Genomic DNA, 180,064 nt, shown 5'->3' with positions numbered 1-180,064 from the left:
CCGTGTAGGGGCCTGAGGCGTCGTAGACCCTTACCGGGGCTTCGCCGCTCTCCGGTGTCAGCGTGATCTCGCGAAGCGGTACGGCGAGGTCGGGTGCGGCTTCCGGTGCGACGTAAAGCTTGCGCGAACTCGGGAGCGCGCCCGTGGTGACCTTAACGGGCGTCATGTCGGCCGTGCGTGTCGGCTTGTTCATCGAACGTGCGCTCCTATATGTTCCGCCGACTATCGCGTCGACAAGCGTGTTAGTCGGAGCGCAAAGCGCGTGCCAAGGACAACCGGCCTTTTTTGCAGGAATTTCCTGCGCAGCTCACCCGCTTGCGTCACGTGTTGCAGCGGACTGTCGCATTCGCGTTTCATAAGGACCGCGCGCTGGACGTTTGATTTCGTCCGTCGTTCCTCCACCGGGGCGCCCAGAGGAAGCAATGAAGGCAGGGGCAGCACGTTATTTCCGTCGAATGCACAGGGCTCGCACTCGGGTTCAATGAGCGGCGTTCGCTTGGCACGCCACTTGCTGGCGAAGAGCGCTGGGGCGTTTGCTGTCTCGCCTCATATTGTCGTTGTTGGGAGCCTGAAATACTTCAATATACTGAAGATGCAACGTTCTTCGAGACGAGCACGGCACGGTCAGGGTTCACGCAGCTGATTGCGAATTCGATGCTCGTTTCGTGGCCCTTGGGAAGGCTGCGAGGTTTTCCAGGGGGGAGGCGGCTCGCCTTACACCCTTCTCCCAATCGACGAGGCGAGCCGCCTCACGTTTTTTCCGTTTCCGATTGCTGTCAGCCCGCGCTGCCAGCGCGTTGACAGGATGACCCGATGCACTTGGTCGTGAACGGCTCCGATCTGATGGCCGACGTTTCCACGTTGTCTGAGCTTGTCGCAGCTCTCGGCTATGCGGGCACTGCCGTGGCGACGGCGGTCAATGGCGAATTCGTGGCAGCGGCGCGGCGTGATGTGGTTGGCCTCGCGGATGACGACCTTGTCGAGATCGTCGCAGCCCGGCCAGGAGGGTAGACTGGTGATTGTTTACGGACAAGAACTCGCGTCCCGCCTGTTGCTCGGTACTGCTCTCTATCCGTCTCCCTCGGTCATGGCTCAGTCGATCCGAGTCGGGAAGGCGGGCGCCGTGACAGCGTCGATCCGGCGCGAGTCCGTTGGTAAGGCTCAGACGTCGCGCCGCTTCTGGGACCAATTGCTGGAGCTGCGGCTGCCTATTTTGCCGAACACGGCCGGCTGCCAGACGGTGAAGGAAGCTGTCACGACCGCCCACATGGCGCGCGAGATCTTCAACACCATCTGGATCAAGCTCGAGGTCATCGGCGAGCAGGACACGCTGCAGCCAGATGTCTTCGGCCTCGTAGAAGCCGCGCGCATCCTCAACGAGGAAGGGTTTCAGGTCTTTCCCTACACGACCGAAGATCTGGTGGTTGCGGAGAGGTTGCTCAGCGCGGGCTGCCGGGTTCTCATGCCCTGGGGTGCGCCGATCGGCTCCGCGCGGGGCCTCAACAACGCCTACGGATTGCGGACCCTTCGCGCGCACTTTCCGGACATCCCGATCATCGTGGACGCCGGGCTCGGTGTTCCCAGCCATGCCTCGCAGGCCATGGAACTCGGATGCGATGGCATTCTGCTGAATACCGCCGTGGCCAAAGCGGTCGATCCACCGCAGATGGCGCTGGCCTTCTCGAAGGCAGTCGAGGCAGGGCGACTTGCCTTTCTCTCCGGCGCGCTCGAGCCACGTGACATGGCCCACCCATCGAGCCCGATCGTGGGTAGGCCGCTTCTGGCAGGTCAATGATGGGAGTTCGGGCGTCGATCATCGCAGCCAATTCAACTTAGACCCTTCCAGGTTCCTATGGTCACCCTCATAGATACGCTCAAGAATCGGCCTCGACATCCCGAGAAAGTGAAGCGGCCGGATTCGCCCCCTCCGCCGCGTCCGGACTGGATTCGCGTCACGCTCTCATCCGTCCTTGAGCTGAACCAGACGCTCTCCATCGTGCGCGAACACAGGCTCAAGACGGTCTGTGAGGAAGCCGCATGTCCCAATCTCGGCGAGTGCTGGTCGAAGCGGCACGCTACGCTGATGATCATGGGCGATACGTGCACGCGCGCGTGCGCCTTCTGCAACGTCAGGACGGGAATTCCGCGGCCATTGAACGATCATGAGCCGGAGGAGGTCGCGTCGGCTGTCGCCAAGCTGGGTCTCAGGCACGTCGTCATCACATCCGTGGATCGCGACGATCTCGCGGATGGAGGCGCGGAACATTTTGCAAAAACGATCGAGGCTGTACGCGCTCGCGCACCGGGCGCTACGATCGAGGTGCTGACGCCGGATTTTCTGCGCAAGAGTGGTGCGATCGAGGCGGTGATGTCTGCCCAGCCCGACGTATTCAATCACAACCTTGAGACTGTTCCATCGCTCTACCTCAAGATCCGTCCAGGCGCACGCTACTTCCATTCCCTTAGATTGCTGCAAATCGCAAAGGAATTAAACCCCGACGTTTTCACGAAATCGGGCATCATGGTGGGGCTCGGCGAAGAGCGAGACGAGGTTCATCAGGTCATGGATGACCTGAGGTCCACCGGCGTCGATTTCCTGACGATCGGCCAATACCTCCAGCCGACGCTCAAGCACGCGCCGCTCGTCCGCTATGTGACTCCCGAGGAGTTCGACGCCTACCGCCGGGTCGGACTGGCGAAAGGGTTCCTTCTAGTCTCGTCGTCACCGCTGACCCGCTCGTCGCATCATGCCGATGAAGATTTCGATCGCCTTCGCGCTGCGCGCAAGTGACAATGTCGCGCTGCCCCGTGTATAGGGCAAGCCGCGAGCTTCTTGAATAAGGCGTCCTAGGAGCGCCCCTCAGCGGCATAGGCAAGCCTTAGGCCGCCCCAATGACGGCCAGCGACGAGCACGGGGGACGACACGTCCATCATCGGGACTTTGCGACCTTGCCCCATGTCGCGCTGATAAGTCTGAACCAGGAACGGATCGCGATTGCTTCCGGCCGCCTTGCCGACTCGGTCATTGAAGATCCGCCGATTGCGGCAGTTGGCTGCGTTCCAGACCGGGTCCGAGCCTTGGGGTTGAGAGAACTTGCTGTTGTGCGTCGGGATGTACCCGTTCCTGTCTATGGGGACGCAGAAGACGACTCGATCGCTGAAGGACTGGGCATCCTCAAGCAGGTCGCGGAGGATGCGATCGAAGGCATCGACGTAGCGGGTATTGAATTGCTCCGGGTTGGTGCCGGGCACACGCACGTAGTCCGTATCGAAGACATCGTCCAAGGTCAGTGCGCCGTTAGCGACGGCCTCGTCGAGCTTTTTGGATACGAGGGCTGCGCGCCGCATCACCTCCTGAACAAAGGGTGTATCGGTGGACTGCATGCCGGAGTCGACGGTAATCGCTAGAAGCTTCTCGCCCGAACGCTCCAGCACCGTGAGGCGCTTGTCGATATGGGCGATGTTGAGCGCCGACTCTCCGAACCCGTTCGCGAGACGGTCGATCCCGTCCACGAGCATTCGCCCGCGCTCTTCGATGGCAGCGACGCGCGTCGTGATGCCCGAGGTTTCCTCCGCAATGCCAACGACAGTTGCTTCTATACCGTCGAACGTAGCGGCAAGGTGGGCGTTGCTGGTGCTCACGGCAGCGGCGATCTCGGCGCTGCACTGGCTTTGTTCGATCAGTTGTTGCACCTCGAGGGCCAGATCGTTCATCGTCAGCGCGATTTCGCGCGTAGCCGCTGCGGTTTGTCCGGCGAGCGCCTTGACCTCCGATGCAACGACCGCAAAACCCTTTCCCGCTGTTCCGGCGCGCGCGGCCTCAATAGTGGCATTCAGCGCCAGCAGGTTCGTCTGACTCGCGATTGCATTGATCCCGTTCGCGACCTTGCCCACCTTGCCCAGGGCCTCCTGCACGCCGCTGAGAAGGTTGCGTTGCTGCGAGACGGTACCGACGAGCGCGTCCACTCCGTCGATGGAGTCCCGGAGCTTTGCAAGAGACTGCGCAACCTCTGTCCGCGCGTCCTCGACGATCCTGAGACTGGAGGCGGCACCGTCGGCGATCCGCGCGTTGTCGGCGCCAAGCTCGTGCATCTCGGTTCGGATCTCCGAGAGCTGCCCGGCCTGCCTCTGCATCCGGTCAGCAAGCTCGCCCACGCTGCAGGCGACGTCCACGATGCCGTGACCCACTCCACTCGCTTCCGAGGCGAAGCGCCGGATGATTCCGCCTGTCGAAATCGAGCTTTCCGGCGCCGTGCCTTTGGAGCTATCGATGACCGGCTTTTCGATCGTGAGGTTGCAGGGCTTGTTCACTGTTCACCCGTCGAAAGACGCGCACCGACTCAGCCATCACACGGGAGCAATTCTCACCGTGGTCGGTCAATTCCTCCAAAGTCGAGTCTGTGTCGAATTTCACAGCAGCTGCGACTTTTACTCCGCACACAGCTTGAGCGCGTACAGCAGGAAGCTATTTCGATTTCGGCTTGGCGCGCGCGATCCCCTCCTGTCGAAGATAGGAGATGACCTGCCAGATTTCCGTTTCCGAATAGGTCCCCTCGAACCCGCCCATGAGGGTGCCAGGCCGCCCGTTGAGGATGATGTCGAACACGATTGTGTCGTCGGCTCCACCGTTGGGGCGGAACAGGCCCTCGATGAGGTTGGGTGCGCGGGCGCCGAGGCCGTTGGGGCCATGGCAGAAGAGACAGGTGTTACTATAGAGAGTCTTGCCGGCCTCGATCGCCGCGGCTTGACCTTCGAGCGGGTTCTTCTTCTCCGCAGCGTCGTCAGCAAATGTGTGCGCTGCGCCTGCAGCAAGTAGCAGTGCCGTCGTCATCGACAGCACAGCCGTCCATTGTTTCATCTTCCGGCGGCTCCTGGATCTGAGAGAAGTGGCACGTCGGCATAGGCCAACGTGCCGCTTGAGGCTATTTGCCCTTGTGGATTGCAAATACGAACAGGCTGCCGCCGAGCTGGCGTGTCTTGAGCCATTCGCCATAGACTAGCGGCCAGATGCTGCCGCCGCCCGGTCCCGCCAGGATGGCGACGTACTGGGTGTCACCCACCATGAAGGTCGTGGGGTTGGAGTGGATGCCCGTTCCCACATTGAACTCCCACAGCGTCTCACCCGTATCGTCCTTGATGGCGCGGAAGACACCTTCGGCATCGCCGTTGAAGACGAGGCCGCCGGCAGTCGCCAGCATTCCGCCCGTTGCGGGTGTATTCTGACGGCGGGACCACACCAGCTCACCCGTCGTGCCGTCGAATGCCTTCACATATCCGCCGCCAGGATTGAGGCGCAAAACGTCCGTTCCCAAGAACCACTGACCTGGTTTGAACTCCTGCTTCTTCGCGGCGAGGTCCATGGACATGTCGCGACCGGGAACATAGATGTACCCGGTTCTCTTGCTGTAGGCGGCAGGCACCCATTCCTTGCCACCGTCGAGAACGGGCGCGATGTCTTTGGTCTCCTTGCCGTAGGTCGGGATCTTGTTGGGATCGGCCTCCGGCCGGCAGTTATCACCCCAGCTCTTCACCCAATTGACCCGCTGCATTGCCGCGACCCAGTTGCAATTGTAGGTCTCCCGATCGATCGAGTAGAGATGCCCGTTCCGATCGGCGTGGAGCCACACCTTGCGGTTCTGCTTGTCGGTGATGAGGATGACCTCGTTGGTTCCGTCATAGTCCCACACATCGTGAGGGGTGTATTGGAAGTGGCCTTTGATCGCACCGGACTTCACATCGACTGCGATTGTCGATCCCGTATACAGGTTGTCGCCGGGGCGAACGCTGCCGTCGAAGTCCGGGACCGGATTGCCCACGCCCCAAAGCAAGAGACCCGTTTCTTTGTCATAGGACCCCGGGAGCCACGGCGTTCCACCCGCCGTCTTCCAGGAGTCGCCGCCCCACGTATTTGCAATCTCCTCCTTTCCCGTCACGGGAACGGTGTGTGTCTTCCAGGCTTCCTCTCCGTCGTCGCCATTTAGAGCGTAAATCGTGCCCGGGTTGGCGCCGACATCGCCACCCGAGTTTCCAATCAGGATCTTGTTGTCGACGACGACCGGCATGGAGGTGAAGATCTCGCCGGTCCTGTAATCGCCGAGCTTCGTTTCCCAAACGACCTCACCGGTGTGGTTGTCGAGCGCAACGACGTGTGTGTCGAGCGTCGCGAGAATTACTTTATCCTCATAGGCGATCACGCCGCGGTTTACGTCGCCGCAGCAGAGCTTCGGACCAAGATCGGGAGGGAGCTTGCGATCATAGCGCCAGAGAACCTTGCCGGAGACGCCGTCGATGGCGAAGACGCGGTTCTGGCTCGATGATACGTAAAGGCGGCCGTTCACAGCTGTAATCTGGGAATCTTGCGCGCCGAGAACGCCGAACGAAAGGTTCCATTTGGCGACGAGATCGCCGACATTCTCCGCGTTGATCTGCGAGAGAGGCGAATAGCGCGTGCTCTCGTAGTCGCGGCCATACATAAGCCAGTTGTTCGGATCCTTGTCCGCATTCAACAGCATGTCCTCGGTGACGTAGTACTCGACGTGTTTGCCATCGAGCGTCGAGACGCCGAGTGAAACCGCAGGTGACGTGCAAATGCTTATTGCTGCGTTTGCCAGCAATGCGCCCTTGAGGCTATTTCTCCAGCCCTTCATTTAAGTGTCGCTCCCTAACTGCTATGCTATTTTTGGGCGATCCGAGCGGATCGCCGTGAGGTCGGCAGCAGCTTGGGTGCAGCCACCATGCCAGAGATGGGAAGAATGTCCGGGCTGGGGATATCAATGACTTAGGCGCCGCCCTGCGGACTTAGCATGGGGAGGTGGCTGCCACACGTGTCGCGGCGGCAATACGCTCAGGTCGCGTAAGCACCTTTCAAAGCATGGTTTGCTTCGCGCGAAGAGCAAAGAGCAGGCAACATTTCATTGTTGCCACGCCTCCGCGCTTCGGCAGGGAGGCGCGACTGGCCCGGTTTGCAAACGCACGCGCGGTAAGGGTGCGAGCCAAACATCTAACGCGTTACAGCGGCGAAACTTTCCCGGGGGGACTGGGGGACGGAGGTTCAAATCCTCCCGCTCCGACCATTTATCTCAGAGACTTACACATCCCGTGTCTCAGGCACCCCAGACCGGTTCCCGAACGCGGCTATTGGGCAAAGCAACAGGCTGGCAGGATGTGTCCAAGAAGCCCCTGCCACCATTGAAGGCGGGTACGCCAGCGCGCGTCATCATACATCCCCCGAGCAAGCGGCCTCCGTCACCGGAGCCGCCACCTGTCCCAACCAGTGTGCGCGAAGCGATCGAAAACGAGCTGACGACAGGCAAGCCCATCATCGTTCCGGCAACGCTATCAAGTCCGCACCGGATTGTCGCGACCTGGCTGCAGGACGACCGGGAGAAGCGACGAGAGAGTCGCTACGATCCCTGGCGCCGCAATCTGTACAAGGCGATTGATGCAACCGATCTCGACAAACGCCGGATACGCATTCTGACTGGAGGTGCGCGGATACAAGCTCGTCGTTGACCAATACAATCGCCGTGGTGTGCAGATCGTGCTTGGCGATGAGAAGGTCGACCTGCAGCTGACCGAGCGCATTCAACAGGTTCGACGCAAACTTACCGAGAAAGAGAAAACGGACCGGGTCCATCTCTCCACGAGTGAGAGATGGACCCAGGAAAAAGTACCGACCGGCGAATTGGTCCTGACGTTCAAGAACCCTGACAGATACCACATGATGAAGGAGTGGCGGGAGACGCTGGATTCGCCGCTTGAGAAGAGGCTTGATGAAGCGGTCGCGGGACTCGCCGGAATATTCGAGGAACTTCGCCTTATCTGTGTTCACGAAGCCGAGGCACGAGCTAGGCAAGAAGAGCGTTGTCGCGCTGAAATGGACCGGAAGCGCGAAGCGATCCGATCCCGCCGACTGCTGAACCAATCCCAGAACTGGCAGACGGCTGCGGATCTTAATGAACAATCAGCTAAAGGAATGTCTCGGAACACGACCGCAAGTCCTCTAGCTTCGGACATGTGTCCTGGAGCCGGTTCAGGTCAACCGTACAGAGCTGCAGCGAATGCCTCGTGCCGCATGGCTCATTCGGCCGGAACGGCCTAGGACTAACGCTTGGGTTTGCGCACAGCTCTCACCATTCCGCCGGTGCCACCGCCGCAGAAGAAGAGATCGCCGCCATTGGATTCAAGGCCCGATACGCCAACACCTTGCGGCATCTCGATCAGCTCCAGCACTTCGCCCGATTGCGGATCGACCCGGCGAAGATCGCTTTTCTCTTCTTCCCAGGTGCCGTGCCAAAGCTCCTTGTCAATCCAGGTAACGCCGGTCACGAAGCGGTTCGAATCGATGGTGCGGAGGATCTTCCCGCTCTCCGGATCGACCTGATGGATCTTGCGGTTGCGATGCTGCCCGACCCAGAGCGAACCCTCGGCCCAGGCCATGCCCGAGGCGCCGCCGTCGGGCGTCGGGATGCATGACACGACGCGGCCGCTCTCCGGATCGACCTTCTGGATACGGTTGCCCGAAATCTGGAACAGGTATTTGCCATCAAATGCGGTTCCGGCATGCGCCGGGACATTGAGCGACCTCACTGTCGTGCCGCGCTCCGGATCGACTGCCTTCAACGTGTCTCCGGCTGCGATCCAGATATTGGTGCCGTCATAGCTCACTCCACCCACCTGATCGACATCGGGAAACGGGCCGTATTCGCGCACGATTTCCGCTGTTGAGCGCTTCATGGTTCACCTGCCTTCGCAAGATCCATCGTGCTCACAACCTAGCTGCTGGGCATCGCGGTCGGGAGTAACAAGCTTGTCGGGAATCCGGGCACGGGCGGCGCCATCCAGCGCCTCGCCCGCGCCTTGCCGACCGCCTGCACCTTTCCCGCTGCAAGAAGCTCATCCAGCGCGCGCTGCACGGTCCGCTGGCTTGCTCCGAGCGCCAATGCAAGCGCCGAGCTCGACCAGCTCTCGCCATCTCCGAGAAGTGCGAGTACATGTGCGTTGGCTTCGCCCGTCAGAGGGGCTAGCACCACGGGATCACGCGCACCACGCGGGCATAGCGAAAAGCCGTCGCTAGTCGCTTCAATGCTGGCGATAGTGCTGAGCAATTTCCGGAGCCTGCCGATCTCGACGCGCAGCCGCACGCGGTGCGATTCATCCACGTGCTTCGCGCCGAATGCGCGGGAGAGAAGCGTTGCCCGTGATGCGCCGCCGGGGGAAGCCTCGGCAAGGCTGCGCGCCAGAGCAAAGAGCACAGGCCGGGTCTCGAGTGGGATCACTTGTCCAGCTTGAGCAATGACATGGCGGCAAGCATCGATGACGAGCGCCTTTGATGCCAGCAGCGTTTCGACATCTTCGAGCCGGACCGTGTTCTGCTTGCCGCGGGCGATCATCCGCGCAGCAGGAATTTCGAGACTCTCGGCTGCGCTTTTGACCTCGGCAGCGAGCGATGCGATGCCGGTTTGACGCGCAATCGCGCTCGCCCGCTCCAGGGCGGCACGGGCCGCCTTGATGCGCAGCCGCCGCATGGCGATGCCGGCATTGACGAGTTCGAAAGACGCTCGTGATGCAGGTGACAGCGGCGCAGGATTAAATGCTGCGAGCAGGCGCTCAGCCTCATCCAGTCGTCCGACTAGAAGCAGATAGCGGGCTTTCAAATAACGTGCATGCGCGGCGTTGGCGTGATCTTCATGGCGACGAAGTACCTGAAAGGCATTGTCGAGCGGTTTCAGGGGTGAGCCGAGATCGCGGCAGACGAGGGCAATCTCGGCTTCGGCAGTGACGCACCGTGCGCGGGCGAGGGCTTCTCTCGGGCCGAAGGCACGGGCAGCCTGCCGCAGGAGCATCCTTGCTCTGGCAAGATCGCCAAGCTGGGCCATGGCAATGCCGCGCAGTGCGAGCGCCGGCGGATCATCGCGCAGGGCGATGTAGTTCAGGGCGCCAAGCGCATCACCCGATGCGAGCGCGCGGGCGCCTGCTGTGATCAGCGAGTCCATTCAAATCCCGACACACTTGTCACTCCCAGTGGGTCCGTGATGGCCAATATATCTACCTCACGATCAACGCCAGGGACATCACGGCCAATGCGGCAGTGAATCCCGGTCAACAAACGGAGACCCATCATGACGACGCATGCGATCGTATCACGGGACAAGTGGTTGGAAGCGCGGCGTGACCTGCTTGCCGTGGAAAAGGACCTGACGCACCGTAGCGACCAAGTGGCTGATCTGCGGAGAAAGCTGCCCTGGGTGCGTGTCGAGAAATCCTACGTATTCGACGGGCCAGATGGAAAAATATCGCTGGCCGATCTGTTCGCCGGCCGCAGCCAGCTTCTGGTGCAGCATTTCATGCTGGCACCGGGCTGGAACGAGGGCTGCAAGAGCTGCTCCTACATGGCCGACCATACGGACGGCATGACCGCAAACCATGCTGGCAGCAGAAAAAACGTTAGGTGGATCCGCACTTCTGTTCCGAAAAGGCGGACCAACGTGACCGACCAACCCATCATGGTGTTCCCTTCTCCTAGGTTCCGCCTTCAGCCGCGCCAAGCGCGACGTGCACTGATTGGACCGCCGGGACGAAACTAAAAATTCCCTTCAACCTTTTATGAAGTCCCCCAATTGGGGGATTTGGCCGTGGAGCCGACTTGGCGGACGTGAGCCGTACGGGAATTTTGACCCAAATGTATGGACCGGGTGCTCTCAATGATCAGTGGTTCTATCTATAACCCCCCGGGACCAGGCTGCGGGGTCCCTTTTGACTGCAATGTAGAAGTGTGCTGTTAGCCAATTATCCGACTAAAGACCACAGAGGGTTTTTATTTTGTGACGGTCTGGTATGGTGCCGGCCCATGGGGAGTTGCCGCACCTGGCTGGAGGCTAGGATGCGATTTTTAAGCGTTCAAACTCAGTGCGCCCCGCGGCAACCGCAAGCATCCCTCCAGCTTAGTCTCCGAACTTTCCATTCCAGGTTCCTGCGCGTCACTGCGAGACCCTCGTGGCGGCCGGATCATGTGGCACGCGCACGACCTGAAGCGTCGTCGCGAGCGGGAGGGCACTTGGCCCCAATACCATCCTACGCTGCACGTGACTGCCACTGATCACGCTGAGGTGGGAGCGCCGTGTTCCCTCCTTAAAACCCAAGGGAGGACGTTATGTCCGATATGTCCGTTCTCAAAGCCGGGATGCTGCGCGGCAGTGTTCTACTGGTCACTTTAAGTCTCGCGCCGTTCATGAACACGGCACCGCGCGCCGATACCGTCACTCCCGAGGATGCGCAGAGCATCGCACGCGACGCGTACATCTATTTTTATCCGCTGATCACAATGGATGTCACGCGGAAGCAACTTACGAACATCGAAGCCGGAAAATCGGAAATCGGCGGACCGATGAACTTGTTCAACAACGTCCCGGCGTTTCCGACCGCCGATATGAGGGCCGTCGTACGGCCCAACTTCGATACGCTCTATTCAAGCGCATGGCTCGATCTCACCAATGAGCCGGTCGTCGTGTCCGCGCCCGATACGAACGGTCGCTACTATCTGCTCCCCATGCTCGACATGTGGACCAACGTGTTTGCTTCGCCCGGGTCACGAACCACCGGAACGCAGGCGGGTGACTTCATCGTGACACCACCCGGCTGGACCGGAGCGGTTCCGGCGGGCATCACTCGGATCGACGCACCCACTCCTTACGTCTGGATCATCGGCCGTACCAAGACGGACGGGCTGCCTGATTATGACGCCGTCCACAAAATCCAGGCGGGCTACAAGATCACGCCGCTTTCGCAGTGGGGCAAAAAGCCAAAGCCGATCGAAGCCAAGATCGATCCCAGCATCGACATGAAGACGCCGCCGAAGCGTCAGGTCGATACGATGGCGGCTAACACCTACTTCAAGTACGCCGCCGAGCTACTCAAGATGCATCCGCCGCAGATCACCGATCAACCGATCATAGCTCAGATGAAGCGGATAGGAATCGAGCCCGGAAAGAGCCTTGATATCGCCAGCCTCGACCCCGCCGTTCAGCAAGCGTTAGAAGATGCGCCGGCCGAAGCGCAGAAACTCATGGCGCGGAAGGTTCCGACCCTGGCCCGCGTCGCGAATGGCTGGTCGATGAACACTGACACGATGGGTGTTTACGGCAACTACTATCTGAAGCGCGCGCTCGTTGCGCAAATTGGTCTCGGCGCCAACCTTCCCGAAGATGCGATCTACCCGCTGAACCTCGGTGACTCGACCGGCAAGCCACTCGACGGCACCAACAACTATGTCCTTCATTTCGCCAAGGGAGACATGCCTCCCGTATCAGCCTTCTGGTCGGTAACGCTCTACGACACAGAGGGCTTCCAGGTCGCGAACCCGCTCAACCGCTTCGCGGTCTCGAGCTGGATGCCGTTTAAGTTGAACGCTGACGGCTCTCTCGATCTCTACTTCCAGAACCAGAGCCCGGGCGCCGACAAGGAAGCCAACTGGCTGCCGGCGCCGACTGGACTATTCAATCTCACCATGCGTCTTTATGGACCCAAGTCCGACGCGCTCACCGGAAAATGGTCTCCGCCGGCCGTGACGCGGAGCGGAAGCGCTGCGGTTGGAACGAGCGCAGGAGTGGAAGGGAAGGAGTGAGCTTGCGGCGCGATGGATGCTGCTTCGCGGACGCGGAAGGCCGACTGATGTAGGCTTTTGGCCCTGCGAGCCAACAGCCAAGTGGCGGGTTTTGGGGCATCGCGGCAGTGCAGGATCGGCAGAAGCCGGTTGGCGGTCTGTCCCAGAGCGTACCGGCACATCTTCTGGTCGCCGTTGCCGCAGGGTTGGGATATGGGAGCCGCTCTGCCGGAGGCCAGCTCGGGCACGCTCGACATCCCTCGCTTCCTCCTGGAGCAACGGGACGCTGAAGGATGGGACGTCCTTCAGCCAAGCAGTCGAGAGCTTACGAGTGAGGTGCTTGACTTTCCACAGCCGGGGGCGACCAGCAGTGCGGCGCGAGAGTGACGCTTGGCTGCAAAATCGTGTAAGCTTGCTCGATGGTCGAAGAGTTCTTCCGCACAGCCGTCTGACCGTTCGTCCCTTTGCAACGGACGATCTCGATGATCTCGCGCGCATTTCATCCGACCCGACGTCGTACGATTTACCGACGATGGAAAGCCTCTAGGTCGAGACCTCACAGAGCTCTGGATTGTGCGCTCCCGCCAAAACGTGGAAAAGTTCGGATACGGAACCGGCGCCTTGATCGAGAGATCGAGCGGCCGCTTTATTGGCTGGGCGGGCTTTGCGCGTCCGGAAGACGCGCCCGAGGAGATCATCTACGGTTTCGAGAAGTGCGCATGGGGAAATGGCTACGGTACCGAGATTGTCGCAGGCCTCGTCCGCTTCGCTTTCGAGAAACTGAACTGTTCGGAGCTTAGGGCGACCGCATATCCAGAAAATGTGGTCTCGCATCATGTCCTGCGGAAGCTCGGCTTCGAAAGTGTGCCTTGGGACAACAAGGACGCCCTTTTTTTATGCTGACGAAGCCAACCTCGCAGGCTTCGCGAGATGCCTGACGCCTCAATCGGGCCGGCGAGCGGTAGAATTGCACTCGGCGCTAATCCATACCCGTCAACTGCCGCTCCGAAATCGGCAGAATGAACATGCGAGGCGACGCCTCCCATGCGAACCGTGGCAGTGCAGTGCACTTCGCAGAGTTGCGGCGATGCGGTCTTTGACGCCAACCTGTGGGCGCTGGACCGACTTCCGGGTGTAAACAGGATCGGGTACAGTCCCGTTTGCCAATCTTCTCCCGACACGGGGATAGCGAGACATGACGAGCTACGTCCTCGCCATCGATCAGGGCACTACGTCCTCGCGAGCCATCGTATTTTGCGCCAACATGACGATCGTGGCCATCGCTCAGGAGGAGTTGCCACAGCATTATCCGGCACCAGGCTGGGTCGAGCACGATGCGGAGGACATCTGGCGCACCGTACTCTCAACAGCTCGATCCGCGCTCGCTGGGGCAGGGCTCACTGCGCGCGAGATTGCCGGCATAGGCATCACCAACCAGCGCGAGACAATCTTGATATGGGAGCGTGCGACTGGCCAGCCAATTCACCGCGCCATCGTTTGGCAGGATCGACGTACGGCCGACGTTTGCCAGCAATTGAAAGACGACGGCCACGAACCGCGCATCTCCGCCGCTACCGGGCTACTGGTCGACCCCTATTTCTCGGGCACCAAGATCGGTTGGCTCCTAGACCGCGTGCCCGGCGCGCGCGAGCAGGCCGATCGGGGAGAACTGGCCTTTGGCACGATCGATAGCTTCCTACTTTGGCGGCTTACCGGCGGTCGAGTGCATGCGAGCGACGTCACCAACGCCGCCCGCACGCTGTTGTTCAACATTCACCGCAACGAATGGGATGCGGGGCTTTGTGAGCTTCTGAATGTGCCCATGAGCCTCCTTCCTGAAGTACGCGACTGCGCCGCCTCCTTCGGACACACGGCGCCGGAGCACCTCGGTGGCGACATCCCGATTCTTGGCATGGCGGGTGATCAGCAGGCCGCGCTGATTGGCCAGGGCTGTTTCCAACCCGGTATGATGAAATCGACCTACGGCACGGGATGCTTCGCCGTCCTCAACACCGGACACAAGGCTATTGCCTCAAAGAACCGGCTCCTGACCACCATCGGCTACCGGCTCGACGGTGTAACGACGTACGCGCTTGAGGGTTCGATCTTCATAGCTGGCGCCGCCGTTCAGTGGCTACGCGATGAGTTGCACCTTTTGCAATCGGCGGCCGAGGCCGGGTCGATGGCCGCGCAGGCCGATCCCGAGCAGGACGTGATCCTCGTGCCAGCGTTCGTCGGGTTGGGTGCTCCGTATTGGGACGCGGAAGCACGTGGCGCCATATTCGGGCTGACTCGCGGAGCAGGGCCTAACGAGCTGGCGCGGGCCGCGCTCGAGGCCGTTTGCTTTCAGACTGCCGACCTTGTCGACGCCATGCACCGCGATTGGGGAACCGTCGGCGAAACGGTGATGCGTGTCGATGGCGGTATGGTCGCTTCAGATTGGACAATGCAGCGGCTGGCCGATTTGCTCGGTGCAGCAGTGGACCGGCCGACTGTGCTCGAGACAACAGCACTCGGCGCGGCCTATCTGGCGGGACTGCAGGCAGGCCTCTATGCCGAGCCCGATCGGGTTGCAGAAACCTGGGCGCTGGACCGCCCCTTCGCGCCAAGCATGGCGGTAGAAGAGCGACGGAGCCGGATCGCGAGGTGGCGAGACGCGGTTTCCCGCACGCTGAGCCGTGAACCTGCTTTGTAGCCTTACCCCTACTAGGAATGTCAGTAAGTCAGGACCACCGGCGAGACCTGGATCGCGCTGACGATGACAGCCTCGTCTGCGCTCAAGTCAAGACGTTCATATACCGGTTCTCCAGTGCGCTTCGCATTGGTTGAAAGCTCGATCGTCCCATGAAGGCAAGGTTCAAACCGGATGGCTTTGGGTATCGAGTCCAAATTGAGCGCAATTACGAATAGTCGATCGGCGCATGCGCGGGTGTAGCTAAGAACACCGTTTGTTGTTTGCAGCGGTGCCCAGTCGCCCAGCGACAATGTCGGTTCCCGTCTGCGTAACGCAAGCAGCGCGCGGGTCAGAGAAAGCATCGACCCAGGCTCCCGCTTTTGTACCTCCACGCTTATCCCCGGATGTTCGTTGCCAAGAGGCAGCCACGGATGGCCGATCGTGAAGCCAGCATTAGGGGATTGGTCCCATGGCATGGGCGTGCGCTCGGGATCTCTTCCCAGTTCGCTGCCGCGACTGATCACGCCAAACGGATCTTGCAGCTCTTCTGCCTGGATCGCGACGTCTTCGAGACCGAGCTCATCACCGTAGTAGAGCGTGGGCGAACTCTACGCCGATCCCACTCGACGCTCCAGTGATCAGCGCCCGTTTTCCAGTGAAGCTGCTCCGTGACATGTTTTCTCCATCGGTTCTGCGCATTGCCGGCGCAGGGCATAGCTTCACCGTTTGCAAGCCCTCGCTCGCAGCAGGCGGACCCTCGGGTCAGCCGTAACGGCGCTCTTAAGCGCCTGTACACCTACGAAGAGGCGGCTTCGCGAACGCTTTCGGCTGCCGCATCCAGGAACGATTGCGCGAGGCGAGGATCGTTGACGACCCGCGACAACGTGACGGCCCCAACCATCGTCGAGAGGATGGCCATGGCCTTGTCGTGCTTCTCATCGTTGTCGGCTTCCGACAACAGGCGGGTGAGGACGCGAAGATGCTCTCTGATCCCGGCTTCGAACGAAGCTTTGACTTCAGCGCTTTGCCTTGCGGCATCCGCGCCGAGGGCCACGAGCGGGCAGCCCTCCATTTTTTCCTTGCGGTGTCCGTTGGACAGGTAGAACGCGATCACCGCGCCGAGCGGGTCATTGGAATTTGCGACAACTGCGTTCGACCATCGGTTTGTGGCACTCTCCAAGGCCCGCGCCGAGGCCTCGGCAATCAGGTCACCTTTGGACGCGAACTGTTTGTAGAAGGCGCCCTGGGTCATCCCGGCGGCTTCCATCAGGTCCTTCAGTCCGATGCCGTCAAAGCCGTGCTGCCTGAACAGGCGGCTTGCGACATCGATCACGTTTTGACGGTTTTCCTCAGCCTGAGCGCGGCTTACACGCATCTTGGGCCATCCTATTCTTAGATTGTGCCTGACTTCTTTATCCTAAATAGCGGTCGTTTGCAAGCTATAGAAGGGCGCGACAAACGAATCGTGCGGCCATTTGATCTAATTTTTAGATTGCGAACGACATCTAAGTGAGATATAGAATGCGAACGACAACCAATTTTGGAGGTTCGCGGTATGTGGCGCAGATTGTTTTTTTTCCTCGGCGCGCTCGCGCTGACGGCCGCCGGCATCGCGGCCGCCGCGTTCTTTTTGAATGCACCGGAACCGACGACATCAGCTGGCGCCGATCCCCGCACCAACCCGCTTCTGGTGAAGGTCATCAACGCCACCAACGTTGCCGGCGTTGAGCGTTCCTTCACCGGAACGATCGCAGCACGGGTGCAGAGCAATCTGGGGTTTCGCGTCCCCGGCAAGATCGTGGAACGGCTCGTGGATGACGGCCAGGAGGTCAAGGCCGGTCAGCCTCTCATGCGCATCGACGACACCGATTTGCGCCTTGCCTTGACCGCCAAGCGTAACGCGGTCATCGCGGCACGCGCGGTCTTCGTTCAGGCGCGCGCGGACGAGAAGCGCTATGCCACGCTCGTTAAGGGCGGGCTTGCCGCGAGCGAGCAGCGCTATGAGCAAACTAAGGCCGCGCTGGACACGGCTGAGGCGCAACTCGCGGCGGCAGAAGCGGAAGCGAAAGTCGCTGAGAACCAAGCGACCTACTCCACTCTCGTGGCCGATGCCGACGGAACCGTTGTCGCGACGCTCGGGGAACCAGGACAGGTCGTCGCGGCGGGGCAAACCGTGGTTCAGTTGGCGCACGCCGGACCGCGCGAGGCGCTCGTTGCGCTTCCTGAAACCATCCGGCCAGCGATCGGCTCGGAGGCAGAAGCCAGCGTCTATGGCAGCAACGGGCAGCGTGGGACAGCGCGCCTTCGCCAGATGGCGAATTCCGCAGATCCCCAGACCCGTACGTATGAAGCGCGTTACGTGCTTGACGGCGAAGCCGCCTCCTCACCCCTCGGGGCCACGGTAACGATCAGACTTAGGGTCAACGGACAACATTCCGATGTGGAAGTGCCGATCGGCGCGGTGCTCGATGACGGCAATCGCACAGGTGTTTGGATCCTGAATCAGGACGCCACAACTGTGCGCTTCGCTCCCGTCAAGATTAAACGGCTCGGCGACGAAACCGCGGTGGTCTCCGGCATCGAGGTCGGGCAACCGATCGTCGCGCTCGGTGCGCATCTCCTGACGGAGGGAGCGACCGTCAGGACCAGCTCCAAGGCAGAGGGGTCGAACTGATGAGCCTCAACCTTTCCGCACTCGCGGTCCGCGAGCGAGCCGTCACCCTGTTCTTCATCATGCTGTTGGCGGCCGCAGGCGTCTACGCTTTCGTCAAGCTCGGGCGGGCGGAAGATCCCTCCTTCACCATCAAGACCCTGACTGTCACGGCCGTATGGCCCGGCGCAACCGCGCGCGAAATGCAGGATCTGGTCGCCGAACCGCTTGAAAAAAGAACCCAGGAGCTGACCTGGTACGACCGCGTGGAGACGATAACGCGCCCAGGGTATGCCTTCCTCACGGTCACGCTCAAAGACAGCACGCCGCCATCCCAGGTGGAGGAGGAGTTTTACCAGGCCCGCAAAAAGCTCGGCGATGAGGCTCGGATTTTACCCCCTGGCGTCTTGGGGCCTTTCGTCAACGACGAATACTCCGATGTGAGCTTTGCCCTTTACGCGCTGAAGGCAAAGGGCATGCCGATGCGCGAACTGGTCCGGCAGGCCGAAGTCATCCGCCAGGATCTTCTGCACGTGCCCGGCGTCAAGAAGATCAACATCCTTGGCGAGCGTCCCGAACGGATCTACGTCGAGTTTTCCCATGCCAAACTGGCAACCCTCGGGCTGTCGCCGCAGGACATTGCTGCTGCCGCGCAACGGCAAAACACCCTCACGCCCGCAGGCTCGATTGATACGCGGGGCCCCCAGGTCTTCATCCGGCTCGATGGCGCCTATGACAGCGTCGAGGCCATCGCCGACACTCCAATTGTGGCCGCCGGACGCACACTGAAGGTCTCTGACGTTGCCGATGTCCGTCGCGGTTACGAGGACCCCGCAACATACATTATCCGCCATGAGGGTGAGCCAGCCATCATGCTCGCTGTGGTGATGCAGAAAGGCTGGAACGGGCTGGAACTCGGCAAGGCTCTGGAAGAGAGATCCGCGGCGATCGCCGAGACCCTGCCGCTCGGGATGACGCTCGCCAAGGTGACCGATCAGGCCGTCAACATCACGCATGCCGTCGACGAATTCATGATGAAGTTCGCGATGGCGCTCGGCGTGGTGCTGTTGGTGAGCCTGCTCAGCCTCGGCTGGCGCGTTGGTATCGTCGTGGCGGCTGCCGTCCCTCTGACGCTTGCCGTCGTGTTCCTCATCATGCTGGAAACCGACCGGTTCTTCGACCGCATCACGCTCGGCGCTCTCATCCTCGCGCTTGGCCTTCTCGTCGACGACGCCATCATCGCCATCGAGGTGATGGTCGTGAAGATGGAAGAGGGCATGGACCGCATCAAGGCGGCAGCCTATGCGTGGAGTCACACTGCGGCGCCGATGCTGTCCGGAACCATCGTGACGATTGTCGGGTTTTTGCCCGTCGGTTTCGCGAGTTCGTCGGCCGGAGAATACGCCGGCAACATCTTCTGGATCGTGGGCTTTGCCCTCACCGTCTCCTGGGTCGTCGCGGTGATCTTCACACCCTACCTTGGCGTTAAGATGCTGCCGGCGATCAAACCGGTCGAGGGCGGCCATCATGCGATTTACGATACGCCGAACTACCGGCGCCTGCGCGGCATCATCAGTTTCGCCGTGCGCCACAAGTTCCTGACATGCTCAGTTGTCGGCATTGCCTTCGCGCTCTCCGTCGTCGGCATGGGCACGGTGAAGCAGCAATTCTTCCCCACCTCCGACCGTCCCGAAGTTCTGGTCGAGGTCCGCCTGCCGGAAGGGACCAGCATCGAGACGACGACGGCCACGGTCGGGAAGCTCGAACGCTGGCTCAAGGACCAGCCGGATGCAAAGATCGTCACCAGCTACATCGGACAGGGCGCTCCGCGATTTTTCTTCGCCATGGCGCCGGAGCTGCCCGATCCGGCCTTCGCCAAGATCGTGGTGCTGACACCCGATGCGGAGGCTCGCGAGAGCTTGAAGAACCGGCTCCGGAATGCGTTATCCGAAGGGCTCACACCCGAAGCCTATGTGCGCGTCACGCAGCTGGTTTTTGGCCCTTACACGCCGTTCCCGGTCGAGTTCCGGGTCATGGGACCCGATCCCGCAAAATTGTACGAGATCTCGGAGAAAGCTCTCGAGATCATGCGGAACGTCCCGGACGTCAGGCAGGCGAACCGCGACTGGGGCAATAGAACGCCCGTGTTGCGCTTCGTTCCGGATCAGGATCGGCTGAGCCTCATTGGCCTTTCCACGACGGAGGCGGCCCAGCAGCTGCAGTTCTTGCTCACTGGCATTTCGGTCACGCAGGTTCGCGAGAATATCCGCAACGTGCCCGTCGTGGCGCGCAGCGCCGGCGACAACCGCCTGGATCCGGCCAGATTGGCGGATTTTTCGCTCTTCAGCCGCGACGGCGGTCGTATTCCGCTCGACCAGATCGGGCATTCGGAAGTTCGTCTGGAAGAGTCGATCCTGAAGCGGCGCGATCGCACACCCGTCATCACGATCCGTTCGGACATCAACGAGGCGACCCAGCCTCCGGAGGTCTCCAAGGAGATCATGACGGCCCTTCAGCCGCTGATCGCATCGCTGCCGGCCGGTTACCGTATCGAGACGGGTGGATCGATCGAGGAAGCGACAAAGGCCAATGACGCGTTGGCGACGGTCTTTCCCGCTATGATCGCCGCCATGCTGATCGTCATCATGCTACAGGTGCGATCCTTCTCCACAATGAGCATGGTCATGCTGACGGCGCCGCTAGGTCTCGTCGGTGCCGTTCCAGCGCTGGTCCTCTTCAACCAGCCCTTCGGCTTCAACGCCATTCTGGGACTGATCGGGCTTGCCGGCATCCTCATGCGCAATACCTTGATCCTGACCGAGCAGATCAAGGAGAACCAGGCCGCAGGCCTTGATGACTATCACGCCGTCATCGAGGCGACGGTTCAACGGACGCGGCCTGTGATCCTGACCGCGATCGCCGCCGTGCTGGCCTTCATCCCTCTCACGACCTCTGTCTTTTGGGGATCGATGGCCTACACGCTGATCGGCGGCACGGCTGTCGGCACCGTACTGATCCTACTGTTCTTGCCGGCGCTCTACGCCGCTTGGTTCCGCATAAAGCCCACGGCAAATGAAGTTCAGACAACGATGGGGACCGCCGCCGGACCGGAACTCGGAAAGGCAGAGGCGGCAGCATGAGGGAGGATGAGCAACAAGGAACCAAGAGGTCACAGATGTTGGAACGGCTATTTGGAAAAGTGCGCCCGTGGGTCGAAGCCATGGATGGAGCGGACGACCCGCGAGGAGAGTTTCTTCTGATGCTGGAGACTCGAGTCAGCCGATTGGAAGACGAAGTCGCGCGCCTCCGCGGATCAGACGCGAGCGGCGCGTCGACTCCGCCGCGCAGTGCGGAGGCCGAATGACCGGGGGCAGCAGTGCTTCATCACAACGGTATGCGCGTTGGGAGGATTTAGTGATGCCGCGTGCAAAAAAGGCCCTGCATACCAAGCAGCGGTTCCACCACGGTGATCTGCGCGAGGCGCTTGTCGCTGCCACGAGAGAGCTGCTCCAAGAGCACGGGCCGGATGGTTTCACGCTCGCTGATGCGTGCCGCCGCGCCGGCGTCACGACGGCCGCACCCTACAAGCATTTCCGTGGCAAGCAAGAGGTTCTCCAGGAGATTATCTCACGCGGCTTCGATGAGCTGACGGCCGCCAATGCAAAGGCCGTGGCTGAGGGCGGGCCAGGCACGCTCGCAGGCATAACCGCGATGGTGATTTCCTATCTCGATTTTGCCGTCGCGCAGCCGGCGGTCTTCCGCCTCATGTTCGGTCACAAGTCCGATCTCAGGAAGGCCCAACACGTTGACGAGAGCGGCAACCAGTGCCTGAAAAATGTCATCAACGAGGTGGCGGCCTGCAGTCGCAAGCACAGCCAGAAGGTCGACGCGGAGCGGGTCGCCATCCGGCTTTGGACATTCGTGCATGGGGCGTCGTGCCTCGAAATCGACAGCGACTACGAGCGCGTGGCGCCCGGCCTCGATGTTCGCGAGCTAATCGCGGACGTCGCGCCGAGACTGCTTAGCGTAACTCCAAGTTAGGTGACCGGTATGCGGCGTGTGGTGGTGACTGGTTTAGGAGTGGTATCGCCGTTGGGGTCCGGTGCAGAGATCGCCTGGGCACGATTGCTCGCGGGCCAATCCGGGTTGCGGCCTCTGCCGGACTGGGCGGCTCCCCTTCCCGCCAAGATCGCGGGCATCGTGTTGAACAAGGATGAGGATCCGGAAGGCGGTTTCGATCCCGACTTGGCCGTTCCCGTCAAAGACCAGCGCAAGATGGATCGCTTCATTCTGTTCGCGCTTGTCGCGGCAGCAGAGGCCATCGCTCAGGCCGGATGGGCGCCGGCCGATGCCCGGGCGCTCGAACGCACCGCAACCGTCATCGCATCGGGCATCGGGGGCTTTCCTGCCATCGTGGACTCGGTCCGTACGACCGATCAGCGCGGCGTGCGCCGCTTGTCGCCGTTCACAATCCCGTCCTTCCTTGCCAACCTTGCGGCCGGTCATGTCTCCATCCGTCATGGCTACAAGGGGCCGATCGGCACGCCTGTCACGGCCTGTGCCGCAGGCGTGCAGGCTATCGGCGATGCTGCGCGTCTGATCCGGGGAGGTGAAGCGGATGTCGCGGTGTGCGGCGGAAGTGAAGCTTGCATCGATCTCGTCAGCCTTGGGGGCTTCGCGGCTGCGCGTGCGCTTTCAACCGGCTTTAACGAGACACCGCATCGCGCCTCGCGTCCTTACGACCGCGACAGGGACGGATTCGTCATGGGCGAAGGCGCCGGAATCCTGGTGATCGAGGAACGCGAGCACGCTCTGGCGCGTGGCGCCACCCCAATCGCGGAGATCGTCGGTTACGGCACGACAGCCGACGCCCATCACATGACCGCGGGCCCGGAGGATGGCGACGGCGCACGCCGTGCCATGCAGGTCGCTTTGCGCCAGGCCCAACTCGCCCCGTCCGATATTCAGCATCTGAATGCTCACGCCACATCGACCCCGCTCGGAGATGTCGGCGAGCTCGCAGCGATCAAGGCCGTGTTCGGCCGAGACGCAAAGATTGCAGTCAGCGCGACCAAATCGGCGACCGGACACCTGCTCGGCGCGGCGGGCGGTCTCGAGGCGATCTTCACCGTGCTTGCACTGCGCGACCAGATTGCCCCGCCGACCCTCAATCTGGACAACCCGGACGCGGCTGCCGGCGGGCTCGACCTCATCGGCGGACAAGCCCGAGCTATGACGATGGAGCATGCCATATCGAATGGCTTCGGCTTTGGCGGCGTCAACGCGAGCATCATCTTTCGCCGTCCCAATTAAACGCGCGGCAAGATCAATCCAGCAGCATCGCCTGACTATCGTTTGCGCCCCGCCGAGGCGCCGAGTGCTTCGCGGCTGGCAACGAGCACCTCCTCGCTCAAGGCGCCATCACCGACGGCACGCGCAATGACGACCGCGCCCACCAATGACGCGAACATCCGGATAGCTTTGGTCCGTCGCTCGGCCGGCGTCCCTGAAAGTCCGGCCGAGAGCTTGTCGATCGTTCTCTGGGTCCCATTGGCAAACGCCCTTCGCACCTCTGCGGTCTCACGGGCGGCTTCGACGCCGAACGCTGCCATTGGACAGCCAACGCCCGGATTGGCGACGTGGCCCTGCGAAAGGTACTTCGCCACATAGTCCTCGACGGCGCCTGCCTCGCTCGCCCTGTCCGCCTTGGTCTCAAGACGCTTCACAAGCGTATCGTGGATGGATTGCACCGCCTCCGCCACCAGCGCGTCCTTCGACTCGAAATGCCGGTAGAAGCCGCCGTGCGTCAACCCGGCCGCCTGCATGAGGTCGGCGACGCTTGTACCCTTGATGCCCCGCTCTCTCAACATGCGGGCGGCAACCTCCACGATCTCTTGATGGTGTTCCGCCATCGCTTCACGTGACATGCGCATGAATGTGCCTTTCCGGATGTCCAACTGATTTAGTTGGATTATAATAATAATCTTATTATGGGGCAACAGATCCCTATCCGTTCCCCCGCCAGTGAGTGCGAAACAAGGCACTTTATGGCCCTGAATCACGTCGTCGTGAAAAAAATACTCTCTGGGGTGTTGACTATTTAGCGTACGTATGACATCTATCAGTGCAGATGATATATGTCATCTAAATCCAGGAACGGCGGTCATCCCGCCTCCTAGGTCGCTGGTTCTTAAATCTTACGAGCAAAGGAGAAATACGATGCGCACTCTTATGATCGCCGCCACCCTCGCCCTCGCCCTATCCACCGGCGCCCACACGGCATCGGCTGGAAACGAAACCGACAAGGCGGTAGGCGCAGGCTCCTACATCCACCCGACTGGTCCCGCAAACGGTGTCTGGCACCAGGACCGGCAGTAATGCGGACCGCCGTCATGAGTATCCTGGCCCTGTTGGTTCTTGCCGGCGTGGCCCAGGCTTACTCCGACTTTGCTGATGTGAAGTTCAGCCAACGCAGCCAGTTCGCTCCGCGCACCTTTGATCAGCACATCCAAGACGAGATTACGGGTGACGAATTCAAACGTCGGCTCGACATCTAGACGGCCGGGCACGGCAGTGCCGTGCCCGGCCAATCTCGCGCTGCAAGCGCAGCGATATTTTCCTCGGCGATAGGGACTTAGAATGTCGAACAAAGAAATCATTATTGCCGAGGCTGTGCGAACACCAATCGGCGCCTTTAACGGCAGCCTGAAGAGTAGGGCTGCAACCGAACTCGGCAGCGTCGTCATCGCCGAGGTGTTGCGCCGCGCCAAGATCGCTCCTGACGACGTCCAGTCGGCGACGATGGGGAATGTCGTACAAGCCGGCAACCGCATGAACCCCGCAAGACAGGCGGCCGTTGGTGGTGGTGTCCCCGTCTCGACACCGGCCCTTACCGTCAACCGCGTTTGCGGGTCTGGCGCACAGGCCATCGTGTCGGCGGCTCAAGAAATCCTATCGGGGAACGTAGAGCTCGCAATCGCCGGCGGCATGGAGAACATGGACCGCGCTCCATATCTGCTTGATGGCGGCCGGTGGGGCTATCGGATGGGGCCCGCCGAGATCCATGACAGCATGCTGCACGACGGCCTCGTCGATGCGTTCTCAGGCCAGCACTCCGGCTGGCACACTGAGGACCTCGTGAGCAGGGCGCAACTGACGCGGGAGCGTCAGGATCGCTGGGCCGAGCGGTCTCAAATGCGGTTCGCTGCTTCGCAAGCTGAAGGGACATTCGACGCTGAAATCGTGCCGGTGAAAATCAAAGGCAAGAAGGGCGAGGAGCTTTTCGCGAAGGACGAGGCTAATCGGCCCGATACCACATACGAGGCACTGGCGAGGCTTCGTCCGGCGTTTCGCGAAGACGGCACAATCACCGCTGGGAATGCACCGGGACTGAATAGCGGAGCGGCCGCCATGATCGTCTCGGATCGCTCACACGCCGAGACACTCGGGATATCGCCGTGGGCGAGACTTGTCTCCTACGGCATCGCGGCGGTTGAGCCGGGACTGTTCGGCCTCGGCCCCGTCCCGGCGGTCAGAATCGCTCTCGAACGAGCGGGCTGGAAGATCAGCGACGTCGATCGCATCGAGATCAACGAGGCTTTCGCCGCAGTGCCGCTGGCCGTCGCCCAGGAGCTTCACCTTCCCGAAGAGATCATCAATGTCGAGGGCGGCGCCATTGCCCATGGCCACCCGATTGGCGCCACCGGTGCGGTGCTGACGACCCGTCTCGTGCACGCGATGCGGCGCAATAGGCTGAAAAAAGGCGTCGTGACCCTTTGCATAGGCGGCGGCCAGGGTATCGCGTTGGCGTTGGAGGCTCTCTAAAGCATCCCCGCACATTCCTAAGTCAACACAGAGCCCACGATAAAGCCGAGCTGCATTCAATAACTAGAACCAAAAGGAAAAGAACAATGCTCACGATCTCTGGCCGCGAACCCACGCTATTGAGAATTTCCGACAAGTTGAGCCTTCGCTATGTGAAGCTCGGCGAAGGCCCGGCTCTGGTGCTTCTGCACACCATCCGCACCCAGCTTGAGTATTTTCGCGACCTGGCGCCGCTTCTGGCCGAGAAGTATACTGTTTACGCGGTCGACTTGCCCGGACACGGTCATTCTCCAATCAATCCTACGGCGCCGTTCGACGAGCCTTATATGCGAAGCGGCATCGTGGGCTTTCTCGAAACGCTCGATCTGCGTGACGTGACGTTGGTAGGTGAATCCATCGGCGCTGTGCTGGCGCTGACGGCTGCGTCCGAGGTTCCCGATCGCATTCGTGCGGTCTACGCTCTCAATACCTACGACTACGAGACCCGGTTTGGAGATGGTATCCGCCGGGGCAACTGGTTTGCGAACGTCATCATTGGCGGCCTGCAGGTTCCTGTCTTCGGCCCGATTGGAGGAGCTCTCGAAAACCGCTTCGTCCTGGGCACGATCATGGGGGGCGGCTTCGTGGACCCGCGAAAGCTCCCGGCGGACCTTCTCACCGAGTTCGATACCGTCGCACGCCGGCGGCACTACAAGCGCGTCGCTCGCAAAGTCCTTCAGCAGTGGCGGTCCTGGCCCAAATCCCGCGAGCGCTATTCCACCATCAAAGCCCCTGTAACGCTGATCTATGGTGACAAGGACTGGTCACGCGTCCCCGAGCGGGAGCGCACCAAGGCCGCGCTGAAAGGCGCTCGCTTGTTCACGCTTCCCAGTACGGGACATTTCTCGTCAGTCGAAAACCCCCGCGGCGTAGCAGACGTTATTCTCGCTGGCAGTCCTCACTGAACGGGTGGCGCACACGCGGGCCAACCTCACACAGCGAAGCAAGAGAATGTCACTGACAAACGTCGAAGCTGATCCGGAACGCATCCGATTGCATTTTTCCCCCGGGACACGTGCCGTCAGGGTGCGATGGCTTCTGGAGGAAATCGGCGTTCCTTACCACCTGCACGTAGTCAGCCTCTGGCGGGGCGCACACAAGAGCAAAGACTATCTAAAGATCCATCCATTGGGAAAGGTCCCGGCGCTTGAGATCGACAACACGATCGTCTTCGAATCTCTCGGGATCTGTCTGTATCTTGCTGATCGGTTTGCAGACGCTGGGCTCGCGCCGCTTGTGACCGACAGGGCGCGCCGAGCGAGCTACAGCACTTGGATGGCATTTTCCGCCGGGACGCTGGAGCCGGCCATCTTCGAGCAGGTGCGCGCAAAAAAGGCCGAGGAGCGGGGTATTGCCTCCGTCGGTCTGGGGCCAGCCCTGACACCATTCAACAACGTGGCTTCCTACATGGAGCTCCATCTCGCGGAGCAGCCCTCCCTGCTTGGTGATCGCATGACGGCGGCTGACATCATGAACGGCTCGCTGATGGCGTGGGCTCAGGACATCGGTTTGCTCGAGGCGCGTCCATCGATCCAGGCGTGGGTCGCCAACCTGAAGTCTCGATCAGCCTATGCCCGCGCGATGCAGAGCACGGGCTGGGGATGGAAGAGCTGAGCCGCCTCGGAGATCCCTGCGGTTTGGCAATGGCTAATCAGCCATTCGAGTGCCGGATAGTTCTTGGCGATGAGCGGCACCTCAAGAAAGAGAGCAGCGATCGGCATGTGAGACTCGAACGAGAGTCCTACGGGCGACCACGGTATGGCTTCTGAAATTGGAGAAGAGATATGATCTACGGTTCCATCGTTCGGATGAAAATACGGCAGACCTTCGACCACGTGAACAATCATCGCTGGGATAAGGCGTTGGAAGCTGTCACGCCGAATGTCCATCACCGTGTTTCCGGCGCCCACGCGCTCGGTGGTGAGCGTCACGACAAAGACTCGGTCCGCCTCTGGTTCGAGCGCCTCGGCCGCGTCCTTCCAAATCTGCAAATTACTCTCACCGAAATCACGGTTAAGGGCTCGCCATGGAACACCAAAGTGTTCGCGCAGTGGGACGGCAAAGCAACGCTGCTCAACAGCGAGGCCTACATCAACCGCGGACTTCATGTGTTCACCCTGCGGTGGGGCAAAGTGCATGCCCTGGAAGAATTCCAAGATTCACAAGCAGCAGCCAAAGGTCTTGATGCGCAAAGTGCGGCCGGTATCGAGGAAGCGGGTGCAAGACCAATTGTGAGTTAGTTCGTCATACCTAGCCATCGACTGACCGAAATCGCCGTAGTCGGTGACCGGCTCTGCCTCGCCACACGTTGTGATGTGAGACAGGATTGAACAAATAACCTAGCGCAAAGCGGCGCGCGACCGCTTATGGCCCCAAGTCGTCGGCCGCTCAACGGTCGTCTCAGACCATTGGCGAGCATCGCGGAGGGGCGCTCTATCAGCGAGACCCACTGCTCGCTCCGGATGGTGTCCACTGACCGAGGTGCTGCGGCCATGGGTTGACGCCAATCCCATCACTGCATACCGCGATCGACAGATGACGGCTTTCTCGGCTTCGCGTTCGTTCGTAGTCAAGCCATCCCATAGCTGGAGCGCAATTGCTCGGCGAAGAGTGAGCGTGTTGCGAGCACGTGTTGAAAATGACGCGGAGGCGACTGGATAGGTGCGCGCTTGCGACGAGGCAGGGGCCAAATTGCTGTATTGAAGGCGAGCCAACCTGATCCTGAGGTGCGGAAAGCACGCAGCTGGATCCGGAAAGTGAGAGTGGGGCTCGGTGTCCGCTGGCCCTCGAGCGGCGTCGCATAGAGCTTGGCAGGGATGAAAGGATAAAGTTAAGCTACGAACTCAGCGATGTGGAAGAAAATATCTAACATTATGCTGATGATCTTGCGGCGGATTATCCGGTAAAAGACCGGGTAACGCCGAAGATCGAACCGAGAAGATAGTGCGAATCAGAAGCTTACGCCAGCAAAGGGGAGCCGCCCCCCTCCACCAGCTCTCTGTCGGTCGACGTCTGCCCACGTCGGCCATTGCCTAAGAAGTCTGATTTCATTGATGTTTGCCTCTGCTAGATGAAAGCGCAGGGCATCCACACGGGCGAGGCGGTGGCTGCCCACTGGTCGGAAAGACCGTTCAGCCGAGGAAGCGGCCTTCCGGGCCCGCTGGCTGCGTCGTCGCATTCTACGTCTGCTTCGCCCTCAGAAACCGCCGAGAAAGTGTTCCAGTAGTGGAGACCAAAGGTCAGCCGCGCAATCGGCCCGATCGGCTAGGGCGCAGCCCTTGCCGGTGAACGTCCGTCATCGCGCAGCACGATGTAGATTGCCGGAATGACGAGCACCGTCAGCAGCGTTGATGAGGCAAGACCGAACAATAGAGAGATGGCGAGACCCTGGAAGATGGGGTCGGTCAGTATCACCGCTGCTCCAATCATGGCGGCGAGCGCTGTGAGCAGTATCGGCTTGAAGCGGATGGCACCCGCCTCCAGCAGGACATCTCTCAATGGCGCACCGCCCGTGCGGCGCTCACGGATAAAATCGACAAGCAATATGGAATTGCGCACGATGATGCCCGCCAGCGCAATGAAGCCGATCATCGACGTCGCCGAGAACGGCGCTTCGAATAGCCAATGCCCGATCATGATGCCAATGAGCGTGAGCGGTACGGGCGTTAGGATGACGAGGGGCAGCGTGAAGGAACGGAACTGCGCGACGACCAGCACATAGATACCGAGCAACGCCAACGCGAATGCCGCGCCCATATCGCGGAAGGTCACGTATGTCACCTCCCACTCTCCGTCCCAGAGAAGCACAGGCCTTCGCTCGCTGAGCGGCTGTCCGTGAAGGCGCACCTCGGGCTTGGGAAGCGCTCCCCAATCGGTCTTGTCGATGAGATCGCCAACGGCCAGCATTCCGTAGATCGGCGCCTCATATTCACCCGCGAGCTCTGCTGTCACCATCTCTGCCGCACGTCCATTGTGGCGGAAGATCGGGTAGGAGGCCTCCTCGTGCTCGAGCCTCACCACATCTCCGAGTTCGACCACGCCACGCTCACCAGGGAGAGCATTGGCGGGAACCGGCGTCGACAGCGTCGACTCGGTAAGCGCGAGGTCCTTCTTGGGCAGTTCGACTGCTATCTCCACCGGATGGCGGCCAGCACCCTTATGCGAGTACCCCACCGGGGTGCGGCCGAGATAGGCTGCGATGGTGTCGTAGACGTCACTCTCCTCGACCTTATGGAATTCGAGCTTGTCCTGGTCGATGACAAACCGCTGCCGAGGCCCGCGCTGCCGGAAGCTTACGTCGTCGTCGACGATATAGGGCACGGAGCGGAATATTTCGCGGACCCTGCGCGCCACTTCGCGCCGCTGCTCGGCATCCGCGCCATAGATCTCCGCCAGCAGCGTGGCGATCACCGGTGGTCCAGGAGGAACCTCAACGACAGCAACAGAGGTTCCTTCTGGAGCCGGAAGCCCCTTTAGGCGCTGGCGCACGTCGAGCCCAATCTCGTGGCTCGTCCTGTGGCGCTCGCCTTTCGGCGCCAAGTTGACCTGTAAGTCGCCATGTTGCGGCTCGCTGCGTAGGTAGTAGTGGCGAACGAGACCGTTGAAGTTGAACGGTGCCGCAGTTCCTGCGTAGGCCTGGATCGACGCCAGCTCCTCAAGGTCGGTTAGCCTTCGTGCAGCGGCGTCGAGCACGCGATCGGTCTCTTCGAGGCTGGACCCGCGCGGCAGATCAATGACCACCTGCAGCTCCGACTTGTCGTCGAAGGGAAGAAGCTTCACGGTGACGGCCTTGGTGGCGAACAGACTAAGAGAAAGCAGCGTCGCCACACCCACAAGAAGGAGGAACACGAACGCGGTACGGCGTTGCGCGATGATGGGGCTCGCGGTCGCGATGTAGGTCCGCGCTAGCCGTCCTTCCCGCCGCGACGCGACGTGAGTTGCGCCAGCGCCCCCGATGCGAAGCATCAGCCACGGCGTAATGATCACGGCCACGAAGAACGACAGCACCATCGCTGCCGAGGCGTTGGCGGGGATGGGGCTCATGTAAGGCCCCATCAGCCCGGAAACGAACAGCATAGGAAGCAGTGCCGCAACCACCGTCAGCGTGGCGAAGATGGTGGGGTTGCCGACCTCGGCGACAGCATCGATGGCAGCGGCGACGCGACTGCGTCCATCGTCCATGGCCCAGTGGCGTGCGATATTCTCGATGACGACGATAGCGTCGTCCACCAGGATACCGATCGAGAATATCAACGCAAAGAGACTGACACGATTGATCGTGTAGCCGAACAGCCACGACGCGAAGAGCGTGAGCAGGATCGTCACCGGGATGACCACGAGCACAACCACGCCCTCGCGCCAGCCGATTGCGAGCCCGACAAGCAGCACAATCGAGAGCGTTGCCAGGCCGAGATGGAACAGCAGCTCGTTCGCCTTCTCGTTTGCTGTCTCGCCGTAGTTGCGAGTCATTGTGACGGAAACGTCCTCCGGCACCAGATCGCCCTGTAGCGCATGCAGTCGCTCCACGATCTCGTCCGCGACGACGACAGCGTTGGCGCCCGCCCGCTTGGCCAGCGCAACCGTTACTGCGGGGCTACGCTGGAACCGGCCGTCCGCGTCCTTGGCGTAATGCCAAGCTAGCCGGTCAAGGGGCTTGGCGCCCACAACGACATTGGCCACGTCGCGCACATATACCGGCCGCTCGTCGCGGGTGGTGAGAAGCAAAAGGCCGATGTCGGGAATCCCCTGTAGTGTTTGTCCAGCGGCGACGGCGACGCTCTCGTTGCGCCCGCGCACGCGTCCGGCCATGAACGACCGATTGGCCTCCTTCACCTTGCCGACCAACTGCTTCAGCGTGATACCGTAGAGTGCGAGACTCTCTGGAATAGGCTCGACCCGGATCTGGTCGGGACGCCCGCCCACGATGTAGCTGAGCCCGATGTTGTCCAGCTTCGCGAGCTCGACCTGCAAGTTCTCGGCAATGTGGTAAAGCGCATTGTCCTGAAAGCGCGCGATGCCGGGCTTGGGTGCGAGCGTCAGGGTCACGATGGCGACATCGTCGATGCCTCGGCCGACGATCAAAGGATCGGGAATGCCGAGTGGGATTCTATCGTAGTTGGCGCGAACCTTTTCGTGCACGCGCAGAATCGCGTCGTCGGCCGACGTTCCGACGAAGAACCGGGCGGTAACCACGACGCGGTCGTCTTCCGTATTGGAGTAGACGTGCTCCACGCCGTTGATAGCCTTGACGATCGTCTCCAGTGGCTCAGTCACGAGCTTGACAGCATCCTCCGCCTTCAAGCCGTTGGCCGTGATGAAAATATCGACCATCGGCACGGAGATTTGCGGCTCCTCTTCTCGTGGCAGAGACAAGAGCGCGACCAATCCCAGAGCAAGTCCCGTCAGCAAGATCAACGGTGTGAGGGGCGACTGGATGAAGTAGCGCGTCAATTGGCCCGAGATGCCGAGTCTGTGGCCTTCGTTCATGGGTTCACCAGCCTGTCACCAGCCTCGACACCGGCGAGCAGTTCGATCAACTCGACGCCATCTGCATCTCTCATCGTGCGCCCCGTCTGCACGACCACATCGGCAACCTTTCCGCTGCCTTCATCGAGCCGCACATAGTCGAGGCCATAGCGCTTGAAGACGTAGGCGCGGGGTGCAGCGAAGCTTTGCCTCTTGCCCGCGGAAATCCACGTAAGGAGACGCTCGCCGACGAAATAGCCGCCAAGGTCTGGCACCTCCGCATCCGCGATGACGCGACCACCCTTGAGTTCAGGATAGACTTGTGTGATCCGGCCGGCTGCCAACGGAGCGTCCTGCGGCCCGAGACCGCGTGCGCCGACGCGGATCGGATCGCCAACCTTGATGAACCGGGCGTGCCGCTCGGGAAGCTCCAAACGCAGAAGGTAACCTTTGGCGGCAATGGTGGCGATACTTTCGCCCACGAGCACCACACTTCCCTCGGTGACGGGAACCTTGAGCACCCGCCCAGACGCCGGCGCCAGCACCTGCCCTTCCTCGCTCTCGGTCTCGATGACGGACCGCTCAGCACGCGCCGACTTGAGTTCATTCAGAGCTACGTCGTAAGTGGTCTGCGCCTGCTCGACGCGCGCTTGCGAGGCCACGCCTCTTTCTTTCAGCGTCAAGGAACGCTTCAGCTCTGCATCACTCGTCTCAACACGCGACTCGAGTGCCACGATACGCGCATCGAGCGCCTTGATTCGCAGTGCGATCTTCGTGTCGCCTACGAGGGCCAGCACCTCGCCTTGTGTGACGGAATCGCCCTCATCGACCTTGAGCGTGGCAATTGTGCCCGGGGTACGAACGCGAGCATCGATCAGGTCGCGGCTCCGTACGGTCGCATAGACCGACTTGAGATCATCGATCTCCTCGATCTTCACCTCGATGCTTTGGGGAGCAGATAGCACTTCGGCCCTGAGTACGTTTCCGCTCAACCCAATCATTTGGCTCGCCAGAACCAGCGCGGCGAGGTGAGCACCCCTCATATGCGACTCCCGTTTCTGTGCTGCGGCACGCGAAGGCAGCTTGACTATGTATTAGAATAATCTAAATTAGATAACATGAATATTCAAGAGCTCGAAGCGAACTGTGAGGACGCGGCGGAGCTGCTGCGCGCGCTGGCCAATCCGTACCGGCTTCTTATCCTGTGCGAGCTGATGAAGGGCGAGCGCTCGGTGTCAGAACTCGAGGCTGTTGTTCCCCTGAGCCAATCTGCGCTCTCGCAGCATCTGGCCAAGCTGCGGGAGGGCAGCTTCGTAGCGACGCGGCGAGATGCGCAAACCATCTATTACTCCCTTGTCGATGTACGCGTCGGGCGGCTCATCTCTGTGCTGCATGATCTTTTCTGCAGCTCGCCCCAATCGCGCCCCTCCAGGAGGTCAAAATGAGCCCCGCAGTCATTGCTGTTTGCTTAGCAGCAACATCTGTCCTCCTAGCCGCTGGAACCTTGCGCCAGATCATGCGCCACAAGAAAAGGTGTGCCATGATCCCGCGGCCCAGGCGTTATGCGAATGTTCGGCTTTCGCCACTTCTTATGCTGCCTCTGATGGCAAACGATGCAGCGCTTGCGAAAGATCCTGCTGCCGCCGACGCAGCCTCTCTCGCAAGCGCGCGTGCTGCCATCAAAGGATTGGGCGAGACGCTGAAGACGCAGCTTGTTGCAGCGATAGAGGCCGGGGGGCCCGTCGCGGCAGTAGACGTCTGCCACACCATCGCTCCGCAGATCGCCAAGGATCAATCCCGGGCGCATGGCGTCAGCATCGCACGTACGGCCTTGAGGGTACGCAATACGGCCAATGCCCCAGACGCATTCGAGCGGAGGGTCTTGGAGGATTTCGTGCGCCAAATCGAGGCTGGTGCTGACCCGACCAAGCTAGAGTACGCAGAAACGGTCAGGGACAACGGCGAGAACGTGTTCCGATACATGAAGGCCATTCCAACCGCAGCAGAACCGTGCCTGACCTGCCACGGATCAAATCTGGAACCTGTGCTCAAGGCCGAGATACTCCGCCTCTATCCCAACGATCAGGCAACTGGATTTGCGCCTGGGAGCCTGCGTGGCGCCTTCACAGTCAAACAGAAGCTCGAGTGAGGTCGCCACAGTCCGCAACGAGTTGTGCGAGGAGACAGTCATGCGAAATCACCGTTCCAACCTATGGCTGGCGGCCGGACTTGCCGTCTTTGCCTCCGCCGCCCATGCCGAACCCACAGACATCATCGTCCGCGTGCTCAGCAAGGATGCGAAATTCATCGGCACGAGCATGGGCGGCATGCGTGTGACGCTGCGCGATGCCCATACCGACGAAGTTCTTGCCAGCGGCACAACGCAGGGCGGCACCGGTGATACCAAGCGCCTCATGCATCAGAACGGAGGGCGCCGCGCAAGCCTGTCTGATGCGTCATCCGCAAAGTTCGCAGTGACCCTAGACCTGGCCGAGCCGCGCCTTATCGAGGTAGAGGCGTACGGTCCGTTGGCACAGCTCCAGGCTGCACACCGCATCGTTTCGAGTCAGTGGGTCATCCCTGGTCGCGGACACGCGGACGGCGACGGATGGGTGCTCGAGCTGCCGGGCTTTGCCGTCGACGTTCTGTCACCTCCAGCCCACATCAAGCTGAAAGGCGTGACCACCGTCGACGTTCGCGTCAATGTGGTGATGATGTGCGGCTGCCCTATCGAGCCCGCCGGTCTCTGGAATGCCGACAAATATGAGGTGCAAGCTATCGTGCGGCGTGACGGTAGTCCCGTGGCCCGCATCCCCTTGCACTTCACCGGCGAGATCAGTCAGTTCGCAGCGAGCTTGCCTGTCGAGGTGCCGGGAACCTATGACGTTCTCGTCTACGCCCATGACCCCGCGAACGGCAACACCGGCCTGGACCGCACGACGTTCATTGCGGAGTAGCGGCCGCCTATGAAGGTTTTAGAATGCTCAGATCGTTCCCCGGGCTCTCAGCCAGGCGATCGCCATTCAATTCGGTGGGTCCGACGGCCAGGTGCCCAACTGCCTGCCGATCGTGAAAGGCTGGAATTACACCGTGCGGCTCTACCGGCCTCGCGCCGAGAGTCTGAACGGCGCCTCGACATTCCTGGACGCGCAGGCGGTGAGCTGACAGTAAAGTCCTTCACGGCGATAGCCTCGGCCATTGTCGGCCTGGGCAGTCAGTAGCGATCGTAAGGCAGCGAGGGGTCACGGAGAGACGTTAGTCGTCGCCAATGACTGCAAGTCATCATCGGGTTGAGGCTGCCGGCTATTGCGGGCCCTCTTTCTTCCCTGCGACCTTCATGAAGAGCACCCGCAGTTGCTCAGAGGTGAGATCACCGGTCACCGGAACCCCGATCGAATCCTGGAACTGCATCACGGCGGATTTTGTCTTGACGTCCACCGTGCCGCTTTCGTTCGGAACGTCGTAGCCCATGAATCTGAGATGTTGTTGGGCGGCCTTTATTTCATCGGGCCGTGAGATGATACTTGCCCCGCCAACCGCGGCGGCGGGCTTTGCCGTTGCGCCGGTGGTCAATGCATTCTTGGGGGGAGAGCTATTCGCAGGAGCCTTTTTGACGGCGGCAACATCGTCTGTGACCTCTGGCGTCGTTTCCTTCGGGCGTTGGCGTTGCTTCTTTGGCTTGGTCGCAATGCCTTTCTTCGATCGTTGAGGCTTGGCCGCTTTCCGCTTGCCGGTGCCTTTCGCAAGCTCGTTGAGGAGAACGGCACCCGCCACTCCTGCACCGACGCTGACACCTCTCTTGCCCGCGGCTGCAGGAGGAATAACGAGCGCGAGACAAACGAGAGCAGCGGCCCCGGGGGTAAGCGCACGACGCGCGATGTCGAATTTACTCATATGTGATGTCCTGCAATTCTGACTGAACACCCTGCCCACCGATTGCAGTCGTTTACGCAATGCGAAAGCATACGTGAACGATCGACGTCAGTACTTACACTTCTTCCAAATCGGAATCGGCTTGCCGTAGCAATCCTTGTAGGGATTGAGCATGATGGTCGGCCCCTGATTGGTGGTGGTTGTTTCGCGACGCTTCGTCGGCTTTGGCTTGCTTTCGGTAGTCTTGCGGTATCTGCACGATCCGTTGCTGTAGTAGGTGCGCGCCGGACAGCAATTCGGATAGTCGCCGTTGGGCCTATCAGGCGGACAAACGTCCGGCATTGCCACCGCCTCCTTGCAAGCGCCGTCGCGGTACTCCTGCCCCGCTTGGCAGCAATATGGATACGTTCCGGTCCATCCATCGGGACAGTGGGCCGTTGGTGCAGCCGCGCAGGTGCGCCCGTTCCACGCCGTTCCCTCTGGGCATTGGCAAAGGTCGCCTGCCGTCAACACCATGCCACCGAAACACGACAGTGCTTCCGGACCGACTGCAACCTCGTGGCATTCGTAGCTCCCGGACTCCGCGTCCACAGGCGGTTTGGATAACGACGCGAACTCCGGCGCGGCATTCCAAGGCTTCGTGATCGCCATGCAGTTCTTGAGGGTGTCGGGCAAACCCGCGGTGGGCAAACGCGTGACAATGGTGAAATTCTCGTGCCGGCCGGTCGCGAGGGGATAGCGCCCAGGAGTCGTGCAGGTGAAAGGAATGCTTTGAGGCTGCTCCGCGCACGGCAGGGGTGGATTGATGGAGACAATGGCCATGCTCGGCACCTCGTCACTCATCGCGTCGGTGAACGTCACCGGCGCGTTATGATCGACGGTTCCATCGTTAAGCAGGGTCAGCCTGAACTCGCACGTGCCCCCGCGCGCGCACGTGCCAACGCCCGACTTGATGACACGCAGACTGAAAGGGTCGCGCGGCGCGTCCGGTAGGCGCGATACCTGTGGTCCAAGCATAATCGTTCCGCACGCCTGTCCGTTCTTGCTGCCGACGGACCGGCTCCGCTGTATCTCGAAGGCCCTTGCATCGGACCGCTGCAGCAGAAAGCTCGCCGGCACGAAGTCCGAAGTCGCGGAGACGTTGCCGTTGGGCAATTCGAGCGCCGTGCTCGTGCCAAGGAAGCGATCCTCAGGTCCAAGCGTGCCGGGCTTGAACATAAGCTTGAGCTCTGTCGAGGTTCCGGGAGCAAGCGCCAGGGTGTTGTTCACGCAGCGCCAAGGCAACCCGACGCGGGTGCAGGTCCAGGGCGCCGTGGGAAGTTGCTCGAGCGTGGCGTTGTTGTCGAGCCCGGCTGCGATCTTGCCGCGATGGCCGGAAATCAGTGCGATCACCGTCGCCGGACCACGGAATGGCTTACCCGTCGTATTGGTCAGCGCCACATTGAGCGCACATCCGCCCGATTCCGAGCAGACGGCTTGCTGCATGGTCGGCTTCAACGACAGGCCACCGATGGTCGCCGTCGTCGGTGGCTGCCTGTTGTCGGGCGGCGTATGGAGGGAGGCACAGTTCGTAAGCTCGCGTGCCTCTCCAGCGGCGGGCAGTTTGACGTGGACCGTAAGGGACACGCGAACGCCCGGCAAGATGGGTTCCGGATGCGTGCAGAAGAACGGCGGCGCGCGAGTGCAGATCCACGTCGGCTCGTTGTCGCTGGTCATCACGGCGTGGGAAAGATCCGCGTTCCCGACCGTAACGATTTCATCGATGACGATCGGTCCGTTGATGGGAGTGGAGAGGGTGTTGGTGACGGCAATCTCGAACGTGCAGCCGCGTTCGTCCGTGCAATCGGCTCCTGCCGGCTTTTTATCAATTCTGATGCCGGAAGGGGAAACGACGGTCGCGGGGCTCAGCGCACCACCCGTGCCCTCGAGGCTCTCGCTCGGCGGCGCCAGATCCGCTAGCGCCCCGGGAGGCTTGTCGGTCTGGTCTGGCGACATTCCCGCGACGATAGGCGGAAAATACGTGCCTGTGCAATCGCGGAAAACTTCGACGTCACCAACCTGCCCTCGCAGGCTAGCGTCTTCGTAAACTCCATCGAAGTCAACAAAGAGACTTTCGAGAGGCGGGGCGTTGGCGGGGCGCAAGCGACCAGCCGGAACGATCTGTAGGCCGTGCACGATGGACGGACCGCCGGCTCTTAGCCGCGGTGCAAAGCTCGGATTGTCGCGCAGCGCATCGCCGGTGGCGACGAGGTTAACCTCGCATTTCGACAGATCGATCGATCCATCCTCCTTGCGCCCGAACGCCAGGCTGATGCCGCCCGTGGCCTGCCGATAATCGCCGCCGAAGCCGACCGCATACTCTTCCGGCTCGGGCGCCCAACCGTCCGTTCCTGATTTCGCCGGTAGGTAACGAAGCACGCGCGCGCGATCGGGTTCGGCGAACTGCGCATAGTCGAACGGATTGCGGAGACGGCCGCGTTGCGCGACCGTCATGCGCCCCCCGGAATCGAAGAGAATATCGGTTACAGGCAGGGCGGTGGCCGCTTCCGCGCTCTTGACGTCGGCAAGGCGGATCTCCCGGCGCGCACCGGAGGCGAAGCCCCCCGTCGTATCGAGGCCAACGGACCAGATTTCGGCCCCTTCGCCGACCGCGTAGTAGAGGCGCCTACCGAATATCGCTAGTCCGTGGACCTGACGTGCGAGGGGCGTAAGGCCCCAAGTGGCAGGTTCCTCGGGCTTGAATCGCGGCATCGAAATGTCGAGGCGCTGCCCGTCGTCCGGTATCGGCGGAAGTTGCAAGGCCTTGCGGCCGTCGACCCCGTGATCGAAACGGCCAAGCTCCGTGCCGGCCGGATCGAATCTATGGATCATACCGGTGTCGAGATCGGAAACATAAAGATTGCGGCTCTGCGGATCGAAGGCAAGGCCGCCAAGCCCAGCACCGCTGTTTTGCACGTCATCGAGCATGACATTGGCAAAGAGCGAAGGAACCCCGCTCGCACCATCGATCTTCCAGATTGCGCCGGGACCGCCGCCGAGCTTCGTGCCGAACTGTCCCTCCATGAAGACAGCGCCCGGCGCGCCCTGCTTAAGCCGATCCGGCATACCATCGGCGTCCGCATCGGGGCCCACGATCTGCAATCCGAAGCGAGACGTCGCTGCTGCAAACAGGTTCGGCCTGTCCCCCGCCGTTTCCGGCGTGCCGTATGCGAGACTAAAGACCTGACCGATGTCCCCCGCCTTGACCTCGAGTTTGATCGCGGGTTTCAAGACCGCGGCATCCTTCGGCTGCAGCATCGCTGTGTTGAACACACGTACTGAGGCGCCATCGGGGTCGATTACCGTCGTGTCGATCGGATAAACGCCGGGCTTCAAGCGATCCATGGCGAGCTTTGTGCCCGAAAACCCGGAAACCGCCATGTCACCGTTATCGATGATCCCTGGCGCCAGCGGAACGAGGGGTTCAAGCGGAGGAAAGTCCGGATCGGTCGACTTTCTCGGCAGCGCAGCATCCGTTGCCGCCGGTGCACTGGGGAGCGCCGGCATACCGACATCCGGAGGCAATGCCGCGACCATCGGCGGCTGCGCCGGCTCTTTGAAATAGAAGCGTCGAGTGAGAGCGGACACGTCCCAAGGCACCTGGCTGCCGTTGGTCGACTTCATCACCGAGTTGCGAACCTCGTAGAGCATCTCGGCGAGATGGTCCTTGCTGCTCAGCATCTGCTTGACGAGTGCTCCGGTGAAGGGCGAATTTCGCCCGGAACCATCGAGCGCAGTCCGACCGGGTGCCGTCGAGTAGCTGATCAGAGTGCCCGCGCCCGCCTCCTGTTGAGCAAGGCCCGCTCCTTCTCTCACGGATCGCGTCCCCATGCTCGAGGCGAGGTTCCGCGCCAGCGGGTTGTCGCGGCAGGCGTCGAAAAAGAGGATGCTCGTGCGTTCCTCGGATTCCATGTGCCGCTGGATACTGTCCAAACGAACCATCTCGAACTCGAGAGCCGCCTTCTTGGAAAGCATTGCGTCGACAGGCACAAGATAGTTGATGCCGTCCACCTGCAATCCATGCCCCGCATAGAACAGGACGGCGACGGAAGCGTCTTCGAGCGCGTCCGCAAATTCGCGCAGTTTGCGGTCCATGCCGGCTTTGTCGAGATCGAGACCTTCGATCACCTCAAAGCCGAAAGATTTTATGGCAGCCCCGAAATCGGTTGCGTCGTTCTTCGGGTTGGCGAGCGCGGCCGTGTTGGTATAGCTGGCATTACCGATGACGAGCGCCACCCGCTTCGCCGCCTCTGCGGGCGGCGCCAATGCAAATACCCCGAACGCAAGTGCCAATAAGCAAGAGACACGGCACATACAGCGACCGCCTCTTATTCGAAAAGCATAAATTCCAAGCTCAAATGAACAGCGGGCGGATTATAGCATCGTCGCCGCGCCTCGTCCTTAACTATAGTTGTCTACGTCTACGCCTTCCTGACGATGAAGTCGAAACGCTGGTGCTGCTCTCCAAGGAAGCAAATTTTTTGGGACCTGGACCACCGGCGCCCTGGAGGCCGCGTTCAGCCTGGTGCGCACCTGCGACGCCGGGCGCATGCGCGTTGTGCAGAGCGGCGTAGAGAAAGAGGATTTTCTGGGTGCTGCAACCGAAGTGTCAGATATTCGCCCAAGGAGTGAAAGCGTTGCGAGCGGGGACTACCAGCTCGCTCGCAAACCTAATTGGCCTTCTTCCACTTGGCCTGCCCAAAGCGAAAACAAGTGTGGGCAAAAATGTGGGGCAGACAAAAAATACAGAATAAAATCAATTGTCCTGGGCGGAAGCCCCCTCCACCAGTCCTCTGTCGGCCGACGTCTGCCCACGTAGAGCGAACCTAGTGTTCGACAGCAATTCTGACCGTCGGCCGCACCGCCGGAATGTCGGCATAACTCGGCACTGTTGAAGTCGTCCGCTACATGGCTACCCGGAACGTCTGTTCCAATGGGGTAGTGAGAGACGTAGTTCGCCTCTCCGACCCGTCCGGTCTCCAGTCGATGGCAGTCGTATTCGTAGACGGTGTCATCTAGAGCGCTCCCGCAGAACCCCATCACGCCGACGCTGCATGCTGACGATCATCGATGATCGTCTGGCCGGCCATTCCCGCTTCTGTCCCACGTTTGAGCCCCGTAAGCATGTCTTGCGGCGTGATCAGTCATGGCAAGCGCGAGTGCATCTCAAGCTCGTGATCTTCGGAGCGATTGTGATGTTCTCTACTCCCCGGCATTCGAGATCAGCCTCTCGATACTCTGGTCGTGACCAATGACGTCGCTTTCTCCGAGGCGCCCGAATTCTCTAACGCAGGAAGCGCCTGAACTGCCGCAGCGAGAAGAGAAATAACGCGGCGCCGATCACGAACAGCGCCAGGAACTGCGGCCAGACCACGCTAAGGCCGGCGCCACGGAAAAGGACCGACTGAGCGAGAATAACGAAGTGCGTATTGGGTGCGGCCAGCATCAGATACTGGATGACCTCCGGCATGCTCTCGCGTGGTGTGACGGCACCGGAAAGGATCTGTAGCGGCAGCAGCACGAGCATCAGGAGAAGGCCGAACTGCGGCATGGACCCCGCGACCGTCGCCAGGAAGATGCCCATGCACGTGGTTGCAAAGATGTGCAGGACCGCCCCGGTGAGGAACAACGAGACCGAACCCTCGATCGGCACGGCGAGCAGACCCTGAACGATGAAGATGAGGGAGAACGAGCCGGCGGCCAGCACGACGATGCCCATCGACCAGATCTTGCTCAGCATGATCTCGACGGGGGTCACCGGCATCACGAGGAGATGCTCGATGGTGCCGTGCTCGCGCTCTCGGATGAGTGCGGCGCCCGTCAGCACGATCGAGAGCATGGTAATGGACTGGATGACGTTGGTGATGGCGCCGAACCAACTCTTGTTGAGCTCCTGGTTGAAGCGTGCGCGCAGCGTGAGATCGACGGGGGCGATGGTCTCCGCCCGATAGCGGTTTAAAAATTCGCTGACTTCGCTCGAGACAATTGTCTGTACATAGCCGCCGCCGGTGAAGGCCTGTGTCATGCGGGTGGCGTCGATGTTGAGCTGGATCGTCGGCGAGCGACCGGCCAGCAGGTCGCGCTGAAAATTCGGCGGGATGTCGAGCGCGAACGTGTCGAGGCCAGCATCCATGCGCGTGTCCATCTCGTGCTGCGAGATGAGCTCGGGCTGAAGGAAGTAGGGCGGGTAGAACGCCGAGACGATGCGCAGAGAAGCCGGCGAGCGATCCTCATCGACAATGGCGATGGCGGCCCGGTTCAATGTCTCCGGCATGGCCCGCGAGGCGGTGTAGATCGAGAGTGTGAAGGCGTAGATGATCAGGATCAACAGCATGGGGTCGCGGGACAGGCCGCGCAGCTCCTTGATGCCGAGCTCCAGGACGTTGGATTTCCGCATGGTCAGGCTGCCTGTTTCTTGAGGAACGCCGCACTGAGGCCGAGCAGAACCGGAATGGCGAGCAGCATGGGCACGAAGCTGGCGGCAAGATCGCCGAACTCGAGCGCTTTCGAGAACGTGCCGCGCGAGATGGTCACGAAATACGTCGTGGGATAGATCTGGCCGATCAGGTAGCCCGCGCCTTGGAGCGAGGAGACGGGGTCCGTAATACCGGAATACTGCACGGCGGGTATCAGCGTTAGCAGCGTCGTGCCGAAGATGGCTGCAATCTGGCTCTTCATGAACGTCGACATCAGAAGGCCGAAGCCCGTCGTCACGATCACGTAGACGAAGGCGGCAGCGGTCAGCGTCAGGAAACTGCCAGTGAGCGGCACGCGAAAGATGAACACGGCAAACGCCGCGAGCAGGAAGAAGTTCAAGAGACCAAGCCCGATGTAGGGGATCTGCTTGCCGAGAAGGAACTCGAGCCGCGTGACCGGCGTCACGTAAAAGTTGATGATGGAGCCGAGTTCCTTCTCACGCACCACGCTCAGCACGGTCAGCATGGCCGGGATCATGATCAAGAGCATCGGGATCACCGCCGGGACCATGGCAACGAGGCTCTGCACGTCCGGATTGTAGCGATAGCGCAGCGCGAGTTGGAATTCGCCCACGGTTGCCCGATCTCCGTAGAGTTCGCGCGACTTCTGCGTCAGCCAGGTAGCGTGCATACCCTGCACGTAGCCGCGTACTGTCTCGGCGCGCGTCGGCATGGCGCCATCGATCCAAGCGCCAATCTCGACCGTGCGGCCACGCGCGACGTCGCGGGCGAATCCCGGCGGGATCTCGATGGCAAGGCTTAGCTCGCCGTTGCGCATGCGTCGGTCGAGATCGGCGTAGTCGGTGATCGGCGGCTTCTCGGTGAAATAGCGCGAGCCCGAGAGCTGCAGCGCGTAGTCGCGTGAGAGCGTCGTGTCGTCACGGTCGAGTACGGCGAAGGACAAGTTCTCGACGTCCATGTTGACGCCGTAGCCGATGACGAACATCAGGATGACGGTGCCGAGCGTCGCTAGCGTGCCGCGGATGGGATCGCGCCTGAGCTCCAGCGCTTCGCGCTGCGTATAGGCGAACATGCGGCGGCGGTCGAAAAAGGCCCGGCTCTTGCGGGCGTCCAAGGGAGGCTGGGCGGAGGAGAGGGGAGGTGCTCCGGCAGGCTCAACGATGGCGGCGGGCACAGCCAGCTTCTTCTGACCACCGTCCTGCGCTTCGCCGATGGCATCCTCAAGATAGGCGATGAAGGCCTCCTCGAGCGTCGCCGCGCCGCGCGTCTTCTTGATCGCGTCCGGCGTGTCGCTGATCAGCACCTTGCCTGCATGCATCAGCGAGATGCGATCGCAGAGTTCGGCCTCGTTCATGAAGTGCGTGGAGACGAAAATCGTCACGCCGTCCTTGCGCGAGAGATCGGATAGGATCTGCCAAAAGCCGTCGCGCGCAACAGGATCGACACCGGAGGTCGGCTCGTCGAGGATCAGGATGTCGGGGGCATGGATCATGGCCACGGCCAGCGACAGGCGCTGGCGGATGCCGAGCGGCAGGGCGTCGGGCAGTGCGTCCATGACGTCCTGGAGGCTGAAACGCTCAGACATCTCGGCGATCCGACCTGGGATGACGTCTGGGTCCATGCCGAACAGGCGCGCGTGCAAGTCCAGGTTCTGGCGCACGGTCAGCTCCGTGTAGAGCGAGAACGCCTGGGACATGTAGCCGACGCGGCGGCGGATCTCGATGTCGCGAGGATCGACTTCGCGGCCAAACAGGCGGGCGATGCCGGCGCTGGCGGGCAAGAGCCCGGTCAGCATCTTCATGGTCGTGGTCTTGCCGCAGCCGTTGGAGCCGAGGAAACCGAAGATCTCGCCTTTTGGGATGCGGAAGCTCACGTTGTCAACGGCAGTGAAGCTCCCGAAGCGCATGGTGAGCCCCTCGGCCTCTATGGCAATGTCGGTCTCGCCGTCCGGTGGGCGTGGCGGAATCACCACCTCGCGATGTCCGCGGCGGCGCTCCTCGGGCAAGAGGGCGATGAATGCGGCGTCGAGGTTGTCGGCGCCGGTCCGCGCCAACAGGTCGTCGGGCGTGCCGGTGGCGAGAATGCGGCCCGCGTCCATGGCCACCAGCCAGTCGAAGCGGGCGGCCTCCTCCATATAGGCCGTGGCGACGACGACGCTCATGCCGTCGCGGGCGTGGCGGATATCGTCGATCAGCTCCCAGAACTGCCGCCGCGACAGCGGGTCGACGCCCGTTGTCGGCTCGTCGAGGATCAAAAGATCCGGATCGTGGATCAGCGCGCAGCAGAGGCCGAGCTTTTGCTTCATGCCGCCCGAGAGCTTGTTAGCCGGCCGGTCTGAAAACGCGGCCAGGCCGGTGCTTTCCAGAAGCTCGCCGATGCGCCGGTGGCGCTCCTCACGGTCATGCCCGAACAGCCGGCCGAAGAAGTCGACATTCTCGAACACGGAGAGCGTCGGATAGAGATTCTTGCCGAGCCCCTGCGGCATGTAGGCGATGCGGGGGCAGGCGGTATCGCGATGGCGGGCGTCGGCCATGTCGCCGCCGAGCACGTGCACGCGCCCGTCCTGGATCTCGCGTGCGCCGGCAACAAGCGCGAGCAGGCTCGATTTGCCGACGCCATCGGGGCCGATCAGGCCGACCATGCAGCCTGCCGGCAGATCAAGCGTGATGTCCTCGAGGGCACGGACCTTGCCATAGGACAGGCTCACCGACTCGAGACGCGCCACGGGGGAAGTGGAGTATGGCGTGGCGTGAGCCGGGTGCGCGCTCATTGGACCAGGTTATCCGAAAGGCTCTTCGGCCAATCCACGTTCGGATCAAGGCGGAGGTAGGCCATGCCGGGGAGGCCGGTCTTCACATGCTCGATGTGCTTCTTGAGCAGCTCCTTCGGGATGTGCGCCTTGATGCGGAACATCAGCTTCTGACGCTCCTCCTCGGTCTCCACCGTCTTGGGCGTGAACTGCGCCACGTCGGCGACAAACGTCGCCTTGGCCGGAATCACGTACTGGGGCGCAGCGTCGAGCACGAGGCGTACGTCGGCGCCGATGGCGACACGCCCCGCCTCGGCGGTCGGCAGGAAGAACGTCATGTAGACGTCACCGAGATCCACGAGGTTCAGGACGCGTCCGCCTGCCGAGAGCACCTCGCCGGGCTGGGCAACGCGGTACTGCACGCGTCCGTCGCGCGGAGCCTTGAGCGTGCTGTCCTCGATTTCGACCGTGAGATTGTCGATGGCAGCGCGTGCAGCCTCGACCGCGGCCTCGGCATCGACAACCGACGCTTTAGCAGCACCAATGCCGGCTTCCGCAGCAGCCCGCTGCGCTTCGGCGGCAGCGACGGCGGCCTTGGCGCTTTGGGCGCTGGCGCGGTCGTTGTCGAGCACCTGTTGCGAGACGTTGTCCTGCTTGGCCAGCACCTCGCTGCGGGCCAGCTTGCGCTCGGCGGCATCGAGCTCGGCTTCGCGTTGTGCGACGACGGCGACGGCAGCGCGCTGCTCTGCATCGCGCTGCGCCACGAGGCTGTTTGCGGTGTCGACCCCGATCAGCGCCCGCCTGAGCTGAGCCTCGGCCTGGCGCCGCTGGGCCTGGAGGGCATCGGTGTCCATGCGCGCCAGCACCTGTCCCGCAGTCACAAAGTCACCCTCGTCGACGAGGATCTCACGGATGCGCCCGGCGATCTTGGTGGCGATGTCGATCTCGACGGCCTCGATGCGCCCGTTCCCGCTCACGATGCCGGCCGGTAATCCCGTGTTCGAATAGGCGCTCCAGCCGATGTAGATCGCGACGAGCAGCGCGAGCGCCGCCGCCGCCGCTAGCCGATAGGACGCAAAGTCGAATTGCATGCAGATCTCTCCGGCTGGGTGTCAGAGCGCCGCGCATATCGGGCAACGGGATCGGCCTTGAATGTTAAAGCAGGCCAGCCCTACCGTCGTCACTGCGAACTTCTTTGATTAAGGTCAACGTTAGTTGACTGATCATCGTGGAGACCCACCCGGCTGGAAAATTTAACCTGGGAGGGGAAAACGCGAGCTAGGTTGCCCACCTGGGCTCAGGCCCACACAATTCAAGACCATCCGGTTCGTAGATGATCGTGAAACTGCCGTCGATGCTCTCTTCGTGAGCGTACTTTGATCGCAGCGTGTCGGGTGCGAAACACTCCCGAGGCCACCGGAATTGATATCTCGAACGGCCAGCTCGTCATTGCTCGCGATCAGGCAGCGAAACTCCGCGCGTCCCTGCCGGCAGAGCAGAGGCCCGCGCCTCGAGTTCATCGAGCATGACCTCGCCAAGCCTCTTCCCTGGGACGACCGCGCGTTCCACATCGTGCTCTGCAATTTCGTCGTGCTCAACCATCTGCCCCGCGCGGCGCTTAAGCGCGCTGTGGCGGAGCTCCAGGTGCAAGGCGAGCGGCCGTCGACGGCGAGCCCGCGTTCTACAAGGCAATAGCCGGGTGACGCCGCTAACACGCGACCACTATAAGCTTGCACCACATTCCACCTCGAATCTTTATGGCGAGCCTCCTATTTTGTTGGCGAGGAGAGTCTGCATGGCATGAGCGGATCGATGCACAACGCCGATACGGAGAACATCTCGACCATCGACGGAGACGACGATTCGAGCTGGTTGCCGCCAGCCGCATCATGCTGACAGCGGGGCTTGCGCTGTTGCTGCTCGGCGGCGCGGCCGCTCTGCTTATGGAGAGCTTGTCTCCGGTCACCGCGCCGGACTGTGCTGCGATTGACAACGCCGATCTTCGGCTAAAGTGCTACGATCGCGTGGCGCACCGCCCGGCTTCTCCGCCTGCGCGCGGAGCCCTGGCGCCGAAAGCGGACTGACACCCAGCACGAGGGCTCAGAATCTCTCTGATCGCGTAGGGTTACGCCAGTTTTATCCCGCGACGATCGAAATCTGTCGGGGCCACGCGCGCGCTGTTTCACGGGAATCTGCGCGCTATGTACGAGACCTTCTATCGCTTGTTAAGCAGTCCGGTGTTTAATCCATGAGGGATGTCGAATCGTCCCACTGGTCGCGAAAATCGAGGTTGAGGTTGTCGGACGCTCCTGTCACCGTAGCCCACTACCTTATCGAGCGCCTGAAGCAGGCCGGCCTTAGGCATGCGTTTGGCGTCCCCGGCGACTATGTGTTGACGTTCATGGATCGCCTGATCGCGCAGGGCATCGATCTCGTCGGCACCTGCAACGAGCTCAACGCTGGCTACGCCGCCGACGCCTATGCCAGGATCAACGGCATTGGATGCGTCTGCGTCACCTGGGGCGTCGGAGGCTTCAGCGCCATGAACGCTGTTGCCGGCGCCTATGCCGAGCAAGTCCCGCTTGTGCTTCTCGTGGGTGGTCCGAGGACCACGCAGAGACGCTCCTCGATGCTGCTGCACCACGCCGTCGGCGACTCAGGGACGATGCAGCAAGCCTTCAGCCACATCACGGCGGCGTCCGTGCTCCTCGATGACCCTGCGGAGGCGCCGCAGCGGATCGATCGCGCGCTTGCTCGTTGCCTCATCGAGAAGCGGCCAATCATGATCGAGATCCCGGCCGACATGGTGGATCAGCCGTGCCAGGCGCTGAAGCCATTCTCCGTCCCCGCGCGTCCGCCCTCCGATCCGGATGCGCTCGCGGAAGCACTCGATGAGGCCACGGCTCTGCTTTCGAACGCCAGCCGCGCTGTGATCCTCGGCGGAGTCGAGCTGCATCGCTACGGCCTCATGAGCGAGTTTCTGCGGCTCGTCGAGGCAAGCGGTCTCCCGGTTGCCACAACGCTGCTCGGCAAGGCCGTCATATCTGAGCACCATCCACAGGCCATCGGTGTCTACGAGGGTGGGATGTCGCGCCGGGAAATCCGCGACATCGTTGAGAACGCGGACGTGTTGCTCTGCCTCGGTGCGTGGATCAGCGACATGAACTTCGGCATCTACACGGCCCGGCTGGCGGACCGCCATATGGTGCTCGCCAACTCGGGGCGCCTGAAAATCCAGTATCATGTTTACGAGCAGGTCTGGATCGGTGACGTCCTGACTGGCCTGGCCGACCGCATGCCGAAGGGCGGACTCGCGCACCCGCCATTCAAAAGCGTCTCACAGGTCCTCGACACCGGCTTCATATCCGAGCCTGGCCGCAAGCTTACCCTCAGCCGCGTCATGAAGCGGATCAATGCCTTTCTCGAGCAGGACACGACCGTCATTGCCGAGACGGGGGATTCGATCTTTGCGGCTGCCGACCTCGTCATGCACCATGACGTCGCCTTCATCGGGCAGGCCTTCTATCTGTCGATCGGATATGCCTTGCCGGCAACGCTCGGTGCCGCACTGGCCGCGCCGTCGCGCCGCACGCTCGCGCTCATCGGAGACGGTGCTTTTCAAATGACGGTTCAGGAACTGTCGTCGCTCTGTCGTCGCAAGGCCAACGCCATTATTGTTCTCATGAACAACGACGGCTATACGACCGAGCGCATCATCCATGAAGGCCCCTACAACGATATCCAGCCTTGGGCTTATCACCAGCTCCCGGAGGTTTTTGGTGGAGGATGGGGCCGGCGCGTGATGACCGAGGAGGAACTCGACCATGCCCTTGCCGAAGCGCGCGCCAGCAACCAGGGGCCGGCGTTGATCGAGATCATCCTTGATCGCTTCGATACGTCCGAGGCGCTGAAGCGGCTTGGTGCGGAGTTGTCACCCGACAGAAAGCGAGCCTCCTAGGCGCGCGAGAGTAACATTTACTGCGTCGGTCCGTCGCGGCTCTCTGAGAGAGTTCCGCCGTGCGTTTGGTCAATCATGGGGCGAATTGCTCGTCTGATCGGCAATGTGCGTCGCCGATGCCACACTGGGGTTTGGCGGCTCGTTAGATGTGCCGAACTTTTTTGGGATTGAGGGTAAAGCTTTCTACGCTGACTACATCGGAAATCGATCAGCGGATGAGGGGAATGAATAAGAAAAGTTGTTACGCCTTCGGATGGCTTGCAGCTTCGGTCGTTTCGACGCTCGCGGCCGCGCCCGCGGTTCGGGCCGCCGACTTGAGCGGAGATTGCTGCGCTGATCTCGAGGAGCGGATAGCCGAGCTCGAAGCCACGACAGCTCGCAAAGGAAACCGTAAGGTCTCGCTCACCATCTCGGGATACATCGCCCAGGAGATCACGGTCTGGGACGACGGCGACGAGCGAAACGCCTATGTGCATGGGCTCGGTCCCACGCAAACGTCGCACGTGAAGTTCAATGGCAAAGCTACGATCAGCCCTGGTTGGACGGCGGGTTACATGCTGCGCATCCAGGATCTCACCGGCAATGCGTTCGGTGGCGGCGCCGACGCCATCAACCAGAACAACGCCACGAAGAACGACAATCTGAACACGCAGATGTCCTTCTGGTATTTGGAAAGCGAGAATTACGGCAAGGTCAGCGTCGGACGCCTGGCCCATGCCGCCAAGAGCGCGGCGATGTTCACTGATCTCTCCGGCACGCAGATCATCGACAATTACACGTTCCTGGCCGGCTTCCCGCAGTTCCGCCTGCGCGAGGCTTCCGGCGCACTCTCGCCATTGACTTGGGGGCAGCTTGGCTTCTGCTACACCCAGGGCGTGCCGCTCGGCGGCGACTGCAATGGTATCGTTATGAACGGTGTGCGCTACGATACACCTGTGTTTGCCGGATTCTCGGCCTCCGCGAGCTGGGGTGAGGACGACTTCTGGGAGGTTGGTCTGCGCTATGCGGGCACGCTTGCTGGCTTCAAACTCGCATTCGGCGCGGGATATACGGAGATGAGCAGCGAGGCGACGTCCGCTTTCGTGCCGACGCTGACGCCAAAGGACTCGCATTTCTTCCAGGTCGGCGGTTATGCGGAGCACCTCGCGACCGGTCTTTTCATCCATGGCGCCTACGGCAACGAGGACAACAACGACACGTTGCTTGCCAATGGCTTCACCGAGCCCGACAGCGAGCACTACTACGTCAAGGCCGGCATCCGGCGAAAGTGGCTGCCGCTTGGTGCGACGGTCGTCTACGGCGATTACGCTGCCTATCTGGATCAGCTCGGACCGGCCGCATTGGCTGCTGGCGCCACATCGAGCACGCTCGAGCGCTTCGGCGGCGGCGTCGCGCAGGAGATCGACGCCGCGGCCATGACGCTCTACTTGAAGTACCAGCACTACCAGGCCGACGTGGACGGCCTCACGGAATTCGAGGACGCGGATTTCGTGAGCTTCGGCGGGTTGATCGCCTTCTGATCTATTCCGACGGAAAAAGACGCCATCCCTCCCACCGCTGGTGGGAGGGATGGCGATTTCTTGTTCTGTTTGTCTGGTGGGGGTCGGAAGATTGGGCCGGGAGGACCTGATCAGACGGCTTGTTCCGCCTGCGGCTGTGTCTCGGCGATGATCCGGCGAAGCTCCGGAATGCAGGAGCCGCAGTTGGTGCCGGCTTTGAGTGCGCGGCCGATGGCTTCGAGCGACGTCGCGTGTTGGTCTGAGATGGCGCGGCAGATTGCATTACGGCCAACGCCGAAGCAGGCACATACGATCGGGCCGTTGTCACTGCCGGCTTCGGGGGCACGGCCGGCGAGGAGGGCACGGCGCGCAGCATCGGTCAACGTCGGAGACGCGAGCTGCTGCTTCAGCCATTCCCAGCCTGGCAGGGCGTGAGGCGACTTGGCGAGAAACACGCAGGATTCGAGGCCATCACCGCGAATAATCGCTGCGCGGTAGCGGCCCTGGCCTTCGTCGAGTAGCTCGGCGTAGCTCTCGTCGGCGCCGAGAAGCTCGCGCGCGAGGTTAGCCCAATGCATCGTTCCGGCCGGAGCCGCGATGCGGTAGCCGAAGCCGCCCTCGACCGCCGAACGCGCCCACCAGATGTGATCGGGCATCGTGACCCGATTGCGGGAGAGGAAGAAGCCGTGCACGGCGAACTCGACGGGAGCGAGCGTGGCCTCTGTTGCCTTGAGCTCCGGCTGGCCTGAGATGGGATCGCAGGCTGCTTGCACGAGGGCGCCGATGCGGGCGTCGGACGCGGTCTCGCCGTTCCAGTGAATGGGGGCGAAGATCTCGCCGCGCCGTTGTGCGGCCGTAATGGTGACGCGCAGAATGGCGCTTCCGTGCAAGGTCGATACGCGCGCGAACACACCGTCCGCGACGCCAGCGGTGCGCGCATCGTCAGGGTGCACTGAAATACGCGGCTCATCGATATGAGCGCCCAGCCGGGGAGATTTTCCGGTCCGGGTCATCGTGTGCCACTGGTCGCGGATCCGCCCCGTGTTGAGGAGTAGTGGAAGATAGCGAGCAGACGCGTTGGCAAGTTTCGGCTTGGCAACGGCGATGAAGCGCGCGCGTCCGTCGGGCGTATAGAAGCCGCCGTGCGAAAAGAGGCGCTTGCGGCCCGGCTTCTCTATCGTGGCGACGGGCCATTGAACAGGTTCGAGCGTATCGTAGCCATCGGGCGAAAGCCGGCTAAGACCCGTGAGGTCGAAGTCGCGTGCGCCGTCGTTCTCGAATGCCGAGAGCGCGCAATGCTCGGCAAATATGTCTGCCGCCGAGGTGTAGGCAAACGCATCGGCGAAGCCCATGCGCTTTGCGACCTCCGACACAATCCACCAATCCGGCTGCGCCTCGCCGGGCGTCACAAGAAAAGCGCGCTGGCGCGAGATGCGCCGCTCGGAGTTGGTGACCGTGCCCTCTTTTTCCCCCCAGCCAGCAGCCGGCAACAGGATATGAGCGCCCGACCTGATGGTGTCGGTCGCCTCCACGACATCGGACACGACCAAGAGTTCGAGGTTGCCGAGGGCGGAGCGAACCGCATCGGCGCGCGGAAGGCTCACGACCGGATTGGTAGCCATGACCCATAGCGCCTTGATACGCCCCTGGGCCACTGCCTCGAACATTTCGACGGCCTTTAGGCCGGGTTGCGCGGCAACGGTCTCTGCGTTCCAGAACCGGCGGACGCGCTCCACGTTGCTCGGTTCGAAGTCCATGTGCGCGGCGAGCTGATTGGCGAGACCGCCGACCTCGCGCCCGCCCATCGCGTTTGGCTGTCCGGTCAGCGAGAACGGCCCCATGCCGGGCTTTCCGATGCGCCCTGTTGCCAGATGACAGTTGATGATCGCGTTGACCTTATCGGTTCCCTGCGCCGATTGATTGACGCCCTGCGAATAGAGCGTGACCGTCTTTGGCGTAGCGGCAATCCAGGAATAGAGCGTCCCGACATCTACCCGGGATACCTGGCACTGCTCGGCGACCGCTTCGATCTCGGGGGCGATGTGGCGGGCACGCGCGAGCGCTTCCGAGAATCCGTCGGTGTGGTCGCGGATATAATCGCGGTCGAGGACAGCTTGGTCCGCGAGGTAGGCGAGGAGACCCGAAAATAGTACCGAGTCCGTGCCCGGCGCGATCTGGATCAGCAGATCGGCTTCGTCGGAGGTTGGCGTGGCGCGTGGATCGATGACGACGATGCGTGCGCCGCGCTCGCGCTTATTCCTGAGCATGCGCTGGAACAGGATCGGATGGCACCAGGCTGCGTTCGATCCGGTCAGGATCAGGAGGTCGGCTTGGTCCAGGTCCTCGTAGCAGCCGGGCACGGTGTCAGCACCAAACGCACGGCGGTGACCGGCGACGGACGAGGCCATGCAGAGACGCGAGTTGGTGTCGATGTTGCCGGAGCCGATGAAGCCCTTCATCAGCTTGTTGGCGACGTAGTAGTCCTCGGTCAGAAGCTGGCCGGAAACGTAGAAGGCGACCGCATCAGGGCCATGTTGCGTGATGACGTCGCGGAAACCCTTGGCGACGGCGTCGAGCGTGTCGTCCCATGAGGCGCGAGCCATCGTTCCCTCGGCGTCGCGCACCATCGGATGCAACAGGCGCCCGTCGAGAGACAGCGTCTCGCCAAGGGCCGAGCCCTTCGAGCACAGGCGCCCGAAGTTTGCCGGATGCTCGGGATCGCCCTGCACCTGCGCGCCGCCGAAGCCGTCGGGCCGCGCGATCACGCCGCATCCGACCCCGCAATAAGGGCACGTCGTCTTGACGGGCTTGGCCTGCAACGGGGCATTCATTGGGCCGCGCTCCCTAGTAGACGTCGGCTTGATAGCGGCCGACCTTCTTGAGCGCTGCGATATAGGCCTTGGCGTCGTCGGGCGAGACTTTGCCGTGCTGTGCGACCGCATCGGTCAGCGCCGCCTCGACATCCTTGGCCATGCGCTTGGCGTCGCCGCAGATGTAAAAATGTGCGCCATTTTCGAGCCATGCGAACAGCTCGGCACTTTCTTCCCGCATGCGATCCTGTACGTAGACCTTCTGCCCATCCCGCGACCAGGCGAGAGAGAGCTTGGTGAGCGTGCCGGCATTCATGAACAGGCCGAGCTCGGCCTCATAGAAGAAGTCGCTCGCGCGGCGCTGATGACCGAAGAACAGCCACGCCGGGCCCGTTGCGTCGGTTGCGTGGCGCTCCTGCAGAAATGAGCGGAATGGCGCGATGCCGGTTCCGGGGCCGACCATGATGATCGGCGCCGCGCCGTCTTTGGGCAGGGCGAAGTTGTGTGCCTTCTGCACGTAGGCTTTTACATGCGCGCCGGGCTCGATGCGATCGGCGAGATAGGTCGAAGCAATACCGTGCCGCTCGCGCTCTCCGATTTTGTAGCGGACGGCATCGACGGTCAGCGAGACACGTCCCGGATTGGCCCTGAGTGACGATGAGATCGAATAGAGCCTTGGCTGCAGCGGCTCCAGCACCTCGTAGAAGGCCTCGGGATCGGGGTGCAGGCCCGGAAACTTCTCGAGCGCGGCGAGTACGTCGAGCGTCGCGGCGTCGCCGTCCGGATCCTGGCCCTTGGCGAGTGCCTGAGCCTTGCGTTTGCGCTCGCCGCCGGTCAGGTACGAGATGAGCAGGAACAGTGCGTCGGGCGCAGGCGCGAGCGACGTGTCCTCGATCAGGGCGTCGCGCAGCGTCTTGTCGCCGATCGGAAAGTCCGCCGGTGCGCCGATGGCAGCGAGGATCTGGTCGACGAGCGTTGGATCATTGCGCGGCAGGATGCCGAAGCTGTCGCCCGGCTCGTAGTCGAGGCCGCACTCAGTGAGATCGATCTCGATATGGTTGGTGCTCTTCTCGGATCCGGCTCCATTGAGACGCTGACGGGAGACGAAGCGCGCCAGCACCGGCGCCTCGCGCGAACGTCCGGGTTGGACATCTGTGGCTTTCTCCGGCTTTGCGCCCTCCTTGGCGGCCTTCTCGTCGGGATCGAGCACGCCGCCGCCCATCTCCTCTACGAGCTGCTTCAGCATGCGCGCCGTCGCTTTGCCCCCGGGAACGCACAGATTGAGGCGCGGCTCCGCCTGCTCATTGATGGCGTTGGCGTAGTCCTCGCAATTGTAGCCGCACTGGCCGCAATCCTGCTGCGCCATGGCCGCCATCATGCGGCGGCGCAACGGGCGACCTTCAGCGAGTGTCATGCGCTCGTCGATTTCGAGCGTCGGATCGTGCCAGGGGGCCGCACCGTCATCGCCGTCTCCGGCCACTGGCGTGGCGCCGGTCATGGCGTCTGATGGTGCCGGGCCACTGCCGTCTAGCGAGAGCATGCCGGCGAAGAAGCCGTTGAGCCAGGCTCTCTGGTCCGGCGTGAATGGTGCACTCTCCGGGATCAGAGCGACGCCCGGCGGCGGCGACTGGATGGTCATGCGGCGTGCTCCTCGGCGAGGCGCTTCAGCGTTTCGGTATCGGTGCGATTGGCGAATGCGAAGAAGGTTTCGCTCGCATCCTGGCGGTGTGCCAAGTAGGCGGCGAGCAGACGCTCGACCGCGGCCGGGCAGTCCTCACTCTTGATGTCGCGCCAGAGTTCGCGTGCGATCGTTGCGTCAGCCCCGGATCCGCCGCCGACCAGAATGTGAAAGCCCTCGGCAGTATCGCCGTCGTCGTTAAGCGGGACCTTTGCGCCGATCAGGCCAATATCGCCGATGTAATGCTGGGCGCAGGAATGATGGCAGCCGGTCAAGTGGATGTTGACAGGCGTGTCGAGCGTGAGCTTGCCCTCGACGTGCGCGGCAATTTTCTCCGCCGTGCCTTTGGTGTTGGCAGCAGCAAACTTGCAGCCGGTATTGCCGGTGCAGGCGACGAGGCCGGCGCGGATCGCGGTTGCCTCGGCAGATAGGCCCATGGCCTCGATGCGGGATAGCGCCTCCGACACCTTTGAGTCCGGGACGCCGGAGACGAGCAGATTTTGCCAAACCGTGAGACGGATATCGCCGTCTCCCAGATCACGGGCGAGCGATGCAATTGCGTGCATCTGCTCCACCGTCAATTTTCCGACTGGCAACACGAGACCGATCCAATTGAGCCCCTGCTGGCGCTGGGCATGTACGCCGATGTGGGCCGTTCGGTTCGGTGATTTGCGCGGCTTTACGTGCTCCGTCGAAATCCGCGTCATCTTGAAGCCGAGCTTTTCCTCGACGGCAGCCAGGAACTTCTCGAAGCCCCAGGTATCGAGTACGTACTTGAGGCGAGCCTTGTTGCGGTTGGTGCGGTCGCCGTGCTCGATGAAGACGCGAACAATGGCGTCGGCGACGCGAGTGGCATCGTGCGGCGGCAGGATAACTCCGGTGTCGCGCGCGAAGTCCTTGTGGCCGGTGATGCCGCCGAGCACGAGGCGAAAATAAATGCCGGCGGGAACGGGTGCACCCTCCGCCACCTCGACCGCCTGGAACCCGATGTCGTTGGTTTCCTCGAGTGCCGCGATGGTTCCAGCGCCGTCATAGGCCACGTTGAACTTGCGTGGCAGTCCCGTGAGCGAGCGGTCGTTCAGCACATGAAAGTGCCATTCGCGTGCATAAGGACGCGTGTCGAGCAACTCGTCGGGATCGATGCCTGCGGTGGGCGTGCCGGTGACGTTGCGGATATTGTCCGCACCCGAGCCGCGCGAGCAAAGCCCGAGGTCCTGGATGGCTTCGACAACTTTAACGGCGTTGGACGCCTCGATCTCGCGGATCTGGAAGTTGGCACGTGTGGTGACGTGTGCGTATCCGCCGCCGAACGACTGGGCGACGTCGGCGAGCCCAGCGAGTTGCCAGTGGGTCAGGACGCCGTTCGGGATTCTGAGCCGGCACATGTAGCTGTTCTGCGCCGGTGCCACATAGAAGAGGCCGTAGTAACGCCAGCGGAAATTGTCCGGCGGCTTCGGATACTCGCCCTTGTCGGCCTGTGCCTTGAGACGGGCATAGGCGTCGAACGGATGCTCCTCGCGTTTCCAGATCTCTTGATCGACAAGTTTCTTTCCGGCGGCCTTGGTGGCGTCCTGAGCCTTGAAATGGTCGGCATCGGGCCCCGTCGGCACGCTAGCCGGCGCGGCAGCAGGCTTCAGGCCCTGAGACAATTGTCCCGCCTGAACGCCCGACATGAAGCCTTCGAGGTAGCGTTTCTGCTCGGCGGAGAATTCTGCGCTCATCGTTCTCCTCTCCCTAAGCTGCGCGCGCCGGCGGCTCGGCGAAGGCGCGTCCGAAAACGAGGCCATCGCGCAACTGCTCGATCGGTGCGCCTGAACGGATCAGATCGAGGTACCAGAGTGCGTCCGTGGTATCGCCGACCAACACGGCGCCGGTCAGCCGATCCTGGTTGATCACCAGCTTGCGGTAGCTCTTGCGTCCTGGGTCTCGCAGCACGATCGGCTCCGATCCTGGGGTGCCGAGGAAATCACCGGCCGAGAAGACGTTGACGCCGGACACCTTGAGATTTGTCGCGAGCAGTGATCCTTGATAGCGGGCGTCGTGTCCCGCGAGTGCGCGGGCGAGAGTACGCGCCTGCTCGTAAGCCGGTTCCACGAGGCCATAGCAGGTGCCGCGATGCTCGGCACATTCGCCGAGCGCATAAACGTCGGGGTCATCGGTTGCGAGATCGTCGCCGACCACGATGCCGCGGTTGACCGTAAGATCGGCTCCACGTGCGAGCCGCACGTTGGGGCGAATACCCACTGCCATCACGATCAGATCGGCCGGAATGTTGCGCCCGTCCTTGAGGCGCAGACCCGCAACCTTGCGGCGGCCCTGCACGGCCTCGCTCTCGGCATTCAGAAATACGTGGATGCCGCGGTCCTCGAGAGCAGCCTCGAGCAAGCCGGCAGCCTCGGCATCGAGCTGGCGCTCCATCAAGCGATCCATGAGATGGACCACCGAAACATCGGCGCCTGCTTTCGTGAGACCATAAGCCGCTTCGAGGCCGAGCAACCCACCGCCGATAACGACGGCCCGAGTTCCAGGGCGGGCGCGCGACAGTATCGCGTCCACGTCGGACTTTTCGCGGAAGGTCACGACGCCCGGCAAGTCGGCACCGGGCAGCGGCAGCCGCACCGCTTCCGAGCCCAGTGCCAGCACCAGCTTGGAATAGTCGAGCTTTGCGCCGCCCCGCAGGCGCACGAACTTGCCGCGGGTGTCGATCTCGACAGCGCGTCGCCCGTAAACGAGCGTCACGCCGCGATCACGCCACCACGCGGCGTCCTTCAGGATGACCGCCTCCTCGTCGATCTCACGCGCGAGCAGCGACGACAGCAGCACGCGGTTGTAGGCCAGCGACGGCTCCTCGCCGATGACGGCGATCGCGTAGCGGCCGGGCACCAGCGTCGTCAGCTCGTCGACGAGGCGTGTCGCGGCCATGCCATTGCCGATTATGACGAGGGGTTCGCTCATCGTGTCTCGCTTCGTTGCGGTAGATCGTGAAGACGTGAGACCTATGCGGCCTCGATATAGCGGTGGCGCTCATAGAGGAATTTGAGCACCGCCTCGCGGGCGTGGATGTAGCGTGCGTCCGACACCAGCTCGAGCCGGTTGCGCGGACGTGGAAGGTCCACGTCCAGGATCTCGCCCACGCGCGCCGACGGCCCGTTCGTCATCATGACGATGCGATCCGAGAGCAGCACCGCCTCGTCCACATCGTGCGTGATCATGATGGCCGTGTTGCCGAGCCGGGCGTGGATTTGCATGACCGATTCTTGCAAATGCGCGCGCGTCAGCGCGTCGAGCGCACCGAACGGCTCGTCCATCAACAGTACCTTCGGCTCCATGGCGAGCGCACGGGCGATGCCGACGCGCTGCTTCATGCCGCCCGAGATCTCCGCCGGACGTTTGTCCTTCGCATGCACCATCTGCACGAGGTCGAGGTTGTGGAGCGTCCAGGCATGGCGTTCTGCGCGGCTCTTCGCCCTGCCGAACACCTTGTCGACGGCGATACGTACGTTCTCGTAGACCGTGAGCCACGGCAGCAGAGAATGGTTTTGGAACACGACCGCCCGCTCGGGTCCCGGTTCGTTGACCTCTCGGTTATCGAGAAGAACGGCGCCAGTCGTGACCCTGGTTAGGCCCGCGATCAGGTTCAGCAACGTCGACTTTCCGCAGCCCGAATGACCGATGATCGAGATGAATTCGCCTTCGGCGATGTCGAGGCTGATGTCGTGCAGAACCTCCGTCTCCGTTCCGCCACGGCTGAAGATTTTGCGGACGTCCTGCAACTGCAGGAACGGCTTTTGCGATGTCTCAGTCATGATGATCTCCTCAGGCGCTGGCGGTGCCGCGGGTGGCGATGCGTCCTACAAGCGCGACCAACCGGTCGAGCACGAAGCCGACGACGCCGATGTAGATGAGGGCGACGACGATGTCGGAGAGGCGCGATGAGTTCCAGGCGTCCCAGATGAAGAAGCCGATGCCGACGCCGCCGGTCAGCATCTCGGCCGCGACGATGGCCAGCCACGACAGTCCGATGCCGATGCGAAGACCCGTGAAGATGTAGGGCGCCGCCGATGGGATCATGATGCGCCAGAAGTACTCGAGTGGATTGAGGCGCAGCACCTCGGCCACGTTGCGATAGTCCTGCGGGATGTTGCGAATGCCGACGGCGGTGTTGATGATCACCGGCCACACGGCGGTGATGAAGATCACGAACACAGCAGACGGGCCGCTGTCTTGGAAGGCGGCAAGAGAAATCGGCAGCCAGGCCAGCGGCGGCACGGTGCGCAGCACTTGGAAGATTGGATCGAGGCCGCGCATCGCCCACACGCTCTGGCCGACGATCGCACCCATTACCACGCCGACGATCGCCGAGAGGCCGAAACCATAGAACACGCGCTCGAGGCTGGTCAGCACACGCCATCCGAGCCCGAGATCCTGCGGCCCGTAATTAAAGAACGGCGACACGATGAGATCGTTGGCGTCGGTCCAGATCTTGAGCGGCGACGGCAGGGATGAGTCGGGTTTGTCGGTAGCGAGCTGCCAGGCGAGCAGCAACATGGCCAGCACGATGAGCGGCGGGACGACGGTTGCCGTCGTCTCGCGGAGCGCGGAGACAACGCGCGAGGCGCTGCGGGCGCGGGGTGTCTCGAGCGGCACGACTTTGCTTTCGTCAGCTTTCGGCTGTGCCGCCTTGGCCTCCGCCGGTCCGGTGCCCGCGGCGTCGACCAACATGGGCCGGGTGGATATCGCGTTCATCAGAATGAGAGCTCCTGTTCGAGGGGCATGGGGGTCAGGCCGCGACGCGCGTGATCGCGAGCGATGCCAGGTAGGCCTGCGGGTTGTCAGGGTCGAAGACCTTGCCGTCGAAGAAAGTCTCCTTGCCGCGCGAGGTGCTCTCCGGGGGGGTGATGCCGAGGGCGCCGGCAGCCTCCCGCCAGATATCTTCGCGGTTCACCTTGTCGACCAACGCCTTGACGTCGGTATCGGGAGCGAACTTTCCCCAGCGGATGTCCTCGGTCACGAACCACGCATCGTGGCTCTTGAACGGATAGGAGACGACGCCATCCTCCCAGAACTTCATCAGCAGCTTGGTGCCGATTTCCTTGCGGCCGCGGCCGTAGTTGATGTCGCCTTTGATGCGGCCGATGATGTCGGCCGGCGGCACGTTGAACCATTGGCGCTTGCCGAGGATGGTGGCCAGCTCCTCTTTGTTGTCCATTGCCTCGCACCACTGCTGGGCTTCCATCACGGCCATCAGCAATGCGCGCGCGGCGGTCGGGTTCTTGTCGATCCACGCTGAGCGCATGCCGAGCGCCTTCTCGGGATGGCGGAACCAGATCTCGCCCGTCGTGCAAGCCGTGAAACCAATGCCCTGATTGACGAGCTGCTCATTCCACGGCTCGCCGACACAGAAGGCATCCATGTTGCCGACCTTCATGTTCGCGACCATCTGCGGCGGGGGAACAACGATGGTCGAGACATCCTTGTCGGGATCGATGCCGCCGGCGGCCAGCCAGTAGCGAAGCCACAGATCGTGGGTGCCGCCGGGGAAGGTCATGGCGACCTTCACCTCCTTGCCTTCGGCCTTCTTCTTGGCGAACGCCTCTTTCAGGGCCGAGGCGTCGGCCCCGACGGTGAGCGCTTCGTATTCTTTCGAGACGGAAATGCCCTGACAGTCGTAGTTGAGGCGCGCGAGAATGCTCATCGGCACAGGCACGTTGTTCTGGGTGACCTTGCCGGTCGAGATCAGGTAGGGCATCGGGGTCAGGATGTGGGCGCCGTCGATGCCGTTCGAGTCCGAGCCGAGCACGAGGTTGTCGCGCGTAGCTCCCCATGAGGCCTGCTTCAGAACCTCGACATCCGGGAGCCCGTACTTGGCAAAGAGGCCTTTTTCCTTGGCGATGATCAGCGGGGCGGCATCAGTCAGCGCGATGTAACCCAGCACGGCCTTTGTCGTCTCCGGTCCGGCCGCCCACGCCACATTGGCACCTCCCGGCACCAACGTTTTTGCAGCCGCGATCAACGCCGCTGTGCCCGTCCCCTTGAGCATCGCGCGCCGCGAGAGGCCCGCGCCGTTTCCGAAGAGGCCTGCTCCACGTTTCGAACCCGTCATTCCGATTCTCCCGTCCCGTGCGCGGGCCTCATGGCCGCGCCAAAAACAAAAAACGCCGCATCGAAGAGCCGTGACCGAACATCGGTCCCGTTTCGTCGAGGCAGCGTTGCCATGTGGAGCGGCCCGCCGTTGAGCCGCTATGTCGAATGCCGGGCAGCCCGCACTGCCCGTCTCGGGATGTTTAAGATCAAGGATCGTGCCAAATCGGAATGATTGAATTTTGTATGCGTTTTCAGTATGTTAAATAAAAAAGCGTCGACCTGCCACAGGCAGGCGGCTGCGCGCCGTTTGTGCAATGCGAAGAAAAAATGCCGAGTCGTTTGGCAGTGGGAGGTCCGGCCCGGCTCAGCGATTGAGCGCCGCGAATGCCTCGAGCTCAGCTCCTGCGTGCCGGATCGGAAGCCGATCCAGATAGGCGAGCGCCGCGGCGGGATCGAAGCTCTCGCCTCCAAAAAAGTGCGGAGGAGATTTTTCCGCCGCCTCACCCTCCGCCTTGTAGTCGGACGGAGGAACGGCACCGCCGTCGGCCGCTACGGCCTCACGGTAAAGGTCTGTTCTGAAAACACGCTCGGCGACGGCCTCGAGATTGAACGGCTCGCGCACCTGGCCCCAGCGGATCATCTGCGTCATCAGCCACACGGCGTGCGAGCGCCACGGGAAGTTTGCGAAGCCGCGATGAAACACGACGAGATCAGGGTCGATGACGTCTGGTTGCTGGCCGCCGCACTTCATGATGCCCGTCAAAGGTGGCGCAATGATCTCTTCCTTGAGTCCGATGAATTCGGGACGCGCGAGGATACGGGCTGCGTCCGGCCGGTTCTCGGGTTGGTCGAGCCATTGACCAGCGGCGACGAGGGCGCGGACCAGATCGCGAACGAGATCGGGCTCACGTTCGGCAAACACCTCGCGAACGCCAAGCACTTTTTCCGGGCTCATCGACCAGAGCTGGCTCTTCGTCGCGACAATCACGCCATCGGCCTCGGCAACAGCCAGGCTGTTCCACGGCTGCCCGACGCAAAAACCGTCGACGCGGCCCGCCTTGAGGTTCTCGGCAATCAGCGGCGGCGGCACCACTACGAGATTGACGTCGTTGTCGGGATCGATGCCGGCGGCGGCAAGCCAGTAGCGCAGGTCGTAGTTGTGGCACGAGAACGGATAGACCATGCCGAGCGTCAGCGGCTCGCGACCGGCCTGCTGGCGAGCGCGCACCACGGCGGCCAGCGCGTTTGCTGCCATCATGCCGCCGGCCAGGGCCGCCGGCCCATCGGCCGCGCGCATGTCCTCATAGAGCTTGGTCGAGACCGTGATCGCGTTGCCGTTGAGGCTCAGCGCCATGGGCGCGATGATCGGCTCGGTCGCCCGGCCAAGCCCAAGATGCGCAGCGATCGGCATCGGCGCCAGCATATGCGCGCAGTCGAGTGCGCCGACGTCGACCTTGTCGCGAATATTTGCCCACGACGCCTCGCGATGCAGCACGAGCGAGAACCCATAGCGGCGGTCAAACCCGAGCTCCGAGGCGATGACGAGCGGTGCACAGTCGGAGAGCGGGATGAAGCCCGCGTGAATTTCGCGCTTCCGGCCCGATCCGGCGATGGTGGCTCTTTCGGTCATGGGCTAGCCCTCGCCATTCAGGAGATCAGCGGCGCTAACAAGGGCCTTTGCAACGTCCGCGATGCGCTTGCCTTGCGACATTGCGGTCTTGCGCAAGAGGTCATAGGCGTGCTCCTCGTCTATGCCGCGGCTTTTCATAAGGATGCCCTTGGCTTTTTCGATGATTTTGCGGTCCTTGAGGGCGCCCTTGACCTCGTCGAGCTCGGCGCGCAGCCGGTTGAACGCGTGGAAGCGCGAGACCGTCATGTCGAGGATCGGCTTGACGCGCTCTTTCTTGAGGCCATCGACGATGTAGGCGGAAACGCCGGCCTCGATGGCGGCCTCGATCTCACTTTTCTCGCTGCGATCGACGAACATGGCGATCGGGCGGCGCACGGTGCGCGAGACTTGAAACATCTGCTCGAGCACGTCGCGGCTCGGATTTTCGAGATCGATCAGCACAACATCCGGGTCGAGATTGTAAATATGATCCACGAGGCGGGTGGTGTTGACAAGCATGGTCACCGCCGTAAAGCCCGCCTCCTTGAGCCCCGCCTCGATGATGGCGCGCCGGATCGGGTTTTCGTCGATGACGAGGATCTTAAGGGTCGAGTCAGGGTTGGACGGTGCCACCAGGGGCTCTATCGGAACAGCGATGTTCAAGTCATGAACTCAGATCTGTCATAGGGCAAACCAAATCTGCCACAGCGTCAAGTGTCTAGGAATCGGCGCCGCTTATAGCGGCCATTTTAGCAGCCGTGACATGATGTTGTTTTTGGGAGAGACCATCATCTGGCATCCGTCCCGATGGTTCTGCCACTCGTCGGCACGCTATCCGTGCCTCCGGTCGATCGAGATCCGACCTAGATCCAGACGTGGTGAAGCCCGGCGCGGTTCAGCCAAGGCTGCACGGCGATCACGTCTTTCGCCTTGAGCGGGTTGAGCCCGATGAAGAGCACCTCGATGTCATCTGGGATGCGCTCGGGGGGCAAGACCGGCACACCGAAATGGCTCCCGCCCTGCAGATGAGGGTTCCGGTCCAGGAAGGCCGCGGGAGCAACCCGCGTGCTGACGCGACTATAGATCCAGCTCCCATAGAACCCAGCCCCGTAAATGGCTGCCTTGCGACCCGCGAAGCGCGCGCCCTGCTCGTCGAGGTTCGCCGCGGCCTGCCTCCAGAAGGCGCAAATCTGGTGCGCACGCTCGACAGCCTCGTGCGCATGCGCTCCGCCCGCCGGAGGCTCATCCGTACGGATCGCGACGGCAAAGAACGCTCCCGGAAATGACGCGCTATCGATCGTCGTCGGCAGGAAACCCCCGGCAACCAGGGCGCGTCGCAGCGAAGCTTCGCTGAAATGATTGAGGTGATCGGCCACCGTCATGTCCCCGGGATTGGCGGAAACATCGGGTAGCGAAAGAAGCAGCGTGCCGCCCAGGCGCAAGAGCTCTGAAATCGAACGGATGAACCCCACGGGATCCGGAACGTGCTCGATGACGAAGTGGCTCATCACCGCGTCGAAACGACCGTGCCACGATGCTGGCACGGAATAGACCGCCTGCGCGGCATCAGGAATCCAGCCTTGCCACGCCGCGACGTAGTCGCTGCTGACTTCGAAGACATGAGGCTGGATGTCCGGGCGCGCAGCGTGGACCTTGCGCAAGGTGTCAGATTTGGCAGCGCCGTAGTCCAGCACACGCGCACCTTCCGGGAGATCGAGCAGCCCGAGCGCGATCTCCGCCTGATGATCCGTGCGATAGATGATGGTTCCGTCTGCGTGTACCGCAAAGACTTGATCGTGATCGTCGCTGGCGAGCGAGATGCGGTAGTCGCGATCGTAGAAGGCATGGATATCGGGAAGGTCGTGGCATTGCGCATGCCCGCAGCAATCGCAAACGAACACGCGGGTTGGCACGTCGATAAGGGTCGAGATCGAAGTGAGCGCCGGAGCCGGCCTCTCGTAGGCGGGCGCACTGATCGCCTCGCGGCAGACGCGGCAGACTTTCATGCGGCCGTCTCGCGCCGCACTAGAAGCTCGGGCAGCACGTCCTCGAACCTCGCGCCCGCCGCGAACGATCCCTTCCAGCCGATGCGAACGCCGATTGGCTCGGCAAAATTGAAATAGCGGAACTGGATGCTCCATCGCGGCATGTTCGAGACGTTGTGGCCGGACTGGTGCAAGGTGAGGAAGTCCATCAGCACGAGATCGCCGGGCTCGGTCAGCGGCGCGACCTGCCGGTAACGTGCCAAACGCTCCTCGGCCCGATCCAGATACAATGCATAAGCTCCGGTCTTGGATACGCCGCCATCGTCGACATACACGGGAACGATGCCCTCGGCATGCGAGCCTTCCGCGATCTGAACCGGCCCCATCTCGGGCGTAACCGGGAGCAGCGGCGTCCAGAACACGATGCCGTCGACACTGCGGAGCTGACTGGGAAACTCCTGGTGCCACTGCGCGCGGAACTTCTCCTCGCCGGGGTTATCGATCCGCATTCCGAAGCCGTTGGCGGCAATGCCGGGATGGGAACCCGGCCGCAGCGTATCGAACAGGGCAGGATTCCTGGCGTTCGACACGAGCTGCAGGAATGCGGGGATCTGCTTGATCGCGTCGTAAACCTCGCCACCCCAGGCGCGATTCTTGGCGATCAGAGCCGGATAGCCCTTTGTCATCGCGTCCAAGGCTGTCGCGGTTGGCGCATCGACGCCGTACTTGTCGCAAAGCAACGCGATGACGACGCGAATGCCTTCCTGGATCGGCGCGATATCGCGCGCGACGTCGTAGAACTGCCGGAGCACGGCATACCCTTTGGTCGCGAAGTCATCCTTTGCCGAAGTTGCGATCGGTTTGTGCTCGGTCATACCGGCATCCTTTCCCTCTGAAGAAAGGCCCGCCACTCCACCGTCGACGGATGGAGATAGGCCGCCGCTTGCGGGCCCGCGTAAGCGATGAGATCGAGTATGCTGACAAAGGGAGTGAAGGCGTCTCCGGCCCGCGGCCACGGCGTGAGGCTGTAGCGCATGTAGGCAACGGAAATGCCGCTCGCCTCGAAGGCTGCGTGGTCGAGATAGTCGGCGGCGCCGTGCCCCGTCACATAGAGAGTGCCATCGAAATAGCGCACGATGTCGAGGACGCGCCGCCACGATGTGCCTGTAACGCCTGTCTCGCTCGACCGCGCAATCTCGCGCGCAGCGCCTATGCCCATATAGCGCGCGGGCTCCTCGATGCTTGAGATCAGGAGATCAAGAAGCGTGTCATGAGCGTAGACACGGTCGAGGATGTCCAGCGCGTCGTCGACAAAGGGGGCGCCGAGCAGTGACTGGCGCAAGAGCATACGATGGCCAGCCTTCCAATCGCTGCCGGCGGCAGCAAGCTCGGAGATCTTCTGGAAGCTGCCTTTCCCGGCGAGCGGAATGGTCATCCAGCTGCGCTCGCCGCCACGCAGAAGTTGGATACGGTTCGTAAAGCTTCCCTTCGAGAATTGCGCGTCGTCGAGGTAGATGTAGGTGTCGGCCAGCATGAGCTGCTCGAAGAAGCCCGGCCAGGGAAACAGCATCGGTTGCGTGATGACGGCCGTGCTCACGTCACGCCTCGTCCAGCGCTCGCTCGAGAAGCAGCACGTCGTGACACGCGCCCTCGTAATCTCGGAAGTGGCTTTCGAGGATGCCGACAACACGATATCCGGCATCGAGATACATCTTGATCGCGAGCACGTTGTCTGCGCGCACGGTAAGCAGCAGCTTTTCGAGATCAACCTCCGTCCTGGCAAGCTCGTGTAGCAGTCTAAGAGCCGCTTTGCCGACGCCCTGACGCTGGGCGCCACGCCTTATGGCGATGCCGAGATAGCCATAGCGGTTATGACGGTGGATATCGGCGATCTGCACGTAACCCAGCACCGCACCGGAGGCTCCATCCGCCACGACGCGAAACACGCCACTCGCATTGTTGGTACGCCGCGCGATCCATTCTCTTACGGCGGCGTCATCCGTCGCCTCGATGACGGCGAGCAATAGCGTCTGCATGTCACGGTCACGGCGTATTTCCGCGAGCGCGTCAAAATCATCAGGCGCAGGCGGGCGTAGGATGATCTGCTCGACCGCTCTCGGCGCAATGGCGGCTTCGCTCAGGGCCGCAAGCATTTGAGATACCCTCCGGGCGAGCTCGAAAGCACGAGCTTGCCGTTGAGCGCGGCGTCGATTTCGAAACGGTCAGTCTCTTCGAGGTAGGCGTTCAATGCAGCGTAAGGTTCGTCACCCGGATAAAGCACCCTCGAGCGTTTGGTCGGCGCCTGTGAAGCGTCGCCGCGCCCGAGCAGCGTATCGGCGACAACGAGATACTGGCCTTCGGTGACGAGCGGCGCATACGCGCGAAGCTCCGCCAGGACGTGATCGCGGCTGTGATCGCTATCGAGCACGACCATGACCGAAGCCCCATCGGGGATCTGGGCCGTCACCTTAGCCAGCATCTCAGGCGCTGTCGAAGGCCCCTCGATCAGCGTGATACGGGAGGCGAGGGGATGCGCCTCGATGGAGTCCCGATTATGAGCCCGGATGTCGATGTCGACGCCGATCACGCGGCCCTTTCCGATCACCTGCAGCAGCGAAGCCATGAAGATCATCGAGCCGCCGCGCGCAACGCCCGTTTCGATGATGATGTCCGGCTTGGTGTTCCAGATGACCTCCTGCGTCGCCATGATGTCGGCCGGCATCTGGATGATCGGAACGCCCATCCACGACCAGAGATAGCTGTAGTCGTACTTGTCGAGGCGGACGAGAGTCGTCAGGGCATGTTTAAACGCGTCGTCGTCCTTGCCGAGCGCAAGCGACATGTCCCGTTTGTGGGCTTCGAACGCGAGGCGGTCGTCGTGCATCACGGCGTTCCTGCATGGAGAAAGCTGGGCTCATAATCGGATACGGCAGCAGCGCGGCGGGGTTGACCGGATCGCGCCGTCGCGATGAGCGCCGACGCGACCCGCCCGATCTGGGCGTCCGTCATATCGTGATAGCTGGGGAGATTGATCGCCCGGCCTGGAATGCTCCAGGCCCGGGTGTTCTGCGGCCGGCTCTCGAACATCGGCAGGCTGGACAGCGGATGGAAGAAGACCCGGGCATCGATATTGGCAGCTTCAAAAGTCTGCTCGAGCGCCGCACGCGTGACGCCGCTCGCGCCATTGAAAACCACGGTGGGCATCCACGCGCCGTTGGTCGTCCCCTCATGTTCGGGGTTCATCGCGATGCCAGGCAGTCCCGCGAGATGGCCCTTGTAGGACGCCAGGATCTCCCGCTTTCGGCCGACGAGCTCATCGATGCGCTCGAGCTGCGCGCAGCCGATCGCCGCCTGGATGTTCGACATCTTGTACTTGAAGCCCACGGCCTCCGGCCAAAACGCCCTCGCATTCCCAGGCCGCCGCCCGTGATTGGAGAGCGTCAGAACGCGCTCATAGAGGGCGCGGTCGTTGGTGACGAGCATGCCGCCCTCGCCCGTAGTGAGGGTTTTGGTGCCATGAAAGGAGAACGTTCCGAACAGGCCCATGCAGCCCGCGCGCCGGCCATGCCAAACGGAGCCGATCGCTTCTGCGGCGTCTTCAACGACGGGAACGCCGGTGCGCCGCCCGATGTCGAGCAGCGCGTCCATGTCGCAGAGGTTGCCGTAGAGATGCGTGGCGATGATCGCCCTCGTGCGCGGCGTGATGTGGCGCTCGACCTCTCCCGGATCGACGCACCAGGTATCGGGCAGAATGTCCACGAGCACCGGCGTCGCCCCAAGCTGCACAACCGGCGCGACCGTCGCGATCCAGTTCGTGTCAGCAAGGACCACCTCGTCGCCATGGCCAACACCGAGCGCGGCGAGGCCCATGTGCATCGCGCCTGTGCAACTCGACGTGGCAATAGCGAACTCGCTTCCGAGATGCGCTTTGAAACCGCGCTCGAAGCGGTCGATGTAATCGTAACAGCGGGCGCCCCAGCCGTTTGCAGCCGCATCCGCGGCGTAGCTCGCCTCGAGTTCCGTGATCGACGGCTTTGTGTAGAGGATCCTCTCACTCATGCCTCAGCCTTCTGGAAACTATGTCTCGCCCGAAATACCGGAGCGCCGGATCGGTCGTGACATTAGTCCCTGAAGCTGGCGTGAGACCGGAGCGGTTAGCCCGCTGTCAGACGACCACATGTTGAACCAGGTCGCGGTCGGTGAAGATCAGGTTGGGCTTGTAACCGAGGGAGACGAACCGGTCGTAACCTCGGCCGTCCGGCACGAAAACAACGGTGCTTTCGGCGCGCTCGCGGTCGTGAGCTCGCGGTTCGTCAATGATTTCAATATCCGGCGGCAGTCCGAACTGGCGGAGCATGTCTTCCAGCGCGGACCGGTCTGAAACGCCGGCAAGGATTAGCCGCTTGATTCCCGCAGGCGACGCCGCGTGCCAGGCCAGCGTCTGGATCCCGGCCATCAGGGGGAGCGTGTCGCGCAATTTGGTGAGCTCAGGGTGGTCCACCATCCCGCCGATCGCCATCCGCGTATAGAGCTCGTAGGCCTTGATGTAGTCCTTGCGGGCCGCCCAGAAGCGCACCGCCACTGCCATGCGGTTGAGCGTGAAGATCTTGCATTTTTGCTCGAAGGCGGCCCGAGCGTCCCGGGAGTTCGCGATGGCGCCCCGTTTGATGCCCAAATAGAGAAAATACTCGAGCCCGCCCCGGTACTTGTCCCAATCGGTCATGACCTGCTCGTTGCCCGCCTGCTGGCGATTCGGATCGATGCTGGAAACGGTGACCGAGCGATAGAGCGGCCGCCTGAGGAAGGCGACCGCCCCCTCATCGAGGAAATGCGCAAGGTAGGAAAAGGCCCAGAAGCAGAAGTCGCGCGGCACCCAGGCCGAGCGGAGCACCGATGTGCGGTAGAGGCCGACTTCCGGAAAGATATGCCGCTCGAAGATGAACTGGAAAACCTCTGCGAAGTTGCGCCGGGCGAATTTCCTGTCGAAGTCGACCGTGTAGAACTGAGCCACGTCCTTGTCAGCCACCTCGTCGTAGAGGTGCCACGGGGCATGGCAGACCGTAACGTCCGGATTGGCATCGAGATATTGGACGGCTTCTACGATGCCGTCCGGCACCAGGAAGTCGTCGTCGGCATGGTAGAAGGCATATCTGCCGACGGCGTGGTGAAAGGCGCTGACCGTGTTGGCAAGCGAGCCCCCGTTCGTCGCGCGCCGATGGTAGCGGACAGGTAAGCCCTTGCGGGCAAACGCCTCGGCCACGTCTTGTGTGTTGTCGGTCGACGCATTGTCCGAGATCACGATCTCGTAGGGAAAATCGAATCGGTAATGCGTCTCAAAACGGCTGAGGGCGTTTTGCAGATAGGCCGCGCGGTTGAATGTCGGGATGCAGATGCTGAGCTTGATGTCGCTCATGCGCAGGCCTCGAGTCCGGAGCTTTGCGAGACTTAAGAATCACAGAGTGGAAGCTACGAGCCGAAGCTGTTCCGGAACGTGCGGCCTGCCACGCAACGCCGTCGGCGATCGGGTCGTCATTCCGCCGCAGCGTCCGCGCCGTCGCCGAAGTGAAATGTGATCGTCATATAAAGATGATGAAGTGAGAAGACGTGCTGGGCGAAAGCGTGCTCGCAAGAGCGAGATAACGATGGAAAAACAAATAAATAGTGCGGCGCGCTTCGGATTGGCCATCTATGGGTTTTGAGCTGCAGCTCGTTTTTCTGATTGGCCTAGTCGCCGCGTCAGCGCTCATCGCGTTGCTCGCGATGTCGAGCCACTCGTCGGCCGTCAGCATCTGGCCTTGCCCCGACCACCGGTCGTGGCAAGCGTTGACCTTCTGGGCGTTGTTCCGGATCGCCAACGTCGCAACGTTGATTGTCATCGCCGGAACCTGGACGCCGGGCGTGACCGAGTCTGTGCCGAGGCTCATAGCCACCGGCGTAGGTGCGATTTGCTTCATCTTTTACGCGATGGGGTGCGTGCAGCTGGGGCGCCGGAATCTCTACGGCGCTACGGAAGGCCTCAACACCGATGGCATCTACAGGTGGAGCCGCAACCCGCAGTACGCCACCGCCATGCCGGGCTACGTAGCGCTTGCGGTCGGCGCCGCGTCCGCGCCGGCGCTCTGCCTTGCCGCTCTCGTCGGCGTCATATTCTGGCAGATGGCAACGTTGGAAGAGCGCTGGCTTCTTGCAGCCTATGGAGACGCCTACGATCATTATCGCAGCCGCGTCCCACGCTTCTACAATGTAGAGCGGGCACGCGTCGCACTAAGGCGTATGGCCAACACTGCACGCTCCAAGGCCGAAGCGGTGATACGCCAGCGCTGAGGTGGGTCTATCGCTCGGCGAACTGCTCCGTGCGTTTGCCACGCGTTCGGTCGCGGACCGTCCAGTAAATCAGCATCATCAGCATGGCGAGGCTGGCTGCGTTGGCCAGGATGATCACGGCGTCGCCTCTTGCGAGACCATAGACGCACCACAGGGCGAGACCGGTCGCGAGCGTGAGGAGCATGCGCAGCGAGAGATCGTCGGTTTCCCGCGTCTCCCAGGTCTTCTTCACCTGCGGAATGTAGGAGGCGGTGGTGCAGATCGCCGCCGCGAGACCGATTGCGGTCGTGATCCAGCCGTCCATGGTTACGCTGCAGGTTTGAGCATCACCTTGATGCAGCCGTCCTCCTTGTCACGGAACGTCTTGTAGAGCTCCGGACCATCCTCGAGCGGGGCGGCGTGGGTGATGACGAAGGACGGATCGATCTTCCCGTCCTCGATGAGGCCGAGCAACTTCGGCAGGTAATGCTGCACGGGCGTCTGCGCCATGCGGAAGGTGAGTCCTCTGTTGATTGCTGAGCCGAACGGAATCTTATCGAGATAGCCGCCATAAACGCCGACGATCGACACGGTCCCGAAATTGCGGCAGCACTGGATCGCTTGCCGCACCACATGCGGGCGGTCGGTGCCCATGAACGTTGCGACCTTCACGCGGTCCACAACCGAATCGAAGCTGGCCATCGTGTGCGGCTCCGTGCCGACCGCGTCGATGCACGCGTCTGCACCGCGTCCTTCGGTGCGCTCCTGGATCGCCTCGTAAACGTCCTCCTTCATGAAATCGAGCGTCTCTGCACCGGATGCCCGCGCCATCTCAAGACGCTCCGGCACAGTATCCAGCGCGATCACGCGCTCGGCGCCGAGCAGGAAAGCGCTGCGGATCGCGAATTGCCCCACAGGCCCGCAGCCCCACACCGCGATGGTGTCTCCAGGCTGGATGTCGCAGAATTCGGCGGCCATGTATCCGGTAGGAAAAATGTCCGAGAGGAACAGCACCTGCTCATCGCTGAGGCTGTCCGGCACCTTGATCGGCCCGACGTCGGCGAAGGGCACGCGCAGGTATTCGGCTTGCCCGCCCGGGTAGCCGCCAAGCAGATGCGAGTATCCGAACAGACCCGCCGGAGAATGGCCCCACAGCTTGCTCACCTTTTCCGCGTCGGGGTTCGAGCGCTCGCAACCTGAGTAGTAGCCCCGCTTGCAGAAAAAGCATTCACCGCAAGCAATCGTGAATGGCACCACGACACGGTCGCCGACCTTAAGCCTCTTGTTTTCGGCTCCGACGGCAACCACCTCGCCCATCGTTTCGTGCCCGAGGACGTCACCTTCGTGCATCTCCGGGATGACGCCATTGTAGAGATGGAGGTCCGATCCGCAGATGGCGCAGCCCGTCACTTTGATGATGGCATCGCGCCCGTCCTCGATCGTCGGATCGGGCACGGTCTCGTAGCGGATGTCACTCTTTCCGTGCCAGCACAACGCCTTCATGGGGTGCTCCCGTCTGCGGTAGCGGTAGAGATGTCAGGCCGCGGCGGACGAACCGGGCTCCGCTTGCTTGCGATGCTGCTCGGCAAGAATGGTCGACGGCGTGACGCTCGCTAGCGCTGTCTGCAGTTTGTTGTGCCAGCCGGTCACCACGTCGGCATCGCCGTTGATCATGGCCCTGAAGCCGACCTGCGCGACGTCGGCCGCATCATCCTTCTTGGATTGACCGATCTTGGTGTCGAGCAGGTGGGCGCGGGCAAAAAAGGCGGTGTCGGTCGCCCCCGGCATGAGGCACGTGACCGTCACGCCCGTATCCTTGAGCTCGTTGGCCAGCGCCAGGGAGAAGGAGTCGATGAACGCCTTCGTTGCATTGTAGACTGCATTGTAAGGCCCGGGGATATAGCCGGCGATCGATCCGGTGATCAGAATGCGTCCCGCGCCGCGATCGCGCATGCTGCGCCCGACCTTCTGAATCAGATAGACCGTGCCTGTGACGTTCGTCCCGATCACGTGCATGACTTCCGAGAAGTTCTGATCGAGGAAGGCCTGACCGAGACCGCGGCCTGCATTGGCAAGAAGCGCATCGACGGACCGCCCGCCGATCTTGTCGATCAGAGTATCGACGCCTTCGAGCGTCGAGAGATCGGCCTCCACAGCATCCACATTGCTACCGAGCAGCACCATTTCTCGCGCGGCGGCGTGAATCTCCGGCTCGTCCGCTGCAAGAACTAGATCGAAACCTTCCATCGCGCAGCAGCGTGCGAGCTCATAGCCGATGCCGGTCGAGGCGCCGGTCACTACGGCGAGCGGACGAGTGGGAATCGACATGGAATAATCTCCTCGTATCAAAGCGAGTCCGAGCACGTGCGGAAACCATGTTCGGAATAATCCGCAGCACAGACATTGATGGAGCAACCCCCGCCTAGCGACGAGGTTCCGCTTGCGATTATCGCGACGCGTGTGGAACGCACCGCGTCTCCTCACGTTGCCGCGTCATGGACGGTGTGCAGGAGGAGGCGTGAAATCCATGCGCAATAAGATCATCACACACGCGTGGTCAGCATCGGCGGCGGCGGTCGCACTGCCGTTGGCGCTCACGTTGGTTTGCGTCGCGGCGCCGGGCCTCGCGCCGGCCTTCGCCCAGACGGGTGGCAGCACTGGCGGAGGAGCAGGCAGCACCAGCGGAACGGGAACCTCGTCCGGAGCCGACAGCGGCATGAGCGGCGGCGCTCCAGGCGGCACCGTGGCAACGCCGCCGTCAAGCGGCCCTCAAGCGCGCTCGCCGGCGACGCCACCCTCGCCAATACCGCCGCGGGATACCGGCGGCGTGCCGCCGGTTCCATCTGCCGGCAATGCGGAACGAAGCTCGCCCATCTATCGTCAGGATACGCCGCCGGGCGCCCTCACGCCGCAGAGGGACGCCATCACGCCAGGACCCGGCTTGCCAGATGCCGACCCGTCGCGCACGGATACACCGCTCGGCAGCGGCGGCAGCGCGGCGTCCGATAACCCGGCCACCATCGAAGACTCGCTCACGCCGACGGATCCGTCGGGCAGTCCTGCCGATTACGGTTCCGGACGGCCCGCCAACTCGATCGGTGACGAGCCGAACAGGGTCACGCGCGGCGCCGGCGCGGCAGGCCGCGACCTCGACGAATGCATGAAGCTCTGGGACAAGAGCACACACATGACGCGTGAACGGTGGCGCACGACCTGCATACGTCTCGGCCGCTAATTGCCTGATCAAGGCTCCGCAGCGCCGCCTTGCGCACGTGTCCCGCTAGCGCCCGTGTGCTGATCTAGGTCGCTCCATCCTGGAACAGATCGTTGTTCCGGACGCTCTAACTCAAAAGGAGCATCGGACCATGGAAGACAACACAGGATTTCTTACGATCTTGATGAACTTCGTCGCGCCGCTGATCCTCGGCTTGGTGATCCTCTACCTCGTCTTGCAGACGCGGGGCATCGGCTGGCGCCAGCGCCAGCATACGGAGAAAGCGACGGAGGATCTCTACGAACGCGTCGACAGGGATCGCGAGCGACGTCAAGAGGCGGAGCGGCGCGAGGCACGTGGCGAGCGGTAATGCGCCACGCCCACTACACCTAGGCCCGCCCCCTGAGCCGCGAGACAGCGGGCGGCGTGTGCGTGTCCCGCGCGAGCAGCGCGATCGTCGATTTCAATCCCTCGAGAGTGAAGGGCTTGCCGAGGATAAGGCTGTTGCGGAACGCTTCGGGCAGGCTTTCGCGTCCATAGCCGGTTACGAAAGCGAACGGCGTGCCGTTTCGTGTGAGCGCGGCAGCCAGTTCGTCCACGGGCGTACCCGCGAGATTGGCGTCGAGCAACGCAGCGTCGAAGCCGCCAGCCGCTACTAGCTCTTTCGCCTTCTCGAGGGTAGCCGCCGTGCCCACCACGTCATGACCGAGGTCGGTCAAGGTCGATTCAACATCCATCGCTACGACCGGTTCGTCCTCGATCACGATGAAACGGGTGGCGGCCACTCCGCCGCGTCCGATGCCGTTTGGCCTCAGCGCCATGCGAGTTGCTCTCTCGATCCAATCCGGCTCGAGAGTTTCCGGTAGCGGCAGGCTGATGGAGCAGGAGAGACCGTGGCTTTCGTAGAGAAGGCGCGCCTCGCCCCCGTGGGCAGCAAGGCTTTGCTCGACCACGGTCATGCCAAAGCCGCGGCTCGTCGGCGCCGTGACCGTTGGACCTCCCGTTTCGCGCCATGAAAGATCGAGCTTGCGGTCACCGCCGGTCCGTACAACCCAGTCAACGGCCAGCCGCCCATTCGGCACGGACAAGGCGCCGTATTTCCGGGCGTTGGTGGCAAGCTCGTGAATGACCATGGCGAGATGAAGCGCCACTTGAGGCTGAAGGATCACCGACGGTCCATAGTACGCGATGCGCTCATCCTCATCCTCGCCCAGCAGGAGCTGATCCTTGATCAAATAAAGCAGGTCCGCACCGCGCCAGGTGTTGTCCGTCAGCATGGTGTGCGTGCGAGCCAGTGCCTGCAGGCGACCGTTGAAGCTGGCGGCGAAATCAGACGGGCTCTTCGCACGCCGAATGGTCTGGCCCGCGATGGCCTGCACTGTCGCCAACGTGTTCTTCACACGGTGATTGAGTTCGCCGATCAGAAGCTGCTGCAACTTTTCCGCCTGCTTCCGCTCGCTGATGTCACGAGCCACTTTGGCGGCGCCGATCAGCTTGCCGGATTTGTCGCGCACGGGGGAGATGGAGAGGGAGACGTCAATGCGCCGGCCATCCTTCGTCATGCGGACCGTATCGAACGGATCCACGCGCTCGCCGGAGCGGATACGAGCGAGGATTCTGTCCTCTTCATCGAGTAGTTCGGGAGGAATAACGCGCTTGATGGACTGCCCGATCATCTCGTCAGCGCGGTAGCCGAAGATCCGCGTGGCGCCTTCGTTCCATGACGTGATCCGCCCGTCCAGAGTTTTGCTGACGATGGCGTCCTGGGAGGAGGTGACGATAGCCGCCAGGTAGGCAGCGTGGTTCTCCGCCTCTCCCTGCTCTCGGGGCTGCGATTCCGCGCCGGTTTCCCGATCATCCGGCGACGTCTTTTCGGCCATGTTCTTAAATTCCGGACGGGTTCAGTTGTTGGTTTGCTTAACCGACAAAAATTCCATCCACCGCCAAAAGTTCCACGGGCCGCGGAAACATTCCCGCAGCCCGTGGTCTAGAAGACACAATTTGCTTAATGCCCTGCTACGGCTAGCGTGCAGCCAGGCGTCAGGTCGGGTCGTCCCAGCCATCCCGCGACAGGAGCGGCGTGATGCGCCGGACCGCCACGCGACGGTTGATCCGCGACGGGCCGTCGGTCAGCTCCTTGAGGTATTCCTCTCCGTAGCCTTGCGTGGTGAGGTTCTCTGGGGGGATGTCGAAGGTGTCGCTCAGGATCGCCGCGACCATCTCGGCGCGCCGGTCGGAGAGCGACAGGTTGTCGATCTCGTCACCAACTGCATCAGTGTGCCCCTCGATAAGGAACAGCTCGCTGGGTGAGCGGTCGAGCACCCGATGGATGGCGCGCGCCATACGCTCAAGCTTCGGATACTGGTCCTCGCCAACCTCCCACGAGCCGAAGGCAAAATTGATCGCATCGAGATCGACGCGCCGCATGCGCTCTAGGATTCTGTAATTGTAGCGCACCTCGTCGAGGGAATAGCTGCGGTCCAGCCGCTCGATCGGCGGTGCGTTGAGCGCATCGTAGATATCGTCGAACGACGCACGCTCGTAGTCGACGATGTAGTGATGTCGCGGAATCCGCACCACCGGCGGCGGCAGGTCGATGTAGATGGGCCGGTAATCGGACCCGCGGCCCCGTCCATGGTAATGGCGACGGTCATCGAACAGCACGTAATCGCGGCCGTCCCGATCCCTGCGGCTGCGTCGCACCACGCGGCCGTCGTCATCCATAAGCGAATAGATCATAGCGCCGGCGAGGCCCGCCGTCACGACCGTCCACAGTCCGTCCTTGCGCCGTTCGCGGCGCACCTCGCGACCCTTACGCGTCAGCCGCGCACTTTCGTCGTGGCGGATGAAGGTACGTTTCTCATCGCGTACGATCACGCGCTTATCGGGCTCGGTGATGATCTCGCGAGAGCCGACCTCTCGCGTTTTCCGCCCCTTGCGCAACTCCTCGAAGCGTTTTGCAGCCTGAGGACGAAACACTTCCGCCGGGCCTTTGCCACCCTTCTGTTCAGCCTCCTTGCGAGCCCTCTGGAATTCCTGGTCCGCACGGGACCGGTCGAACTTGCCGCGATCGCGCCGATCTTTACGCTCACGGTCCGCCTCGCGCTGCGGCTCTCGCGAATACCGCTCACGTCCAATATTTCCACGCTCCGCCTCTGGCTTCTTACGCGCGGCATCCTGACGGGCACGCTCTGCCTCCAGCCGCTGCCGTTCGGCCTCCTGTTTCTGTCGCTCGGCATTCTCGCGGGCCTTCTGCCCTTCGATCTGCTTGAGCTTTTCGGCTTCGCGGCGGGCTGCATCGGCCTTCTGTTTTTCGGCCTCCTGTCGCGCTCGCTCAGCCTCCTGCTTCTGCTTGCGATCGCGAGCTTCCAACTCGCGGAGCTGCTGGTCCTTGCCGGCCTTTTCGCGGCTTTGCTCGGCGTCGCGCCGCTGCCTGGCATCGTCGCGCCGTGCGCGCTCTTCATCCTGCCGACGTGGAAGCATATTCTCACGCGGTTGCGGGGGCTCCTGATGCTTCCGCTCGATGACGTCTTGCCGCGCAGGTGCCTCGCGTTCCTTCGGCTCGGAGGTCTTTCGTTTCTCCGGCTGGCGGTCCTGCCGCGCATCCTCGCGCTTGCGTTCGCGGTTCGGTGTCTCGTCCCTGGATTTTCCTTTCCTTCCGCGCTCCTCGTCGGAGTCGCGCCTGCCTTTTTTCTTTCCCTCTTCCTCTTCGTCGGCTTTCTGAGCCAGCTCGAGCTTCCGCGCTTCGGCGAGAGAAGCGTCCTGAGCATAAGCAAGCGGCGTTCCAAGAGCGAAGGCGGAGAGAAGCAGAGACGGGGGGAGGAAGGTCCGCAAAAGTGTCATGAGAGGTCCATTATTATTGGGCGGCATGTGAGAGCTTCACCGGCGGGGCCATGCCCACAGGGAGGCGCCGGCGCAAGGTCTAGTTTCCGAACCGGAGTAAATAATGGCGCAGCGGTGGCGAAATCAGCCCCGTGTCTGGCGATTCAATGCAGAGAGGCGCTGGCAGTGATCCGTGAGCGCCGCGAGGGAACGGCGGCTACCGCCGTCGATCCGAAGCGCCTTGCCGCTGCGACCAGGGCCGGCGCTTCCGCACGGCGCGCGAACTCGGCGGCGGCCTCGTCGATGTCGCTTGGCACGCCGCGATAACCTGCTTGCATGAGCAGGATGAGGTGCCACTCGTCCTCCGTCACGCGCCGGCTGCAGTTGGGACAGTACGGCGACAGGTAGCCGAACCCGCCTTGCCTCTCGGCACGCATGGCGCGGATGAGAACGGCAATGCGACACGCCATCTCAGGACCGATGTCGGCACCGTAACGGTGCTCCGCGTGATCGATGGCCCGGTCGAGTCCCTCGGCCTGATTATGCTCGTAGCTCGTGCACTGCAGACGCACGAGGTGCAGCCACTCGCGCTCCATCTCGTCGAGGCTGGAGGCGGGAGTATCTGTCAGCGTGTACCCGTCACTACACATCAAGGAACTCCGATAGCGTCTCTGACGCGCGTCGCACCCGCCCTCAAAGCGACGCCTTGAGCGCTTCGAAGCGAGCGACCTGATCCGCGACAAGGTTGCGGGTTTCATCGCGACGCACGAAGATCTTGAACATCGCGTCGCCGTCGAAGTTGAAGAACTGGATGGAGTGCGACTGGCGGCCCATGAAGGGTCGCGAGACGAATGCGATCTCCCGGCAACGCGAGGCGCGGATGTGTCCGCCGATGGGGCTTTCGCCGTGGATATTGAAGTACCCGCGGCCGTAGCTGCCGCGCGGCAGCGGTCCCTCGCATTCGAGCACGAGATCGGACGTATGCACGATGAAGAGGATGGGACCCCAGTCGGCCACGGCATCGAGAATGGCCTCGAGTTGGTCACCCATCACGATCTTGCGGTTTTCCTCCGGAAGCGCGTGCACCACGTCGAGTGTGCTCACGCAATAGGTTCGCGCGATATCCTCGAGCACGCCATCCGCGTTGGCGGCGAGACGCTGTCCGAGCGGCATGAAGACGTCCTCGCGCTGATGTATCGCCGTGCCCATGCGTGACCTCCGGTCGTCTGCGCACTACTCCGCTGCCACGCGACGCGTGCCATCTGCGGCAACGGTCTGAAGCACCTCGAACCCCTCGAACTCGGGGTGACCCTGATAAAGCGGCTTGCTGGATCCGGCGCCGCCGTGCGCCTTGCGGAACTGCTCGGACCGCGTCCAGGCGTCGAAGTCCATCCGCGAACGCCAGATGGTGTGAGACGCATAGAGAACGTGATCGTCGCGCTCCGGCCCCTTGAGCAGATGGAACTCGACAAAGCCGGGCACCTCATGGAGGTGCGTCTCGCGCGAGAGCCACACGTGCTCGAAGTCGGCCTCCGCGCCCTTGATGACTCTGAAGCGGTTCATTGCAATGAACATCTGATTGTCCCGGCCGATATCTTGCCTGCTTGCGTGAGTTCGAAACCAGCATACCGGCCGTGCTTCGCGAGTGAAAGGGCGGCAGCGTCCGGACCGGCCTCGGAAGAACAACCGGAACGGCGCGCCGCCGCCAACTTGGGGGTCCCAGGCAGTGCGGGAGGAGTACTGGGCCCCAAGACGGATGAGTGGACCAGCCGAAACATGACCGCGGCGGTCCACCGCCTAAATCGCGAGCACCCCGCTAGGAGGTTGGCTCGAAACGTCCGCGTGAACCGCAGACTTGCACACCCTAGTAAACTGGAATTACATAGTCAAGAATAAACGGAGGGGTGACGCCTATCGCGCGCTCCAATTGAACGGTTCTAATCAGGACAAGGAATGTCGACGAGCGAGACCAAAACAGAAACTGAGGCCGCGGCCGTGCATGATCGTGCGCCTCGTGTCGTTCGCTATGTCGTGTCGGAGCTGATGCAGGGCAGCCGCGAGGCGATCCTGGAGCACGACGGCGCCGAGTATCACCTGCGTATTACAGCCAATGGCCGGCTCATTCTGACCAAATAGGGCGCCGGATGATCACCCTGTTGAAACGTGTCCGCCGCTTGCTTTGGGTCGCGGGCTAACACGCGCATTCACCGCTTCGTGCCGCACGGGCCCATGCCGCGACGGAGGCACGGCTCGCACGCGGCCGCACAATCGAACGCCCGGACCTGAAAACCAGGCCCGGGCGTTCGCTGCACCTTCCGGGAGAAGGGTCTGCAGTTAGAATTTGTAAGTAAATCCTCCCATCACCGTACGGGCGGCGCCGGGTTTCATGCCCTCGTCGATGTCGGACAGATAGAACTCATTGGTCAAGTTCGTGCCGGATACGAAGAGCGATAGGTTGTCCGTGAGATAGACGTTGCTGCGCGCGGACAGCAACCAGATGTCGGGTACAAAACCAGCCTCGACTTCTTCGTCGTCCCACTCGAGTTCGCCGTTGGCCATGTCGGTGTAGAAGCCACCGCGATATGTCCAGCTTACGCTCGCGTCCCAAAGCCGCTTGTAAGCGACACCAACCGTCAGATTGGCGAAATGGCGCGGCACCTCAGGTACGCGATTTCCGGCAACGTCATCGGTTCCGTCAAACCCCTTGGTGATGACGGAGTCAGCATATGTGTAGACAGCTTCACCAAACAAATTCCAAGGACCGCCCGTCCAAGGCTTGCTGTCGAAGCGTGCAGCTACTTCGAAGCCGTCGATTTCGACCTCATCGGCGGTGCCGTAGATATTGTTTCCGCCGCCGGTCGTCGTCGGCGATTTCACCTGATAATTTTCGATATCGCTGTGGAAATAGGCGAGATCGAAAGCGAAACCGCGGATAGCAGTAGAACGTACGCCAACTTGGAAGTTGTCGCCGATCTCGTCCGGCAGCGGGAAAGCCGGGCCGCGCGTGATCTGCGGCGTAAGTCCGCGATGATATCCGCCGTAAATCGTCGTACGCGGCATCACCTCCCAGGCCGCCGCGATCATCGGCAGCACCTCGTCCGTGCTTGAGCTCGAGAAGCCTGGTTGTTGCGGCGCCTCGGCCCGATCCGGCTGCGTCCAGCGATCGATATCGTAGCTCTCAAAGCGGACGCCAGGCGTCACGGTCAGTCCGGGCGTAACGTGAATCGCAGTCTGCACAAACGCTGCGAAAGAATTTGCATCCATGTCCGCCCGGCGAGAGCGGTCGCCGTTGTCTGGCAGATCTGGGTCGGAGTTCAGGAAGATATCGCAGCGGCCACTGTTTCCGGAGTCGAGCTTCTCGTTTGCCTGTCCCACCGTGTTACAGTTCGTAAATTCATGCCGCTCGAATCGGATGCCGGCCTGAATATCCTGCCTCATGCCGGCAAGGAACGGCCGATCAGCGAACTCGATACGCGATTCCACGCCGTAAAACCGGTATTGCCGCTCGCGACCGCGCATGAAGAAGTCGTCGCCGTCCTCTTCGTTGAAATAGAAGCGATTGCGTTCATGGTCGCTGTAATAGCCGCGCGTCGTCAGAGTCGTGCTGTCGTCGATGTAGAAATTATGCGTACCGACGATCCGCCAGTAGTCGGCATTATAGCTGCTGAGGTTGGCATAGCGCTGGCTACCCTCGAAGCCACCATCGTCACCCCCCGTTCCGAGCTTGTTGCGGCCGTTGCGATAGAACTCGGCGTATCCGTTGGCGACTCCTTCCGGTGGCACGAAGTTGATCTCGTCATAACGGTCGCGCTGGCGGAAATAGCCACCTGAAATCGTGAAATCCTGAGTCGTACCTTTGAGCCCGATCGCGCCATAGAAATCGTTGTAGCGCAGCACCTCGTTATCCCACGAGCCCGCACCTTCCGCTCCCGAGTAAGAGACAACGACGCCAGCCTGCCCGACGTTCTGCCGCGTATGCACATGGCGGAAATTATTGACGTCCTTATTGACATCCCACGTATGGCCGATGCCGGCCTTGATCACCGTTTCGTTCGCACCGAACGGCGAGAGGTTTCGGAAGTTGACGACGCCATGATTGTTGAGGGGACCGTAGTTGACGATCGGACCGCGCATCACCTCGATGCTCTCGAGGCGCTCGGTTGGCGGGGTGTAGTGCGTGGAGGCGTCGAGGTAGGGCGAGAAGTTGATCGGTAGTCCGTCCTCCATGACGAGGACCTTGCGAGAGCGGCGCATAGGCGAGCCGCGCACGCCAATGCCAGAGTGGCGCCCCATGCCATCGTCGCTGACTGTCATGATGCCAGGTACGTTGACGAGCGCGTCGTGATTATTCAACGGGCGCTGCTCGTCGAGATTTTCGGACGTCACGCGTGTTCCGGCACCTACATAATTCTGCAGGTCGTCGGGAAGAGTTTGGCGCGCATCGATTGGAGAAAGCGGACCACTTTCGGCACGAACTTGAGCGCCACCGCTTGCGGCCGCGCCATAGGGAGAATTAGCTAGTTCAGGAGCCTGGTCGGGGTAGTCTGGAGCCGCCGCTGGAGCGGCCATTGGTGGCTGCTGCGCCGGTGAGGGGGCCGCCTTGGCAGCGGGCGGCGCCTTCTTCTTGGCGGCAGGCGCCTTCTTCTGAATGACCTCGACTTCCGGCAAATCGCCGTCTGCGGGCGCGGCCGCCGTCTGGGCTGAGACCGGCGAAGCCAGGAGCCCGATCGCCCCGGCCATGACCGTCAGCTTCAAATGAACTTTGAGTGACATGCTACTGCTTCCTCCCCCACGTGCGTCCGCATGGCAGACGCAACCCCCAAGTTCCTCAGCCACCGCAGCGGGCGACCCACTCGGGCAGCGACATTTGCGCGCTGCAAAGCGATCCCCCCGGATCTGGAAAACTTTTGTTATAAAGTTGCAGCATGTTCCTCGATCCCGAATGCGACCAGCAATTCAGGATGGTTCCATGCGGTGGCATTGCTCGGTGCGAATGCTGCCGTAGAATTACAGAAAAAATCAACAAAATCAGGAAGTTATGACTTGATCATCCAGGATATAATGGCAACACGGCGCCAAGTATCCCGCCATGAATTGGGAATAAACGCTGGGAAAATGGCGCGGGCTCGCATCGGATTATTCCGTTCTCCGTGCGCGGCGTATTTCTGAAATCTCCGAATGAATTGAAAAGCCTCCGGGCCCAAAGATGGGTTGGACATCTTTGGGCCCGGAGCATTGCGCGCAGTTGGGTCTTGGGTCGTCGTGAAGTTTTTCGTCAGTCGAACTTGAGCGTGAACCCCGCCCACAGCGTACGGCCCACACCAGGCTTGGCACCGTCGTTGCGGTCGGACACATAGAACTCGTCGGTGAGGTTCTGTCCCGACGCCCAGAGCGTCAACTGCTCGGAAAGGTGGTAGTTCGCGCGCGCCGATAGCAGCCAGACGCCATCAACCTTCCCATCCTCAGCATCAGGAGAGAACCCGGTATTGAGCGCGTCGGTATAGTACTCTCCACGATGCGTCCACGACACGCTGGCGTCCCACAGTTTCCTGTATTCGACGCCGAGCGTCAGGTTCGCGAAGTGCTTGATCGACTCGGGAACGTGGTTGCCGGAAACATCGTTGCCGTCGTCGTCGACGCCCTTCTTGATCTCGCTGTCGACGTACGTGTAGACGGCCTCGCCGAAGAAGTTCCACGGGCTGCCCGTGAACGGCCGGCTGTCAAGGCGCGAATAGATCTCGAAGCCGTTGAGTTCGACCTCTTCGAGAGAGGTGAACACACGGTCGCCGCCGCCGGTCTGGAAGGCCTCTCCGAACTGATAATTGTCGATCCGGTTGTGGAAGTAGGCCATGTCGAGCGTCAGGCCGCGAACCGCGGTGGTGCGCACGCCAAGCTCGAAGTTATCGCCGATCTCTTCGTCCGGCGCCACGAAGCGATCCGCGTCAGACTCAAGAAGATCGCGCACAATATGCGGCGTCAGTCCGCGGTGATAGCCGCCGTAGAAAGTGGTGCGCGGCGCAGCCTCCCAGGCGAAGGAGAGCATCGGCAAGACGTGGTCGTAATTCGCGTTGCCGTTGAACTCGTCCGGATCCCGGAACTCGACCTCATACGTCTCGAAGCGCACGCCCGGCGTAACCGTCAGTGACGGCGTGACCTTGATCGCCGACTGCACAAAGGCAGCGAAGGATTGAGCCTCAAGCTTCTGGATGGCGCCGTCGAGAGCGCCGCGATGGTTGAAGTTGAGCCGCTCGCCGTTTTCGCCTTCGCGGTTTTTGTTGTCGAAGAAGTGCTCCTCGTAGCGGATGCCAGCCTGCAGCGTGTGCATCAGGCCGCCGAACAGCGGCAGGTTGGCCAGCTCGATACGTGAATCCGCGCCGTAGTTGCGATAGTGGCGATCACGCCCCTGCATGATGAAGTTGTCGGCGTCCGTGAAGTCGTCGACGTAGAAGCGCGCGCGCTCGTGGTCGTTGCCGTAGAGGCGCGTGGAGATCGTGGTGTTCTCGTCGAGATAGAGGTTGTGGGCCACCTGAAGCCGATAGTAGTCGGCATTGTAGTTGCTCCACTGGTAGCAGCATGGCTGCGCGAACAGCCCGTCGGCGGCGGCGCGGACCTTGTTTCGCCGGTACTGATTGAACTCGGCGACCGTACCTTCGAAGTTGTCCTCATCATACGTATCGCGCTGGCGGAAGTAGCCGCCGGAGATCGTGAGATCCTGTCGGCTGCCGCGGAAGCCGATGGCGCCGTAAAAGTCGTTGTAGCCGAGATCTTCGACGTCCCACGCTCCGCCGGCGTCCGCGCCCGAGTAGGACGCGACCACGCCAACGTTGCCGAGATTCTGGCGCGTGTGAACATGACGCATATTGTCGACGCTGCGATCGGAGCCCTCCGTGTGGCCGATGCCGGCCTTGATCACGGTTTCGTTATCACCGAACGGCGACAGGTTGCGGAAGTTGATCACGCCGTGGTTGTTGAGCGGGCCATAGTTGACGATCGGGCCGCGGAAGACCTCGATGCTCTCCACGCGCTCAATGGGCGGTGTGTAGTGGGTGGAGGAATCGAGATAAGTCGAGAAGTTGATCGGAACGCCGTCCTCCATGACGAGGACCTTGCGCGAACGCCGGAACGGCGAGCCGCGCACGCCGATGCCGCTGTGCCGCGCGAAACCGTCGTCGGTCACGGTCACGACGCCCGGAACGCGGGCCAGAGCCTCGTGGTTGGTGAGCGGCCGCTGCTCGTCGAGCTGCTCTGTCGTGATTCGGCTGGCTGCACCCTGGGCATTCTGCAGGTCGCCCGGCACGATCGACTTGGCGTTGACCGGAGCGAGCGGGCCGCTCTCGGCGCGCGCGGCGGCTCCGCCGCTGGCGGCCGCGCCGTACGGCGAGTTTTCGAGCGCGGGCTCAGGCGCAGGCTCCTCTTCGGCGTAAACCGGCTGAGCCGCCGGCGGCGGTTGCGGTGTGGGAGATGCGGCTTTAGGGGCCGGGGCCTTCTTCTTCGCGGCTGGAGGAGGAGATTTCTTCTGGATGACCTCCACCTCCGGCAGGCCGCCATCGGCGGGCTCCGCGGCGGTCTGTGCGTCGGCGGGCGACGCCATCAGCGCCGCTGCACCGGCCATCACCGTGAGCTTGAGATACCTACGTCCGTACATCCAGTCCCCCTCCCCGTCGACGATTGCCGGAGCTTCCCGGCATATGAAGTCTTCATCCCCGGAAAATTCTGCCTAAATTGCCTGCAGATCTGCCGTTCGTCTGCCGACGCGAAGTGCCCCGAAGAATGTTTTGGTATAAAGTTTCATTTTCGGAGCACGGAAAGCGCGTCTTTCGTTGCTTTGCATCGTCCTGATGTCAGGTGGTCGCAGCAATTGGGGATGCGCACGTGCGGTGGCATGGATCGGGAAATGGTCCTGAGTAGTTTGCCGGATGACGGAAAAGGGAGTGGAAGAATGCACGAGTGGAGTCAGGAAGCGTCGGCAAAGAATTTGCCCGTCGCCGCCCTGTTTTCACGTCACCCGCTGACCATCGGCATCGCCTACCTCGTCGCCTACGCCCTCTTGGATTGGGTGAGCTTCATCAGCCCTATTGCGCCGATCGGCATCACGCCCTGGAACCCGGCGACGGGTCTCAGCTTCGCGCTCGTTCTGCTGTTTGGCCGCGAGTATGTGCCCTGGCTGTTTGTCGCGCCGATGCTCGTCAATGCGTTCGTCTTGGATCTGCCGATGCCGGTGGCGGCGCACCTCCTGGGATCGCTCGTCATCGGCGCAGGCTACGGAGCCGCTGCAACTCTGCTGACGCTTCCTCGCCTCGACTTCGATCGTACGCTGAGCTCGAAGCGGTCTCTGATGCTGCTGATCGGCGTCGCGGCGATCAGCACAGGTGTCGTCGCGATCGCCTACGTCGGGATTCTGACCGCCTTCGGCCTCGTCGCGCCGGCCAAGCTGATTGAAACGACGGCGCACCAATGGATCGGAGACATGATCGGCATCACGGTGCTGACGCCGTTCCTCCTGATCCTCTTCACGCGCAAGCGTCACCTCGTTCCGTCGTTCGAGATGGCGGCTCTGGTGCTCGTCCTGATCGCGACCCTGGCCGCTGTTTTCGGGCTTTCCGATACGTTTCGCGTCAAGCAATTCTACCTGTTCTTTTTGCCGGTGATGTGGACCGCCGTCCGGTTCGGCCTCGAAGGCGTGACAGCCGGACTTGTCCTCACCCAGGTCGGACTCATGGTCGCCATGCAGTACGCGGGCATCGACGCTAACGAGGTGACGGCCTACCAGGCGCTGATGATTGTTCTGGCACTTACGGGACTGACCATCGGTACGCTCGTGAGCGAGCAGCTGCGCACTCAGGCTCAGTTGCGGCGCAACCAGGAGGCGCTCGAGCGCGCCGCGCGGCTCGATACAATGGGCGCCTTCGCCGCCGCGCTCGCTCACGAGATCAATCAGCCGCTGACGGCAATCGCCAATTACACCAGGATCGCCAAGATGGCCGTCGAGAAGCAGTCGCCCGATAATCTGACGGCGCGCGAGGCCGCCGGGCATGCGGTGGCACAGGTCGATCGCGCGGCGGAGGTGGTGCGCAGGTTGCGCGACTTCATCCAGCTTGGCCGCGCCGAAATGCGGCCCCATCAGGCCGTCGATCTCATTCGCGAGGCAATCTCTCACTGCAGATTCGAGACGCAGGCCGGCCTCGTCAGCGTGGAAACGCGGATCGCGCGCAATCTGCCGTCCGTGATTTGCGACGGTTTGCAGATCCAGCAGGTGCTCGTGAACTTGATCCGCAACGCCGCAGAGTCCATATCCTCCAGTGGCCGTTCGAATGGCCGTATTGTATTGGAGGCGGATCTGACGGACGCAAACCGTGTCCTGGTCAGTGTGCGTGACAATGGCCCGGGCTTCGATCCGGAGATCCTTGCACGCGCTCTGACGCCGTTCACCACGACAAAACAGGAAGGTTTTGGCCTCGGGCTTGCGCTTGCGCGGTCCACAGCCGAAACTCACGGCGGTCAGCTCGTCATCGAAAGCGCTGGCGGCGGGGCCGCAGTTTCCTTTACTCTGCCCACATCCATTGCTGAAACGACATCGTTGGAAGAATGACCAAAAGGGACGCCGAAGTGACCGTAGCTTTGATCGATGACGATGCCGCTGTGCTCCACTCCATGCGGCTGTTGATCGAAAGTCGCGACATTCCAGTAGCCTGCTATGGATCCGCGGAAGCCTTTCTCGAGGAGCTGCCCGGAAATAAGCCATCATGCGTCGTTGCAGACGTGCGCATGCCGGGCATGACCGGGCTCGAGCTGCAGCGCGAGCTCAAGTATCGCAACAACGAGGCGCCGCTGATCCTGATTAGCGGCCACGCCGATGTGTCGATGGCGGTGCAGGCTCTGAAGGAAGGCGCATTCGACTTCTTCGAAAAGCCGTACGATGGCGAGCGTCTCGCGACGAGCGTCTCGGACGCAGTTCAGAAGGGGCGTCGTCAGACCAGCGAGGCGAGCGAGCGTGTCGATATTGCAGAGCGCTTGAAGGCTCTCTCGCCGCGTCAGCGCGAGGTGCTGGAGTTTGTCGCCTCAGGCATGTCGAATAAGCAGATCGCGGCCAAGCTCTCGATCAGCCCGCGCACGGTGGAGACATACCGGGCTTGGGTTATGGAGCGTATGGGCGCGCAGAACGTCGCTGATCTCGTGCGCAAGGTCAGCTCGTTTCTGCCTGCGGAGCAGCGCTAGCGAACGAGGGCTGAAAGGCACGGACGAGCGGAACTTGCCGCTCGATCGCGTGTTGATTGCTCACTGAGCAAGATCGCTCGTCGGGCCCGGACCAACCGGTCGGCCGGGCCAGGCTTGGTGAGAGAAAAACATGCGCTACGTGATACTCTGGGCTGCCGGCGTTCCGATTACCGGTATCATCGTCTTGCACTTGCTTGGCTTCATTTGATCGCGTCGATGAGATGCGTAGTCTGAAGCAAGCTTTTCTAAGCCGGCCCTCGTGGCCGGCTTTTCTTTTCGGGTCAGCGTCGATTTTTCTGTTCAGTGCAGCAGGCTGCGTTCAGCGAGCGCGGCGTGATCGGCCCCAACGCGTTCGAAAGCCATTTCTGAAAGAGCACTCGCCTGCACGAGCTCTTCCGCAATGCTACGGCGGATATCCGCAAGCGCCTCCACGAGATCGCAATGCTCCGACCAGCGCAGCAAGGCCTCATAAAGCGTGATCTCGTAGCGCTTGATGGCGAGCAATGCCGCTGCCGCGCCTTGCGTTCCGGTTTCAGGTCCCAGCGTGCAGCATTCGAGGGCTTCCCTCAGCAGCGCCGTGGCAACCCATGACGGTTCGCCCTGCGGCTCGAGGTAGAGCAGGCGAAAGATGCTCTCGAGCCGGTCCGCCTGGGCGGCAGATTGGGCCTCGATTTCGGAGAGAAGCTTGCCAAAGGCCGCATCGGTCGTCACGGCTGCGAGAGCGCTACACGAGGTGAAGAGCTGCTTTTCGGTGTCAAAGGCATGCCGCAGGGTGCGCATATAGGCGCGCTCGAAATCCTGCATGAGAGGGCCCTTTCGTCATCCGGGAGGGAACCGACGTAATGGCCGTAACGCGGCCGCCCGAGCGCGGTTCCGCAGCGCACACATGGGACGGGCGGAACTGGACGCCGCCACTCCGGATTGATCGGCAGTTGCCCCCTCAAGTAACGGAGCCAAGAGCAATGTCAGTAAAAACGATGGAAGACCTGTTCGTCGCGACTTTGAAGGACATCTACTACGCCGAGAAGCAGATCTTGAAGGCGCTGCCGGGCATGGTGAGCAAGTCCGACAACGCAGAGCTCAAGAAGGCGCTGGAGACCCACAAGGCCGAGACGGAAGGCCAGGTTGAGCGGTTGGAGCAGGTGTTCAAGCTGCTCGACGTGCCAGCGCGTGGCAAGAAGTGTGATGCTATCGAGGGCATCATCGACGAAGCCAAGGAGCACATGGGCGATATCAAGAACGAGCGGGTGCTGGACGCAGGCATTATCAGCTCGGCCCAGGCCGTTGAGCACTATGAGATTTGCCGGTACGGCACGCTCGTCGAATGGGCCAACGATCTCGGCTATACAGACGCGGCCAAGCTTCTGAAGCAGAACCTCGACGAGGAGCATCACGCAGACGAGCTGTTGACTGAGATCGCGCGCGGCTCCGTGAACCGCGACGCCGAGGCCGCCGCCTGAAGCTCCGAGACAGACCTGCAGAGACGAAGCGCCTTGCTCGGCTGGGGGCGAGCGGGGCGCTTATTTTTTGCGCCGCGTGGTAAAGCGCGCGTTGCCGAGCCCGGTGCCGATCGTCAGCACGCCCCAATGGTCGAACTTGCGCATCACGGGGAGCTCGCTGAGCCCCTGCACGACGGCATCGTTATGCATCACAACCGCGGTCTCGTGCTTGCCGATCTCCGGGATGGCCTCGCGCAGATAGGCGGGCAGATTGAACGTCTTGGTCTCCCAGTTTCCGGGCAAATTCTGGGCGCCGGTCTCGATCGAGCCGTCAGGACGGATGAGCCCTGGACATCCGATGCCGATCAGCGGCGCGAGGTTCAGCTTGGCCTTGCTGGCGGTCTTGATGAGATCCTTCAGCATGTCGGCCAGTCGATCGACAGCCTCGTCGCGCTTCGTCTTCTCGTCCCCGTGCCGCCACAGCTCAGACTTCCAGACCTTGGCCTTCGCGAGCTTCGATGATTTCTTGAGATTAAGCTCGACGACACCGGCACGGATGTTGGTGCCGCCGATGTCGACGGCCAGGATGCCGTCGAAGCCTTCGAGCGTCCAGGACGGCATGAGATGCGCCGCGCCGATGAGCCCCGCTTCGTCGGGGTGATTGCGGATCAGCTCGATCTCGATATCGGTGCCACCGGACTTGAGCAGCACTTCGGTGCGCCCGATAGCCAGCTCTCCGACCCGGCTCTCTCGGAAGCCGCCGCCGATCACGATGGCCTGCGTGTCGCGCCAACTCGCGGACTTCAAGAAGCGACGGATCACGCGCTCGAGCTCCTTGGCGAAGGCCTCGATGGCGCTATGGATGAGACCGCCGACCTCCGGATCGCCCTTGGCGAGCAAAGCATCGAGGTCCTTCTTGCTGACGTCTTCGGTCGCCTGATCGCCGAGTGGATCCGCGCCGAGCTTGCGCAGCGGCTCGCGCCATTCCTCCAGGATCTCGCGAAAGGCGCCGCGGCTCGCCCGATCTCCGACAAAGCCCTCTTCGTCGCGGATCTCGAGATTGTAGCCATCGAGCTCTACGCTCGGCAGTATTTTCGCGCCATGTTCTGTGATGACTGGCAAGTCTGACCCCGTCGAATGCAAGAAGAATGAAGAGCGCAACGCAGGTGGCGAAGCGCTCCACGCTGATAAACGCGCATCCCGGCCGGAAAGATCGAGGGCCGATAAAATTTCCGAACGACGATCAGCGTGTCTGATGCAGTCGCACGCGGACACATTCATCGTTGCACTCGCGCGTCGGGGTCATCCTTTGGTCCATATTCGCCTGCATAGAGCCCATTGATCAGACACGGAATTATTCGTGAAGAGGGACCTGCGGACGATGTATGAGGTTGCGTTCCGTCGGGGTCTTTGGACCACGGCATGCTGCGTCGCACTTGGCGCAGCGTTTCCCTACGCGCAGCTCCAAGCCGCCGAGCGGGCAAGCGCCGGATGCACGGCCGCCAACAACGGTGCGCTGAACATGCGAGCGGCGGCGGGTGGTAACGCCTCGCGCCAGGCGTCCCTAGGCGAGGGAGAACGGCTCACGTTGTCCCTTTCGACAGCGGGTAGGGCAGCGGTGACCGTATCGAGCACCGGCGGCGAAGCGCAGACGCTGCATTCGGGCCGCACCGCGTCGGTGAGCTTCGTTGCAACGAATGAAGCTTCCTACGGCATTCGGCTCGACGCCGATGCGGAGGCGGCGGCCGCCTTGAGCGTCACCTGCGTGTCCGTCGCGCGGGCGAGCGCCGAGCGCGCACTCGCCGACCGCCGCAGGGCGTTTCTGGCCAACCGCGATCCCGACCGCATTCGCATCGACCGTCCGCGCACCGAAGCGAAACCGATCGATTCCTATACGGCCTCCGAGACAGGCGGCGCGATGCCGCGTGAAGCCGCGGCGTCGATCAGCCTCTCCGAGCTCGCCGCGGCGATGAAGATGGGCGATCCGAGCGCGCCGAGCATCATGGATTTCTGGTTCGAGGGGCGCCACCAGACTTACGACACCATCGACATGGACTCGCGCCTGAACGACGGCAACTTCAGCACCATGTCGATGGGCGGCCATTACATGCTCGGCCCCGATATCATGCTGGGATACCTGACCCAGTTCGACCAGCTCGGCGAGTACAGCCGCTACAGCGGCGGCGTGTCGACGAAGGGCTGGACCACCGGCCCCTACATGAGCGTTCGCTTCGGCCACGGCATCATCTTCGATGGACGCGCCGCCTGGGGCAACACGGAGATCGCGCCGAACGGCGTTATGCTGGATACGGTGCCAGCCGAGCGCTCGATGGTTCGCGGAACGCTCCGCGGCACGCGCCAGGTCAACGGATGGACGCTGGCACCGAGCGTTGGCCTGAGCTACGTCGAGGACACGCCGAAATTCCGGGACACGGCGTTCTCCGAAGCGACCACGGTCGGAACCGGCCGCCTCGATGTCCTGCCGGAGATGAAACGGCGCTTCGATCTCGACAGCAAAACCTACATCGAGCCGCGCATCGCCGCCGGTGGCTTCCTGTCATTCGACGATATCTCGCGCCTTGCGCCGGGCGGCATCACCGGGGCCGACCCGGATTTGCATTGGAAGGCCGAAGCAGGCGTCGCCGTGGGCGTTAAGGATAGCATGAGCCTTCAGGCTACGGGCGGCGTCGAGACCGGTGGCCAGACCACCAACGACAACTGGCTGGGTAAGCTGCAACTCAACGTTCCGTTGGGGCAATAGCGGCCAGATCTGCGCCTTCCCTCACCAGTAAGAAACGACCTACGTAGGGAACATTTGGTCGGTCTCAGCGTTACGCACGGTCCGGCTGTCGGCGAGGTGAGGGGGGCTGCGTGTTTTCTGCCAAAAGCGCCAACGAAGATCAGACGCTGAGGTCAGTGCTCACTGCGCTCGAAGCCCTCGCCTCCGGAGATGGATCCGTCCGGTTGCCCCCTGAAACGCCTGGAATTGCAGGAGATGTTGCGCGCGCCTTCAACGCCCTCGCCGAGAGAGGGGCGAACAATGGAGGCAGCCAGGCGCAACCCCATGGCCTAACTCGCCTGCGGCCCCTGCGTGGAGGGAACGGCGCCGGCACCGGCATGCGCCCCGACCAGACGCACCTCGCCGAGCAGGCCCCCGCCATCCTGGAAGCCCTGATCGCGATAAAGAAAGGCGACGCCTCCGCGCGGCTTCCGCTCGATTGGCCCGGCATCGCCGGAAGAATCGCCGAGACATTCAACGACATCGTTGAGCTGAACGGTCATCTCGAGCGCGAGCTCGAACGCCTGAGCCGCGTCGCCGGCAAGCAGGGCCGCCTGCGCGAGCGCGCGCGGCTTGGCGCGGCAAGCGGCTTCTGGCGCACGTCGATCGAGTCCGTAAACTCCATGATCGACGACCTTGTGCATCCCTCGAGCGAGGTCGCGCGCGTGATCGGCGCCGTGGCGCAGGGCGACCTGACCAAGACCATGCCGTTGGAGGTGGAAGGACGCCCGCTCGAGGGCGAGTTCCTGCGCACGGCCAAGGTCATCAACACGATGGTGGACCAGCTGCGCTCGTTCGCGGCCGAGGTGACGCGCGTCGCGCGCGAGGTGGGTACCGAAGGCAAGCTCGGCGGCCAGGCTGACGTCAAGGGTGCCTCGGGCACGTGGCGCGATCTGACCGACAGCGTGAACTTCATGGCCGGCAACCTGACTGCCCAGGTGCGCAACATCGCCGAGGTGACGACGGCGGTTGCCCGCGGCGACTTGTCGAAGAAGATTACGGTCGACGTGAAAGGCGAGCTTCTGGAGCTGAAGAGCACCATCAACACGATGGTGGATCAGTTGTCGTCATTCGCCTCCGAGGTGACGCGCGTGGCGCGCGAGGTAGGCACGGAAGGCAAGCTCGGCGGCCAGGCCGACGTGCAGGGCGTGTCGGGCACCTGGCGCGATCTGACCGAGAACGTCAACTCGATGGCCGACAACCTGACCGATCAGGTGCGCAACATCGCCGAGGTGACGACGGCGGTGGCGCGCGGCGACCTGTCGAAGAAGATCACCGTCGACGTCAAGGGCGAGCTCTTGGAGCTGAAGAGCACCATCAACACGATGGTGGACCAGCTGTCGTCGTTCGCCTCCGAAGTGACGCGCATGGCGCGCGAAGTCGGCACCGAGGGCAAGCTCGGCGGCCAGGCCGAGGTGCAGGGTGTCGCCGGCACCTGGAAAGACCTCACCGACAGCGTGAACTCGATGGCCGGCAACCTGACGGCCCAGGTGCGCAACATCGCCGAGGTGACGACCGCCGTGGCGCGCGGCGACCTGTCGAAGAAAATCGCCGTCGACGCGAAAGGCGAGATTCTCGAGCTGAAGATCACCATCAACACGATGGTGGACCAGTTGTCGTCATTCGCAGCCGAGGTGACGCGCGTCGCACGCGAGGTCGGCACCGACGGCAAGCTTGGCGGCCAGGCTGAGGTGCAGGGCGTCGCCGGAACCTGGAAGACGCTGACCGACAGCGTGAACTCGATGGCGAGCAACCTGACCGATCAGGTGCGCAACATCGCCGACGTGACGACGGCGGTCGCCATGGGCGACCTGTCGAAGAAGATCACCGTCGACGTCAAGGGCGAGATCCTCGAGCTGAAGAACACCATCAACACGATGGTGGATCAGCTGCGCTCGTTCGCGGCCGAGGTGACGCGCGTCGCACGCGAGGTCGGTACCGAAGGCAAGCTCGGCGGTCAGGCCGACGTGCCGGGTGTCGCCGGCACCTGGAAGACGCTGACTGACAGCGTGAACTCGATGGCCGGCAACCTGACCGACCAGGTGCGCAACATCGCCGAGGTGACGACGGCGGTCGCCATGGGCGACCTGTCGAAGAAGATCACCGTCGACGTCAAGGGCGAGATCCTCGAGCTCAAGGCCACCATCAACACGATGGTGGACCAGCTGCGCTCGTTCGCGGCCGAGGTGACGCGCGTGGCGCGCGAGGTGGGCACGGAAGGCAAGCTCGGCGGACAGGCCGACGTGCAAGGCGTCGCAGGCACCTGGAAGGACCTCACCGAGAGCGTCAACTCGATGGCGAGCAACCTGACTGATCAGGTGCGCAACATCGCCGATGTGACGACCGCCGTGGCGCGCGGCGACCTGTCGAAGAAGATCACGGTCGACGTCAAGGGCGAGATCCTCGAGCTGAAGAACACCATCAACACGATGGTGGATCAGCTGCGCTCGTTCGCGGCCGAGGTGACGCGCGTGGCCCGCGAAGTCGGCACGGAAGGCAAGCTTGGCGGACAGGCCGACGTGCCGGGCGTCGCCGGCACCTGGAAAGACCTCACCGACAACGTGAACTCCATGGCCGGCAACCTGACGGCCCAGGTGCGCGGCATCGCCCGCGTCGTGACGGCGGTCGCCAACGGCGATCTCAAGCACAAGCTGACCGTCGAGGCCATGGGCGAGATCGCGGCCCTCGCCGATACCATCAACAGCATGACGGAGACGCTCGCCACCTTTGCCGAGCAGGTGACGTCGGTGGCGCGTGAGGTGGGCGTCGAAGGCCAGCTCGGCGGCCAGGCCAAGGTGCCTGGCGCTGCCGGAACGTGGAAGGCGCTGACCGAGAACGTCAACCAGCTCGCGGCAAACCTCACGACCCAGGTGCGTGCTATCGCCGAGGTCGCAACCGCCGTGACGAAGGGCGACCTCACGCGCGAGATCGCCGTGAACGCCGAAGGCGAGGTGGCGGTCCTGAAGGACACCATCAACGAGATGATCCGCAATCTGCGCGACACAACGCAGAAGAACACCGAGCAAAACTGGCTGAAAACGAACCTCGCCAAGTTCAGCCGCATGCTGCAGGGTCAGAAGGACCTCGTCGCCGTCGGCCAGATGATCCTCTCCGAGCTGGCCCCCGTCGTTGGCGCGCACCAGGCCGAGGTCTACGTCTGGGACAATGCCTCGGAGCGGCCCCGGCTCAAGCTGCTCGCGAGCTACGCATCGAGCGGGCAGGGTATGCACGGCAAGACCGTGGATGTCGGCGCCGGCCTCGTCGGCCAGTGCGCGCAGGACAAGCGGCGCATCGTGCTGGAAAGCGTGCCCGTTGCGCCGATCCGCATCGCGTCAGGTCTGACCGAGGCGCCGCCGGCCAGCATCCTGGTCCTGCCGATCGTGTTCGAAGGAATGGTGAAGGGCGTCCTGGAGCTTGCGTCTCTGGAGCGCTTCATTCCGGTTCACCACGACTTCCTCGACCAGCTCACGGAATCGATCGGCCTCGTCATCAATACGATCGAGGCCAACATGCGCACCGAGGATCTGCTCGAGCAATCCCAGTCGCTGGCCAAGGAGCTGCAGAGCCGCCAGCTCGAGCTGCAGCGCACGAACGAGGAGCTGCAAGAGAAGGCGCGCCTGCTGGCCTATCAGAACCAGGAGGTCGAACGGAAGAACTCGGAGGTCGAGCAGGCACGCCAGGCACTCGAGGAGAAGGCCGATCAGCTCGCGCGGACGTCGAAGTACAAATCCGAGTTCCTCGCCAACATGTCCCACGAGCTGCGGACTCCGCTGAACAGCTTGCTGATCTTGTCCGACCAGCTTTGCCAGAACCGCGACGGCAACCTCACCGATCGCCAGGTCGAATACTCCAAGACGATCCACGCCTCGGGGAAGGACCTTCTGACGCTGATCAACGATATTCTCGATCTGGCGAAGATCGAGTCCGGCACCGTGGCGGTGGATGTCGGAGAGCTGCGTTTCGACGACCTCTATCATTATGTTCGCCGCACGTTCGGCCCAGTGGCGGAGCAGAAATCTTTATCCTTCGACGTCAGCGTTGACCCGCGCCTGCCCACCGCCATGGTGACGGATTCGAAGCGCCTGCAGCAGATTTTGAAGAACCTCCTGTCAAACGCCTTCAAGTTCACCCATCAGGGTCGCGTGGCCCTGAGCATTGACCTTGTGAAGGAAGGTTGGTCGGACAGTGAGACGTTGAACCGCGCGGCTGGTGTGGTCGCTTTCAATGTCACGGACACCGGCATCGGCATTTCGCCGGAGAAACAGAGCATCATCTTCGAGGCATTCCAACAGGCCGATGGATCCACCAGCCGCAAATACGGCGGCACGGGTCTCGGGCTCGCCATCAGCCGCGAGCTGACGCGCGTGCTGTCGGGCGAGATGAAGCTCGTCTCCGCCGTCGGCAAGGGATCGAGTTTCGTCCTCTACCTGCCTCTGGACTACGTGCCGGCCCGCTCGCCGCGCCGCGCGCCGGAACCGGCGGCATCATCTGCATCCCAGGGCGGTAACGCTTCGGATGCTGCTGCTGGCGGTCTTGAGGCCGATTACGCCCGCGACAACGTCGTTCGCATGGCTTCGGATCCCAATGAGGAGCCTACGGTCGAGGATGATCGTGACGGCATCGCGCCGGGCGACACCACGATTTTGATCGTCGAGAACGACGCATCGTTTGCGCGCGTTCTTCTCGACACGGTCCGCGAGATGGGCTGCAAGGGAATCGTCGCGGGCCGCGGTCGCGCGGCGTTGGATCTTGCCCGCGAGAGGATGCCGAGCGCCGTCACGTTGGACATGGTGCTTCCTGACCTCGACGGCTGGCGCATCCTCGATAGCCTCAAGTCCGATCTTGCAACCCGTCACATTCCGGTCTGGATCGTATCCGCCGAGGATGCGCGCGAGCGCGCCCTCGAACTCGGCGCACAGGGGTTCATCACCAAGCCGCTGCTGTCGAAGATGGATCTGGAGGACGGCCTTGGCGCGCTGCTCGCGAGCTTCTCGCGCAAGGAGCGGCGTATCCTCGTCGCGGCTGCCCCTGGCGCGCCGGTACTGAACATCGTGCGCGCATTCTCCGCTGACGATGTTCAGATCATCGAGGCCAACGACCGCTCCGCCGCAGTGCGCCTTCTGTCCGAAACCCCGGTCGATTGCCTGGTGGTGGACGGCCGTCTCGACCTGCCGCTCTTTGCCTGTGCCGAGGCGCTGCGTGGCCACACTACGCGTGCGGGCAGCATCGCCCCGCTGCCGGTGATCGTGTGGTCCGAGCAGGGTGCCCCCCGGTCGTCCGTGCCGCCTGTGGAAGCGTTCACCGTGCGCTACGTCCAGTCGCCCGAACGCCTCGTGGATCTCGTGTCGCTGGCGTTGAACCGGCCGGTCGATCGTCTACCCGAGCCGCACGTGGTAATGCTCAAGCGTGTGCACGATACGGCATCGGCACTGGTGGGCAAAAAGGTTCTTGTCGTGGACGACGATGCGCGCAACATTTTCGCATTGGCGACGCTGTTGGAGGACCACGGAATGGATGTCGTATCCGCCACCAGTGGCCGCGAGGCGCTGAGGCTCCTGAACAACGGATCTCAAGTTGATATCGTGCTGATGGACATCATGATGCCCGATATGGATGGCATCGCCACCATTCGCGCGGCGCAGGAGAATCCTTCGTGCCGTGAGCTTCCGTTCATCGCCGTAACGGCCAAGGCTCTAAAGGGGGACCGTGAGCGCTGTATCGAGGCTGGAGCCTGGGATTATCTCGCCAAGCCCGTCGATGCCGACGCGTTGCTTTCCGTCATGCGCTCATGGCTCTACCGCTGAGCGGCCTTGGATCGGGATTGCTGACATGAGCCATCCGGTGCCCGCAGATATCCTGATCGTTGACGATCTCGAGGAGAAGCACATCGCCTATCGTGCAAGCCTCGAGGAGCTCAATCAGAACGTCGTGACGGTCAAGTCCGGCGCCGAAGCCTTGCGCCTCCTGCTCGAGCGTGACTTCGCTGTCATTCTGCTCGACGTCAACATGCCGGACATGTGCGGCCACGAGACGGCGGCCCTGATCCGCAAGCGAAAGAAATCGCGGCACACGCCGATCATCTTCATCACCGCCTTTGCCGATGATGTGCAAGCTGCCGAGGGCTACGCGCTGGGCGCCGTGGACTACATTCTCTCGCCGGTCGTGCCGGAAGTGCTGCGGGCCAAGGTCAAGGTGTTCGTCGACCTGCATCAGATGCGAAGCGAGCTGGCTCGCTCTCACGCGCTGCTTGAGAAACGGGTCGAGGAGCGCACAGCAGAATTGGAGCGCACGGCCGAGATCCTGAAAGTCGAGGTCGGTGAGCGCAAGCGTGCCGAGGAGCGCCTTTCGCTGCTGGTCAACGAGCTCACGCATCGCGTCAAGAACCTGCTGGCGGTTCTGCAGTCGATCGCCGTCCGCACATTGAACGACAGTCGTAACGTCGCCGACGCACGCCAAGTGCTCGTCGGACGCTTACACGCGCTGGCACGCGCGCATGAGCATCTGACGGAAGCATGCTGGAAGGGAGCCGACCTGGGTCACATCGTCAATGCCGAGGTCGCGGGCTTCTCGGATCGCGTGCGCGCCGCAGGGCCCGAGCTGTTGCTCACGGCCTCCGCCGTGCAGACCTTCGCGCTGATCGTGCACGAGCTTGCGACCAACGCTGCCAAATACGGCGCTCTGCTTAACGCCGAGGGCAGCATCGCCATCAAGTGGAGCATCATCGACGTTCGGGGCGAGCCGCACCTGGAGTTTCAGTGGAAGGAGAAGGGCGGGCCTCCCGTCGTGCCGGCCACGCGCAAGGGTTTCGGCCTGACCCTGATCGGAACCATGGTCAGCGCCATGGCATCCGAGCCCGCGATCGACTTCGCGCCGGATGGGCTCGAGTGCCGCCTCAAGGTGCCGATCGATATCATCGCCGCGCCCGTTCCGGAGGGACGCGGCGTGCCGCGCAGCGCCGCGCTCGCGGGCTGACTAAGCTCTATTATTCCGGAAGCGGGCCGTCGTCGATCGGGCCGACCTGCGCAGCCTGTTCGATCGCGCGACGCGACAGAGAGGTCCTGACCTCGAGCTGGTCCGAATCGAGTGGCGTGATAACGAGATGGCGCAGGCCGATCGCAACCGATGTCTCGCCGAGACCCAGGAACCCGCCGATCCCGACCATCACCGCCACGACCTTGCCGTCGCTGCCGATCACCACGTCCTCGACGCGCCCGACTGACTCGCCGAGCACGTTGCTCATTGTAGTGCCGATGAGCTTGCTGGCGCGCCAGTCGCCGGTCAGCACCTCGGACGAAGGAGGGGCCACGTCGGGCGATGCCTGGCTCGGCGCGCTCTGGGGCGTCTGCGGCGCGGACGGGGTTTTTACCTGACCGACAGCCGCGCAAAGCGGCAGGCTCGCGAGCGTGCCGATCGTCAATAGGCGCAATGCCCCATTATGCATGGCGTCGTCCCTCCGCTCTGACCGTCTCGCCACGTGGGTGGATAGAAAAGAAACGGGTGGTCGGTCAGATGGTTCCGGATTCCGGCGCCGCGCAGCGGGGCTCACCCGCTGTTTGTGACAATGAAACGAGACTGTTAGCGGGTCTTGCCGATGGTCAAAGGCTCGCCGATTCCGAAAGCACGGCTGCGCGGAAGGGGGCCGGACGGGGTGGCGGCGGCTGCACGACTGGGCGCACCGTTCTCCACGGCCGGCGCGGCGCCGGGCCTGCCGTAGAGCGCCACGGCGCCCGCGATGTCGCCGGGTTGCAACCCCTGTGCTTTCTCGACGTAGCGATAGCTCATGAGCTGCCCCTCGGGGCTTGGATGATCGAGCCCGATGGCATGCCCGATCTCGTGCATGACCGTGAACCGCACGTCGTAGACGTCGAGATTTCCGTCGAAACCGATTTTCCACGGCCGCTGCGGATTGAGACAGATCAGCGATTGGCGGATGGCGCCCAACCCATTGTGCGAGGGGCGCGTCGTCTCGTTGAGAGCGACATTCGTGAATGCGCGCCCGCGCGCATTGGCGTCGGCGCCGATCAGGATGCCGGCCGCGGCAACGGAGGTCGTCTCGCGGAACACCACGTTGGCAGCCTTTTCCCAGGCGGCAAAGGCTGCGCGAACTTCCTTGCGGAAGGCCGCGAAGTCGATGCCGGAAGGCTGAAGCGCTGCAACTGGCGGCAGCATGGCGTCGCAGTTGCGCGCGCCCGGAAACTGTTTGGGTTCGGTCAGGAACGCGTAGCTGATGGTCGCCGGCAGTCCGCCCCTGGGAACGGACCAGCGAACCTTGCGGCCGCCAAGCTCGAGCAAGCGAAACTCGCGCGCAATCTGCTTGCTTGTGGCCTCGTCAGCGGGCGCATCCACCGGAGCCGAGATCAGCACCAGCAGCCCGACGCAAACGGACGGAAGCAGTCCCCTCAACAGTTCCCCCTTGGTCCCCAAGAACTCCGCTGCCCAAAACTGAACGGCGGATAAACAAAATGCGACATGGATGAACGTGAAGTGAATGCAAACCTTCTAAAGCGCGAAATTATGACGGTCAACACACGTGCAGATACGCGCAATGTTTTGCCGCAAGAAAGATTTTCTCGCCCTAAGCCCAAACATCCAGTTGGAACCGGTTTTCTGGCTCCTACATTATTGATTAGATCACGCACGATCATTCATCGGAGTGCAAAGATGAATAGAATAAGGGCGACATTTATTGCGGTTGCTTTGGCGGCCGCGTCGCTGAGCTTTGGAGGAGCGGCCAATGCGGCTCCTGTCGGTCCCATCGGCAAAGCGCTCGCCACCGAGCAGATAAACCTCGAGCAGGTCCACTATCGTCCGTATCGCCATTGCCACCGTCGTTACGGACGCCGGTTCTGCCACGGCGGCTATCGCCGGTACGGCTACGGCCCCGGAATCGGGATCTATATCGGGCCGCGTTACGGCCACTTCCATCGGCATCGCCACCATCATCGCCACTGGCGTCATCGCCACTAGCGGGATCTGAGCGCCTCGGGATTTGGAGAAGCGCGCTTGCCGGGGTGCAACCTAGAAGGGCCTGAACCGATCTCTCGGTTCAGGCCCTTTCCGCTCGTGGCTGAAAGCTGAAGCCAGGCTTAGGGCTGAACCTGCGGACGCTCGGTAGGTGTCATGCGGCGGGTAAGCTGGTCGAGCCAATTGATGACCGACCGCGGCCCCGCGAAATCGGCAGCTTCCATCGGATACTGCTCGCCGGCCACGCGCAGTGCAAAGCCGTGCATGCCCTCGGCGGCGGCAAATGCGGGCTCGTCGCCGATGTCGTCACCGATCATGATCGGAACGCGTCCGCGGAACGCCGGCAGCGAGGTGAGCGAGGCGAGCGCAGTGCCCTTCGAGAGACCCGAAGGCACCACCTCGAAAAGCCGCTTGCCCGGCAGGAGCTCGAACGCGCCCGCATGCTTGTCGAGCGCGGCTTCGAGCGCTTCAAGGACCAGCCTCTCGGCCTGCGGCGCCAGACGATAGTGAACCGCGATCCCGGCGCCCTTCGGTTCGGCGATGACGCCTGGGATATCGAGCGCCAGCCGGCGCATGGATTGGATCAGGTCGCTCGGCAGCGTCGCCGTGATCCGTTCGATGTCGCGGTCCGGCCCTTTGCGAAGCTCCGCGCCGTGCACGCCAGACGCCGCCAGACGCAACGGAGACAAGAGGAGGTCGATCTCGGAAATGAGGCGCCCCGTGATGATCGCGACCGCTCCGTCGAACGCAAGCGACAGCCGCTGCAGGGTTGCGATCAGCCCGTCCGGCACACGTACGCCCTTCGGGGTGTCCGCCAAGTCGAGAAGGGTTCCGTCGACATCGAGGAAGAGCGCGCACGCGCGTGGGTTTGCGAGGATCGACGACGTACAAACGCTGAGGTGAGGGCTGAATTGTGAAAAAGTCTCAGCAGTCATCGGCTCCCGCACCTCACTTTTCTTGATTGCCGCCGCCTCGGCGTGCCGGCCGGTCAATAGTCCACAGCATCAATAATAACAAATAATCACCTAGAAACCTCATCGCTACCTAACGTGTCGCAGATAAGGCTAACACTCCCTTCACAGAGGCCATTCTATCACATTTGGTGTCTCAATCTTTCTCGCTAGGTGCGCTTCGAGGTCGGAGCGTCGCAGCAAGCCCGTTTGCGTATCGACGTAGCCAAGCACCGCCGATGCGTTGATCGTGGCGGCCTTGAGGGCGGTATCGGGTGCGTTACCTTCGGACACGTAAGCCGCGAAAGTTGCGACGAAAGCGTCTCCTGCCCCGGCTGTGCCCGCCACGTGCGTTTCTTGGGTGCTGCAGTAGAAGAGGCGACCTTCAGTGGCGGCGAACGCGCCGTCGCGCCCATCCGTGAGCACGACGCAACCAACGCCGCGTCCCATCAAAGCGCGACAAAATGCGCGCACGCTCATGCGGCGGCTCTCAAACCGGAGACCGCGTTCCGCGAGCGGCGGTACTGATATATCCGTGGGAAAATCGAGGCGATCACGATCACCGATCCCCGCGTTGGTTTCGATCAGCCCCACGACCTCGTCCGCCTCACGTCGGTTGAGCGACAGTATATCGAGAGAGGGGAAGGACGCGCGAAAAGCCCCTCCGTGGCCGTGAAGCTGCCGGATGCCGGGGTTCGTCGAGACGCGCGCTCCTCCGGCATTGGCCTTCTCGATGATCAACGGATAGCAATGCGCCGCCTGGTTGGAGAGGTTGGCGATATGGACGAGATCGACGTTGAACGCTCCATCCACAAGATCATCCGCCGCAAGCAGCGTGTTGGCGCCGCGAAACGTGAACACGGCGGCGTTGCGCTCGTGCGAGGAAACGAGCACGGAGGAGCCGGTGGGGGCGCGCGCATCTCGGATGACCCAGCGGCCAGAGATCCCTTCGGCCTCGAGGCACGCGATGACCTGCTCTGCGCGTCGGTCCTGCCCGAGCTTGATCAGCGCGCTGCAGTCGAGACCGAGCCGCGCGAACGCCACCGCCGCGTTGACCGCGCCACCCCCGCAGTGCGTCGAGACCTCGAGCGCCTCGGTCTTGCGTCCTTCCTCAAGCAGAAGGAATGAGGAATCCGCATTGAGCAACGTCATGCGCTCGATGGCCGAGCTTGCGATGATGGCGATGGTATCGATCATGGCACCGCCGATGGTCAGCACCTTGAGCGGCGCGTCGTGTCCCTCGGAGCGCGAGAGGTCGCGAGGCACGCTCTTCGGTGCTGCGCTCATTTGACGGGGCTCGGACGGTTTTGCTCCGCGGACTTATCCAGGCCGCGACGAGCCGCGGGCGCGGATCCTGCGATCGGCGCGCGGGCAAGCTTTGCCATTGAAGCGCGAATGGCAGGGGGAAGCGGTGGCGCGACGTGAGAACGCTCGCGGGCGACAGCCTCGAGCGTGGCGAGGAAGGAAGCCGACCACGTCGCGCTGTCGTAGGCGCGGATCACCGCCATCATGCGCCGATAGCGTTCGATCCGCTCCGAGCGTTCCATGCCGAGCGCGATCTTCAAGGCTTCCGCCATCTCGTCGATATCATACGGGTTGACGATGAGCGCGTCGCGAAGTTGCGCGGCCGCCCCCGCGAAGCGCGACAGGATGGGAACGCCCGGATCGTCGGGATCCTGGGACGCGACATACTCCTTGGCGACCAGGTTCATGCCGTCGCGCAGCGGCGTAAAGAACCCGATGCGGGAGGCACGATAGATGTCGCGCAGTCTATCGCGCGGCGTCGGGCGATAAATGTAGTGGATCGGCACCCAGTCGAGTTCGCCGAACATGCCGTTGATCTTGCCCGACAGGGCCTCGAGTGCTTGCCGGATGTCGGTGTAAGCCTCGACGCTTTCGCGTGTCGGCGGCGCGATCTGTGTCAGCACCACGTTGCGCCGGTATTCGGGATACCTCTCGAGGAAGTGCCCGAACGCCCGGAATTTCTGTGGCAGACCCTTGGTGTAGTCTAGGCGGTCGACGCCGATGATACGCTGCGCCCCGTCGCTGGATTGCACGAGCGGTGTGGCCGGCGCGGCGCGGGTAAAGTGGTCGGCATCGATGCCGACCGGAAAGCTCTCGATAGCGAGCCGCTGCTCGAGAGCTGAAATGCGCCCATCTTGGAGAATGCGACCGGAGAGGCTGTCCTCCAGGAACTGAATGAGGTTCGCCACATCACCGCGCGTCTGGAGGCCGACGAGATCGTACGCGGTGAGGGCACGCGCCAGCGCGCGGTGCTCGGGAATGGCGAGGAAGGCTTCGGACGGCGGAACCGGAATATGCAGGTAGAACCCGATGGGGTTGTCAACGCCGGCGCGCCTCAGCTCGGCACCGAGCGGAATGAGGTGATAGTCGTGCACCCAGATGACGTCGTCGGGTTGGATGAGGGTTTTCAGCGCCCGCGCGAAGCGCTGATTGACGCCCATGTACCGTGCATAAAAGCCCGCCTCGAAACGTGCGAGATCAAGCCGGTTGTGAAACACCGGCCAGAGAACGGAATTCGAGTAACCGAGATAGTAATCGCGGTGCTCGTCCGCGCTGAGCGGGACGGTGGCAAGCACCCGGTTCCCGGCCGATTTGACGATTTTAGGCTCGGCCGCCTCCGCAGCGGCTTCGTCTTCGATTTTGCCGCTCCAGCCGAACCACAGGCCCGGCCGTGTTTTCAGCAGATCAGCCACGGCGACCGCCACGCCACCGGCCTGTGCCGCTTTACGCAGCTCCATGACGCGGTTCGATACGACGACGACGCGCTTCAAGTCCTTCAACTCCCCAAGCATGACCGCATGTTGACTCCCCCCAGCGGGGGCGTCGAACGAGACACGGCCTAAAATGATCCGAAGATCAAACGCTTGAGATGACGCCCGGTTCCGGCGCGGGCGTTCGCGGCCAAGCCTCCGTCCAGTTGCGGGACAGATTCATGCAGGAATTAACAATCCCGGCCATGGAGTAGGTCTGGGGCAAATTCCCCCAAAGCTCGCCTGTGGTCGGGTGGATGTCTTCCGACAGGATCCCGAAGGCGTTGCGGCGGGACAAAAGATCGCTCAGCAACTCACGGCCCTCCTCGACCCGCCCCGCCGCCGTCAGCGCGTCGATATACCAGAACTGGCAGGCCAGGAATGAGGTCTCCGGCGCGCCGAAGTCGTCATTGGTATAGCGCAGCATGAAGCCGTTTCGGCCGAGCTCCCGGCCGACGGCATCCAGCGTCTTGAGGAAGCGCGGATCGTCCGCCTTGATCAGCCCAAGCTCGGGCAACAGCAGAACGCTCGCGTCGAGCTCGTGCTGGTCGAGCGCGCCGGCAAACGCGTCGGCCTTCGAGCTCCACGCCCGCGCCAGGATCTCCCTGCGCACGGCATCGGCATTCTGCCGCCACTGCTCCGCGTCATTGGTGAGCCCGAGCAGGTTTGCGATCCGCGCCAGGCGATCGAGAGCAACCCAGCACATGGCCGCCGAATGCGTATGCACGCGCAGCCGGCCGCGATACTCCCAGAGTCCGGCATCCGGCTCGCGGAAGACACGCAGCGAGTGGTAGCCGAGCAGCTCGAGCCGCCGGTAGAGCGCCTCGTCGCCCATACGCGGCAGACGCTGGTCGATGAACATCTGCGCCACGCCGAGAATGACGCTGCCGCTGCAGTCGTGCTGAAGCTGCTCGGCTGCCTGGTTGCCGACACGCACCGGACCCATGCCGAGGAAGCCCGACAGGTGTTCGGCGTCTCGCTCGTCGAGTGGCTGGTCGTGGACGATGCCGTAGACTGGCTTCAGCGCGCCCTTGGACTGGATGGCAAGCGTCGTGATGTAATCGAGATACGCCTCCATCGTCTGCGTCGCGCCGAGACGGTTGAGCGCCATGATGACGAAATAGGCATCCCGGAGCCAGCAGTAGCGGTAGTCCCAGTTGCGCTGGGTATGAGGCGCCTCCGGCAGCGAAGTCGTATGCGCCGCAACGATCGCGCCTGTCTCGTCGAACGTGCAAAGCTGCAGCGTGATCGCTGCGCGGATGACGTCTGTCTGCCAGTCGAGCGGCACCGCAAGTCCGCGCACCCAACCCATCCAGTAATCGCGCGTCCGCTCCAGCGCCTCGCGCGAGACCGTGTCGGCGGCCGCTTCGAGTGACTCGTCAGGGCCGAGCACCAGCGTCACCGGTCGCGAAAGCGCGAACGTCGTCTCGTGCAGAATGTAGGAGAGCGACGCGTCGGTCGTGAGCCGGACCGTCAAGTCGCCGCCGCTGTAGCGGATGTGGTTCGAGCCGACCACATGCGCTGACCGCGGTTGGCCATAATTGAACGTGGGACGCACACGGATCCGGATGCGCGGCATGCCGATCGGCTCGATGCGGCGGATGATCTGCGCCGGATGCAGCATGCGCTCGAAGCGGGGATAGCGCGGCGCGAAGTCTATGATGCGCACGCCATTGCCCTGATCGTCCTCGATCGTCGTCTCGAGGATCGCTGTATTGCGCATGTAGCCGGAGGATACGCGCACGGCGCCTTCGACCACGACGTCACAGAAGCCCTTTTCCTCGTCGCCCGAAAGAAGGCGGGAGAAAACGGGATCGCCGTCGAAGCGCGGGAAGCACCACCACACGATGCGGGCGGAGCGGTCGAGCAGCGCGGCGACACGGCCATTACCGATCACGGCGAAGTCGAGGGGCTGTGCCGGACGTTGTTCAGCGAGCATGGACACCTGCTCGAGCGATTGGAGCGGGAGGTTCAAGGGGCTGCGTTCCCTGTGATTTGAACGGTGTGTGAAGCATTAGGACTCGGCTTGGCGACGAGGCAATACGAGCGTGTGGCATTGTGTCCGGCTGCGCCAGGGGTCGTGCCAAGTCGAAATTCAATCGCTTTTGTTGAGCAAAAGCTAGTCCAGGACGCCAGTGGTCTTAAAACCATCCTGCGTCACAAGGCAATCAGGATTATGGCCGGGCGAGAGTTGGGTGTGAGTATGGAAAACGCTCTGCGAGCTCCGCGAGATGCCGCATTAGGCGCTCGAAAGTTTTTTCGCCAGGCGTTCCCAGCGACCAACGGGGTTCCGGCGATGGTAAGGACGGCGGCTATGCTCACAACGCACAGCTTTTTCGTTGATCTGAGTCCATTATCCATTCCAAATGGCCTGGCTCGGGGCAAACTAAACCGAAACGGCAACGCGTAGCCGTAAAGGGGGTTCCGCTTAACTGGGAGCTCGGATCGAAGACGCGCTCACACATCAGCCATGCGTGAGCGGAAGCAGTCAGCGAAGGTTCAGACGGGGGGCATGTTGCGATGATCGCCATGACGTTGACGGCTGACGCCGGGCAAGCTCGGGGGCGCCGCGGGCAACTTTCCACGCGATGGATGGCGATGCTTTGCGCTGCGCTCATGCCCGTTTTGGCGTTCTTGATCCAGCCACACACGGCATCTGCCGAAGATGCGCGCGCTTTCGGTCCCTTCGGTCCGGAGGGACCACGCCTGCGCGAGCAGTTCTGGATCCTGCCAAGCGCCGATCCGGACTATCCGCTGCGCGCGACCGTTTTCCGCCCCGACGATGAGCCTAGAGCCGACGGTGTTGCGGTTCGCCATCCGTTGGTCGTCATTAACCACGGCACGTCGGACGCGACGCGTCTGGCCGTCGCCATGCCCGTCTACTACTGGCTCTCGCGGTGGTTCGTGGAGCGAGGTTACGTCGTCGTGCTGCCACAGCGTCGCGGCCACGGTGCAACAGGCGGCCCGATGGCGGAGTCGATCGGCTCCTGCGCCAATCCGGATCACTATCTCTCCGGACTTGCCGCTGCCGACGATATCGGGAGCACCGTCGACTATATGTCGGAGCAGCCGTTCGTGGTGCCAGGCGAAGCAATTGTGGTCGGAATCTCGTCCGGTGGTTGGGCATCGCTCGCGCTCGCAGCGCGCAACCCCGAAAGCGTTCGCGCCGTGATCAACATCGCGGGTGGACGCGGCGGGCGCCCTTTCGGCCAGAACGTCGATAGCGTCTGCGGCGAAGACCGCCTGATCGCGGCGGCCCGCGATTACGGCCGCACGGCTCGCGCGCCGACGCTTTGGCTGTATGCAGAAAACGACAGCTATTTCCGCCCCGAGCTCGCGAGCGCGATGGCCGCCGCTTGGCGCGACGGAGGAGGAAACGCGGCCCTCCATGTCTTTCCGCCCTATGGCGAGGATGGGCATGGGCTCGCCGACGACCGTGCCGGCTGGGACGTCTGGGGGACGGCGATCGAAGCCTTCCTGTCTGAGCCGCGACCCGAAGCGCCCGTCGCTGCCCTGGAGCCGGTACCGGAAGCCGCAACCGCCGGCGTTACTCCCGTCGAGGCAACCGTACCTCTCGCGACCGTCGCGTCGGATGGCGAGACCCGGGCCCCTTAAGTCCGGCCCGGTTCAGCCCTGGCAGGATCTCTTAAGCTTCAAGCGCGGCGGAACCTCGCCGGGCGCCGGCCGTTGTGGTTGGCTAATCGCTCCCTTCGCGCTCGGAGTTGCCGCATGAAGAGATTTAACTGCACGGCCTGCGGCAGCCGCGTCTGCTTCGAGAACACAGTCTGTTTGCATTGCGGCCACACCCTCGGCTTCGACGCAGGCACGCTCGCGATGGTCGCCGTCGAGCCGGTCGCGCCTGATGGCGGTCTGTTCCATCGCATCGGCGGCAATGGCAAGGACGCTGCGGCCGACGTTCGCTATTGCGAGAACGCGATGCACGGCGCCTGCAACTGGCTGGTGCCGGATGCGGCGTCGACGACACTGTGTGAGGCATGCTCGCACAACCGAACCATTCCCAATCTCTCGGAGACCGGCCGCCTGGACGCCTGGCGCGAGGTCGAGCACGCAAAAAAGCGGCTCACCTATTCGTTGCTGCGCTTCGGCCTGCCGCTCGATGGTGGTGCATCGCAGGCCCCACCTTTGATGTTCGACGTTGTGGCACAGGCTCTCACCGGCCACGCAAACGGCGTCATCACGCTGGATGTCCTCGAAGCCGACTCCGTTGAGCGCGAGCGCCGCCGTCAGATGTTTGCCGAGCCGTACCGATCGTTGCTCGGCCACCTCCGTCACGAGATCGGGCACTACTACTGGATGCTCCTTGTCAATCGCGAAGGAGTCATTGAAGCGTTCCGCGCGTTGTTCGGCGACGAGCAGCAGGATTATCAGACCGCGCTATCGGCCTACTACGCGACCGGTGCACCTCCCAATTGGGCAGACAACTACGTATCAGCTTACGCGGCCGCGCACCCCTGGGAGGACTGGGCAGAAACATGGGCGCACTATCTGCACATGGTCGACGCCGTCGAGACGGCGGAGGCCGAAGGCATGGAGCCACGCGCGGCGGGGCTCCGTTTCGGCGCGGCCTGGCCATTCAAGAAATATGACGTCTATCGCCAGGAAAGCTTCGACTCGCTGATGGCGCGTTGGGTGCCCCTGTCGCTCGCGCTGAACAACCTGAGCCGCAGCCTCGGTCACGGCGATTTTTATCCGTTCGTGATCTCGGGCGCGACGCGTGATAAGCTCGCCTTCGTGCATCGTCTGATACGTGCCGGCGCAGTCTGAGACAGTCCATTAACGTCAGGGCGTGCGTAACGCCCGCGCACGGCCTCCCGAGGAACCAAGCCCAACCTCCGGCGTTTGCTTTGCAGGCAGGTTAATGCCCGCTGCAACGCGCCGACATTTGCGCGTGCGACGCAAAGCAAAAAGCTACGTTGAAAAATCATAAGGGAGACGATCCGATGAAATCCAAGCTGCTGTTCGCTATTGCCATGCCCGCGGCGCTTGCCGTTGGCGCAGCGACGGCCTTCGCGCAGACCACCGCGCCGGCTCCGTCGCCTTCGCCCTCACCGGCTGAGCCCGAGCAGCGCATGCCCGAGACGAGCCCGTCGCCGGTTCCTTCGCCGTCCGCGACGGATGCGGCTCCGTCGGCCGAGAGTGCGCCTGGTGCGTTCGCGTCGAGCCAGGCTGCCGATGAGTGGCGCTCTAGCCGGCTGGTTGGCCAGACCGTTTACAACAGCGCCAACGAGCGTATCGGCGACATCAACGACCTGATCCTTGGTCCGGATGGCAAGATCAGCCACGCCGTAATTGGTGTCGGCGGCTTCCTCGGAATGGGCGAGAAGCTGGTAGGCGTTTCCTTCAGCGATCTTCAGCTCAATCGCGATGCCGACGGCACGATGCGTGTGACGCTCGACAGCACGAAGGACGCGCTCGAGAACGCGCCGGACTTCAAGTATCACGACGCCAAGGCCACCGACTAACGTCGTGGCACGTCACTTGGAAACGGGGAGCGAGTAATCGCTCCCCGTTTTTTTGCGCTCATCGCGGCCAGCTAGGAGCGGGAACGTTTCACCGGCGGCAAGTCGGTCGCCGTCCCCTCCAACACTTCGGCGGCCATGCCGATCGATTCCGAAAGCGTGGGATGCGGGTGGATCGTCTTGCCGATATCGACGGCGTCGGCCCCCATTTCGATGCCCAGTGCGACCTCGCTGATGAGGTCGCCGGCGTGCGCGCCGACGATGCCGCCGCCGATCACGCGATGGCTTTCAGGCTCGAACAGAAGCTTGGTGAAGCCTTCGTCTCGTGCCATCGCGATCGCGCGGCCCGAAGCTGCCCAGGGAAACACGGCCTTCTCGTACGCGGCCCCCTCGGCTTTGAGCTCATCTTCCGTACGGCCAACCCATGCGATCTCGGGATCCGTGTAGGCAACCGAGGGGATGACGCGTGCATCGAAATAGGAGGACCGTCCAGCCGCGGCTTCTGCCGCCACATGGCCCTCGTGCACGGCCTTGTGCGCGAGCATCGGTGGGCGTGAGATATCGCCGATGGCGAAGATGTGCGAAACGTTGGTTCGCATCTGTCGATCGGTAGGGATGAAGCCGTTCGCATCGACGGTGACGCCGGCCTGCTCGGCGCCGATGCGCTTGCCGTTGGGCGACCTCCCGACCGCGACCAGAACCAGATCGTAAGGCTGTGACTCGCTCGGCGCGTTGCCGCCTTCGAAGCGGACATGGATGGCGTCGCGCTTCGCGTTTGCGCCAGCGACCTTGGTCTTGAGAAGAATGCGGCCGAACCGTGCCGCGTTGTGCTTCTGCCAGACGCGCACGAGGTCGCGGTCGGCACCCGCCATGAGCACGTCGAGCGTCTCCACGACGTCGATGCGGCTTCCGAGCGCCGCGTAAACGGTCGCCATCTCGAGCCCGATGATGCCGCCGCCGATGACCAGCATGCGCTTCGGGATTTGAGGCAGCGTCAGGGCGCCCGTCGAGTCGACGATGCGCGGGTCCTCGGGCAGGAACGGCAACGAGACCGCTTCGGAGCCGGCGGCGATGATGGCGTTCGTGAATTGCACGCGCCCTAGACCGCCGGCAGCCAGCGCCACCTCGATCGTGTTGGAATCCCGGAAGGAGCCCGTACCGCGCACCACCGTGACCTTGCGCGCCTTCGCCATGGCGAGGAGCCCGTTCGTGAGCTTGTCGACAACGGCGTCCTTGTGGGCGCGAAGCTTCGCGAGATCGATTTTCGGCGCAGCGAACTGGACACCATGCGCGCCGAACGCCTGCGCCTCGGAGATCAACGCTGCCACATGCAACAGCGCCTTCGAGGGAATGCAGCCGACGTTGAGGCACACGCCGCCAAGCGTCGCGTCGCGCTCGATGAGCGCCGTCTTGAGCCCGAGGTCGGCAGCGCGGAAGGCTGCCGAATAGCCGCCCGGACCGGAGCCCAGCACGGCGACATCGCACTTGATCGTCTCTGCGTCAGTCACGGACCGTCTCCCTCTAGAGCACGAGTTGGCGCACGTCTTCGAGGATCACGGCCAGACGCCGCGCAAAGCGTGCCGCCTCCGCGCCGTCGATGACGCGATGATCGTAGCTGAGCGACAGCGGCAGCATGAGACGTGGCTCGAAGGCGTCGCCGTCCCATTTAGGCCTCATCTGCGCCCGCACCACGCCGAGGATCGCAACCTCAGGCGCGTTGATGATTGGCGTGAAGCCCGTGCCCCCGATGCCGCCCAGGCTCGAGATCGAGAACGTGCCTCCTTGGATGTCGGTCGGTGCGATCTTTCCGTCGCGCATCTTTTGCGACACAACGCCGAGCTCCTGCGACAACTCGACGATGCCCTTGCGGTCGACGTCGCGGATCACGGGAACCACCAGGCCATCGGGTGTGTCGACGGCGATGCCGAGATGATAGTAGCGCTTGAGGATCAGGTTCTCTTTGTCGGGAGCCAGGGAGGCATTGAAGGTTGGGAACTCCTTCAGCGCCACCACGCATGCCTTCATGATGAAGGAGAGCAGCGTCACGCGGTAACCCTTCTCCTTCGCCGCGTCGTCGAGGGATTTGCGATAGGCTTCGAGGTCTGTGATATCGGCTTCGTCGGTGTGCGTGACATGCGGAATGTTGAGCCAGGCGCGATGCAGGTGCGGCCCGCCGAGGCGCCTAAGGCGCGTCAGCGGCTGCGTCTCGATCGGCCCATACTTAGCGAAGTCCTGCGGCGGGATCTCGGGAATGCCAGCGCCGGTGCCCGCACCACCGCCGAGCGAACGTTTGACGTCGTCCTTGGTAATCCGACCTTTCTCGCCGCTTCCCTTGAGCGTCCTGAGGTCGATGTCGAGCTCGCGCGCGAGACGGCGCACGGAGGGGCTCGCATGCACGCCGCCGAAGTCGACGCCGAGCGGCAGGGCCACGCGCTCCGGCGCGCCGGCGGCCTCGCTCTCCGATGTGGGCTTCTCCGCAGGGGCAGGCGTGCGTGCGGGAGTATCCGCGGCCGTCGCCTCCGGCTTCTCGGCTTCGACAGCCGTCGTGGCGCTGGCGGTCTCCTTCTCCCTGTCTTTTGCGCCACCCTCGGACGCAAGCCGCACGAGCGCCGAGCCCTCGCTGACCTTGTCTCCGACTTTGACCAGAACCTCGGCAATTTCTCCAGCCTGTGGCGCCGGCACTTCCATAGCCGCCTTGTCGCTTTCGAGCGTTACGATGGGATCTTCCGGGTTGATGCGGTCTCCCGGCTTCACGTGCACCTCGATGATCGGCACGTCCTTGTAGTCGCCGATGTCGGGAACCTTCACGTCGATGACGGACATGCAACACCTCGATAGAGTGCTTCCGGAAAAGTGGGAACCGGATCATGGCGGAGCCATGCAAACGAAAAATACCGATAAGAAGCACGACAAAAACTATGCGCGCGCCGGGTCGGCCTTTTCGGGATCGATGCCGTAGCGGGCGATCGCCTCCACGACCTTCGATGACGGTAGCTTGTTATCGTCGGCGAGCGCCTTCAGCGCCGCGACAGCGATGAAGTGGCGGTCGACCTCGAAGTGATGTCGCAGCCGCCGCCGGTAGTCGGAGCGTCCGAAGCCGTCCGTTCCGAGCACGAGATAGGGACCGTGCACGAACGGGCGGATCTGATCGCCGAACAGCTTCATGTAGTCGGTCGCGGCCACCGCCGGCGCATCGCCGCGCGAGGCGAGGCACTGCGTGACATAAGGAACACGGGGCGTTTCCGCCGGGTGCAGCATATTCCAGCGCTCGATGGCGAGCGCGTCGCGCCGAAGCTCCGTGAAGCTCGTCACGCTCCAGATGTCGGCCGCAATTCCGAAGTCCTCGGCCAGAAGCTCCGCGCCTGCGATGACCTCGTTGAGGATCGACCCGCACCCCATGAGCTGCACCTTCGGTGCACCCATCGTCGGTCCGACGGACCTTAGGAGGTACATGCCGCGCACGATCCCGTCTTCGGCGCCTTCCGGCATGGCGGGGTGCTCGTAGTTCTCGTTGAGCGCGGTGATGTAGTAGAAGACGTCCTCCTGCTTGTCGAGCATGCGCTCGAGGCCACGCTGCACAATGACAGCCAGCTCGTAGCCGAACGTCGGATCGTACGAGATGCAATTCGGAATCGTGGAGGAAAGGATGTGGCTGTGCCCGTCCTGGTGCTGCAATCCTTCGCCGTTGAGCGTCGTCCGCCCGCTGGTGCCGCCGATCAGGAAGCCGCGTGCGCGCATGTCGCCCGCGGCCCACGCGAGATCGCCGATGCGCTGGAAGCCGAACATCGAATAGTAGATGAAGAAGGGGATCATCGGCACGTTGGACGACGAGTACGACGTCGCGGCCGCGATCCACGAGGCCATGCCGCCCGCCTCGCTGATGCCCTCCTGCAGCATCTGCCCGCTGCGGTCTTCCTTATAGAACATCAGCTGCTCGGCATCTTCCGGGCGATAGAGCTGGCCCACCTGGCTGTAGATGCCGAAGGTGCGGAACATACCCTCCATGCCGAAGGTGCGGCTTTCGTCGGGCACGATCGGCACGATGTGCTTGCCGAGCGTCTTATCGCGCAAGAGCTTGGTCAGGACCTGAACGAACACCATCGTGGTTGAGATATCGCGCTCGCCGGAGCCCTTGAGCTGCGCGTCGAACAGCGACAGTGGCGGCGCATCGAGCTTGAACGAAGTCTTCGTGCGTCGTTTGGGCAGTGAGCCGCCGAGAACCGCGCGGCGCTCGCGCAGATACGCCAGTTCCTGGGTGCCTTCTGCAAAGCGGATAAACGGCAGCGTTTCGAGATCCTTGTCCGAGACATTGACGCCGAAGCGGTTGCGAAAGCTGGTCAGCGCCTCGATGCCCATCTTCTTTTGCTGGTGCGCGATCATCTGGCCTTCGCCGGCAGCGCCCATGCCGTAACCCTTCACGGTTTTGGCGAGGATCACGGTCGGCTGGTTCGTATGCGCGACAGCGGCCGAATAGGCGGCGTAGACCTTGCGCGGATCGTGCCCGCCGCGCGTCAGCGTCCAGATCTTCTCGTCCGACCAATCGGCGACGAGTGCCGCCGTCTCCGGATAGCGGCCGAAGAAGTTCTTGCGAATGTACGCGCCGTCCTTCGACTTGAAGTCCTGGTACTGCCCGTCGTTGCACTCTTCCATGAGCTGGCGCAGCCGCCCCGTGGTGTCGCGGGCGAGCAGCTGGTCCCAGTTCGAGCCCCAGATGACCTTGAGAACATTCCAGCCGGCGCCACGGAAGCTGCCTTCGAGCTCCTGGATGATCTTGCCGTTGCCGCGCACCGGTCCGTCGAGCCGTTGCAGGTTGCAGTTGATGACGAAGATCAGGTTGTCGAGCTTCTCGCGCCCGGCGAGCGAGATGGCGCCCAAGCTTTCCGGCTCGTCCATCTCGCCGTCACCGCAGAACACCCAGACGTGGCGGTTGGACGTGTCCGCGAGCCCGCGATCATGCAGGTACTTGAGAAAGCGTGCCTGATAGATGGCCATGATCGGGCCCAGGCCCATCGAGACGGTCGGGAACTGCCAGAACTCCGGCATCAGCCAGGGGTGCGGATAGGAAGGCAGTCCCTTGCCCCTCGTTTCCTGCCGGAAGTTCGCGAGCTGGTCTTCCGTCAGCCGCCCCTCGAGAAAGGCACGTGCGTAGATGCCGGGCGAGGAATGCCCCTGGATGAAAACGAGGTCGCCGCCGTGGGTCTCGCTCGCCCCATGCCAGAAATGCATGAAGCCGGTGTCGTAGAGCGTCGCCGCCGATTGGAAGCTCGCGATATGCCCACCAAGCTCGCTGCTTTCCTTGTTGGCGCGCAGCACCATGGCGAGTGCGTTCCAGCGCACGGCAGACCGGATGTGCCGCTCGATCGCGGGATCGCCGGGATGTGGCGCTTCCTTATGCGGTGGGATGGTGTTGATATAGGCCGTGTTCGCAGCGAACGGCAGCCGGGCGCCCTGCCGTCGGGCCATGTCGACCGCACGGCCGAGCAGGTGGTCGGCGCGCTCGCTACCCTCGAAGGCCATCACCGAGCTGACCGCCTCGACCCATTCGCGGGCCTCCGCGTCGGGTTCCTCGCCCCCGTCTTTGATTTCGAGAACGATCCTGTTCATCCGGTGGGCTCCCTAGGTTGAGACTCCAAACGGTTGCGGCAAAGCTTAGACGCACCGACGCCCGCTCTGCCTTGAGATTTAAGAATGAGAGGTCGTCATTTCACGCCCATGACGCGAATGCGGCGCAATAAACATGACGTGCCTCCAATGAAACTAACGCGGGCTGGCGAGCGAGGTTGCGCTCAACCGCCGGGCGGCCACGTCTTAAGAATGAGTTCGGCGCGGCGTCCGGTGGCGTCTGCGGCCAGGGCAACGGTGCCCGCATAGCCCGCCGCAGGTGCGAAAGAGAGGAGGCGCCAGGCCCGTGCGTCCGGCGTTTCCTGAGCAATCTGAGCGACGACGTCCGGCTCCGCGCCCACCGGCACGTCGAAGCTGTCCAGAGGCACGTCGAGGCCCCGTCCCCAGGCCTTGAGCAAGGCTTCCTTGCGCGTCCAGCAGCGGAAGAACGCCTCGCGCCGCTCGGAACCGGAGAGGGCCGCAAAAGCAGCTTGTTCGCTTCTAGAGAACATCGGCTCGAGGTCCGGGCCGTCCAGGACGCGGACGCGCTCGATATCGATGCCGACCTCGGCGCGCCAGATTGCAACCGTCGCGAGATCGTCCGAGTGCGAGAGATTGAAGTGCAGAGACGTTTCGGGCGACGCGACGAACGGTTTCCCGTTGGCGTCCGGCTCGAGCACGATGCGTCCCGGATCGACATCCAGATAGCTGGCTAGAATCTCGCGCAGACGCGCATGCGCAACCCGAAAACGCGTGGCGTCTTCGGCGCGCTGCAGCCGGTCGGCGCGCTGATGCTCGTCAGGAGAAAGCAGAACGCCGAGCGCCGCCGCGTCCGGAATGTCCAGCGCGAACGTCCAGACATCGATCGTGGCGGGCAGGGAAGTGGACGACGATGTTGGCGCGCTGGCGATCATGCCCGCGCTCTATAGCACGATTTGCAGCGCGCCGAGCCGGTACGAGCTCGCGCTTGTTAGGCGACCCCACGCGACGGCGAGCGGTCCGGCACCAGCAGCCGCGCGAGATAGGCGCCATAAGCGCTCTTCCCGTGCTTGGCAGCCGCCTGCTCGAGCGCGGCGGAGCCAATGAAGCCGAGCCGCCATGCGACTTCCTCGGGGCAGGCGATCTTGAAGCCCTGCCGTTTCTCGAGCGTGCGCACGAACTCCGCGGCCTCGATGAGGCTATCGGGCGTCCCGGTGTCGAGCCAGGCGTAGCCGCGCCCCATGAGCTCGACCGACAAACGTCCGCTCTCGAGGTACGTGCGATTGAGATCGGTGATCTCGAGCTCCCCGCGGGCGGATGGCTTGAGACCGGCCGCGATCTCCGCCGCGCGCTCGTCGTAGAAATATAGCCCCGTCACCGCCCAATTCGATTGCGGCTCGGCAGGCTTCTCCTCGATGGAAACGGCCCGCATGGCCTCGTCGAAGGCAACGACGCCATACCGCTCGGGGTCGGTGACGTGATAGGCGAACACGGTTGCGCCCTCGGTCCGCGTCGACGCGCGTCCGAGTAATTGCGGCAGGCCGTGCCCGTAAAAGATGTTGTCGCCGAGGATCAGGCACGAGCGATGGCCGGCCACGAAGTCGGCGCCGATGATGTAGGCTTGTGCGAGGCCCTCCGGACGAGGCTGCTCGGCGTAGCTGAGCGAGATACCCCACTGCGAGCCGTCGCCAAGCAGGCGCTGGAAATGCGGCAGGTCATGCGGCGTCGAGATCAGGAGGATGTCGCGGATCCCGGCCAGCATCAGCGTGGTCAGCGGATAGTAGACCATCGGCTTGTCGTAGACCGGCAGCAACTGCTTGGAGGTGACGTGGGTCATCGGGTGCAGTCGCGTTCCGCTGCCGCCGGCCAGGATGATGCCTTTCATGAGGTCCTCGATGACATAGGTCTTAGGGAGCGAGCCGGCCGAGCACGGCCGGCAGCGAAGTGCGCCAGTGGGGCAGGCGTATCCCGTGCAGCGCCGCGAGGCGGCTGCTGTCGAGACGCGAGTTCGCCGGACGCCGCGCCGGCGTCGGGTAGTCCGCCGTCGTGATGCGCTCGACGTTTACGTTGCGGCCGCGAGTTTCACCGAGCCAGCCGCAGATCGCTTCGGCGAAATCCGCCCACGTCGCGACGCCCTCGGGCGACATGTGAAAGAGACCCTTGAGATTGCCGCGCTCCGGCTCGGACGCGATGTTGCGCGCCATCGCAAGCAGCCCGTCGGCAATATCGAGCGCCGAGCTTGGTCCGCCGGTCTGATCCGCCACCACCCGCAATGTGTCCCGCTCGCCCGCAAGCCGCAGGATCGTCTTGGCGAAGTTGGCGCTGAACGGGCTGTACACCCAGCCAACACGCACGACGACGTTGTCGGGCGAGGCAGCGAGCACCGCCTCTTCGCCCGCGAGCTTCGAGGCGCCATAGACCGTGAGCGGACGCGGCGTGTCCTCCTCGCGCCAAGGTTCGGCTTTCGAGCCGTCGAAGACGTAGTCGGTTGAGACATGCAGCACTGGCACGCCGAGCGTAGCTGCCGCTTGCGCAAGCGCGCGCGGTCCCACAGCGTTGACGGCGTACGCGACCTCGCGATCGCTCTCGGCCTTGTCCACGGCCGTGTAGGCGGCGGCAGAGATGATGAGGTCTGGCTTGGCTGCGGCCAGCAGCTCTTCGGCGTGAAGAGGCGCGGCAAGATCAAACTCCGGCCGACCGAGTGCGGCAACGTTCGCGCCGAATGCCGGTCCGCGCTCGAGGAGCGATTGCGCGATCTGCCCTGTTTTTCCGGTGACGACGATCCGCATGAGCGGGCTGACCTAGGCCGCGTTCACGGCTGTGCCGAGACGCGTTCCGGCATAGACGGTCTCGCGCAGCGGGCGCCACCACCAATCGTTGTCGAGATACCAAAGCACGGTCTTCTCGATGCCGGTCTCGAAGGTCTCCTGCGCCCGCCAGCCAAGCTCCTGCTCGAGCCGCGTGGCGTCGATGGCATAGCGGAAGTCGTGGCCGGGCCGGTCGGTGACGTAGGTGATGAGACTTTCGTGCGGCCGCGTGCCGGGTCGAACCCGATCCAGGATCCTGCAGATCGAGGTGACGACGTCGATGTTGCGCCGCTCGTTACGCCCACCGACGTTGTATTTTTCGCCGAGCCGTCCTTCGCTGCCGATGAGGTGTAGGGCGCGCGCGTGATCCTCGACGTAGAGCCAATCGCGAACGTTCGTCCCGTTTCCATAGACCGGCAGCTCTTTCCCATGCACGGCGTTGAGAATGGTGAGTGGGATCAGCTTCTCCGGGAAATGATAGGGCCCGTAGTTGTTCGAGCAGTTGGAGATGAGCGCAGGAAAGCCGTAGCTGCGATGCCACGATGTCACCAGATGATCGGACGCCGCCTTCGACGCCGAATAGGGTGAGCTCGGGTCATAGGCGGTTTGCTCGGTAAAGAGCCCGTCGTCTGCGCCGAGGGATCCGTAAACCTCGTCCGTCGAGACGTGGAGGAAACGGAACCCGCTCTTTCTTGCTCCATCGAGCCCGAGCCAGTACTGGCGCGCACACTCGAGCAGAGTGTAGGTGCCGACGATGTTGGTCGAAATGAAGTCCGCCGGACCATCGAGCGAGCGGTCGACATGGCTCTCGGCCGCCAAGTGATAGATGCGGTCCGGTTTGAAGTCGTCCAATGCCGCGGCGACGGCCCGGCGATCGCAGATGTCCGCCCGCAAGAAACGATGGTTGGGCGCCTGCTCAACGGCTCTGAGGCTCGAGAGCGTACCGGCGTAGGTGAGCTTGTCGAGTGTCAGCACCTCGGCGCCGACCTCTTGCACGAGGTGGCGCACCAATGCCGATCCAATGAACCCGGCTCCGCCTGTAATTAAGATCCGCATAACGCTCTCCGGACAATCACTGAAACAGCGAGCTACTGAAAAATATGCGACGCATCGCGAAGGCGAGGCCACGTTTCGTCGCGCGGTGCCAGAGCGGCGGCTCCGGGCTCCACCGGCCAGGCGATCTTGAGATCGGGGTCGTTCCACACGATGCCGCCCTCGTGCTCGGGGCTGTAGACATGGGTCACGCCGTACCAGACTTCGGTGTCCGGCTCGAGCGTACAGAACGCATGCGCATACCCGGGAGGAACCCACAGCTGATTGCCCGCGTCGGCGGAGAGCGTGACGGCCACATGCTGGCCGAACGTGGGCGATGAGCGGCGGATATCGACGGCAACGTCGAGCACAGAGCCCCGAACGCAGCGTACCAGCTTCCCTTGAGCCGCCGGCGGGAGCTGGTAGTGCAACCCGCGGATGGTGCCGGTTTGCCGTGAAAGCGATTGATTATGCTGCACGAAGTCGACGTCTGCGACGTTCTTTTTGAACAGGTCGGCGCGGAAGACTTCGACGAAGTGCCCTCGGCTATCAGCATGTCGCTTGGGCGTGATCTCGATCACGTCCGGAAGACTGCAACTCACAAACTTCACGCGGCCGGCTTCCCCTCTATCGTCGTCCGGCCAAGCTAGACCACTGCGCGGGAGGGAGGCAAGAAGAGCAAAAGGTGTGCTTTGCTTCAACGTGTACGGTGTATCTCTACGCGTATTGGCGAAGATATCGAGTATGCGGGCGATCGAGCGCCGCTAGAGCGTGCCGACCGCGGCTTAGAGCCGCTCCGAGAGACGCTGGGTGAGTTCGGCGTTCCAAGCCTCGACACGGGCTGGCCCGATGCTCGGCTGCCGTCTCGGCCGGACGAGCGTTGGCGAGCCCGAGGCGGAAACCTTGCGCGCCACTTTGAGCAGGCGCTCCCGGCCGCCCGCGAAGTTTGCGTAGTAGCCGAGAATATCGGCAAGCTTCGCCTCAGAGCTGTCGTCCCAAGGCACGCGCCGGTCCAGGTAGGCGATCAACACCTCTCCGACAGCCGTAGGCATGTACGCAGCGCGCCCGGCAGCCAGGAGACCGAGCCACGCTCCGCACATTAGCGTCTCGTGCGCGTAGGCATACTGAGGGTAGACATAGCCTGCATTGACCCCGGTGTGGATGCTGGCAACGAGCGCGTCTGCAAGCCCGACATGCACAAGAAGCATCGGCAAAGGCGGCTCGCCCACCGGGGCGGCATCGAACAGCATGCGGTCCACGCAGGCGAGAACGAACAGGTCGTAAAGCCAGATGGCGCGCGCTTCGCCCTTTAGAGGTAAGAGCCTCGGTGCGCGCAGCGCGTCTCCACGGCGGGCGTTCTGGTCTGGAGCGCGCCCCGCGAGAAACGCGTTGAGCGCGCCGCTCGACCGCATGCGGTCGAGCGTGTGCCCGCCCCCCCACTTCGTTTTAGCCAAGCCGCCGAGCTTGAGGGCGGTTGCCTGGATCTCCTGAGAGAATCGCTGTTCTATGTGCCGGGATAGCCCTGTATCTGCATCATTCGCCGCTTGGGAGGCGGAGAGAGAGGGTGAGAGAAACAAAAGCTCGTCCGGATCGATCGTGGACCAGTCTGCCGAATACCAGAGCGTCCCGAGCGATCCGTCGAGCAGCCCGTCGCCCCAGGCGCGCTGAGAGGTCGCTGCCCCGCGGGAGGATCGAAAGAGCGATAGCATGAGACCCGTGCCTCTCGGTATCGTGGCTCTGGCGACGACGCGTACCGTCGTATTGCACTGTGCGAGCACGCAAATTTAGAGCCGAACCGGGGCCTAATTCCCGTCCCAATAGGTGGTAGGGTTCGATACCACTATTGGATTGTCAGAGTAGGGAACATCGTAGCTGGCCCAAGCATTACCGCGACGGTGGGGCGAGGGGCCAGGGTGGGCAGGAACCAAGCGTTAGGCATCGCGGGCGTAAGGGTGACGGGATCGCTCCATTGAGGAGGATGCTCTTGCAAACTTGGATCTACGTCGCGATTGCCTTCGTGGGTTTCCTCATGGGACTCATGTTCAAGGTCCCCTTTGTCATTGCGTGCTCTGTCGTGCTTACAGCGACGATCGCGACCGTCGCGGTAGCCGGAGATTGGCCGCTGCTGTCGACATTCGGCACGATCGCAGCGTCGCTGTTCGCGCTGCAGACCTCGTACCTTTTGGGCGTCACCGCATCCTCCGTGTGCCACAGGAGGCGGTTCAGGAAATAGCGCTGCATGGCAGGTCGCCGCCGCGTTCAGGACGTCTCATCCGGCGACATCACGGCCTTGAGGGTGCGCAGCGCGATCGAAGCGTCGAGCAGCGGAGACCAGCGCCGGACGTAGTACCGGTCGAGCGCGATGCGACGCGAATAGCTTAGGCTACTGCGGCCGCTGACCTGCCACAGGCCCGTAATCCCCGGCCGAACAGAAAAGTAATCCGGCGCATAGCGCCCGTAGCGCGCGATTTCCTCAGACACGATCGGGCGCGGCCCGATGCAGCTCATGTCGCCGATGAGAACGTTGTAGAACTGCGGAAGCTCGTCGAGGCTCGACTTGCGCAAGATCTGGCCGAAGCGTGTGACGCGCGGATCGTTCTTGAGCTTGCGCGTCTCGGTCCACTCTGCTGCTGCCTCGGGATCGCGGGCCACGAGATCCGCGAGCCGCTTGTCCGCGTCCGCGAGCATGGAGCGGAACTTGTAGCAGCGGAACCTCTTGCCGTTATGGCCGATCCTCGACTGATAATAGAAGACGGGGCCCCCCATCGTAAGCTTGATCAAAGCCGCGATGATGAGCATCAGCGGGATCAGCATGACGAGGCTCGTCGCTGCGATCATCAGATCAGCAACACGTTTGCCGGTTCCTCCGACTGGGCGCGTCCGCAGCGGCTCGATGTCCGCTGACCCCGCAGCGGCTGCGACGCTGAAGTTAGAATTTACAAGCATGCCCGCCCTTAACCGCACGTCGAGGAGAACGCCTAAACATCGGCCACCCGAGCATCCGCGTGAAGCTAGGCAAAGGAGGTAGTTCGGCCTCGACGTCAGTGGTATTTCGACGTGCCACGCGGACACTTAGCGGCGTGAGCTGCGTCAATGCGCGCAGGGCACGAGCGGTGCCGCGCTTTCCCCTCGGTTAGCCTCTGACCGAGTCCAGTCTCAAGGATTGTCCGAGCTACGCATGAGTTGCCCGACGAGGTAGGCCACCTGCGTTCTGTTTTGTGCTTTGAGTCGCTTCATGATGTTGCGTACGTGCACCTTGACGGTGCTCTCACACATGTTGAGCTCATAAGCGATCGTCTTGTTGGCCTTGCCGAGACGAAGGGCCTCCACCACCGCAGCCTGTCGAGACGTGAACATGCTGTTGAACTCGAGGCGCGGCTCTGCCGGCGCGGCGTTGCGTTGATAGGCTGCGAGTAGGCTGCTTGCCGGCACGAATGTGCCGCCCGCCTTGACGATCTTCATCGCCTCGATCGCCACGTCGAGGCTTGTCTCCGTCGAGATATAGCCCCGCGCACCCTTGCCGATGGCGTCCACGACCCGTTCGACGGTGTCGGAATCTGACAGCACAACCACCGGCAACTCGGGAGCGACCGCCGCGAGCTTCTCGAGGTTGTCCTTGGTGCTCTCATTGCTGCTGCCTTCCGCCGAAAGGACGACGAGAGCAGTGTCGCGCTGGGCTTGCGATTGAAGCCAATCATCGACGCTCGCCGCTGCAACGACCTCGAGGTGCGCGTAGGCGTCCAGCGATTTGACAATGCAGTCCCGGAAGAAGGCGCGCCGCTCAATGACGGCGATGGTCGCTAATGCTTCGGTGTTAGGGAATGCAGCTTCGCGGTCTGCCTCCGCCTCTGTCGATACAACGGAAACTTCATTCGAGGTCTTATTCCCTCGTGAAACATGAACATTAGTAGTACGCATACTCAGTCCCCGAACCTCTCTCCACCCCCGCACGTTGGACATCAGATCTGGGCGCCCTACCCAGTTTGGTACATAAGTTTAGGATTTAATAAGCCTTCCTAACATCTTTGCTACAACGGTTGAACGCTAATCTTAAGAGCGTCCGGCCGCAGTCGCTCGCCCATAAGGTTAACACCGGACCCGTCCGGGCCCGCCGCACCGGAAAAGGAGGTAGCCCTCGTCCATGGGGCGCAACGTGGGCCATCGGACCGTCCGCCTTTCTCAGAATGGGACGCTTCGTTAGTTCTATTGCTGTACATTCAAGAAGCGGGCCAAGTCAGCCGGCGGACGGATGCGGGCCTATTCGGATGGTGCCGATTCGGAGGGGTGCTGGCTGCACGAAAACTAAGCCGGGCGTAGGATCGAAATTATCCGTGTCGGCAAAAACCATGGATGGCCCATCCGGCCTTTGCGCTATGTTGGCGTTGGCTTTGGAAGCCGCGAGGGGAAGGGCGGTCGAGCCCCATCGAATACGAGCGCGAGGGCAATTTTTCAAAAATGATGCGCGATATTCTGCGGACGATCGGCGCTGGTCGATTGAAATCCGGAATGAAGGTGGCGATTTCGCGCCACCGTCAGGCATTGCCGATCAAGCTCTTGCACGAGGTCACCGCATTTATCGAGGAATCCTACGCCAATGAGGGGTCGGATTTCGCGAGCAACGGTGAGCACGATCTTCTGAAAAAGCTGAAGCAGGCGGACTTTCGCACTGCGTTCGACGTCGGCGCCAACACGGGCGCTTGGTCCATTGCCGCGCTCACGCTTTGGCTCAACTGCCGCGTCCACGCCTTCGAGGTGGCGCCCGATACCTATAAGGAGCTGCAGGAGCACATAGCAGCCTCACCGTTCGCCGATCGGATCGTTCTAAACGACTTCGGCGTTTCCGACGCCAACGGTGCGATGACGATGTACTACTATCCGGACTCCCCCGAGCTGACGTGCGACTCACCCCGTCACGTGAACGAGGTGGCCGTCCCGTTCGAGGCCAAACTCGAGAGGCTGGACGATTATTGCAAGCGCCACGGCATCGAGCAGGTTGACTTCCTGAAGGTCGACGTCGAAGGTGCTGAAAACCGCGTCTTCAAGGGCTTTTCTGACTTCCTGGACGGCAAGAAGGTCAACTGCATCCAGTTCGAGTACGGCGCCTTCTCGATCCAGACGCGCTTTCTCCTCAAGGACTATTACGAGCTGCTGGGCGAGCGCTACTGGATGGGCAAGATCTATCCGAGCTATGTCGATTTCCGAGATTACGACTGGCGGATGGAGAACTTCAGGTTCTGCAATTATTGCTGCGTTTCGCGCGATCGGCCGGATCTGAAAAAGCTGCTCGAAGCTTGAATGCTTGGAGTCTCGCCCGGGCGGTCAGCTCAAGCGCGCTGCCCGGCTTGGGGCTTCCGACGCCCGAAAGTCATCCCTTCCTGCAAGAGTGCAAGGCCGAGGCCGAGCAGCAGCCCGGCGACTGTTGCGATGGCCAGCGCACGCATCCGCTTGGGCGAGCTTCTGTAGAGCGGCTTTGTTGCCGTGGAGATGATGCGCGAGTTGCTGACAGGATAGGATTGGCGTTGCTCCGCTTCGGTGAAGGCCTGCAGTGCGCTTTCGAACATCTTACGGTAGGTGAGCGCAGTCGATTCAAGCTCATCTAGCGTTTCGGTAAACCCTTTGGTGGGCGCAGGGCCGGCGTCGGCCGGAGCGTTGCCGTCCACCGGCGCGTCGCCATCGAGCGTCGAGTGCCCGACGATGCTGTAGTCCCGGCGTGCCTTGAATTCTTGCACTTTGAGCGACGCTGCATTCATTTGCAGCCGCAACGTATTGATGCGCCGTTCAAGCCATTGGCTGCCCTGGCGCGCGGCCTCTGCCCGCTGCGAGATCTGATCGCTGATGTAAGACTGCATGATCGCGTTCGCGATATCGGCTGCTTTTTCCGGATCGCGCGATGTGAACGCGACCTCGAGAACGTACGACAGGCCGACCCGGCGAATGTCGAGATGTCCTTGCACCTGCGTCGCGATGCGCCGCAACAGATCGGGGTCGATCTTGGCCGCAGCGGCTTCGGACGCCGCCTCGTCTCCCTCTGGCGCCTTTGGCGTAAGCCCGGGAGCGCCCCCGAATTCCGGGTCTTCGAGGAGATCGAGCCGCTGAACCACAGCGCGTGCGATGTGCTCAGACCAAAGCACCGCGGCTTGGCTCTCGACCTGTGCCGTATCGAGCACGAGTCCCGTCTCGGTCCACTGCTCGTTGGCGAGATGCGGAACCCGCGCATCGATCAGAAGCTGCCCATACGCCGTGTAGTGTGGCGTGGCGAAAAGGCCGTACAGGAGCGCGAGGCCGATGGCAGTCGACGTCGTCACCGCAAGAAGCTGGAGATGGCGGCGAACGAAGTCGAACACGTCGGCTATGCTGAGGTGCCCGAACGTGTTGTAAATGTCGGTGTGCCGCCGTTTGTGTTCGGGGGCGCTGTTGTCGCCGTCAAGCACCGTATTGGCTCCAGGACCTGCTTGGAAATTAGGAAACTTTTTTTGCCTGATCGTCGTATGAATAAATGAACAGAAGAGATCGAATAGATCCTAACTTCTAGGGCCGACACTCGTCATTTTCATGGTGAAGCTGACCGCGAGGTTAACACGGCGAATGTCCGCTGTCGGCCGATTTCAGGACGTAGCTGCAATCTTTGTGAAATTATCCATCCGCCCCAAAACTGATCGAAGGACTTACGTAACGCCCCGGATTTTGACTTAGAGTTTGGGCCAGCGGGAGTTCAATACCAGGACGGCAAAGCCGCGGTGTCGTATGGCGACAGCTCAAAACGATAGCGTTTGCGTTTGCATCGCAGCCTATAACGCCGAGCGCACGATTGCGCGCGCCGTCGCGTCGGCGCTCGCGCAGGCTCATGTCACCGAGGTGATCGTCGTCGACGACGCGTCGACGGACGCCACGGCCGCGGCCGCAGAACAGTCCGACGACGGCACCGGGCGGCTTTCGGTCGCCGTCCTGGAGCGGAACAGCGGTCCGTCCGTGGCGAGAAACGCGGCGCTTGCCCGCTCCCGTGCCGCTCTTTTCTGCGTTCTCGACTCTGACGATTATTTCCTGCCGGACCGCATCAGGCGGCTGCTGGCCGCCGATTATGGCGCCTGGGATTTTCTTGCCGACGATATCCTGATTGTCCCCGAGAGCCTCGCCGAAACGCGTGCGCGCGAGATGTCCGACGAAGCCCAGCGGGCTCCGCTGACGCTCGATCTGCCGACTTTCGTGCGAAGCAATATTTCCCATCCGCGCCGCCCCCGAGCCGAGCTCGGCTTTCTGAAACCGCTGATGCGGCGGCGCTTTCTCGATGGGCGTAACCTGCGCTATGAGCCGGGCCTGCGCCTTGGCGAGGACTACGCTCTCTATGTCAACGCCTTGATGGCCGGAGCCAAATTCAAGGTCGCCGGCTTCTCGGGCTATGTTGCGGTCGAGCGATCGAGCTCTCTGAGCGCCGTGCACAAAGCGGCTGATCTCGCCGCCATTTGCGCGTTTGATACCGCCAGCGCTGAAACGCCGGGCCTTTATGAGCCTGCAAGACAGGCCCTTGCCGCGCACGAGCAGGCGACGGCAGGGAAGTGGGCCCTGGCGCGCGCACTTGAGATCCGCCGTGAGCAGGGGGTGGGAGCAGCCTTGCGCTTCCTCTCCCGGCAACCCGCGAGCATCCCTTACGTCGCGTCCGAGATCGCACGCGCGAAGTCCGCGCGGCTCGGCCGGCGGCTGTGGGGCCAAGACAACGGAGACGCCGGGCAGCCGGCCATACGCCGCCTCATCGGAGAAAAGACGATCGGCGTCGTCTGACCGCCGGACTAGTCGAAAGCATTAACTCTTTTCGGGGACTTTCCGTTTGGGCCGTTGCGCTGAATCTAGACCTAGCCTGGAAGTTGCGGGAGTGAAGCGCAAACTGGCCTTCCGGGGCCTCGATTGTCTAACGGCGGGACGCCCGTCGTTGTGCAAAGGACGGACCCGTGCCGCTGACTGATCCCATCGTTTCGGTTGTCATTGCCAACTTTAACGGCGAACGGTTTCTAGCCGACGCCTTGGCGTCTGCGCGCAATCAAACGCTTCGGGACGTCGAGATGATCGTCATCGACGACGCATCGTCCGACGCCAGCCGCGAGATTGCCGATGCCGCAGCGCGCGCGGACGGCCGCATCCGCGTGCTCCCGTTGGCGACGCGGTCCGGCCCCGGCGCAGCCCGCAACGCAGGGCTCTCTGCCGCGCGCGGACGATGGATCGCGATCCTCGACAACGACGACCTGATGCATCCGTCCCGGCTCGAGCAGCTTGTGGCCGAGGCCGAGGCAGCGAACGCCGACCTCATCGCCGATGACCTATTGATCTTCGGGGACGGCACCACACCGACGAGCCTATTGTCCGCGCGCCAGCGCACCCGCGGCTGGTTATCGGCCGCGGACTTCATCGCCGGAAACAAACTTCTCACGCGCGAGCCGGTGCTCGGATATCTGAAGCCGCTGATCCGCACGGCGTTCCTGCGCGAGCATGGGCTCTCCTATACGCCTGATCTTCCGATCGGGGAGGACTACGATCTCGTCGTTCAGCTACTAGCGAAGGGCGCGCGCTTCCGCGTGGTGGAGTCCCTGGGCTACTTCTACCGTAAGCACAGCCAGTCGACCTCCCACCGCATGTCGGGCAACAACGTTGCGCAGATGCTGGCCGCGGATGCACGTCTGCGCACACTGTTCGGCGCAGGTGAGGCGGATGTCGCCCGCGCGTTCGAGACGCGCAAGGCATCCATCGAGCGCGCGGCCGCCTATGGGGAAATCATTGCCACGTTGAAGAAACGCGATTGGCGACAGGCGGCGGCCCTGATGGTCGGAAATCCGCGCGCCCTGCCGCTGTTGGCCATGCCGATCGCAGCCCGCTGGCGGAAGCTGACAGCTCCCCGAGGTGAGCAGCCGGCCACCGACACGGACAAACGGGTCGCTCTGATCTCGCGCCAGCGCCTGGTCGGCAACAGCAACGGCAGCTCAGCCTATCTGCTCGCGCTGGCCAAAGCGCTACGCGACGACGGGCATAAGATCACGTTGATTTCCCCGAGCATGTCGACGTTCGGGCGCTGGCCGTTTCTGCGCCTGCGCCCGGAGATGGACGCCTTCGACGAGATTCACGTTCGCGGCTCGTGGAAAATCAGGCGCCGCTTGTACATCGCCAAGGACCCGCGGATCGCAATCAACGCGGCATTGACGATCGCGTCCAGGCTGGTATCGCGGCTCGGCGTCAAGCCACCGTCTGCCTGGGATCGGCCGGCCCCGTACGCCATCGCGGAGCCGTGGCATCGCGAGGACCAGCTCTTCATCGCGCGCCACGCGCCACGCGCGCCGAAGCTTGTCCTGGTCGACTACGCGTTCACGACACCGGGCATTCCGTATGCTTTGGCACCATCAGCGCGGAGCGCGGTTGTGATGCATGATTTCTTCTCGGCGCGCGCCGAGCGGTTTCGCGAGCAGAAACTCGCCGATTCCGTCGCGTGGCTGGATCAAGCGACCGAGCTGCGGCTGCTTGCGGGGGCGGACGCCGTCATCGCCATCCAGAAGCTCGAAGGGGCTGAGATTGCCCGTCTCTTGCCGGAGCGGCAGGTGATCGTGGCACCGCTCGCGTCGCGCGTGAAGGAAGCGCCACAACCGGGCGACGACCGCACGCTCCTGTTCGTTGGCAGCAACACCGCCCCGAATGTCATCGGCCTCCAATGGTTCATCGAAGCCATTTGGCCGGAGGTCAGACGCCGGACCCCGGACGTTCGGCTGCTGGTCGCTGGAGGCGTCGCGGCGGCATTTCCGGACGAGGTCCCGGGCGTGCGCTTCCTCGGCATGGTCGCGGATCTCGATCCTCCTTACGCCGAGGCCGGCGTTGTCATTTCGCCTTTGACCGTCGGCTCGGGCCTCAAGATCAAGCTGGTGGAGGCGCTCGGGCAAGGCAAGGCTGTGGTCGCGACGAGCGTCACCACCGAGGGCTACGAGGACGCGGCCATCGAGGCCATCTTCGAGCGCGACGAGCCGCAGCCTTTCGCCGATGCCGTCGTCGATCTCCTGACGAACGAAGAGCTGCGCCGCGCCAAGGCCGCAGACGCGCTCGATGTTGCACGCCGGTTCTATTCACCGGAAGCCTGCTACCGCGACCTGCTGTCATTCGTGAGTGCGACGAGCTTCAAGACAGGCCGCGTCTCCGACGTCGCGCCTCGTCCAGCCAGCGTGGCAACCGAGACGTGGGAGGGGCCGGACGCGCCCCGGACTGCCAACAGGCGACTCGGCGCATGACCTGTCTCGCGCCTTAAGCGACGGTAGGAGGTTCCTATGCGAGTTCTTGCCCTGGTGCTGTGCATCGCCCCGCTGTCGTCGGCCCTCGCCGAAGGCAACTCGTTCTTCGATAAGTTTGGGGCGACGCTCGACAGAAAGCGCTGGTACATCTCCAAGGGATGGTCGAACGGAAGCCATCAGAGCTGCGTCTGGGCGGTCGATAATGTGCGCTTGGTCGACAACCGGATCGAGTTGTCCGTGACGGATGTGCGGCGCGGCGAGTACGCCTATTCCTGCGGCGAACTGCAGTCGAACGACTTCTTCGGCTATGGCACCTATGAGGTGCGCATGAAGGCGGCGCCAGCAAACCCGGGCATGTTGGCAACGTTCTTCACCTACACGGGCCCGTCCCACAACCAGCCGCACGACGAGATTGACTTCGAGTTCATCGGCACGCGGGAGAAGTCCGTCGATGCCAGCTACCACGCCAAAGGCAACGGCGGTCGTGTTCAGTCCGTGCCGCTCGATTTCGATCCGCGGGCCGGATTCAACGACTTCGCGGTGCACTGGACCCCCGAGCGCATGACCTGGTACGCGAACGGCAAAGTGCTGCGCGAGGTGACGAAAACGGAAGGCGAAGAGTACCCGACGACACCCAGCAAAATCTATATCAGCATCTGGAGCGGCAGCGCGCAGCTCGACGACTGGCTCGGCCCATTCACCTACCCGGGCAAACCGATCGTGGCGAGCTACGAGCACATCGCCTTCACCAAGCTGGGCGACGACTGCCAGTTTCCGGGTTCGATCGTGTGCAAGCTCGGCAAGGAGAAGCTCAACGGCAAATAGCGAGAAGCCGCGTCAGGCCTTGGCAGCAGGCCGCTCGTTTCCTGTCTGGGCCACAGCTTCGAGCAGGGATGCGGTATCCGTCTCGTCTATGAACAAGGAGCGCGGCGCCCGGCGGGCGGCATCGTGCAGCGCATCGAACTGCTCCGCATCCATGCCCAGAAGCCAGGCGGCCAGAGCCTCGTCGATTGGCTCGGCCAGCGTTACGCCGAGACCATCGCGCACCACTTTGTCGCCCGTCGCCGTTCCCGCGCGCGCGATCGGCACGGCGTTGAAGAGACCGCCCTCGTACAGGCGGTTCGGCAGCAGCCAATCGGAGTTGGAGTTCGCATCGAGAAAGTCTATGGCCCAGGTGAAATGGATCTGACTGTAGATCTCGGGGAGGTCGCGCGGGCTCTCGTAAGGGCCGAAATAGCGAAAGTTCGCGCGCCCGGCCGTCGCCGCCTGCATCACGTCCCTGCTGATGTCCTCCTCCGACAGCGTACCGCGGATCTGCACGGCGACCTTGTCGGGGTATATGGCAGCGAGCCGGCCCAGGATGTCCAGGCTGCGTGTGCAGCGGAGCGTGCCGAACCAGCCGATGATCCAGGGCGGTCCAGGCGCCGGCGCCGTGTCGGGGACTGATTTCTGGGACTCTGTCAGTTGGCTCGCGGTCACTTTGTTCTCGAGCAGGTACCAGGCGCCCGTGTAGCCCTGCTGCGGCTCGAAATAGCGGGTCATGAACATGGGCGAGCTGACGACGAGCATGTCGCAGGCAGCGAGCAGACGGCGCTCGCACCAGCGGAACACGGCGCTCACCGCCCCCGTGCCGACAAAGGCACGCTGGATGTCGAGCACTTCATAGACGAGGCGCGCCCGTGAGCGGGTCAGCCACTTGGCTGCCGTCGCGATGGCCATCATGTCGAAATTGCGCGCATAGATGACATCGCACGCTGCGAGCTCGCGGCGATGGCGCAGCACTTTCCAAAGACCGGCGCAAAGCTTCGGAAGGCGCGCCAGATAGTTGCGGTCGACGGTGTCCCCGAGCGATATGTTGTGCCAGACGGGAGTCGGGCGCGCCTTGTCGCGCACGCGGTGAAACATGAAGCCGGTGACGGAAGCACCACTCGCTTGAAACGCCTTGGCGCGTTTGATCACGACGCTTTCGCCGGAATCGTGCGCAAAGAATGCAATTGTCTTCACGGCCGTCTGCTGTCTGGTCTCCGGCGTCGGCTCCGAAGCCGGAATTTGACGCACGGCCATGACTGTCTCGCCCCGCAACACGTGGCCCTCGAATTTAACGCGATACCTCCTATCTAGCGCATCGGCCGCACGCCGCCGCCGGAAACCGGTCGCTACGATAAATTTTTCCCGGCACGCGTTGAGGCTTCAACGCTCGACGCAACCCAGAGGCGTGAGCCGAGCGTGCCGTCGCCTGCCGCTGCCGGCCGAGAGCTTAAAGCCTGGGCTCCGGGAGAAGCCCATTCGCGAGATACGCTACTTCCGTGCGGTTCTTCGCTTTGAGCTTCTTCATGATATTGCGTACATGCACCTTAACGGTGCTTTCGCAGACGTTCAGCTCGTAGGCGATAACCTTGTTGGCCTTGCCTCGGCGCAGGGCATCGATCACGGCCACTTGCCGCCGCGTGAACATGCCTTTCCCGGCAGCCTCCGAGGTGCTCGCGCCGTCAATGGCCTTCCGTGCAGCCAGCAGCGTATCAGCGGGGAAGTACTGCCCGCCGGCCGCGACCAGGCGCAGCGCGTGCGCCGCCACCTCGAGCGAGATGTCGGCCGGCATAAAGCCGTTTACGCCCTTGTCCATAACGGTCACGAGCAGATCGGGATCCTCCAGATCGGACATGACGACGATCGGGGCGCGGCATTGAGCCTCCATCAGGAGGGAAAGCTGCATATCAGCTTCCCGAGCCCCCAGGCCGATGGCGCAAAGAACGATGACGTCGCCCTTTGCGGTGCCGGCGCGCGATAGATAGTCGTCAACGGTTGCGACGCCGACGCAATCGAGCGGGGCACCCTGAGAGAGCATGGACTGAATGCACCCGCGGACGAACGAATGCCGTTCGATGATAACGACGGACGTCGCCGCGTCTGTGCGGGGAGACCCGGCGACCCGGGAGTAGGTATCCACCGCCATGGCTGGACCAGACGGCGGCATCTTGTGGATCGATGGGTTCTTGGTGTGCAGTGGGTGTGATGAGAGCGTACGCATTTTACCGACTCCGCCTCGGAAAAACACTTCGCCGGCATTCATCGAGACACCGTGCTTTGGTGCGGCGCCTACAAATTTTTATTTATACGATATTAGCCACGACTGAGTGGTCTTCACGAGAGAAATTAAAATTGAGAACAAAATGTAACATAAATTCCTGCACTTTGGTAACGATAGTGCATAACTCATAGTGTAGATAAATAAGGGCATTTGCAACCGTAACTTTACGGTGGCGAGGGGAAACAACGGCTTTGTGTCTTTTAGGCCGCTTGGTCGACCTTGAGCAGCGCCGGCACGGTCCTGACCAGGATCAGAATGTCGGAGGCAAACGACCACTTCCTGACGTAGGCGCTGTCCAGCGCGACGCGGTCACCGTAGTCGATCGTGCTGCGCCCGCTCACTTGCCAGGACCCCGTCATCCCAGGCCGGGCCCTGAGATACGCTTCCGCGTGGATACCATAGCGTACGAGCTCGTCCGCGACGACCGGCCGGGGCCCTACACAGCTCATCTCTCCGCGCAGGATATTCAGAAGCTGCGGCAGCTCGTCGAGGCTGGACTTCCTGAGCAAGGCGCCAAGGCGCGTCACGCGCGGATCGTGGACGAGCTTGCGATCGCGGCGCCACTCCTCCGCGGCAGCCGGATTGTTGGCCAGGTAGCGCGCGAGCACCTCGTCTCCGTTGACGACCATCGTGCGGAACTTGAGGCAGTCGAACGGTCGGCCGCCGAAGCCGATGCGGCGGTGGCGATAAAGGATCGGGCCACCCATGCTGAGCTTGATCGCGAGCCCCACCAGGAGAAGGATCGGCATTGCGGCGATGCCAACGACCCCCGCGATGGCAATGTCTGCGACCCGCTTGCCGAGCCCGCCGACGGGCCGCATCCGGCTGTGTCGCAATTCGGGGAATTGCGCGCCCTCTTCGAGACCCAAATTCCTGTGCGTCGGCGCGCGTGGCGGGCGGTGAAACGTGGCCCAGAACCCGTCCGTAGCAGAGCGCGCGAATGACGCGAAAAGCCGCGGGAACAATACGGACATTTACGAACTCTCGCCCGTGACCGGAATATGATCGTCACGGTAACGATTATTGTCCTATGAAGCCCCCGTCCCCACAATCGCCGCAAAGGACGTATCCGGGAGAAAACGGCAGCTTATCGAATAAGCCAAAGGAATTAGCTCGCCACATTCGAGCGGCTTATGAGGAGCGAGAGCCAGCATCCGTTGCGTCGAGCCCCTTAAGGGCCTGCCGCAGTTTGCGGTGAAATTGCGCAATATACGGAGGCTACAGCGCCCTCAGCATCTCGGGGAGAAGATCCGCCTGGATGGGCGGCAGTGGCCGTTCAAGGGCGCGAAGATTCTGCCGGATGCGGGCCGGGCGGGTCGTTGAGAAGAGCACGACACCCGCGAGATTTTGCTGCAACGCATAGCGTAGGAACAAGCGGGCCACATCGGCACCGTCGGTCGGATCGATCTCGAAGGCGGCGCGCCAGCGATCGCCGGCCTCCTGATTGTGGCGCAACGCTTCCACCGTCTCGCGGAAACGCGGCCCCAATACCGAATGCGTCACCACCAGGCGATCGCCGCCCGGCGCGAGGCGCGAGACGTTGTCGTCCCACGGGCTGCTGGCGACCTGCAGGATCGTGCCGAAAGCGATGCCCCGCTGCGCGATCGCGAGCGCATCCGCGGTCCGCGGTGCGACGCCGTAAGCGCGGATCTTCCCTTCCCGCACAAGGTCCTCGGCAAACGCCCGGATCTCCGGATCGGCGGCGTCTTCGGGAGTACATTCGTGCAGCAGCAACGCGTCGAGATGGTCGGTCCGAAGCTCCCGTAGACTTGTCTCGACGCTCATGCGCAGGCACGGAACGTCGAACACGCCGAACTCCGGCTCGGCCACCTTTGGTTCGGGCAAGATGGCACGGAGAGGCGGCACCTTGCGCGAGACGTGCAGCGCCTTGTTGACGAGGCGCCGCGAAAGCGCGCGCGACGTCGGCAGGATGCCGGCCTTGCTGACCAGGATGACCTGATCGCGCCGGTGGGAGAACGCTTCGCCCAGCAACCCTTCGGCCAACCCTTCGGCGTAGAGCCGGGCGGTATCGAAATAGACGATGCCGTTGTCGAACGCCGTTTCGAGCAGCCGCACGGCAGTCTTCCGGTCGCCCGCCGATAAGAGAAGGCCGGACCCGAAACCCAATCGTCCCGACGGTTTGGAGAGCACGGTCGTCAGCGGGGCGACCTCGGAGGAGGGGGGCAGGCTCATCGGATTGATCTCGTTGAAGGGGCCACCAGTCCGGTTAAGGCCATCCGACATTCGGCAATTGCTGGCCGCGAAAGGCTGCTATGATCACTTTCATAAGTCCAGCCATATTGCCCAGCTTTTTATGAGAATGAGCGGCGGAACAGAAACAGGATGAAAGCCGCAAATCGCAGAATGCCCATCGGGGGGCGCCATCACATATTCGAAAGCAATGCCGACCGCTGATCTCGCCGGCGCCCTGAACGCAGGCGACACCGAAGCGAGCAATCGCACATTCGACGCCATCGTCGTCGGCGCAGGCGCCGCCGGTGGGCTGGCCGCGAACCTGCTCTGTGAGGCGGGGCTGGACGTCCTGTTGCTCGATGCCGGCTATCTGCCGCCCGTATGGCGCCGGCCGTTTCGGCGCATCACCAACACGCTCATCCGCTCCGTCGCCGATCCGCGCCTGATCAAGGTTGTCCCTCCGCGCGCCATCAACGCCGGCCGCAAGGCGCTGCGACTGGCCGGACGCGTGCGCCAGCCGATCCAGACACAGTGCTTCGCCTGGGAGCAGCTCCCGGACGCCTTCGTCGATGATCGCGATTTCCCCTACGAGACGCCGGCCGGTCAGCCTTTCAACTGGATCCGGGCCCACGGTCTCGGCGGCCGCATGATCATTCCTGGTCACGGCAGGCAATATTACCGCCTCGGCCGGATTGATTTCACGCCGGGCGATGGCCTCAGCCCGCCGTGGCCGTTTGCGGAAGGAGAGCTCGACCCGTGGTATGCGGTCGTCGAGCAGCGCCTCGGGCTTGCCGGCGCACGCGATGGGATCGCGCAGCCGCCCGACAGCGAGATCGCGCGCCCGCTCTCGCTGACGTCCGATGAGAAGGCGTTGACGGACGCGATCAAGGCCCGCTGGCCCCATGCAACGCCCATTCTGAGCCGCTACGCGCCACCGCTCGATTCCGTCGGCGCCGCCGCTGCAACCGGCCGCCTCTGGTGCCGCACGGGCGCCCTCGCACAAGCCGTGACGAAGGACGCGGCGGGGCGTGCAAACGGCGTCGCGTGGCATGACATCAAATCCGGAAGCCACGAGATTGCACGTGCGCCGCTCGTGTTTCTCTGCGCGTCCACGCTCGAGTCGACCCGCATTCTCCTGCAATCGCAAGATCCGGTGGCAGACCCCGGCGTGCTCGGCCACTACCTGATGGATCACATGATGATCAAGGCGGAAGGCGTCGGCCCCAAGCTCGAGGACACAGCCGAGATCGAGCCGGGACGTTGCCTCTACCTGCCGCGCTTTGATTTGCGCGACGGCAAGGTGTCGGGCGACCGCGGCTTCGGCGTCCAGCTCTACCGCTCGGATGCGGGCGACAAATGCTGGTTCACGGCGGTCGCCTTTTGCGAGACCACGCCGCGCGTCGAGAACCGGGTCACGCTCGATGCCAGCCGTCGCGATGCGTATGGAAACCCTGCGCTGCGCATCGATTTTCGCTACAGCAGCGCCGAAAACGATGTCGCAAAGGAGATGGCTGCAGCGCTCACGGAGCTGGCGGGCCTAGCCGGTGCCAAGCTGCACGGGTTGGAGAGTAAACCGGCGATACCGGGAACCTCGGTGCATGAATGCGGCACAGCGCGAATGGGCACCGATCCCACAAGCTCTGTTCTGGACAGCCACAATGCCTGCTGGGACGTGCCCGGTCTTTATATCACCGACGGTGCCTCGTTCCCCTCGCAAGGCGCTCAGAACCCGACGCTGACGATCATGGCATTGACGGCCCGCGCCTGTCATCACGCGGTGCGCTGACGCTACCGGACCAGAGCCGGCGACATGCTCACGGGCACGCGCAGATCAGCCCGCCGAACCTGTCGGGGCCGTACCCCGAAATCTCTTGCGGGGCCACGCACGAAATGGCGTCGCGCGGCGTGTAGCGAACATCCAGGCCCGCTGCGCGCATGACGTGGATCCGTGACTGCACCATATCGGGATAGACACAATAGGTCTGCCCCGTGCGCGCCAAGTCCGAGATCTGGGCCGAAGCGGCGGCGCTGCGTTTGGCGGCGAGCCAGGTCGCGCTCCCCGAGACGATCGCGGCATCGAGGAGCATGACGCCAGCCAGAGCCAATCCGAGAAACTGCACCGAGCGCACACGAACAGCGAGCGCGGCTGCAACGATGCAGAGAGGCACGAACCACAGCTGCGGCACGTACCGCGCCCACCAGTTCTGCGGCATCAGCGGCACGGAGACCAGGAAGCCCGCCGCGATCAACAGCAGCCACACGGCGGCTGTCGTCTTGCGCCCAACTTTCCAGAGCAGGAGGCCCGCACACAGCAGGGCGAGCACCACGACGCCCGAGAAAAGCGGCCCGAACCCTGCGATCCGGACATCGACACCTCCGGCAGCCCGAAGCTCCGGCACACTCAGAAAGAATGGCAGCTTCAGCTGCGCGAGCGTCTCGTAGCCCGCATGCGTCTCGGCGAACAGCGAGTAGAGAAAGCGAGACGGCGCCGAAAGGCTGTCCAGCACCTCGGGCGTATTGCCGAACATGATGTCGACCGGCTGCCCGCCCATGACCGGATAGAAGACGTGTCCGTAATGGAGGACGTTTTGGACATACGGCGACCAGCCGAGGAGCACGACGGCAACCAGTGCGGTAACGAGCAGGGCGGCCGCAACGCCAACCGCCGCTTTGAGGCTGCGGGCGGCGAAGGCACCAAAGCAGATGAAAAGGCAGAGGACAGCGAAGATCGGGATCGACGAGAATTTGAGATTGAGCCCGATCACCATCGCGGCGAGCCCGGCGGCCAACGCAGCCGGATCGCGATAATGGATCCACGTCGCCATCGACGCGACGAGCATCAGCATGCAAAGCCCGAGCAGGCCGTCGTTCATGCTGGTGAAGAGCTGCGAGGTGACGATTGGACTAAGAACCGCGATGCCCGCTAGGAGACCCGCGACCGCCCACGCGTATCCGAAGCGGAAAAGCGTCGCGGCGACCAGCGCGAAGCCGGCAAAGAACACGAGGAAGTTGACAGCCTTGACCGCCGCTAGGGGCAGGCCGGCAGAGAGCAGGGTCGCCGAGACGACCCACGTCCCACGCGGATAGTGAACCGCCCACAACGTCACCGGATCGCCGATGACCGGCGGCGCGCCGTCCCGGTAGGGGTTCCAACCCTCGACAAGGGCGTGGATCGCCTGGAAATGATAATGCTGACCGTCGATCGACGTGTCGTAGACGAGGCCCGAGAGCAGCAGCGCAAGCGCGCCGAGCGCGAGGGACAAGAGCGGAGCAAAACGCCAGCCATCGGAAACGAACAGTCGCGAAACCGAGAGCGCCGCGCCAGCAGAGGCGACAACAATGACCCAGGCCGCTGGTTGCGAGATCGTCCCGCCCACCACAAGCCATACTGTGGCGAGGGCGAAAACGAGCACCGGAAACAGAAGGAGCGGCGCCCCGATCTGCCATAGCACATGGTAGGAACGGGCTCTGCTGTCCGTCTCGTCGTAGCAAAACGCGCCTTCGGCGAGCGGCGTTGCCACGGCTGCAAAACGCTGCGAAGCGGCCCGTAAGGAGGATGCCGACGGACTAGGCATGGCGGCGCGCAGCGCTCAACTCGCCGTCACCCAGGAACCGGGCAACGCCGGGAAACTCCAGAGGCTGGCCTCGCGAAGCTGTCGCACTCACAGCGGCGCCCCCGTCCAAGCCAGAACGAAAGCGATCGCCATCACGCCGCCGAGAACAAGGCTAGCCCTGTCTTTAAGCGCGAAGGCCACCGGATCGTCGTGCAACTGGCCCCGCTGGCCGATGAGCCAGACCCGCCCGATCCACAGGAACAGGATGGTTGGGAAGAGCCAAAGCCAGTGGGGGTTGCCATAGAACTGATGGCTGAAGGCATCGAAGATCAAATAGAGCACCATGATGAGCACCGATGCGGTGCCCGTCGCGATGCCGAGCCCAAGCACAAGCGGCGCATCGACGACGAAATAGCCGCGGCCCGAAACGGCAGCCTCCCCCTTGGCCTCGGTCCGCTGGATCTCGGTATATCGCTTGGCGGTGGAGAGGGATGTGAACAGTGCCATGGAGAACACCAGAAGCCACGGCGAAGCGTAAACCTGCGTCGCTGCGATACCGATCGCGAGCCGCAGCGTGAAGAGCGCAGCGAGAACCACGACGTCAAGGATCGGTAGCCGCTTGATATGGATCGAGTAGGCAAGGGTGAGCACGAGATAGGCTGCGAGCCCCGTGAGGACGCCTGGCGCCAGGGCGGCACCGATCGCGAGCCCCGCGGCAATCGTGATGGCGGAGGCTACGAGCGCCGTGCCGATCGAGAGATCGCCCGCAGCGATCGGCCGGAACCGCTTCGACCAATGGCGGCGGTCGTGCGTGATGTCGAGAATATCGTTGATCAGATAGGTGCCCACTGCGACCAGCCCGAGAGCCAGAAACGCCAATGCGCAGTTGAGCACCGTCCCGGGGTCGGAGATCGTGCCGCTCAGCACGGCCGGCACGAAGATCAGCGTGTTCTTGGCCCATTGATGCAGCCGCGATGCCTTGATCAAGGCCCGTACTGTCGAGCCGCCCTCGATGATCGTCGTGGGCTTTCCGAACGCTTCGAGCCGCCGCCGCGTGGCGGGCTTAGGTGCGACGGCGATCACCTCGCGCGCATTGCGCCAGACGTGAAGGTCGGCCGCGCTGTCGCCGATATAGTCATAGCCGTCGGGGAAGCGCTCGCCGACGGCGGCCGCCTTGTGGCGCCCTTTCAGGTTCTGCACGCCATCGCTGGAAAGAACGCCGTCGAAAAACGGAAAGCGCGCAACGAACTTCTTGGCGAGCAACTCGTCGCTCGCTGTCACCAGGTAGACCGGCCTGCCTTGCCGCTTGGCCTCGGCAGCGAGCGCCACGACCTTGTCGTTGATCGGTACAAGCTCGGGATCCAGCTCGATCGCCTCGGCGAGCTTCCGCTTGAGTTGCGCGCGCCCTTCCCAGGTCCACGCGATGAGGTGTGCGATACGCAGCGGATTGGCCGCGACATAGGCCAGCGCCATTTCGATCAGCAGATCGGTACGAACGAGCGTATGGTCGAGATCGACCAGCAGCGGAACAGGAGCGCTTTCGCCGGCACGCGCTTCCGCTTGCTGAGCAACTGCTTCTATGGGAGCAGGCGCTGCGCTCTCCGCACGATCCGGAGAAGCCGCGGTATCAACGATGGGTCGCACGCTCATAAAAACTAAGCCGATAAAATCAGTTGGAATTGAAAGGTTACTAAAACCAGAATCAATAGGCCACAGCGAAGGATAGCAATTCGGAAACTACCTTAGACTTAACACGTGCGGAAATTTCGAAGAAGCCCAATTGCGTGACCAGACTACGGAGGTGCCGGTGCGGATGTTCGTGCCGGACGTGCTCCCGTGCACTGTGCGGGCGCCGGGCGGCACCGGTTATCCTTGAAGCGAATTGTTTAACTGCCGGTCGGTAGTTTCGGCTATCTGTGGGCGATACTGAGGGGCTGCTTGGGCCAGAACGCGCCAATGACGGGTATTCGACGAAGCTTCGCGCTGGCTTCGGCAGATCGCTATTTCGCAGTCATCCTGAACTTCGTAACGCTGCTGGTCACCGCGCGCTTGCTGACGCCTGCGGAGTTCGGTGTGGCGGTCATCGGCCTCGCGGTGCTGGGCCTGGCGGAGACCCTCCACGATTTCGGCGGTAGCGCATACATTGTTCAGGTCAAGGACTTGACGCCCGCCAGACTGCACGCCGTGTTCACCGTCACCTTTTTTCTGACCGTGTCAGTCGCCGCGCTGCTCTTCTTCATGGCCGGGCCTTTGGCCGAGTTCTACGACACGCCGGGGCTCAAGGCGTTCATGCAGGTGGCGTCCGCATGCTTCCTGCTCGGTCCGTTCGTGTCGCCCGTCCACGCCCTCATGCGCCGCAATTTCGAGTTCGGCAAGATGGCGGTCCTGAGCGCGGCGTCGATCGTCGTGAACACGGGCGTGACGATCACGTTGGCGCTTCTCGGCTACAGCTACATGAGCTTCGCGTGGGGGAGCTTGATGGGCGGCATCGTCTATCTGGCTCTCTGCTGGTGGTGGGGCCCGCAGGAGCGCGTCTACCGCCTGACGTTTGCCGAATGGCGCGACGTCTCGGCCTACGGCATCTACGACAGCCTGAAGAAGCTGCTCTATTACGCCTGGGAGGCCGTGCCCCTGCTGGCATTCGGCAAGACGCTCGGCGCCGATGGCCTTGGCCTCTACCAGCGCGCGTTCTCGGTCAGCCGGTTGCCGGAGAAGACCATGCTGGCGGGCCTTGCCCCCGTCTTGTTGCCGGCATTCTCTCAACATGCCCGAGAAGGCCGGGACCTCAAGATCGGATTTCTGCGCAGCATCGAACACACCACGGTGTTCTTCTGGCCTGCGCTTGTCTTCATCATCATTCTGGCGGGGCCGATCGTCGATGTGCTGCTCGGCCATCAATGGGTCGCGGTGGTGCCGATCGTGCAGATCATCTCCGCTGCGTTCCTCTTGCAGCTCCCGACCAGTATCGTGAACTCGGTGCAGATCGCAGTCGGCGCCGTGCGCGATAGCTTTGTCTTGGCGCTCGTGACGATCCCGGCCTCGATTGCAGTCCAGGTCTTTGCGTCCCTGTACGGTTTGGAGATGGCCGCCGCGAGCCTTCTGATCACCGGTCCGTTCTGTCTCTTGATCTCGCTCGTCATGGTTCGCGCGCGCGTGCCGTTCGCCTGGGAGGAGTTGTGGGCCTCGCTCTGGCGCAGCGGCGTCGTGACCCTGTTCAGCGCCCTTGGCCCGGCGGCCGTCGCGATCGCCTGCGGTGGAACGCATCAGGTCACCATCGCAGCCGGCGCGATCGGCCTTCTCACCGCTCCGGTGGGCTGGCTCGTTGGCCTGTACGTGGCGCGCCATCCGATGCTGGAGGAGGTGCGCCGTGCGTTCGACTATGTGCTCGCGCGGCTGTCCGCAAAGGTTCCGGAAAGGACACCGAGCGAAGACATCAAGCGATGATGTAAATTTCGGCTCATGGCCGGGCAACCCCTGGCAGCGAGCTGAGAGCTGGTGACCGTAGCCATGCCTCTCTGGACCGCAACGCGAGCTACGAGCCCAAATAAAAAAGCCGCCCAGCTTGCTGGGCGGCTTTTTTGAACCGTTAGGCGAGATCAGTGCGGAACCGCGTCCGTGCTGATCTTCTCGACCGAAGCCTGGTGCGGAGGCTTGGGCGGCTCGATCGTGGTGGCCGGGGTCGCCTCGTGCTTCGGGAAGGCGGTGATGCCGGTCCGCGGCAGGGCCATGTTGACCTTGATCGTATCGCCGGGGCGAAGCTGCGTCGCCTCGTTGCCGTCGATCTCGACCACGCCGTCCTTGACCTGCCGGACGATGGTGTAGCTGATCTGCGGCTTGGCCAGCGGATCGATGGTGTCACCAGTCGCGGCGAGGCGAAGCGGCGATGCCGCGGCCTGAGACTGGGTCTCGACCAGCAGCTGCTCGTTGACGTTCGCCTCCTGCAGAACCTGCTCGAGACGGGCCTCGGTGGTTTGCAACTCGGTCGTCAGATCATTGGCGCGCTTGTTGTCGAATTCGATCTTCGACAGAACGATGCGGCTGATCTCCTGCTGAACGCGGGTACGCTCGCTCTCGATGCGCAGGCGCTCACCCTCGAGCTGGGCAAGGTTGCGCTGCAGGCCGAGCAGGCGCGGCTGCGTCGACAGGCCTTTGTCGGTCAGCTTCTTGATCCCGCCGAGCTCGGCGGCCATCAGGTCGATCTGCTTCTGATGTGACTCGAGGCGCTTGTTGAGGGTCTCCACTTCCTGCTCGAGGAAGTTCTGCAGTTGGTTGAGCGCCGTCACCTGCGTTTCGTAGGCCTTGTTGCGCAGCTCGAAAACGCTCTGCTCCTTGGCCATCAGCGAAGCCGTGAACTCCACCTTGTACGGCCTGCGCGTCGTGCGCAGATCCGCCGGGAAGGCGATGCGGTCGGCAAACGCCAGCTCGGCCTCGATGCGCGCCTTGCGGGTGAGAAGACGATCGCGCTCCTGGGTCAGGCGATCGTACTCGCCGGAAACCGTGAGGAACTCGCGCTCGAGCCGCAGCCCGTTGAGGCCGGCGTTCTTATAGAGGCCGCCGCTGAGGCTCACGCCCTGCAGCAACGTCATGCCGGGAGAGTACGGATATTCACCCGCCTTCTCGACGTGACCTGTCACGAAGATGGGACGGAACTCGGTCACCTCGACAGTCGTGTCTGGAGAAGCGCCGAGGTTGAGCCGTTTGGCGAGCCGGCGCGAGATCAGGGTTGCGAGTTCGCTCGTGGTGTAGCCGGCGGCCGAGACCTGACCGATCAGCGGCAGGAACAGAGCGCCCACCGGATCGATCGAATAGACCTGGTTCAAGGCTGTCCAGGTGAACACCTCGTCGCGCGCCGGGCGCCACTCGAACACCTGGACGCGAACCTTGTCGCCGATCCCAAGACGATACACATCGCCCGGCTGACCGGCATTGTCCTGATTTGCGACATGGGCAGGACCGGACTCTGCCCTCACCGTGGGCATGGGCTGGAAGGCCAGACATGCTCCGATCGCCGCCCAGAGGGCGACCTTGCTGGCCCGGGGCAAAACGAGGCCAAAACGCGAGCCAATATTGAGCCCCCCGGCAGCGAGCCGGAGATCATGCGCACGTCCCGCGTCGCCAACGACGGACGGACGGCGGTTAAGATGCTGATCAGCGTGTGCCATGGTTAAAGGACTTTCCGTTTTGGTCCAATGATGCTTCAGATGCGAGACGTACATCTGCGGATGCCAGTTTCGTACCAATGCGTAGGGCCGCGTCCTGCGGCTTGCGAGCAGTTTCGAGGAACGTGCTGAATGGCACTCTATCGGGCGCCAAGCCCTGTTCCGTACTGACTTCCGCGGGCCGTCCCCCAACCGGCGAAGCGAATAAAAATTGGTTCCGAGCCAAGAAGATAGCACACGCGCGCGCCACCCCCACCTCCCTATAAGGGCACACTTGATCATACCCGTCCGGATGCTGGGTGACGGCCCCTAGATCAAAAGGAGTAGAAAGAGATACGCCTTGCGGCCGGCGTCACGGCGTCGGGCCGGCGTTCGCTGTGCCAAAACGGGCGCGCAAATCCCGTAGCCTGTGGACCAGTTTCTGCCGGCGGTGCGCAAACTCCCGTACGAGAAAACCGGTCGCCCAGCTCATATGCATCACGACGGCGGCAGGGGCCGCGAGCAGAATGGAGGCATCCCGCGCTTGGACGGCGAGAGCAGTTGCCCATGCGAGGCACGTCACGAGGTAGAACGCGAGAGGCAGAAGCGCTGTAATCCCGACCAGCGGCCAGAGCACAAGTCCTCCGACGCAGGCGACGAGCACCAGCACCGGCAGCAGCTGACGCAGCTTCGGCGTCTTTCCATGTTTTAGGATCGTATTCGCGCGCCCCCAGCCGTGGCGGAAATATTGGGTCGCGAGCGTGCGAAAGTTCGAGCGCGGATAGTATTCGATGGTGAGCGAACCATCGAGATAGATGCGCCCGCCAGCCTCGATTAGGCGTGTGTCGAACTCCGCGTCCTCATTGTAAGGCGCAGTCTCGTCGTAGCCGCCGAGCGCGCGAAAAATCTCGAGGTCGAACGCGGCGTGATGTCCGTGATCGACGTAGCCGGAGCGTCCGGCAACACGGTGCTGAGATCCGCCGTTTCCAAGACGACTGTTCTGCGCGGCAGCGATCGCTTTCTGCGTCGGATGGTGACCGACGGCTTGCATGGCAACGACGACGGACGAGCTGCCCGTGCGGCTCAGCGTATCGACGCACCGCGCGGCGAACTCCTCGGGATATTTGGCGTGGCAGTCGGCACGTATCAGAATGGCGGTCCTTGCATCGCACGCTTCCGACGCGACGTTCACGGCCGCCGATTGAATGCGCCGCTCATTGTGCAGGAGTTTGATGCGCTCATTCCGGGAGGCAATGTCCCGCACGATCTCTCGCGTCCGGTCGCTGCTGCCGCCGTCCAACACCAGAAGCTCGTAATCGAGGGTATCCGACTGCGGCACGACCGACGAGATGGCCTCGGCGATGTAGCGCTCTTCGTTGAGCGCCGGCATGACGATGCTGACAAACGGGCGTGGCGGCGTCGGCACCAAAGGCTCCTGCAACTAGACGATACGGACAAGACCCTGGGCACCGACCCTTCGGACTGCCATGGACGATCTCACTCTGCGAAGGATCGCGAAATGCCGACCCCCAGGGCATTATTGTGATTGGCGGCCAATAAATCGGCTGCTTTAAAACTGCTTTGCCGGCAATCCATAAGCCACAATCGGACTCCCGGCGTTTTAGCGAATAACGAGACAGGCGGCGAAGAACATTATGCATCGATGATAAACAGGATCAGTGGGCATGTCGCGGAGCATGGACATGGTGGTCCGGCTCGCGGCTCCTGCCCGGGCAGGAAAGGCTGGCCCGGCTTTCAAGCCGCACGCGCAGGGGCTAGCATAGCTGCTGAGGTCGGTATAAGAAGCGACGAAGCAAGTTCAAGCGGCTGATTTCGCACACAAATCACTCCGACACGCGGACCGGGAACGCCTTTTTCTTTCGCCCAGGGCGGCGAGGGGCGTGAGGCGTGCTCGCCGCCGCGGCCGTTCGTTCGAGATAAGGAAAAGCAGGTAAAAGCTTCCGCATGGTCGCGCGCGCCAAAAGCCCGGTTGCCTCCGCCTTGGGCGTTGCCCTGCGCGACATGGCACTGGGCGCATCGAAGGTTCTGAGGATTGGCTTCCTGGCACCACTGACCGGGCCGCTGAAGGCATGGTCGGCCCCGGGGCTCGACGGCTGCCAGATCTGGGTCGACCGGGTGAATGCCGCCGGCGGCGTCAAGATCGGTAGCCGCAGGTATCTCGTGGAACTCGTGGCCTACGACACCATGTATCAGCCGGAGCGCGCCTTCCAGGGCGCCAAGAAGCTGATCCTGGAGGATGGGGTGAAGCTCATCCTGATGAACGGCGGCAACGACCTCACATCGGAAGTGCGCCGTCTCATCAGCCAGCACCGCATGCTCGTCGCGATCCTGCTGCCGAGCGATCTCTCGCCGGATACGCCGACCATCGTTGCGCCGAGCGAGGTGCATCCGATTTACAACGTCACGGGGGTTGATTGGCTGAAGCGCAACAAGCCGCACCTCAAGACCGCGGCGATGTGCGCACAAAGCGATCTATTCGGGTTGCCCTCGATCGCGACCTATCGCGCAGCGTTCGAAGCCGCCGGCATCGAGCTGGTTGCCGAGCGCGTCTTCGACCCGGCGACGACCGACTTCGGCCCCATCGTCGACGAGCTGATGGCGGCCAACCCCGATATCCTGTGCTGGGATACGGCCTACGAGCCGTTCGTGCACGCGCTGACCATCGAGGCGCATAACAAGGGCTTCAAGGGACAGCTTCTCTCCTGCACTTGCGACAACTACGCGGAGCTGATCCGCCGCACGAGCCCGGAGTTCATGGAAGGGTTCGTCTTCCAATTCCCGGATTTCGACGACCCCCGTCTCAACGACGCGCGGGTGAACTTCGAGGATCCGAACGCCTTTTACGACGAGTTCTGCCGACGCTTCCCAGGTACGTGGAGTGCGGTGTCGTGGGAATATGCGTCGACGCTGGAGCTCTGGAAGTCAGCCGTGCAGCGCGCGCGCACGTTCGAGCCGCTGTCGGTGCTGGCGCTCATGAAAGTTGGCGGCATCGGACAGCACGCATTCGGTGAGGCGGTCTGGTGGGGCCGCGACCTGTTCGGCATCGACAACGCGCTGATTGGCGACTGGCCGGTCGTGACTATCGAAGCCGGTCGCGCGCGGATCCAGGAGTTCTGCTCGATCATGGATTGGTGGGGCGCGCACAAGGACGTGCTGATCAAGCACATGCGCGAGATGGACCTGATGTGGGATCAGCGCGAGCACATCGCGGCCTGGTCGTGAGGCCTTTCTCTGATGAGCTGGTTTACGCAGAGGCCCGCTGCACAGCTGCGTTCGCGGGAGTGCCATCTCCGCTTGCGGCATAGCCCATCGCAGCAGCATAGCGAATTGCAATCGGCGTAACGAGTTCGCCGATCCGTGCGCCGGCTGTCGATATCAGCGTTTTGACAGCCCGCGAAGCAACGATCCAAAGACGATTTGCCGGAGCTTGTTCTTTGGAACTGAGCTTGAAGAACAACCAACTCTGCAAAATGATGAAAGCGACACACGCGGTGACAATCACGAATTTTCCGGCACCTGAGCTCGGGCCCAAGGTTTGCAGATAGAGCACCATATTACCGAAGGCGAAGGTGAAGAGACTTGTCTTGCCGATAAACGTCACGCCATCCGCCCAGCGGTAGCCCCTCACGTCGAACAGGTAGACACACACGCTTGTGGCTAGAATCGTCAGGACCAGTCCAACCGCATAGTAAAAAGGATGATTGTCATTGCGGTAGGTGGAGTGGTCGGTCGCTTGCAACACATGATCGAGACCACTCCATAAACTGATAACCGCTGTGGCGCCGAGCAACATAAGGCCGCCCAGAATCAGCAGCGCTTGCCGCCGTTCTCTTTGATTTCCGTACAGCAGCTTGCCGAACGCTGAGCCGATGATCATTCCGCCGACGACGAATGTCAGCCCGTGAAGCAACGACGGCGCGCCTATCCCGGAATGTCCCCCGCCATACAGAAACCCAACGATAGGGCCAAGCAAGTCCCGGCCGAGTATGGGCTCTGGCGCAGGGATCATTTTCAGAATCGGATAGGCGAGATGCACGAAAAACAAAAACGCGAACAGGGCGATGAGGCCGAACCGTATCCGCACCCAGATGATCAGCGGAGCAAATAACAGGGAGACCGCATAGAATCTGAGGATGTCGGTGTAGGGCGTCATGCCCGCCAGAAGGATGGTTCGGGTCGCAAAGCCGAGCGTGTACTTTCCGACGACAACCAGCGCGATGACAGTAATCACATAAAGGATATAGCACTGCCCCGCTCGGTTCAGCAGGCGGCTGGTCGCCGTGATTGCATGCCCGTTCCGGTATCGCTCCACATACACGAGCTCGAGCATGACGCCGAACAGCGAGACGAAGATCGGGGTCGCTGCGGTAGATATGAACTTGAGCCAAAGGAAGCTTTGACCGGCCCAAAATACTTCGAATTCAGCAAAAACGTGGTTGATCATAGCAAGGAGAATGGCGACCGAGCGACAGATATCGATGCCGCTTATGCGCCCCGGCGAGCCTCGACCGGATACTGGCGTCTTGGGACCCTCGCCCACACTCATATTCATAAACCAAACGTCATCAAATTATATGTAAACGCATTAAATACACTGAAAACTTGACGTTTGCCGTACCAATTTAGCACGAAGGTTAGCGCTAGGGCGTATTTCGCGTCGTTGCTGCCACTGAGACAGCCTGCGGCTTCTCCCGAAATATCACGGTGCGAAGGGGCAGCTCTCTGATCAAAAGTGGGATTAGGACTCGTAGATCATGTCCTCGTGCGTGCTGGCGACATGCAGCTTGATGAGTTCGACGGCCGTCTCCACATCGCGCCGCGCGATCGCATCGTAAAGCGAACGCAGCAGCATCTGGGTGCTGCGGATCTTGGACGGCGTCAGCATCTGCATGCGGCTTGAGGCCCATTGTGGCTGCCGTCGAACCTCGTGCAGGATCGCGTACATGGCGGCGATCAGCGAATTGTGCGTGCCGAGCGCGATCATCATCATGAAGTCGTCCTCGAGCGAGGCGAACCTGTCCGACTCCGTGACGATGGATTCGATCTGCGCCAGCTGCTGGCTGAGCTCGGAAAGATCGCGGGTCGACATGTAGATTGTCGCGAGCCGCACCATTTCCGGCTCGAGGATCGATTCCGCGACGTTCATTGCGAACGGCGAGGCCGTCTCGGCGAGCTGGTGAATCGTGAGCTGGCCCGACTGCTGACCTCCGTTGGCCTCGATTTTTTGTAACGCCGGGCCGCGATGCGACACGAAGGTGCCGCTTCCGGCCCGCCGCGAGACCACGTCATAGGTTGCAAGGAACTCGAGCGCTTGTCGGATCGTGGCGCGCGTCGCCTCGAACTCGACCGCAAGGTCGCGTTCGGCGGGAATCCGCGTCCCGAACGTATAGGCCCCCGATGAGATGCGCGCGAAGATGGCCGTGGCAATCTCTTTCGCTTGCGGCGTGGTGAGCGGATGGCGTGAGATGTCGTTGACCCACGGGGGCGTTGTGACGTCGATGGTCTGGGTCATGTTATCGCCTGCTTGATGTAAGGGTGGCCGCGCGGGCCGAGCGGTCAGCGGAGGCATTCTCGGAACTACCCGGCGCGCTCGCGCCGAGGCTTGGGCGGATGAGCGCCAGCAACGCGAGCGCCGGCCCGAGCAGCTGCCAGATGTCCGTCGGCCACGTCTCGAGGCGGCCGTATTGAGCGTTCAGCTCGGTTGCTTTGTCCGCATAGGGCGTGTCAGCCGACTGGGTCTTGGGGGCCGACGTATCCCCGTCACGCAGCAACTGCACCTCGGGCGAGCGGGTGCCGTGCAGGCCCGACAGAAGCGAGGCAAGCGTAGGCGCCATCGCTTGAGCAGCCGTCGCCGAGCCGACGGCAAGGCGATTGAAGCGGGTGATGGCCAGCGCGGCTTCGCACTGGTGCTGGAGGCGCTTGCGCTGAATGGATTGAAATACCCCGAGATTTTTCGAGGCGAGCCGGAACTGGAATGCAGAGCTTCCCGCCGCGAGTGCCGGGTCCGAGTTTTCGGCCAGGCTAACAAGACGCATCCAGCCTCGCTCGGCGGCTGCAAGATGTGCGTCCGCCTCCGAGGGCGCGCTGAGGAGAGCGTGGGCAACGCCGGCATTCGACTGGGCAACCGCGCGCCGCGGGTCATCGGGAAGGAATGGATCGACCTCCGCTCCGGCAGAAATCCACAGCCTACCGGCCTCGGAATGCCGCGAAGCCCCAATCGCCTGGAAGCCCGCAATTGTCATGCGCGCCCATTCGTTTGGTCTCTCGCTCATGGACGTTTCCCGCTCTTGTACCGAGCTTTTTGGATGCTCGGTTTTCATAAGAATGCCTGAGTTCGACGGAATTGCAACCAATAAGTACCAATAAAAACCAATATAGCTTTGCAGGTGCAGCAATGAATCAAATTTTCAGGAGTTCAAGGCGCTTATTCATTGTGCAGTTGCACAAAGTTCAAACATTTTTCTTGGAGATGGAATTTTACGGGTTGCGAGGGGGAAAGCATTTCATAAGATGCCGGTTGTCCGGCGTTCTGGTGGTATAAAATGGTTTGAATTGGTTGCGATTGTGAGCGCTTCCAGAGCCTGCCCGGCACCAGTTTCGGCTTTTCCCGATCGCGGGGTTTCGCGCCGGGCAAAGGGGAAACGGGGAGGAAATCAAAGAAAAACTTGAACCGATAACAACGCAGCAGGGAGCAACCAATGACGGGAATGGGAGCGCTAGCGGCCGACGCCGTGCCAGGTGAATCTTCAACTCATCTGGTACGGGCCATTGATTGGAGAGGGGCTTTTTGGGTAGCGAGCGGCGTTCCCGCCCTCGTCTTGTTTTCGATAGGCGGAATTGCAGGCGTTGCGGGAAATGTCGCTTTTCTCGTCTGGACTGTCTCGATGCTCATGGGCCTCGTTCAGTCCTTCACTTACGCTGAAATCGCGGGCCTTTTTCCCAATAAGTCAGGCGGCGCATCCGTTTATGGTGCCGCGGCCTGGGTCCGTTACTCCAAGGTGATCGCGCCGCTCTCGGTGTGGTGCAACTGGTTCGCCTGGACCCCAGTGCTTTCGCTCGGCTGCTCCATCGCAGCCGCCTACATCCTGAACGCTCTAGTGCCGATCCCGCCTGCCGACGCGCCGCACGTGTTGGCCTGGGTCAGCGCACACGCCAGCTCGATTCCCGCGGATTCGCCCCGCGTCCTGGAGTGGCTCGCCGCCCACGAAGGCAAAACCGCGGCTGATGCAGTGTCTACCCTTCTTTCGGCCGATGCCGTTGCAGCGCTGACGCCTGCCATCCGTGAGTGGACGCTGTTCCAGGGCACGCTGGGCCCGGTGTCGTTCTCCTTCAACGCCGCGTTTGTTATCGGCGCCGTATTGATGCTCGTCACCTTCGCGATCCAGCATCGCGGCATCCTCGGCACGGCCGCCGTGCAGAAGTTCATCGGCCTCGCCGTCATCATCCCGATGTTCATCGTCGGCATCGTTCCGATTCTAACCGGGCAGATCGACTGGTCGAATTACACGCCCATCCAGCCGCTGGCCGCTGCCTACGAGCCGGCGCTCGGCGAATGGAACATCCCCGGCTGGACGCTCGTCCTCGGCGCCATGTTTATCGCCGCGTGGTCGACCTATGGCTTCGAGACCGCCATTTGCTACACGCGTGAGTTCCGCGATCCCGGCCGCGACACCTTCAAGGCCATATTCTACTCGGGACTGCTCTGCCTCGCGCTCTTCACGCTGGTGCCGTTCACGTTCCAGGGCGTGCTGGGACTCGACGGCATGCTCGCGCCGTCCATCGTCGATGGCTCGGGTGTTGCCGAGGCCATGGGTCAGATGGTCGGCCACGGAGGATGGATCACGAGCCTGCTCGTGATGATGATGATCCTTGCGCTCATGCTCTGCCTGATGACGGCGATGGCAGGTTCCTCGCGCACGCTTTACCAGGGCGCGCGGGACGGCTGGCTGCCGCGCTATCTGACCCACGTCAACTCGCACGGCGCGCCAACGGCCGCCATGTGGACGGATCTCGTGGTCAACCTGGCGATCCTGGCCATTGCCTGCGCCGACGCGACGAGCTTCTTCTTCATCCTCGCCGTGTCGAACTGTGGTTACATCATCTTCAACTTCCTCAACCTGAACTCGGGCTGGATTCACCGCATCGACAACGCGCACGTGACGCGGCCGTGGCGCGCGCCGACGTGGGTGATCGCAGCGGGCACCGTGCTCGCCTACGTCAACGCGGTCTTCATGGGCGCGGGCGCGAAGGTGTGGAACCCGATCGCGCTCTGGGCAGGCTTGTTCACCGCGTTCCTGATCCTGCCCGTGTTCTGGTACCGCCACTATGTCCAGGACAAGGGCGTGTTCCCCGCTCACATGCTGAGCGATCTCGGATTGACCCAGGCAGATCTGAAGCAGCGCAAAGCCGGCATCCTTCCCTACCTCACGCTCGTCGCGGGGTTGGCGGTGGTGCTGATCGCGAACTGGTTCTTCCAGCTGCCCGGGTAGACGCGCGAAGTGGGCTGTGGCGGGTTCCTCCGCCGCCACGGCCCGCTTCGACCAAGGGCCGGAAACGGCAGTTTGAAGTGAGGTGGATGCCCGTGAGCGGAATTAAAAGCCGGCCAGTCTATCCTGGTCTTAGTCCCGACCCGAACGCCCGCTCCAATCTGATCGTCTGCGATCAGGGTGGAGCAGAAGCAGCGGCCGAGCTTCTTGCCCGTGCCGACGCCGAATTCGGACAACGCACGAACATCATCCTCGCCGCTGAGGGTATGAGCACAGGCGAGCGCGACGCGGCCGTGAAACGCCTCGCGCCCACAAGCGTCGAGGTCGTGGACGACCTCACGACGGCAATCGGGCGCCTCAACGCCAGGCTGGCCGCGGCGACCATGGGTCTGCGTCTCTACGCAGCCGGTACGGAGCCGCTGATTGGCTCGGTCGTGCAGGCCGGCGCCAAGCACTTCATCGACCCGCTGTCGGTCCGCACGGAGCATCGCGGCTCGCTGAAGCGTCGCGTCCAGTGCGTGCACTGCAAGGGCATGATCGAAAACGTCACCACCAACCCGGTCCCGTGCCCGCACTGCGGGCTGCTGCTGCTGGTCCGCGATCACTATTCCCGGCGTCTCGCCGCCTTCCAAGGCGTCTGCATCAACGCCGAAGATCCGCAAGACAAGCCCGAGCCTCAGGTGGAGTTCCAATGACGACTTCGTCCCTACGCCGCGTCCGTGTCGCCGAGATTGAGCCGGTCGCAAGCCGCATCAAGCGCTTCCGTCTCGTCAGTGCGGACTCTGAGCCGCTGACGCAGTTCTCGGGAGGCTCGCACGTCACCGTCAGCATGAGGGCGGACGGACGCATGTTCCGAAACCCCTACTCGCTGATGAGTACTCCGAGTGATCCATCGAGCTACGAGATCGGTGTGCTCAAGGTTCAGGACTCGCGCGGCGGCTCAGAATTCATGCACGAGCAGGTCCGCGTTGGCACAGAGCTCGAGATCAGCGAGCCCCTGAACCTGTTCCCACCCGCCAAGCTTGCACGCAAACACATTCTCGTCGCCGGCGGCATCGGTATCACGCCCTTCATGTCGATGATGAGCGAGCTCAACGCTCTCGGCGCCGATTTCGAGTTGCACTATGGCGTTCGCTCACTCGAGGACGGAGCGTTCTGCAAGCTGCTCGAGACGCTCTACGGCTCGCGCGTGCATCTCTACATCCAAGACAAGGGCCAGCTTGTCCCACTGGAGAAGGTGCTGAGCAACCAGCCGCTCGGCGCGCACATGTATGTCTGCGGCCCGAAACCCATGATCGATTGGGCGCTGAGAACTGCAACGCTCGCAGGCTGGCCCGACGAGAACGTCCATTCGGAGCAATTCTCAACGCCTCCGTCCGGTAAGCCGTTTGTCGTCAAGCTGACGCGTTCGGCGCGTGAAATCACGGTCGGTGGCCACCAGAGCATCCTCGAGGCGCTGGAGCAGAACGGCATCGACGCGACGTTCCTCTGCCGCGGCGGTGCCTGCGGCCAGTGTGAGACCCAGGTCGTCGCCTGCGACGGCTTCATTGAGCACAACGACCATTACCTGAGCGAAGCCGACAAGGCCGCGGGCCGCAAGATCATGATCTGCATTTCCCGCATTTCCGGCGACGCCATCACGCTCGACCTCTGAGCGCCCCCAGAACCCCGCGATCCAGGGAGACACACGACATGGTGTTGGCATTCAAGACTGAAACGTTCCGCGACGACTTCACGTTCTCGAACAGTCCCGAAGCGATCCGTCGTTTCCCGTTCCCGTTCCACGAGGACAAGTACATGTATGCGGTTAACATAGAGCCGCACGTGCCGGGTCCGAAGGGATCGGTCTACGAGTTCCCGATCGACATCGACGAGCATTACGTGTCCGAGATGCGCGACCGCGAGCAGGTGCTCGCCGCCGATCCGGGCCGCTGTCAAGCGCTGCCGCACATGATGACGGCCCAATGGGACATGCTCGAGCTTCTGATGACGAGCATGGCGCGCGACTATCCCGAGCACTTCTCGCTAACCCAAGATGGTGACCGCTGGCATTGGATCAACCGCCCGCTCGGCATCGATCAGAAATTCACCTTCGGCGATCACACGACGCTGCCGTATGAGCCGATGGAGTACATCGGCCGCCAGTGCCAGGGCGATTTCTCTATCCAGGACCAGCGCGACGGACAGCTCTGGATGGACGCCGGCCTGATCACCACGCAGGCCGATTGGTCGCTCGACTTCGACATCGGCATGAACTTCTTCGAGTGGCACGGGCCTGTGCCGCTGGCGCACGAGAAGGGCGTGTTTGAGCGCGCTCTGAAGTTCCTCTTGAATCTTCAGGTCGGCAAGCCCGTCCGCCGCCTGAATTGGACGATGACGATCAATCCGCGCCTCGATACGAGCCCCGAGAATTACCACAAGTGGGGCACCGACCGCACGACGGTGACGCCGGAGAACGTCGGCGACAAGGTGCACTTGCGCGTCGAGCTGCAGGGCCTGTGGCGGTTGCCGCGCTCCAACGCGATCCTGTTCTCGATCCGCTGCTACATGATCAAGATGAAGGAGCTCGCGACGGTTCCGAAGTGGGGTCGCCGCCTGCCACGCGTGCTCGAGACGTTGCCCAACGAGATCGCCGACTACAAGGGCCTGACGCGCTATCGCCAGACGACAATCGACTGGCTCAAGAAATACGACGATGGCGCGCCGACCTCGCCCGGCGGCGGGCCGGACTGAGCCAACCACCCACCGACAACACCCCAATATCCCTCAAAGCAATCAAACGGGAGGTCTATTCAATGAGCCTGAGCAAGGAAACCAGACAGTCGGTCTTGAACGATCGACACATCGCACTCGGAGCGGACATGACGGCAACGTCGTGGAACGATATGCCGATCCCGCAGAACTATGCGACCGATCCCTACGACGAGGTGACTGCGATCCGCACCAAGGCCGGCCTCATCGAGGTCACCGCCCTCAAGATGCTGAACGTCACGGGTCCGGATGCGCTGAGCTTCCTCAATTACCTCCTGACCTCCGACGTCTCGAAGGCTCAGCCCGGGGACTCGCACATCTCGAACATCGTCAACGAGGAGGGCGCGCTAATCGATGACGTGCTCGTCTACGTGGACGGTCCGAACGAGTTCCGTCTCTCCCACGGCGGTGGCGCTCTCGAGGAGGCTCTGCCCTCCGTGGCGGCCAAGTTCAACGTCTCGGTGAAGCGCGACAACGACGTTCATATCCTGTCCCTGCAGGGGCCTCTCGCGCTCGAGGTGCTGGCGCCCCATACGCCGATGGACCTCGCCGCCCTGCCGTATTTCCGGCACGAGAAGACGACGTTGTTCGGGAAGCCGGTCAGCATCGCCCGCGGCGGCTACTCGGCCGAGCGCGGCTACGAGGTCTTCTGCTCGGCGGCGGACGCCCACTTCATCTGGGACAAGATCCTCGAGGTCGGAAAGGACAAGGGCGTAATCCCGGTGTCCTGGACATCGCTCGATATCGTCCGCGTCGAAGGCGGTCTCCTGTTCTTCCCGTTCGACATGACGCACGGGGACACCACGCCTTGGGAGGTGAAAGCCGACTGGACCGTTGATCTCTCGAAGTCCGACTTCATCGGCAAGGAAGCCCTGATCGCAAGGAAGGGCAAGGAGCGCTCGTTCATCACCGGTCTCGAGGTCGACACCGACCGCGCAGTCGAGCCGGGTTCGAAGATCACCTCCGGCGGCAAGCAGGTCGGCGTCGTGACCAGCACGGTCTTCTCGAGGCACCTGATGAAATCGCTCGCCATGGCGCAGATCGAGCAGGAGTACACCAAGCTCGGCACCGAGCTCGTCATCGAGGACAACGGAGAGCTACCCGCCACCGTCGTCAGAATGCCCTTCTACGACCCGCTCCGCCTGCGCACGCATCCGCGGAGCTAGAAGCAAGACCACTCCGCCGCCGCGCCCCGCGTGGCGGCGGACTTATGACTGAAACCCTCATGGTCCGGATCGGTGCTCTCACGGACGTCTGACATCACCATTGGAGTGTGGAAGGAAGCGAAATGACTCAACAGCGCATCGCCATCATTGGAGCCGGTCCGAGCGGTCTTGCCGTCCTGAGGGCCTTCGAGAGCGCCCGTCTCAAGGGCGCAACGATTCCCGATATCGTCTGCTACGAGCGCCAGAAGGATAGCGGCGGCATCTGGAACTACACGTGGCGCACCGGCACCGACGAGTATGGCGAGCCCGTTCACGCCAGTATGTACCGCTATTTGTGGTCGAACGGTCCCAAGGAGTGTCTCGAGTTCTCCGACTACTCCTTCGAGGAGCATTTCGGTCGCCCGATCCCGTCATTCCCGCCCCGCGCCGTACTGCACGACTACATCAAGGGCCGTATCGAGCGGAACGGCATCTCGCATTACATCAAGCTCAACCACGCCGTGCGTTGGGTGAGCTATAGCGAAAAGACCGGCAAGTTCACGGTGACGGTGAAGGATCTCGAGCATGACTCGCTGACGTCGTCCGAGTTCGACTACGTGTTCTGCGCCAGCGGTCACTTCTCGGTGCCGCAAATTCCGGAGTTTCCGGGTCTCGACAAATTCCCGGGCCGCGTTCTCCACTCGCATGACTTCCGCTCGGCGGACGAGTTCGCGGGCAAGGACGTGCTGTGCATCGGCGCGAGCTACTCGTCGGAAGACATCGGCATCCAGTGCTACAAATACGGCGCCAAGTCGGTGACGTTCTCGTATCGCACGCGGGCCATGGGCTTTAACTGGCCCGAGAATTTTTCCGAACGTCCGTTGCTCGAGAGAGTCGAAGGTAAGACCTGCTATTTCAAGGACGGCACCAGCAAAGAGATCGATGCCATCATCCTGTGCACCGGTTACCTCCACCACCACCCGTTCCTCGAGGACAACCTGCGTCTGAAGACGCGCAACCGCCTTTATCCGCCGAGCCTCTACAAGGGCATCTTCTGGTACGGCAACCCGAAGCTGATGTTCATCGGCATGCAGGATCAGTTCTACACCTTCAATATGTTCGACGCGCAGGCATGGTACGCCCGTGATGTTGTCCTCGGCCGCATCAAGCTGCCGAGGTACGACGAGATGGCGGCCGACATTCAGAAATGGATCGCTTTGGAGGAGGCGGTAGAGGATCCCTCGCAAGCCATCGACTTCCAGACGGAGTACGTGCGCGATCTCATCACGCCGACCGACTACCCGCGCCTTGACGTCGATGGCGTCGCCAAGATGTTCAAGGAGTGGGAGCATCACAAGATGGAGAACATCTTGACCTACCGCGATCAGTCGCACCGGTCATTGCTCACCGGCACAGTGGCGCCGGTCCACCACACCCCGTGGATGCAGGCGCTGGACGACTCGATGGAGGCCTTCCTCAATCAGCCGGACACCAAGCCCGCAGAGGCTGCCGAGTAGTCGCCGGGTGCAGACAAGGAGCCGGCCGGCTCTGATGAGGCGGCCGGCTCATCCGCATCGCTTCCAGTATCGAGGATGCCCCATCTCGAGGATGCCATGAGCGCAACCATTCTAACTTCGCCATCGCGACCGAAGCTCTTCGCCGCGGGCACCACCTCGCTTGAGCCGGCCGTCGAGCGTTACGTGCTGAAGGCAGGCGGCACGGCGGGCTTCGAGATCGACGCGGGTGACCGCATCGAGATCGCGTCGCTCGAGGGTGGTCAGCCCGTCGAGGTCGTCGTCTTTGGAGCCAAGGGCAAGAGTGATCTCGGTGCCCTCGGCCTCACCGGCCGCGCGCGCCCGCTTGGTATCGAGCGCGCCCTGTCGGAGGATACCGAGGACGCGGCACGCGTCCGCTTCGGTCTCTTCCGGCGCGGGTTCGACCTAAGCCACGCCAAAGCTGTTCGCCTTTTGGCACCCGATGCCGGCCCTGGCGAGACGGTTGCGATGGAAGCGGAGCGTAGTTGCTTCGCCGTCTTCGGCGCACCCGCCGAGCCAATGGTTGTCTGGGAGCAGACGCCGCCGTCCGATGTGTTGATCTTTATCCGCCGCGCCAACCCGCGCCTTCTGAACACGGCCCGCCTGCCGGATCCGATCGCCGAGCCGCGCCTCGATATACGCATCGACGTCGCCAGCGCCGGGAGCTTCGAGGTCTACGAGGGCGAGTACATCCAGATCATCGACGTGCAGGGCCGCCAGTGCTCCGACTTCCTGGCCTTCAACCGCAAGGCGCTCGACGAGGGCCGCGAGCATGGCCTCGATGCGGTAACGACACGGACGCTGAATGGCGCCGCTTATCCGGTGCCGGGCCTCCTGCATTCGAAGTTCTTCGACCGCGATCGCAATCCTCTGGTCGAGATCGTGCAGGACACCGTCGGCCGCCACGACACGTTCAACCTCGCGTGCACCACGCGCTACTACGAGGACATGGGCTACTTCGGCCATCCGAACTGCACGGACAACTTCAACAACGCCCTGAAGCAATACACGCCCATCAGCGCCCAGAGCGGCTGGCCGGCGATCAACTTCTTCTACAATACCAACGTCGACTGCCATAACCACATCTGGTCGGACGAGCCGTGGTCGCGCCCCGGCGACTACGTCGTCATGCGCGCGCTGACCGACCTCGTCTGCGGTGCCTCGTCGTGTCCCTCCGACATCGATGCGTCCAACGGCTGGCACCTGACGGAAATCCAGGTGCGGGTCTACCCCAAGGACGCTCCCTTCAAACGCTCGATCGGATACAGAATGTCACCAGACGCTCCCCTCCAGCTCACGCGCGAGAGCGGGTTCCACCCACGCACCTCCGCACTCACGCGCGCCTTCGGCGAATACCGCGGCTTCTGGGTACCGCATCACTTCGCCAACGCCGGCGCCATCGAGGAGTACTGGGCTTGCCGCGAGGGCGCCGTGATCATGGATCTCTCGCCGCTGCGCAAGATGGAGGTGCTGGGCCCCGATTCCGAGGAATTCCTGCAAGGCATCGTTACCCGTGACGTTCGCAAGCTCTCTGTCGGCCAAGTGTTCTACACCACCATGTGCTACGAGCACGGCGGCATGGTTGACGACGGCACGCTGTTCCGCCTCGGCGAGAACAACTTCCGCTGGATCGGCGGCGACGACGCGAGCCTGATCTGGCTGAAGCAGCAGGCTGAGAAGTCGAATTTCAACATCAACCTCAAGACCGCGACGCCCGAGATTCACAACGTCGCCGTCCAGGGGCCGAAGTCCCGCGAGATCTTGAAGGAGGTGGTCGGCACGCAGCCGGGCCGTCCGACCATCGAGGAGCTTGGTCTCTTCCGCTTCACCATCGGCCGCATCGGAGGTGTCGCCGGCATCCCCGTGCTCGTCTCGCGCACCGGCTATACGGGCGAGCTTGGCTACGAGGTCTTCTGCCACCCGAAGGATGCACCTGCCGTGTGGGACGCCATCATGGCCGTCGGCAAGCCGCTGGGGCTCACGCCATTCGGCTTCGAAGCACTCGACATGGTGCGCATCGAGGCGGGCCTCGTCTTCGGCGGCCACGATTTCGACAGCACCACCGACCCGTTCGAGGCCGGAATCGCCTTCACGGTGCCCGCCAAGAAGGAGGAGGACTACATCGGTCGCGCCGCGATCGAGAAGCGCCGCGCCAATCCGCTGCGCAAGCTTGTGGGCCTTGAGATCACCGGTAACGAGAAGCCGTCCCACGGCGATCCGGTGTTCGTCGGCCGCGCACAGGTCGGCATAATCACCAGTGCCCTGCGCTCGCCCCTCCTGAAGAAGACGCTGGCCTTCGCCCGCGTCGACGTCACTCACGCCGAACTCGACATGAAGCTTGAGATCGGACGTCTCGACGGGCTGCAAAAGCGCTTCAAGGCCAAGGTTGTCCCGTTCCCGTTCTACGATCCCAAGAAGGAGCGTGTTCGGATGTAGGGCGCGGATCCCAACCGACTCTGATTTCCCCCTCCACGGCTGTGTGCAACTGTGGACCAACTGGACACCTCAACCCCGTTGAGGTGTCCTCTTTTTTGTGTGTGGGACGGAAGCCTCAGCCCCTACGCCAGCTTCATCAGAACGATCCCGAAGAAAATCATGGAGGCCGCACCGATCCGCACCGCGTCAGCGGCTTCCCCAAGCATCAGCACGCCGACCGAGAACGCGCCGATCGCGCCAATGCCGGTCCAGATCGCATAGGCAGTCCCGAGCGGCAGCGTCTTCATGGCGAGCGCGAGAAACAGGAAGCTTGCGGCCATGGCCCCGAGGGTAATGCCGCTTGGCACGAGCTTCGTGAAGCCGTCGGACTGCTTCATGGCGAAGGCCCAGACGATTTCGAGCAAACCGGCGATGACGAGATAGATCCAGGCCACGATAGCCTCCTCCACGCTCCGGGTCGTCCCGGAATCTTACCCATGGCGGGGGAGGTCGTGGCCTCGCAGGCTCATATAATAGAATGTGTTGCCGCGACTTCAAGCATGGGAAGGCGGCGGGCGACACATCGATCGCGGCCTCTTCACAGCTGAACCCAAAACGTCTATCAGAACCGCTCGCGCGCGGCCGTACGGTGGAATATCGCTTCGCGTATGCGGGTGTAGCTCAATGGTAGAGCAGCAGCCTTCCAAGCTGAATACGTGGGTTCGATTCCCATCACCCGCTCCAACTTCCGCTTGATCACCGCGGGTGCGTTTGGGGGAGAGTGCCGATGCTCATTACGACGACCAATGAGCTTGAGGGCTACCGCGTCGTGCAGCATCTGGGCGTCGTGCGCGGCCTCACCGTCCGCTCGCGCAGCGTGGTCGGCAACATCGGCGCCGCGATCCAGATCCTGTTCGGCGGCAACATCTCGCTCTATACCAAGCTCGCCGAGCAGACGCGCCAGGAGGCTTTCGATCTCTTGATCAAGCAGGCCGAGTCCAAAGGTGCCAACGCCATCCTCGCCATGCGCTACGACGCCAACGAGATCGCCTCCGCCGTGACCGAGGTGCTGGCCTATGGCACGGCCGTCGTTGTCGAGAAGGTCGGGTGACGGAATAGGCGGCGAGTTCGCGCCGAAAATGGCAGCGTAACGGCGGCGCGTGCTGTGGATAACTGGGCGATGCGAAGGTTTGTTGCTGCACGCCCCAATAAAGTCACCTTAAGGCGGTGACAAACGTCAAAAGTTCGGCTAAGGATGCCGCCCCCGCATAAGGCATGTGCGCCTTTCGCGTCGATGAGGCGCGTATAAGCCGTGCGATAGGGGTGTAGCTCAATTGGCAGAGCGTCGGTCTCCAAAACCGAAGGCTGGGGGTTCGAGACCCTCCACCCCTGCCATGAGGTTTATTGGGTGGATCAGTGAAGAGGGCGCCTGGTCCAGCCCGCAGATTCACCCTTTGGGCATGGGTGCGTCAATTTGTCGCATGGCGCTCGGGAAGCGGTTTTGATGTCGAAGTTCAATCCGTTCGAATTCGTTCAAGAGGTACGGCAGGAGGTCTCCAAAGTCACCTGGCCGACGAGGAAGGAAGTGTGGATTACCACGGTCATGGTTCTGATCATGGTGGCCCTGGCTTCCGTCTTCTTCCTCTTCACGGACTTGGCACTCGGATGGCTGGTTAACTGGGTGCTTGGGCTCGGCGCTTGACCCCGAGAAGTATGCCGGGTTTGCGGGGCGTCCCGCGGGGCAGGACACGAGAGACGATCTAAGAAATGGCCAAGCGCTGGTACATCGTTCACGCCTACACCAACTTCGAGCGCAAGGTGGCCGACGCCATCAAGGAGCGCGCGCGGTCGGCTGGGCTCGACACCCTCTTCGAAGAGGTGGTTGTGCCGACCGAGGAGGTCGTGGAGGTGAAGCGCGGCCGCAAGGTGCAGGCTGAGCGCAAGTTCCTTCCTGGCTACGTGCTGGTGAAGATGGAGATGACCGACGCCGCCTTCGTGCTGATCAAGAACACGCCGAAGGTGACCGGGTTCCTCGGTGCCGACAACAAGCCGATTCCGATCTCGGATGACGAGGCGGCCCGCATCCTGAACCAGGTCAAGGAGGGCGTCGAGCGTCCGAAGCCTTCGATCATCTACGAGGTCGGCGAGCAGGTGAAGGTCGTCGATGGTCCCTTCGCCTCGTTCCAGGGCGAAGTCGAGGAAGTGGACGGCGAGCGTTCCCGCCTCAAGGTCGGCGTTTCGATCTTCGGCCGCAAGACGCCGGTCGAGCTCGAGTTCGGGCAGGTGGAGAAGGTGCCGGCCTAGCGGCTGGCAAGACTATGAGCTTCCGGTGCGATTGCCGCGCCGGTCGAGGGTGGAGAGAGCCGCATGCGGTCTGTCCGCCCGAATTTGCGGGAGGGTCCGGGATTAGCCCGTACCCGATGACCGCTAACCCTGAGGATGCGCAAGCTTCCTCGAGAACTTAGGGGATACGATGGCAAAGAAGATCGACGGCTACATCAACCTACAGGTCCCGGCGGGAGCGGCCAATCCGTCTCCGCCGATCGGCCCTGCGCTTGGCCAGCGCGGCGTCAATATCATGGAGTTCTGCAAGTCCTTCAACGCCAAGACGAAGGACCTTGAGCAGGGTACACCGATTCCGGTGAAGATCACGGTCTATTCCGACCGCTCCTTCACCTTCGAGATGCGCACGCCGCCGGCGACGTATCTGATCAAGAAGGCCGCGGGCATGAAGCCCACGGGCAAGCCCGGCTCTGGCTCGAAGGCCCCCGGCCGCGACGTCGCTGGCCAGATCACCATCGCTCAGCTTCAGGAAATCGCGAAGCTGAAGATGAAGGACATGAACACGGACAATCTGGAGCAGGCCACCAAGACGATCGCCGGCTCTGCCCGTTCGATGGGCCTCAGGGTGGTGGAGTAGTCGCATGGCCAAGGAAGCAAAGAAATCGTCCGTCGCCCCTGAGGTGATCGCCGCGACGCACGCTGCGGGTGGCAAGCGCAACGCCGAGGTCCAGAAGGGCATCGACCGCAACAAGGCGTATGGTGTCGAAGAGGCTGTGCGCCTGATCAAGTCGCGCGCCAAGGCGAAGTTCGACGAGACGATCGAGGTCGCCATGAACCTCGGCGTCGATCCGAAGCACGCTGACCAGGTCGTGCGCGGCGTCTGCAATCTGCCGAACGGCTCGGGCCGCACGGCGCGCGTCGCCGTCTTCGCCCGCGGCCCCAAGGCCGAGGAGGCCAAGGCCGCCGGCGCCGACGTCGTCGGTGCTGAGGATCTCGTCGAGAGCGTCTCGAAGGGCGTGATCAACTTCGATCGCTGCATCGCGACGCCGGACATGATGGGCCTTGTCGGCCGTCTCGGTAAGGTGCTCGGCCCGCGCGGCCTGATGCCGAACCCGCGCGTCGGCACTGTGACGATGGACGTCACCAGCGCCATCAAGGGCGCCAAGGGTGGCTCGGTTGAGTTCCGCGTCGAGAAGGCGGGCATCGTGCACGCCGGCATCGGCAAGGCGAGCTTCACGGAGCAGGCGCTCGTCGAGAACATCAAGGCGTTCGTCGATGCCGTGTCCAAGGGCAAGCCTGCAGGCGCCAAGGGCACGTACATCAAGAAGGTGTCGCTCTCCTCGACCATGGGGCCGGGCGTGAAGGTCGACACCGGAACCGTCGTTTCGGCTGCCCCGGCCGCGTAAGCGGACGGGCTCGCAGCCCCGGACCATGATCGCCGAAGGCCCTATCAGCCTGAGGCGTCGGTCTGGAACAAGAATTCCGCAATGCCCGCTCACGGGCAGGCATTGCGGATCTCTCGCCGAAAGGCGGGAGCCTGTCCGAGAATGATGGGCGCTGAGCCGAGAGATCGGTGAGGCTTAATCCTCGAAAGAGGGCCCGCAGGAGACGGGAGACCACCCGGTTTGACGCTCGATAGAGCGCCGTTCCGGTATGAGCCTTCTGGGTCAGCACCGTGCCGCTCACGCGCGCGGTCAGGACAGGACGAGCGTCGCGGTAGGGCACTCCCTTGGGTCAAGGGAGGGGTCGAACCCCGCGGCAAGGTGCAACCCGCGATGAGGCCGCAAGGCCTAAATCGCAACCAGGAGTGTTGAGGTGGATAGAGCCGCAAAACACGAGCTCGTGACGAACCTCCACGAGGTGTTGAAGGACACCGGCGTGGTCGTCGTCGCCCACAACACCGGCTTGGTGGCTTCTCAATCGGCAGAGCTCCGCAAACGCGTCAAAGAGGCGGGCGGTGCTGTCAAGGTAGCCAAGAACAAGCTGGTGAAGCTCGCGCTCAAGGACACCCAGGCCGAAGGCATTTCTGATCTCTTCACCGGGCCGACCATTTTGGCCTACTCGAAGGATCCGATTGCCGCGGCAAAGGCAGCCGTCAACTACGCCAAGGAAAACGAGAAGCTCGTGATCCTCGGCGGTGCGATGGGCACCTCTGTTCTTGATGCGAACGGCGTCAAAGCTCTCGCCGAACTGCCCTCGCTTGACGAGCTCCGGGCCAAGCTGATCGGTCTCTTGAACGCGCCGGCGACGAAGATCGCCCGCACGATCAAAGAGCCCGGCGCCAAGCTCGCGCGCGTCGTCCAAGCCAAGGCATCGCAGGGCGAAGCCGCATAAGACTTTGTGGAAACTAACAAAACCGGCGCTTTCAGCCATCCGAAGGCTGAGACAAAGCGCCCCTCTCGAAGGCTTAACCGGAAGGATTATATACAATGTCGGATCTTGCGAAGATCGTTGAGGATCTGTCGAACCTGACCGTTCTTGAAGCAGCTGAGCTCGCCAAACTTCTCGAGGAGAAGTGGGGCGTGTCGGCTGCTGCCGCTGTGGCCGTTGCGGCTGCCCCGGCTGCTGGCGGCGCTGCCGCTGCTGCAGAGGAGCAGACCGAGTTCACGGTCATCCTGAAGTCGGGCGGCGACAAGAAGATCAACGTGATCAAGGAAGTGCGCGCCATCACGGGCCTTGGCCTCAAGGAAGCCAAGGACCTCGTCGAGGCCGGCGGCAAGACCGTGAAGGAAGGCGTCTCGAAGGACGAGGCGCAGAAGCTCAAGAAGCAGCTCGAGGATCAGGGCGCTGTGGTCGAGCTGAAGTAAGGCACTTGGCGGTAGGCAGTCGGGCAGTCGGGAAACCGGTCGCTCTTACTGCCTACTGCCGCACGTCTGTCTGCCGAAGGCGGGCAGATGAAAGAATGGCCGTGTCCGCCGAAAAGGCGGGCCGCGAGACGGTTCCCCGGAGGATCTCAAGTGGGTCAAAACCCGCTTCGAGGCCCTCCGGCGAGCCGTTTAAGAGGTTCAGGACCATGATCGCTTCAGGCCTTATCGGCCTGAAGCGTGAATCATCGGTCCAGAAGGAGACCATGATCGCTTCAGGCCTTATCAGCCTGAAGCGTGAATCATCGGTCTCGACGAGACGAGGCGTAGGGGATGGCGACCCCGGCGCTGGGCACAAAAAGGCGAGTGGTTGTGCAGCCCCCTGGCACGGCCCCGGCGAGATGAGGAGCGGGATATGGCTGAGACGACCTTCAATGGCCGCAAGCGCATTCGTAAACAATTCGGGCACATCCGTGAGGTCGCGGAGATGCCGAACCTCATCGAGGTTCAGAAAAGCTCCTACGACGACTTTTTGATGGTCAAGGAGCCGCCCGGCGGCCGCCCTGACGATCACGGCCTGCAGGCAGTCTTCAAGTCCGTATTCCCGATCTCCGACTTCTCCGGCCGTGCGACGCTCGAGTTCGTGCGCTACGAGTTCGAGCCGCCGAAGTACGACGTCGACGAGTGCATGCAGCGCGACATGACCTACTCCGCGCCGCTGAAGGTCAAGCTGCGTCTGATCGTGTTCGATGTGAACGAGGAGACGGGCTCGAAGTCGATCAAGGACGTCAAGGAGCAGGACGTCTACATGGGCGACATGCCGCTCATGACGTCGAACGGCACCTTCGTCATCAACGGCACCGAGCGTGTCATCGTCTCGCAGATGCACCGTTCGCCGGGCGTGTTCTTCGATCACGACCGTGGCCGCACGCACGCCTCGGGCAAGCTCCTGTTCGCCGCCCGCATCATCCCGTACCGCGGCTCCTGGCTCGACTTCGAATTCGACGCCAAGGACAATGTCTATGTGCGCATCGACCGTCGCCGCAAGCTGCCGGTGACGACGCTGCTCTACGCGCTCGGCCTCGACGACGAAGAGATCCTGTCGACGTTCTACAAGCAGATCTCGGTCAAGGAATCGAAGCGCGGCTGGAAGATGCCGTTCGCGCCCGAGAAGATGCGCGGCATGACCCCGCTCGCCGACCTCATGGACGCCAAGTCCGGCGACGTCGTCGCCAAGGCGGGCGAGAAGATCACGGCCCGCAAGGCGCGTGAGCTTGCTGAGAACGGTCTCAAGGAGGTGCTCGTCTCGTCCGAGGATCTCGCCGGCCGTTACATCGCCGAGGACATCGTCAACCTGGAGAACGGCCAGATCTACGCTGAAGCCGGCGCGGAACTGGACGCGAAGCTGCTTGCCGAGCTCAAAGACCAGAAGGTCAAGGAGTTCCACGTCCTCGACATCGACCACGTCAACATCGGCCCGTTCATCCGCAACACGCTGAACATCGACAAGAACTCGAACGGCCAGGAAGCGCTGATGGACATCTACCGGGTCATGCGCCCGGGCGAGCCGCCGACCATCGAGGCGGCGACCAATCTGTTCCACAGCCTGTTCTTCGACGCGGAGCGCTATGATCTCTCGGCCGTCGGCCGCGTGAAGATGAACATGCGCCTCGAGCTCGATGCGCCGGACACCATGCGCGTGCTGCGCCGCGAGGACATCCTCGCCGTGATCAAGACGCTGGTCGACCTGCGCGACGGCCGTGGCGAGATCGACGACATCGACCACCTCGGCAACCGCCGCGTGCGTTCGGTCGGCGAGCTGATGGAGAACCAGTACCGCGTCGGCCTGCTCCGCATGGAGCGCGCCATCAAGGAGCGCATGAGCTCGGTCGAGATCGACACCGTGATGCCGCAGGACCTCATCAACGCCAAGCCGGCGGCGGCGGCAGTGCGCGAGTTCTTCGGCTCCTCGCAGCTCTCGCAGTTCATGGACCAGACCAACCCGCTCTCCGAGATCACCCACAAGCGCCGTCTCTCGGCGCTTGGCCCGGGCGGCTTGACGCGCGAGCGCGCCGGCTTCGAGGTGCGCGACGTGCATCCGACGCACTACGGCCGCATCTGCCCGATTGAGACGCCGGAAGGCCCGAACATCGGCCTTATCAACTCACTCGCGACCTTTGCGCGCGTGAACAAATACGGCTTCATCGAGAGCCCCTACCGCAAGGTGAAGGACGGCAAGGTGACCGACACCGTGGCCTATCTCTCCGCCATGGAGGAGATGCGCCACCACGTCGCCCAGGCCAACGCCGACATCGACGCCAAGGGCAACCTGACCGAGGACCTCGTCACGGTTCGCTATCAGGGCGACGTGATGCTCGTGCCGACGGAGCGCGTCGACTACATCGACGTGTCGCCGAAGCAGCTCGTCTCCGTCGCGGCCGCGCTCATCCCGTTCCTCGAGAACGATGACGCCAACCGCGCGCTCATGGGCTCGAACATGCAGCGTCAGGCTGTGCCGCTCGTGAAGGCTGAGGCGCCGCTCGTCGGCACCGGCATGGAGGAAGTGGTGGCCCGTGACTCGGGCGCCGCCATCGCCGCACGCCGCGCCGGCATCGTCGACCAGGTGGACGCCACCCGTATCGTTATCCGTGCGACCGACGAGACGGATCCGTCGAAACCCGGCGTCGACATCTACCGCCTGCGTAAGTTCCAGCGCTCGAACCAGAACACCTGCATCAACCAGCGCCCGCTGATCAACGTCGGCGATCGCGTCGAGGCCGGTGAGATCATCGCTGACGGCCCCTCGACGGACCTCGGCGATCTGGCGCTCGGCAAGAACGTGCTCGTCGCGTTCATGCCGTGGATGGGCTACAACTTCGAGGACTCCATCCTCCTCTCAGAGCGTGTCGTGTACGACGACGTCTTCACCTCGATCCACATCGAGGAGTTCGAAGTTATGGCCCGCGACACCAAGCTCGGGCCGGAGGAGATCACGCGCGACATTCCGAACGTCTCGGAAGAAGCGCTGAAGAACCTCGACGAGGCCGGCATCGTCTACATCGGCGCCGAGGTGAATCCGGGCGACATCCTCGTCGGCAAGATCACGCCGAAGGGCGAGAGCCCGATGACTCCGGAAGAGAAGCTCCTGCGCGCCATCTTCGGCGAGAAGGCATCCGACGTGCGCGATACCTCGCTGCGTCTGCCGCCGGGCGTCACCGGCACGGTGGTCGAGGTGCGCGTGTTCAATCGCCACGGCGTCGACAAGGACGAGCGTGCCATGGCGATCGAGCGCGAGGAGATCGAGCGTCTCGCCAAGGACCGCGACGACGAGCTGCAGATTCTCGACCGTAACGTCTACGCGCGTCTGAAGGACTCGCTCCTCGGCAAGGAAGTCGCCAAGGGACCGCGCGGCGCGCGCAAAGGCACCTCGCTTGACGAGGAGATCCTGGCCGACATCCCGCGCAGCCAGTGGTGGGAGATCGGCCTCAAGGACGAGAAGGCCCAGGCCGAGGTCGAGGCCATCAACAAGCAGTACGAGGAAGCCAAGAAGAGCCTCGAGCGTCGCTTCGTTGACAAGGTCGACAAGCTGCAGCGCGGTGACGAGCTGCCGCCCGGCGTCATGAAGATGGTCAAGGTCTTCGTCGCCGTGAAGCGCAAGATCCAGCCGGGCGACAAGATGGCCGGCCGTCACGGTAACAAGGGCGTCGTCTCGCTCATCGTGCCGTGCGAGGACATGCCGTTCCTCGAGGACGGCACGCATGTCGACGTGGTGTTGAACCCGCTCGGCGTGCCCTCGCGCATGAACGTCGGCCAGATCCTGGAGACGCACTTGGGCTGGGCCTGCCGTGGCTTGGGTCGCATCATCGACGAGGCGCTGCAGGAGTTCCATGCCTCTGGCAAGGCTGACGAGCTGCGCGCCGAGATGGAGAAGATCTACGGCAAGGATGTCATCAAGTCGTCGGTCAATGACGACGACCTCGCATCCGTTGCCGAGAAGCTGACCAAGGGTGTGCCGATCGCGACTCCGGTGTTCGACGGCGCCAAGGAAGCCGATATCGTCGACATGCTCGATGCTGCCGGCTTCGACAGCTCGGGCCAGGTCCGCCTCTACGACGGACGCACGGGCGAGCCGTTCGATCGCAAGGTGACGGTGGGCTACAAGTACATCCTGAAGCTCCACCATCTCGTCGACGACAAGATCCACGCGCGTTCGATCGGCCCGTACTCGCTCGTCACCCAGCAGCCGCTGGGCGGCAAGGCGCAGTTCGGCGGCCAGCGCTTCGGCGAAATGGAGGTCTGGGCGCTGGAAGCTTATGGCGCCGCCTACACGCTGCAGGAGATGCTGACCGTGAAGTCGGACGACGTCGCAGGCCGTACCAAGGTCTACGAGGCCATCGTGCGCGGCGACGATGCGTTTGAGGCAGGCGTTCCGGAAAGCTTCAACGTGTTGGTCAAGGAGATGCGTGCGCTCGGCCTCAACGTCGAGCTGATCAACTCCGATACGCCCGCGGTCGAGGAAGAAGCCGCGCCGTCGGCTGAGCGGCCGCGTCTGCCACCGGCAGCCGCCGAGTAACGATTGCAAATCGGTGAGGGGCAGCCAAGCGCTGCGAGCCGCTTCTGCCCCTCGCTTTACCCTCGGTCCGCAGATGCCGGGCAGAGGGAGCACCGACGAAATTCTTGGGACGCCGCCCCCGCGCGTCCCCCCGGGAGAGAGCCGATGAACGAGATCACCAACCTCTTCAAGACCCAACAGGCGATTCCGACCTTCGACGAGATCAAGATCTCGATCGCATCGCCCGAGGACATCCATTCGTGGTCCTTCGGCGAGATCAAGAAGCCTGAGACGATCAACTACCGCACGTTCAAGCCGGAGCGCGACGGCCTGTTCTGCGCCCGCATCTTCGGACCGATCAAGGACTACGAGTGCTTGTGCGGCAAGTACAAGCGCATGAAGTACAAGGGCCTCATCTGCGAGAAGTGCGGCGTCGAGGTCACGCTGGCCAAGGTGCGTCGCGAGCGCATGGGCCACATCGAGCTCGCCGCCCCCGTCGCCCACATCTGGTTCCTGAAGTCGCTGCCCTCGCGCATCGGCCTTCTGCTCGACATGACGTTGAAGGATCTCGAGCGCGTCCTCTACTTCGAGAACTACATCGTCACCGAGCCTGGCATCTCCCCGTTCAAGGAGAAGCAGCTCCTGACCGAGGACCAGTACAACCAGGCCATCGACGAGCACGGCCCGGACAGCTTCACGGCTGGCATCGGCGCCGAGGCCATCCGCGACCTTCTGATGAGCATGGATCTGCCGAAGATCCGTGATGACCTGCGCCAGGAGATCGCCGAGGCCACGACCGACCTCAAGCCCAAGAAGCTCGGCAAGCGTCTCAAGGTGATCGAGAGCTTCCTCGAGAGCGGCAACCGTCCCGAGTGGATGATCCTGACCGTGGTTCCGGTCATCCCGCCCGAGCTGCGCCCGCTGGTGCCGCTCGATGGCGGCCGCTTCGCCACGTCGGATCTGAACGATCTCTACCGCCGTGTCATCAACCGCAACAACCGCCTGAAGCGGCTGATGGAGCTGCGCGCGCCCGACATCATCATCCGCAACGAGAAGCGCATGCTTCAGGAGTCGGTTGATGCGCTGTTCGACAACGGCCGTCGCGGCCGTGTCATCACGGGTGCTAACAAGCGCCCGCTGAAGTCGCTCGCCGACATGCTGAAGGGCAAGCAGGGCCGCTTCCGCCAGAACCTGCTCGGCAAGCGCGTCGACTACTCGGGCCGTTCGGTGATCGTGGTCGGCCCGGAGCTCAAGCTGCACCAGTGCGGCCTGCCGAAGAAGATGGCGCTCGAGCTGTTCAAGCCGTTCATCTACGCGCGCTTGCAGACGCTCGGCCAGGCGGCGACCGTGAAGCAGGCGAAGAAGCTGGTCGAGAAGGAGAAGCCGGAGGTTTGGGACGTCCTCGACGAGGTCATCCGCGAGCATCCGGTGATGCTGAACCGTGCGCCGACGCTGCACCGCCTGGGCATTCAGGCGTTCGAGCCGCAGCTGATCGAGGGCAAGGCGATCCAGCTTCACCCGCTCGTTTGCGCCGCCTTCAATGCCGACTTCGACGGCGACCAGATGGCCGTGCACGTGCCGCTGTCGCTGGAAGCCCAGCTTGAGGCGCGTGTTCTGATGATGAGCACGAACAACATCCTGCATCCTGCCAACGGACAGCCGATCATCGTGCCGTCGCAGGATATCGTGCTCGGCCTCTACTACCTGTCGATCATCCGCGACAAGGAGCCGGGCGAAGGCTCGGTCTTCGGATCGGTGGATGAGATCCGCCACGCGCTCAACGCGGGAGCGGTGACGCTGCACGCCAAGATCAAGGCGCGCTTCCGCTCGACCAATGCCGAGGGTGAAGAGGTCTCCGAGGTTGTCGAAACGACGCCGGGCCGCATGATCCTGGGCGAGGTGCTGCCGAAGTTGGGGGGCGTGAAATTCTCGCTCGTCAACCAGCTCCTGACCAAGAAAGCCATCTCGGGCATGATCGACGCCGTCTACCGCAACTGCGGTCAGAAGGAGACGGTCATCTTCTGCGACCGCATCATGGCGCTCGGTTTCCACCATGCGTTTAAGGCCGGCATCTCGTTCGGCAAGGACGACATGGTGATCCCCGACACCAAGCTGAAGATCGTGCACGACACGACCGAGATGGTGCGCGAGTTCGAGCAGCAGTACAACGACGGCCTGATCACGCAGCTCGAGAAGTACAACAAGGTCGTCGACGCCTGGTCGAAGTGCACGGACCTCATCGCCAAGGAGATGATGGAGCGCATTTCCGCGACCGAAAAGGACAAGAACGGCCGCGAAAAGCAGATCAACTCGGTCTACATGATGAGCCACTCCGGTGCGCGCGGTTCGCCGGCGCAGATGAAGCAGCTCGCTGGTATGCGCGGTCTCATGACCAAGCCCTCGGGCGAGATCATCGAGACGCCGATCATCTCCAACTTCAAGGAGGGCCTCTCGGTTCTCGAGTACTTCAACTCGACTCACGGCGCCCGTAAGGGTCTCGCCGATACGGCGCTCAAGACAGCCAACTCGGGCTACCTGACGCGTCGTCTCGTCGACGTCGCTCAGGACAGCATCATCATCGAGGAGGACTGCGGCACCGATCGCGGCATCAAGGTGCAGGCTGTGGTGGACGCGGGACAGGTCATCGTCTCGCTGGGCGCGCGCGTGCTCGGTCGTACCGCGGCCGAGGACATCATCGCACCGGGTCCGGAGGGCGAGGAGACGATCATTGCCAAGGCTGGCGACCTGCTTGAGGAGCGGCACTCGGAAGCCATCGAGAAGGCTCAGATCCAGGAAGTGCGGATCCGCTCGGTTCTCACCTGCGAGACCATCACCGGCGTCTGCGCCAAGTGCTATGGCCGTGACCTTGCGCGCGGCACACCTGTCAATATCGGCGAAGCGGTCGGCGTCATTGCCGCTCAGTCGATCGGCGAGCCGGGCACGCAGCTTACGATGCGCACGTTCCACATCGGCGGCACCGCGAACGTCGTCGATCAGTCGTTCATCGAGAGCAACTTCAACGGCAAGGTTAAGATCAAGAACCGCGCCATTGTGAAGGACGGCCAGGGCCGCCTCATCGCTATGGCCCGCACGATGGCGATCGTCATCGTCGATCAGTCGGGCAAGGAGCTTGCGACTCACAAGGTCCAGTACGGCGCCCGCCTGCACGTGGACGAAGGCGACGAGGTCAAGCGCGGCACGCGTCTCGCCCAGTGGGACCCCTACACGCGTCCGGTCATCACCGAGGCGTCGGGCAAGATCGAGTTCGAGGACTTGCTTGAAGGCGTCTCCGTGCGCGAGCAGACGGACGAGGTCAAGGGCACTACCAACCGCGTCATCGTCGACTGGCGTGCAACCCCGCGTGGCGCCGAGCTGAAGCCCGCTATCGTCATCAAGGACGGCAAGGGCAAGCCGATCAAGGTGGCCCGCGGCGGCGATGCCCGCTACCTGCTGACGGTCGATGCCATTCTCTCGGTCGACCCGGGCCAGGAGGTGAAGGCGGGCGACGTCATCGCGCGTGTTCCGCTGGCATCCGCCAAGCAGAGTGACATCACGGGCGGTCTTCCGCGCGTGGCGGAACTCTTCGAGGCACGTCGTCCGAAGGACCACGCCATCATCGCCGAGGTGTCCGGCACGGTCGAGTTCGGCAAGGACTACAAGAACAAGCAGCGCATCACCATCAAGCCTGATGATGAGAATGCGGAGCCGGTCGAGTACCTGATCCCGCGCGGCAAGAGTCTGGCCGTTCAGCCCGGCGACCGCGTGGATCGGGGCGACTACATCTATGACGGCAACCCGGCGCCGCACGACATCCTGGCGATCAAGGGCGTCGAGGAGCTCGCAAACTACCTGATCAACGAGATCCAGGACGTCTATCGTCTGCAGGGTGTGACCATCAACGACAAGCACATCGAGGTCATCGTCCGTCAGATGCTGCAGAAGGTCGAGATCACCGACACCGGAGAAACGGACTTCATCAAGGGCGAGCAGATCGATCGCATCGAGTTCGATGAGGTCAACGCCACGATCGAGAAGGCGGGCAAGCGTCCAGCCTCCGCGACCCCGGTTCTGCTCGGCATCACCAAGGCATCGCTGCAGACGCGGTCGTTCATCTCGGCGGCCTCGTTCCAGGAGACCACGCGCGTGCTGACCGACGCCGCCGTCATCGGCAAGTCGGACACGCTCGAAGGTCTGAAGGAGAACGTCATCGTCGGCCGCCTGATCCCGGCCGGCACCGGCGGCATGCTCCGCGGTCTGCGCCGTATCGCTGCCAAGCGAGACGATCTGATCAGCAAGGAGAAGGCGCGCAGCGAGGCCGAGAAGGCTCTGGCTCCCGCCGATGGCGAGGCCAGCGGTCCCGCCCGCCGCCGCCGCCGCGTCGCCGAATAGGCGGCTGCAAAATCGCGACAAGAAAGGCGGCCGGCTCCGGCCGCCTTTTTTCTTGTGCGCCTGCACACTACATCCGGCGCAACGCCGGCTGGCGGTTCGCCGGCTCTTGCCCTATAAGCCGCCAAGAAAATGGTATCCTCCCCCGGTGGAGGACGGCCGGAGCGGCCTCGCAGCCCCGGCTCAAGTGGTGGAGAAGAGACTGAAATGCCCGCAACCTGGTCACCCGAGAGCTGGCGCTCGCTTCCGATCGTCCAGGTTCCCGATTACCCGGACGCGAAAGCGCTCGCGGATGTCGAGGCGCGCCTGGCGACCTTTCCGCCGCTCGTCTTCGCCGGCGAGGCGCGGGAGCTGAAAAACGCCCTGGGCGCTGTCGCCAAGGGCGAGGGCTTCCTGCTGCAGGGCGGCGACTGCGCCGAGAGCTTCCTCGAGCACGGCGCCGACAACATCCGCGACTTCTTCCGCGTCTTCCTGCAGATGGCGGTCGTGCTGACCTACGCCGGCGGCAGCCCCGTAGTGAAGGTGGGCCGCATCGCGGGGCAATTCGCCAAGCCCCGGTCATCGCCGACCGAGAAGAAGGGCGATCTGGAGCTGCCGTCCTACCGCGGCGACATCATCAACGGCGCCGAGTTCACGCCGGTCGCGCGCATTCCGGACCCGCAGCGCCAGCTCGAGGCCTACCGTCAGTCGGCCGCGACGCTGAACCTGATCCGCGCCTTCGCCACTGGCGGCTACGCCGACCTCGAGCGCGTGCATCAGTGGAACATGGGCTTCGTTAAGGACAGCCCGCAGGGCCACCGCTATCAGGAACTCGCCGATCGCATCGCCGAGACGCTGGGCTTCATGCGCGCCTGTGGCATCACGAGCGCGAACACGCCGCAGCTCCGCGCCACGAGCTTCTACACTAGCCATGAAGCGCTGCTCCTCAATTACGAGCAGGCTCTGACGCGTCTCGATTCCACGAGCGGCGATTGGTACGCCACCTCCGGCCACATGCTGTGGATCGGCGATCGCACGCGCCAGCCCGACCATGCGCACATCGAGTTCTGCCGTGGCGTGAAGAACCCGATCGGCCTCAAGTGCGGCCCCTCGCTGGAGCCGGACGGTCTCCTGCGTCTGATCGATATCTTGAACCCGAAAGACGAGCCTGGCCGGTTGACGCTGATCTGTCGCTTCGGTCACGAGAAGGTCGGGCAGCATCTGCCGAAGCTGATCCGCGCCGTTCAGAAGGCGGGCCGCACGGTCGTCTGGACCTGCGATCCGATGCACGGCAACACGATTAGCGCCGCCAACGGCTACAAGACGCGCCCCTTCGATCGCATTCTGAAGGAGGTAGAAGCCTTCTTCGACGTGCACCGCGCCGAAGGCTCGCACGCCGGCGGCATCCACGTGGAGATGACGGGTCAGAACGTCACCGAGTGCACGGGCGGCGCGACCGCGATCTCGGAGACGGACCTGCTCGACCGCTATCACACGCAGTGCGATCCGCGGTTGAATGCCGATCAGTCTCTGGAGCTGGCCTTCCTTGTTGCCGAGCGCATGAAGCTTGAGCGCGAGGCGCGCGGCTTGCCCCAGCGGCCGGCAGCCCTGGCGGGCTGAATCGTCGCGGAACTCGTCGTTTCCCTAGGGCGTTTTCCTCGTGAGGGGCCGCGTATCCCTGCGGCCCGTTACACGCGGAGAAGACGCATGACTCACCTCGACAAGCAGGGAAGCTCGGTTCTGTCGAGCTTTCTGGCGCTGCTCGGGGTCCACGAAGGTGGGAAAAACGACAACACGTTCGTGGGCACTTGGGCGGTGAAGGATTCCAATGATGAGCCGTTCGAGATCACGCTCTCGGCGTCAGGTGCGGCTGAGGCCGACCGTGACGGAGAGGGCATGAGCGGCACCTGGGAAACGGAAGGGGCTTCGGCCATCATTTCCTGGAATACGGGCTGGATCACCAAGATCACGCGCACCGGCGATACCTTCACCAAGACTGCTTACGACACGACGGCAGCTGCTCCGACCAACATCTCGGAGGCCGAGAAGATCGCCGACTGATGTCGTGCAATGAGCTAGGCTCGCGTGCAAAGGCCTATTTCTTGGCCCGCGCGATGGCCTCTTCGATGCGCCGTTCGGCCTCTTCGCGATCCCCCCAGTGGTGGATCTTGGCCCACTTGCCGGGCTCGAGATCCTTGTAGTGCAAGAAGAAGTGCTCGATCTGCTGCAGCGAGATGGGCGGCAGATCGGTATAATTTTTCACCTTCTCGTAGCGCAGCGAGACCTTGGAGGTCGGCACGGCGAGGATTTTCTCGTCGCCACCGCCTTCGTCCTCCATGATCAGCACGCCAACCGGCCGGCAGTTGATGACGGCGCCGGGGATGATCGTGCGCGTGTTGCACACGAGCACGTCGATCGGATCGCCGTCTTCGGAGAGCGTGTGCGGCACGAACCCGTAATTTCCGGGATAGCGCATCGGCGTGTAGAGGAAGCGGTCGACGACGAGCGTTCCCGACGCCTTGTCCATCTCGTACTTGATCGGCTCTCCGCCGACCGAGACCTCGATGATGACATTGATATCTTGAGGCGGATTTTTGCCGATCGGAATCGCGTCGAGGCGCATGAGGGTTCCTCATTTGAATTCTTGCAAATGCTCTGCCTCAAGGGGCGTGCCGGCACAAGGTGATGCTATGTCGCCGCCCTTATTCTTTAGGCTATGTCGTGCGAGCGGAAAGGGCCTCCGGCGCATTATTAAGGTTGACCACCGACGCCGAGCGCCAGCATCAGGAGCGGCAGCGTAACGAGCGCCCCAAGCGTGGAAATCAGAATGACGGCGGACGTGACCACGGCGGGAAGCTTGTAAAACTCAGCGAGCATAAAAGGTCCGGTCCCCGTGGGCATCGCCGCGAGCAGGATAGCCATCGCCGCGAGCCGCGGCGGCACCGCCATCCAGACGGCCAGTGCCCACGTCAGCGCCGGATGCACGAACAGCTTGATGGCTGCCAGGAGGGCGGAGGCCCGCGCATCAGCCGCCGCGACCGGCCGCGGCTCGCCGAGAAACAGGCCAATGACGACGAGCGCCAGTGGGCTCGCGGCCCCGCCGAGCAATTTGAGAAAGGTGTCGGCTGCGGTCGGCAACCCGAGCCCGGTCACCCCGTAAAGCGCGCCGAGCGTCGGTGCGATCAAAAGCGGGTTGCGGATCAGCGACCGGATGACCTTCCCCGCAAGCTGCAGCGGGCCTTGCGCTTTGTGGCTGCCGATCTCGATCAGCACGATGGCGGACGCGAACAGCACGCAGACCGTGAGGATCGAGGCGATCGTCACCGGCACTAGGCTGTCATTGCCGAAGAGCATCAGCAACACGGGAAAGCCCATGTAGGCCGTGTTGGCATAGGATCCGAGCAGCCCGTCGATGCTGGCGGACCCGAGCGACCGGCCCGCGAGCAGGCTGCCCCCGACCGTGCCGTAGAACACGACACCACAGGCGAGCCCGAACGCGATGATGAACCCTGGCTGGTAGAGCTGGCTCGGCGTCGCGTGCGCCATGACGTCGAAGAGCAGCGCCGGTAGAGCCAGGTAGACGACGAAGCGATTGAGTTCGGACACCGCCGCGAGCCCGATCACGCCGATGCGCCGGGCGATGTAGCCGCTGACGATGAGCGCGAACACAGGCGCGACAATGGCAAGGATCTCGAGCATGGAAGAGGTGATCTAATGAGGAGGGCAGAGCACCCTTCTATCGCGTCCGGCCTCCGCGGGATACGGCGCGCGGCCGCTTGCCGCTGGACCACGGCCGGCCGCGGCCCTACATCTGCCCCATGAGCAGCACCGCGCCCGAGGCTCCCACCGAGCCGTCCTCCCTGAAGATTGCCCTTGCCCAGCTGAACCCCGTCGTGGGTGACCTCGCGGGCAACGAGCAAAAGCTCATCGACGCCCGAACCAAGGCGGCGGCCGAAGGCGCCGATCTGATTGTGTTTCCCGAGCTGTTTCTGACCGGCTACCCGCCGGAGGATCTGGTGTTGAAGCCAGCCTTCCACAGGGCGGCCCGCGATCGCATCGAGGCGCTGGCGGCACGGCTCGAACCGGGCCCGGCCGTGCTCGTCGGCACAGTCTGGCCTGAGAACGGCGCCATCTACAACGCGGTAGCGCTGCTGGACGGCGGCACGGTCGCAGCCGTGCGCTTTAAGGTCGATCTGCCGAACTACGGCGTCTTCGACGAGAAGCGCGTCTTCGCGGCAGGCGATCTGCCGAGCCCGATCGCCTTTCGCGGCGTGCGCCTCGGTGTGCCGATCTGCGAGGACATCTGGAAGGACGAGGTCACGGAGTGCCTGGCCGAATGCGGCGCCGAGATCCTGATCGTGCCGAACGGCTCGCCGTTCGATTGGAAGAAGCCGGACGTACGCATGAACATTGCGGTTGCGCGCGTCACGGAAACCGGACTGCCATTGGCCTACGTCAATCAGGTCGGCGGCCAGGACGAACTGGTGTTCGACGGCGCGTCGTTCGTCCTGAATGCGGACCATAGCCTCGCCGTCCAGCTCCCCGCCTGGGAAGAGCATATCGCGCTCACCGAATGGACGAAGGGCGAAAGCGGCTGGATCTGCGCCAAAGGCACCGTGCACCGGCTGACCGAAGGCGATGCCGCCGCCTATCACGCTTGCGTGCTCGGCCTGCGCGATTACGTCGGGAAGAACCGCTTTCCCGGCGTCGTGCTCGGCCTCTCGGGCGGCATCGATAGCGCCCTCGTCGCCGCCTTGGCGGTGGACGCGCTGGGCCCGGACCGCGTGCACGCAATCATGATGCCTTACCGCTATACGTCGAACCAGAGCATCGCCGATGCCACGACGTGCGCCGAGGCGCTCGGCATCCGCTTCGACACGGTGCCGATCGAGCCCGCTGTCGCGGGCTTCGCGGACGCGCTATCGAACCTGTTTGCCGGCACGCAGCCGGACATCACCGAAGAAAACATCCAGAGCCGCACGCGCGGCGTCGTCGTGATGGCTATCTCGAACAAGTTCGGCGCCATGGTGCTGACAACCGGCAACAAGAGCGAGATGAGCGTCGGCTACGCCACGCTGTACGGCGACATGAACGGCGGCTTCAACCCCGTCAAGGATCTCTACAAGCTCGAGATCTATCGCCTCGCGC

General features: G+C 62.7%; 140 protein-coding genes, 2 tRNA genes and 3 pseudogenes (1 of these 145 running past the window's edge). 69 read left to right on the top strand and 76 right to left on the bottom strand.

What is annotated here, in order from left to right; genetic code table 11:
- Nucleotides 1–193 (bottom strand): annotated as a pseudogene (locus CS1GBM3_RS07295) (phosphomethylpyrimidine synthase); the annotation flags it as partial.
- Nucleotides 194–813: 620 nt separating this feature from the next.
- On the opposite strand from CS1GBM3_RS07295, the gene thiS reads away from it, so the two are divergent.
- The 3 genes from thiS to lipA are packed head-to-tail and all read left to right on the top strand — an operon-like array spanning nt 814 to nt 2,791.
- Nucleotides 814–1,011, top strand: a complete 198-nt coding sequence (gene thiS, locus CS1GBM3_RS07290; RefSeq protein WP_072393353.1) for a sulfur carrier protein ThiS — start codon at nt 814–816, stop codon at nt 1,009–1,011.
- Nucleotides 968–1,795, top strand: coding sequence for a thiazole synthase (locus CS1GBM3_RS07285; RefSeq protein WP_072393350.1), 828 nt, complete (start codon nt 968–970; stop codon nt 1,793–1,795). Before thiS ends, CS1GBM3_RS07285 begins: the two co-directional genes overlap by 44 nt.
- Before the next feature lie 57 nt (nt 1,796–1,852).
- Nucleotides 1,853–2,791 (top strand): lipoyl synthase, encoded by a 939-nt coding sequence (gene lipA, locus CS1GBM3_RS07280; RefSeq protein ID WP_072393347.1) that lies wholly within the window; start codon nt 1,853–1,855, stop codon nt 2,789–2,791.
- A gap of 56 nt (nt 2,792–2,847) precedes the next feature.
- Here lipA and CS1GBM3_RS07275 read toward each other — a convergent pair whose 3' ends face one another.
- From CS1GBM3_RS07275 to CS1GBM3_RS07265, 3 genes are all read right to left on the bottom strand, one after another.
- Entirely contained in the window at nt 2,848–4,311 is a 1,464-nt protein-coding gene (locus CS1GBM3_RS07275) for a methyl-accepting chemotaxis protein (protein WP_083567220.1), read from the bottom strand.
- 154 nt (nt 4,312–4,465) lie between these two features.
- Nucleotides 4,466–4,858: a c-type cytochrome gene (locus CS1GBM3_RS07270; RefSeq protein ID WP_072393344.1), complete on the bottom strand. Its 393-nt coding sequence runs from the start codon at nt 4,856–4,858 to the stop codon at nt 4,466–4,468.
- A 64-nt stretch (nt 4,859–4,922) separates the two neighbouring features.
- Nucleotides 4,923–6,647 carry a PQQ-dependent dehydrogenase, methanol/ethanol family gene (locus CS1GBM3_RS07265; RefSeq protein ID WP_072393341.1) on the bottom strand — a complete coding sequence of 575 codons (1,725 nt, stop codon included), beginning with the start codon at nt 6,645–6,647 and terminating at the stop codon, nt 4,923–4,925.
- A gap of 628 nt (nt 6,648–7,275) precedes the next feature.
- Between CS1GBM3_RS07265 and CS1GBM3_RS07260 the strand changes: the two genes are divergently transcribed.
- Together CS1GBM3_RS07260 and CS1GBM3_RS07255 are read left to right on the top strand one after the other, a co-directional pair.
- Nucleotides 7,276–7,512 (top strand): hypothetical protein, encoded by a 237-nt coding sequence (locus CS1GBM3_RS07260; RefSeq protein WP_072393338.1) that lies wholly within the window; start codon nt 7,276–7,278, stop codon nt 7,510–7,512.
- Nucleotides 7,513–7,531: 19 nt separating this feature from the next.
- Nucleotides 7,532–8,101 (top strand): hypothetical protein, encoded by a 570-nt coding sequence (locus tag CS1GBM3_RS07255; RefSeq protein ID WP_072393335.1) that lies wholly within the window; start codon nt 7,532–7,534, stop codon nt 8,099–8,101.
- A 2-nt stretch (nt 8,102–8,103) separates the two neighbouring features.
- On the opposite strand, the gene CS1GBM3_RS07250 is transcribed toward CS1GBM3_RS07255, so the two are convergent.
- Both CS1GBM3_RS07250 and CS1GBM3_RS07245 read right to left on the bottom strand, forming a co-directional pair.
- Nucleotides 8,104–8,736, bottom strand: coding sequence for an NHL repeat-containing protein (locus CS1GBM3_RS07250; RefSeq protein ID WP_072393332.1), 633 nt, complete (start codon nt 8,734–8,736; stop codon nt 8,104–8,106).
- A gap of 38 nt (nt 8,737–8,774) precedes the next feature.
- On the bottom strand, nt 8,775–9,995 hold the full coding sequence (locus CS1GBM3_RS07245) for a helix-turn-helix domain-containing protein (RefSeq protein WP_072393330.1): 1,221 nt from the start codon (nt 9,993–9,995) through the stop codon (nt 8,775–8,777).
- 126 nt (nt 9,996–10,121) lie between these two features.
- Between CS1GBM3_RS07245 and CS1GBM3_RS20065 the strand changes: the two are divergent.
- The 4 genes and pseudogenes from CS1GBM3_RS20065 to glpK form a co-directional block, all read left to right on the top strand.
- Nucleotides 10,122–10,415: pseudogene (locus tag CS1GBM3_RS20065) on the top strand (DUF899 family protein); the annotation flags it as partial.
- Between the two features lie 815 nt (nt 10,416–11,230).
- Nucleotides 11,231–12,622, top strand: coding sequence for a DUF1254 domain-containing protein (locus CS1GBM3_RS07235; protein ID WP_244534585.1), 1,392 nt, complete (start codon nt 11,231–11,233; stop codon nt 12,620–12,622).
- A 480-nt stretch (nt 12,623–13,102) separates the two neighbouring features.
- On the top strand, nt 13,103–13,504 hold the full coding sequence (locus CS1GBM3_RS07230; protein ID WP_083567215.1) for a GNAT family N-acetyltransferase: 402 nt from the start codon (nt 13,103–13,105) through the stop codon (nt 13,502–13,504).
- A 292-nt stretch (nt 13,505–13,796) separates the two neighbouring features.
- Nucleotides 13,797–15,296, top strand: a complete 1,500-nt coding sequence (gene glpK / locus CS1GBM3_RS07225; RefSeq protein ID WP_072393325.1) for a glycerol kinase GlpK — start codon at nt 13,797–13,799, stop codon at nt 15,294–15,296.
- Nucleotides 15,297–15,316: 20 nt separating this feature from the next.
- On the opposite strand, the gene CS1GBM3_RS07220 is transcribed toward glpK, so the two are convergent.
- Together CS1GBM3_RS07220 and CS1GBM3_RS07210 are read right to left on the bottom strand one after the other, a co-directional pair.
- The gene (locus tag CS1GBM3_RS07220) at nt 15,317–15,637 is read right to left on the bottom strand and encodes a DUF3459 domain-containing protein (protein WP_072393322.1); all 321 of its coding nucleotides are present in this window, start codon (nt 15,635–15,637) and stop codon (nt 15,317–15,319) included.
- Nucleotides 15,638–16,071: 434 nt separating this feature from the next.
- Complete coding sequence (locus CS1GBM3_RS07210) at nt 16,072–16,650, bottom strand: TetR/AcrR family transcriptional regulator (RefSeq protein ID WP_072393317.1); 579 nt, start codon at nt 16,648–16,650, stop codon at nt 16,072–16,074.
- A 180-nt stretch (nt 16,651–16,830) separates the two neighbouring features.
- Here CS1GBM3_RS07210 and CS1GBM3_RS07205 point away from each other — a divergent pair, with 180 nt between their 5' ends.
- The 4 genes from CS1GBM3_RS07205 (at nt 16,831) to fabF (ending at nt 23,238) form a co-directional block, all read left to right on the top strand.
- Nucleotides 16,831–17,949 carry an efflux RND transporter periplasmic adaptor subunit gene (locus tag CS1GBM3_RS07205; protein ID WP_072393314.1) on the top strand — a complete coding sequence of 373 codons (1,119 nt, stop codon included), beginning with the start codon at nt 16,831–16,833 and terminating at the stop codon, nt 17,947–17,949.
- Nucleotides 17,949–21,065, top strand: coding sequence for an efflux RND transporter permease subunit (locus CS1GBM3_RS07200; RefSeq protein WP_072393311.1), 3,117 nt, complete (start codon nt 17,949–17,951; stop codon nt 21,063–21,065). The genes CS1GBM3_RS07205 and CS1GBM3_RS07200 overlap by 1 nt, the downstream gene beginning before the upstream one ends.
- 277 nt (nt 21,066–21,342) lie before the next feature.
- Nucleotides 21,343–21,966, top strand: coding sequence for a TetR/AcrR family transcriptional regulator (locus tag CS1GBM3_RS07190; protein ID WP_072393305.1), 624 nt, complete (start codon nt 21,343–21,345; stop codon nt 21,964–21,966).
- Nucleotides 21,967–21,975: 9 nt separating this feature from the next.
- Nucleotides 21,976–23,238, top strand: coding sequence for a beta-ketoacyl-ACP synthase II (gene fabF, locus CS1GBM3_RS07185; RefSeq protein ID WP_072393302.1), 1,263 nt, complete (start codon nt 21,976–21,978; stop codon nt 23,236–23,238).
- 35 nt (nt 23,239–23,273) lie between these two features.
- Here the strand turns inward: fabF and CS1GBM3_RS07180 are convergent, their stop codons facing one another.
- A complete protein-coding gene (locus tag CS1GBM3_RS07180; RefSeq protein ID WP_072393300.1) occupies nt 23,274–23,858 on the bottom strand; it encodes a TetR/AcrR family transcriptional regulator in 585 nt (194 codons plus the stop codon).
- Between the two features lie 286 nt (nt 23,859–24,144).
- Between CS1GBM3_RS07180 and CS1GBM3_RS19765 the strand changes: the two genes are divergently transcribed.
- The 6 genes from CS1GBM3_RS19765 to CS1GBM3_RS07155 all read left to right on the top strand — a co-directional run bounded on the left by CS1GBM3_RS19765 (nt 24,145) and on the right by CS1GBM3_RS07155 (nt 28,028).
- Nucleotides 24,145–24,303 carry a hypothetical protein gene (locus CS1GBM3_RS19765; RefSeq protein ID WP_171946442.1) on the top strand — a complete coding sequence of 53 codons (159 nt, stop codon included), beginning with the start codon at nt 24,145–24,147 and terminating at the stop codon, nt 24,301–24,303.
- Nucleotides 24,303–24,482 carry a hypothetical protein gene (locus CS1GBM3_RS07175; RefSeq protein WP_072393297.1) on the top strand — a complete coding sequence of 60 codons (180 nt, stop codon included), beginning with the start codon at nt 24,303–24,305 and terminating at the stop codon, nt 24,480–24,482. Before CS1GBM3_RS19765 ends, CS1GBM3_RS07175 begins: the two co-directional genes overlap by 1 nt.
- Before the next feature lie 82 nt (nt 24,483–24,564).
- Nucleotides 24,565–25,749, top strand: a complete 1,185-nt coding sequence (locus CS1GBM3_RS07170) for a thiolase family protein (RefSeq protein ID WP_072393294.1) — start codon at nt 24,565–24,567, stop codon at nt 25,747–25,749.
- Between the two features lie 86 nt (nt 25,750–25,835).
- Nucleotides 25,836–26,693 carry an alpha/beta fold hydrolase gene (locus CS1GBM3_RS07165; protein WP_072393291.1) on the top strand — a complete coding sequence of 286 codons (858 nt, stop codon included), beginning with the start codon at nt 25,836–25,838 and terminating at the stop codon, nt 26,691–26,693.
- Between the two features lie 46 nt (nt 26,694–26,739).
- A complete protein-coding gene (locus tag CS1GBM3_RS07160) occupies nt 26,740–27,402 on the top strand; it encodes a glutathione S-transferase family protein (RefSeq protein WP_072393288.1) in 663 nt (220 codons plus the stop codon).
- A gap of 170 nt (nt 27,403–27,572) precedes the next feature.
- A complete protein-coding gene (locus tag CS1GBM3_RS07155; RefSeq protein ID WP_072393285.1) occupies nt 27,573–28,028 on the top strand; it encodes a nuclear transport factor 2 family protein in 456 nt (151 codons plus the stop codon).
- Nucleotides 28,029–29,052: 1,024 nt separating this feature from the next.
- Here the strand turns inward: CS1GBM3_RS07155 and CS1GBM3_RS07150 are convergent.
- Together CS1GBM3_RS07150 and CS1GBM3_RS07145 are read right to left on the bottom strand one after the other, a co-directional pair.
- On the bottom strand, nt 29,053–32,274 hold the full coding sequence (locus CS1GBM3_RS07150) for an efflux RND transporter permease subunit (RefSeq protein ID WP_072393282.1): 3,222 nt from the start codon (nt 32,272–32,274) through the stop codon (nt 29,053–29,055).
- A complete protein-coding gene (locus tag CS1GBM3_RS07145; protein WP_072393280.1) occupies nt 32,271–33,296 on the bottom strand; it encodes an efflux RND transporter periplasmic adaptor subunit in 1,026 nt (341 codons plus the stop codon). The genes CS1GBM3_RS07150 and CS1GBM3_RS07145 overlap by 4 nt, the downstream gene beginning before the upstream one ends.
- A gap of 75 nt (nt 33,297–33,371) precedes the next feature.
- Between CS1GBM3_RS07145 and CS1GBM3_RS07140 the strand changes: the two genes are divergently transcribed.
- The 4 genes and pseudogenes from CS1GBM3_RS07140 to CS1GBM3_RS20060 form a co-directional block, all read left to right on the top strand.
- On the top strand, nt 33,372–33,698 hold the full coding sequence (locus CS1GBM3_RS07140; protein WP_072393277.1) for an ArsR/SmtB family transcription factor: 327 nt from the start codon (nt 33,372–33,374) through the stop codon (nt 33,696–33,698).
- Between the two features lie 158 nt (nt 33,699–33,856).
- On the top strand, nt 33,857–34,402 hold the full coding sequence (locus CS1GBM3_RS07135; protein WP_171946441.1) for a Tll0287-like domain-containing protein: 546 nt from the start codon (nt 33,857–33,859) through the stop codon (nt 34,400–34,402).
- A 40-nt stretch (nt 34,403–34,442) separates the two neighbouring features.
- A complete protein-coding gene (locus CS1GBM3_RS07130; RefSeq protein ID WP_072393272.1) occupies nt 34,443–35,210 on the top strand; it encodes a hypothetical protein in 768 nt (255 codons plus the stop codon).
- Between the two features lie 55 nt (nt 35,211–35,265).
- Nucleotides 35,266–35,418: pseudogene (locus tag CS1GBM3_RS20060) on the top strand (carboxylesterase); the annotation flags it as partial.
- Nucleotides 35,419–35,556: 138 nt separating this feature from the next.
- On the opposite strand, the gene CS1GBM3_RS07125 reads toward CS1GBM3_RS20060, so the two are convergent.
- The 5 genes from CS1GBM3_RS07125 to CS1GBM3_RS07105 form a co-directional block, all read right to left on the bottom strand.
- Nucleotides 35,557–36,027: a peptidoglycan-binding domain-containing protein gene (locus CS1GBM3_RS07125; protein WP_171946440.1), complete on the bottom strand. Its 471-nt coding sequence runs from the start codon at nt 36,025–36,027 to the stop codon at nt 35,557–35,559.
- Between the two features lie 207 nt (nt 36,028–36,234).
- Nucleotides 36,235–40,431 (bottom strand): caspase family protein, encoded by a 4,197-nt coding sequence (locus CS1GBM3_RS07120; RefSeq protein ID WP_171946439.1) that lies wholly within the window; start codon nt 40,429–40,431, stop codon nt 36,235–36,237.
- Nucleotides 40,432–41,449: 1,018 nt separating this feature from the next.
- Nucleotides 41,450–42,562, bottom strand: coding sequence for an ABC transporter permease (locus tag CS1GBM3_RS07115; RefSeq protein ID WP_072393263.1), 1,113 nt, complete (start codon nt 42,560–42,562; stop codon nt 41,450–41,452).
- A gap of 2 nt (nt 42,563–42,564) precedes the next feature.
- Nucleotides 42,565–45,372, bottom strand: a complete 2,808-nt coding sequence (gene rbbA / locus CS1GBM3_RS07110; protein ID WP_083567205.1) for a ribosome-associated ATPase/putative transporter RbbA — start codon at nt 45,370–45,372, stop codon at nt 42,565–42,567.
- Nucleotides 45,369–46,442, bottom strand: coding sequence for an HlyD family secretion protein (locus CS1GBM3_RS07105; RefSeq protein ID WP_083567203.1), 1,074 nt, complete (start codon nt 46,440–46,442; stop codon nt 45,369–45,371). The genes rbbA and CS1GBM3_RS07105 overlap by 4 nt, the downstream gene beginning before the upstream one ends.
- A 798-nt stretch (nt 46,443–47,240) precedes the next feature.
- Between CS1GBM3_RS07105 and CS1GBM3_RS07095 the strand changes: the two genes are divergently transcribed.
- The 3 genes from CS1GBM3_RS07095 to CS1GBM3_RS07085 all read left to right on the top strand — a co-directional run bounded on the left by CS1GBM3_RS07095 (nt 47,241) and on the right by CS1GBM3_RS07085 (nt 50,829).
- Nucleotides 47,241–47,435, top strand: coding sequence for a hypothetical protein (locus tag CS1GBM3_RS07095; protein ID WP_072393254.1), 195 nt, complete (start codon nt 47,241–47,243; stop codon nt 47,433–47,435).
- A gap of 212 nt (nt 47,436–47,647) precedes the next feature.
- Nucleotides 47,648–49,309, top strand: coding sequence for an alpha-keto acid decarboxylase family protein (locus CS1GBM3_RS07090; protein WP_072393251.1), 1,662 nt, complete (start codon nt 47,648–47,650; stop codon nt 49,307–49,309).
- 224 nt (nt 49,310–49,533) lie between these two features.
- Nucleotides 49,534–50,829: a porin gene (locus tag CS1GBM3_RS07085; protein ID WP_072393248.1), complete on the top strand. Its 1,296-nt coding sequence runs from the start codon at nt 49,534–49,536 to the stop codon at nt 50,827–50,829.
- 110 nt (nt 50,830–50,939) lie between these two features.
- Here the strand turns inward: CS1GBM3_RS07085 and CS1GBM3_RS07080 are convergent, their stop codons facing one another.
- The 16 genes from CS1GBM3_RS07080 to CS1GBM3_RS07005 form a co-directional block, all read right to left on the bottom strand.
- Nucleotides 50,940–53,639 (bottom strand): nitrate reductase, encoded by a 2,700-nt coding sequence (locus CS1GBM3_RS07080; RefSeq protein WP_072393245.1) that lies wholly within the window; start codon nt 53,637–53,639, stop codon nt 50,940–50,942.
- A 13-nt stretch (nt 53,640–53,652) separates the two neighbouring features.
- Entirely contained in the window at nt 53,653–55,257 is a 1,605-nt protein-coding gene (locus CS1GBM3_RS07075) for a sulfite reductase subunit alpha (protein ID WP_072393242.1), read from the bottom strand.
- Complete coding sequence (locus CS1GBM3_RS07070) at nt 55,254–57,017, bottom strand: NirA family protein (RefSeq protein ID WP_072393239.1); 1,764 nt, start codon at nt 57,015–57,017, stop codon at nt 55,254–55,256. The genes CS1GBM3_RS07075 and CS1GBM3_RS07070 overlap by 4 nt, the downstream gene beginning before the upstream one ends.
- 13 nt (nt 57,018–57,030) lie before the next feature.
- Nucleotides 57,031–58,251: an NAD(P)/FAD-dependent oxidoreductase gene (locus CS1GBM3_RS07065; RefSeq protein ID WP_072393236.1), complete on the bottom strand. Its 1,221-nt coding sequence runs from the start codon at nt 58,249–58,251 to the stop codon at nt 57,031–57,033.
- Between the two features lie 41 nt (nt 58,252–58,292).
- A complete protein-coding gene (locus tag CS1GBM3_RS07060; protein ID WP_072393233.1) occupies nt 58,293–59,102 on the bottom strand; it encodes an ABC transporter ATP-binding protein in 810 nt (269 codons plus the stop codon).
- Nucleotides 59,103–59,112: 10 nt separating this feature from the next.
- Nucleotides 59,113–60,042, bottom strand: a complete 930-nt coding sequence (ntrB, locus tag CS1GBM3_RS07055; RefSeq protein ID WP_139247815.1) for a nitrate ABC transporter permease — start codon at nt 60,040–60,042, stop codon at nt 59,113–59,115.
- 34 nt (nt 60,043–60,076) lie between these two features.
- Nucleotides 60,077–61,399, bottom strand: a complete 1,323-nt coding sequence (locus CS1GBM3_RS07050) for a CmpA/NrtA family ABC transporter substrate-binding protein (protein ID WP_072393227.1) — start codon at nt 61,397–61,399, stop codon at nt 60,077–60,079.
- A gap of 345 nt (nt 61,400–61,744) precedes the next feature.
- On the bottom strand, nt 61,745–63,010 hold the full coding sequence (locus CS1GBM3_RS07045) for a CmpA/NrtA family ABC transporter substrate-binding protein (protein WP_072393224.1): 1,266 nt from the start codon (nt 63,008–63,010) through the stop codon (nt 61,745–61,747).
- Between the two features lie 3 nt (nt 63,011–63,013).
- Nucleotides 63,014–63,622, bottom strand: a complete 609-nt coding sequence (locus tag CS1GBM3_RS07040) for an ANTAR domain-containing response regulator (protein ID WP_072393221.1) — start codon at nt 63,620–63,622, stop codon at nt 63,014–63,016.
- Between the two features lie 230 nt (nt 63,623–63,852).
- Nucleotides 63,853–64,995, bottom strand: coding sequence for a methyltransferase domain-containing protein (locus CS1GBM3_RS07035; RefSeq protein WP_072393218.1), 1,143 nt, complete (start codon nt 64,993–64,995; stop codon nt 63,853–63,855).
- Complete coding sequence (locus CS1GBM3_RS07030; RefSeq protein WP_083567199.1) at nt 64,992–65,849, bottom strand: phytanoyl-CoA dioxygenase family protein; 858 nt, start codon at nt 65,847–65,849, stop codon at nt 64,992–64,994. Before CS1GBM3_RS07030 ends, CS1GBM3_RS07035 begins: the two co-directional genes overlap by 4 nt.
- Nucleotides 65,846–66,571: a WbqC family protein gene (locus CS1GBM3_RS07025; RefSeq protein WP_083567197.1), complete on the bottom strand. Its 726-nt coding sequence runs from the start codon at nt 66,569–66,571 to the stop codon at nt 65,846–65,848. Before CS1GBM3_RS07025 ends, CS1GBM3_RS07030 begins: the two co-directional genes overlap by 4 nt.
- Nucleotide 66,572: 1 nt before the next feature.
- Complete coding sequence (locus CS1GBM3_RS07020; RefSeq protein WP_072393215.1) at nt 66,573–67,127, bottom strand: GNAT family N-acetyltransferase; 555 nt, start codon at nt 67,125–67,127, stop codon at nt 66,573–66,575.
- The gene (locus CS1GBM3_RS07015; RefSeq protein WP_072393212.1) at nt 67,112–67,858 is read right to left on the bottom strand and encodes a cephalosporin hydroxylase family protein; all 747 of its coding nucleotides are present in this window, start codon (nt 67,856–67,858) and stop codon (nt 67,112–67,114) included. The genes CS1GBM3_RS07020 and CS1GBM3_RS07015 overlap by 16 nt, the downstream gene beginning before the upstream one ends.
- Nucleotides 67,858–69,033: a DegT/DnrJ/EryC1/StrS family aminotransferase gene (locus CS1GBM3_RS07010; RefSeq protein WP_072393209.1), complete on the bottom strand. Its 1,176-nt coding sequence runs from the start codon at nt 69,031–69,033 to the stop codon at nt 67,858–67,860. Before CS1GBM3_RS07010 ends, CS1GBM3_RS07015 begins: the two co-directional genes overlap by 1 nt.
- Nucleotides 69,034–69,139: 106 nt before the next feature.
- The gene (locus tag CS1GBM3_RS07005; protein ID WP_072393206.1) at nt 69,140–70,387 is read right to left on the bottom strand and encodes a glycosyltransferase family 2 protein; all 1,248 of its coding nucleotides are present in this window, start codon (nt 70,385–70,387) and stop codon (nt 69,140–69,142) included.
- Nucleotides 70,388–70,662: 275 nt separating this feature from the next.
- Here CS1GBM3_RS07005 and CS1GBM3_RS07000 point away from each other — a divergent pair, with 275 nt between their 5' ends.
- Nucleotides 70,663–71,298: a methyltransferase family protein gene (locus CS1GBM3_RS07000; protein WP_072393203.1), complete on the top strand. Its 636-nt coding sequence runs from the start codon at nt 70,663–70,665 to the stop codon at nt 71,296–71,298.
- Nucleotides 71,299–71,305: 7 nt separating this feature from the next.
- Here CS1GBM3_RS07000 and CS1GBM3_RS06995 read toward each other — a convergent pair whose 3' ends face one another.
- Genes CS1GBM3_RS06995 through CS1GBM3_RS06985 form a run of 3 tightly spaced genes read right to left on the bottom strand, consistent with a single transcriptional unit; the run spans nt 71,306 to nt 73,605 of the window.
- Nucleotides 71,306–71,602 (bottom strand): SemiSWEET family sugar transporter, encoded by a 297-nt coding sequence (locus tag CS1GBM3_RS06995; RefSeq protein ID WP_072393199.1) that lies wholly within the window; start codon nt 71,600–71,602, stop codon nt 71,306–71,308.
- Nucleotides 71,603–71,604: 2 nt separating this feature from the next.
- The gene (locus CS1GBM3_RS06990) at nt 71,605–72,780 is read right to left on the bottom strand and encodes a zinc-dependent alcohol dehydrogenase (protein WP_072393196.1); all 1,176 of its coding nucleotides are present in this window, start codon (nt 72,778–72,780) and stop codon (nt 71,605–71,607) included.
- A 33-nt stretch (nt 72,781–72,813) separates the two neighbouring features.
- On the bottom strand, nt 72,814–73,605 hold the full coding sequence (locus CS1GBM3_RS06985; protein ID WP_072393193.1) for an SDR family NAD(P)-dependent oxidoreductase: 792 nt from the start codon (nt 73,603–73,605) through the stop codon (nt 72,814–72,816).
- A 199-nt stretch (nt 73,606–73,804) separates the two neighbouring features.
- Here CS1GBM3_RS06985 and CS1GBM3_RS06980 point away from each other — a divergent pair, with 199 nt between their 5' ends.
- A complete protein-coding gene (locus CS1GBM3_RS06980) occupies nt 73,805–74,512 on the top strand; it encodes a hypothetical protein (protein ID WP_072393190.1) in 708 nt (235 codons plus the stop codon).
- Nucleotides 74,513–74,642: 130 nt separating this feature from the next.
- Nucleotides 74,643–74,861, top strand: coding sequence for a hypothetical protein (locus CS1GBM3_RS06975; protein ID WP_072393187.1), 219 nt, complete (start codon nt 74,643–74,645; stop codon nt 74,859–74,861).
- Between the two features lie 19 nt (nt 74,862–74,880).
- Here CS1GBM3_RS06975 and CS1GBM3_RS06970 read toward each other — a convergent pair whose 3' ends face one another.
- The 5 genes from CS1GBM3_RS06970 to CS1GBM3_RS06950 all read right to left on the bottom strand — a co-directional run bounded on the left by CS1GBM3_RS06970 (nt 74,881) and on the right by CS1GBM3_RS06950 (nt 79,888).
- Nucleotides 74,881–76,371 (bottom strand): PAS domain S-box protein, encoded by a 1,491-nt coding sequence (locus tag CS1GBM3_RS06970; protein ID WP_072393185.1) that lies wholly within the window; start codon nt 76,369–76,371, stop codon nt 74,881–74,883.
- A 160-nt stretch (nt 76,372–76,531) separates the two neighbouring features.
- Complete coding sequence (locus tag CS1GBM3_RS06965; protein WP_072393182.1) at nt 76,532–78,334, bottom strand: OmpA family protein; 1,803 nt, start codon at nt 78,332–78,334, stop codon at nt 76,532–76,534.
- Between the two features lie 143 nt (nt 78,335–78,477).
- On the bottom strand, nt 78,478–78,963 hold the full coding sequence (locus CS1GBM3_RS06960) for a hypothetical protein (protein WP_139247814.1): 486 nt from the start codon (nt 78,961–78,963) through the stop codon (nt 78,478–78,480).
- Between the two features lie 43 nt (nt 78,964–79,006).
- Nucleotides 79,007–79,522, bottom strand: coding sequence for a heme utilization cystosolic carrier protein HutX (hutX, locus tag CS1GBM3_RS06955; RefSeq protein WP_072393177.1), 516 nt, complete (start codon nt 79,520–79,522; stop codon nt 79,007–79,009).
- A gap of 24 nt (nt 79,523–79,546) precedes the next feature.
- Nucleotides 79,547–79,888, bottom strand: coding sequence for an antibiotic biosynthesis monooxygenase family protein (locus tag CS1GBM3_RS06950; protein WP_072393174.1), 342 nt, complete (start codon nt 79,886–79,888; stop codon nt 79,547–79,549).
- Nucleotides 79,889–80,266: 378 nt separating this feature from the next.
- Between CS1GBM3_RS06950 and CS1GBM3_RS06945 the strand changes: the two genes are divergently transcribed.
- Complete coding sequence (locus CS1GBM3_RS06945) at nt 80,267–80,449, top strand: hemin uptake protein HemP (RefSeq protein WP_072393171.1); 183 nt, start codon at nt 80,267–80,269, stop codon at nt 80,447–80,449.
- A gap of 198 nt (nt 80,450–80,647) precedes the next feature.
- On the opposite strand, the gene CS1GBM3_RS06940 is transcribed toward CS1GBM3_RS06945, so the two are convergent.
- Both CS1GBM3_RS06940 and CS1GBM3_RS06935 read right to left on the bottom strand, forming a co-directional pair.
- Nucleotides 80,648–83,086, bottom strand: a complete 2,439-nt coding sequence (locus CS1GBM3_RS06940) for a TonB-dependent receptor family protein (RefSeq protein WP_072393168.1) — start codon at nt 83,084–83,086, stop codon at nt 80,648–80,650.
- Nucleotides 83,087–83,588: 502 nt separating this feature from the next.
- Nucleotides 83,589–85,958 (bottom strand): TonB-dependent receptor family protein, encoded by a 2,370-nt coding sequence (locus CS1GBM3_RS06935; RefSeq protein WP_072393165.1) that lies wholly within the window; start codon nt 85,956–85,958, stop codon nt 83,589–83,591.
- Between the two features lie 294 nt (nt 85,959–86,252).
- On the opposite strand from CS1GBM3_RS06935, the gene CS1GBM3_RS06930 reads away from it, so the two are divergent.
- Together CS1GBM3_RS06930 and CS1GBM3_RS06925 are read left to right on the top strand one after the other, a co-directional pair.
- Nucleotides 86,253–87,902 carry an MASE1 domain-containing protein gene (locus CS1GBM3_RS06930; RefSeq protein ID WP_072393162.1) on the top strand — a complete coding sequence of 550 codons (1,650 nt, stop codon included), beginning with the start codon at nt 86,253–86,255 and terminating at the stop codon, nt 87,900–87,902.
- Nucleotides 87,899–88,528 (top strand): response regulator transcription factor, encoded by a 630-nt coding sequence (locus tag CS1GBM3_RS06925; protein ID WP_072393159.1) that lies wholly within the window; start codon nt 87,899–87,901, stop codon nt 88,526–88,528. Before CS1GBM3_RS06930 ends, CS1GBM3_RS06925 begins: the two co-directional genes overlap by 4 nt.
- A gap of 300 nt (nt 88,529–88,828) precedes the next feature.
- Here the strand turns inward: CS1GBM3_RS06925 and CS1GBM3_RS06920 are convergent, their stop codons facing one another.
- Complete coding sequence (locus tag CS1GBM3_RS06920) at nt 88,829–89,332, bottom strand: DUF892 family protein (RefSeq protein ID WP_072393156.1); 504 nt, start codon at nt 89,330–89,332, stop codon at nt 88,829–88,831.
- A 158-nt stretch (nt 89,333–89,490) separates the two neighbouring features.
- Between CS1GBM3_RS06920 and CS1GBM3_RS06915 the strand changes: the two genes are divergently transcribed.
- Entirely contained in the window at nt 89,491–89,988 is a 498-nt protein-coding gene (locus tag CS1GBM3_RS06915; RefSeq protein ID WP_072393153.1) for a YciE/YciF ferroxidase family protein, read from the top strand.
- A 60-nt stretch (nt 89,989–90,048) separates the two neighbouring features.
- Here the strand turns inward: CS1GBM3_RS06915 and CS1GBM3_RS06910 are convergent, their stop codons facing one another.
- Nucleotides 90,049–91,089: an ROK family protein gene (locus CS1GBM3_RS06910; protein ID WP_244534568.1), complete on the bottom strand. Its 1,041-nt coding sequence runs from the start codon at nt 91,087–91,089 to the stop codon at nt 90,049–90,051.
- A 238-nt stretch (nt 91,090–91,327) separates the two neighbouring features.
- On the opposite strand from CS1GBM3_RS06910, the gene CS1GBM3_RS06905 reads away from it, so the two are divergent.
- From CS1GBM3_RS06905 to CS1GBM3_RS06895, 3 genes are all read left to right on the top strand, one after another.
- Nucleotides 91,328–92,728, top strand: coding sequence for an autotransporter outer membrane beta-barrel domain-containing protein (locus CS1GBM3_RS06905; RefSeq protein ID WP_139247813.1), 1,401 nt, complete (start codon nt 91,328–91,330; stop codon nt 92,726–92,728).
- Nucleotides 92,729–92,838: 110 nt separating this feature from the next.
- A complete protein-coding gene (locus CS1GBM3_RS06900; protein ID WP_244534567.1) occupies nt 92,839–98,550 on the top strand; it encodes a HAMP domain-containing protein in 5,712 nt (1,903 codons plus the stop codon).
- A gap of 25 nt (nt 98,551–98,575) precedes the next feature.
- Entirely contained in the window at nt 98,576–99,718 is a 1,143-nt protein-coding gene (locus CS1GBM3_RS06895) for a sensor histidine kinase (RefSeq protein ID WP_072393145.1), read from the top strand.
- A gap of 10 nt (nt 99,719–99,728) precedes the next feature.
- Here the strand turns inward: CS1GBM3_RS06895 and CS1GBM3_RS06890 are convergent, their stop codons facing one another.
- Together CS1GBM3_RS06890 and CS1GBM3_RS06885 are read right to left on the bottom strand one after the other, a co-directional pair.
- A complete protein-coding gene (locus CS1GBM3_RS06890) occupies nt 99,729–100,187 on the bottom strand; it encodes a PRC-barrel domain-containing protein (protein ID WP_083567187.1) in 459 nt (152 codons plus the stop codon).
- A 134-nt stretch (nt 100,188–100,321) separates the two neighbouring features.
- A complete protein-coding gene (locus CS1GBM3_RS06885; RefSeq protein ID WP_139247812.1) occupies nt 100,322–101,149 on the bottom strand; it encodes a matrixin family metalloprotease in 828 nt (275 codons plus the stop codon).
- Between the two features lie 66 nt (nt 101,150–101,215).
- On the opposite strand from CS1GBM3_RS06885, the gene CS1GBM3_RS19470 reads away from it, so the two are divergent.
- Entirely contained in the window at nt 101,216–101,713 is a 498-nt protein-coding gene (locus tag CS1GBM3_RS19470) for a hypothetical protein (RefSeq protein ID WP_139247811.1), read from the top strand.
- A gap of 119 nt (nt 101,714–101,832) precedes the next feature.
- On the opposite strand, the gene otsB is transcribed toward CS1GBM3_RS19470, so the two are convergent.
- The 4 genes from otsB to CS1GBM3_RS06860 form a co-directional block, all read right to left on the bottom strand.
- Complete coding sequence (gene otsB, locus CS1GBM3_RS06875) at nt 101,833–102,645, bottom strand: trehalose-phosphatase (protein WP_072393824.1); 813 nt, start codon at nt 102,643–102,645, stop codon at nt 101,833–101,835.
- A gap of 141 nt (nt 102,646–102,786) precedes the next feature.
- Nucleotides 102,787–103,947, bottom strand: a complete 1,161-nt coding sequence (locus tag CS1GBM3_RS06870) for a carbohydrate kinase family protein (protein ID WP_083567182.1) — start codon at nt 103,945–103,947, stop codon at nt 102,787–102,789.
- Nucleotides 103,944–105,476 (bottom strand): alpha,alpha-trehalose-phosphate synthase (UDP-forming), encoded by a 1,533-nt coding sequence (locus CS1GBM3_RS06865; protein WP_244534566.1) that lies wholly within the window; start codon nt 105,474–105,476, stop codon nt 103,944–103,946. Before CS1GBM3_RS06865 ends, CS1GBM3_RS06870 begins: the two co-directional genes overlap by 4 nt.
- Nucleotides 105,477–105,540: 64 nt before the next feature.
- Entirely contained in the window at nt 105,541–107,373 is a 1,833-nt protein-coding gene (locus CS1GBM3_RS06860; RefSeq protein WP_072393818.1) for a glycoside hydrolase family 15 protein, read from the bottom strand.
- A 659-nt stretch (nt 107,374–108,032) separates the two neighbouring features.
- Here CS1GBM3_RS06860 and CS1GBM3_RS06855 point away from each other — a divergent pair.
- The 3 genes from CS1GBM3_RS06855 (at nt 108,033) to CS1GBM3_RS06845 (ending at nt 110,917) form a co-directional block, all read left to right on the top strand.
- The gene (locus CS1GBM3_RS06855; RefSeq protein ID WP_244534565.1) at nt 108,033–109,049 is read left to right on the top strand and encodes an alpha/beta hydrolase family protein; all 1,017 of its coding nucleotides are present in this window, start codon (nt 108,033–108,035) and stop codon (nt 109,047–109,049) included.
- A 114-nt stretch (nt 109,050–109,163) separates the two neighbouring features.
- Entirely contained in the window at nt 109,164–110,219 is a 1,056-nt protein-coding gene (locus CS1GBM3_RS06850; RefSeq protein WP_072393133.1) for a zinc-binding metallopeptidase family protein, read from the top strand.
- Nucleotides 110,220–110,395: 176 nt separating this feature from the next.
- Nucleotides 110,396–110,917: a PRC-barrel domain-containing protein gene (locus CS1GBM3_RS06845; RefSeq protein WP_072393130.1), complete on the top strand. Its 522-nt coding sequence runs from the start codon at nt 110,396–110,398 to the stop codon at nt 110,915–110,917.
- A gap of 71 nt (nt 110,918–110,988) precedes the next feature.
- Here the strand turns inward: CS1GBM3_RS06845 and lpdA are convergent, their stop codons facing one another.
- The 9 genes from lpdA to CS1GBM3_RS06800 all read right to left on the bottom strand — a co-directional run bounded on the left by lpdA (nt 110,989) and on the right by CS1GBM3_RS06800 (nt 122,042).
- Nucleotides 110,989–112,422, bottom strand: coding sequence for a dihydrolipoyl dehydrogenase (lpdA, locus tag CS1GBM3_RS06840; protein WP_072393127.1), 1,434 nt, complete (start codon nt 112,420–112,422; stop codon nt 110,989–110,991).
- 13 nt (nt 112,423–112,435) lie between these two features.
- Entirely contained in the window at nt 112,436–113,737 is a 1,302-nt protein-coding gene (locus tag CS1GBM3_RS06835) for a 2-oxo acid dehydrogenase subunit E2 (protein WP_072393124.1), read from the bottom strand.
- A gap of 93 nt (nt 113,738–113,830) precedes the next feature.
- Nucleotides 113,831–116,518, bottom strand: a complete 2,688-nt coding sequence (aceE, locus tag CS1GBM3_RS06830) for a pyruvate dehydrogenase (acetyl-transferring), homodimeric type (protein ID WP_072393121.1) — start codon at nt 116,516–116,518, stop codon at nt 113,831–113,833.
- Between the two features lie 182 nt (nt 116,519–116,700).
- Nucleotides 116,701–117,429, bottom strand: a complete 729-nt coding sequence (locus CS1GBM3_RS20235) for a 4'-phosphopantetheinyl transferase family protein (protein WP_072393119.1) — start codon at nt 117,427–117,429, stop codon at nt 116,701–116,703.
- A 56-nt stretch (nt 117,430–117,485) separates the two neighbouring features.
- Nucleotides 117,486–118,379, bottom strand: coding sequence for a glucose-1-phosphate thymidylyltransferase RfbA (gene rfbA / locus CS1GBM3_RS06820; RefSeq protein ID WP_072393116.1), 894 nt, complete (start codon nt 118,377–118,379; stop codon nt 117,486–117,488).
- Nucleotides 118,380–118,401: 22 nt separating this feature from the next.
- Nucleotides 118,402–119,283, bottom strand: a complete 882-nt coding sequence (gene rfbD, locus CS1GBM3_RS06815) for a dTDP-4-dehydrorhamnose reductase (protein WP_072393112.1) — start codon at nt 119,281–119,283, stop codon at nt 118,402–118,404.
- A gap of 12 nt (nt 119,284–119,295) precedes the next feature.
- Entirely contained in the window at nt 119,296–120,357 is a 1,062-nt protein-coding gene (gene rfbB, locus CS1GBM3_RS06810) for a dTDP-glucose 4,6-dehydratase (protein ID WP_072393109.1), read from the bottom strand.
- Nucleotides 120,358–120,389: 32 nt separating this feature from the next.
- Nucleotides 120,390–120,944 carry a dTDP-4-dehydrorhamnose 3,5-epimerase gene (gene rfbC, locus CS1GBM3_RS06805; protein WP_072393106.1) on the bottom strand — a complete coding sequence of 185 codons (555 nt, stop codon included), beginning with the start codon at nt 120,942–120,944 and terminating at the stop codon, nt 120,390–120,392.
- Between the two features lie 174 nt (nt 120,945–121,118).
- Nucleotides 121,119–122,042 (bottom strand): hypothetical protein, encoded by a 924-nt coding sequence (locus CS1GBM3_RS06800; RefSeq protein ID WP_072393103.1) that lies wholly within the window; start codon nt 122,040–122,042, stop codon nt 121,119–121,121.
- Nucleotides 122,043–122,317: 275 nt separating this feature from the next.
- On the opposite strand from CS1GBM3_RS06800, the gene CS1GBM3_RS06795 reads away from it, so the two are divergent.
- Nucleotides 122,318–122,566, top strand: coding sequence for a hypothetical protein (locus CS1GBM3_RS06795; protein WP_139247810.1), 249 nt, complete (start codon nt 122,318–122,320; stop codon nt 122,564–122,566).
- 26 nt (nt 122,567–122,592) lie between these two features.
- Here CS1GBM3_RS06795 and CS1GBM3_RS06790 read toward each other — a convergent pair whose 3' ends face one another.
- Together CS1GBM3_RS06790 and CS1GBM3_RS06785 are read right to left on the bottom strand one after the other, a co-directional pair.
- Nucleotides 122,593–123,279 carry a sugar transferase gene (locus CS1GBM3_RS06790; RefSeq protein ID WP_072393097.1) on the bottom strand — a complete coding sequence of 229 codons (687 nt, stop codon included), beginning with the start codon at nt 123,277–123,279 and terminating at the stop codon, nt 122,593–122,595.
- Nucleotides 123,280–123,489: 210 nt separating this feature from the next.
- Nucleotides 123,490–124,251: a LuxR C-terminal-related transcriptional regulator gene (locus tag CS1GBM3_RS06785; protein ID WP_072393094.1), complete on the bottom strand. Its 762-nt coding sequence runs from the start codon at nt 124,249–124,251 to the stop codon at nt 123,490–123,492.
- Nucleotides 124,252–124,839: 588 nt separating this feature from the next.
- Between CS1GBM3_RS06785 and CS1GBM3_RS06780 the strand changes: the two genes are divergently transcribed.
- Entirely contained in the window at nt 124,840–125,628 is a 789-nt protein-coding gene (locus CS1GBM3_RS06780; protein ID WP_171946438.1) for an FkbM family methyltransferase, read from the top strand.
- Between the two features lie 29 nt (nt 125,629–125,657).
- Here the strand turns inward: CS1GBM3_RS06780 and CS1GBM3_RS06775 are convergent, their stop codons facing one another.
- The gene (locus tag CS1GBM3_RS06775) at nt 125,658–126,764 is read right to left on the bottom strand and encodes a GumC family protein (RefSeq protein ID WP_072393090.1); all 1,107 of its coding nucleotides are present in this window, start codon (nt 126,762–126,764) and stop codon (nt 125,658–125,660) included.
- A 313-nt stretch (nt 126,765–127,077) separates the two neighbouring features.
- Between CS1GBM3_RS06775 and CS1GBM3_RS06770 the strand changes: the two genes are divergently transcribed.
- The 3 genes from CS1GBM3_RS06770 (at nt 127,078) to CS1GBM3_RS06760 (ending at nt 131,411) form a co-directional block, all read left to right on the top strand.
- Nucleotides 127,078–128,109: a glycosyltransferase family A protein gene (locus tag CS1GBM3_RS06770; RefSeq protein ID WP_072393088.1), complete on the top strand. Its 1,032-nt coding sequence runs from the start codon at nt 127,078–127,080 to the stop codon at nt 128,107–128,109.
- 167 nt (nt 128,110–128,276) lie between these two features.
- Nucleotides 128,277–130,586, top strand: coding sequence for a glycosyltransferase (locus CS1GBM3_RS06765; protein ID WP_072393084.1), 2,310 nt, complete (start codon nt 128,277–128,279; stop codon nt 130,584–130,586).
- A 36-nt stretch (nt 130,587–130,622) separates the two neighbouring features.
- Nucleotides 130,623–131,411 carry a family 16 glycosylhydrolase gene (locus CS1GBM3_RS06760; RefSeq protein WP_072393081.1) on the top strand — a complete coding sequence of 263 codons (789 nt, stop codon included), beginning with the start codon at nt 130,623–130,625 and terminating at the stop codon, nt 131,409–131,411.
- A 12-nt stretch (nt 131,412–131,423) separates the two neighbouring features.
- Here CS1GBM3_RS06760 and CS1GBM3_RS06755 read toward each other — a convergent pair whose 3' ends face one another.
- The 4 genes from CS1GBM3_RS06755 to CS1GBM3_RS06740 form a co-directional block, all read right to left on the bottom strand.
- Complete coding sequence (locus CS1GBM3_RS06755; RefSeq protein WP_072393078.1) at nt 131,424–132,650, bottom strand: glycosyltransferase family protein; 1,227 nt, start codon at nt 132,648–132,650, stop codon at nt 131,424–131,426.
- A 193-nt stretch (nt 132,651–132,843) separates the two neighbouring features.
- A complete protein-coding gene (locus tag CS1GBM3_RS06750; protein WP_171946437.1) occupies nt 132,844–133,614 on the bottom strand; it encodes a response regulator transcription factor in 771 nt (256 codons plus the stop codon).
- 260 nt (nt 133,615–133,874) lie between these two features.
- Nucleotides 133,875–134,495 carry a sugar transferase gene (locus tag CS1GBM3_RS06745; protein ID WP_072393072.1) on the bottom strand — a complete coding sequence of 207 codons (621 nt, stop codon included), beginning with the start codon at nt 134,493–134,495 and terminating at the stop codon, nt 133,875–133,877.
- Between the two features lie 397 nt (nt 134,496–134,892).
- On the bottom strand, nt 134,893–135,918 hold the full coding sequence (locus CS1GBM3_RS06740) for an aldo/keto reductase (protein WP_072393069.1): 1,026 nt from the start codon (nt 135,916–135,918) through the stop codon (nt 134,893–134,895).
- 157 nt (nt 135,919–136,075) lie between these two features.
- On the opposite strand from CS1GBM3_RS06740, the gene CS1GBM3_RS06735 reads away from it, so the two are divergent.
- A complete protein-coding gene (locus CS1GBM3_RS06735) occupies nt 136,076–137,653 on the top strand; it encodes a GMC oxidoreductase (protein WP_083567174.1) in 1,578 nt (525 codons plus the stop codon).
- A 28-nt stretch (nt 137,654–137,681) separates the two neighbouring features.
- Here CS1GBM3_RS06735 and CS1GBM3_RS06730 read toward each other — a convergent pair whose 3' ends face one another.
- Together CS1GBM3_RS06730 and CS1GBM3_RS06725 are read right to left on the bottom strand one after the other, a co-directional pair.
- Nucleotides 137,682–139,388: a hypothetical protein gene (locus CS1GBM3_RS06730; RefSeq protein ID WP_072393066.1), complete on the bottom strand. Its 1,707-nt coding sequence runs from the start codon at nt 139,386–139,388 to the stop codon at nt 137,682–137,684.
- 141 nt (nt 139,389–139,529) lie between these two features.
- The gene (locus CS1GBM3_RS06725) at nt 139,530–141,071 is read right to left on the bottom strand and encodes a UbiA family prenyltransferase (RefSeq protein WP_083567172.1); all 1,542 of its coding nucleotides are present in this window, start codon (nt 141,069–141,071) and stop codon (nt 139,530–139,532) included.
- 306 nt (nt 141,072–141,377) lie between these two features.
- Between CS1GBM3_RS06725 and CS1GBM3_RS06720 the strand changes: the two genes are divergently transcribed.
- Nucleotides 141,378–142,865, top strand: a complete 1,488-nt coding sequence (locus CS1GBM3_RS06720; RefSeq protein WP_072393064.1) for a lipopolysaccharide biosynthesis protein — start codon at nt 141,378–141,380, stop codon at nt 142,863–142,865.
- A 152-nt stretch (nt 142,866–143,017) separates the two neighbouring features.
- On the opposite strand, the gene CS1GBM3_RS06715 is transcribed toward CS1GBM3_RS06720, so the two are convergent.
- Nucleotides 143,018–144,583 carry a polysaccharide biosynthesis/export family protein gene (locus tag CS1GBM3_RS06715; protein ID WP_171946436.1) on the bottom strand — a complete coding sequence of 522 codons (1,566 nt, stop codon included), beginning with the start codon at nt 144,581–144,583 and terminating at the stop codon, nt 143,018–143,020.
- A gap of 349 nt (nt 144,584–144,932) precedes the next feature.
- Nucleotides 144,933–145,985, bottom strand: a complete 1,053-nt coding sequence (locus tag CS1GBM3_RS06710) for a glycosyltransferase family 2 protein (RefSeq protein WP_244534564.1) — start codon at nt 145,983–145,985, stop codon at nt 144,933–144,935.
- A 539-nt stretch (nt 145,986–146,524) separates the two neighbouring features.
- Between CS1GBM3_RS06710 and CS1GBM3_RS06705 the strand changes: the two genes are divergently transcribed.
- Nucleotides 146,525–147,802, top strand: coding sequence for an ABC transporter substrate-binding protein (locus CS1GBM3_RS06705; protein WP_072393055.1), 1,278 nt, complete (start codon nt 146,525–146,527; stop codon nt 147,800–147,802).
- A gap of 22 nt (nt 147,803–147,824) precedes the next feature.
- Here the strand turns inward: CS1GBM3_RS06705 and opgC are convergent, their stop codons facing one another.
- From opgC to CS1GBM3_RS06690, 3 genes are all read right to left on the bottom strand, one after another.
- On the bottom strand, nt 147,825–149,120 hold the full coding sequence (opgC, locus tag CS1GBM3_RS06700; protein WP_171946435.1) for an OpgC domain-containing protein: 1,296 nt from the start codon (nt 149,118–149,120) through the stop codon (nt 147,825–147,827).
- Between the two features lie 198 nt (nt 149,121–149,318).
- A complete protein-coding gene (locus tag CS1GBM3_RS06695; RefSeq protein WP_072393049.1) occupies nt 149,319–150,092 on the bottom strand; it encodes a FadR/GntR family transcriptional regulator in 774 nt (257 codons plus the stop codon).
- Between the two features lies 1 nt (nt 150,093).
- Complete coding sequence (locus CS1GBM3_RS06690) at nt 150,094–150,852, bottom strand: hypothetical protein (RefSeq protein ID WP_072393047.1); 759 nt, start codon at nt 150,850–150,852, stop codon at nt 150,094–150,096.
- Nucleotides 150,853–151,287: 435 nt separating this feature from the next.
- Here CS1GBM3_RS06690 and CS1GBM3_RS06685 point away from each other — a divergent pair, with 435 nt between their 5' ends.
- The 7 genes from CS1GBM3_RS06685 (at nt 151,288) to CS1GBM3_RS06655 (ending at nt 160,933) form a co-directional block, all read left to right on the top strand.
- Nucleotides 151,288–153,069: an APC family permease gene (locus tag CS1GBM3_RS06685; protein WP_072393045.1), complete on the top strand. Its 1,782-nt coding sequence runs from the start codon at nt 151,288–151,290 to the stop codon at nt 153,067–153,069.
- 86 nt (nt 153,070–153,155) lie between these two features.
- Complete coding sequence (locus CS1GBM3_RS06680) at nt 153,156–153,761, top strand: dimethylamine monooxygenase subunit DmmA family protein (RefSeq protein ID WP_072393043.1); 606 nt, start codon at nt 153,156–153,158, stop codon at nt 153,759–153,761.
- Entirely contained in the window at nt 153,758–154,720 is a 963-nt protein-coding gene (locus CS1GBM3_RS06675; protein ID WP_072393041.1) for a PDR/VanB family oxidoreductase, read from the top strand. Before CS1GBM3_RS06680 ends, CS1GBM3_RS06675 begins: the two co-directional genes overlap by 4 nt.
- A 38-nt stretch (nt 154,721–154,758) precedes the next feature.
- Nucleotides 154,759–155,799: a heme-dependent oxidative N-demethylase family protein gene (locus CS1GBM3_RS06670; protein ID WP_072393029.1), complete on the top strand. Its 1,041-nt coding sequence runs from the start codon at nt 154,759–154,761 to the stop codon at nt 155,797–155,799.
- A 62-nt stretch (nt 155,800–155,861) separates the two neighbouring features.
- Nucleotides 155,862–156,983, top strand: a complete 1,122-nt coding sequence (locus tag CS1GBM3_RS06665) for an aminomethyl transferase family protein (RefSeq protein ID WP_072393026.1) — start codon at nt 155,862–155,864, stop codon at nt 156,981–156,983.
- Between the two features lie 122 nt (nt 156,984–157,105).
- Complete coding sequence (locus CS1GBM3_RS06660; protein ID WP_072393023.1) at nt 157,106–158,479, top strand: flavin-containing monooxygenase; 1,374 nt, start codon at nt 157,106–157,108, stop codon at nt 158,477–158,479.
- A 96-nt stretch (nt 158,480–158,575) separates the two neighbouring features.
- Nucleotides 158,576–160,933: a DUF1989 domain-containing protein gene (locus tag CS1GBM3_RS06655; RefSeq protein WP_072393809.1), complete on the top strand. Its 2,358-nt coding sequence runs from the start codon at nt 158,576–158,578 to the stop codon at nt 160,931–160,933.
- 122 nt (nt 160,934–161,055) lie between these two features.
- Here the strand turns inward: CS1GBM3_RS06655 and CS1GBM3_RS06650 are convergent, their stop codons facing one another.
- Complete coding sequence (locus tag CS1GBM3_RS06650) at nt 161,056–161,367, bottom strand: DMT family transporter (protein WP_072393020.1); 312 nt, start codon at nt 161,365–161,367, stop codon at nt 161,056–161,058.
- Nucleotides 161,368–161,582: 215 nt separating this feature from the next.
- Between CS1GBM3_RS06650 and CS1GBM3_RS06645 the strand changes: the two genes are divergently transcribed.
- The 13 genes from CS1GBM3_RS06645 (at nt 161,583) to CS1GBM3_RS06580 (ending at nt 176,977) form a co-directional block, all read left to right on the top strand.
- Nucleotides 161,583–161,656 (top strand) — tRNA-Gly (locus CS1GBM3_RS06645).
- Nucleotides 161,657–161,699: 43 nt separating this feature from the next.
- Nucleotides 161,700–162,023 carry a YbjQ family protein gene (locus CS1GBM3_RS06640; protein ID WP_072393017.1) on the top strand — a complete coding sequence of 108 codons (324 nt, stop codon included), beginning with the start codon at nt 161,700–161,702 and terminating at the stop codon, nt 162,021–162,023.
- Between the two features lie 208 nt (nt 162,024–162,231).
- Nucleotides 162,232–162,307 (top strand) — tRNA-Trp (locus tag CS1GBM3_RS06635).
- 109 nt (nt 162,308–162,416) lie between these two features.
- Nucleotides 162,417–162,614: a preprotein translocase subunit SecE gene (gene secE / locus CS1GBM3_RS06630; protein ID WP_072393014.1), complete on the top strand. Its 198-nt coding sequence runs from the start codon at nt 162,417–162,419 to the stop codon at nt 162,612–162,614.
- A gap of 65 nt (nt 162,615–162,679) precedes the next feature.
- A complete protein-coding gene (gene nusG / locus CS1GBM3_RS06625; RefSeq protein WP_072393011.1) occupies nt 162,680–163,216 on the top strand; it encodes a transcription termination/antitermination protein NusG in 537 nt (178 codons plus the stop codon).
- A gap of 169 nt (nt 163,217–163,385) precedes the next feature.
- Nucleotides 163,386–163,832, top strand: coding sequence for a 50S ribosomal protein L11 (gene rplK / locus CS1GBM3_RS06620; RefSeq protein WP_072393009.1), 447 nt, complete (start codon nt 163,386–163,388; stop codon nt 163,830–163,832).
- Nucleotides 163,833–163,836: 4 nt separating this feature from the next.
- A complete protein-coding gene (gene rplA, locus CS1GBM3_RS06615; RefSeq protein ID WP_072393006.1) occupies nt 163,837–164,601 on the top strand; it encodes a 50S ribosomal protein L1 in 765 nt (254 codons plus the stop codon).
- A 409-nt stretch (nt 164,602–165,010) separates the two neighbouring features.
- Entirely contained in the window at nt 165,011–165,529 is a 519-nt protein-coding gene (gene rplJ, locus CS1GBM3_RS06610; protein ID WP_072393003.1) for a 50S ribosomal protein L10, read from the top strand.
- A 95-nt stretch (nt 165,530–165,624) separates the two neighbouring features.
- Nucleotides 165,625–166,002 carry a 50S ribosomal protein L7/L12 gene (rplL, locus tag CS1GBM3_RS06605; protein ID WP_072393000.1) on the top strand — a complete coding sequence of 126 codons (378 nt, stop codon included), beginning with the start codon at nt 165,625–165,627 and terminating at the stop codon, nt 166,000–166,002.
- Nucleotides 166,003–166,414: 412 nt separating this feature from the next.
- Nucleotides 166,415–170,572 (top strand): DNA-directed RNA polymerase subunit beta, encoded by a 4,158-nt coding sequence (gene rpoB, locus CS1GBM3_RS06595; protein WP_072392994.1) that lies wholly within the window; start codon nt 166,415–166,417, stop codon nt 170,570–170,572.
- 144 nt (nt 170,573–170,716) lie between these two features.
- Entirely contained in the window at nt 170,717–174,940 is a 4,224-nt protein-coding gene (gene rpoC / locus CS1GBM3_RS06590) for a DNA-directed RNA polymerase subunit beta' (RefSeq protein ID WP_072392991.1), read from the top strand.
- A gap of 204 nt (nt 174,941–175,144) precedes the next feature.
- Nucleotides 175,145–176,536 (top strand): class II 3-deoxy-7-phosphoheptulonate synthase, encoded by a 1,392-nt coding sequence (locus CS1GBM3_RS06585; RefSeq protein WP_072392988.1) that lies wholly within the window; start codon nt 175,145–175,147, stop codon nt 176,534–176,536.
- 87 nt (nt 176,537–176,623) lie between these two features.
- Nucleotides 176,624–176,977: a hypothetical protein gene (locus CS1GBM3_RS06580; protein ID WP_072392984.1), complete on the top strand. Its 354-nt coding sequence runs from the start codon at nt 176,624–176,626 to the stop codon at nt 176,975–176,977.
- Nucleotides 176,978–177,011: 34 nt separating this feature from the next.
- Here CS1GBM3_RS06580 and ppa read toward each other — a convergent pair whose 3' ends face one another.
- Both ppa and CS1GBM3_RS06570 read right to left on the bottom strand, forming a co-directional pair.
- Nucleotides 177,012–177,539 carry an inorganic diphosphatase gene (gene ppa / locus CS1GBM3_RS06575; protein WP_072392980.1) on the bottom strand — a complete coding sequence of 176 codons (528 nt, stop codon included), beginning with the start codon at nt 177,537–177,539 and terminating at the stop codon, nt 177,012–177,014.
- 128 nt (nt 177,540–177,667) lie between these two features.
- Nucleotides 177,668–178,615: an AEC family transporter gene (locus tag CS1GBM3_RS06570; protein ID WP_072392977.1), complete on the bottom strand. Its 948-nt coding sequence runs from the start codon at nt 178,613–178,615 to the stop codon at nt 177,668–177,670.
- A 119-nt stretch (nt 178,616–178,734) separates the two neighbouring features.
- On the opposite strand from CS1GBM3_RS06570, the gene CS1GBM3_RS06565 reads away from it, so the two are divergent.
- A protein-coding gene (locus tag CS1GBM3_RS06565) for an NAD+ synthase (RefSeq protein WP_072392974.1) crosses the window boundary here: on the top strand, nt 178,735–180,064 show its 5' portion. 353 nt of this gene lie beyond the right edge of the window; only the first 1,330 of its 1,683 coding nucleotides appear in the window; the start codon lies at nt 178,735–178,737; its stop codon lies off the right edge, out of view.

The sequence above is a fragment of the Hyphomicrobium sp. CS1GBMeth3 genome (assembly GCF_900117455.1).
Taxonomy (GTDB): domain Bacteria; phylum Pseudomonadota; class Alphaproteobacteria; order Rhizobiales; family Hyphomicrobiaceae; genus Hyphomicrobium_C.
The sequence above is the reverse complement of the archived record's forward strand: the minus strand, read 5'-3'. Positions and strand labels throughout refer to the sequence as shown.

Excerpts from the sequence above, each read along its gene's own strand:
- CS1GBM3_RS07105 (WP_083567203.1), bottom strand. The coding sequence starts at position 46,442 with ATGCAATTCGACTTTGCGTCCTATCGGCTAGCGGCGGCGGCGGCGCTC.
- CS1GBM3_RS19470 (WP_139247811.1), top strand. The coding sequence starts at position 101,216 with ATGGATGAACGTGAAGTGAATGCAAACCTTCTAAAGCGCGAAATTATG.
- CS1GBM3_RS07020 (WP_072393215.1), bottom strand. The coding sequence starts at position 67,127 with ATGCTTGCGGCCCTGAGCGAAGCCGCCATTGCGCCGAGAGCGGTCGAG.
- CS1GBM3_RS07035 (WP_072393218.1), bottom strand. The coding sequence starts at position 64,995 with ATGAAAGTCTGCCGCGTCTGCCGCGAGGCGATCAGTGCGCCCGCCTAC.
- CS1GBM3_RS07200 (WP_072393311.1), top strand. The coding sequence starts at position 17,949 with ATGAGCCTCAACCTTTCCGCACTCGCGGTCCGCGAGCGAGCCGTCACC.
- CS1GBM3_RS07180 (WP_072393300.1), bottom strand. The coding sequence starts at position 23,858 with ATGCGCATGTCACGTGAAGCGATGGCGGAACACCATCAAGAGATCGTG.
- CS1GBM3_RS06670 (WP_072393029.1), top strand. The coding sequence starts at position 154,759 with ATGGTGTTGGCATTCAAGACTGAAACGTTCCGCGACGACTTCACGTTC.
- CS1GBM3_RS07155 (WP_072393285.1), top strand. The coding sequence starts at position 27,573 with ATGATCTACGGTTCCATCGTTCGGATGAAAATACGGCAGACCTTCGAC.
- CS1GBM3_RS06855 (WP_244534565.1), top strand. The coding sequence starts at position 108,033 with ATGCTTTGCGCTGCGCTCATGCCCGTTTTGGCGTTCTTGATCCAGCCA.
- CS1GBM3_RS07190 (WP_072393305.1), top strand. The coding sequence starts at position 21,343 with ATGCCGCGTGCAAAAAAGGCCCTGCATACCAAGCAGCGGTTCCACCAC.
- CS1GBM3_RS07160 (WP_072393288.1), top strand. The coding sequence starts at position 26,740 with ATGTCACTGACAAACGTCGAAGCTGATCCGGAACGCATCCGATTGCAT.
- CS1GBM3_RS06780 (WP_171946438.1), top strand. The coding sequence starts at position 124,840 with ATGAAGGTGGCGATTTCGCGCCACCGTCAGGCATTGCCGATCAAGCTC.
- CS1GBM3_RS06715 (WP_171946436.1), bottom strand. The coding sequence starts at position 144,583 with ATGGCACACGCTGATCAGCATCTTAACCGCCGTCCGTCCGTCGTTGGC.
- rplA (WP_072393006.1), top strand. The coding sequence starts at position 163,837 with ATGGCCAAGGAAGCAAAGAAATCGTCCGTCGCCCCTGAGGTGATCGCC.
- CS1GBM3_RS20235 (WP_072393119.1), bottom strand. The coding sequence starts at position 117,429 with ATGATCGCCAGCGCGCCAACATCGTCGTCCACTTCCCTGCCCGCCACG.
- aceE (WP_072393121.1), bottom strand. The coding sequence starts at position 116,518 with ATGAACAGGATCGTTCTCGAAATCAAAGACGGGGGCGAGGAACCCGAC.
- CS1GBM3_RS07170 (WP_072393294.1), top strand. The coding sequence starts at position 24,565 with ATGTCGAACAAAGAAATCATTATTGCCGAGGCTGTGCGAACACCAATC.
- CS1GBM3_RS07135 (WP_171946441.1), top strand. The coding sequence starts at position 33,857 with ATGGCAAACGATGCAGCGCTTGCGAAAGATCCTGCTGCCGCCGACGCA.
- CS1GBM3_RS06725 (WP_083567172.1), bottom strand. The coding sequence starts at position 141,071 with ATGAGCGTGCGACCCATCGTTGATACCGCGGCTTCTCCGGATCGTGCG.
- rfbB (WP_072393109.1), bottom strand. The coding sequence starts at position 120,357 with ATGCGGATCTTAATTACAGGCGGAGCCGGGTTCATTGGATCGGCATTG.
- CS1GBM3_RS06925 (WP_072393159.1), top strand. The coding sequence starts at position 87,899 with ATGACCAAAAGGGACGCCGAAGTGACCGTAGCTTTGATCGATGACGAT.
- CS1GBM3_RS06720 (WP_072393064.1), top strand. The coding sequence starts at position 141,378 with ATGACGGGTATTCGACGAAGCTTCGCGCTGGCTTCGGCAGATCGCTAT.
- CS1GBM3_RS06995 (WP_072393199.1), bottom strand. The coding sequence starts at position 71,602 with ATGGACGGCTGGATCACGACCGCAATCGGTCTCGCGGCGGCGATCTGC.
- CS1GBM3_RS07095 (WP_072393254.1), top strand. The coding sequence starts at position 47,241 with ATGCTGACAGCGGGGCTTGCGCTGTTGCTGCTCGGCGGCGCGGCCGCT.
- CS1GBM3_RS06940 (WP_072393168.1), bottom strand. The coding sequence starts at position 83,086 with ATGTCACTCAAAGTTCATTTGAAGCTGACGGTCATGGCCGGGGCGATC.
- CS1GBM3_RS06890 (WP_083567187.1), bottom strand. The coding sequence starts at position 100,187 with ATGCATAATGGGGCATTGCGCCTATTGACGATCGGCACGCTCGCGAGC.
- CS1GBM3_RS06835 (WP_072393124.1), bottom strand. The coding sequence starts at position 113,737 with ATGTCCGTCATCGACGTGAAGGTTCCCGACATCGGCGACTACAAGGAC.
- thiS (WP_072393353.1), top strand. The coding sequence starts at position 814 with ATGCACTTGGTCGTGAACGGCTCCGATCTGATGGCCGACGTTTCCACG.
- CS1GBM3_RS07235 (WP_244534585.1), top strand. The coding sequence starts at position 11,231 with ATGAACACGGCACCGCGCGCCGATACCGTCACTCCCGAGGATGCGCAG.
- CS1GBM3_RS07150 (WP_072393282.1), bottom strand. The coding sequence starts at position 32,274 with ATGAACGAAGGCCACAGACTCGGCATCTCGGGCCAATTGACGCGCTAC.
- CS1GBM3_RS07075 (WP_072393242.1), bottom strand. The coding sequence starts at position 55,257 with ATGACCATCCAGTCGCCGCCGCCGGGCGTCGCTCTGATCCCGGAGAGT.
- CS1GBM3_RS06750 (WP_171946437.1), bottom strand. The coding sequence starts at position 133,614 with ATGCGTACGCTCTCATCACACCCACTGCACACCAAGAACCCATCGATC.
- CS1GBM3_RS06915 (WP_072393153.1), top strand. The coding sequence starts at position 89,491 with ATGTCAGTAAAAACGATGGAAGACCTGTTCGTCGCGACTTTGAAGGAC.
- CS1GBM3_RS07175 (WP_072393297.1), top strand. The coding sequence starts at position 24,303 with ATGCGGACCGCCGTCATGAGTATCCTGGCCCTGTTGGTTCTTGCCGGC.
- rpoB (WP_072392994.1), top strand. The coding sequence starts at position 166,415 with ATGGCTGAGACGACCTTCAATGGCCGCAAGCGCATTCGTAAACAATTC.
- CS1GBM3_RS06685 (WP_072393045.1), top strand. The coding sequence starts at position 151,288 with ATGGGAGCGCTAGCGGCCGACGCCGTGCCAGGTGAATCTTCAACTCAT.
- CS1GBM3_RS06865 (WP_244534566.1), bottom strand. The coding sequence starts at position 105,476 with ATGCTTGGGGAGTTGAAGGACTTGAAGCGCGTCGTCGTCGTATCGAAC.
- CS1GBM3_RS07245 (WP_072393330.1), bottom strand. The coding sequence starts at position 9,995 with ATGGACTCGCTGATCACAGCAGGCGCCCGCGCGCTCGCATCGGGTGAT.
- CS1GBM3_RS06970 (WP_072393185.1), bottom strand. The coding sequence starts at position 76,371 with ATGGCCGAAAAGACGTCGCCGGATGATCGGGAAACCGGCGCGGAATCG.
- CS1GBM3_RS06580 (WP_072392984.1), top strand. The coding sequence starts at position 176,624 with ATGACTCACCTCGACAAGCAGGGAAGCTCGGTTCTGTCGAGCTTTCTG.
- CS1GBM3_RS07270 (WP_072393344.1), bottom strand. The coding sequence starts at position 4,858 with ATGAAACAATGGACGGCTGTGCTGTCGATGACGACGGCACTGCTACTT.
- CS1GBM3_RS07015 (WP_072393212.1), bottom strand. The coding sequence starts at position 67,858 with ATGCACGACGACCGCCTCGCGTTCGAAGCCCACAAACGGGACATGTCG.
- CS1GBM3_RS07250 (WP_072393332.1), bottom strand. The coding sequence starts at position 8,736 with ATGAAGCGCTCAACAGCGGAAATCGTGCGCGAATACGGCCCGTTTCCC.
- CS1GBM3_RS06665 (WP_072393026.1), top strand. The coding sequence starts at position 155,862 with ATGAGCCTGAGCAAGGAAACCAGACAGTCGGTCTTGAACGATCGACAC.
- CS1GBM3_RS06640 (WP_072393017.1), top strand. The coding sequence starts at position 161,700 with ATGCTCATTACGACGACCAATGAGCTTGAGGGCTACCGCGTCGTGCAG.
- rplK (WP_072393009.1), top strand. The coding sequence starts at position 163,386 with ATGGCAAAGAAGATCGACGGCTACATCAACCTACAGGTCCCGGCGGGA.
- CS1GBM3_RS06895 (WP_072393145.1), top strand. The coding sequence starts at position 98,576 with ATGAGCCATCCGGTGCCCGCAGATATCCTGATCGTTGACGATCTCGAG.
- CS1GBM3_RS07145 (WP_072393280.1), bottom strand. The coding sequence starts at position 33,296 with ATGAGGGGTGCTCACCTCGCCGCGCTGGTTCTGGCGAGCCAAATGATT.
- rpoC (WP_072392991.1), top strand. The coding sequence starts at position 170,717 with ATGAACGAGATCACCAACCTCTTCAAGACCCAACAGGCGATTCCGACC.
- CS1GBM3_RS06990 (WP_072393196.1), bottom strand. The coding sequence starts at position 72,780 with ATGAAGGCGTTGTGCTGGCACGGAAAGAGTGACATCCGCTACGAGACC.
- CS1GBM3_RS06935 (WP_072393165.1), bottom strand. The coding sequence starts at position 85,958 with ATGTACGGACGTAGGTATCTCAAGCTCACGGTGATGGCCGGTGCAGCG.
- rfbD (WP_072393112.1), bottom strand. The coding sequence starts at position 119,283 with ATGCGGATCGTCGTCACCGGAAAAACAGGGCAGATCGCGCAATCGCTC.
- CS1GBM3_RS07220 (WP_072393322.1), bottom strand. The coding sequence starts at position 15,637 with ATGCTTTCTCTGACCCGCGCGCTGCTTGCGTTACGCAGACGGGAACCG.
- CS1GBM3_RS06965 (WP_072393182.1), bottom strand. The coding sequence starts at position 78,334 with ATGACACTTTTGCGGACCTTCCTCCCCCCGTCTCTGCTTCTCTCCGCC.
- CS1GBM3_RS06755 (WP_072393078.1), bottom strand. The coding sequence starts at position 132,650 with ATGGCCGTGCGTCAAATTCCGGCTTCGGAGCCGACGCCGGAGACCAGA.
- rbbA (WP_083567205.1), bottom strand. The coding sequence starts at position 45,372 with ATGAGCGCGCACCCGGCTCACGCCACGCCATACTCCACTTCCCCCGTG.
- CS1GBM3_RS06655 (WP_072393809.1), top strand. The coding sequence starts at position 158,576 with ATGAGCGCAACCATTCTAACTTCGCCATCGCGACCGAAGCTCTTCGCC.
- nusG (WP_072393011.1), top strand. The coding sequence starts at position 162,680 with ATGGCCAAGCGCTGGTACATCGTTCACGCCTACACCAACTTCGAGCGC.
- CS1GBM3_RS06985 (WP_072393193.1), bottom strand. The coding sequence starts at position 73,605 with ATGTCGATTCCCACTCGTCCGCTCGCCGTAGTGACCGGCGCCTCGACC.
- rfbA (WP_072393116.1), bottom strand. The coding sequence starts at position 118,379 with ATGAAAGGCATCATCCTGGCCGGCGGCAGCGGAACGCGACTGCACCCG.
- CS1GBM3_RS06760 (WP_072393081.1), top strand. The coding sequence starts at position 130,623 with ATGCGAGTTCTTGCCCTGGTGCTGTGCATCGCCCCGCTGTCGTCGGCC.
- CS1GBM3_RS07210 (WP_072393317.1), bottom strand. The coding sequence starts at position 16,650 with ATGCGTGTAAGCCGCGCTCAGGCTGAGGAAAACCGTCAAAACGTGATC.
- CS1GBM3_RS07265 (WP_072393341.1), bottom strand. The coding sequence starts at position 6,647 with ATGAAGGGCTGGAGAAATAGCCTCAAGGGCGCATTGCTGGCAAACGCA.
- CS1GBM3_RS06790 (WP_072393097.1), bottom strand. The coding sequence starts at position 123,279 with ATGCTTGTAAATTCTAACTTCAGCGTCGCAGCCGCTGCGGGGTCAGCG.
- CS1GBM3_RS07060 (WP_072393233.1), bottom strand. The coding sequence starts at position 59,102 with ATGACTGAGACATCGCAAAAGCCGTTCCTGCAGTTGCAGGACGTCCGC.
- CS1GBM3_RS06570 (WP_072392977.1), bottom strand. The coding sequence starts at position 178,615 with ATGCTCGAGATCCTTGCCATTGTCGCGCCTGTGTTCGCGCTCATCGTC.
- CS1GBM3_RS06735 (WP_083567174.1), top strand. The coding sequence starts at position 136,076 with ATGCCGACCGCTGATCTCGCCGGCGCCCTGAACGCAGGCGACACCGAA.
- CS1GBM3_RS06975 (WP_072393187.1), top strand. The coding sequence starts at position 74,643 with ATGGAAGACAACACAGGATTTCTTACGATCTTGATGAACTTCGTCGCG.
- rplL (WP_072393000.1), top strand. The coding sequence starts at position 165,625 with ATGTCGGATCTTGCGAAGATCGTTGAGGATCTGTCGAACCTGACCGTT.
- CS1GBM3_RS07005 (WP_072393206.1), bottom strand. The coding sequence starts at position 70,387 with ATGAGCGACATCAAGCTCAGCATCTGCATCCCGACATTCAACCGCGCG.
- otsB (WP_072393824.1), bottom strand. The coding sequence starts at position 102,645 with ATGACTGCTGAGACTTTTTCACAATTCAGCCCTCACCTCAGCGTTTGT.
- CS1GBM3_RS06845 (WP_072393130.1), top strand. The coding sequence starts at position 110,396 with ATGAAATCCAAGCTGCTGTTCGCTATTGCCATGCCCGCGGCGCTTGCC.
- CS1GBM3_RS06740 (WP_072393069.1), bottom strand. The coding sequence starts at position 135,918 with ATGTCGGATGGCCTTAACCGGACTGGTGGCCCCTTCAACGAGATCAAT.
- CS1GBM3_RS06980 (WP_072393190.1), top strand. The coding sequence starts at position 73,805 with ATGCGCAATAAGATCATCACACACGCGTGGTCAGCATCGGCGGCGGCG.
- hutX (WP_072393177.1), bottom strand. The coding sequence starts at position 79,522 with ATGGGCACGGCGATACATCAGCGCGAGGACGTCTTCATGCCGCTCGGA.
- CS1GBM3_RS07165 (WP_072393291.1), top strand. The coding sequence starts at position 25,836 with ATGCTCACGATCTCTGGCCGCGAACCCACGCTATTGAGAATTTCCGAC.
- CS1GBM3_RS07205 (WP_072393314.1), top strand. The coding sequence starts at position 16,831 with ATGTGGCGCAGATTGTTTTTTTTCCTCGGCGCGCTCGCGCTGACGGCC.
- CS1GBM3_RS07065 (WP_072393236.1), bottom strand. The coding sequence starts at position 58,251 with ATGAGCGAACCCCTCGTCATAATCGGCAATGGCATGGCCGCGACACGC.
- ntrB (WP_139247815.1), bottom strand. The coding sequence starts at position 60,042 with ATGAACGCGATATCCACCCGGCCCATGTTGGTCGACGCCGCGGGCACC.
- CS1GBM3_RS07115 (WP_072393263.1), bottom strand. The coding sequence starts at position 42,562 with ATGCGGAAATCCAACGTCCTGGAGCTCGGCATCAAGGAGCTGCGCGGC.
- CS1GBM3_RS06870 (WP_083567182.1), bottom strand. The coding sequence starts at position 103,947 with ATGAGCGCAGCACCGAAGAGCGTGCCTCGCGACCTCTCGCGCTCCGAG.
- CS1GBM3_RS07285 (WP_072393350.1), top strand. The coding sequence starts at position 968 with ATGACGACCTTGTCGAGATCGTCGCAGCCCGGCCAGGAGGGTAGACTG.
- CS1GBM3_RS07140 (WP_072393277.1), top strand. The coding sequence starts at position 33,372 with ATGAATATTCAAGAGCTCGAAGCGAACTGTGAGGACGCGGCGGAGCTG.
- CS1GBM3_RS06690 (WP_072393047.1), bottom strand. The coding sequence starts at position 150,852 with ATGAGCGAGAGACCAAACGAATGGGCGCGCATGACAATTGCGGGCTTC.
- CS1GBM3_RS06585 (WP_072392988.1), top strand. The coding sequence starts at position 175,145 with ATGCCCGCAACCTGGTCACCCGAGAGCTGGCGCTCGCTTCCGATCGTC.
- CS1GBM3_RS06860 (WP_072393818.1), bottom strand. The coding sequence starts at position 107,373 with ATGCTCGCTGAACAACGTCCGGCACAGCCCCTCGACTTCGCCGTGATC.
- CS1GBM3_RS06800 (WP_072393103.1), bottom strand. The coding sequence starts at position 122,042 with ATGCTATCGCTCTTTCGATCCTCCCGCGGGGCAGCGACCTCTCAGCGC.
- CS1GBM3_RS06705 (WP_072393055.1), top strand. The coding sequence starts at position 146,525 with ATGGTCGCGCGCGCCAAAAGCCCGGTTGCCTCCGCCTTGGGCGTTGCC.
- glpK (WP_072393325.1), top strand. The coding sequence starts at position 13,797 with ATGACGAGCTACGTCCTCGCCATCGATCAGGGCACTACGTCCTCGCGA.
- CS1GBM3_RS06930 (WP_072393162.1), top strand. The coding sequence starts at position 86,253 with ATGCACGAGTGGAGTCAGGAAGCGTCGGCAAAGAATTTGCCCGTCGCC.
- CS1GBM3_RS06695 (WP_072393049.1), bottom strand. The coding sequence starts at position 150,092 with ATGACCCAGACCATCGACGTCACAACGCCCCCGTGGGTCAACGACATC.
- CS1GBM3_RS06945 (WP_072393171.1), top strand. The coding sequence starts at position 80,267 with ATGTCGACGAGCGAGACCAAAACAGAAACTGAGGCCGCGGCCGTGCAT.
- CS1GBM3_RS07050 (WP_072393227.1), bottom strand. The coding sequence starts at position 61,399 with ATGACGGGTTCGAAACGTGGAGCAGGCCTCTTCGGAAACGGCGCGGGC.
- CS1GBM3_RS19765 (WP_171946442.1), top strand. The coding sequence starts at position 24,145 with ATGCGCACTCTTATGATCGCCGCCACCCTCGCCCTCGCCCTATCCACC.
- CS1GBM3_RS06785 (WP_072393094.1), bottom strand. The coding sequence starts at position 124,251 with ATGCGTACTACTAATGTTCATGTTTCACGAGGGAATAAGACCTCGAAT.
- CS1GBM3_RS07070 (WP_072393239.1), bottom strand. The coding sequence starts at position 57,017 with ATGAGCGCAGAATTCTCCGCCGAGCAGAAACGCTACCTCGAAGGCTTC.
- fabF (WP_072393302.1), top strand. The coding sequence starts at position 21,976 with ATGCGGCGTGTGGTGGTGACTGGTTTAGGAGTGGTATCGCCGTTGGGG.
- CS1GBM3_RS06770 (WP_072393088.1), top strand. The coding sequence starts at position 127,078 with ATGGCGACAGCTCAAAACGATAGCGTTTGCGTTTGCATCGCAGCCTAT.
- CS1GBM3_RS07045 (WP_072393224.1), bottom strand. The coding sequence starts at position 63,010 with ATGACCGAAAGAGCCACCATCGCCGGATCGGGCCGGAAGCGCGAAATT.
- CS1GBM3_RS07130 (WP_072393272.1), top strand. The coding sequence starts at position 34,443 with ATGCGAAATCACCGTTCCAACCTATGGCTGGCGGCCGGACTTGCCGTC.
- CS1GBM3_RS07030 (WP_083567199.1), bottom strand. The coding sequence starts at position 65,849 with ATGACCGAGCACAAACCGATCGCAACTTCGGCAAAGGATGACTTCGCG.
- CS1GBM3_RS06745 (WP_072393072.1), bottom strand. The coding sequence starts at position 134,495 with ATGCGGCCCGTCGGCGGGCTCGGCAAGCGGGTCGCAGACATTGCCATC.
- CS1GBM3_RS07080 (WP_072393245.1), bottom strand. The coding sequence starts at position 53,639 with ATGAATGCCCCGTTGCAGGCCAAGCCCGTCAAGACGACGTGCCCTTAT.
- CS1GBM3_RS06950 (WP_072393174.1), bottom strand. The coding sequence starts at position 79,888 with ATGTTCATTGCAATGAACCGCTTCAGAGTCATCAAGGGCGCGGAGGCC.
- CS1GBM3_RS07000 (WP_072393203.1), top strand. The coding sequence starts at position 70,663 with ATGGGTTTTGAGCTGCAGCTCGTTTTTCTGATTGGCCTAGTCGCCGCG.
- CS1GBM3_RS06850 (WP_072393133.1), top strand. The coding sequence starts at position 109,164 with ATGAAGAGATTTAACTGCACGGCCTGCGGCAGCCGCGTCTGCTTCGAG.
- secE (WP_072393014.1), top strand. The coding sequence starts at position 162,417 with ATGTCGAAGTTCAATCCGTTCGAATTCGTTCAAGAGGTACGGCAGGAG.
- CS1GBM3_RS06675 (WP_072393041.1), top strand. The coding sequence starts at position 153,758 with ATGACGACTTCGTCCCTACGCCGCGTCCGTGTCGCCGAGATTGAGCCG.
- CS1GBM3_RS07010 (WP_072393209.1), bottom strand. The coding sequence starts at position 69,033 with ATGAGTGAGAGGATCCTCTACACAAAGCCGTCGATCACGGAACTCGAG.
- CS1GBM3_RS06660 (WP_072393023.1), top strand. The coding sequence starts at position 157,106 with ATGACTCAACAGCGCATCGCCATCATTGGAGCCGGTCCGAGCGGTCTT.
- lipA (WP_072393347.1), top strand. The coding sequence starts at position 1,853 with ATGGTCACCCTCATAGATACGCTCAAGAATCGGCCTCGACATCCCGAG.
- CS1GBM3_RS06960 (WP_139247814.1), bottom strand. The coding sequence starts at position 78,963 with ATGTGTAGTGACGGGTACACGCTGACAGATACTCCCGCCTCCAGCCTC.
- CS1GBM3_RS06920 (WP_072393156.1), bottom strand. The coding sequence starts at position 89,332 with ATGCAGGATTTCGAGCGCGCCTATATGCGCACCCTGCGGCATGCCTTT.
- CS1GBM3_RS07085 (WP_072393248.1), top strand. The coding sequence starts at position 49,534 with ATGAATAAGAAAAGTTGTTACGCCTTCGGATGGCTTGCAGCTTCGGTC.
- CS1GBM3_RS06680 (WP_072393043.1), top strand. The coding sequence starts at position 153,156 with ATGCCCGTGAGCGGAATTAAAAGCCGGCCAGTCTATCCTGGTCTTAGT.
- ppa (WP_072392980.1), bottom strand. The coding sequence starts at position 177,539 with ATGCGCCTCGACGCGATTCCGATCGGCAAAAATCCGCCTCAAGATATC.